Source organism: Streptomyces sp. NPDC031474 (assembly GCF_055581185.1).
The window spans coordinates 1-225007 of record NZ_JBVIJX010000017.1 but is presented as its reverse complement, the minus strand read 5'-3'; the positions used below and the strand labels follow the sequence as shown (position 1 = coordinate 225007).

Here is a 225007-nt window from a genome sequence, read left to right as displayed (position 1 = left end):
ACGAGGAACGGCCCCGCGGTCACCTTCAGCTTGCCGCGCGCCCCGTCGTTGAAGGAGTCGGGCGTGCCCATGACGTCCTTCGGGTACAGCGGCGAGAACAGCGACCGCCAGTCGGCGTAGGGCCGCTTGAAGGTGACCCGGACCTCCAGGTCGTTGGCGCCGCGCTCGATCTTCTCGATGCGGTCGTAGCCGGCGTTGCGGGCGGTCCAGTAGGCGCTGTCCTTGCCGGACAGGGCGCGCCACTGGGCGGCGAAGTCGGCGGCGCCGATCTCCCGGCCGTCGCTCCAGACGGCCTGCTGGTTCAGCCGGTACAGCACGACCTGCTTGGGCTCGGTGTCGACGACCTTCGCGGACTCCAGGTAGTCGGCGTCGCGCCGCGGCCGTCCGGTCACGTCCAGCCGGTACATCGCGGGCAGCACGGCCTGGGCGACCCGGGTGGTCGTGGCGTCGGCGTCCGACTGGAAGGCGTTGAGGGTCTCCGGCACCGTGTCCACCGCCCAGCGCAGCGTGCCGCCCTCGGCGACCCGGGCGCGGGCTGCCGGGGCGATGTCCTGGCGGGCCAGGGGCTTGCCGGCCTCGTCGGCGGAGCCGCAGCCGGCCAGCAGGGGCACCGCGAGCGCACCCGCGGTGAGGAAGACGACCGAGCGCCGAACCGCGCGCGGGCCGACGCCGTCGTGGGACATCGACATCTCTGGTACCTCCGGGGAGCCGCTGCCGGTGCGTTCTGTTCACATTTGGCGGTATTTTGGAGTTGATCAGATCTACGGCTCACTGAAGAGGAAAGGGTTCGCCTGCCGGAAGCGACACGGCGGCGGGGCGCGCCAAGGCCACTCGTGCGGAGTAACGCACCCCTTCCGCATCCGCCAATCGCTGCACACGCCTTCACATCGACCGGTGTGACGCGCGACACTCGCAGGCGCATGAACGTTGCCGTCCAGGGCTGCGGCCCACGGAAGCGAGGTACGTCATGTCCGTGCACGACGACCTGACATCGGTCCAGCGCTGTCTCGACGACCTCTCCCGGTCCGTCGGCCGCCTGGAGCAGCACCTGGGCAGCGGTGGTCTGGAGATGCGCCGCGTGCGCACCGACGCCGACCATCTGCGGGAGAGTCTCGCGCTGCTGCGCGAGGCGGCCGCCCAGCCTGCCGCGGCGCGCAGGCCCGAGCTCGTCACCATCCCCGACACCCCGTACGACGACTCCCTGTGGATCGACACCGACGACGAGGGACTCGGCGCCCGGGACCGACACGCACCCTGACCCGACCGGAGAGTCCTTAAGTTGGCCACTGGTACGGAACCTCCACCCACCGACCCCCATCCCCCGGGCGGCGTACGCGGCGCCGGCCGCGCCGCGATCGCCGCGCCCCATCTGCGGACCGACCGCTGGTGGCTGGCCCCCGCCGCCACCGCCGCCGGTCTGCTGGCGTTCATCGCCTACTCCACCTGGCGGGCCTTCGCGAACGCGGACTACTACGCGGCGCCGTACGTCTCGCCGTTCTACTCCCCGTGCCTGGCGGAGAACTGCCGGCCCATGCACGCGGGCCCCAACGCGGACGTCTTCGGCGGCTGGTGGGGTGTCTCCCCCGCGATCATCATCCTGATCTTCCCGCTCGGCTTCCGGCTGACCTGCTACTACTACCGCAAGGCCTACTACCGGGGCTTCTGGGCGTCCCCGCCGGCCTGCGCGGTGGCCGAGCCGCACAAGAAGTACACCGGCGAGACCCGCTTCCCGCTGATCCTGCAGAACATCCACCGGTACTTCTTCTACGCGGCGATCGTCGTCGCCGGGATCCTGACGTACGACACCGTGCTCTCCTTCCGCGACGAGCACTACGCGTGGGGCCACATGGGCCTCGGCGCCCTGGTCTTCCTGCTCAACATCACGCTGATCTGGGCGTACACGCTGTCCTGCCACTCCTGCCGGCACATCGTCGGCGGCAAGCTGAAGCACTTCTCCAGGCATCCCGTGCGCTACCGGGCGTGGCAGTTCGTCGGCAGGCTCAACGCCCGCCACATGCTGCTGGCCTGGGCGTCGCTGGTGAGCGTGGCGCTCGCCGACTTCTACGTGTATCTCGTCGCGTCCGGTGTCTTCGACGATCCGAGGTTTTTCTAGATGCTGCCGAACCTGATGAGTGGGGCCTGCTGATGTCCGTGGTCGACCGCCAGGAGTGGGACGTCGTCGTGGTCGGGGCGGGAGGCGCAGGACTGCGTGCCGCCATCGAGGCCCGCGAGCGCGGCGCCCGCACCGCCGTCATCTGCAAGTCGCTGTTCGGCAAGGCGCACACGGTGATGGCCGAGGGCGGCATCGCGGCGGCGATGGCCAACGCCAACGAGCACGACAACTGGCAGGTCCACTTCCGCGACACCCTGCGCGGCGGGAAGTTCCTCAACCAGTGGCGGATGGCCGAGCTGCACGCCCAGGAGGCCCCGGACCGGGTGTGGGAGCTGGAGACCTGGGGCGCCCTGTTCGACCGCACCAAGGACGGCCGGATCTCGCAGCGCAACTTCGGCGGCCACGAGTACCCGCGCCTCGCGCACGTCGGCGACCGTACCGGCCTGGAGCTGATCCGCACCCTCCAGCAGAAGATCGTCTCCCTCCAGCAGGAGGACTTCAAGGAGACCGGCGACTACGAGTCCCGGCTGAAGGTCTTCCAGGAGTGCACGGTCACCCGCGTGCTGAAGGACGGCTCGCGGGTCTCCGGCGTCTTCGCCTACGAACGCGAGAGCGGCCGTTTCTTCGTCCTGCAGGCGCCCTCCGTGGTGATCGCGACCGGCGGCATCGGCAAGTCCTTCAAGGTGACGTCGAACTCGTGGGAGTACACCGGCGACGGCCACGCGCTGGCCCTGCTCGCCGGCGCCCCGCTGCTCAACATGGAGTTCGTGCAGTTCCACCCGACGGGCATGGTCTGGCCGCCGTCGGTGAAGGGCATCCTCGTCACGGAGTCCGTCCGCGGGGACGGCGGGGTGCTGCGCAACTCCGAGGGCAAGCGGTTCATGTTCGACTACGTCCCCGACGTCTTCAAGGAGAAGTACGCGGAGTCGGAGGAGGAGGGCGACCGCTGGTACGAGGACCCGGACCACAACCGGCGACCGCCGGAGCTCCTCCCGCGTGACGAGGTGGCCCGCGCGATCAACTCGGAGGTGAAGGCGGGCCGCGGCTCCCCGCACGGCGGGGTCTTCCTCGACGTGTCCACGCGTATGCCGGCCGAGGTCATCCGCCGTCGGCTCCCGTCCATGTACCACCAGTTCAAGGAGCTGGCGGACGTCGACATCACCGCGGAGGCCATGGAGGTCGGGCCGACCTGTCACTACGTGATGGGCGGCATCGCGGTCGACTCCGAGACGGCCGCCGCGCGCGGCGTGCCGGGCCTGTTCGCGGCCGGTGAGGTGGCCGGCGGCATGCACGGCTCCAACCGGCTCGGCGGCAACTCGCTCTCCGACCTGCTGGTGTTCGGCCGCCGGGCGGGCCTGCACGCCGCGCAGTACACGGCGGCCCTCGGCGCGGGACGCCCGGCGGTGGCCGACGCGCAGGTCGACGCGGCCGCGGCGGAGGCGCTGCGGCCGTTCTCCGCGGAGGGCCCCGCCGCCCCCGACGGCGGCCCGCCGGAGAACCCGTACACCCTCCACCAGGAACTCCAGCAGACCATGAACGACCTGGTCGGCATCATCCGCCGCGAGGCCGAGATGGAGCAGGCCCTGGAAAAGCTGGCCGAGTTGCGCGTACGGGCGCGGCGGGCCGGCGTCGAGGGGCACCGGCAGTTCAACCCGGGCTGGCACCTGGCGCTGGACCTGCGCAACATGCTGCTGGTCAGCGAGTGCGTGGCCCGGGCGGCCCTGGAACGCACGGAGTCGCGCGGCGGCCACACCCGCGAGGACCACCCGACGATGGACCGCAGGTGGCGCAACGTCAACCTGCTGTGCGCACCGGCGGACCCCTTCGGCGACCCGGAGTCGACGGACCCCCTCCAGGGCCGGATCACCCTCACCCGCGAGACCACCGAGCCCATCCGCCCCGACCTGCTCGCCCTCTTCGAGAAGGAGGAGCTGGTCAAGTACCTCACCGAAGAGGAGCTGTACGAATGAGCAGCTACGACGCCCACTTCAAGGTGTGGCGGGGTGATGTGCACGGCGGTGGTCTGGACGACTTCAAGGTCGAGGTGAACGACGGGGAGGTGGTCCTGGACATCATCCACCGTCTCCAGGCCACCCAGGCGCCCGACCTCGCCGTCCGCTGGAACTGCAAGGCGGGCAAGTGCGGATCGTGCTCGGCGGAGATCAACGGGCGGCCCCGGCTGATGTGCATGACCCGTATGTCGGTCTTCGACCGCGCGGAGACCATCACCGTCACCCCGCTGCGCGCCTTCCCGGTGATCCGCGACCTCGTCACGGACGTCGGGTTCAACTACCAGAAGGCCCGGGAGGTGCCGTCGTTCGTGCCTCCCGAGGGGGTCGGGCCGGGCGAGTACCGGATGTTCCAGGAGGACGTGGACCGTCCACAGGAGTTCCGCAAGTGCATCGAGTGCTTCCTGTGCCAGGACACCTGCCATGTGGTCCGCGACCACGAGGAGAACAAGACGGCGTTCGCGGGTCCCCGCTTCCTCATGCGGGTCGCCGAGCTGGACATGCACCCGCTGGACGCGGCCGAGGAGTCCGGCGTCGACCGAAAGCGCACGGCCCAGGACGAGCACGGCCTCGGCTACTGCAACATCACCAAGTGCTGCACGGAGGTCTGCCCCGAGGGCATCAAGATCACGGACAACGCGCTGATCCCCCTGAAGGAACGCGCGGTCGACCGTAAGTACGACCCGCTGGTGTGGCTGGGGTCGAAGATCAGGAGGCGGCCCTCGTAGACGTCGAGGGCAGCCGGGGCGTGCGGCCGGGACGCCGGGCGTACGTCTGGAGGCCGAGCCCGGCGAAGTTGACGGCCATCCCGGCGAGCGGGACGGAGAAGTTCACCGCGGGGCGGTCGGCAGGGCGGTCGGTGGCCAGCGGGCCCAGGAACATGAAGAAACCCATACCCACGGCGCTCATCAGGGCGCCGGCCCCCCACAGCCTCGGCCGCAGCACCAGGCTGCGGCCGAGCGGCGGCACCCACTCGCGGGTGACGGCCGCGACGCCCATCGCCCCCATGATCGTCACGCAGACGACGCCTGTGCCCAGCATTGCCCAGTACATGCCGTCATGATCCCAGCGATGCCTCCGCCGACAAGAAGCCGGCGGGCAAAAAGCCCGTCTGCCTACCGGACCCAACCGCGGCGGTACGCACGCCAGTCGGTCTCCGACGCCGCGAAGTCCACGTACGCCGCGACGCCGAAGTTCGCGCGGTCGGCGTCCGTGCGGGACAGGCCCAGGCGGACGCCCCGGACGGCGGCGGCCACGGTCTCCGCGTGCGCCCAGTGGCCGAAACGGTTCTCCCGGTAGAAGGGCAGCCCCATCAGGAGGTCGGTGGAGTCCGGGGTGACCTCCAGGGCGAGGGAGGTCTGCTGGGCGACGTAGCCGCCGTAGGTGCTCTGAAGGGGCTGCATGGTGTCGTACGACATCACGGCGATCTGGTCGACGCGGCGGGCGACCTGGCCGAAGAACCGCTGCGACCACCACTTGGGGTGGCCGGTGGTCGCGCCCCAGAAGGAGTGGAAGCCGGGCACCGGGTCGATCTGGTGGGCGGCGACGGAGAGTTGGGCGTTCGCGGCACGGGTCACGGCGCGCAGGGAGTCGAGGAGGGTGAGGTAGTCGGCGTCGTCGGAGTGGAGGGGTTCGAGATCGAAGTGGGCGCCCTGGAAGCCGGCGGCGAGGATCTCTCGGGTCGACCGGACGACGGCGGCGCGGGTCCCGGCCCGCTCCAGCCGCATGCCGTCCGGGCTCTCACTGGCGAGCACGTCCCCGAGCCAGGCCTGGACGCGGAGCCCCGGCGCCTCCCGATGCACGGCGGCTATGAACCACCGCGCGTTGGCGTACGCGGACGCGGGGAGCGTGCCGTTGTGCTCCAGGGGGCCGGCGTGGACGTACAGGTCGCGCATCCCGGTGTCCCGCAGGCGGCCGGCGAGCGCCTTGACGTCGGCGTCGGTCTTCCGCCCGTCGACCCAGGCGTGTCCCAGCCAGATGGCGTCCTTGCCGCGGGTGCGGGCGCCGTCGGCCGGGTCGCCCATGTAGTTCACCCGGAGAGCGGCCTCGGCGACGAGAACCGGGCCGAGCAGGAGCAGTGCGACGACGAGCGCGACGCGGCGCAGCCGCCGCCCGCGCCACCCACGCCGACCTCCTGCCTCGGCTCGGCCGTCACCGGGCGGCCCCGCCGAGACGCCCGCGCCCTCGGCGGGGGCGGCCCCCTGCTGCGACTCCTGCTGCTCTTCCCGCGCCTCGCGCGTCTCCCGCTCCTCGCGCTGCTCCTGCTCCCTGCGCTGCTCCTGCTCCTCGTGCGTCTCCCGCGCCTCGCAGGTCTCCTGCTCCTCGCGCTCCTCCTGCTCCCTGCGCTGCTCCTGCTCCTCGTGCTGCTCCTGCTCCTCGCGCGTCTCCCGCGCCTCGCAGGTCTCCTGCTCCTCGCGCTGCTCCTGCTCCCTGCGCTGCTCCTGCTCCTCGTGCTGCTCCTGCTCCTCGTGCGTCTCCCGCGCCTCGCAGGTCTCCTGCTCCTCGCGCTCCTCCTGCTCCCTGCGCTGCTCCTGATCCTCGTGCGTCTCCCGCGCCTCGCGCTCCTCCTGCTCCTCGTGCTCTTCCCGCTGCTCCTCCGTCGACCCCGCCACGTCGGTCCCCGCCGGTGCCTCGGCCGCGGGTTCCTCACCTGTCTCCGCGTTCCCGTCCGACCCCGTCCGCCCCGGTGATGGTTTCATCGCCGGTCCCCCTCCCGTGTCGTTCCGTCCCACGGCCCCCGCCTCGGGTGCATCCCGGTCGCGTGGCCGTATTCGCGGCCATACGCTCCCAAATGTGACCTCTTCCTCCTCACTTCGAGGCCGAACGCGGCCCGCCGGGTCGCACATATCCGTGCGGGTGGCTCATGCCGTGCTGGGTGGTGCGCTTGGGGTCGTGTGGCTGGTGTTGCCGGGGATGACGTCCGGTGACGACGCTCCGGTTGCGATCAAGGAGCCGGCGCCCGCCGCGAGCGCCGTGACGGCCGACGAGGACGAGACGTCCACCGCCGATCTGGTGCTCCCGCTCATCGCGGTCGGCGCGGCGGGCGCGGTCGCCGGGTACGGGTACGTGCGCCGGGTCCGTCGTGCCCGGGAGCGGACCACGCCCGGCGGGGCCGGCAGCCCGCCGCCGAGGGCGTCGCCGCCGCTCACCGCCCGCGACGAGCAGTCCTGCGCGGCGCTGGTCGAGGCCGACGACCGGCTCCGCGCGGCGCGCACCGAACTCGGCTTCGCCGAGACGCTGTTCGGGGCGGAGGCCGTCGCGGGCTTCCGCCGGGCCGTCCACGAGGCGGAGTCCGAACTCGCCGCCGCGTTCCGGATGCGGCAGCGGTACGACGAGGGGGTGCCGGCGGAGGAGGCGGCCCGGGGGCACGCGCTCGCCGGGATCATCGGGCGCTGCGAGGAGGCCGGACGGCGACTGGACGCCGTGGCGGACGCGTTCAGGGAGCTGCGGGGGCTGGAACGAGGGACGGATGAGGCGCTGGGGACGCCGGGGGCATCGGAGGCGTCGGACGCGTCAGCGGTGTGGGGGGCGTCAGGGGTGTTGGGGGCGCTGGAGGTCGCCGAGAGCAGGTTCCGGGAGCTGACGGGGCGTGCGGGGGTCGCGGAAGCCGTCGTCGCCGGGCTACGGGCCCGGTACGCGCCGACCGCGACCGCCTCGGTCACCGGCAACGTCGAACAGGCCAAGGACCGGCTGGTGTTCGCCACCGTCCGGCTCAACCAGGCCCGCCAGGCCGTCGATTCGGGCCGACCGGAGCCGGCGGCGCGGCAGCTGCGTGCCGCCGAGGGCGCCGTCGAGCAGGCGGCCGTCTTCGTCGAGGGCGTCGACCGGCTGGCCACGGAACTACGGTCGGCCGAACAGATGATCCCGGCCGCCCTCACGGGCGCGGAGGCCGAACTGTCCTGGGTTCGGGCCGGGGAAACCGCCCACGGCCCCGCCGGCACACCGCCGGGCGAGCTGCACGCCCGGCTGGCGCATGCCGACGCAGTGCTGGACTCCGTACGGCAGGAGGTGACGGGAGGGCAGCCCTACGATCCGCTCGCCGTGCTGCGCCGGATCGTGCGGGCGACCTCGCCGGTCGCCTCCGGGCGGGCCGGGGTGCTGCCGGCCGCCGCCCTGATCACCGCCCGCACCGCCACCGCCGCCGCGGCCGACTTCGTGGCGACGCACCGCGGCGCGGTCGGCGCGACCGCCCGCACGCGCCTCGCGGAGGCGCAACGCCTCCTCGCGACAGGGGACCCCGCGAACCGCCCACCCGCCGACGCCCTCGCCCTGACGGCCCGCGAACTGGCCGAACTCGACGTGAGAACGCACGGCACCCCCTACCCGTCCGCAACGGCAGGCACCGGCGGCGCCGTCCTCGGCGGCATAGTCCCACCCGACAACCCCGAGACCGGCACCCCCACAGGCTTCACCACCCCGGCCGCCCCCGGGTAACCCCACATCAGCACAGCAACACACCACCCGACCACCGCCCACGCCCCCGGGCCATGCCCAGCGGCACCCCCCTACCGAAGATTCCGGCAACGGCGCCCCGCAGGCTTCGCCGAACCAGCGCAGCCCCGGCCATGCCCAGCGGCACCACCCCGGCCGAAAGGCCCCCCCAAACAGCACCCCGCAGGCTTCGCCGAACCGAACCAGACAGCCCCGCCCCCACCCCCCACCCCCCGCGTGACCCCGCGTCGGCGCGGGTGTGGGCAGGCCGCGCTGGGGGTTTGGCCGGGTTTGCCGGTCGTGGGGTGGTGGGGTTGTGGGTCAGAACAGGCTCAGTAGGGCCTCTGCCGGGTCCGTCAGGCCTGTTTCGCCGTCGGGTAGGGGGAGTTCGAACCACACCGTCTTGCCGCGTGGGGTGCGGCGCGAGCCCCAGGCCGCCGAGAGGAGGCCCACGAGCTGGAGGCCCCGGCCGCCCTCGTCGGTGTCCCGGGCGCGGCGGCGGCGCGGCTGGACGAGGCCCGAGTCCCAGACCTCGCAGACCAGGGTGCGGTCCAGCAGCAGCCGGAGCCTGATCTCGCCCTCGCCGTACCGCAGCGCGTTCGTGACCAGTTCACTGACCAGCAGTTCCGTCGTGTCGACGAGGGGTTCGAGGCCCCAGGAGAGCAGCTGGCCGCGCGCGTACTCGCGAGCCCGGCCCACGCTGCGCGGCTCGCGCGGCAGCGTCCAGTCGCCGACCGAGTCGGCGGGCAGGCCCTGGACCCGTGCCATGAGCAGCGCGATGTCGTCCTCGCCGTGGTGCGAGTCAAGGGTGTTGAGGACGTGGTCGCAGACGTCCTCCAGTGGGCTGACCGGGTCCGTCAGCGCCCCGACGAACGCGTTGAGGCCCTCGTCCAGCGGGTGGTCGCGCGATTCGACGAGTCCATCCGTGTAGAGCGCCAGCAGCGCGCCTTCGGGGAGGTCGACCTCCACCTCCTCGAAGGGCTCGCCCCCGACGCCGAGCGGCATGCCCGGCGGCACGTCCAGCATCAGCGCCGGCTCGCCGGGTTCGACCAGGACCGGGGGCAGATGGCCCGCGTTGGCGAAGGTGCAGCGGCGAGTGACGGAGTCGTAGACCGCGTACACGCACGTCGCGAGGTACACCTCGGACAGGTCGGCCTCGCGGGGGCGGCGGGCGGCCCGGGTGGCCTGCTGGACGCCGCCCGGCGTGCCGAGGCCGCGCGCGATCTCGTCGAGCGCGGAGAGGACTTCGGCCGGTTCGAGGTCGAGCAGGGCCAAGGTGCGCACGGCCGTACGGAGTTCGCCCATGGCGACCGCGGCGCGCAGCCCGCGCCCCATGACGTCGCCGACCACCAACGCGGTGCGGTGACCGGGCAGTTCGATGACGTCGAACCAGTCGCCGCCGACCTCGCTGGGCCGGCCGGTGGAGGCGTTGCCGGGAAGGTAGCGGCAGGCGATGTCGAGGCCCGAGGCCACCGGGTCGCCGGGCGGCAGCAGCGACCGTTGCAGTATCAACGCCCGCTCGTGCTCGCGCCGGTAGAGCCGCGCGTTGTCGATGCAGACCGCGGCCCGCGCCGCCAGTTCCACGGCGAGATCCCGGTCGCGGTCCCCGAACGGCTCGCTGCCCTTGGTCCGCGAGAACTGCGCCAGGCCGACGACGGTGTCGTGGGCGACCATCGGCACGGCGAGGGTGGACTGCACGAGGCCGCCCTCCTCGCCGGGGATGGCCTGCGGGCGGGCGGTGCGCAGGGCGTCCGCGCAGGGCGAGTTGAACGGGAAGTGGTGGACGGCGCCGACGGCGACAGGCGCGCCGGTGCCGGCGAAGGGGGCGTCGGAGACGGCGGAGGAGAAGGCGACCCGGCGCAGTTCGGCGCTGCCGTCGGCGAGGCCGGGCGGGGTCTCGTCGCCTGCCAGGAGACCCTGGTAGAGGTCGACGGTGGCGAGGTCGCAGAAGCCGGGCACGACGACGTCGAGGAGTTCGCGCGCGGTCGTCTCCAGGTCGAGGGAGTTCCCTATGCGGGCGCCCGCCTCGTTCAGAAGGGCGAGATTGCGCCGTGCGGCGGCGGCCTCGCGCGCGGCGGCGCGGCGGGCCGTGTTGTCGGTGCCGAGCCAGGCGATGCCGATGGGGCGGCCGGAACCGCTGTGCACGCGGTAGAGGTTGATCGACCAGTGCCGGCGCTCTTCGGAGCCCGGGACGAAGCCGGTGATGTGCATGTCCGTGATGGAGTCGCCGGTCTCCAGGACCCGGCGCAGGGTGGCGCTGACCCGGTCGGCCTCGGACCGGGGCAGATAGTCGTGCACGCCCTTGCCGCGGTGGTCGTCGGGGCTGCCGCCGAAGATGGAGGCGAACCGCTCGTTGGCGCGGCGGACCCGCAGCTCGGTGTCGATCAGCAGGAAACCGAACGGGGATTGGCCGAAAATCGACTGCGAGGCGGCGAGGTCGGTCTCGATGCTGCGGAGCGTGCGGACGTCGACGACGATGCACACGGCGGCCCTCTCGCCGTCGAGGCTGCGCGTCGGCATGACGTACACCTCGGCGAGGCCCTGCTCGCCGCGCCCGCCGCCGGGCACGGCGTCGGGCATCCGGAAGGGGACCACGCCGGTCCACTCGCGCCCGTCGAGGATCTCGGCCATCTTGCGCTGGCCTCGCTCGCGCAGGTCCGGGTCGACGAACGCCTCGATGGGGTCCATGCCGACGGCTCTGTCGGCGGCGATGCCGAAGATCTGCTCGGCGCGCAGACTCCACTGGTCGACGAGTCCGTCGGGGCCGATGGAGAACGAGGCGACCTTGATGTAGTCATAGATCGAGCCGGGCGGACTGCTCTGCCACATGGCGTCACCCGGCGTCGCCGCCTCGCCCGGCCCGTCGGCGAAGTCGCGCGCGGCGTCGGCGGCGAGCGCACTCGCGGCCCTCACCCTCGCGCCGCCCGACGGGTCCTCGGACTCCGTGGCCTTCGCTGGTATCTCGCTCACGCGAACCGTCCCCTCCAGCTCACCGTGTCCGGCACCGGTCACCGGCAGCGGCTGCCCGCAGTATCCAGCACTACGGGTCCGCACGACACGGTGTTCACGATCACAGCACGGTCCAGGCTTTTTTCGGACCGTGCCGCGTCAACACTTCCAGTCTTCTAACCAGCGGGCACGCCGTCGAACCACACCTTCCGGGACCGGTCGCGACCGGAGCCGGACGGGGGACACGGCCACCCCGGCTGTACACCGGCTCATCCCCGCGAGACGGCGCGTCAACCCGGTACCGCGAGCTCGAACCACACGGTTTTCCCGGTGTCCCCGGGGCGGGTGCCCCACCGGCGCGAGGAGGAGGCAACGAGTTGCAGTCCGCGCCCGCTCTCGTCGTCGAGCCGGGCGACGCGCTCGCGGGGCGGGTCCGGCAGCGGGTCGGAGACCTCGACCAGCAATACGCCCTCCAGGCCCGCGGGGCGCACCAGGCGGACGCCGATGGGCCCGGTGGCATGCCGCAGGGCGTTGGTGACCAGCTCGCTGACCAGCAGGGCCGCGAGGTCGCCCAGGCTGTCGAGGTCCCAGCCGTGCAACTGGCTCCGGACGGCGCCGCGGGCGGTGCGCACCGCACCGGGGTCCGCGGGGAACGTCCATTCGGCGCGGTCGCCTTCGGTGTCGATCACGCCGATCACTTCCCAGGCCAGCGAGTACACCCATGTCTGGTTTGGTGGGGTTAATGGGCACATACCCGATATCCGCGAGGCAGTACCGCACAACAGGGCGCACTGTGGCACAAACGGCGTACGAGCCACCCCGCTCCACGGTCAACGCGCCCCCGCGCCTTCCAAAGAGGCGGAGCAGCCTCGGATCAGCGGGCTCGGGTGTTGAGTCTGGCGAGGGTTTCGCGTACTGCGGGTACATCCTGGTCGAGCCAGTCGACGTGCCAGATCTCGTCCGGGGTGAGCCAGCGCAGGGCGTCGTGGTCCTGGAGGGGGCGGGGGGCGGCGGAGCCGGGGCGCAGGCAGGCGGTCCACACCTGGAGGACGTAGGGGGGTCTCAGGGGCCACTCCCCCGGGACGCGCTCGACGGTCTCGGCGTCGACGCCTAGTTCCTCGCGCAGTTCGCGGACCAGGGCCGCTTCGGGCGCCTCGCCCTTCTCGACCTTGCCGCCGGGCAGTTCCCAGCGCCCGGCGAGTTCCTCGGGCGCGCTGCGGCGCGCGGCGAGCAGGCGGCCGCCGTCGAGCAGGGCGGCTCCCACCACCACGATCCGTTCCGTCATGCGGCGGAGCCTACAAGGGCGTGGGGTACGTCAGTTCCGGGTGCCGTCTCCGTGCTGCGCCTGGGCCTGTGCCTGGGTTTCGCCCTGGCCCTGCCCTATGCGTTCGACCCAGTACAGCTGCTTGTGGCCGCGGCTGTCGAGGGTGTCCGCGATCCCCTGGGCCTCGGCCCGGGTGGCATATCTGCCCACGCTGTAGCGATTGCCGTTGTCGTCCTGCCGTATCACCAGCCAGGGCAGAGAGATGGCGCTGTCGTTCATCGCCCCCCATCCCCCCTTCTCGCCCCGACCCGCCCGGATCCCGTACGCGGCACGCCGTGCGCCCCGCCTGCCAAGGAAACCGCAATCCGCATATGCCCGAGCGTACGCCTTACCTTTACGCACCGAACACGGCTTTGCACAAAGAGGTACGCAACCAGCCAAGACGCAGGGGGCGCACGGGACCGAGCGCGCCGTGCGCGCGAGGCGATGCGTCCGGTTGGCGGGGATCCGGGCGCCTACCGGACGACCTGCGGGAACGGCGGGAAACGACCGGATTCCGACGGCCGCCGGGCAGCTCCGCGAGGCGCCGATACCGGGGGCAACTGCCGGAAGGGTGTGCGCCTCCCGGGCGAATGCACTACCGTCCCGGGCCGCGCTCCCGCCTCCACCACTTCGCTCCCGCCACCGGCAGGCGGCCCGCCACGCGCGGCGGCGGCCGGACGGGTCCTACTGGCTCCACTGGCTCCACCGGCTCCACCGGCTCCACCGGCTCTACCGGCTCTACTTCACCGGCAGGTGGTAGGCGACCTGGTAGCGGTCGGCCGGGATCACCACGTCGGCCGTCTCGACCGGGCGGCCGGAGGCGTAGTACGTGCGGTGGACGACCAGGACGACGTGTCCCGGGACGCCACCGAGGGTGAGGAGTTCCTCGGCGAGACCGGGCCGGGCGCCGACCTCCTCCGTGACGTTGTCGACGATGACGTCGATGGCGCGCATCCGCTCGACGACGCCCATGCCGCCGAGCGGGCCCTCCTCCGGCAGCATGACGGGGGTGCGGCCGGTGACGGCGAGGGGCTCCCAGGAGGTGGACAGCATCATCGCCTCGCCGGCCTCCCGGAAGACGTACTTGGTGCGCATCACGCGGTCGCCGACCTGGATGCCCAGCCGCTCCGCGACGTCGACGCACGCCTCGACCTGCTCGCTGCTGGACTCCCAGGTCCCACGGTGGTGCTCCTCGGCCTGTTCCTGACGGAACGGCGTGGCACCGCTGACGGGGCGGTAGCCGGAGCGGGCGATCCGGCGCGGCACGGGCCGCTCGCGCACGTACGTGCCCGAACCGGAGCGGCCCTCGACGAGGCCCTCGGCCATCAGCACCTTGCGCGCCTCAAGCGCGACCGTGTCGGAGACGCCGTACTCCTCGCGGATTCTCGCCTGGGACGGGAGGCGGGTGTGGGGTGGCAGCGACCCGTCGGTGATCTTCTTGCGAAGATCACCCGCGACACGCAGATACGCCGGCTGCTCACCGAATGTCACTGGCCACTCCCATCAGGTTGTACAGACAGCTACAGCCTGGCAACCGTGGGTTGTGCCATGCAAGCAAAGGCCAGAGAATCACTCGATGTGATGACATCTGCCCGGGAAACGCTTTACCCAGGCACTTTCTCCCCGCTATGGACGTAATCACACACGTGAGCACACGCATGAGCACGCGCATGAGCATGCGTGGTCATAAAGGTGATCAACGGGTGATCACACGTCCAGACCGCTGTCGCCGTCGCCCCGGCCCGCGCCGCCGCCTCCGGTCCCGCCTCCGGTCCCGCCTCCGGTCCCGCCTCCGGTCCCGCCGCGGTTCCCGCTGCCGTCCTCGTCGTACGTGGGCGGGGTCGTGGCCAGGCCCAGGGCCTTGCGGGCGGTGACCGTGGAGCCGCCGTCGACGTACTTGTAGGCGGTGTCGTAGTGCGTGTAGAAGCCGTCCACGGTCGTGGCCTTCTCCGCCGCCGCCCACTCCTTGCCCGCGGCCCGCATGTCCTTCACCAGGGCCGCTAGGGGGGCGCGGGCCTTCGCGGACCAGGTGTGCGCGCCGAGCGCGGCCGCCTGCTCGTCGGTCGCGTCGCCGATGTCCCCGGCCCAGGTCCGGTTGCTCGCCAGATCCTCCTCGGCGTATGCCTCCGGCTCCTCGAAGAGGACCTGGTCGACGGCGGTCATCGCCTTCAGGAAGGCCAGCTGGTCGGCGTCGAGGGTCGTCTCGTCGGTGCGCAGCGAGCCGGTCAGGGTGCCGTTCTCGTCCGTGTTGGCGAACACGCAGGTGATCTCGCGGTCGCCCCACTTCCAGCTCTCGGAGGTGGGCGTGAGGTAGTAGACGTCGACCTCGTCGGTCACCGCCCAGGTGTCCATCGCATAGGCGTTCTCCAGGTCGTAGCACTTGTCCTCGGCCACGTCGGTGACGCGGTCGTCGCCCGGGAAGTCGCTGCCGGACAGCGGGACCGTGGCGAACACCTCGGCGTCGTGCTCACCGGCGCAGGCCACCTCGTCGACGTCGTAGACGTCCTCGTCGAAGGTCTTGCCCGGCACGTCGAAGCAGTCACCCTTGGCCAGCGCGAAACTGGAGTTGGGGCGCGCGCCCTCCTTGAACCCGTCCCAGAACTCGGAGGCGCCGCCCGTGGCCAGCGCCAGGACCCACAACGCGAGCCCCACGGAGGACAGGATCGCGCCCGCGACCGCCATGCCCTTGCCGCGCTCCCCCCGCTTCTTGATCTGCACCAGCGCGATGATCCCGAGCACCAGACCCACGGCCGGTACGAAACAGAGGATGCCGAGGACCAGGGCGGCGATGGCCACCCCGTTGATCGGCGAAGGCCGCCCGAAGGGGGTGTACCCCTGCCCCCACACCGGGTAGGGCGCCGCCCCGTAGGGGGCCTGCGGATAGGGTCCCGGCCCGGGATACCCGGGCGGGCCCTGCTGACCCTGAGGACCGTACGGCCCCTGGGGGTGCGGGCCCTGCGGGGGCGGGGCGAAGGGGTCCTGCGGGTACGGACTCTGCGGCTGCGGAGGCTGGTACGGGTCCTGGGGCTGGTGGGGCCCGGGAGGCGGAGGTATGGACACGAGTACCGTGCTCCTGGTTTCGGACGGTCAGGCGGTTGTCGTAGCAGAACGACTGGGCGCATCGTAAGCGCGGCGCGAGCCGAGTCGAGAGTGGGGGAGGCGGTCGTGAAGACGACGATCCGGGCGGTGAACGGGCTCACCGCCCGGTGGGCGGGGGCCGTGGACGGGGGCGGGCGCGGCGCCGTCTTCTCGGCGGCGGGGGTGTGGCCGCTGCTCGCCTTCCTCGCGGACGGGGCGTCGGGCCCGGCGCGGGAGGAACTCGCCGGGGCCCTCGGTGTGCCCGCGGGCGAAGCCGCCGCCGCCGGGCGCGAGTTGCTCACCGCGATGGAGTCGACGCGCGGTCTCGACACGGCCCTGGGACTGTGGACCAAACGCACCCTGGAGCTGCGGGAGGCCTGGGAGGCAGGGTTGCCGACCGGGGCGCACGGGGTGCTCACCGGGGACCTGGCAGCCGACGCCGGCGCACTGGACGCCTGGGCGGTGAAGCGGACCGACGGGCTGGTGGAGCGGATGCCGGTCGTGCTGCGGGACGACACCGAGATGGTGCTGGCGAGCGCGCTGACGCTGCGGACCCGGTGGCTGCGGCCCTTCGGCGAGGTCCCCCTGCGCAGCGCCCACTGGAACAGCCGCACCTTCCTCGGCCTGTCGCGCGAGACCCTGCTGCTGGACCGGATCGGCGTCGCGGACACGCCCGACGGGCACGTCACCGAGCTGAAGGTGTTCGGCGCCGACGGCATCGACGTCCATCTGCTCCTCGGCGAGGAGGACATGACGCCGGGGCAGGTGCTGGGGGCGGGGGTGGGCCTCCTCGCCGGCCGGCACCCGGTCGTCCCCGGTCCCCGGCTCCCCTACGGGGAGGCCGGTCCGGGCCTGCGCGTCATGAAGGAGCGGTCCAGGACGCCCGACCCGCCGACGCTCCACGTCACGACGGCGGCGTTCGGTGTCGCCGCCGACCACGATCTGCTGGCGCGCCACGAGCTGTTCGGGCTCACGGCCGCCCGGGACGCCGACCACGGCCACTTCCCCGGCATCAGCGCGTTTCCGCTGGCCGTCGGGTCGGCTCAGCAGTCGACGACGGCGGAGTTCGGCGCGGAGGGCTTCCGGGCGGCCGCGGTGACGGCGTTCGCCATGGCGGCGGCCGGCGGGGTGCCTCAGCTCCGCTGGATCACCACGACGCTCAAGGCCCGCTTCGACCGCCCCTTCGGCTTCCTCGCCCTGCACCGCCACACCCGGCTGGTGCTGGCGGCGGGCTGGGTCACCGAGCCGAAACCGTTCCCGTAGGGCGTGTTTCGAAAGTCCCGGCTGCCCGGCACGATGGCGGCGAGATCGGCAGGCGGGAGGGCGGACGGTGGTGTCGTCGACGCGGACGGCCATCACCATGGCCGCAGGCACGGGCACGGGCACGGGCATGGGCATGGGCACGGGCACGGCCCCCGTGCATCACGGCGAGCTGTTGCAGGGCGCGTTCACCGGTCCGTCGGGCGCTCCCGTGCGCGCCCTGGTCACGCTGCCCTGCCCGCTCCATACGACGCGGGCGACCTTCACTCCGGTCCACGGCGGCGAGGTCACCGTCTCTCCGCCGCGGAAGGAGAAGGCACGCCGAGCGGCCGAACTGGCCCTGGGCGAACGGCACCTGCGGACGGGCGGTCATCTCGACCTGGTCGGGGACGCGCCGCCGGGCCGTGGTTTCGGCTCCTCCACCAGCGACGTCCTGGCGGCGGTCCGGGCCGTGCGGGACGCGCTCGGCGCTCCCCTGACGGCGCGGGAGACGGCCCGGCTCGCGGTCCGCGCGGAGACGGCCTCCGACGCGCTGATGTTCGAGGAGAGCACGGTGCTGTTCGCGCAGCGCGAGGGCACGGTCGTCGAGGACTTCGGCCACCGTCTGCCGCCGCTGCACGTCCTGGGCTTCGGCTCCCGCGCCGGCGGCCACGGCGTGGACACCCTCGCGCTTCCCGCGCCCCGCTACGACAGCGCGGAGATCGCCCGCTTCGACCAGCTGCGTGTCCTGCTCCGCCGTTCCCTGCGCACCCAGGACACGGCTCTGCTCGGCGCGGTGGCGACCCGGAGCGCGCTGCTCAACCAGCGGCACCTCCCCGTGCCGGGCCTCGACCGCCTCCTCGCCGCGGTCCGCGCCTGCGGCGCTCTCGGCCTCCAGATCGCCCACAGCGGCGACATCGCGGCCTTCCTGTTCGCCCCGGAACCCGCGGCAGTCCTGACGCCCCGCACGACTCGCGCGCGTGAGCTGTTGCGCGGGGTGGGCGTCGAGGAGTGCTGGGAGTTCGACGTCGGCGCCGGCCCGCGGTGATGCGCTACCCGCCGGACCAGGAGTGGGCCGGCGGCGCCCCGGCCGGGACGGGGCGGCGAGTACCGCGCCGGACGGCGCCGCCGGGCGGTACAGGCCGTACCCGGCGGTGGTGATCAGGAGGCGGGAGTCCGACGGGTGCAGGCGTACGGAGGTAGGTGGGCTGTGGGGCGGGCACGGTCAGGGTGTGCAGCCGACGGCCGTCGGGGTGGGTACCGACGGATCTCGTTCGTCTTCGGAGACCACGAGGAGATCGGTGCGAATTCGTCGCCCGTCGAGGAAGGCACCGGCGGCCGGCAGCTCCCTGCGAAACGCCCGGCATCCCACTGCCCCAGAGGGAAACCGATCCGTTTTGATTCTTCTGGAATCGAGTTAACCTCGCAGCATGACCACCGAGGCGAAGCCCAGCTCCCGCGAGCGGCTGCTGGAGGCAGCGGCCACGCTCACCTACCGAGACGGTGTCGGCATCGGCGTCGAGGCGCTGTGCAAGGCGGCGGGGGTGTCCAAGCGCTCCATGTACCAGCTGTTCGAGAGCAAGGACGAACTGCTCGCGGCGAGCCTGAAGCACATCACCTCCGCCTACGTGGCGACGCTCCTGCCCGCGGCGGCCGACGGCCGTTCGCACCGGGAGCGGATCATGCACGTCTTCGAGCAGGTGGAATCGCAGGCGGGCGCGCCCGAGTTCCACGGCTGCCCTTACCTGGCCGCGCAGATCGAGCTCAAGGACCAGGACCACCCCGCGAGCCGGGTCGCGCATCGGGTCAAGGCGAACCTGACCGCCTTCTTCCGCACCGAGGCCGAGCAGGGCGGGGCAAGCGATCCCGACTTGCTGGCGCGGCAGCTCAGCCTGGTCTTCGACGGCGCCAGCGCCCGCGCGGGAATCGGAGCGGACAACCTGACCGGGCTCGTCGCGCCCACGGTGACCACGCTGCTCGACGCGGCGGACATGCGCTGACAGGACATGCGCTGACAGGACATCGAGAACGGGCCGGGAGGCACGGGAATGCGCTGGTGGACCGGAGGCTGTGCGATCGCCGCGGTGGCGGTCCTCGCCGCGTGCGGCACAACGGGCGGCGGCGGGTCGGCGGCCGGCGGCTCGTCGGGAAGTGCGCCCACGGGGCCGCCGTCCGGTACACCGGCCCACCCGTCCGCGCCGCCGTCGCCCTCCGCGCCACCCGCGAGTCCGATGCCGTCCGCAAGTCCGACGCCGTCCGCGTCGGCCGTCACGCCCTCTCCCCCGGCCGCCGGCTGCGCATCGGGACGGACAGAGGTCGCCGTCGCTCCGGGTGACCCGGTCCAGCGGCCGTTGTGCGTCCGGCCCGCGACGGTGGTCTCCCTGGTCTTGCGGCCCCGGACGGACGACCGGCGGTGGACGGGCGTGCGGAGTTCCGCGCCGGTGTTCGTCCTGGTCTCCGGATGGCGGCTGGACGCGGACGGCACCGCCCACGCCACGCTGCGAGCCGCGGGCACCCGGGGCGGCAGCGCCGAGATCACCGCGCTGGCGAAGGCGCCGGACATCGCGGGTGCGGCGAAGGCCGCCTTCACCCTGAACGTGAACGTGGTCCCGTACCCGCGGGAGGGGTGACCCCGGAGAACCCGGGGCCACCCCTCACTTCACGGCACGGTGTGCGTCAGCCGCAGTCGCGCACCTGGACGGTGTAGATGCCACGGCCGTGGGTGGCCGCGTACAGGGTCTTGCCGTCGGGGCTCAGCTTGAGCTGGAGCACGGCGACGGCCGGGAGAGAGCCGACCCGCTGCCACTTGGTGTGACCCGGGGCGCGGTAGACGACGCCCAGGTCGGTGGCGACGGCGAGGCCGCCGTTCGGTGTGACGACCGCGGAGTTGGTCGGCACGTCGGGCAGGTTCGCCGAGACGTCCTTCCAGGTGGCGCCGCCGTCGGTGGACTCGAAGACGTGGCCGACGCCCGCGCCGGGGCCCTCGGTCCAGTGCCGGGAGAAGCCGTTGACGGCGAGGAAGACGTGGTCGGCGTTCCTCGGGTCGACGGCGAAGCCGCTGAGGTAGCGGTTGGGCACGGTGCCGTCCACGGGCAGGGTGATGTCGTGCCAGCCGGTGCCGTCCGCGTTGCCGACGGAGATGCCGCGGGCGAAGCCCTGGTTGTTGCAGGGCCCGCACCAGGCCGCGTACACCTTGCCGCCCGAGGCCGCGACGGCGGTCGCGGTGCGCCCGGCGCCGAGGTCGTACACGCTCTTCCACTCGTCGCCGCTGCGGATGGCGTAGCCGTGGGTCTGCACCCAGATGTGCCGGCCGCCCGCGATCCACGTCGAGCTGCTCTTCAGGTCGGCCGCGAGCGGGGCGATGAAGCGGGCCTCGCTGGTGGCGTTGTCGGCCGGGGCGACGTTGTACGACGTCGCCTTGGTGGCGTCGTCGACCCAACTGCCGTTGTTCACCGCACAGTTCTGGGTGACCTGGATCGCGAGGTAGACGTATTCCTCGGCGATGTTGCAGCCGTTCGCCGGGTCGGCGAGCGTGTCGCCGCCGTCACCGCCGAAGTTGGAGCCCATCACCTTGTCGTTGCTCCGCAGGATCGACTGGCCGTTGTCCTGGAGGCCGCCGGTGACCGCGACGCCGCCGTGGTCGAGGTCCTTGCCGATGCCCACCGAGTAGTACTGGAGGGTGTCGATGGTGCCGTCGTTCAGCGAAGTCCAGTCGGTGGCGTGACCGGAGGCGTCCTGGGAGCCGTCGACCGGACGCTTGTAGACACCGCCGTCGTTGCCGACGTACACGAAGCTCTTGCCGTGATAGCGGCCGATCGCGACCCCGTGCTGGTCGGAGTGCGTGGTCTGGTGGCAGTCACCGGTCTGCTTGGCCGGGTCGATGGACCAGCAGGGGAAGGTGAAGTTCCAGTACGGGCCCACGGTCGACCAGGTGGAGCCGCCGTCCTTGGTCTCGTAGACCTCCTCCAGACCCGCGTACACATGCTTCGGGTCGCTCGGGTCCACGGTGAGGAACTGGTTGTACCAGGCCTGCACGCCCGGCATGTAGCCGCTGGACGTCAGCGCCGAGCCGTCGGCGGCCAGGCCCTTGTAGTCGGCGATCTTCGTCCAGGGCCCGAACGGCGAGGCGGCGCTGTAGATGCCCTCCAGGCCGCTGTCCGGGTTGGTGTTCAGCTGCTCCGGCGACTGGTCGACGGCGTAGTAGCGGGAGCCGTCGGCGGAGCGGGCGAAGGTGACGTTGCCGACGTTGTCCGCGTCGGTCGGCAGATCACCGAAGCCGCTGGTGATGCGGGTCCAGACGCCGCCGACCTTCGTGTAGAAGCCGTTGTAGTCGTCGCCGCTGCGCCAGCCGACCGCGAGGATCACCCTGGAGGGGTTCTTCGGGTCGATCGCGATGTCGTTGGCGATGTTCTTGTACGCGGCGTCGGGGTCGTCGGCCTCCGAACCGCCCGGCAGATAGTCGGGGTTGGGCGCGAACTCCAGCTTCCAGGCGCCCTTCAGCGTCTTGGCGGAGTGGCTCCACACGCCCGCGCTGGTCGCCGCCCACACCTTGCCTCCGCCGAACCGCAGCTCGTGGATGGTGGTGGACTCCAGCTCGTCGCCGCCGACCCGGCTGCGGGCGGAGAAGGTGCCGTGGTGCGGGTCGGACAGGAGGTAGACCCCGCTGCCGAGGTAGGCGTCCGCGTTGGTGGTCGCCTCGCCGGTGCCCAGCCACAGCCGCCCCGACCCGTCGAGCGCGAGCGCGCCGGTGGACTGCGAGGGCAGCCCGTCGCTGATGGGCCGCCAGTTCCCGCCGCCTTTCCTGGACCGCCATACGCCGCCGCCGGCACTGCCCGCGTAGACGTATCCGTCGTCGTCGGCGGCGATGGCGGCCATCCGGCCGGTCACCTTGCCCGAGCCGCCGCTGGAGTTGGAGTCGATGTCCCGGTAGCGGGAGTCGTCGGAGTCGTAGGGCAGGTCGGTGACGTTGTGCCAACTGCCGCCGGTGCTCGGCAGCTTGGTCAGGCCGGTCCAGGCGGCGCCGTACGCGCCGGGGGCGACGACGCCGGGCGAGGTGCGGGCCTCGGAGTACTGGTCCGCGCCCTCGGCTATCTCGTCCGCCTCGTTGCCGTCGTCCCCGTCCTCCCCCTTCAGACGGGGACTCATGGCGCCCACGGACTGCTCGCGTTCGGCGGCGAGCCGGGCGAGGGCCCGGGCTCCGTAGGGGCTCTTGCTGTTGCCGGACGCGGCGCCTGCGGGGGTCGCGACGAGGGCGGCGGATGCGGTGATGGCGCAGATCGTGAGCCATCGTCTCTTACGGGATGGTGCTGACACCAGATCCTCCGGAAACGGGTGGTAGTACAGCCGTTGTGGAGAACCCGATCACCGGCGGCAGAAGGCGTCCGGCATTTGGACGAGCCTTGACCGGACTTGACCAGAACCTGTCACTGCCGTCGAGGCAGGCGCCATGCGTGAACGCACGACCAGCGGAGAGATCCCGCTTTCGGGCGCGTGTCAATGGCGACTCGGTGGATCACCGCGGGCCATGATGTTCGAACCCCCCAAAAGACAGCGGACCTTCTGCGGCCGCCCCGCTCACGCATGTCCGCGCAGAACACGATGTGTTTTCCCCGCCCAGCACACAGGGGTGTCCGCACTGCGCAGGTGAAGGGCACGACCCGAGGTCTCAGGAGGTGATCGGGTGCGGACTCCCCCCAAGCCGCAGGTCGGGTTGCGCCCGAAAGCGCGGCGGCCCTCGCTGAACACCTGGCAGTCGCGGGTGGCCCTGGTGCTGATCGAGTTGGTCCTCCTCGCGACGACGGTGCTGCTGGGCCGGTTCGGCCTCGCGGACTTCCTGCATGCCCTGAACTTCCCGGGTCGGTTGACCGGCGCGATTCTTCTCGCCGTCTCGCTCACCACGCTGGTGGGCGCCGCCGCCGTCATGGACCACTGGGTGCGGTACTGCTTCCCCTACTCCGGCTTCGTCGCGCTGGTCGGCGCGTTCACGGCCCTGGTGGCCAACGCCATGCTCCTGGTCACGATGTGGAGGGACGGCGACTCAGCCTTCTACAAGGCGGTGTTCGGCGTGCTCGCGGCCGGCTCCGCAGCGGCCGCCTACATGGTCTGGCGGACATCGGTCACCATCCCCACCCACAAGCGGGTGGCCGCCGCGGTCATCATTCCCTCGGTCATCGCAGTCGCCAATTACGGCTACCAGAATCTCTGGCAGCCGTACGAGCGCGAAACCAGCCCTGTCATCTCCCTGGCCATGGGAAAAGCGGTGCTCAGCAAAGACCGCAAAGACTTCGCCGTACCGGTCGACATCACCCTTGCGAACCGCGGGGACAGGAGTTTCTATGTGCTCGGCTCCGAATTCCATGCGATGGCGCAGAAAGTGACGCTCAGCTCCAAGGACCGGCTCCGCGAGAAGTGGCGAGACGATGCCGACCAGTGGACCAAACCCTCGGAACTGAACCCACTCTCCCGCAGGGAGATCCACCAGCCCGGCGAACTGGTGGAGGCAAAGCCTTGGCTGAACTATGGACGGTGGATCGAGTCGGGCGACACCTTCACCACGCGAGTGGTGGTCGAACTACCCCTCAACACGCCGTACGACCAGGTGACGTTCTATGCCACCGCGAGCCTGGCGCGCAAGGACCGGCTCGTGCTGCAGCCACCGCTCAACTACCTGACGAAATCCTGGGACAGGAAAAACATCCCCGGGTGGGTGAAGAAGCAACAGAAAAAGGACCCGAATACCGACTTCCTCGTCTACCGTGCCAGGGTGCGCGAGGACGACTCGATCGACGAGTACACGAGGGATCCGCGTTACGTCACTGTCTACTGGAAATTCGGCACGCACGGTGTATCAGTGCAGGTGTCCGTTGCGCGCTTGGGCGAGGAGGGCCACGTCCCCAATCAGACGGAACAACGCGAGACGTCGAGCCGGTACGGCCTCGTGGACCTGACCATGGGCCCCTACGTGCGGAACCTGTGGGACATCAAGAACCAACACTGAGCCGCTCCACCCAGGCCACCAGCGCGAGCGAACTGTTCAACCGGTCCCAGGAGTGCGCGTCTCCCATGCCGAGCTGTGCCTCCCGCACGGCCCGGCACAGCGTCTCGACGTCGAACATCTCCGTGACCAGCGGATGCCGGGCGGAGCGGCACAGGGCGATGAGTTCGTCGCCGTGTCTGCGCAGGCCGCGGGCGTAGAGGTCGTCGAAGGGGACCTTGAGGGCCCTGCCACGGATCGCGGCCGGGAGAAGGTCTGCCAGGGCCTCGCGGAGAACGGCCTTCGGGCGGCCCGGCCGCCACGTTGCCGCGGCGGGGAGGCGGCTCATCGTGGCGACGACCTCGGGGTCGAGGAACGGATGGGACAGGAAGAACCCGTCCTGTTCCGCGCGGTGCCAGGACAGCGGATCGGGAGCGGCGACGTAGTTGGCGGCGTCGTACAGCGATTGCTCCGGTCTGCGCCCGAACACGAAGCGGCTCTCCGCGATGCGGGCCTCCCTCAATCCGTAAGCCCGCGCGAAGCCGGGCCGCAGCCAGCGGGGGCGGACGAAGGTGCCGAGTCCGCCCAGCACCGTTCCGCCACGTGACAGTGCGGTGATCCGTTCGGCCGTGAGCGGGACGGTCGGCTGGACGACATAGGCCTGGACGACGCCCCGCAGGCCCCGCTCGCTCCCCTCGGCGAAGGCGCGTGCCTGCCGGGTCATCTGACGGAACCGGCCCGTGCGGGCGAGCCTGTGCAGGTGGAACGGGTTGGCGTCGGCGACCGGGTCGGCCCCGCAGCCCGTCAGGAGGGTGTCGCAGCCCAGTTGCGCAGCCTCGCCGTGCAGTCTGCTCCAGAACGGGGCGCGGAACGCATGCGCGTGAGGCTCGTCCGTGTCTCCCGCGTGGTGCAGGAAGTCGTCGAAGTCGGCCACGTCGTCGGCGTCGACGATGACGGGGCGGGCCGCGGGGGTGTGCCGGCGGATCGCCTCCAGCGCGAGGTCGAGGTACGGCCGCTCCGCGGCCAGCTCTCCGTGGGAGAAACGCCCGGCGAGCAGGACGAGCTCCCGGGGGCCGCCGGGGTCCGCGGCGAGCAGACGTGCGGCGAGCAGCGCGACACCGGTGGAGTCGGTGCCGCCCGAGACATGGCATGCCGTCGTCGTGCCCATACGGCGTTCTACGGCGTTCTCCAGCGCCAGCCGCAGCTCCCGCGCGGCCGCGTCGAGGCGGGCTTCACCGGCGGTCGACGCGGGCGCGTCGGTGGCGGGCCGGGCACGTCGCGGCGTACGACCGCGCAGCTGCCCGGTGAGGGAGAGCTCCACCACCTCGCCGCCGAGGACGCGGTGGACGCCGGTGAACGGGGTGAGGTCCGTGTGCGGCTGCGCCATGTTCCCGGTGAGGTACCGGCAGAAGTAGCGGGGTTCCAGCTCGCCGGCGCTGCCCATGCTGCGGGCCGAGGTACTCAGGGCGTTCACACGGCCCGCGGACTCCCTGAAGAACAGGGGGATGCGTGCCTGCTCGTCACGTGCCAGGAGGATGCGGTCGCGGCACACCACCACGGCCGCGTAGTCGCCGGCCGGTACAGGCGGTGCCGCTCCCTGCCGGTCGTAGAGGTCGAGGAGGCCGCGTGCGCCCGTCGCCCGGTCGCGGGCCGAGCCGGCCCAGCCGACGACGGTCGCGGTGCCGGCCGGTGAGGAGACCGTCGTCACGAGTCCCTGCCGTGCCATGGCGTCGGCGGTCCGGAGCCTTGGGACGCCGTCCACCCACTCGAGGAGGAGGGCGTCCATGTAATCGCGCCCCGCCGTCGATCGTGAGCACCGGATCGAAGGCGTGCCCTCGCGGATCGGCGTCCGGTATGCACAGACCGGCCGAGACCGTCCAGGCGTGCAGGGCGAAGGGGTGCTCGCGCACACCGACGTGGAGCACGGCATGCAGGCCTGATCGCCGCAGCAGGACGAATGCCGTCACCGCCTCGGACTTGCAGTCGCCGTCGACCAGCCAGCTGCCGCGGCTGCGTGACTGTACCGATCGTTTCAGCCGTCGGATCTCGTCCACCGGGGGGACGTCCGCTCGCGCGTATTCCGGGGCCGCCAAGAACAGCAGCCGCAGGACGCGCCCGAATCCCACGGTCCGGATCAGCAGGTGCACTCCGCGCAGCCAGGGCCCGACGCCGGCGTCTGCGTGCCGCTCCGGGCGGTCTCGGGCGCACCCGGCCCGCAGGAGAACGGTGGTGAGCTCCGCGCGTTCCTCAGGGGTTCCCTCGGCGAACTTGCGGACGTCCGCCGCCGTCATCCCGAGGAAGCGCGTCCTTTTCCAGTCCGCGATCAACGCCCCGTCGGACATCCCGGTGACACGGCAGTACGGTGACAGGATCTTTGCCATGGCAGCCAGGGCATCGATGTCCTCTGTCACCGCACTTCCTCCAGGAATCCGCTGTGACCGGCGTCAGGACATGTAACCGTGACCGTCGAACAATCCGCCGCTGTAGCCCCGGATCAGACGGCCGTCGCCGAGAAAGACCAGCCGATGCGGCTTACGACGCCGCAGCCATCGGAAAAACATCGCCCACCTCCAGATCAGGAACGGACGATTAACAATTATTTTACGCCGCCACGAATGGCCTGCAACCGGACGGCCGTCGGCGTCGGAAATGCGGTCATCAGACCCGCGAGAGACGCACCGACGACGATGGCGGCGCCCTGGCGCTCGTCCCGGTTCCCGGTACGGGGCTGAACCGTTGGGAGCTGCCGGGCGCTCAGTGTGAGAGCAGCGCGCCGAGGTCGATCTTCCCGCTCTGCACTCGCGCGTCGTGGGGCTCGTTGAGTCCGCCGTCGGTGATGTACAGCCGCTTCCCGCGCACCGCGGTGGCGGTGGGCGAGGCGAGGCCGTCCGAGGCGGTCAGCACGGTCCTGGTGGTGCCGTTCGGGTAGACGACCGCGATCTGGTTCCGTGTGTTCAGCGCGGCGAACACGACGTCGGAGCGGTCGCTGAGGAAGTTGAAGTCATCGATGCCAGTGAGGCCGCTGGTGACGGTGTGGACCCGGCCCGCAGCTCCGGTGGCGGTGACGGGGATCCGCAGCAGGGTGCCCTTGCTGAGGTTGGAGACCCATACGGCGCCGTTGTGGAAACGGAGTCCGTTCGCACCGTACGGCACGGGTGCGGACGCCTCGATCGCGAGGGCGGGGTCGACCAGCCACGCCGTCGCGGGACCGCCGGAGACCGGTACGGCCCAGACGGTGCCCATCCGGCTGTCGGCGACGTACAAGGTGCGCCCGGCCGGATCGATGGCCAGACCGTTGGGGACTCCGCCCACGGGCAATGCCGCGATGCGGTGCGGAGTACCGCCCGGCGGCAGCTTCCACACCCCGTTCCGGGAGGCGTCGGAGGACCACACGTTGTAGTAGACGATGCCGTCGTGGCCGCGCGTGTTGCCGGTGATCCCGTCGCCCTTCTGCCCGGTGACCAGCACCGTGCGGTGCCCGGACGGCACGATCCGCACCAGCGCCGGCCGTTCGCCCGCGGGCGCGCCCACCATCGAGACGGTCAGTGAATGGTCCGGGGCGACGGTGACGTTCTCGGGCACGTCGCCGGTGGCGAAGTCGAAGGCGGCCACGGTCTTCACATGCGTGACGGCGGGCCGCGCGTCCGCGTGCCCGGTCGCGGCGGACGCGTACGGTGCCGAGACGATGACGGCTGCCGTCGCGGAGATCGCCGCGAGCTTGAACGACTTCTTGATGGATATGTCTTTCGTGATCATTGCGCTCTTTCGTTCTTTGCGTCGGCGCCGGGGAGCCCCCGGTCGGGGATCGGGAAGCCGGCGTTCTCCAGGTTGAGCGAGTCCGGGTCGGGTCCGCCGCGCACGCCGGTGTCGAGGGCGTCGATCGCGGCCACCTCGTCGGGGGGCAGGGCGAAGTCGAAGACGTCGAAGTTCTCGGCGATGCGATGGGCCTTGACGGACTTGGGGATCGCGCAGAAGCCGTGGTCGAGATGCCGGCGCAGCACGACCTGCGCGGGTGTCTTCGCGTACTTGTCGGCCAGGGCGGTGATGACGGGGTCCAGGGGTGCACCTGGATCTGGTTCACCGCCGGAACGATGTCGGTGCGGGAGATGAGCTCGTCGAGCTGCTTGGGCGTCTGGTTCGATTCGCCGATCGCACGGACCCGCCCCTCGGCGAGGAGCTTCTCCGCCGCCTTGTACGCCGCGATCGTCCTCTCGAAGTCGGACGGCAGCGGCTGGTGCAGCAGCCACAGGTCGAGCTGCTCGATGCCCAGCTTGCGCAGACTCACGTCGAAGGCCCGCAGCGCGGAGTCGTAGCCGTAGTCGCCCTCGGGCGACCGCGTCGCCGGGTGCGGAGAGCGGGGCTGCTGGTGGTGGAAGTAGCGGCCGGTGGCGCCGCTCCCCGCCCGTCTTCGTGGGGACCCAGCCCGGGTCGACGGCGTTGGAGAGCACCTCGGGCCACTTCCTCGCGACGGCGAGCGTGAGAGCGGTGACGTGGAACTTCGACTCCGAGTACGCCTGGGAGCCCTGCCACGGCCGCGTCGCCCACTGCGGGAACGACGCTTCGTCAGGAACGGGCCGATGGAGGCTGGTGACCTACCGGTTGATGGTCTTCTGCTGCGCTGCGGTGTACCGCTCGCCCTTGATCTGCACCTGGGCAACGGCCTCTTCGATGCGCTTGAGGTCCTCGGCGGTCAGTTCCACGGTGTCGGCGCCGATGTTCTCTTCGAGGCGGTGCAGCTTCGTCGTGCCCGGGATCGGTGCGATCCACGGCTTCTGCGCCAGCAGCCACGCGATGGCGGTCTGAGCCCGGGTCGCCTGCTTGGCGTCCGCGATCTCACCCAGCAGCGCGATCAGTGCGAGGTTGGCCTCACGCGCCTCTTCCTCGAAGCGCGGCAGCACGTTACGGATGTCGTTGGCCTCGAACTTCGTGTCCTGACCGATCGCGCCGGTCAGGAAGCCCTTGCCGAGCGGGCTGAACGGCACGAAGCCGATGCCCAGTTCTTCCAGGGTCGGCAGGATGGTCTCCTCGGGCTCGCGCCACCACAGCGAGTACTCGCTCTGCAGGGCCGTGACCGGCTGGACCGCGTGGGCCCTGCGGATGACGTCCGGACCCGCTTCGGACAGGCCGAAGTGCTTGACCTTGCCTTCCTGGATGAGATCCCGGACCGTGCCCGCGACCTCTTCGATCGGCACGTCGGGGTCCACCCGGTGCTGGTAGAACAGATCGATGCGGTCGGTCCCCAGACGCTGCAGGGACTGCTCGGCGACCAGCCGGATCCGCTCGGGCCGACTGTCCAGCCCCGCTGCGGGGTTGCCGTCCTTGCACCCGAACTTGGTGGCGATGGAGACCTGGTCGCGCACCGGCGCCAGGGCCTCGCCCACCAGCCTTTCGTTCGCTTCCCCGTACGCCTCCGCGGTGTCGAAGAGCGTCACACCGCGCTCGGCGGCCGCACGGATCAGCTTGATGGCCTCACCCGTGTCCGCGGCCTGTCCGTAGCCGAAGGTCATTCCCATGCAGCCGAGCCCGATCGACGACACTTCGAGCCCGCTGTTTCCCAGTTCACGCTTCTTCATTTGGTTCTCCTTTCGAGTGGCCACGAGCGACGGCAACGCCCTGGCCGGTGTGGGTCCTGATGGTCGTGACCAGGCTGGTGTCGAAGGCACGCAGGGTCGCGTCGTGGCCGAAGTCGGAGAGCCGCAGCTTGGTGGTCACGAAGACCTCGCCACGGTCGACGCCGGAGGCGACGATGCCCTCGCCGTTCAGCGTGATCATCGTGCTCTTGCCGGTCATGGTGGTTCCTCGCATGAGCGGGGACGGACCGATACGAGGTTCGATACCGGTCGGCCCCAAAGCGGGGCACTGACCATGCAACCGGGAACGGACACGACGAGGGAGTCTCCGCTGTGAGGGGTAACAGCAGGGACCCCCAGCGGCATATGCGCAGGCCAAAGCCCCGCCCTTGCTGCCGGCGGCAGCCGGAGAAGGCGGGGCTGTGGAGGTCGGTTCAGTTCTCGGAGTCCGCCTCGGCGGCCCGCACATCCGCGGCCTCGGCCGTGGCGGACCAGCTCGCCAGCAGTTTCAGGGCGTCCTCGGCCGCGGAGCCGGGGGCCGCGTTGTACAGCGCCACGACCAGCCCCGAGCCGTCCGGCAGGTTCATCGATTCGAAGTCGAGCTCCAGCTCGCCGACGACCGGATGCCTGAAGCGTTTCGTCCCGTCATGGAAGACGTGTACGTCGTGGGCGCCCCACATCACACGGAAGGCGTCGCTGCGGGTCGACAGCTCACCGATCAGGTTCGACAACTCGCGGTCGTACGGGTTCTTGCCCACCTCGACCCGCAGCGCGCCCACAGCACCCCTGGCGATGCGTTCCCAGTCGACGAAGAACCGCCGGGCCGCGGGGCTGAGAAACGCGAACCGCAAGGTGTTCGCCCCGCAGACCGGATCGGCGTACATCTCCGAGAACAGTGCCCGACCGAGCGGATTGGCGACCAGCATGTCGAACCGGTGGTTCTTCACGAACGCCGGCATGCCCGGCATGCCGTCAACGATGCGCTGCACGCTGGGCCGCACAGCCGGCCGGACAGTCCGGCGCCGCACCCGGGCGGGCGTCGTGTTCGCCGCTCGGGCCAGGTCGTACAAGTGCGTGCGCTCCGTGTCGTCGAGCCGCAGAGCCTGGGCCAGCGCGTCCAGGACGCTGTCGGAGACACCGCTGAGATTGCCGCGCTCCAGACGCGTGTAGTACTCGACGCTGACGCCCGCGAGCGTCGCGACCTCGTTCCTACGGAGCCCAGCCACCCGGCGTTGGCCGTATACGGGCAGACCGGCCTGCTCGGGCGTGATCTTGTCACGGCGAGACTTCAGAAACGCACTGATTTCGGCGCGGTTGTCCATGAGGCCAGGGTAGGTTCGCCGCTCACGGGCTGAGAGACCCTGTCATTACCCCTCACAGCGGTAACCCCCACGCCAGCCCCTTCCAGTAGCGCGGAGTCGCAGATCACGAGGCGCTGTGTTGCTGTGAGGAGCTCGCCGGCGCGTCGGGGAGGAAGGAGATGGGTTCCACACGCCTTCGGTTGACCCGCAGGTCGAAGATGTCGAACCGGTTGTAGTAGCCGGCCACGTCGTGGAACTGCTTGGGTTCGATGCAGGCGTCGAGATCGATCTGCTGGACGAGCAGTCCCTCGTCGTCGCGGAGCACGTCGCTGATCACCTCGGCGAACGGGTCGATCACGAGCGAGACCCCACGGGCGGTTTCTTCGAGCACCCGCAACGCCTCCGCGCCGAGCTTTGCGAGCCCGCTACGGGTGGTGTCGTCGAGCACGGACGAGACGACGACGTTGAACGCCTTCGCCTCGAAGGAATGCGCGCCGGCGCGGACACGGATGGCGGCCTCGAGGTCGTACGGCTTCCCGCCCCCAGCGGGGTCACGGGTGGGCCACAGCGGTGGGTACGTGGAGACGTGGACCTGCTCGGCCTGCGCCATGAGCGTGTACCGGGCGAGGGGGTTGGTGTTCTCGCCGCAGATCAACATGCCGAGTCGGCCGACCTGTGTGTCGTCCACCGTGAGGCCGTGGCCGTCGCCGGGGGTCCAGACGAGCTTTTCGTAGAAGGTCGGGACGATCTTGCGGTGGTGGTTGACGATCGAGCCGTCCGGGCCGATGACGACGTTGGTGTTCCAGATGCTGCCGACGCTTGCGCGGCTGCGCTCGCTGATGCCCACCGAGACGGTGATGCCGTTCGTTCGTGCTGCCTGCCGGAGCGCCTGTATCTCGGGGCCGTCGATGTAGACCGAGGCAGTGACGTACGCCTTGAAGAGATCATGGTTGTGGATCGGGGCACGCAGAGCGGCCCAGACCGGGAATCCGGGGATGTAGGCCTCGGGGAACGCGACGAGCTCGGCGCCCGAGCGGGCGGCCTCCGCGATCGCGTCCACCGCCTTCGCCGTGGTCGCCGACGCGTCGAGGAAGACGGGCGCGAGGTGAGCCGCCGCGACTGTGCGGGGGGTTGACATGCCGTGTGTCCGTTTCTGCCGTTGATACAGGGAAGGCCGATGCGGTGCGGGTTCCGTCCGGCCTCGGCGGGCCCCGCTGAGATGTGTCGACATCCGCTCGGGGCGTGGATCGCGAACCGGGTCGCTCGGCATCGACGAGGAGTCATGAGCTGCGCTCGCCGTCGGTCGGGCCGCCTCCGCAGCTCGGGCGGCCACCGCCGACGATGCGGCGGCCTGCGAGGACGCATCGGATGCCCGGCCCGATCGAGCCGATCGGGCGGCGGAGGAGTTGATCGTCGGTGCCATTGCGACAACGGAGGCGCCCCCGACATGTCGGTGAGGAACGCGGAGATCATGTCGCGCAGGTCCGGGTGAGGGCACCCGCCCTGCACCAGACTCCCGCGAGGACGTGTCACAGACGCCGATGACGCCGATGACGCCGATGGTGTCGGAATCCATCGACATGGTGGAGCGCTCCTGGCTGAGCTGAGAAGCCGCTCTATCGACCCCTTGATGCAACAGTAGGAGGCCACATACGAGGTCGCGGCTCCGACGAGGTAACGTTCCGATAAGACCATGCTGTCGAGATTCGTCGACAGTATGGGGCAGGAGGTGTGATGCTGTGGCAACAGCTCGCCCAACTCGGGCTGGACCAGCGCGAGGCGCGGTTCTACGTCGCTGTGCTCTCCTTGGGGCGGACCACGGTCGCCAGGGCGGCTCATCATGCGCACGTGAGCCGCACGAGCGGCTATGACCTGGCGAAGCGGCTGGTGGATCGCGGATTCCTGGAGTCCGTGGAATTCGGCCAGGACGGCCGTCGTGAAGACCGCAGTCGCAGTGAACTCGTTGCGGCCGACCCGTCGAGGCTGTTCGAAGAAGTGGAGCGGCGGCGCGCCCTGCTCGACGATCTGGTGCCGCAGCTCCGGGCCATGCAGTCGACGGCTCGGACCAGGCCCAGAGTCCGTTACCTGGAGGGTGCCGGCGGGATCCGCGAGGCACTTTTCGAGACGCTCACCTGGACATCGCCGATTCGCGGCATCTTCTCGATGAAGGATCTGTTCGTTGTCCCTGGCGAAGATGCCCTCGCCGAGTACGTCGCAGCCAGGCGTGAACAGGGGCTCACCCTCCACGTCGTCCGCTCGGCGGAGCGGGATATCCCGCGACGCTGGCCGACGAGCACAACCGACCTGCGGGTCGTCCGCTACGCGCCGCAAAGCTATGTCTTCACCATGACGACGATCATCGGCGAGAACGCGGTGGCGGTGATGTCGTCCCGCCAGGAGGGCTTCGCCATGATGATCGACAGCAGGGAATACGCACACACCCAGGCGAGCCTGTTCGAAGTCCTCTGGAACGTGAGCGCCCCGTCACAGGAGGACTGAGGCGACGGCACTCATGGCCGCTTCTGCCCGACGAAGACGACGCGCTGGTGGACGCGGTTGCGACGCGAAGTGAGGGGCTGCGTCGCTCCCGAGAGCGTCGTCGCGCGGCACGCAAGGAGGTACTCGCCGACCGAGGTGGGCGTCCAACTGAGCGTGAACTTCTGCCAGGCGTGTCCAGTACGGGATGTGACATAGGCCGGTGCCCATGTCTGACCTCCGTCGATGCTCACGTCGACGGAGGCGACGGGCTCCGACGCCCAGGCCCAGCCCCAGATCTCGACGGGTGTGCCGACGTGGACCTCCCCGTCGAGAGGGGCGACGACGCACGAGTTGGGCGCCAGTTCCCATACCGGCGTGGCCTCGGACGAGCCGTCTGCGGGCGGGTCCATGTAGTACCTGGTCGTGAAGGCGCCGGTGCTGCGACGGTCCGACACCATGAGAGACGTGAGCCACTTGGTCGAGTTGGTGCCGTAGTAGCCGGGCACCACGAGGCGGACCGGCCCTCCGCGCCGCACGGGCAGCGCCACTCCGTTCACGGACAGGGCGACGAGGGTGGTTCCGTCGAGCGCCCTGGCCAGGGGGAGATCCTTTTCGTAGCGTGCGTGGTACGTGGAGTCGTACACGCCGTGGTCGAGGCCGGTGGAGATGACGTACGCCGCCCCTTCCTCCGTTCCGGCGAGGTCCAGCAGCTCGCTGAGCCGGACGCCGCCCCAGCGGACGTTCCCCATCCGGCGCTGGGGGATCGCCGGAGCAAGAGGACTGCCCGCGCACTCGTGCACCGAGGTGATCTCCGTCTGCGGCAGGGCCCTCAAATCGTCCAGGGACAGCGCTACTTGACGGGTGACGGCTCCGCCGATCGTGAGCGACCACGTGTCGTCGCCGACGTCGGGTATGCCCAGATGCCAGACGGAGAAGAGGTCGGCTTCCGGTGTGAGGAAGGACGTCATGTCCTGCGGCCGCAACCTCTGGTCGAGGCCGAAGCCCTTGTGGAGCATCGGTGCGTCGTGGGGGCGATCCGGGGCGTCGTCACGGGGGAAGGTGGGCATGGCGCGGGCGCTCGTTCCTACTTGGTTTCCCGGTCTTTCAAAGCAGCGTGTGCCGTGTGGCCAGGAGCTTGTCGGGCGGGCTCGCGTGGAGCGCGGCGGCGCGTCCCATGCGGGTGATCGCCTCGGTGAGGACGGACTGGGACGTGGCGAAGTTCAGGCGGACGTGCCCGGTCCCTCCGGTGCCGAAGATGTGGCCGGAGGACAGGGCCACCTTGGCGTGCTCGAAGAACAGCTGCGCGGGGCCGTCCTGGTCGGTGACGGCCGGGAGACCGGTGGTGTTTCCTTCCGCGTGGACACCGAGGGACCGGCAGTCGAGCCAGGCCAGGTGGGTGCCCTCCGGCCAGGCATATCCGACTCCGGGGAGGTGTTCGGCGATGAGCTCACCGAGAAAGGCCCGGTTCGTGTCGAGGCCTGCCAGCAGCGCGTCGAGCCACGCGTCGCCGTGGCGGTAGGCCGCCGTGTGGGCGATGACGCCCAGATAGCTGGCGCCGAGATGGACCTCCGTCGGCATTCGGCGCAGATCGGTGACTGCGTCTGGCCCCGCTATGGCGAGTGCTGCCTTGATGCCGGCGAGATTCCATCCTTTGGTCGCGGACATGAGTGAGAAGGCGTCCTCGGCTCCCGGCACACTCAGGTAGGGCGTGAACTGCGCGCCCGACATCACCAGCGGGGCGTGGATCTCGTCGGCGACGACACGGACTTCGTAACGGCGGGCCAACTCCGCCACGGCGGAGAGCTCCTCGAAGGTGTGAACCGTGCCGGTCGGGTTGTGAGGGTTGCTGAGGAGGTAGGCGATCCTGCCCTTGGCGTTCTGTTTCCGTGTGCTCCGGAACGTCTCCTCAAGGGTCTCCAGTCCGATCCGGAGATCCGGTCCGAGCGGAGCCTCGACGACCCGGCGGTCGTTGTGGGCGATGAAGGCGTAGAAGGGCGCGTACACGGGAGAGTTGACGACCACCGGGTCGCCGGGATGGGTGATCAACCGCAGTACCTGGACCGCCCCCATCATCACATCAGGGATCACCGCGGTGCGGTCGACGACGGCCCCGTCCCACTTCCAGCGCCGGGAGGCGAAGCCGGCCAGCGCCTCGGCGAACTCGGTCCCGAAGGGGTATCCGGTGTCACCGGAGTCGATGGCTCCTCGCAGCGCGTCGGCGATCACCGGCGCGAGCCGGACATCCATCTCCGCCACCCACAAGGGCAGAACGTCCGCCGGGAACGTACGCCACTTCATGCTCTTGCGTTGCCGGAGCTGCGTGAGCGAAAGCTCCTCAAGCGGGTTAGCGGGCGTCTCGATCGACAAGGGACCGCCCTCTCGCTCTCGACGCAGCGACGGTGCCGAGGTCGGCTGATCCATGAGAGACCTCCATGGCGTGACGAGGGGGTGTGAGCTCGGGGTTCGTGGACGCCTGTAAGCATCTCAACACACAATTGCAAGAACGTGACGATTCTGGCAAGGGGTACACGGTTTGTTGATATCGCGGGGCCTGTAGCTCGGCCTGGTTGCGGGATGTCCAGGTGCTCTTCGTCACTTCGTACACAACGGGGAGTTGACTCCAGAGGGGGACTGGCGCACTGTTTTCAACAGGGATTTGAAGTAGATGCCTGTTCCCGTCGAGGGGCAGAGGACGGTGGGACCTATGGAAGCGGCATCGCCCAGCTCGATGCTTCCGTCGGCCGCGGCCTTGGCGGGGATGGACGCGGAGTCGGTCAACCGCGTTCTCGAACTCCTCGTCGCACCACTTCAGGCGGCGGTGCTCCAGCCCACAGAAGTAGTGCTCCACGACCTGCGCCGCATTCCGCACACCGTCCGTGCGATCGCGGGCCACGTCACCGGTCGGCGCGTCGGAGACCCTCCCACGGACAAGCTGCTCGAACGCGTCGCAGCCGGCGACCTGCGTCACGAGATCGGCTACCGCTCCCAGCTTCCGGACGGACGCATCCTGCAGAGCACGACGATCGTCTACACGGATGACGAGGGCCGCCCCGCAGCGGCTCTCTGCCTGAACACCGACGTTTCCGCCTGGGTCGCACTCAGGTCCGTCATGGATCGCTTCGTGCTCGGACACGACGGAACATCCGTGCCGTCCATGCCGTCCCCGCCGTTGCCCGCCCAGGGACAGCCGGAGACAACCGCCGCCCGTCAAGGGGAGTCCTTCCCTCGCAGCGTTGAGGAACTCTGTGACCTGTTGGTCGAAGCAGCCGTGACCGAGGTGGGAATCCCGGTCGAGGAGATGCGGAAGGAGCACAAACTTCAGGTGGTCGCAGAACTGGAGCGGCGCGGATTCTTCCTGGTCAAGCAGGCTCCAGAAACTGCGGCCGCTGCACTCGGGGTCAGCCGCTTCACCATCTACAACTACCTGAACGAGTTGAGCGCACCTCCGGCCGAAGGAGATCCGGCTCCGTGACGGCCGGATGCTGCGCCGGACACCACCTGGGACCGTTAATCACTTTTGACGCACTGAAGGCGACGATGTCGAAGACCTACCGCTCTGCTTTCTCAGTGGCGGAGGGCGATGCGTCGGTGTACGGGTAGCTTCCCGCCGATACCCACTCCCTGATGATCGACCTGCTCTTGCCCGCACTACGACGCCTGAAGTGCTCTCGTAGTTTCTCTTTTGCCGCCGTAACAACCGTACTCATGGGCTCAAGGCCGGATTCGGCGAGCAGCACGTCATGCCCTCGGAATCCGTCCCACTTGAGATATGCGGTGAAGTCGAATCCCGGCGCCTGAATTCCTGACTTAATGTCGTGCAGTGCCATACCGGCCTCATCGCACAGATACAAGCCCGGTCGACCTGGCGACGCCATTCGATGACGACGAGTTGTGGCCGGTCCTTCAACGGAGACCGTGGTGCCGGTTTCTCTCTCGGCCGGAGCGGTGGTGATCTCGAAGCGGCGTAGGTTCTGACGCTCGGCGCGGATCCTCGTCTCGATCGCAGGGTCGTCCTCATACACCGTGCACCATTCGACGACATCACCGATACCGAATGCCGCGAACCGCCCCTTGCCCTGTTCTCCGTGAAGGCGCCGTCAGGCCGGCGCGCGGACTACGGACAAGGCGGGCCAGGTGATCTCCGTCCACCCGCACAGTCACGGAACGCCATCACCCCCCGCCACGTGAGCGGAGGCGAACACGGTCCACGGGGCAACTCTCGGCCGCAGACCAGGCTCTGGACAGTACACGCCCCAAAACGGGCGCTCACATCCTAAAATGAAGGGGTCTGGCCCCGGAGAGCCAGACCCCTTCTGACCTTTATGTTTGCCAGATCAGCGACGTGGTGGTTTGTCACCCGCTACACATTGAAGCGGAACTCCACCACGTCACCGTCCTGCATGACGTAATCCTTGCCCTCCATGCGGGCCTTGCCCTTCGCGCGGGCCTCGGCGACCGAGCCGGTCTCGACCAGGTCGGCAAAGGAGATGACCTCCGCCTTGATGAAGCCCTTCTGGAAGTCGGTGTGGATGACACCGGCGGCCTCGGGGGCGGTGGCGCCCTTCTTGATGGTCCAGGCGCGGGATTCCTTGGGGCCGGCCGTGAGGTACGTCTGCAGGCCGAGGGTGTTGAAGCCCACGCGCGCGAGGGTCGCGAGGCCGGGCTCCTCGGCGCCGACGGACTCCAGGAGCTCCATCGCGTCCTCCTCGTCCAGCTCGGCGAGGTCCGCCTCCAGCTTGGCGTTGAGGAAGATCGCCTCGGCGGGGGCGACCAGGGCGCTCTGCTCGGCCTTGAACGCCTCGTCGGTCAGCTCGTCCTCGTCGACGTTGAAGACGTAGAGGAAGGGCTTCGTCGTCAGCAGGTGCAGGTCGTGCAGGAGCTCCTCGTTGCCGGAGCCCTGGACGATGCCCTGCGAGAAGAGCGTGTCGCCCTTCTCCAGGATCTCCTTCGCCGCCTCGACGGCAGCGACCTTCGCCACGACGTCCTTCTTGATCCGCGACTCCTTCTGCAGGCGCGGCAGGACCTTCTCAATCGTCTGGAGGTCCGCGAGGATCAGCTCGGTGTTGATCGTCTCGATGTCGTCCTTGGGCGAGACCTTGCCGTCGACGTGGACGACGTTCTCGTCCTTGAAGGCGCGGATGACCTGGCAGATCGCGTCGGACTCACGGATGTTCGCGAGGAACTTGTTGCCCAGGCCCTCGCCCTCCGAGGCGCCCTTCACGATGCCCGCGATGTCGACGAAGTCGACGGTCGCCGGGAGGATCCGCTGCGAGGAGAAGATCTCGGCGAGCTTGGTGAGGCGCTCGTCGGGGACGCCGACGACGCCCACGTTGGGCTCGATCGTGGCGAACGGGTAGTTGGCCGCCAGCACGTCGTTCTTGGTCAGGGCGTTGAACAGGGTCGACTTGCCGACATTCGGCAGACCGACGATTCCGATCGTGAGCGACACGTTGCGACTTCCCGTAGTCAGAAGGGCCAGTGGGCCGGTTCCCGTGGTGAGAGGGCCGGGGGGCGGGCCAGGGGGCCGGCCGATGCCCCAGTTTACGGCGTGCGCGAGGCCGCCCCCGCGGGCCTGTCGAACGCGTGGCCAAGCTCCGCCCCACGGCGTGTCCGACACCTGATTCGGCACATAAACCGACCTAAGTTGGTCCAGTGGACCATCACAGGACACGCCCCCCGAACCGAGCTGTGCGACACGACCCGCCGCCGCCCCTTCCACCCCAGGCGGGCCGGGAAGGAAGCCGCAGAGCCCCACGCCCCGCGGACCCCACACGAACCGACCGGCCCGCACGAACCAACCGGCCCGACCCGGCCAACCGAGCCGCACGAACCGACCGGACCGACGTGGCCGACCGAGCCGCAGGAGCCGACCGGCCCGCACGGACCGACCGAGCCGCACGGACAGCACGGACCGATCGGACCGCAGGAACCGACCGGCCCGCACTGACCCGCCGGGCCTCGCTGGCCCGCCGGGCCTCGCTGGCCGGCCGGGCCTCGCTGACCGGCCGGACCGGCCTGGCCGGCTGCGGGGAGCGGGGGTCGGGGCGGCGGATGCGGAATCCCCGGCTCACCGGGCTGGGCGCGGGGCTGTTCGGTGGGGCGTCGATGGTCGTGGTGGGGTTGCTGGACCAGCTGCTGTTCGGGGCCTCACTGACGGTGTACGGCGTGCTGTTCCTGCCCGTGTGCCTGCTGACCGCCCTCTGGGTGCGCGCGGCCGACCTGCTGTCCGCGCCCGTGATCGCGCCCATCGCCTTCGCCCTGGGGCTCCTGCCCGTGGCCGGGGGCGGAAACGGGACCGAGGAGCGGCTGATGGGGCTGGTGACGGCCCTTGCCACCCAGGTCGGCTGGCTGTACGGCGGGACGCTCCTGACCGCCCTGACCATCCTGACCCGCGGACTGCGCCGAGCGGCGGCCCGCCGCCACCCCGCGAACCGCCGCTAGCCGACCGGCCGCAGGGCCTCCGGCCCGGTCACTTGGCCTGCGGGGCTCGGCCGCGGAGGCCCGGAGCTCCGCCGCAGAGCCCGGAGTTCGGTCACGCAGGTCCGAAGCTCGTCCGCAGAGGTCCGAGGCTCGTCCGCAGAGGTCCGGGGCTCGGCCTCAGGGCCTCCGGGGCTCGTCCGCGGAGGTCCGGAGCTCGGCCTCAGGGCCTCCGGAGCTCGTCCGCAGAGGTCCGAGGCTCGTCCGCGGAGGTCCGGAGCTCGGCCTCAGGGCCTCCGGAGCTCGTCCGCAGAGGTCCGAGGCTCGTCCGCAGAGGTCCGGGGCTCGGCCGCAGGGCCGACGGGGGCTCAGCCGCGGAGGCCCGGAGCTCGTCCGCGGAGGACCGGGACTCGTCCGCGGGGCCTCCGGAGCCCGGCCGCGGGGCCTCCGGGGCGGAGTCAGTTGCCCTTCGCCGCCCGCATCGCCGCTCCGACGATTCCCGCGTTGTTCTGCAGCTGCGCCGGGACGATCTCCGCCTTGATGCCCTCGATGAGGTGCAGGAACTTCTCCGACTTGCGGCTGACGCCGCCGCCGATGATGAACAGCTCGGGCGAGAAGAGCATTTCGACGTGGGCGAGGTACTTCGTGACGCGGCGGGCCCAGTGCTCCCAGGTCAGCTCGCCGTCCTCCTTGGCCTTGCTGGAGGCGCGCTTCTCGGCGTCGTGCCCGTGCAGCTCCAGGTGGCCGAGCTCGGTGTTGGGGACGAGCACGCCGTCGGCGAAGACGGCACTGCCGATGCCCGTGCCGAACGTCAAAAGGATCACCGTGCCGCTGCGGTCACGGCCCGCGCCGAACGCCATTTCGGCGACGCCCGCCGCGTCCGCGTCGTTGACCACCGTCACCGGCAGGCCGCCCAGCCGCCCGCTGAACAACGCGCGCGCGTCCGTGTCGATCCAGCTCTTGTCGACGTTGGCCGCCGTACGGATCGTGGAGCCGCCGGTGACCACCCCGGGGAAGGTCAGACCGACGGGGCCGGTCCAGCCGAAGTGCTCCACAACCTCCTTGACCCCGTCGGCCACGCCCTCGGGCGTCGCCGGATGCGGGGTGAGCACTTTCAGGCGCTCCTGAGCCAGGTCGCCCATGTCCAGGTCCACAGGGGCGCCCTTGATCCCGGATCCACCGATGTCCACGCCGAAGATCTGCATGGCCCTACGTTACGACGACCGACTGACAGTCACTCGGCCACGGGTCCCGAGGAGCCCTCGGCACCGCTGCCGCCGCGCTCCGCGACCAGCGCCGCCGCCTCCTCGCGCAGGTCCCTGCGGAGTTCCTTGGGCAGCGAGAACGTGATGTGCTCCTCGGCCGCCTTGACGAGTTCGACGTCCCCGTACCCGCGCTCGGCGAGCCAGCCCAGGACCTCCTCGACGAGGACCTCCGGGACGGAGGCGCCGGAGGTGACGCCCACCGTCGTCACACCCTCCAGCCAGGCCTCGTCGATCTCGCTCGCGAAGTCCACGAGGAAGGCCTCGCGGGAGCCGGCGAGCTTGGCGACCTCGACGAGCCGCTTGGAGTTGGAGGAGTTGCGCGAGCCGACCACGATGACCAGCTCGGCCTCCGCGCCCATCTGCTTCACCGCGAGCTGACGGTTCTGCGTGGCGTAGCAGATGTCGTCGCTGGGCGGCGAGACGAGCTGCGGGAACTTCTCCTTCAGGGCGTCGACGGTCTCCATGGTCTCGTCGACGGAGAGGGTGGTCTGGGAGAGCCACACGATCTTCGACGGGTCGCGGACCTCGACCTTGGCGACGTCCTCGGGGCCGTCGACGAGCTGGATGTGCTCGGGGGCCTCGCCGGAGGTGCCGATGACCTCCTCATGGCCCTCGTGCCCGATCAGGAGGATGTCGTAGTCCTCGCTGGCGAAGCGGACGGCTTCCTTGTGGACCTTGGTGACGAGCGGGCAGGTCGCGTCGATGGTGGCGAGGCGCCCGCGCGCTGCCTCTTCGTGGACGACGGGGGCGACGCCGTGCGCGGAGAACATGACGATGTTGCCCGGCGGAACCTCCTCGGTCCGCTCGACGAAGATGGCGCCCTTGTTCTCCAGGGTCTGCACGACGTACTTGTTGTGGACGATCTCGTGGCGGACGTAGACCGGGGCCCCGTACTGCTCCAGGGCCTTCTCGACGGCGATCACGGCACGGTCGACGCCCGCGCAGTAGCCCCGGGGAGCGGCGAGCAGGACACGGCGGCGGCCAGGCGAAGCAGTCATGCGTCCCATCGTAAGGCCGCCTCCCGGGGGTCGAAGATCCCCGAGGGGTGAAGGGTTGGCGTCCACTGCGTTGTCAGTCGTGGCCGTTACTCTCGGGCGCATGGCTGTGAACACGTCCGCGGACGCCCCGCTGCCCGTCGGTGAGGTGTCGCGGCTCATCGGGAGCTGGATCGAGCGGCTCGGCGCGGTGTGGGTCGAGGGGCAGATCACCCAGTTGTCGCGGCGCCCGGGTGCGGGCGTCGTGTTTTTGACGCTGCGGGATCCGTCGCACGACATCTCCGTGAGCGTGACCTGCTACCGGCAGGTCTTCGACGCGGTCGCGGACGTCGTCGGTGAGGGCGCGCGGGTCGTCGTCCACGCGAAGCCCGAGTGGTACGCGCCGCGGGGGCAGTTGTCGCTGCGGGCCGTGGAGATACGGCCGGTGGGGGTCGGGGAGCTGCTGGCGCGGCTGGAGCAGTTGAAGAAGTCGCTGGCAGCGGAGGGCCTCTTCGCCCCGGCGCGGAAGAAGCCGCTGCCCTTCCTGCCGCAGCTCGTCGGGCTGGTGTGCGGGCGGGCCTCCGCCGCCGAGCGGGACGTCCTGGAGAACGCCCGGCACCGCTGGCCCGCGGTCCGCTTCGAGGTGCGCAACGTCGCCGTCCAGGGTGTGCACGCGGTGACGCAGGTCGTCCAGGCCGTCAAGGAGCTCGACGCGCTCGACGACGTGGACGTGATCATCGTGGCGCGCGGGGGCGGCAGCGTCGAGGACCTGCTGCCCTTCTCGGACGAGCAGCTGGTGCGGACCGTCGCGGCCTGCCGCACGCCGGTCGTCTCGGCGATCGGGCACGAGCCGGACAACCCGCTCCTGGACCATGTGGCCGACCTGCGCGCCTCGACGCCGACCGACGCCGCGAAGAAGGTCGTACCGGATGTCGGCGAGGAACTGGAGCGGGTGCGGATGCTGCGCGGGCGGGCGCGGCGGTGCGCGGAGGCGTTCGTGGAGCGGGAGGAGCGCGGGCTGGCGCAGGCGCTCGCGCGGCCCGTCATACAGGATCCGCACCGGATGGTCGACGAGCGGGCCGACCAGGTCGCCTCGCTCGTGGACCGCACCCGGCGCACGCTCGGCCACCTCCTGGACCGCGCCGACTCCGAGCTGACGCACACCCACGCGCGCGTGGTGGGCCTGTCACCGGCCGCGACGCTGCGGCGGGGGTACGCGGTGCTGCAGAAGGCGGACGGGCACGTGGTCCGGGATCCGGGCGAGGTGGCGGCGGCCGAGGTGCTGCGCGCGCGGGTGGCCGAGGGCGAGTTCACCGTGAGCCGGGTCGACGGCCAGTGACCGACGGCCAGTAACCGACGGCCGGACAGCGGCAGCCGGGAAACTACGACTGGGAATGGGTGCATGACGAGCAGGACGGACGAGGCGCTCGGGTACGAGCAGGCCCGGGACGAGCTGATCGATGTCGTACGGCGTCTGGAGGCGGGGGGCACGACGCTGGAGGAGTCCCTCGCCCTCTGGGAGCGCGGCGAGGAGCTGGCCAAGGTGTGCCGGCGCTGGCTGGAGGGTGCGCGGGCGCGGCTCGACGCGGCGCTGGCCGAGGAGGAGGAGTCCCCGGACGAGAAGTGACCCGCCCGACCGGGCCGGCCGGCCTACGGGGCGGTGGATGTGAAGCGGATCACCTCACCCCGCCTTTTGTTGAACCTTGAACATCTCTGCCGTACCTTCGGAGACGTCAGCCGATCCGGACCACGGTCCGGTACTGGATCCGGACCGGATCCGGACGCCTCCCCAAGGAAGTTCACGCATGTCTCTCGTTCTTGACGCCGCCGCCCAGGACCTGCTGTTCCGCGAGGCCCGCACCGCGAACACCTTCACCGACGAGCCGGTGACCGACGAGCAGGTCCAGGCGATCTACGACCTCGTCAAGTACGGCCCGACGGCGTTCAACCAGAGCCCGCTGCGCATCACCCTGGTCCGCTCCGCCGAGGCCCGCGAGCGCCTGGTGAAGCACATGGCCGAGGGCAACCAGCCCAAGACCGCCGCCGCCCCGCTGGTCGCGATCCTCTCCGCGGACAACGAGTTCCACGAGGAGCTGCCGACCTTGCTCCCGCACTTCCCGCAGGCCAAGGACCTCTTCTTCAGCGAGCGCCCGGCCCGTGAGGGCGCCGCCTCGCTGAACGCCGCGCTGCAGGTCGCCTACTTCATCATCGGCGTCCGCGCCGCCGGTCTCGCCGCCGGCCCGATGACCGGCGTGGACTTCGCGGGCGTCCAGAAGGAGTTCCTGGACGACGACCACACCCCGCTGGTCGTCGTCAACATCGGCAAGCCGGGCGACGACGCCTGGTTCCCGCGTTCCCCGCGCCTGGCGTACGACGAGGTCGTCACCACCGTCTGAGACCGGTGACACACGGTCCAGTGACGCATGAAGAGGCCCCCGGCGCGCGCGGGGGCCTCTTCATGCGTCGGGGGCGCTCACGCCAGCTTCAGCGCCGCGGCCATCGTCGACAGCTGCTCGAAGGACCCCGTGCCGGCGACGACCGTCGTCGAGCCGCCGGCGTCCTGGAGGACTAGCGCGTCGTAGCGGCCGCCGGTGTAGCGGGTCCAGGCGCGGCCGCCGATCTGCTCGGTGACCTTGGTCGCGGTCGAGCCCTGGCTGGCCTCGTCGATGAACTGCGCGCGCTTCTGAGTGGACTGCTCGATCGTCACGTACTCCCCGTCGGGGGCGTGGAAACCGAGGTGCCAGGCGTCGAAGTCGGCGCCCTGGAAGCGCACCGAGGTCGCCTTCCAGGTGTCGGGCAGGCCCTCGGGCGCGGCCACCGGGTACGACGCCGCGCGACGCGCCGTGAGGAGTTCGACGCGGTAGTCGACCCGCTTGACGTCGGGAGCGCGGTCATCATGGGGAATGAAGAGGTATATGACCCACGCCGCGATCATGATCAGCCCCAGGGAAAGGATCATGTCCCGGGCCGTCTTCTGCTTGCCGTTCGAACCTGCCACGCCCTCTATCGTCGCAGGCGCCCGGCGCGCTCATCCGTGGGGTCCCCTGCTCATTTTGTCGGACTGACGATAGAGTCGAGGATCGAACCCTCATCCGGCCGTCGTCGTATCAGTCAGAAAGGTGCGCTCCGATGACCGAGCATCATCACTTGCCGTCCGAACTGGACGTCCCCTCCGAGGCCCCCGACCGCAACCTCGCCCTGGAACTCGTCCGGGTGACCGAAGCCGCCGCCATGGCCGCGGGTCGCTGGGTGGGGCGCGGCGACAAGAACGGCGCCGACGGCGCCGCGGTGCGCGCCATGCGGACCCTCGTCTCCACCGTGTCGATGAACGGCGTGGTCGTCATCGGCGAGGGCGAGAAGGACGAGGCCCCGATGCTCTTCAACGGCGAGCGCGTCGGTGACGGGACCGGGCCCGAGGTCGACATCGCGGTCGACCCGATCGACGGCACCACGCTGACGGCGAAGGGCATGCCGAACGCGATCGCCGTCCTCGCGGCCACCGAGCGCGGCGCGATGTTCGACCCGTCCGCCGTGTTCTACATGGACAAGCTCGTCACCGGCCCGGAGGCCGCCGAGTTCGTCGACATCAACGCGCCCGTCGAGGTCAACATCCGCCGGGTCGCCAAGGCCAAGCGGGCCACCCCGGAGGACGTCACCGTCGTCATCCTGGACCGGCCGCGGCACGAGGGCATCATCAAGGAGATCCGGGAGACCGGTGCGCGCATCAAGCTGATCTCCGACGGTGACGTCGCCGGCTCGATCCTGGCCCTGCGCGAGGGCACCGGCATCGACCTGCTGCTCGGCATCGGCGGCACCCCCGAGGGCATCATCTCGGCCTGCGCGGTCAAGTGCCTGGGCGGTGTCATCCAGGGCAAGCTGTGGCCCAAGGACGACGAGGAGCGTGCGCGGGCGATCGACGCCGGGCACGATCTCGACCGGGTGCTGACCACCGAGGATCTGGTTACGGGGGAGAACGTGTTCTTCGTCGCCACCGGGATCACCGACGGGGAGCTGCTGCGGGGGGTTCGGTACCGGTCGGAGACCGCGACCACGGACTCGATCGTGATGCGGTCGAAGTCCGGGACGGTGCGGCGGATCGACTCCGAGCACCGGCTGAGCAAGCTGCGCGCCTACAGCGCCGTGGACTTCGATCGGGCCAAGTGACCCCGCGCCACTGAAAAACCGAAAGCCGACAGCAAAGAAGCAGGGCGCCCCCGGTGCGGAGGGGGCGCCCCTCGCTTCTCCAGGGGCTCTAGCCTGCCTGCGCTATGCGGCCCGCCGCTCGGGCCGCCTTCTTCAGTTCCACGTCGCGGCGGCGGCGTCGGGCGAGGACCACGCGGCGTTCGGCGGCGGTGAGGCCGCCCCAGACGCCGTAGGGCTCGGGTTGCAGGAGGGCGTGTTCGCGACACTCCACCATGACGGGGCAGCGCGCACAGACCCGCTTCGCGGCTTCCTCGCGGGAGAGCCGGGCGGCTGTGGGCTCCTTGGAGGGGGCGAAGAACAGGCCCGCCTCGTCGCGTCGGCACACCGCCTCGGTATGCCAGGGAGCGTCTTGGTCCCTGTCGCGCGCTGGTTCCCGCTGGGCCGGGGCAGCGGCGACCTGCAGGGACGAATGCGGCGGTTGCAGCACGGGTCTACTCCTGACGACGGCTTCGCGAGCGAGAGACGATGCAGCAAGGCCTACCCGCTGTGCGCGCGCCTATGCACAGGGTTCACGACCGCCGGATCCGCCGCTGTCGGGGATGGCGCGTTCACGACCGTCAACGGTCCAGGTGTTTGCGCAAACTCTTGTCGACCTTGTGCTGAACCCGATCGAGAATGTCCGCGACGAGCTTGCCCCGCTTCGGTCGGCCTTCGATGTTGCCCAGCACCGCCCACCCGTCGACGTAGACCACGGGCGCGTCGGACTGGGGCGAATCGAGCGCGTCCACCTCGAAGTTGCCGAGCACCGCGCCGCCGGTGCCGCGCAGCGAGACGTTCTCCGGGACGCGGACCTCGATGTTGCCGAAGACCGAGATCGCCTTGATCACGACCTGCTGGTACTCGAAGAGCGCCTCGGTGAGGTCGATCTCGACGGTGCCGAAGACGGCGTACGCGTGGATACGGCGGCCCGCGCGCCAACGGCCCCTGCGGACGGCGCTGCTGAAGACCGCGACCACGTTGTCGTCGGGGTCGGCGGGTATCGCGCCGGCGGTGGGCCGGCTGGGGGCGGAGGCGGGGGCCGCGCGGCGCTCGTGCGCGGCGGGCAGGTCCCGGACGAACGCCTCCAGTTCGCCGACCGTCTTGGCGGCCAGTACGCCCTCGACGCGCTCGGCGTGCTCGTCGGCGGTCAGCCGGCCCTCCGCGAGGGCCTCGCGGAGCATGTCGGCGATACGGTCACGGTCGGCGTCGGAGGCGCGCAACTCGGCGGCCGGCGTGGGTGCGGCGGTCTGCTTCTGAAGGTCCACGACAGCAGGGTACCCACACACGATAGATCGCGATACCCCTGTCGACCCCCGAGAGGGGCATCGGACCGGCGCCGAACTGAGCCTTACCTCACAGGCTCGGCGTCAGCGGCAGGTTCTACGCTGGTGAGCGCCCGCCAACGGAGGCGGGCGCCGTCTGTCGAGTGAGGAATGGGCGAGATGCCTGAGTTCGCGTACACCGATCTGCTCCCCATGGGAGAGGACACCACCCCCTACCGGCTGGTGACCTCCGAGGGTGTCTCCACCTTCGAGGCCGACGGGCGGACGTTCCTCAAGGTGGAGCCGGAGGCGCTGCGCAAGCTCGCCGAGGAGGCCATCCACGACATCCAGCACTATCTGCGGCCCGCGCACCTGGCCCAGCTGCGGCGGATCATCGACGACCCGGAGGCCTCCGGCAACGACAAGTTCGTCGCGCTGGACCTGCTGAAGAACGCGAACATCGCGGCCGCCGGAGTGCTCCCCATGTGCCAGGACACCGGCACGGCGATCGTCATGGGCAAGCGCGGGCAGAACGTCCTCACCGAAGGTGAGGACGAGAAGGCCCTCTCCCGCGGCATCTACGACGCGTACCTGAACCTCAACCTGCGCTACTCGCAGATGGCCCCGCTGACCATGTGGGACGAGAAGAACACCGGCTCCAACCTCCCGGCGCAGATCGAGCTGTACGCCACCGACGGCGGCGCGTACAAGTTCCTGTTCATGGCCAAGGGCGGCGGCTCCGCCAACAAGTCGTTCCTCTACCAGGAGACGAAGGCCGTCCTGAACGAGGCCTCCATGATGAAGTTCCTGGAGGAGAAGATCCGTTCGCTGGGCACGGCCGCCTGCCCGCCGTACCACCTGGCGATCGTCGTCGGCGGCACGTCCGCCGAGTACGCGCTGAAGACCGCGAAGTACGCCTCCGCGCACTACCTGGACGAGATCCCGGCCGAGGGTTCGCCGCTCGGGCACGGCTTCCGCGACAAGGAGCTGGAGGAGAAGGTCTTCGAGCTGACGCAGAAGATCGGGATCGGCGCGCAGTTCGGCGGCAAGTACTTCTGCCACGACGTGCGCGTGGTGCGCCTCCCGCGGCACGGCGCGTCCTGCCCGGTCGCCATCGCCGTGTCCTGCTCCGCGGACCGGCAGGCCGTCGCGAAGATCACCGCCGAGGGCGTCTTCCTGGAGCAGTTGGAGACGGACCCGGCGCGCTTCCTGCCGGACACGACGGACGAGCACCTCGACGAGGCCGGGGACGTCGTGAAGATCGACCTGAACCAGCCGATGGACGACATCCTCGCCGAGCTGACGAAGTACCCGGTGAAGACCCGGCTCTCCCTCTCCGGTCCGCTGGTCGTGGCCCGTGACATCGCGCACGCCAAGATCAAGGAGCGGCTGGACGCGGGCGAGGAGATGCCGCAGTACCTGAAGGACCACCCGGTGTACTACGCGGGTCCGGCAAAGACCCCCGAGGGCTACGCCTCCGGTTCCTTCGGGCCGACGACGGCCGGCCGGATGGACTCCTACGTCGAGCAGTTCCAGGCGGCGGGCGGCTCCAAGGTGATGCTCGCCAAGGGCAACCGCTCCCAGCAGGTTACGGACGCCTGCGGCACGCACGGCGGCTTCTATCTCGGCTCCATCGGCGGCCCCGCCGCCCGCCTCGCCCAGGACTGCATCAAGAAGGTCGAGGTCGTCGAGTACGAGGAGCTCGGCATGGAGGCCGTCTGGAAGATCGAGGTCGAGGACTTCCCGGCGTTCGTCGTCGTGGACGACAAGGGCAACGACTTCTTCAAGGACCCGGCGCCCGCGCCGACGTTCACGACGATTCCGGTGCGGGGGCCGGGTCTGGCGTGACGCGTGCGATCCTGTGACGGACGCCCGCCCCTGATTGACGCAGGGGCGGGCGTCGTTCCAGGTCAGGACCCGATCAGCCGGCGCAGAGGGTGAAGCTGACCGTGTCGCCGTTGTGGACGATCGTCGGGGCGTGCGGGGACACCCCGATCACCGAGCCCGGCTTGCAGCCCTTGACGGCCTTCTTGGTGACGGTGCCGAGCTTCGTCTGGGTCTTCTCGAGGAGCGGCTTGGCGAGCACCAGGTCCATGCCCGCGAAGTCGATCGGGATGGTCGGGTTCTCGCCGTAGAGCATGGTCGTGGCGTCGCTCTTGGCGGCCGTGCTGGTCGCCGGGGTCGTCGAACTCCCGCCGCCCGCCGCCGAGGTGGCCAGGGCGGTGCCGCCGCCCGCCGCGATGAGGGCTGCGGCGACGGCGGCGATGCCGACGGTCCGCCTGCGGCGGGTGCGGCGCTCGATCTGCGGGGCGTCGAAGGCGGGGGTCTCGGCGGAGTCCGCGAAACGGTTCATGGCGGTCATCAGTTCCTCTTCGAAAGGCGTGCGGCCGGGAGGCCGTGCGTCGCCGTACGAGGTCATCGGACTCCTTCCGGGTGCCGCGATGGTGAAGGGGCGGAGAGTGCGGGGAACTGGCCTCTGAGCTTCTCGATGCCCCGGGCGAGCTGGGACCGGACCGTGCTCGGCGAGATGCCGAGGTCGGCCGAGATCTCGGCGTCCGAGAGATCGTGGAAGTATCGCAGCACCACCACCGTCCGCATCCGCATGGGCAGTTGCTGCAGTGCGCGCACCAACTGGTCCCTGCTGTCGACCTGCCCGTACTCGTCGCCCGGGGCGGCGAGGTCGCCGCCTTCGGGGTGGGGAGTCGTGGTCAGGCGGCGGAACCTGCGCCAGCGGTCGTTGGCGAGGTTCACCATGATCCGCCGGACGTAGGCGTCCGGAGCGTCCTTCGCTGCGATGGTGCGCCACTTGCGGCAGGCCTTCTCCAGGGTCTCCTGGGCCAGGTCCTCCGCCGCCTCACGGTTTCCCGTGAGGACGAGGGCGCCCCTGAACAACGCGGCCGAGCGGGCGGTCACGAATTCCTGGAAGTCCGTCTCCACACGCTCCTCCCTTCCTGTCACCCCTCCTCGACGTGGACACGCGGTCGTCTGCTGCACGGCCGTCCTGAGACCTGGGTCACATCCCATGACACGTACGGGTGAAGTACGGAACAACCGTGCCGTCCTGATCGCTCTACAGGCATGAGCGAATACCGGATCGAGCACGACTCCATGGGCGAGGTACGCGTCCCGGCGGAGGCCAAGTGGCGGGCCCAGACGCAGCGCGCCGTCGAGAACTTCCCCGTCTCCGGGCAGCGCATCGAGCGCGCGCACATCGAGGCGCTGGCCCGGATCAAGGGCGCCGCCGCCAAGGTGAACGCGGAACTCGGCGTGCTCGACAAGGAGATCGCCGAGGCGATCCAGGAGGCCGCCGGGGAGGTCGCCGAGGGCCGGTGGGACGAACACTTCCCGGTCGACGTGTTCCAGACCGGCTCCGGTACCTCGTCCAACATGAACACCAACGAGGTCATCGCCACGCTGGCCGGTGAGCGGCTGGGGCGGGAGGTGCACCCCAACGACCACGTCAACGCCTCGCAGTCGTCCAACGACGTGTTCCCCTCGTCGATCCACATCGCCGCCACCGCGGCCGTCACCCGCGACCTCGTGCCCGCTCTGGAGCACCTCGCCGACTCCCTCACCCGCAAGTCGCGGGAGTTCGCCGACGTGGTGAAGTCGGGGCGCACGCATCTGATGGACGCCACGCCCGTCACCCTGGGCCAGGAGTTCGGCGGGTACGCCGCGCAGGTGCGGTACGGCGTGGAGCGGCTGCACGCCTCCCTCCCGCGTCTCGCCGAGCTGCCGCTGGGCGGCACCGCCGTGGGCACCGGGATCAACACCCCGCCTGGCTTCTCCGCCGCCGTCATCGAGGAGATCGCCCGGGTCACCGGTCTGCCGCTGACCGAGGCGCGCGACCACTTCGAGGCGCAGGGCGCGCGGGACGGGATCGTCGAGACCAGCGGGCAGCTGCGCACCATCGCGGTCGGACTGACGAAGATCGCCAACGATCTGCGGTGGATGTCCTCGGGGCCGCGCACCGGACTGGCCGAGATCAGCCTGCCGGACCTCCAGCCCGGCTCGTCGATCATGCCCGGCAAGGTGAACCCGGTGATCCCGGAGGCCGTGCTGATGGTCGCCGCGCAGGTCGTGGGCAACGACGCCACGGTCGCCGCCGCCGGCGCGGCGGGCAACTTCGAGCTCAACGTCATGCTGCCGGTGATCGCCAAGAACGTCCTGGAGTCGGTCCGGCTGCTCGCCAACGTGTCGCGGCTGCTGGCGGACCGGACGGTCGACGGGATCGTCGCGCACCGCGAGCGCGCCCGTGAGTACGCCGAGTCCTCGCCGTCGGTGGTCACGCCGCTGAACAAGTACCTGGGGTACGAGGAGGCCGCGAAGGTCGCCAAGAAGGCCCTCGCGGATCAGAAGACGATCCGGGAGGCCGTCCTCGACGGAGGGTACGTGGAGCGCGGTGACCTGACGCTGCAACAGCTCGACGAGGCCCTGGATGTCCTGCGGATGACGCACCCGTAACCTTTCGCGCTCCGGCGCGCGAACCGTGACGCGCGCCGCAGCGTCGTATGTCCATGGCACCTAATATCTGTGCATGGCAGACGGTGGAGCGATGAGACGCATGGGAACGGGCGGTGCGGCGGTCTTCTGGGAGCCCGGGGACCGGATCCTGTGGCGCTACCGGGAGAACGGCGGAGCACGCTTCCACATCGCCCGCCCGGTCACCGTCGTGCGGGACGACGAGGACGTGCTCGCCGTGTGGATGGCCCCGGGCACGCAGTGCGTGCGGCCCGTTCTCGCCGACGGCACCCCGCTGCACCAGGAGCCGCTGCACACCCGGTACACCAAGCCGCGAACCGTGCAGCGCGCCCACTGGTTCGGCACCGGCGTGCTGAAGCTGGCCCGGCCCGGCGAGCCCTGGTCGGTGTGGCTGTTCTGGGAGCCGGGCTGGCGATTCAAGAACTGGTACGTCAATCTTGAGCAGCCGCTGGTCCGTTGGGCCGGCGGGGTGGACTCGGAGGACCACTTTCTGGACATCTGCGTCTACCCGGACCGCAGTTGGGGCTGGCGCGACGAGGACGAGTTCGCGCAGGCTCAGCAGGACGGTCTGATGGACGCGACGGTCGCCGAACAGGTACAAGAGGCGGGCCGCAGGGCGGTGGAGGTGATCCGCGCGTGGGGGCCGCCGTTCGACGAGGGCTGGCAGCACTGGCGCCCGGATCCGTCCTGGGCCGTACCGTTGCTGCCGGAGGACTGGGACCGTACGCCCGCGCACCTGTCCACATGAGACCCTTGATGCGCCCCCGGGCAACAAACGTAGGATCGTCCTCCGCAAGGCACGCTGGCAGTAACTCCCGGAGCAGACGCCGGGTCTGACCGAACGTCACCGAGGGGCGGCAGGACGTGATCGAGGGGTACGAGGGCAACACCGCAGGGACGTCCGTCGTCGGCCCCCAGGGTCGCGCGCGGGCCACCGGTGACACAGGAACAACCTCTGACCACGCGGGAATTCCGTTCCGGGGACACGTATTCCGGGTATCGGGTTTCCTGCGGGACCAACTGCGCGCGCGGCGTGCAGCCCCGGACGGACGGATTCGACACGCGTGACGGAGCAGCCCCTCTCCTACGAACGCCCCCAGGGCGTCGACCCCACGGACCCCCGTGGGGCACTCCTGCGTACCCCGGAGCCCGCTGCGGCCCCGTCCGCCTTACCGCCCGACGCCTCGGGTACGACGACGCCGTGCGGCAAGGGTGGAAAGGGCAACATGGGCGGCCAGAGCGGCCAGGGAGCAGCCGGCAAGGACACGGCCGGGACGGAGGCCGGCTCCTCCGCGGAGACCGAGCACTCCCAGCCTTCGGCGTCCGCCGAGCCGGACACCCACCGGCCGCGCCCCGTGCCCGAGTCCATCCCGGCCCAGCCGGGCACGGACCCGCACGCGGAACGGGGTCCCGGCGGCCAGGAGCGGCGCGGGGCGGCGGCGACGGCGCAGCCCGGCCGGCCCACGCCGATGCGGCGGGACGGGGACCGGCTGCGCTTCGTGGGCGCCGCGACCCGGCGGATCGCCCGCGGACTGGACCTCGACGAGATCGTGATGGGGCTGTGCCGGGCCACCGTGCCGACCTTCTCCGACGCGATCCTCGTCTATCTGCGCGACCCGCTGCCCGTGGGCGACGAACGGCCGGCCGCGGACCGCATCATGCTGCGGCTGCGCCGCACCGACCGCATCCCCGAGGAGCGGGACACCGAGACGGGTTTCGCGGCGCTGGCGCTGCCGCCGCCGGAGCCGGGCGAGCTGACCGCCGAGCTGTCGGCCTCGGTCGGGGACATGTGCGAGGTGCGGCCCGGCGGTGCGCTCGCGGAGGTGCTGCGCGGGGTGCGTCCGGTGTTCGCGGACAATCCGGCCGCACGCGCCGCGCTGCCCGAACTCCTGGGCGAGGACAGCACATTGGTCGTCCCGGGCGGCCAGCGGGCGATCCTGGCCCCGTTGCGGGGCCGGCGCCGGGTGATCGGCGCCGCGGTCTTCCTGCGCCGTCCGGAGCGCCTCCCGTTCGAGAACGACGATCTGCTGGTGGCCGCGCAGCTGGCCACGCACAGCGCGCTCGGCATCGACAAGGCGGTGCTGTACGACCGTGAGGCGTACATCGCCGACGAGTTGCAGCGCACGATGCTGCCGGAGACCCTGCCGCGTCCCACGGGCGTCCGGCTGGCGTCCCGCTACCTGCCCGCGGCGGAGACGGCACGGGTCGGCGGCGACTGGTACGACGCCATCCCGCTGCCCGGCAGCCGGGTGGCGCTGGTGGTGGGCGACGTGATGGGGCACTCCATGACGTCGGCGGCCATCATGGGGCAGCTGCGCACGACGGCCCAGACGCTGGCCGGTCTCGATCTGCCCCCGCAGGAGGTCCTGCACCACCTGGACGAGCAGGCCCAGCGGCTGGGCACCGACCGCATGGCGACCTGCCTGTACGCCGTCTACGACCCGGTGTCGCATCGCATCACCATCGCCAACGCGGGCCATCCGCCGCCCGTCCTGCTGCATCTGGGCGGCCGGGCCGAGGTGCTGCGGGTGCCGCCGGGCGCGCCGATCGGCGTCGGCGGGGTCGACTTCGAGGCGGTGGAGCTGGACGCGCCGGCCGGGGCGACGCTGCTGCTGTACACCGACGGGCTGGTGGAGTCCCGGCTGCGGGACGTGGCGACCGGCATAGAGCAGCTGCGCGAGAAGCTCGCCGCGACGGCCCAGCTGACCGGGCCGGACCATCCGCCGCCCCTCGAAGCCCTGTGCGACGAGGTGCTCGACATGCTCGGCCCGGGCGACCGGGACGACGACATCGCGCTGCTCGCCGCCCGTTTCGACGGGATCGCGCCGAGCGATGTGGCGTACTGGTACCTGGAACCGGAGGACGCGGCTCCCGGCCGGGCCCGCCGGCTGGCCCGTCGGGCGCTGTCCCGCTGGGGCCTGGAGGACATGACGGACTCCGTCGAGCTGCTGGTCAGCGAGGTCGTCACCAACGCGGTGCGGTATGCCACGCGGCCGGTGACGCTGCGGTTGCTGCGGACCGACGTGCTGCGCTGCGAGGTCGGGGACGACGTGCCCCAGCTGCCCCGGCTGCGGCAGGCCCGGGCGACCGACGAGGGCGGCCGCGGCCTGTATCTGGTGAACCGGCTCGCCCGGCGCTGGGGGGCCACGCGGCTGAGCACCGGCAAGGTGGTCTGGTTCGAGCTGAACCGGAGCTGACAGAGGCGAACAGCCACGAACAGCCACGAACAGCCGTCGATCAGACGCGGTCAGACGCGGTCAGACGCACAAGAGAGGGCGCCCGGAGATCTCCGGGCGCCCTCTGCGCTGTCGTGCTACTGGCCGAAGGCCGCTACTGGCCGAAGATCGGATTGTCCGGATTCGGCGATCCGGACGACGGATCGTCCGTGGTGGGTTCCGACGAGGTGTTGCCCGACGGCGAGTTCGACGGGGACGAACTCGGCTTGGGCGAGTTGGACGGGGACGAACTGGGCTTCGGCGAGTTGGACGGGGACGAACTGGGCTTCGGCGAGTTCGACGGCGAGGAACTCGGCGACGGCGAGGAGGAGGGCGACGGGGACGACGTCTGGACCGCCGCGCCCTGGTCGGTCTCCAGGTCGAACTTGCTGACCTTGGTGGAGACGCCGAAGGTGTACGCCGCCCAGATCTGCGCCGGGAAGCCACCGCCGTTGATACGGCCGTCGACCGTGGTCAGGCCCGTCGTCGCGCCGGTCAGCGTGACCTGGGGGTGCGGGGGCTTGGCCGACTCGCCGAACAGGCCGACCGAGGTGACCAGGTCGGGGGTGTAGCCGGTGAACCAGGCCGACTTGTTGTTGTCGGAGGTACCCGTCTTGCCCGCGACCTTCTGGCCCTTGCGCAGCGGGTTGTCCCGCACGGACTTCTTCGCCGTACCGTCGTCGACCACGCCGGTGAGCACCGAGGTGACCGAGTCGGCGGCCTCGCGGTCGATGACCTGCGCGCCGATGGGCGAGGCGAGCTTGAACGTGGGGTGGAGGCTGTTCTCCGCCGACTTCAGGACCGACGGGGTGACCTTCTTGCCGTGGTTGTCGAGGGTGGCGTAGACAGCGGCCATCTGCAGGGGGCTCGCGCCCATGGTGCCGAGGGTCTGGGCCGGGACCGCCTTCAGGTCCTTGGTGTCCATGCCGAGGTTGTCGGCGACCTTCAGCACCTTGTCCATGCCGACGTCCACGCCCATCTGCGCGAAGACGGAGTTGATGGACTTGTTCAGCGCCGTCTGGACGGTGACGGGGCCGTAGTCCTGGTCGTCCTCGTTCTCCGGGGCGAAGCCGATGTCGCTGCCGACGACCGGGCGTTTGCTGGTGCCGTCGTAGATCGTGTTGGCGGTGATCTTCTCGTCCTTCTGCGTCACGGCGTTCTCGTCGAAGGCCGCGGCGAGGATCACCGGCTTGAAGGTGGAGGCGGGCTGGTAGTCGGTGCGGGTGGCGTTGTTGAGGTAGTGGTCGGTGTAACTGGTACCGCCGTACATCGCCTCGACCGCGCCGGTCTTCGGGTTCACCGACACCGCGCCGGCCTGGACGTCGCCGTCGACCGGGCGTTTCTTCTTGTCCAGCTTGCTGGTCAGCTGTTCCTTGACGGCCGTCTCCAGCGCCTTCTGCTTGCTCGGGACGATGTTGAGCTCGATGTTCCAGCCGCCCTTGCTGACCAGGGCAGCGCCCGCCTCGTAGTTCTCGGCGGTGCCGTTGGCGACGAGCTGTCTGGCGAGTTCGGCGTTGGCCGCGTCGACCAGGTAGCCGACCTGGCCCTCCTTGCCGGGGGCGGCCTTGGGGTCCTTGGGGATCGGGAACTTCATGGCGTCGCGCTTGGCCTTGTCCAGCCAGTCCTGCCCGACCATGTTGTCGAGGACGTAGTTCCAGCGGGCCTGGACCAGACGCTTGCCGGTGTCGGAGGCGGAGGCCCAGTCGTACTGGCTGGGCGCCTGGAGCAGCGCGGCGAGGTAGGCGCCCTGCTCGACGGAGAGCTTGTCGGCGTCGACGCGGTAGTAGGCCTGGGCGGCGGCCTGGATGCCGTAGGCGCCGCGGCCGTAGTAGCTGGTGTTGATGTAGCCGGCCAGGATGTAGTCCTTGTCCTTCTCCCGGTCCAGCTTCAGGGAGATGACCAGTTCCTTCAGCTTGCGCGTGACGGTCTGTTCCTGGGTCAGGTAGTAGTTCTTGACGTACTGCTGGGTGATGGTCGAGCCGCCCTGCGCGCCCTTGCCCATGAGCGTGTTGAGAACACCGCGGGCGGTGCCCCTGAAGTCGACGCCGTTGTCGTTCCAGAAGGTCTTGTTCTCGGCGGCGACGAAGGTGTTCTGGACCGGCTTGGGGATCGTGGCGAGGTCGACGTTCTCCCGGTTGACCTTGCCGTCGCGGGCGAGGATCGCGCCGTTGCCGTACTTGTAGACGTTGCTCTGCAGGTTGGCGTCCGGGTTGCCCTCGGGGATCGGCGTGCTGACGTACAGCCAGACGAAGGCGCCGATGACGGCGGCGGTCATGAAGAGGAACGTGCCGAGGATCTTCTTCCAGGTGAAGAGCCGGCGTATGAAGCTCTTGTTCTTCTTGCCGGCCTTGCCCTTCGCGCCCCTGCCGCCCTTCTTCGCGCTTTTGCGGGCCGCCGCGCGCCCGCCGACCGCGGGGGCGGTCTCGGGGGCTGCCGCGGAGGCGCTCCGGGTCGCGGTCCTTTCCGCGGTCCCGGTGGCGGTCCCGGTGGTGGGGGGCGCCACGGACTCCGTCTCCGTCGAGCGGTTCCTGGGCGCGGCGCGGCGGCCACCGCGCTGTCGCGCTCGTCTCTCTTCCGCTCGTCCCATGAGTCCGCTCGCTCCGCTTCCTACTCGGCAGTCACACCAGTGCCCGTGGGCAGGGGCAGGTCAGCTCAGAAAGTTAACACCGCTGTCTATGGCGAGGGGCTGCCGATCCGGTGTTCGGGGGGCGTGAGAATCAGCACCCCGACCGGTGGAACCGGCAGACCGTCCCCACCGATTCGACGTACGAGAGGGGTACAGGGTTGCCGCGACGCGCTAAAGTGATATCACTTAGCTAGGCAGCCGTCATCAGATTCGGCTGCCTGGCCGACCGCACGACCGAAGAGAAGACGAAAGAGAACGGGGACCCGCCATGCCCACCTCCACCTCCACCTCCACCTCCGCGCCCGACGTCGACGCACCCGAGATGCCGGCCCCGCGTGTGCACGAGTTCCCCGCGCACAGCGTGGGCGGCGGGCTCGCGCTGCTGCTCGGGCTGGCCGGGCTGCTGGCCGGCGGCGGGATGATCGCCGCGGCCACCGCCGTGACCGCGACCGGCGTCAAGGCCGTGCTGATCACCGGCGGCATCCTGGTCGCCCTCGCCGCGTTCCTCGCGATGTGCGGGCTGAACACGGTGGCGCCGGGCGAGGCCCGCGTGGTGCAGCTCTTCGGCCGCTACCGGGGCACCATCCGCGAGGACGGGCTGCGCTGGGTGAACCCCTTCACCTCCCGCGAGAAGATCTCCACCCGGGTGCGCAATCACGAGACGGCCGTCCTGAAGGTCAACGACGCCTACGGCAACCCGATCGAGCTCGCCGCGGTCGTGGTGTGGAACGTGCAGGACACCGCACAGGCCAGCTTCGAGGTGGACGACTTCCTGGAGTTCGTCGCCACCCAGACCGAGGCGGCCGTCCGGCACATCGCCATCGAGTACCCCTACGACTCGCACGACGAGGACGGGCTCTCGCTGCGCGGCAACGCCGAGGAAATCACCGAGAAGCTCGCCATAGAACTGCACGCGCGCGTGGAGGCGGCCGGAGTGCGGATCATCGAGTCCCGCTTCACCCACCTCGCGTACGCTCCCGAGATCGCCTCGGCGATGCTCCAGCGGCAGCAGGCGGGCGCGGTGGTCGCGGCGCGGCGGGAGATCGTCGACGGGGCGGTGGGGATGGTCGAGGCGGCGCTCAGCCGGATCGCCGAGCAGGGCATCGTGGAACTGGACGAGGAGCGGAAGGCGGCGATGGTGTCCAACCTGATGGTGGTGCTGTGCGGGGACCGGGCGCCCCAGCCGGTCCTGAACACCGGAACCCTCTACCAGTGACGGTTCCCCCCGGGGGTTCGGCCCCTCAAGGCCGGCCGCAGCGCAAGCAGGTGCTGCTGCGGCTGGACCCGCTCGTCTACGACGCGCTGGCCCGCTGGGCCTCGGACGAGTTGCGGTCGGCGAACGCGCAGATCGAGTTCCTGCTGCGGAAGGCGTTGAAGGAGGCGGGGCGGCTGCCGGGAGAGACGGGACCGCTGCCCCGCCGCGGGCGCCCCCCGGGGGGATCGCCCCCGCGCCCCCCGTCGGCCTGAACGGCCTCGCCGTCGCCTGTTGCAGAACGGTGACAATCGGCCCCCACCTGCGCACGCGTACCCACCGCTGCGACCTGCACACCCCGCGTATACACACCGGGTATACACCGCATGTACAGTCCTCCTCATGTCCATCGGCCACACCCTCCTGGGACTCCTGGAGTCCGGGCCCCGCCACGGTTACGACCTCAAGCGGGCCTTCGACGAAAAGTTCGGTCACGACCGGCCCCTGCACTACGGCCAGGTCTACTCGACGATGTCCCGTCTGCTGAAGAACGGGCTCGTCGAGGTCGACGGCATCGAGGCCGGCGGCGGCCCCGAGCGCAAGCGGTACGCGATCACGGACGCCGGCGTCACCGACGTGGAGCGCTGGCTCGGCACGCCCGAGAAGCCCGAGCCGTATCTGCAGTCGACCCTCTACACGAAGGTCGTCCTCGCGCTGCTCACGCACCGCGACGCGGCCGAGATCCTCGACACGCAGCGGTCCGAGCATCTGCGCAGCATGCGCATCCTCACCGACCGCAAGCGGGGCGGCGACCTCGCCGACCAGCTGATCTGCGACCATGCCCTGTTCCACCTCGAGGCCGACCTGCGCTGGCTGGAGCTGGCCGCCGCGCGCCTCGACAAGCTGAAGGCGGCGGTGACTGCGTGAACGCTCCCGGGGGATCCCTGCTCATCGCCGAGAACCTGCGCAAGGCGTACGGGCCGACCATGGCGCTGGACGGCGCCGAGTTCTCCATCCATCCCGGCGAGGTCGTCGCCGTGATGGGCCCGTCCGGGTCCGGCAAGTCGACGCTGCTGCACTGCCTCGCCGGCATCGTGACGCCCGACTCCGGTTCGATCCTGTACGACGGCCGTGACCTCGCGACGATGAGCGACGCCCAGCGCAGTGAGCTGCGGCGCTCGGAGTTCGGGTTCGTCTTCCAGTTCGGACAGCTCGTGCCGGAACTGACCTGCGTGGAGAACGTGGCGCTGCCGCTGCGGCTGAACGGCACCCCGCGCAAGCAGGCCGAGCGCACCGCCCTGAGCTGGATGGAGCGCCTGGAGGTCGACGACCTCGGCAAGAAGCGGCCCGGCGAGGTGTCCGGCGGACAGGGCCAGCGGGTGGCCGTGGCGCGCTCGCTCGTCACCAGCCCGCGCGTGATCTTCGCGGACGAGCCGACCGGCGCGCTGGACTCGCTCAACGGCGAGCGCGTGATGGAGCTGCTCACCGAGGCCGCCCGGACGGCCAACGCGGCCGTCGTCCTCGTCACGCACGAGGCCCGCGTGGCCGCCTACTCCGACCGTGAGATCGTCGTACGGGACGGGAAGTCGCGGGACATGGAGCGGGTCGTATGAGCCTGCGCCAGTGGAATCGGGACCTGGGCATGGGGGTCCGGTTCGCCTTCGCCGGCGGACGGGAGGGCTGGGTCAGGGCCATTCTGACGGCGGTGGGCGTCGGCCTCGGCGTGGCGGTCCTGCTGCTGACGACGGCGGTGCCGAATGTGCTCTCGGTGCGTCACGACCGTGAACAGGCCCGGCTGGACTGGGCGTTCGGCGACTCGCAGCCCGCCAAGGCCGACGACACCCTGCTGATCAGGGGCACCGACACGGATTTCCGCGACAAGAGCGTGCGCGGCCGGTTGGTGGAACCGGAAGGGGCGCGCGCGCCGCTGCCGCCCGGCGTGAGCCGGTTCCCGGCGAAGGGCGACATGGTGGTCTCGCCCGCGTTGAAGAAGCTGCTCGCCGATGACGGTTCGGCGCTGCTGCGAGAGCGGATGCCGTACCGGATCGTCGGGACCATCGGGGAGAGCGGGCTGATCGGCTCCCAGGAACTCGCGTACTACGCCGGCGCCTCCGGGCTCGCCTCGCACATGGACAGCGCCGGTGTGACCCGGCTGAAGGAGTTCGGGAACCCGAAGCCGACGCACGAGCAGACCGACCCGGTGCTGGTCCTGCTGGTCCTCGTCGTCATCGTGGTGCTGCTGATGCCGGTGGCCGTGTTCATCGCCGCGGCCGTGCGGTTCGGCGGCGAGCGGCGCGACCGCAGGCTCGCGGCCCTCCGGCTGATCGGTTCCGACGGCCGGATGACCCGGCGTATCGCGGCGGGCGAGGCGATGGCCGGCTCACTGCTGGGCCTGGTCCTCGGCGCGGTCTTCTTCCTGATCGGCCGCCAGGCGGCGGGCACGGTCGAGGTGATGGACATCAGCGTGTGGCCCAGCTACCTCAACCCCTCCCCCGCGCTGGCCGCCCTGGTCGTGCTGGCGGTGCCGACGGCCGCCGTCCTGGTCACCCTGTTCGCGCTGCGCGGCGTGGTGATCGAGCCGCTCGGCGTGGTGCGCACGGCGAAGCCGGCCCGCCGACGGCTGTGGTGGCGGCTGCTGATGCCGGTGGCCGGCCTCGCGATGCTCTACCCGATGATCGGACAGGGCCGCGAGAACGGGGGCTTCAACCAGTATCTGGTGACCGGCGGCGTCCTGCTGCTCCTCGTCGGGATCACCGCGCTGCTGCCCTGGCTCGTGGAGACGGTCGTCGCCCGGCTCGGCTCGGGCGGTGTCGCCTGGCAACTCGCCGTACGGCGGCTGCAGTTGAGCAGCGGCACGGCGGCCCGGATGGTCAACGGCATCGCGGTCGCGGTGGCCGGGGCGATCGCCCTGCAAATGCTGTTCGCAGGCGTGGACGGCGACTACACCAAGCCCACCGGCCAGGACCTCACCCGGGCGCAGATGCAGGTCCGGGTGCCGGACGGCGCCCCGCCGGCCGCCACCGCCCAGAAGTTCGCCGACACCAAGGCCGTCCGCAAGGTCGTCGCCCTGTGGGAGGGCTACCTGGGCGACTCCTCCTGGCGGAGCGAGAACGGTCCGAACCTGTCCGCCGATCTGACCGTGGGCGACTGCCCGGCCCTGCGCGAGATGGCGAAGCTGCCCTCGTGCAAGGACGGCGACGTCTTCGCGCTCAAAACCTCCGAGAACTCCACCGACGGGCCGGAGCTGAACAAGCCCGGCAAGAAGTTGTACCTGGAGCAGTCCTCCCCCGGGGGCAGCGCGGAGGTCGTCTGGACCGTCCCCAAGGGCGTCGTCGAGGCCCAGTCGGTCAAAGGCCTGGTCGACTGGGAGCGCGGCGGCTTCCTGATGACGCCGAGCGCCCTGCCCAAGGCGGCCGACAAGACGGTCCGCGGTGAGCTGTACCTCTCGATCGACGAGTCCGTGCCCGACGCGTACGAGTACGCCCGCAACACGGCGTACCACGTGGATCCGCTGACCGACCCGATGATGTGGTCGTCCACCCGGCAGGACACGAAGTTCACCTCCATCCGCACCGGTCTGCTCGTCGGCTCCGCCTGTGTGCTGCTGCTGATCGGGGCGAGCCTGCTGGTCTCGCAGCTGGAGCAGCTGCGCGAGCGCAAGAAGCTGCTGTCGTCGCTGGTCGCCTTCGGTACCCGGCGGCGCACGCTGGGCCTGTCGGTGCTGTGGCAGACGGCGATCCCGATCGCGCTGAGCCTGCTGCTGGCCCTGACGGTGGGGCTCACACTGGGCGCCGTACTGCTGAAGATGACGTCCACCCCGGTGAGCGTGGACTGGGCGAGCGTGCTGGCGATGACCGGCTGCGGAGCGGCGGTGGTCCTGCTGGTGACGCTGCTCAGCCTGCCGCCGCTGCTGCGGCTGATGCGCCCGGACGGCCTGCGCACCGAGTAGTCACTCCCCCGTCCACACCGGCCACGGCAATCACACCGGCCACGGCAACCACGGCAAGGGCCCCTCCCCGCATCCGGGGAGGGGCCCTTCGTACTCGGACCCGGCCCCGACCGACGAGCTGTGCCCTTGCACCGGGAGCGAGGGCGAGGCCACCCTGGAACCGATCAAGCTGTCGGCCGGGAGTGAACTGCTATGACGCTGGATGCGCTGACGTCCGCGATTCCGGACTACGCCAGGGACCTGAGACTCAATCTGGGCTCGGTCATCGGCGACTCCAAGCTGTCCGCACAGCAGTTGTGGGGCACCGTGCTGGTGACCGCGATCGCCGCGCGCTCTCCCCTCGTGCTGCGCGAGCTGGCCCCGGAGGCAAAGGCGAACCTCTCCCCGGAGGCCTACACGGCGGCCAGGTCGGCGGCGGCCGTCATGGCGGTGAACAACGTCTTCTACCGCACCCGCCACCTGCTCTCCGACCACGAGTACGCCAATCTGCGCCCCGGTCTGCGGATGAACGTCATCGGCAACCCCGGTGTCGAGAAGGTCGACTTCGAGCTGTGGTCGCTCGCCGTCTCCGCCGTCAACGGCTGCGGTCTGTGCCTCGACTCGCACGAGCAGAAGCTGCGCAAGGCGGGCGTCGGGCGGGAGGTCGTCCAGGAGGCCTTCAAGATCGCTTCGGTGATCCAGGCGCTCGCGGTGACCCTGGACGCGGAAGCGGTGCTCGCCGACTGCTCGACGTGAGGTTCACTCGCGTGTCGTGACCGAGGCGTCGTCGGCCGGGAGTTGCGGCTTTTGGTCCTGCGGCGCGGCGGTCGGCGCGGCGCTCCGCGCGGCGGCGGGGGCGGGGGCGGCCACCGGTGCGACACCGGCCGCCGTGGCCCCCCGTGGCCGCGGCGACTGCCGCAGGGCCTGCTCCCGGGAGTAGGCGTGCAGATAGCCGACCACGGTGTTCGTCACGGCCACCAGGGGCACGGCCACGATCGCGCCGCCGATGCCGGCCACCATGCCGCCCGCGGCGACCGACAGGACCACCGCCAGCGGGTGGACGCGGACCGCGCGGCCGAGGATGAACGGCTGGAGGATGTGGCCCTCGATCTGCTGGACGGCCAGCACCACCGCCAGCGTCATCACCGCGGTGAACACGCCCTGCGTGACGAGTGCGACCACGACGGCCAGCGCGCCGGAGGCGACCGCGCCGACCAGCGGGATGAACGAGAACAGGAAGATGAACACGGCGAGCGGGACGGCCATCGGCACATCGAGGAAGTAGATGCCGAGGCCGATGAAGATCGCGTCGATCAGCGCGACTATCACCGTGCCGCGCACATACGCCGTGAGCGTCGCCCAGGCCCGCGGACCCGCTCCCGCCACGCCCGGCCGGGCCGCCGCCGGGACCAGCTTGAGCGTCCACTCCCAGATCCGCTTGCCGTCGTACAGCAGGAAGAGCGTCGAGAAGAACGCCAGGAGGATGCCGGTGAGCGCCTCGACCACGACGGTGACGCCTTCCAGGCCCACCGAGGTGATCGCGTCGGTGTTGTCGCCGATCGCCTCGCGCAGGTTCTTGGCGATGCCGTTGATCTGCTTGTCGGTGACGTGGAAGGGGCTGTTGAGCAGCCAGCGGCGCAGGTCGTCGATGCCGCTCTGGACCTGGTCGGAGAGGTTGTCGATGTTCGCCATGACCTGCCAGGTCACGAACCAGCCCATCAGGCCGATGACGACGAACCCGAGGATCGCCGTCAGCGCGGTGGCGGGCCCCCCGGGCACGCCGACCCGCTTCAGCCGGGCGACGGTGGGTTCCAGGAGCGCGGTGAGCAGCAGGGCCACCACGAAGGCCATGACGACGAGTTGGACCGCGCTGATCACCTTGATCAGGATCCAGACGGTCCCGGCGAGCACCAGCAGCCGCCAGCCGGCCTCGGCGGCGACCCGCACTCCCCACGGCACGGCCTGCACGGGGTCGGGACGCGCACTGCGCGGCGGAAGTTCCTCGGCCTCGGCAGGCACCGGAGCGGCCATGACGGCCGTGGTGGCTGTGGCGGTCTGGGCGGCGGGCGGCGGTTCCAGCGCGGGGCCCTCGCTCTCGCGCTCGACCTCCACGCGCCGTTCGTCGAGCCGCTCCCCCATTTCGGTCAGACCGGCGCCCAGCCGGCCGAGCCACCCTGGCACTCGCGACATGATCGGTCCTCTTCCCCCGTCTCTCCCCACCACTCCCCCTGGAGTCGTCGGTCCCGGCCGTACCGACCGTACAGGGCGAAAGCCCCTCCCCCTATGACGGGGAGGGGCTGCGCAGGGTTGAGCGAGAGTTGTGACGCCTACTCAGTAGGAGTGGTTGGCCTGCCAGTAGTCCCAGGCGCCGCAGGGGCTGTCGTAGCGCTCGTTCATGTAGTTCAGGCCCCACTTGATCTGGGTGGCCGGGTTGGTCCGCCAGTCGGCGCCGGCCGACGACATCTTCGAGCCGGGATAGGCCTGGACGAGGCCGTAGGCGCCGGAGGAGGCGTTGACGGCCTGATAGTTCCAGGTGGACTCGTGGTCCACGATGTTGCTGAAGCACTGGAACTGGTCGGCGGGCACGATCTGCCGGGCGATGGCCTGGACCTCGGCGACGGTGTACGACGACTGCTGGGTGAAGCTGCCGGGGTCCACGGTCGAACTGGAGGCGGACTTGGTCTGCGCCTCCGCGCGTTCCTTGGCCTCCTGGTCGGCCTTCGCCTTGTCCGCGGCGTCCTTGGCGGCCTTCTGCTTGGCCACCGCGTCCTTCGCCGCCTGCTTGCGGGCCGTTTCCTCCGCCGTCTTCCTGGCGGTGGTGTCGGCCGCGATGGCCTGCGCGGAGGCCTGCTGGGTCAGGGACGCGGTCTGTACCTGGGCCTGCTGGCCTACCGGTAAGTCCGCGAGGAGGGTCGAGTCGCCCGCCGTCGCCTCGGCGTCGTCGTTGGGCTGCGCGACGCTGCCCTGGGCGACGCCCATGACGGCGCCGACCGTGGTGACGGCGGTGGCAGAGGCCACGGCGAAGCCCCGGGCCGATATCCGGCTCACACGTATTCCTTCTGCTGAGTCATCAGGTGGTCAGGGTGAGGGGGGATGAACGGCCGGGGCCGCCCGGGTCGTGCTGGGTCCTGCTAGTACCAGTGGTTGGCCTGCCAGAACGACCACGCCTCACAGGGGCTGCCGTACCGGCTGTCCATGTAGTTCAGGCCCCACTTGATCTGGGTGGCCGGGTTGGTCTGCCAGTCGGAGCCGGCGGACGCGTACTTACCGGCGGGCAGCGCCTGGAAGAGACCGTAGGCGCCGGAGGAGGCGTTGACCGCGTGGTAGTTCCAGCTGGACTCGTGGTCCACGATGTTGCTGAAGCACTGGAACTGGCCGCTGGGCACCATCTGCGCCGCCATCGCCTGGATCTGGTCGATGGAGTAGGAGCTCAGGATGGGGAAGTCGCCCGCACTACGGCTGGCCTTGGTCTTGGCCTCGGCGCGCTCCTTGGCCGCCTTCTCGGCGGCCTCCTTCTTCGCGACGGCCGTCTCGGCGGCGGCCTTGCGGGCCGCTTCCTCGGCGTCCTTCTTCGCGCCCTCGTCCGCGGCGATGGCCTGGTAGCTGGCCTGCTGCGCGAGGGACGCCGTCTGTACCTGGGCCTGCTGGCCCACGGGGAGGTCGGCGAGGAGCGTCGCGTCGCTTGCCGTCGCCTCTGCGTCGTTGGGCTGCGCGACACTGCCCGACGCAACGCCGACGACGCTTCCGACAGCGGTGACCGCCGTGGCCGAGGCCACTGCGAATCCCCGGACCGAGATCCGGCTCACACGGTTTTCCTTCCAGCATCGCCCGCTTCGGTGACCCTGGCGGACGCAATCGTGCCCCTGACGCTGGTCTCCGAACTGCGGGGTCACAGGAGACACGGGCCCGGTGGGCAACTCCCGCTGGGGAAGCGCCGCGTGAAGCTCGGGCGGCATACGACGGTCGGTATGGAGTTGAGGATGAAGCTCAAGTGGTTCTGATCCGCTGGGGGTACAGGTGTGTCGTATGCGGGGCCTGACAGGACTGAGACTCTGCCGTAACCAAACGCGCAAGGCAATTCCGAGTTGCGTGTGAAAGCTCACATCTCCATTACCCCTGGGGATTTCACGAAAGGCCCACACGTGAAGGCGCCGCCCGGCTAGGCTCACTGCCTTTGCCGGACGACGCCAACTCACCTCAGCTTTTATGAAGTTGTCCGATCAGGGTCAGATCTGCCCGTCCTCCAGCATTTCGGTCACAAGTGCCGCGATCTGGGACCTCTCGGACCGGTTCAGCGTCACATGCGCGAAGAGCGGGTGTCCCTTCAGTTTCTCGACGACGGCGACCACACCGTCATATCGCCCGACCCGCAGATTGTCCCTTTGCGCCACATCGTGGGTCAGAACGACCCGGGAATTCGCGCCGATACGGGACAGAACGGTGAGAAGCACATTTCGTTCGAGCGACTGCGCCTCGTCGACGATCACGAAGGCGTCGTGGAGGGAACGGCCCCGGATGTGAGTCAGGGGCAGCACCTCCAGCATCCCGCGGGCGGTGATCTCCTCGATGACCTCGCGGCTGGTGACCGCGGACAGCGTGTCGAAGACCGCCTGCGCCCAGGGGCCCATCTTGTCGGCCTCGGAACCGGGCAGATAGCCCAGCTCCTGCCCGCCCACCGCGTACAGCGGCCGGAAGACCATCACCTTCTGGTGCTGGCGGCGCTCCAGGACCGCCTCCAGACCCGCGCAGAGCGCGAGCGCGGACTTGCCCGTGCCGGCCCGGCCGCCCATCGACAGGATCCCGACGTCCGGGTCGAGCAGCAGATCGAGCGCGATGCGCTGCTCGGCGCTGCGGCCCTTGATGCCGAACGCCTCCCGGTCGCCGCGCACGAGGCGCACGTTGCCGTCGGCGGTGACCCGGCCGAGCGCCTTGCCGCGCTCGGACTGGATGGTCAGACCGGTGTGCACGGGAAGGTCGGCGACCTCGGGCACGTAGGTGTGACCGACCTCGAAGAGGATGTCCACCTGTTCGGCGGACAGGCTCAGCTCGGACATTCCGGTCCAGCCGGAGGAGCCCGTGATGGCGAGCTCGGCGCGGTACTCCTCGGCGAGGAGACCGACCGAGGACGCCTTGATCCTGAGCGGAAGGTCCTTCGACACGACGGTGACGTCGAATCCCTCGGCCTGCAGATTGCGGGCGACCGCGAGGATGCGGGAGTCGTTGTCCCCCAGGCGGTAGCCGGTCGGCAGCACACTGGGGTCCGAGTGGTTGAGCTCGACACGGACGGTGCCGCCGAGTTCCCCGATCGGGATGGGGGCGTCGAGGCGACCGAACTTCACCCGGTAGTCGTCCAGCAGACGCAGCGCCTGCCGGGCGAAGTAGCCGAGTTCCGGATGGTGCCGCTTGGCCTCCAGTTCCGTGACCACCACGATGGGGAGCACGACTTCGTGCTCCTCGAAGCGGGTCATGGCGTTCGGGTCGGCCAGCAGGACGCTGGTGTCGAGAACATAGGTGCGCCGGTCTGGCATACGGCGCTTTGTGCTGGTCACCACGGAAGGACGTACCCCCTCGGATGAGGTCGGGGAGCGACGGAGTGGAGCTGGACCGGTTCTCGGCCGCCCTGCACGGGCCGAGAACCGGCCCCCCGCTGCTTCTTCCGTGCCGTGACCGCACGGTCGGGCTGGTGCAAAGGGCCTCCCGGGCGGACGGCCCCGTGCCGTCCGCTGAGATCCGACACCCGTGGTTCGGGCGTCGACCTGCTTGGCTTATGCCCTCGAACATGCGCCGCCATGCCACGGCATATGACGGCGCGCCGGTGAACTCCTCGTTACGTCCTTCGTTACTTCCGCCCCTGGCGACCCGCCGGTAGCCCGCAGCAGACGCCGACGGGCCGGCGGTGTCAGCCGCCGTAACGCCGGTGGCGGGCCGCGTAGTCGCGCAGGGCGCGCAGGAAGTCGACCTTGCGGAAGGCCGGCCAGAAGACCTCGCAGAAGTAGTACTCCGCATGGGCCGTCTGCCACAGCATGAATCCGGACAGCCGCTGCTCGCCGCTGGTGCGGATCACCAGATCGGGGTCGGGCTGCGCGCCGGTGTAGAGGTGGCGGCCGATCAGGTCGACGCTGACGGAGTCGGCGAGGTCCTCCATCGAGGTGCCCTTGTCGGCGGCGTCCACGATCATCGAGCGCACGGCGTCGGCGATCTCCTGGCGGCCGCCGTAGCCGATGGCGACGTTGACCAGTATTCCGTCGACGTGGGCGGTGGACTCCTCGGCCTCCTTCAGCGCGGTCTGCACATGAGAGGGGAGGATGTCGGGGGTGCCGACGTGGTGGACGCGCCAGCGGCCGTCGGCGGCGAGGGTGCGCACGACGTCCTCGATGATGCCGAGGAGCGGAACGAGTTCCTCCGCCGGGCGGTCGAGGTTGTCCGTCGACAGCAGCCACAGGGTGACGACCTCGACGTCCGTCTCGGTGCACCAGCCGAGGAACTCCTCGATCTTGTCGGCGCCGGCGCGGTGGCCGTGTTCGGTGGTGGAACCCGCGGCCTTTGCCCAGCGTCGGTTGCCGTCCATGATGACGCCGATGTGCTTGGGCACCTGAGCGTGGTCCAGGTGACCTTCGACCCGGCGTGCGTACAGCCTGACCAGAAGGCCGCGCAGCTTGTCGCGCAGGTTCACGTGAATGTCAGCCCCTCCGTACGGTGCGGTCCCCGCGGGGCGCAGCCTACCCCTGCGGGGCTTGGGTCGTTGAGCCGGGTGGGCACGGAGGGGGCGCTGGGGGAGGGCGGACGGGAGGCGCGCGGGGGCACAAAAAACGGGCCGGTCCGTGGGGGGGGGGAGACGGACCGGCCCGAGGGGGGGTTTCCACCATAACCCTTCGTAAGTGATGCTGCATGCATCAGCGCGCCACAACTACTCTCCGGAGTCGCCCGGCGACGCGCCAATGGCCGTTTAAGGCATGGTTCATGAGTGGTTCATGGCCAAAACGCAGCGGATTCCCAGGGTAATGGGGGTGTTTGCCGGAGGAAGCAGAGGTTTTGGGGCGACTTGGGCGAGGGCCGGTCAGCTGTCCGAGAGTCTCCCCGACGGGCTAACCCGACCGCGAACGCCGTCTTGACGCGGGCGTGACCGCGCAGCCCCCTCCACTGCGCGGTGACGTCCACGCAGCTTTGCTCACGCGAATTGTCTGACCTCGAACTTACGTCAGGTCCACGCCCGAATGTGAACGGTTCGCGATAACGATGCGGAAACTCCGTGGAGGCGGCGGGTCGCGCGAATGGAGAGGCGGAAGGAGGGGTGGAAGGAGGGGTGGTGCCGGCCCGGGGGCGCTCGGGGGGGGGTGCACGGCGGCGCAGAGGACAGGATCTGACCTCTTTGCCCCCTAACGTCGACGCCACGACCTTGAGGATCAGTTGGCGAGAGGCCTCCGCACGACGACTCGAACGACAGTTCCTGGCCAATTCGCCGGCAGGCGGTCCCAGGTCGCCCGCGAACGTCGTCGCGGACGTCGTCGAGGACGTCGTCGCGGCCATGCTCGGCGCCCACGCCCAGGTGCCGTCCGCGGCGGAGGTGGCGATCGGGGTGCGTGCGGCAGGAGTGACGCGGAAGGACGTGCGGGCCGCACTGTGGGAGGAGCGCTCACTGGTGCGTACGCACGGCCCGCGCGGGACCGTCCATCTCCTCCCCGCCGACGAACTCCCCCTGTGGAGCGCGGCGTTGACGGCGCTGCCGTCCGCAGCGGGCCCCTTCGCGCCCGACGTCCGGCTCACCGAGAAGCAGGCGGAGCAGGTGGTGGCGGCGATCGCCGACGCGCTCGACGGGGCGTGTCTGACGGTGGAGGAACTGGGCGAGCAGGTCGTCGCCCGCACCGGCCCCTGGGCCGGGGACCTGGTGATGCCCGCCTTCCAGGGCCTGTGGCCGCGCTGCCGTCCGGTACTTCTCCCCCATAGCCTTAAGGGCATGGGGGACCCCCACGGCGGGCCAGGCGGGCGCCCTGTGCTTCGGCCTGAACCGGGGCCGCAAGGTGACGTACACCCGCCCGCCCCGCTTCGACCCGCTCCCTGCGGACCTGGCCCTGCGCACACTCGTCCGCCGCTACCTGACGGCCTACGGCCCGGCGACGCCCGCGCACTTCGCCAAGTGGCGGGCGACGAAGGAGAGTTGGACGACCGGCCTGTTCGGGGAACTCGCGGCGGAGGGCGCGGTGGAGGAGGTGTTCTTCGAGGGCGCACGGGCCTGGGTGGCGGCCGGAGACACGGAGTTCTCCGATACGGCGGACCCGCAAGCCGCGGGCGGCGTGCGGGGTGTGCGGCTGCTGCCGTACTTCGACGCGTACGTCATCGCCGCGCAACCGCGTGAGCTGCTGTTCCCGGGGGCCGCGTACAAACGGGCGCTGGCCGGCGGCCAGGCCGGGAACCACCCCGTGCTGCTGATCGACGGCGTGGTGGCAGGCGTCTGGCACCAGGCGCGCCGCGGCCGTCGTACGACGATCACGGTCGAACCGCTGGACCGCCTGACGACCCGGCAGACGCGGGAACTCGGGGAACGGGCCGACCACGTCGGGGAGGTGCCGAGGCAACGGCCGAACTGGTCATCGGCGAGGTGACCACGGGACCGCACGCCTGAGGGGCGGTGGGGCGGGTCAGGCGGTCGGTTTGCGGGCCTCTACGAGGTGGCGGGTGCTGTGCGCGACGAACGGGCCCTCGGCCTCGATCCGCTCGTGCAGGGCGCGGAGTCGGGGCCGGTACGTCTCCACCGTGAAGCCCGGGACCATCCACACCACCTTGCGCAGGAAGTGCACGACGGCGGCGATGTCGTAGAACTCGATCCGCAGCCGTTCCGCCCGCAGGTCGACGATCTCCAGCCCCGCCGCCTCGGCGCCGGCGCGCTCCCGCTCGGGGTGCCGGGTGCTGCTGACCTCGTCGGGCTGCGGCCCCAGGAAGTACTCGACGAGCTCGAAGACGCTGCGAGGGCCGACGTGCTGGGCGAAGTAGGTCCCGCCGGGTTGCAGGACGCGGGCGATCTCACCCCAGAGGGGCCGGACCGGATGCCTGCTGCACACCAGGTCGAAGGCGGCGTCCGCGAAGGGCAGCGGGGCGTCCTCCGAACAGGCGACGACCGCGATGCCGCGCGGGCGGAGCAGCGCGGTGGCCTTGGCGACGTTCGCCGGCCAGCCCTCGGTCGCGACGGTGAGGACGGGCGCCTCGGGGCCGATGCGGGCGAGGGCGAAGTCCAGGACCTCCCCTCCCCCGGTCTGGATGTCGAGCGCGGCCGTCGCCCCGGCCAGCCGCTCGGCCAACGACACCGCGTACCCCCACGACGGCCGCTCCTCGGTGGCCCGTCCTTCGAACCACGAGAAGTCCCATCCCTCGGTGGGGACGGCGGCCCCTTCGGCCAGGAGGTCCTCGAAGCTGGGGCGCGGGTCGCGGTCGTCGGCGCTCATAGGGCGATCGTCACAGAAGAGGGACGCGGACGCCGCCGATTTTCATGCCGGTGCGGTGCAAGGGTGTCTCCCCTCACGGCACTTCGCCGTCGGCCCGGTCCGCCTCGACCGAGACCCGCGCCCCCGCTTTCACCCCCCACCCCGCCATGACACCCGCCTCCGCCTCCAGAACATGCCGTGCGCGCAGGCGCGGTCGGCCCAGCCGGTTGGGGCGCATCGTGCGGACGGCGAGGACGGTGAGGTCGCGGGTCAGGTAGGCGACATCGATGGGGATGCGCATACGGAAGGTGTGGATGCCGGAAGCGGGCGACAGCAACAACGCGCCGTCGACGGCGTCCCGGCCCAGGAGGCCCTTCGTACGGGCCCGGTAGGACGTGGCGAACTCCAACGGCACGGTCACGCTCGCGCCGCCGTCCCCCTGCACCGTCAACCGCCCCCGCCCGTCACGCCAACGCCTCATGTCCCGCCTTTCGCGTCCTGTACGGGCTATGTGATGCGCAAGATCAGCTCGCCGTGCGCGGGAACGTGACCTCCACTCGGCGGTTCTTCTTGCGGCCCTCTTCCGTGGAGTTGTCGGAGATGGGGTACTGCTCGCCGTAGCCGCGGACCTCGAAGGTGATGTTCGGGTTGTTCAGCGCACCCGCGAGTTGCGCCTGGACGGCGTCCGCCCGCTGCTTCGACAGGACGTCGCCGTGGGCGGAGGAGCCCAGGTTGTCGGTGAAGCCGAAGACGCGGACCAGGGTGGTGTTCTGCTTCCTGATCTCGGCGGCGATCGTGGCGATCCTGGCCTGCGCCTCCGGGCCGAGTTTCGAGCTGTCCTTGCCGAAGAGGACCTCGGCCTGGAGGGCGAACGTCACGTCCGCGTTGGTGTCCTCCCGCCGCTCGTCCCCCGCCTCGTCCTCGACGACCTGCTTGATGTCCAGCACCTTGGGCGCGGCGAGGGTGCCGCCCTCCGGGAGCTTGAGGTCGGGGTCGTTGGGGTCGACCTTCACGGGGGCGGAGGCTGTGGGTTCGGTGCCGGGCGGGACGCTGGGCTTGGTGTCGTCGGCGTGGGCGGCGGGGGCCATCCCGATGATCACGAGGGTGGCCGTGGCCACCGCCAGAGTGAGACGTGGGGTCATGGCCGTCCTCACCCGGAGATCTTGATGACCCCGCTGGGGAACAGCGGGAGTTGGAAGGTGACGTCGGTCGAGCTGGCGGGGGGCGCGGGGAACTGGAGGAAGACGTCGATGGATTCGCCCGCCTTGAGTGCCGAGAAGCCTGTGGTCGTCAGAGGACGGCCGTCTGTGTCGCGGAGGACGTAGTAACGCTTCTTGCTCTTGGAGTCGACGAGGGTGGCTCCGCCGAGGGACCTTCCGTTGTTAATGATCTCGGTTTCGTTGCCGCTCAGGGCGGACGGGATCGTGACCAGCGTGCCACTGTCGTTCTTCAGGGTCCCGTTCACGGTGACGAAGCCGCCGGAGTCGCGAACGGCGGAAGTGATTTGGAGCAGCAGCCCACTCGGGCCCTTCAGTTCGGCAATCGGTTCCTCGGACTGCCCTTCCTGCGTGTCCGGCTGCGATCCACCGGTCTTGGACGCGGACGACGAGCTCTGCGGCTTCTTGTCGTCGTCGCCCCCGCCGCCGCAGGCCGCCGTGCCGAGAGCCAACCCGGCCACGACGGTCAGCGCGACCATCCCCCTACGGGCTTTCGCCGTGAACCGCATGCTCATCACTCCGCTTCCTTCACCACTTGTCGTTCACGCGTCAGTCTTTGGCCAGGTGGACGTCGAAGAGGTCCTCGGGCTTGGGCAGATCGGCGGGATCGTCCGGGTCCGGCTCCCAGTTCCCACCCTTGCAGGTGAGCGTCGGCAGCACGTCGTCCCCAGGGTCCCCGCCCGGCGGTTCACCCGACGGTTGGCCAGACGGCTCGACCGGCGGCTCGGATGGCGACTCGGATGGCGACTCGAAACTGCACAGAGGCTCGATCACTGCGGTGGCATTGGCGTGTGCCTGCCTGTCCGCCGTGCCGGGCACGACAGACTCCCCGACGGTCTTGTTCGTCTGAGCCCTGACGGTGTAGCCGAGAGGGCCGTCAGGGACGCACTCGGCCGTCGCATCGTTCATCTCCGCCAGCTGCTTGGCCCGCCAACACGCGTCGTCCGCCCCGTTGCCCTCGAAGATGCTCTGCCACTTCCTCGGGTCGCTGACGTCCAGTACCCACAGGTCGGCCAGCTGGTCCCGGGTTTCCTGCGCCGCCGCCAGCGCCGCCGCGTCCGCCGCCGTCTGAGCGCCGTTGCGGTTCACCGCCGCCTGGCCGACCGCGAAGTACGCGAACGCCAGAAAGAGCAGGCCCGCCACCACCATGATGTAGATGGGGAAGACCTGCCCTGAGTCGCCGTGCACGCGAACTGGGCCTCGGGTCAGGGGGCCACCTTTTCGATCTGGGTGGTGAGCTTGTCGACGATCGTCTGTCCCAGGTTCGTGTTCGCGATCAGGACGACGATCGCCACCACCACCGCGATGATGCCGAGGTACTCGACCGCGGTCTGCCCCCTGTCGCCGTGGGCGCGGCGGCGTACGGCCTGCGCTGTCGTGTTCGTCCAGCCGCTCACCCGGACCTTTGCCGCGACGGCGGTCTTCAGCAGCAGGTCGCTCATGGCGTTCCCCTCCATCGGTGGCGTGACCGGCAACGTAAGGCCGTGTGTCCACCTTGGAGAAGGGTCCGGGGGCCCAATCCCGGGCCCAGGCGGGAGTACGGCGGATTCGGAGCCTCACGAAGTCACCGCCGTTCCCAGCCACTTGGCCGCTGCCTCGGAGCGGCTGCTGCTGTGCAGCTTGGCGAAGATGCGGTTGATGTGGTTCTTGACCGTCTTCTCGCTGATGAAGCAGGTGGCGGCGATCTGCTGGTTGTTCATGCCCGACGCGATGAGGTCCATGATCTCCGCCTCCCTCGCGCTCAGTGGGAACCTCTCCCTGCCTACCGACGCCGGCATCGACGTCGCCATCGACTGTCCCATAGTTGGTTGCAACTGCGAAAGCCGTTTCGTGAAAGACGGTGAAAGTAAGGGTGTTGAGTCCGCTTCGGCGTGTGCAGTCGCATCGTTCTGGATGTGCGCCAGCACTGCCGTCGCCGCCGTCGGGGTGAAGTGGGCGCGGCCCCGCGTGACGTCCCGTACCGCCGACACCAGCTCCTCCACGGTGAACTCACCGTGGACCAGATAGCCCCCGGCCCCCTCGCGCAGGGCCTGCTGCACGATCTCGGGCTCGTGGCTGTACGTCAGCATCACGACCCGGGCGATGCGCGCCAGGTGGGGAAGGGCCGAGAGGCCGTCGACGCCGGGCATGCGGACGTCCAGGAGGACGACGTCTGGGCGGTGCCGGAGGGCGGACTCGTAGGCCTCGCGGCCGTCCGCCGCCTCCGCGACGACCGTGAGGTCCTCGCGGCCGGAGAGGAGCGCGGTCAGCCCCGCGCGGACGACCGGGTTGTCGTCGGCCACGATGACGCGGACGGGGTCGGGCCGGTGCGGTGGGGGGAAGAGCGGCTGCACGGTGTCGGGGTGGGGCGGTCGGTCCGGCATCAGGCGGCCTCCTCTCGTGGGGCGAGCGCGGCCAGGGGGAGTTCGACGCGGACCTCGGTGCCCCGGGAGTCGGGGCCGTGGCCGATGTGGATGCGGGCGCCGACGGAGGCGGCCCGTTCCACCATGCCGACCAGGCCGAAGTGGCCGGTGCGGCGAAGCTGTTCGAGGGTGGTGTCGGGCGGGAGGCCGCGGCCGTCGTCCCGGACGGTGAGCGTCAGGAGTTCGCCGGTCACGACCGCTCGTACGTCGATGTGGGTCGGGGCCGCGTGACGGTGGGCGTTCTCCAGGGCCTCCGCGGTGATGGTGAGGAGCTGGCGGGCGACGGCGGGCGGGACGGGCAGCGTCGTGCTGTCGCCGGCGGGGCGGTGGTACGTGATCGGCAGGCCGGTCCGATCAGCGAAGTCGTCCGCGGCGGACGCCAGTTCGGGGAGGAAGTCGGCGCCTGGCAACGGGTCCGACTCGCGGCGCAGGTCGGTGAGGAGTTCACGGGACTCGGCGGCGGCGCGGCGCGCGGCCCTGGCGACGAGTTCGGCGTGTTGGCGTACCCGGGTCGGGTCCATGTCGGGTGAGCCCGCCGAATGGGCCAGGGCGTCCGCCGCGAGGGCCACGCCGTGCAGCGTCTTGGCCACCGAGTCGTGCATCTCGCGGGCCAGCCGGGCGCGTTCGGCGGCGACCGCCTCGGTGACGGCCAGCCGGGCCTTCACGGTGGTCAGGGCCTGGGTTGCCGTGCCGAAGCGGAGCATCAGCTGGCGCAGGGCGGAGCCGACCGCGCCGGTGATGACGCAGAAGCCGGGCAGCAGCAGTCTCTCCGCCAGGCCCGCCCCCGACTCCCGTACGAGGGTCGCGTGGACCAGCAGCAGGATCAGCGACTGAAGGGAGGCGAAGCAGGCGGCGCCCCGCCAGCCGTAGACGATGCCGGCGAGGAGCGGGGTGCAGACGCTGACGTAGGCGAGCGTGGTGTCCGGGCCCGCCGAGATCAGCAGCAGGGTGCCGAACAGGGTGTCCGCGACCAGCAGGGAGGGGTGGCGCAGGAGGAGGGGGCCGAAGCGCTCCCAGTCACGGAAGAGGACGTACGAGCCCATGAAGGTGACGACCACGGCCGCGCCCACCAGGCGGACGCTCATGCCGGGGGCGGCGTTGAGGAGGGCGGCGGGGGCGGCGACGGCGATCATGGCCAGGCGGAAGGCGAAGACCTGGCGGCACATCGCTTGAAGCGCGTTGACCTGGAGGGAGATGGAGGCCTCGCCCGCGGCTGTCTGGCCCGCAGCTGCCTGACCCTCGGTTGCCTGCCCCGCGGTGGCCTGGCCCTCGGCTGCCCGGCCCATGGCTCCCTGGTCCTCCGCTGCCCGGGCCGTGGCTGCCCGTCCAGCGGCTGCCCGGCGCTCGGCTGCCCGACCGCCGATTGCCCAGCCGCCGGTCTCCCTGCCGCCGGTCTCACTGCCCCCGGTCTCGCTGGCGCGACCAGCGCGGCTGCGGCGGCGCCACTGCCTCGCCCGCGTCTCCATGGTGACCGTCATGACCGTCCGCCCTAGTCGCCCGTGATCGAGCTGAAGTCCGTGCCGGAGCCGAGCAGCATGCCCGCGCCGAGGAGGAGCATCGTCGCCGGGACCATGAACGTCGTGATCATCAGCGTGGCCTTGGGGACCGCGCGGGCCGCCTTGCGGCGGGCGTTCTGCGCGTCCGTGCGGCGCATGTCCTTGGCGATCGAGACGAGTGTGTCGACGATCGGCGCGCCGAGTTCCTCGCCCTGCTGGAGCGCGGTGACGAACATGGCGACCTGCTCGGAGTCGTTGCGCCGGCGCAGTTCCTGGAAGGCCTCGCGGCGGCTCACGCCGAGGTCCATCTGCCGGAGGGTGATGCGGATCTCGTCCGCCCACGGGCCCTCGTAGCGGGACGCCACCCGGTCGAGGGCCTGGCGGAAGCCGAGGCCCGCGCTCACCACCACGGCGAGGACGTCGAGGAAGTCCGGCAGGGTCCGCTCGATGGCGTCCTTGCGGATGCGGATCGCGGACCAGATGCCGACCTCGGACCAGAACAGGCCGAAGGCGAGCATGAGGAGCGCGACGAAGAAGCTGCCCTGGAGCAGGGCGGCGAAGGCGCCGAGGGCGCCGATCGCGCCGTAGACCGCGCGCCGGGCCGCGTAGCGGTCGATGGTCAGGCCGCCCGGGTTGCCCGCGAGGTCGATCCTGCGGCGGTAGCGGGTGACCTGCTTGGGGCCCATCAGCCGCAGCACGGCGGGCGCGTACCGCATGCCGAGGCGGTCGATGAGCGAGCCCACGGCGCTGGTGCGGGTCGCGCCGACCTCCAGGGCCAGTGCGAGGTCGCTGGGCAGTTTCACCTCGGCCCGGTACATGCGGATGCCGGCGAACATGCCCCAGACGCTGAGGCCCACGGCGAGTGCGAGCAGCAGTTCCATCCCTGGTTCCCCCTGCTCAGACGTCGATGCGGGACATACGGCGGATGAGGACGAAGCCGACGGCGTAGAGGCTGAAGGCGATGATCACGCAGGCCTGGCCGACGGGCGACCCGGTCATACGGTCCAGCGTGCCGTCCTCGACGCTGTTCATGAGGAACAACGCCCCGACCCCCAGCACCGGCACGGCGTAGGAGGTCATGTTCACCTGCGACAGCTGGGTGCGCACCTCCCGCCGGGTCTCCTTGCGTTCCTCCAGCGTCTCCGTCAGGTTGCGCAGCGCGCCGACGACCTGGCCGCCGGCGCGGTTGGACAGGACCAGGGTGGTGACGAGGACGACGAGTTCTCGTGAGGGGAGACGGTCGGCGAGTTCGCCCAGGGCGTCGTCCATGGAGTGGCCGACCGTCAACTGGTTGGCCACCTTGGCCAGTTCCTCGCCCGCCGGGGCCTCCAGCTCCTCCGCCGCCATGCCGATGGCGGTGCGCAGCGCCAGGCCCGCGTGGGTGGCGTTGGCCAGGATGCGGGCCAGTTCGGGGAGTTGGTTGATGAACCTCTCGATGCGTTTCTGGCGCTGCCAGTTGAGGAACTGCCAGGCCGCCCAGACACCCAGGAGGCCGGCGATCGGGCCGAAGAAGGGGGCCAGGGTGGCCTGCCCGACCAGCCACAGGCCGGCCACCGTCGCCAGCATGTAGACGAAGAACTCGCCGGGCGTCATGTCCAGGCCGGTCGCCGTCAGTTTCAGCTCCAGCTTGCGGCCCGTGGTCGTGCGGCGCAGCCTGCGGTCCAGGCTGCGGAAGCGGCGTCGGCGGGCGGTGCCGGTGAGCTGGCCGGTGGAGGAGAGGCGTTCCACCAGTTCCGCCCGCTGGGCCCGGCCCTTGGCGTAGACGTGCACGCCGATGACGGCGAGGACGCAGGTCAGCAGGGCCACGCCGGTGGTGAGGGTGGTGAGGGTGTCGAGGTCCATCAGCGTTACCGGGCTTCCCTTGTGGTCAGTTCGAGCGCGTCCCGTGCGACCCCGAACGCCTGCGGTATCGGCTGGCTCGCCATGTAGAGCCGGTCGGCGGTGCGGCGGGGCAGCGGGAAGTACTCGAAGGCGCCGTGGATCCGGCCGTCGGCGGTCATCGGCTGGGCGTTGAAGCGGGCGATCGTCGCCAGCCGGTACGGCTCGCCGCCGTGGCTGTCGAGCAGGGCGATCTCGGTGATCCTGCGGGCGCCGTCGGCGAACCGGGTGAGCTGGACGACGACGTCCACCGCGCTGTTGATCTGGTCGTGCAGGGCGACGAAGGGGATCTCGACGTCCGACATCGAGGCGAGGGTCTGCAGACGCATCAGGGCGTCCTCGGCGCTGTTGGCGTGGACCGTGGCCAGGGAGCCGTCGTGGCCCGTCGACATCGCCTGGAGCATGTCGAGCGACTCGCCACCGCGGACCTCGCCGACCACGATCCGGTCCGGGCGCATCCGCAGGGAGTTGCGGACCAGGTCGCGGATGGTGATGCGGCCGTTGCCCTCGACGTTCGGGGGGCGGGACTCCAGACGGATCACATGCGACTGCTGGAGCTGGAGTTCCGCGGAGTCCTCGATGGTGATGATGCGTTCGCCGTCCGGGATCAGGCCGGAGAGGGCGTTGAGGAGGGTCGTCTTGCCGGTGCCCGTGGCGCCCGAGACGATCACGTTGAACTTCGCCTGCACCAGGCCCGCCAGCAGGTACAGCATCTGCTCGTCCAGTGAGCCGAAGCCCATCAGCTCGTGCAGGGTGAAGGAGCGCGGGAAGCGGCGGATGGTGAGGGTGGGGCCGGTGAGGGACAGCGGCGGGATGATCACGTTGACGCGTTCGCCGGAGGGGAGGCGGGCGTCGACCATCGGGTTCGTCTCGTCGACACGTCGGTTGACCGTCGAGACGATGCGTTCGATCGTCTGCATCAGTTGGTCGTTCGACGCGAAGCGGAGCGGGAGTTGCTCCACCCGGCCGCCCCGCTCGACGAAGATCGCGTCGGGGCCGTTCACCATGATCTCGGTGATCGACGCGTCTTCGAGCAGCGGCTCCAGGATGCCGAGGCCCAGCGCCTCGTCGACGACCCGGCGGATCAGCTGCGAGCGCTCCACCGTGGACAGCACCGGGCCCTCGCGGCTGATGATGTGCCCGAGCACGCGCTCCAGCCGGGCCCGGCGCTCGGCCGCCGCCAGCGAACTCATCTCGGCGAGGTCGATCTCCTCCAGCAGCTTGGTCCGGTAGGAGGAGACCAGATGGCCGTCCTCGCCCCGGCCGCCGTTCTCCTCGGGGGAGGTGATGCGTGCCCGCAGGCTCATGTCGGATGCCCTTCCCTCAGTGGTCGACCGGCATCGTGGCCGTCTTGTGTGCCTCGCCGAAATTCCCGATGCCGGGGATGACGGACGGGATGGTGACGGTGGAGGTGACCGTGACCTCGTCGTCGCCGAACGCGGACACGCAACTCGCGTTCAGCCGACTGCTCACCGCCTGCTGGCAGTCGGCGTTGTAGTCCCCGTCGAGGGACGCGCTGCGGGCCCCGGTCCGGGCCGCCGTGCCCGCCTGCTGGGCGGCGTAGGCGATCAGGCCGAGCTGTACGGCGCCCAGCGCGACCAGGAGGAGCAGGGGCAGGAACCCGAGGTACTCCAGGGCCACTTGACCCCGGTCGCCTGCACCCTTTCGGCGATCGCCTGCGCCCTTTCGGCGTCCGTACGCCATCTCAGTCGCCTTCCTCTTCCTCGACGGCGCCCGCGTGGCCGTGCACCGGGAACGGGAAGTCGATCAGGCCCGGGAAGAGGACGGGGACGTAGAGGGTGACGTCGGCCGTCACATAGCCGGTGCCGCCGCAGTCCACCTCGGCGTTCCCCTTCCACGCGTCCCCCAGCTTGGCCAGGCCCGCCTCCTGGCAGACCCCCGGCCGCTCCCCCCGAGGCGCCGCCGTGCCGGCCCGCACCGCCTCGTCGGCAGCATTCCCCGCGAGCGTGAAGGTGTACCCCACCAGGACGAACTGCCACACCACCACCAGGGTCACGATGATCAGCGGTGTCATGCCGAGGAACTCGATGGTGACCTGTCCCCGGTCCTTCGTGAGACGTCCCTTCGCGAGCCGCCCCTTCACGTGCCTCACGTGCTGCCTCACAAGCCACACGTGCCTCACTCCCTCCGCCGCCGGAACCCGACCGTGCCCCGGTCCCCGCCCCGGGCCCGTCCCCCGCTCCTGCGCACCAGCGCGGCCTCGGGCGCCCTGACCAGCCCCAGCTCGCCGGCGAGCGCCCACAGGGCCTGGCGGACGGCGCCCTTGGCGTCGAGGGTGTCGACGCGGCCGGCGTCCACGGCGGCCTGGAGTTCCTTGAAGTTCGCGGGGACCGTGGTCGTGGCGAGGGCCGTGCCGGTGATCTTCTGGATGAGCGGCGGCTGGATCTCCGTACCGCGGCTGTGCCGGTTGACGACGACGGTCGTCTCCTCGGCCTTGCGGATCTGGAGCCGGTCCCACATGCGGACGGTGCGTTTGGCGCCGCGCACGGCGACCACGTCGGGGGTGGTGACGAGCAGCGCGCGGTCGGCGAGTTCGACGGCCGCCGCGCCCGCGCCGCCGAGCTGGGCGCCGCAGTCGACGACGACGACCTCGTAGCGGGAGCGCAGGGCGCTGAGGATCTGGCGGGCGGCACGGTCGGTGACCTCCTCGCCGCGTTCGCCCTCGCCGGGGGCGAGCAGCAGGGCGACGCCGCTGTCGTGGCGGAAGACGGCCTCGGCGAGGATGCGGGGCGAGATGTCGGCGATGGCGGCGAGGTCGACGACCGAACGGCGGAACTGGACGTCCAGGTAGGAGGCGATGTCGCCGGCCTGGAGGTCGAGGTCGACGAGCGCGGTCGGCCGGCCGGACGCCTGGGCGGCGAGGGCGAGCTGGACGGCCGTGAGGGTCGCGCCCACGCCGCCCTTCGCGCCGCTGACGGTGACGACGGTGCCGCCGACGCCGGTGAACACGTCGCCGCCGTGCCCGAGATGGCGTCGTACGCCCACCGACCACTGGGCGACGGCCTGGACGCGGCTGGCGAGATCCTCGTAGCTCAGCGGCAGGGTGACCAGGCCGCGGGCGCCGGAGTCCATGGCGGCGGCGAAGAGGCCGGGGCCCGCGTCGGTGGTGACGAGGATGACGCCGACCGCCGGGAAGCGCAGGGCGACCTCGCGGACCAGCTCCAGCGCCGGTACGGGACCGATGCGTTCGTGGACGACGACGACCTCGGGCAGCTCGTCGACCGACTCGGCGGCCAGCCGGGCGAGGGTGTCGACGAGCTGCGTGGAGTCGCCGACCGGGGTGACCGGTTCGGCGTCCGGGAGCTGGCTGAGCAAGGTGGTGAGGGAACGGACCGCGTCCGCGTCGCCGACGGCCGGGAGGATCCTCGTGGGCATGGGCGGCGGCCTCTCACTTGTCCGTGGTGAGCTCGTACGTACGATCCCGGTCGGGGACCGTGGTGTCGCCGCCGGGTGCGACGAGGGCGAGGCGGACGCGCTTGGCGAACGACTCGGCGTAGGTGAGACGCTGGGCGTCGAGGGTGGACAGCGCGAAGGTGATCGGGACCTGGTCGGTGGCCGACCGGTTGCGGTTGCTCTCGTCCGGTTCGAGGGCCTTGATCTCGCCGACGTCGAGGACCCGGGCGTTGGTGACGATGATCTTCGACTGATCGGGGTCGGTCGCGCGGGCGCCCTCGAAGGTGGCGTACACGTTGACGGTCGACCCCGGGGTGATCTTGCCGGCGACGCCGGTGGCCGCGTCGATCATGATGGCGACCTCCTGCTGCCCCGGCTGCAGGGCGGGCTGGTCGACGATCATGTCGCTCTGCAGCAGCGAGCCCTTCTTCAGCGTCGTCACCGCGATCTTGCCGCGGATGGCGGCGAGGTCGGTCACGGCGTTCTCCGACAGCCAGCGCTCCGGCATCTCTATCTTCTTGAACTGGTCCGCGCTCAGGGCGGCGTAGGGGGCCACGTCCGAGCGCAGCTCGTAGGCGGTGACCTCGGGGCCGACCTTGGACTTCACGTCGTCGATGACGGAGAGGACGCCGGCGAAGGCCGCGAGCGCGCACAACACCGACAGAAGCAGGAGAATCACGCCGCGGCGCTGACGGGAGTTCATGGGCCGTACAACCTCGTTGGGGGTCGGGTCGAGCGGACGGAAGGAGGCCTACAGGTCAAGCTGTGTCAGCCGCCCGCGGTGAGCGCGCGGGCGGGTCGGGCGGTGAGCTCGGAGGCGGGCGGCGGGGTGGCGGAACAGAAGACGCAGCGGTCGCCGATGACGTCGATGCCGCACCAGTGGCAGACGCCCTGCTGCACCGAGGTGACCAGTTGGTAGAGGACCGAAAGGTCGGGCAGATAGCCGCAGAACTCGATCGCCTTGCCGGTGCCCCACCAGTCGGCGGACTCGGCGGGCAGGGTCGTCTCCCGCAGCCCCTGCACCTTCCAGGCCGGGGCGAGGGTGTCGGTGACCCAGTCGGACTGGAGCTGACCGCGGGCGACGAGCATCCAGGTGCCGAACTCGGGCCCGGGAAGCGTTACTTCGGGGCTCGCCTTCACCATCTCCGCCTGCGGATGCGCCAGCACACCGAACTGACTACCCGGAACCCATGACCGGGCATGCGACTTCAGGCCGACGACCGGAACCCGGTCGAGGCGGGCCACGGACCCGAGGAGCGCGCCCGCGTGGAGGTAGTGGGTGAGCAGCCGGCCCGCGGAGGCGAGGACGCCGGGGCCGAGGTCGCAGGAGGCGAGCTGACGCAGCTGGCGGGCGAGGACGGCGACGGCGAGCGGGGGCAGTTCGGGACGGAACAGCGCGATGCGGTCGCTCTCCAGGAGGGAGCGGATGGTGTGCAGCCGCTGCTCCACAGCGGGGGGCACGGCCCGCGAGTACACGACGATCACATGCCCGTACTGTTCGAGGAGGGTCTGGACGGCGGCGAGGGCCCCCTCCAGCGGCTGCCGGTCGAGGTCGGCGAGGACGGCCGCGGGCAGGGTGCGCTCGTCCTGGGGCGGCAGCGCCAGGTCCGCTCCGGTCACGGCAATGGCAGTTGGCACACGCAGCTCCCCGATTCCCGCGGTCCGGCCCACCGGCGTTACTCCGGTGCACCGGGATGACTTCATTGCGTGACTACCTCAGCACTGTATCCACGCCCCTGTGGCCGGAGAACAGCTTTCCGTGACGGCCAGCAAACTCTTCTTCACGCAAGTCACGGCAAACCGGGGCAGGTTACGCACCCGCTGTCTCCCACCGGCCTCTACGGGCCCTCCACAATCGGACTCCTTGACAACGGAATTGGTCTGGACCAACTTATTGTCATGTACCCAATCAAGAGAGCGACACGGCTCTGGGCAGGAGCGGTGACCGCCGCCCTCACCCTCTCCCTGACGGGCGCGGCTCAGGCGTCCGCCGCGGACCTGAACAACGCGAAGAACGCCGGCTTCGAGTCCGGCCTGAACGGCTGGGCCTGCTCGGCCGGCAGCGGTACGACCGTCTCCTCCCCCGTGCACGGGGGCGCGGCGGCGCTGAAGGCGACCCCGGCCGGCCAGGACAACGCCCAGTGCACCCAGAGCGTGGCGGTGAAGCCCAACTCCACGTACACGCTGAGCGCGTGGGTCCAGGGCGGCTACTCCTACCTGGGCGTCACGGGCACGGGCACGACGGACGTCTCGACCTGGACCCCGGACTCGTCGTCCTGGAAACAACTCTCGACGACCTTCACCACCGGAGCGTCCACGACCTCCGTGACGGTGTACACGCACGGCTGGTACGGCCAGCAGCCCTACTACGCGGACGACGTCTCGGTCTACGGGCCCGACGGCGGCGGTGGCGGCGACCCGGCCCCGACGATCCCGTCCGCACCGACCGGCCTGACCGTGTCCGGCACGACCTCTTCATCGGTGTCCCTGTCCTGGTCCGCGGTGTCGAACGCGACGGGCTACAACGTCTACCGGGGCGGTACGAAGGTCACGTCGGTGACCGGCGCCTCGGCGACGGTGACCGGCCTCACGGCGTCGACGTCGTACGGCTTCCAGGTGACGGCGACGAACGCGGCGGGCGAGTCCGCGAAGTCGACGACGGTGACGGGCACGACGACGTCCGGCACCGGGAGCGGGGGCGGTTCCCTGCCCAAGCACGCGGTGACCGGCTACTGGCAGAACTTCAACAACGGGGCGCGGGTGCAGCGCATTTCGGATGTGTCGTCCCAGTACGACATCATCGCGGTGGCCTTCGCGGACGCGACGACCACCCCGGGCGCGGTCACCTTCAACCTGGACTCGGCCGGCCTGGGCGGCTACACCGTGGACCAGTTCAAGGCGGACATCAAGGCGAAGCAGGCGGCCGGCAAGAAGGTCATCGTGTCGGTGGGCGGCCAGAACGGCACGGTCTCGGTGAGCGACGGGACGTCCGCGACGAACTTCGCGAACTCCGTGTACACCCTGATGCAGACGTACGGCTTCGACGGCGTGGACATCGACCTGGAGAACGGCCTCAACGCCACCTACATGAGCCAGGCGCTCCGCACGCTGTCGGGGAAGGCGGGACCGGGGCTGATCCTGACGATGGCCCCGCAGACGATCGACATGCAGTCGACGTCGAACACCTACTTCCGGACCGCACTGAACGTGAAGGACATCCTCACGGTCGTCAACATGCAGTACTACAACAGCGGTTCGATGCTGGGCTGCGACGGCAAGGTGTACAGCCAGGGCTCGGTGGACTTCCTCACCGCCCTCGCCTGCATCCAACTCGAGGGCGGCCTGTCCCCGTCCCAGGTCGGCCTGGGCCTCCCGGCCTCGACGAGCGGCGCGGGCAGCGGGTACGTAGCCCCGAGCGTGGTCAACAACGCCCTGGACTGCCTGACAAAGGGCACAGCCTGCGGCTCCTTCAAACCGTCGAAGACATACCCCGCCCTCCGCGGCGCGATGACGTGGTCGACGAACTGGGACGCGACGGCGGGCAACGCGTGGTCGTCGGCGGTAGGCCCGCACGTGCACGGGTTGCCGTAGGCAGCGGGGGCGGCGTGGACGTTGCGTCACGCAACCGCCCCATGTGATCTTTAGGACGTGAGCACGAAGGGGGCCGCGGGAGCAGGATCGCCGAGCCGTCCGAGACCTTGGTTCACAGGGCTTGGGCTCGGCGTCCTCTTCGGCGGACTGACCGCAGCGGTGTCCATCGTCACCATCGGCAGGTCATGGGCCGCGTGCGACATCGGCATCAACGCAGCGGCCAACAGCATGACTTTGCTGTTCCTCGCCCCGCTCATATGGATCGCCACCGCAGTCCCGTGGGTGGTCCTGCACCGCACCCTCGGAAAACGTCACCGAGGGGCCGCAATGACCGCAGGTCTCCTGTTCGCCCTGTGGTTCACCTGGTTCCTCGTGACAGGGCTCGGCATGCCGAACTCCTACCCAGCCCCGTCGTGCCCGAGCAGCGTCCCGCCCTGGTGGCCAAGCTTCATCCCCGCGTGACCACGCGGTTCACGCCGTTACGGCCACAGAAGCGTGCAGCTCCCCCGCGACGTACCTCGCCGCGCTCGCCCTCGGCAGCCGTGCCCACATCCGGGTCCCGCCGCCGGGTTCGTATGCCTCGCCGAAGCCCCAGCTGCCGTCGCAGGAACGGCAGACGCAGGCGAGGACGCGGAGGGCCGCGCGGCGGCGGGTGTCGCAGGCTGTGGCGAGGTGGGGCTGCGTGTGGCGGGGGTGGCTGTCGTAGGCGATCACTCTCGGGCTACTGCAGTCCACCGACCATGCCCAGGCCGTCTTCAAAGCCGCGCTCCCGCCCCTGCCCGAGCACGAGGTGGCCCTGCGACTAGCCCATCGGCTGGAGCGGCAGCGCTGGAGGGGCCCGTGGCCCGTCTGGACACCGTTCAGATCGACAGCGCCCACGGACCGGAATTCCTTTACCAGGAAGCCCAGTTGTCCAAGTGCCGAACGCAACTGGACTGGATGGAGGAACGCGCGCTCTCCGCCGAGCAGTCGTACGGGTTCATCCAGGACATCGCCAGCCACCTCTGAGGAGACGAACGATCATGGCCGACATCACGTGGGAAGACCCGTTCTGCGCCGAGGGATCGGCCTGCTTCCGCCTCGGCACCGACCCCGACGGCAATGCCTACATCGCCATAGCCGGCGCCGAGGACGCCTACCTCACCGACTCCCGTGAAGCGCTCCGGACGATGATCCTCGACATCAAGGCGGGGAAGGCCGATCACCTGCTCTAAACCGGCTCCCCCTACCCCGCCGGGCGGTAGTAGCCCAGCACCCAGGCCAACTGTGCGAACCAGGCCTGCAGTCGGTCCCTCGGCTTCGCCGTCACCATGCATTCGTAGACCCTGCCGTCCATGTGGACCACGGCGACCATGAGGGCCTTGGCGTTGGGGCTCGCCTTGTAGTGGACGCTGCGGATCTCGGGCCAGGGGAAGTCGATCGTGATGTCGTACATCTCGAAGGCGACGCCCGACGCGTCGACGACGACCGAGTTGTGCTTGTCGACCGCCAGGAACTCCGGGCCTGGCTGCGGCGGGCCCGCCTGCGGGGTGTACTGCGGCGCGTACTGCGGTGGCGGCGGGCCGAAACCCGGTGGGGTCGGAGGTGGGGGCGGAGGCGGCTGGTCTGTCACAGCGGAAACCTACCTGGCGGCCCCCGTGCGCCCACTTTCGGTCCCCGGTGAAACATTCCGCGCACCCCACCGCATTAATGAGGTGGGGACAGCACGGCAACCGACACAGGGGGAACACACATGAGGCAGGTCCGCGCGGACGAGTACGCCGAGTTCGCGGGCGCGCGTGCCCGGCATCTGTACCGGTCGGCGTGTCTGCTCACCGCGGGGGACACGCACCTCGCCGAGGATCTGGTTCAGGAGACCCTCGGCAGGCTGTACGTCCGCTGGGGACGGGTGTCCCGGGTCGACAACCCGGCCGGGTACGCGCAGACCGTCCTCACCCGCACCTTCCTCGCCCACCAGCGCAGACGCAGCAGCCGCGAACAGTCCGTGGACGTGTTCCCCGACGTCCCCGACGGCAGAGGCCCCGACACCCCGTTGCGGCTGACGCTGGTGCAGGCCCTCGCGCGGCTGCCCGCCAAGGACCGGGCGGTCGTGGTCCTGCGCTACTGGGAGGACCGCTCGATCGAGGAGACCGCCGACGCGATGAACGCGAGCTCGGCGGCCGTGCGGACCCGGTGCACGCGGGCCCTCGGACGGTTGCGGGAGCTGCTCGGCGAGGACATGAGCGAGTACGCCAGACCCTGAGCCGTCCGGCCCACCAGGTCACGTCCGCTCTCCGGCTCCCCTCGCCTCCCTCGCCTCCCTCGCCTCCCTCCGCTTCTCCCGCTCCCCTCGACTCCCTCCCCCTCTCCGGCACGCGCCTTCGATCTCATCCATCCCTCGCGGAAGACGGTGGTTCACCATGCCCGTAGACCAGCACAGCGATCCCTTCGAGGAGCGGTTCTCCGCCGCTCTGCACGAGGCCGGCGGTACCTTCGACAGCCCGGGCGGCGCGCTCGTCGCCGCCGGTCAGGCCCGGGGGCTCCGGCTGCGCCTGCGGCGCAGGGCCGCGGTCGTGGGGGGTGCGGCGAGTCTCGCCCTCGTGGGGGTGGGCGGGGCGCTTCTGCTGCCCGGCGCCACATCCGCCCCGACGCCCTCCTCCGTCGCCGCCACCGGCAGCGGCAAGCCGACCTCCTACTCCGGCGACGACGTGGTCCGCACGCTCCAGAAGCTGCTTCCCAAGGGGAAGTTCACCAAGTCGGAGGCGCGTGGCACGGGCGAGAAGCTGCCGCCGCTCGCGGTGGGCGTGTTCGACGACGGCAAGGGCGAGGGGTCCATCTCCTTGGGGCTGGATCGGGTCCGCTCGGACAAGGGGAAGATCAATCCGTCCACCGTCGTGATGCCCTGCGCGGACAGCGAGCAGTCGGGCCTCGACAGCTGCAAGACCGAGCTTCTGCCCGACGGATCGGCGATCACCGTCTACCAGGGCTACGAGTATCCCGACCGCCGCGAGGACACCAAGGCGTGGGGGGCGGACCTGGTCACCCCGGCCGGGCAGCATGTGAGCGTCATCGAGTGGAACGCCGCGGCGGAGAAGGGGAAGCCGGTCACCCGTCCGGAACCCCCGCTGACGACCGCCCAGTTGAAGACACTCGCCTCGGCCGCGCAGTGGCGCCGGATCGTCGACGCCATGCCGAAGGAGAAGAAGCAGACCGCCCCGACCGCCTCGTCGGGCACCCGGCCCGCGGAGATGGCCGGCTGGCTCATTCTGCGCAAGCTCACTCTGCTGTTGCCGTCCGACCTGAAGCGCGTCTCGTACGGCAGCGACGAGACCGGGTACGGCTACATGGTCGTGGACGACGGCAAGGGCGGGAGCCTGGTCCAGGTCAACGTGCAGCCGAACATGTCCGACGACGCCGACCAGCTGTACGGCTCCGGCTCGGAGACCCTCGCCGACGGCACGCGGGTCGCGGTCAAGCAGGGGCCGGGCGAGAAGGGCGGGGCCGGGGTCGTGATGTGGACGGTCGACACCATGCGCAAGGACGGTCTGCGCGTGGTGGTCAGCGCCTTCAACACCGCCCAGCAGAACAAGGCCGCGACCCGCGCGAAGCCCGCCCTCACGATCAAGCAGCTGCGGGCGATCGCGCTCAGCCCGCGATGGGTGAGCCAGAGCGACTGAGAGACGGACGACGACACAGAGGCGGGGGACGAAGGTGGACTGGCCCTCCGGCGCAGGCTCAGGTCGCCCGGGCTCAGGCCCGGGCGGTGGCCGGCAGGGCCAGGACCTCCTTCGTCGTGTCAGTGATCAGAAGAACTCCGACCACGGCTGGTCCCAGATCTGCTTCACGCACAGCACCAGGAACAGCAGCCCCGCCAGCACGAGCATCGCGTTGCTCAGCAGTCCGTTGCGCCACTCCCTGGGCGTGCGGGAGGTGTTGAGCAGCCACAGCAGCGTCCCCGCCAGGAACGGCAGGAAGGCCGCGCCGAGTACGCCGTACAGGATGACCAGGCGGAACGGCTGGCCCTGGAAGAGCAGCACGATCGGCGGGAAGGTCAGCCACAGCAGGTACGCCCGAAACGGCCAGGAGCGTTCCCGCTCGCCGGAGGCGACCTCGGAGCCCGTCGCCCCGCCCACCGACTCGCCCACCGACTCGCCCACCGACTCGCCCTGATGGCGGTACCGCGCCACGAAGTCGGCGAACATCAGGCTCACGCCGTGCCAGACGCCGATCAGGGAGGTGAAGGAGGTGGCGAAGAAGCCGATCAGGAAGAACTTGGCGGTCGCCGTGCCGTACTCCGCCTCCAGGATGTCGCTCAGCTGGACGAGCCCCTTGTCGCCGCTCGCGATCGCCACGTTCGCGGAATGCAGCAGCTCCGCCCCGACGAAGAGCATCGCGACGACGAACACGCCGGTGGTGATGTACGCGACCCGGTTGTCGAGCCGCATGACCTTCATCCAGCCCGTGTTCGTCCAGCCCTTGGCGTTGACCCAGTAGCCGTACGCGGCCAGCGTGATCGTGCCGCCGACGCCGCCGATCAGGCCGAGGGTGTTGAGGACGGAGTCCTTCTCGTCCGGCAGGACCGGGAGCAGGCCCGCGAAGGCGTCGCCGAGGTTAGGGGTGACCCGGATCGCCAGGTACACCGTCACCACGAACATGACGCCCACCAGGACCGTCATGACCTTCTCGAAGACGGCGTACTTGTTGAACCAGACGAACACCAGGCCGACCAGCCCGCAGGCGATGGCCCACGACTTGAGGTCCATCACGTCCGGGAACAGCGCCTGGAGCGGCAGCGCGCTCGACGACATCGCCGCCGCGCCGTAGACGAAGCCCCAGACGACGACGTAGACGACGAAGAACCATGTCGTCCAACGGCCCAGGCTCGCCCAGCCGTCGAAGAGGGTGCGGCCGGTGGAGAGGTGCCAGCGGCCGGCCGCCTCGGCGAGGGAGATCTTGACCAGGCAGCCGACGACGGCCGCCCAGAGCAGGGTGTAGCCGAAGTTGCTGCCGGCGATGAGGGTGGCGACCAGGTCGCCGGCGCCGACGCCGGTCGCCGCGACCACGATGCCGGGGCCGATGTACTTCCAACTGGATTTGCGGGGGGAGGTGTTGCTGTGGAGGTCGATGTCGGATGGAGCCTCGGTGTCCGTGGAGTTTCCTGTGGGGGGTCCCGTGGTGTCCGCCATGAAGGTCAAGAAAGCCCAAAGAAGCCGCTCCGGCAAGAGGGCGCACTCGATTACCCCCGGAGGAGCTACGCAGGGCTGGGAGGAGCTGGGCAGGGCAACGCAGGGCTACTCGCAGGCGCAGGTGCCGAGTTCGAACCACACGGTCTTGCCCGGTCCGTCCTGGCAGCAGCCCCAGCGCCGGGCGAGCGCGTTCACCAGGAACATGCCCCGGCCGCTCTCCGTGCCGCCCGCGTGCAGCACCTGCGGAGTGCGACGGCCGGTGTCGGCGACCTCGCAGCGCAGGACGCCGTGCGCGGCGCTCAGGGTGAGGCGGAAGCGGCTCGCGCTGTGCAGCAGGGCGTTGGTGGCCAGCTCGCTGACGAGCAGCTCGGCCGTGTCCACCAGCTCCTCCCGGTCCGCGAGCCCCCAGCCCTCCAACTGTCTGCGCACCTGCGCGCGGGCCTCGCGGACGGCGCTGGGCCGAGGGTCGTACTCGACGCTCCAGTGGCCTGCCCCTATCGGCGGCTGGGGATAGGCGCCGTACTGGGGGGCGGGGTCCGGGAGGGGGCCGCTTCCCCCGGAAAGTCGCAGCATGGGGTCAGGATCTCCTTCCGGGCGCCGTCCGCGTACGGGGAGGAATACCCGATTCCGTACCTGTCGAGAGGCCACGTCCGCACCGGCTACGCATACTGCAGTCGTACGGTCGTCCCGGCACCGGCACCGGGAACGGCACCGTCACCGACTCCCGCGCCCGCGCTCGGCTCGCGGACGTCCACGTACGCGCACACCTGGCGGGCGAACCACAGGCCCTGGCCGGGCGCCAACTCGGCGGTCGGCGGCGGGACGAAGCCGGCGAGGGGGTCGTCGAGGCGGCGGGCCAGCAGCAGTTCGCAGACGCAGCCGGGGGCCTCGCCCCACAGCAGCGCGCCGGTGACCGGTGCGAGCGAGGCCGCCTCGGCGACGGCCGTGGCGAACAACTCCGCGTCGACGGCGGCCAGCCCACGGCCCGCCGCCCAGGCCCGGACGACGTCCGGCGCGGGGTCGGCGAGCGGTACGGCGTCCGCGGGGGTCGGAGGCAGCGGTACGGCGTCCAGCTCGGCGGCGAGGCGCAACGGGTCCTCGTACACGCCGCTGTCCGGGTGGGCGCGGCGGGCCGCCTCGATGAGGGCGGAGCCGGCGGTGCGGGTGTCGTAGACGCACATGGCCGTGGTCGCCGTCGGCGCGAAGAGGAGGTTGGCGAGGGCCTCGTAGCGGATCCACTCGGCGCTCTCGCGCGGGGAACGGCCGGCCCGGCCGTTCCACACGGGCTCCATGAGGAGGTGGACCCGGCCGCCGGGGCCGGCGTACGCGGCGACGTGCGTGGCCGCCCGGGCGATGGCGTTGGCGGCGGAGCCGGTGTACCAGTCGGTGTGCGGGACGAGGCCGACGTCCTTCGCGTCGGCGCCGAGGGCGTCGCGCAGGAGGTCCAGCTTGTCGGGGGCGACGATGGCGACGGGCGGGGGCTCCTCGATGGCGGCCAGGCCCTCGGCGAGGAAGGGGAGGGCGGCGGCGACGAAGGCCTCGTCGGTGGCGGAGACGGACATGCGGTGGTCGAACGTGCCTGGGGCGGCGGCTGTGGCGTCGGATTGAGCGGTCATGGGTCCGGGGTCCCCCATCGGGTGGGTGAGTGGGTGGGTGGCTGGATGCGGTGCGGGGCGGTCGTCTACGGGTGCGGGCGGGTCAGCGTTGGGCAGTCACCCAGGCGGCGATCTGGCTGCGGTTGCTGAAGCCGAGCTTGCTGAGGATGCGTTCGACGTGTCCTTCGGCGGTGCGGCGGGCGATCACCAGGCGGTCGGCGATCTGCTGGTTGGCGAGCCCGTCGGCGACGAGTTCGGCCACCTGGGCCTCCCGGCGGGTGAGGCGCTCGGAGAGGAGTTCCCTGGCTTCGGCGTCGGTCTCGGCCTCGGCCTCGGTCCTGCCTCTGCCCTCGCTCCTGTCCCTGTCCCTGTCCCTGTCGCTGCTCTCCTTCAGTTCGAGGGCGACCACGTCCGCGAGGGAGAGGGCGGCTCCGCGGTCGTACGCCCGGCGGAACGCGGTGGGGCCGAGGGCCTCGCGGACGCGCTCCTCTGTGGTGCGGCGGGTGGAGGTGAGGCAGGCCGCGCCCCAGCGGTCGCGGTCGACGTCCGCCCAGGCGCGGTCGGCGCCGCCGAGGAGGACGGCCGCGCGCTCGTGGGCTTCGCGGGCCGCCGCGATCCGGGCCAGCAGGTCGAGGGTGAGACCCATGCCCAGGACGTCGTGGACGGCGTGCTTGAGACGCATCGCCTCCCTGGCGTGCCGCTGCGCCTGCGCCCAGTCGCCGCGCACGCTGTGGGCCAGCGCGAGGATCCGTTCCACGTACGACAGCACCCAGCGCTCGCCGTGCTCGGCGCAGAGGGCGCGGGTCTGCTCGCAGACCGCGATGGCCTCGTCGGCGCGGCCCAGGAAGGCGAGCGCGCAGGCCAGTTCGACACGGTCGAGGCCTACGAGGCTGAGGTGCTGGCCGGGGACGCGGCCACGGTCGGCGGCGGCGCGGAAGTGGTCGAGGGCGCCGGTGAGGTCGTCGCTGAAGAGACGGATGACGCCTACGACGTAGTCGGCGTGGGCCGCTTCGGCCGTGTCGCCGAGGGCGTGGGCCAGGGCACGGGCCTGTTCCGCCCGGTGACGGCCTCGGGTGAGGTCCTCCGGGCAGCCGGCGAGGAGACCGGCGACCCACAGGCCGCGGACCCGTTCGGGGGTGGGGTCGGGGTTGGCTTCGAGGGCGCGGTCCAGCCAGTAGCGGCCCTCTCGGGGGGCTCCGCAGGCGTGCCAGTGGAACCAGAGGGTGCCTGCGAGGCGTAGGCCCGCGAGGGATTCGCCGGGGGTGGTGAGGCTGAAGTCGAGGGCGCTGCGGAGGTTGTCCTGGTCGGTGCGGAGGCGGGCGACGATGTCCGCCTGGGCGGGGCCGAACCAGTGCTTCTCGGCGGCGTCGGCCTGCTGCTGCATCCGGTTCCGGTGCCGGACCCGGACCGCGTGCTCCTCTCCCGGGCGTTCGCGCAGGCGCTCCAGGCCGTAATGCCGGAGGGTGTCGAGCAGGCGGTAGCGGACGGTGCCCGCCGGGCCGGACTCCCTGGACAGGACGGACTTGTCGACCAGTCCGGCGACGGCTTCGAGGACGTCGCCTTCCCCCACCCCCGCCTCACCGACCGCCCCCGTCTCACCGACCGCCTCCGCCTCACAGACCGCCCCTGTCTCACAGACCGCCTCCGCCGTGTCCAGGTCGAAGGTGCCGGGGAGGATCGACAGGCGGGACCAGGTCAGTTGTTCGTGTGCGTCGCAGAGGTCGTAGCTCCAGTCGACGGCCGCGCGCAGCGTCTGGTGGCGGGGTGGGACCGTGGGGCTGCCGGTGCTGAGGAGGCGGTAGCGGTCGTCGAGGCGGGTCAGGAGCTGGGGGACGTCCAGGACGCGCATGCGGACCGCGGCCAGTTCGATGGCGAGGGGGAGGCCGTCCAGGCGCCGGCAGAGGCGGGCCACCGAGGCGCGGTTCGCGGCGGTGAGGCGGAAGCCCGGGACGACCGCGGCCGCCCGGTCGGCGAACAGGGCCAGCGCCGGGTAGCCGTCGGCCGCGGTCAGGTCGCCGTCCGGGTCGGGGACGGGCAGCGGGCGCACGTCCATCAGGTGTTCCTCGGTCAGGCCGAGGCGGTGGCGGCTGGTGGCGAGGATGCGCACCCCGGCGGTGCCCCGCAGAAGGGCGCCGGCCAGCGTCGCGCAGGAGGACAGCAGGTGCTCGCAGTTGTCGACGACCAGCAGGACGCGGCGGTCGCGCAGGCGTTCCACCAGTGCGTCCAGGGGCGGGCGTGCCGAGTGGTCGTGCAGGTCGAGCGCGTCGGCGACCGCGAGGGGGACCAGGGTCGGGTCATGCAGGCCGGAGAGGTGCACGAAGCGGACGCCGTCGGGGAAGGCCCGTGCCACGCGGGCCGCGATCCGGCCGGCCAGGCGGGTCTTGCCGACGCCGCCGGGGCCGGTCAGGGTGACCAGCCGGGCCCTGGCCAACAGTTCGCGCCCTGCCGCCAGTTCGCCGCGCCGGTCGACGAAGCTGGTCGTCTCCACCGGCAGGTGACAGTCCCGGCGCGGCGCTGATCCGCCCATGATCAGCCAGTCCTCTGGGGGTGTGATGCGGTGGGTTCCCGCGCGAGCCCTCAGCCTCCCCCGGGCCGTACATATATGCACTCCCGCCTCACACGCTTGGGCGTACTTCCGCAGGATCCGCTTCCGAAGGTGCGACCGTGGCTACACTGCGCGGCCGGTCGCTCACGGTTGCGCATGATTCAAGCCAACCGTCCCTTTGTCGTCTCTTGACCTGCTCATGCCATGCCCCGACGATGAGCGGCACCGCACCGCCGCACACAGCAAGCGCACAGCCCCCCACAACCGCTCCCCACAAGGAGAGTTCATGCGACTTCGCATTCGCGGCTCAGGATCCGGCGCCCTCGGCGCCCGCGGCGGCAGACGCACCGCCGCGCTCGCCACCCTGCTGGCCCTCGCCCTCGCCGCACCGCTCTCGGCGACGGTCACCGAGGCCGCGGCGGGCGGCGCCCCCAAGCCGACGGCCTCCGCCGACGACATCCGCCAGTACGAGATCCACATCGCCCACAGCACGCCCGGCATGCGCACCGCGATCGCCGCGTCCGGGGTCAGCGTCGACGAGGCCGACGAGGAGACGGTGGTGGTCTCCGGGCGCGCCGACCAGATCAAGAAGCTGCGCACACAGGGCTACGAGGTCTCCCTGCTCGGCTCGGCGCCCAACCGGATCGCCGAGAACGAGGTGCGGCTCTACGACTTCCCGTCCGCCGACTCGAAGTACCACAACTACGCCGAGATGACGGCGGAGATCGACCAGCGCATCGCCGCCTACCCGAGCATCATGAGCAAACGGGTCATCGGCAAGTCGTACGGCGGCCGGGACATCATCGCCGTCAAGATCAGCGACAACGTCGGCACCGACGAGGCCGAGCCGGAGGTGCTGTTCACCCACCACCAGCACGCCCGCGAGCACATGACCGTCGAGATGGCCCTGTACCTGATCCGCGAGCTGGGCGCCGGCTACGGCTCCGACTCCCGCGTCACCAACATGGTCAACGGGCGCGAGATCTGGATCGTCCCGGACCTCAACCCGGACGGCGGCGAGTACGACATCGCCACCGGCTCCTACCGCTCGTGGCGCAAGAACCGGCAGCCCAACTCCGGTTCCTCGTACGTCGGCACGGACCTCAACCGGAACTGGAACTACAAGTGGGGCTGCTGCGGCGGCTCTTCGGGGTCCACGTCCTCGGAGACCTACCGGGGCGCGTCCGCCGAGTCGGCGCCCGAGGTGAAGGTCGTCGCCGACTTCGTGCGCAGCCGGGTCGTGGGCGGGAAGCAGCAGATCACCGCCGGGATCGACTTCCACACCTACAGCGAGCTGGTGCTGTGGCCGTTCGGGTACACCGGCGCGGACACCGCGACCGGGATGACCGCGGACGACAACGCCGCGTTCAAGGCCATCGGACAGAAGATGGCCGCGAGCAACGGGTACACCCCGGAGCAGTCCAGCGACCTGTACATCACGGACGGGTCGATCGACGACTACCTCTGGGGCACGCAGAAGATCTTCGACTACACGTTCGAGATGTATCCGTCGTCCAGCTCCGGGGGCGGGTTCTACCCGCCCGACGAGGTCATCGAGCGGGAGACTTCCCGTAACCGGGACGCGGTGCTGCAACTTCTCGAGAACGCGGACTGTATGTACCGGTCGATCGGGAAGCAGAGCCAGTACTGCAGCTAGTCGGCGTCCTTGGCTTCGTCCGTGGCTTCGGCGTCCTTGGCTACGGCATCCTCGGCTTCGGCGTCCTTGGCTTCGGTGTCTTCCTCGCCGTCTTCGAAGTAGGCGTCGAGGACCGCGTCCAGCTGCTCGTCCCACTCCTTGAAGCGCGCCCTGGCCGTCGCCTCGATCTCGATCGGGTACCAGCGACGGTCAGGGGTGTGCACCGTGATGGTGAACCGCTTGCCGAAGCGCGGCGCCTCGGTCTCGATCGCGCCGATCTCGTCCCAGCGGAACTCGCACTCCTCCTCGTCGAGGCGGAGCCGGACGCCCTTGGCGTCGGCGGCGATCCGCGCACGACGGTCGGAGGCCTCGAAGACGGGACCGTCGGCGGACTCGTCCTCGGCGGACTCGTCCTCGGCGGTCTCCGCCGCCGGGGTGTGCGTCTGTGTCCCCTCGACGACCTCGTCCTCGGCCACATCCGCCTCGTCCGCCGCCTCGACCTTCTCGGCCGGCTCGGTGTCCTCCGGCTCCGCGATCGCGGGCGGCGTGAGCCCGGGGATGAAGGCCGGGTCGAATCCGGCGCCCTTCAGGGGCTCGCCCTCCAGGGGCTGGCTGCTCGAACCTATCCGCTGCTGCTCCACAGCGGGAAGTATGGTCGAAGATCCTGTGCCGGACACAGCCAGCCCCAACTTCGTTATGAGACGCCTACACGAGACACCTACACGAAGAGGCTCAATACGGCCGCCACGACGAACCCCGCCACCGACAGCACCGTCTCCAGCACGGTCCACGTCCTGAGGGTGTCGCGCTCGCTGATGCCGAAGTACTTGGCCACCATCCAGAAGCCGCCGTCGTTGACGTGCGAGGCGAAAATGGAGCCCGCCGAGATGGCCATGATGACGAGGGCCACGAAGGCCTGCGAGTGGTCGCCCTCGGCGAGCAGCGGCGCCACGATGCCCGCCGTCGTCACGATCGCCACCGTCGCCGAGCCCTGGGCGACCCGCAGCACCACCGAGATCAGGTACGACAGGACGATCACCGGCAGGCCGACGTCGTTGAAGGTGTCCGACAGGGCCTGGGCCACCCCGCTCGCCTTGAGGACCGCGCCGAAGATCCCGCCCGCGCCGACCACCAGCAGGATGTTGCCGACCGGCTTCAGCGAGGCCGTGGAGACCGTCTCCAGCGACTTGCGGGACCAGCCGCGCCGGATGCCGAGCAGGTAGTAGGCGAGGAGCAGCGCGATCGTCAGCGCCACGAACGGGCTGCCGAAGAACTCGACGACCGAGCGGCCGGTGGAGGGGTCAAGGGCGATCGAGGAGAAGGTGGCCGCCAGGATCAGCACCAGCGGGGTGCCGATGATGCCGACGACCGTGCCGAGCGGCACGGGGTCCTCGCGCGGGACCACGCCCTGCGCCCGCTGTTCCTCGACGACCGCCTGCTTCGCCTCCGCCGCCGCCTCGACCATGTCCTGCGGCACGGCGACGAAGATGCGGCGGCCGATCCACGCCGAGTACGCCCAGGCCGCCAGCACCGCGGGGATGCCGCAGACGACGCCCATGAGGATGACCCAGCCGAGGTCGACGTGGAGGAGGCCGGCGGCCGCGACCGGGCCCGGGTGCGGGGGCAGGAACGCGTGGGTCATGGACAGGCCGGCGAGCAGCGGCAGGCAGTAGAGCAGGATCGACTTGCCGCCACGCTTGGCGGCCGCGTAGACGATCGGGGCCAGCACGAAGATGCCGACGTCGAAGAAGACGGGGATGCCGAAGATCAGGCCGGTCAGGCCCATGGCGAGCGGGGCGCGCCGCTCGCCGAACAGCCCCAGCAGCCGGGACGCCAACACCTCTGCGCCGCCGCTGACTTCGAGGACCGCGCCGAGCATCGTGCCCAGGCCGATGATGATCGCGACATGGCCGAGGATGCCGCCCCTGCCGGACTCGATGGTCGAGACGGCGTCCGAGCGCTGGACGGTGCCGAAGAGTTCGGTCACGGACAGGCCGGCCAGCAGGCCGACGGTTGTGGAGACCGCCAGGAGGGCCACGAAGGGCTGGAGTCTGACCTTGATGATCAGGAAGAGGAGGAGAGCTATGCCGAGGGCAGCGACCGTGAGGAGGCCTGCGGTGCCGTCGACGAGCAGGAGCAGGCCGCCGGTGTGGGGTGGGGCCTGGGTGGGAGCGGATGCCGCGAGGAAGGGGGACATCGGGGGGTCCTCTGGGTAGGCGCATACTGCTTTCGGGCAGGGGGTACCGCGGGACGGCGCGGGGTGGTGCGCCGTCCCGGCATACGGGGCGCGGGAGTAGCCGGAGTTGCCGGAGTTTCGCGAGTTGCGGGAGCTGCGGGAGCTGCGGGAGCTGCGGGAGCGTCAGCGGATCAGCCGAGGACGGCGAGTGCGTCGATCTCGACCAGGAGTCCCGCGGGAAGGCCGACGTAGACCGTCGTGCGGGCGGCGGGCGGGGCGGTGAGGGGCTGGGCCTCGAAGTAGGCGTTGTAGAGCTCGTTGAACTCGGCGAAGTGGCCCGTGTCCGTCAGATAGACGCGGATCATCATCACGTCGTCCCAGCTCGCGCCGCCTTCCTCCAGGATCGCCTTGACGTTGGCGAGGGTCTGCAGGGTCTGCTCGCGCAGGGTGGGGCCGGCCGGCGTCGGGGGCTTGCCCTCCTCGGCGGGGAGGAAGCCGACCTGGCCCGCGACCTGGAGGATGTTGCCCTTGCGGACACCGTGCGAGAACTTCGCGGGCGGGGTGGTGTGGGTCTTCGGGGTGAGCGCGATCTTCTCGGTCACGGTCTTCTCGGTCATGAGGTGGCTTCCTTGATCGGTGTCCTGCCGGAGTACTCGCCGCTGATGGCGTCCGCAGCGCGGCGCACCAGCGGGAGCAGGGTGAGGAGTTCGTCGGCGGTGACGACGACGTTCGGCGCGGAGACCGACATCGCGGCGACCACCCGGCCGTCGGCGCCTCTGATCGGCGCGGCGACACAGTTGATGGACTCCTCGTGGCCACCGAGGTCGGTGGCCCAGCCCTGTTCGCGCACCTTCTCCAACTCCCTCAGGAAAGCAGGGGCGTTGGGGGTGGAACGGGCCGTGTAGAGGGGGTAGTCGAGCTTCTCCGCGACCGCCCGCCGCTCGGGCTCCGGCAGATCGGCGAGGAGCAGCTTGGCGACGGCGGCGACGGTGATGGCGACGGGCTTGCCGATCCGCGAGTACATGCGGACCGGGTAGCGGCTCTCCACCTTGTCGATGTAGAGGACCTCGCCCTCCTCGTGGACGGCGAGGTGCACGGTGTGCCCGCAGGACTCGTTCAGCCGGACGAGGTGGGGGTGGGCGATCTCGCGGATGTCGAGGTTCTCCATCGCCTCCTGGGCGAGGGCGAAGAGGCGGGCGCCGAGGCGGTAGCGCTGGTCGGACTGGCGGTAGACGAGGCCGTGTTCGTGGAGGGTGCGCAGCAGCCGCAGGGCCGTCGATTTGTGCACGCCGAGGCGGTCGGCGACCTGTCCGAGGTCGGCGGGTCCCTCGGCGAGCAGCGGCAGGATGCTCAGGGCGCGGTCGACGGTCTGGCTCATGGGGTGCGTACCTCCTCTTCGGCCCGGCCTTCCCGGTCTTCGGTGTGCGTCCAGCCGGGGCCGAGTCGAAGTGTCCCCCACGCGTCGGGGTCGAGGGCGGCCAGCCGGTCGGCGTGTGCGCGCGTCGGGGGGACGGCGAGGTCGCCGGGGGCGGTGAGGGCGGCTGCGGCCATCAGGTGTCCGTGCCGGAGCCGGTCGCGCACGGGCAGCCCGCGCAGGGTGGCGGAGAGGAACCCGGCGGCGAAGGCATCCCCGGCGCCGACCGCCGCACTCACCTGAACCATCGGGGCGGTTTCGAAGGTGACCGTCGGCTCTCCGGCGCCGGGGGTCGGCGCGGGCCTGAGCCGGTGCGCGCGGCCCGGCGCCGACGGGGCGCCGCCGTCGCATCCGCCCGCGAAGGCTGTCGCTCCCCGGGCTCCCTGCTTCACCACCAGCATGGTCGGCTCCGGCAACAGGGCGCTGATCGCTGTGGGGCCGCCCGTGACTCCCCACGCCTCCTGTGCCTCGTCCTCCCCCACGAACACGAGGTCCGCGGCGCGTGCCAGTTCCAGCAGCACGCGCGGACCGTCGGCGTCACGCCACAGCCCGGACCGGTGGTTGACGTCGAAGGAGATCAGCGGGCGTCCCGGCCGGCAGGCCGTCAGTTCCCGCAGCAGGCCCAGACAGTCCCCGGAGAGGGCGGCCGTGATGCCGCTGAGGTGCAGCACGCGGCCCGCCCGCACCGCCGTCAGGTCCGTGTTCGCCACGGACATCGCGGAGGCGGCGGAGCCGGCCCGGTAGTAGACGACCTCGTGCGCGTCGGTGGCGCGGTCCCCGGCGGTGCGGAAGTAGACGCCGGTCGGGCGGGCTGGGTCCCGGCGTACGGAGGTCACGTCGACGCCGTAGGAGGCGATGGTCTCGACGAGATGGTCGCCGAACCCGTCCGCGCCCACCCGGCTGACCCAGCGCACCGTGTGTCCCGCCGCCGCCAGCGCGCAGGCCACGTTGGACTCCGCGCCGCCGATGCCCCGGTCGAAGGACGGCACGTCGGCGAGGCGGCCGGGCCGGGAGGGCAGAAAGGTGACCATGGACTCGCCGAGCGCGACGACGTCCACGACGCCGGGGGCATTGCAGGGTCCAGTGGTGGTCACGATCCTCGTAGCTCCCTAGCTCCCGTGCCGGTGCGGGCGGTTCCGTTGACCCCGCGTTGGCCGAGATGTTAGACAGCAGCAAACGACATACGCAATGGACGTTGCATGACATGCAACGCTCCTGGTGAGGGAGGTTCCATGGGTACCGAGGCATTCGAGGCGCTCGCCCGACTGGCCGAGGAACGTGTCGACCACCGCTTCAAGGGCCTCCCGCCGGACGCCGACGGCCTCACCGTCGGCGAGCTGACCGCCCAGCGCCGCAACCTCTTCACCGGCGGTTTCACGACGCCCGTGCTGACGCTCTCCGCCGAGCGCCTGGAGCACAACCTGCGGCTCATGAAGACGTACACCGCCCGCCACGGGCTGGTCTTCGCCCCGCACGGCAAGACGTCCATGGCCCCCCAGCTGTTCGCCCGCCAGATCGAGCACGGCGCCGTGGGCATCACCCTCGCGGTGCCGCACCAGCTGCGGGTGGCACGGGCGTTCGGGGTGCAGCGGATCTTCCTGGCGAACGAGCTGGTCGACCCGGTGTCCCTGCGCTGGGTCGCCGCCGAGCTGGACGCCGACCCCGACTTCGAGTTCGTCTGTTACGTCGACTCCGTGCGCGGGGTCGAGCTGATGGGCGCGGCGCTGCCCGACGCGGGCCGGCCCCTGGACGTCGTCGTCGAACTGGCCGCCGGCGAGGGCGCCCGCACCGGGGTCCGTACGGAGGCGGAGGCCGCGCTGGTCGCGGACGCGGTGGCCGCCGTCCCGTCGCTGCGGCTGGCCGGCGTCGCGGGCTACGAGGGCGAGGTGCCGCAGGCGACGCCGGAGCGGGTGCGGGCGTGGCTGGACCGGCTGGTCGCGCTGGCCGCCGACTTCGACAAGGCGGGCCGGTTCGCAGGGCTGCACGAGATCGTGGTCAGCGCGGGCGGCAGCGCCTGGTTCGACACGGTGGCGGAGGTGTTCGCCGAGATCCCCGAACTGTCCGCGCCCGTATGCAAGTTGCTGCGTTCCGGCGCGTACGTGTCGCACGACGACGGCCACTACCGCAAGCTGACCCCGTTCAACCGGGTGCCGCAGGAGGGCGCGCTGGAGCCGGCGTTCCGCCTGTGGACGCAGGTCGTCTCCCGCCCCTCCCCCGACCAGGCGTTCGTCAACGCGGGCAAGCGGGACGCGGCCTACGACCTCGACCTGCCCTTCGCCCAGCTGGTCCGCCGGGACGGCACGGAACGCCCCGCCACCGGCGTCTCGGTGACCGGGCTCTCCGACCAGCACGCCTGGCTGCGCACCACGCGGGAGGCGGACCTGCGGGTCGGCGACTGGCTGGGCCTCGGCCTGTCCCATCCGTGCACGACGTTCGACAAGTGGCCGCTGATCCCCGTCGCGGAGGCGGACGGCACGGTCGTCGACTACATCCGCACGTTCTTCTAGGAGCCGCAGCGATGGAAGACCTCGTCATCCGGGACGCGGACGTCGTCGACGGCACCGGCGCGGACTCCTACCGCGCGGACGTGCTGATCGACGACGGACGGATCGTCGCCATCGTCAAGGAGGCCGCCGCCGCGGGCTGCCAACGCCCGAAGGCCGTAAGGGAGTTGGACGCGGAGGGCCTGACCCTCTCACCCGGCTTCATCGACATGCACGCCCACAGCGACCTCGCCCTGCTGCGCGACCCCGACCACAGTGCGAAGGCCGCGCAGGGCGTCACCCTGGAAGTCCTCGGCCAGGACGGGCTGTCGTACGCCCCGGTCGACGACCGCACCCTGGAGGAGGTCCGCCGGGCCATCACCGGCTGGAACGGCTACGGCGACGACCTCGACTTCGACTGGCGGTCGGTGGGCGAGTACCTGGACCGTCTGGACCACGGCTTCGACGGCGAGGGCATCGCCGTCAACGCGGCCTATCTGGTCCCGCAGGGCACGGTGCGCGCCCTCGCCGTCGGCTGGGAGGACCGCCCGGCGACGCCCCGGGAGCTGGACCGGATGCGGCGACTGGTCGCGGAGGGCCTGGAGCAGGGCGCGGTCGGCCTGTCGTCCGGCCTGACGTACACGCCCGGCATGTACGCGCCGGACTCCGAACTGACGGAACTGTGCCGGGTGGTGGCGCGCCACGGTGGCTACTACTGCCCGCACCATCGCAGTTACGGCGCCGGCGCGCTTGAGGCGTACGCGGAGATGGTGGAGCTGACCCGCGCGGCGGGCTGCCCGCTCCATCTCGCCCACGCCACCATGAACTTCGGCGTGAACGAGGGCCGTGCCCCGCAGCTCCTGAGCCTCCTGGACAAGGCCCTGGACGCCGGCGCCGACATCACCCTCGACACCTACCCCTACACCCCGGGCTGTACCACTCTCGCCGCTCTGCTGCCCAGTTGGGCGAGCGAGGGCGGCCCCCGGGAGATCCTGCGCCGCCTCGCGGACGACGACACGGCCGCCCGGATCCGCCACGACATGGAGGTGACCGGCGCGGACGGCTGCCACGGCGTGCCCGTCGACTGGGACACGGTCGAGATCTCGGGTGTGGGCGACGAACGCCTGGTGGACCACGTCGGCCGCACGGTCCAGGAGTCGGCGGCCCGGCGGGACGAGGAGCCCTGGACGACGGCCCGCCGCCTGCTCCTGGAGGACCGGCTGGCCCCGACGATCCTCCAGCACGTGGGCCACGAGGAGAACGTCCGCACGATCATGCGCCACCGCGTCCACACGGGCGGCTCGGACGGTGTCCTGGTCGGCGCCAAGCCGCATCCGCGCGCCTACGGCACGTTCCCGCACTATCTCGGCCGCTACGCACGGGAGTTGGGGATCCTGTCGCTGGAGGAGTGCGTGTCCCACCTGACCGGCCGCCCGGCAGCGCGGCTGCGCCTGCCCGACCGCGGCCTGGTCCGCGAGGGCCACCGGGCCGACCTGGTCCTGTTCGACGCGGGCACGGTGGCGGCGGGTTCGACCTACGAGGCCCCCCGCACGCTCCCGACGGGCATCCCGCACGTCCTGATCGACGGCCGCTTCGTCATCGAGGACGGCAGGCGCACGGATGTGCTGGCGGGGCGGGCGGTCCGTCGCAGTCCCGTGTGACGGAACGCCCCTCCGCTCGGCCTTACGGCCTGGGCAGGACGCACCCGCTCGCGCTCAGGTTGAGCTGGTTGCCGGTCGTGAAGCAGGCCGGGATCTGGTAGATCTCCTGGGCGTAGTTGATGCCCTCACGGACGACGACGTTGCCGCTCGCGTCGACCTCGCACGGGTTGTTCTCGGTGCAGCGCTCGCCGTCCTCGTTGCCCGTGTTGTTGACGGCGACGACCTTGCCGGTGGACTGGTCGATCACCGGCGAGCCCGAAGTGCCGCCGATGGTCTGGCAGGCGGAGGTGTAACGGACCGAGTCCTTCCAGGTCCAGTCGCCCTCCTTCAGGCGGTACACGAACCCGTCGACGTTGCAGTTGTAGAGCGTCTTCCAGTAGCCGGAGGCCACGGTGATGGCGGTGCCGGCGGTCGGGTGCGTGTCCTGCACGGTCAGCGCGGAGATCCCGTAGGAGCTCCTGATCGCCGCGTAGGTGCTGGTGAGCTGGTAGATCGACACGTCGGTGTCGGTCATCGTCCCGTAGGCGAGCTTGCTGGCGCGCAGAGTCGCGACCCGGGTGCCGGAGGAGTTGAGCAGCCCGAAGGTCCGGCTGGACGCCTGGTTGACGAGCACCTCGCCCGGCTCCGGGAAGCCGGTCGACAGGCAGTGCCCGTTGGAGAGCACCAGCGCCGGGGCGGTGTCCAGGGAGTTCGGGAAGCGGATGACCGAGCCGGAGCAGTTGCTGAGCGCGACGGTCCCGGCGAGGTTGACGGCCTTGAGCGTGGGCGTGGCCGTTTTGGTGGCCGCGGTGGTGGCCGCCTTGACCGCGATCGCGGATGCCGAGGCGGCGGGCGCCGCGCTCACCGGTGCGGCGACCGCGGGGGCCGCGCCCGCCCCGGCGATGGCCAGGGCGAAGAACGCGGCGACGAGAGGCTTTCTCATGTGGGGGTCCCCTCTTACGACAAGGCGACCGGAGATCTTCCGGCCGCCCAATGCTGTGTCACACCTGTTTTGTCATGCGCATTGTTAGTGTCATAGGAGGAGAGATCAAGGGCCTGTTTTCAGCCGCGGCGAGGGGAGCACGGCCGCCCGCCCGCCCCCTCGCCCGAGCCCTGGCATGGCGAGGCCGACCCGCGCGGGGCTGTCGCGGAAGGGACTCTCCGCGCCCGGCCGTCGTCCTCTACGCCGTGACCGCCCTGGTCCGGACCCTGCCCTGACCGTGCCCTGACCCGTGCCGGGACACGGTCTAGCGGTGCTTGACGCCTCCGCGTCCGTGACCCCGGCCGCCGTTCCCGGCCGTGGCCGTCGGGGTGGGGGTCCGGGAGGCGGCGGTGGGCGGCGGCGGCGCACTCGTGCCGGTGCCGGCGCCGGTGACCGCGCTCCGCGAGGGGCTCGCAGGGGCGGCGGAGGGCGAGGGCGACGTCTCGGCCGGGCCGGCGGCGGCCGACTCCGGCCGAGGGGTGCCGGACGCGCTCTGCGCGCTCCCCGCGGCCGTCGGCGCCGCCGACCCCTCGTCCGGCCTCCCGGTATGCGTCTCCCCGCTCTTCGCGTCGCCGGACGACCAGCCCGCGTACCCGGCGATCGCCGCGGCCAGCGAGACCGCCCCGACGGCGACGATCACCCGGCGTGAACGCCTGCCGCCCGTCCGGCGCGCGGCGCGCCGGCGGTCCGCGCGGCCGCCCGACTCCGCGCGGCCGCCCTGCTCCGCCCGGGCGGGGGCGACCCGGGGCAACTCGGTCGTCTCGTCGTAGGCGTTCTCCCAGCCGTGCGCGGCCGCCGGGTCCCGGTACTCCTCGTACGGGGTCGGGTCGGCGGCCTCGTACGGGTGGTACACGTTCGGCCGCACCGGGGGTGTGGCGTTCTCGCCTGGCGTCGACATGGGCGCGGATTGTAGGGACAGGTGTGGCCCGTGGGACAGCCACCGGCGATAAGTGTGCAAAACACCCGTCTCACGTGGCGGAAAACACCCCCCGGCACGCGTTACCGAGCCGTAAGCTCCCAGACATGCAGGTGATCCAGTCGACCAAGCTCGCCAACGTCTGTTACGAGATCCGGGGCCCGGTTCTCGAGGAGGCGATGCGCCTGGAAGCGGCTGGTCACCGCATCCTCAAGCTGAACACCGGCAACCCGGCCGCCTTCGGCTTCGAGGCCCCGCCGGAGATCCTGGAGGACATCCTCCGCAACGTCTCCTCGGCGCACGGCTACGGCGACGCGAAGGGCCTGCTGGCCGCGCGCAGGGCCGTCGTGATGCACAACCAGACACTCGGCATAGAGACGGACGTCGAGCACGTCTTCATCGGCAACGGCGTCTCCGAGCTGATCGTCATGGCGATGCAGGCACTGCTGGACGACGGGGACGAGGTCCTCGTCCCCGCACCCGACTACCCGCTGTGGACCGCCGCCGTCTCGCTCTCCGGCGGCACCGCCGTGCACTACCGGTGCGACGAACAGGCCGACTGGATGCCCGACCTCGCGGACGTCGAGCGCAAGGTCACCGACCGCACCAAGGCGATCGTCATCATCAACCCGAACAACCCGACGGGCGCCGTGTACGACGAGGCGATGGTCCGCGGGCTGACCGACATCGCGCGCCGGCACAACCTCCTGGTCTGCTCGGACGAGATCTACGACAAGATCCTCTACGACGGCGCCACCCACACCCCGACCGCCAGGGTCGCCCCGGACCTGCTCACCCTCACCTTCAACGGCATGTCGAAGGCGTACCGGGTGGCCGGCTACCGGGTCGGCTGGATGTCGATCTCCGGGCCGCGGGCACACGCCGACTCCTACATCGAGGGCCTGACGATCCTGGCGAACATGCGCCTGTGCGCGAACATGCCGGGGCAGCACGGCGTGGTCGCCGCGCTCAGCGGGCGGCAGACCATCAACGACCTGGTGCTGCCGGGCGGCCGGCTCAAGGAGCAGATGGACACGGCGTACGAGCTGCTCACGCAGATTCCGGGGGTGAGCTGCGTGCGGCCGAAGGGAGCGCTGTATCTCTTCCCGCGCCTCGACCCCACCGTCTTCAAGATCAAGGACGACCGGCGGATGGTCCTGGACCTGCTCCGCCAGGAGAAGATCATGGTCGTCCAGGGCACCGGGTTCAACTGGCCGGAGCCGGACCACTTCCGGGTCGTCACCCTGCCGACGGCGACGGACCTGCGGGACGCGGTGGGCCGGATCGGCCGCTTCCTGGACGGCTACGGCCAGCCGTAGCCGCGAGTACGGGGCACGACTCCAGGACCCCCGGAGGACCCCCGGAGGACGCCCGGACGACGCCCGGACGACCCAACCTTAGACGAGATCTAATGTAGGATGGTTTCCTGAGATCACAGGAGGCCATCCTCATGTACGAACCGATCCGCACGCCTTCTTCCCGAGGGTCTGCCCACATCGCGATGGCCGGCACATCCTCCGACTTCCCCCACCGTTCCCGCGAGGAGGAGCTGGACATCCAGCTCGCCGGTCATCTCGCGGCGCTGCTCGCCGTCACCGACGAGCTGTACGCGACGGCCCCGTCCGCCGACCTGGACACCGCGGGCACCCGGCTCGCGCAGCAGGTGGCCCGGCTGCGGGGAGGGCGGACGCCGGTCCGCTCGGCCCCTCACCCCACCGCCCCTGCGCAGCCGCACCTCACGGCCCTGCACGAGCGGGCGCACGCCCTGGCGGGCCGGGCCCTCCTCGTCGCCGCGTCCCGCGCGGACACCGCCTCGGCGATCCTCGCGGCCCGGCGCATGGACGCGCACGCCGCGGCACTGGTGGAGAACGCGGAGAACAAGGAACTGAGCACCGCCGGCTGACTCCCCTTCGGGGGACCATGAACGGCCCCGGTCCGCGTGCACCCGCAGCGACGCGCGGACCGGGCGCCATGCACTGCGTTGGCTTGAGCCACGACGCCTTTTCGCCATAGGGGTCGCGCTTACTTTGCGAGTGCGGGTGCCTTGTGGCTGATCGCGCCCACGCGGCGGAGCCGCAGATCGACACGGCCCGCGCCCCTGGGGCGTTGCAGTGCCGGGGCCGGGGCGTCACCGTCCGTTCACCCGAACCGCCCAGGAATGTGGGGTTCCGGGAGCACGCTCCACCTGTGAGACGAATCGCAGGAATCGTCCTCGCTGTGCTGCTGATGGCGGGTGTGGTGGTAGCCGTCGTCGCGGGGCGCAGTGATGAGGACAAGGGCACGGCAACGAAGACCGTGCGGATGGTGATCGGGTCGGAGAAGGCGGAGTTCTTCGCGGATCCCGACGTGGTGAAGGCCCTCGCCGCCAAGGGCTACACCGTCAAGGCCGAGACCTCCGGGTCCTGGGCCATGGAGGGCCTGGACCTCAGGGGCTTCGACCTCGCCTTCCCCAGCAGCCAGGCGCCCGCCGTCGAGCTCGCCGCGAAGTACAAGGTGACGGGGACCCTCCCCCGCCCCTTCTACTCGCCGCTCGTCGTCGTGGCGCACAAGAGCGCCGCCGCGGTGCTCGCCGGCAACGGCCTGGCCACGCTCGACGCCGCCCACCGCGGCACGCTGAAAATGGCCGCATATCTCGACGCGGCCCGCGCCGACCGGACCTGGCAGCAGCTCAAGGGCGCTGGGAAATACGGGGAGTTGACAGGCACTCTCTACCTCTCCAGCACCGACCCGGAGACCTCCAACTCCGGCGCCCTCTACCTCGCCGCCGCGTCCTACGTCGCCAACGGCGGCAAGGTGGTCGCGAGCGACGCCGAGGTCGGGCGCACGGCACCCCTGCTGAAGAAGCTGGTGAGCGTCCAGGGCGCCCAGCAGTCCAGCACGGACGCGGCGTTCCGGGACTTCGTCAGCGGCGCCGGCAACCCGCTCGTCCTGGTCTACGAGTCACAGGTCGCCTCGCTTCTGGCGGGCGGGCAGCAGCCGGACGACCTGGTGGTCCTCTACCCGGACACCACCGTCAACAGCGACCACACCGCCGTCCCGCTCACCGAGAACGGCGCGGCTCTCGCCGGACTCCTCTCCAGCGACCCGCAGTTGCGCAAGCTGGAGATCCGGCACGGGTTCCGCCCGCAGGGCGTCGCCGCCGAGTTCGCCTCGGCCACCACCTACCTCAAGCAGCAACTGACCGGCGTCCGCCAGGCGCCCGTGCCCACCTCCACGGTGCTGCACGAGCTGGCGCGACGGGCGCGCGGATAGGGGGAACAGCACATGACCGACGACACCTTCACCCTCACCCCGCCCGAGGCGGTCGCCGCCGTGCCGCGGGAGAAGGCCGGCGGGCTCGTCCCCGTCGACGACTCCGTCCGTACGGACATGGCCACCAAGGCCGCCGCCTACGTCGAGGGGCTCGCCGCGCTCGACGCCCGCTCGCCCGAGTTCGCGGGCAAGGTCGGCGAGATCACCGCGCTCGGCGCCGGGGAGATGCGCACGGCCGCCGCGCAGTCCAACCGCATGCTGGAGCGGACCATCAGGAGCCTGCCGGACAAGGGCGGGGACGCCCAGTCGCAGGTCGCCGGCTCGCTCGTCGAACTGCGGCGCGTGGTCGAGGACTTGGACCCGCGTGAGCTGCCGGCCTCCAAGGGACGGAAGTTCCTGTCCCGGCTGCCCGGCGGCAACAGGCTGCGCGACCACGTCGCCAAGTACGCCTCGGCGCAGGGCACCCTGAACAAGATCGTGGGCTCGCTGCGCGGCGGCCAGGACGAACTACGGCGCGACAACGCGGCGTTGCAGACCGAGCGCGTCCGGCTGTGGGAGACCATGGGCAAGCTCCAGGAGTACGTCGTGCTGACCGACGCCCTGGACCGGGCCGTCGAGCAGCAGATCGCCGGCGCCGAGGCCGCCGACCCGGAGCGGGCCGACAGTCTGCGCGCCGACGTCCTGTTCCCGGTCCGGCAGAAGCACCAGGACCTGCTCACCCAGCTCGCGGTGTGCGCGCAGGGCTACCTCGCCATGGACGTCGTACGCCGCAACAACGACGAGCTGATCAAGGGCGTCGACCGGGCCGCCACGACCACGGTGTCGGCGCTGCGGATCTCCGTGATGCTGGCGTCCGCGCTCGACCACCAGAAGAAGGTGATCGAGCAGGTCAACGCGCTGCGCGGGACCACCGAGGACCTCATCCGGGGCAACGCGGAGATGCTGGCGACGCAGAGCGGGGAGATCCAGCGGATCGCCGCCGACCCGGCCGTCGGCGCCGAGACCCTGCGCTCCGCCTTCCAGCAGATCTACCGCACCCTCGACGCCATCGACACCTACAAGGTGCAGGCGACCGAGGCGATGGCGGTGACGGTGGAGAACCTGACGGCCGAGCTCCAGCAGGCGAGCACCTACCTGGACCGCAGCCGCTCGCGCGGCGCGCTGGAAGGCGGGCTCGCATGAGACCTCGCACGAGACCTCGCACGAGACCTCGCACGAGAGGGCCACTCCTCGCGCTGACGGCTTTCGCCCTCCTGCTGACCGCGTGCTCCGCCGAGGACGACGCCAAGGATCCCGACGCCCCGCGGCCCGGCACCCTGCGGGTCCTCGCCTCCAGCGAGCTGAGCGACATGACCCCGGTCCTGGAGCAGGTTCGGGGGGACACCGGCGTCACCATCCGGCCCACCTACATGGGCACCCTGGACGCCGTGAACCTGCTGGCGAAGGGCGGCACGGACGGGAAGTACGACGCCGTGTGGCTGTCCTCCGACGACTATCTGCGGCTGCGGCCCGACGCGGCGAAGAAGGTCGTCTCCGAGACGCCGATCATGTCCAGCCCGGTGGCTCTCGGCGTGAAGAGCAGCACCTTCGACTCCCTTGGCTGGAAGGCCGATCACGTCACCTGGACGCAGATCGAGAGGGCAGTCCAGGACGGGAAGCTCACCTACGGCATGACCGATCCCGCCCGCTCCAACTCCGGGTTCTCCACGCTGATCTCGGTCGCCTCGGCGCTCTCGGGAGCACAGTCGGCGCTCACCGACGCGGACGTCGCCAAGGCGACCCCGCGGCTGCGGGAGTTCTTCAAGGGGCAGCAGCTGACCTCGGGTTCCTCGGGCTGGCTGGCAGCCGCCTACACCCGGCGCGGTGACGTCGACGCGCTGCTCAACTACGAGTCGGTCCTCAAGGGCATCCCGGGGCTGACGGTCGTCCGCCCCACCGACGGCGTCGTCACCGCCGACTACCCGCTCTCCTCCCTCGCCGCGACCGACGCGACGGCCCGGGGCAACGTCAAGCGGGTGACCGACGCGCTGCGCACGGAGGCCGTCCAGCGGCTGATCACCGCCAGGACCCACCGTCGCCCGGTCGTCGCCTCCGTACCGCCCGCGCCCGGTCTCGACACCGCGCGCCGGCGCGAACTGCCCTTCCCGGGCAGCCGTTCCGTCGCCGACGGGCTGCTCGACGCCTACGAGAACAAGCTGCGCCGCCCCTCACGGACCGTGTACGTCCTCGACACCTCCGGTTCGATGGAGGGCGACCGGCTGCGCCGTCTGAAGAACGCCCTCAGCGACCTCACCGGCGACTTCCGGGACCGCGAGGAGGTGACGCTGATGCCGTTCGGGTCGGACGTGAAGAGCGTCGCCACGCATGTCGTCAGCCCCTCCGACCCGGACGCCGGGCTCGCCGCGATCCGCAAGGACACCGGGCGGCTGCGGGCCGACGGCGACACCGCGATCTACACCTCGCTGGAGAAGGCCTACGACCATCTGGGCACGGGCCGGGACACCTTCACCTCCATCGTCCTGATGACGGACGGCGAGAACACCAAGGGCGACGAGGCCGGCGACTTCGACGCCTTCTACCGGGGGCTCGGCGCCGGCCGGCGGGACATCCCCGTCTTCCCCATCCTGTTCGGCGACTCCGACCGCTCGGAGCTGGAGCACATCGCCGAGCTGACCGGCGGCCGGCTCTTCGACGCCCAGAAGGGCTCGCTGGACGGCGCCTTCGAGGAGATCCGTGGCTACCAGTAGGGTCGTGGGCTTCCTGGAGTCCCGCAAGAACATCACGGGCAGCGCGTGCGGGCTGGCCGGCCTGGTGCTGACGTTCACGTCAGTCGCCGGACCGTACTGGCCGGTGGTCGTCGTCGGCCTGTACGGCGCGGGCGCGCTGATCGCCCCGCCGGAGCGGCCCCCGCTGCCCGACTTCCCCAGTCCGTCCGCCCAACTGGACGAGATCCGCGGCGACTTCGGGCGGCTGCGGGAGTACCTGGACGGCGTGGAGCTGCCCCCGGCCGCCGCCGGACGGCTCATCGAGCTGACCGAGTTGCTGACCGCGCTGCTCGACCCCGGCTGGGTCGGCGAGGTGCTCGCCCAGGACCCGGAGGGCGTGCACACCCTGTCCCGGGCGGTACGGCAGGACATCCCGGAGGCCGTCGACACCTACGTACGGACGCGGTGGTGGACCCGGCTCGCGCCGGGGCAGGAGTCGCCCGAACGGCATCTGGAGCGCCAGCTCGGTCTCCTGCACGAGGAGGCGGAGAGGCTGGCGGCGAGCCTGCGCGAGACGGAGGCCCGACGGCAGGAGTCGCACACCCGCTACCTGGAGGAACGCAACCAGTAGCAGACGCGGAACAACGGCAGACCCGGAACGGCAGCAGACGCGGCACGGCGGAGAAAGGCGAAGGCCTGTCGTCGCGCTCCTCCCGTCGGGGCGGACGGGAACGCGCGACGACAGGCCGCGGACCCCGCACGCCGTTGTGCGGGGCCTCGCCGGTCCGTGGTGCTCAGCCCAGACGCTGCACCAGTGCGTGGTACTCGTCCCACAGTTCCTTGGGCGTGTGCTCGCCGAAGGTGTTCAGGTGGTCGGGGACCAGGGCGGCCTCCTCGCGCCAGACCTCCTTGTCGACCGTGAGGAGGAACTCCAGGTCGGAGTCGGCCAGTTCGAGGCCGTTCGTGTCGAGGGCGCCCTTGGCCGGCAGCACGCCGATCGGGGTCTCGACGCCCTCGGCCTTGCCGTCGAGGCGCTCCACGATCCACTTCAGGACGCGGCTGTTCTCACCGAAGCCGGGCCAGACGAACTCGCCCGCGTCGTTCTTGCGGAACCAGTTGACGTAGTAGATCTTCGGGAGCTTCGCCTGGTCCTTGTCCTTGGCGACGTCGATCCAGTGGCCCATGTAGTCGCCCATGTTGTAGCCGCAGAACGGCAGCATGGCGAACGGGTCGCGGCGCAGCTCGCCGACCTTGCCCTCGGCGGCGGCGGTCTTCTCGCTCGCCACGTTGGCGCCGAGGAAGACGCCGTGGTTCCAGTCGAAGGACTCCGTCACCAGCGGGACGGCGGACGCGCGCCGGCCGCCGAAGAGGATCGCCGAGATCGGCACGCCCTTGGGGTTCTCCCACTCGGGCGCGATGATCGGGCACTGCGCGGCGGGGGTGGTGAAGCGGGCGTTGGGGTGCGCGGCCGGACGGTATCCATTTGCTTCGCGGGCGGACGCCGGCGTCCAGGAGTTGCCCTTCCAGTCCGTGAGGTGGGCGGGAGTCTCCTCCGTCATGCCCTCCCACCAGACGTCGTTGTCGTCGGTGAGGGCGACGTTGGTGAAGACCGAGTTGCCCCACAGCGTCTTCATCGCGTTGGCGTTGGTGTGCTCACCCGTGCCGGGCGCGACGCCGAAGAAGCCGGCCTCGGGGTTGATGGCGTACAGCCGGCCGTCCTCGCCGAAGCGCATCCAGGCGATGTCGTCGCCGATCGTCTCGACGGTCCAGCCGGAGACGGTGGGCTCCAGCATGGCGAGGTTGGTCTTGCCGCAGGCGGACGGGAAGGCGGCGGCGACGTACTTGGACTCACCGGTGGGCGGGGTGAGCTTGAGGATCAGCATGTGCTCGGCGAGCCAGCCCTCGTCGCGGGCCATCACCGACGCGATGCGCAGGGCGTAGCACTTCTTGCCGAGCAGGGCGTTGCCGCCGTAGCCGGAGCCGTAGGACCAGATCTCGCGGCTCTCGGGGAAGTGCGAGATGTACTTGGTGGAGTTGCACGGCCACGGGACGTCCGCCTCGCCCTCGGCGAGGGGGGCTCCGAGGGTGTGGACGGCCTTCACGAAGAACCCGTCGGAGCCGAGCTCGTCCAGCACCGGCTGTCCCATCCGGGTCATGGTGCGCATCGACACGGCGACGTAGGCGGAGTCGGTGATCTCGACGCCGATCGCGGAGAGGTCCGAGCCGAGCGGGCCCATGCAGAACGGGACGACGTACATCGTCCGGCCCCGCATCGAGCCGCGGAACAGGCCCTTCTCACCGGTGAAGATGTCCCGCATCTCGGCGGGGGCCTTCCAGTTGTTGGTGGGGCCGGCGTCGGCCTCCTGCTCGGAGCAGATGAAGGTGCGGTCCTCGACCCGGGCGACGTCGGTGGGGTCGGAGGCCGCGTAGTACGAGTTGGGGCGCTTGATCGGGTCGAGTTTCCGGAAGGTGCCCTTCTCGACGAGCTCCCCGCACAGGCGCTCGTACTCGGCCTCGGATCCGTCACACCAGACCACGTTGTCCGGCTGCGTGAGTTCCGCGATCTCGTTCACCCAGGAGACGAGCTCCTGGTGGTCGGTGGGGATGACGGGGGGAGCCGCGATGTCGCGCGCCACGATTGCTCCTAAATGAGGGGTTTTTGGTTGGAGGCCCCGTGGGGGCTGCGACCCGGATGCTTTCCGGTGGTGACCCTGGCGCTCATCCGGTGTCGACCGCACTCATTTGATCATCCGACTGTACCGCCCATCTGTCCAGAGCGCATCACAGGTGAGCGGAGTGAGGATGGCCACGTGTACGGACGTCTTTTTGCGTCCATGTGACGTTCAGGCGGTGGCCCCTTTACCCAACTCCCGTGAGACGATGGCCACTCTTCACTCCTCATGCCGCCGAGGTGATCCGTAACCTACGGTTCCGTAGGTACGATTCGACGTATGACTGCGCCCGTCCCCGACGCGACCACGGATACACCGGCCGCAGGCCGCGGTTCCGTCGCACACGCCCTGTCGGAAGAGATCAAGCCCAAGCTTCGCGGCTGGCTGCATCTCGGCATGTTCCCCGCCGCCCTCATCGCCGGCCTCGTGCTCACCGCCCTCGCCGACTCCACCCGCGGTCGCATCGCCTGCGGCATCTACGCACTCACCGCCTGCCTGCTGTTCGGCGTGAGCGCGCTCTACCACCGCGGCAACTGGAACGCGCGCATGGACGGCATCCTGCGCAGACTGGACCACGCGAACATCTTCCTGATCATCGCCGGCACCTACACCCCGCTGACGATGCTGCTGCTCCCCAGCGCGAAGGGGCAGTGGCTGCTGTGGGGCATCTGGGGCGCCGCGGCGGCGGGCATCCTGTTCCGGGTCTTCTGGGTCGGCGCCCCGCGCTGGCTCTACACCCCCTGCTACATCGCGATGGGCTGGGCGGCCGTCTTCTTCCTGCCGGACTTCATGCGCACGGGCGGCATCGCGGTCCTGGTCCTGGTGGTCGTCGGCGGGCTCCTCTACAGCGCGGGCGGCGTGATCTACGGCATCAAGCGACCCAACCCCTCACCGCGCTGGTTCGGCTTCCACGAGGTCTTCCACTCCCTGACCCTCGCCGCGTTCGTCGTGCACTACGTCGGCATCTCCCTGGTCGCGTACCAGCACGCGTAACGGCTCTTTTCCGCCTTCCAGTGGCCACGGCTTCCGAGCCGTGGCCATTTCCGTATGCCGGGAGCGCATATCGATTGACAGAGCATAGCTTTTGACAGCTACTCTCATTTCATGGCTACCGTCATGAACGACACGAACACGTCCGAGGCGGGGCGGGACCCCCGCCGCTGGTGGGCCCTGGGGGCCCTGGTCGCGAGCATGCTCACGCTCGGCTTCGACACGACGATCCTCAACGTGGCACTCCCCACGATGGCCCGGGACCTGGGCGCCACCACCGGCCAGCAGCAGTGGATGGCGGACGCGTACGTCGTCGTCTTCGCGGCGCTGATGCTCCCGGCCGGCCTCCTCGGCGACCGGTTCGGCCGGCGCAGGATGCTGATCAACGGACTCGGCATCTTCCTCGCCGGCTCGCTGGTCGGCACGCTCGCCGGCGACGTCGACGCGGTGATCGCCGCCCGCGCCGTCATGGGCGTCGGCGCCGCCCTGGTCACCCCGCTCGCCCTGTCGGTGCTGCCCTCGCTGTTCAGCCCCGAGGAGCGCACCAAGGCCGTCGGCATCATCTCCTCCGCCTCCGCGCTCGGCCTGCCGCTCGGCCCGATCATCGGCGGCTGGCTGCTCAACCACTTCTGGTGGGGCTCCGTCTTCCTCGTGAACGTCCCGATGGCCGCGATCGGCATCGCCGCCTGCGTCTTCCTGCTCCCCGAGACCCGCGACCCCGCCTCCCCCAAGGTCGACGCCGTCTCCACCGCGCTCACCGCGACCGGCCTCGGCGCCCTGATCTACGCGATCATCGAGGCGCCCACCCGCGGCTGGGGCGACCCCCTGGTCCTGGCGATGATCGTCGCGGCCCTGGTCCTGATCACCGCGCTGGTACTGCGCGAACGCCGCGTCGAACGCCCCATGCTCGACATGACCCTGCTCGCCCACCGCGGCTTCCTCTTCAACACCAGCGCCGCGACCCTGGTGATGTTCGTCCTGTCCGGCCTGCTGTTCGTGCTGCCGCCGTACCTCCAGGCCGTCCTCGGCCACGACTCCCTCGGCACCGGCGTACGGCTGCTGCCGATGATGGGCGGTCTGCTGGTCGCCTCACGCACCGCCGGGCCCGTCGTCGCCCGGTTCGGAGCGCGGGCCTCGGTGAGCGCCGGCCTGGTGGTGCTGGCCTTCGCCGCGCTCCTCGGCAGCCGGACGACGACCGACTCCGGCTACGGCTTCACCGCGCTGTGGCTCTCCCTCACCGGCCTCGGCTTCGGCTTCGCGCTCATCCCGGCCATGAACGGCGCCCTGGGCGCCCTGCCCCGCGACCGCGCCGGCAGCGGCTCCGGGCTGCTGATGACGCTGCGCCAGGTCGGCGGCGCGATCGGCATCGCCCTGCTCGGCAGCCTGCTCTCCGGCGCCTTCCGCGACCGGCTCGACGTCACCGGCCTGCCCGCCCAGGTCGCCGACACCGCCGGGAACTCGGTGGTCGCCGCCCATGTGATCGCCGAGAAGGCCAACCTGGCCGACCTCGCCGCCTCCGCCAACGACGCCTACGTCCACGGCATGGACCTGGTCCTGCTGGTGTGCGGGATCGCCGCCCTCGTCTCCGCCCTCCTGGCGGCCGCCTTCCTGCCGGGCGCCCGGCGCACCGAGCCCCTCGGCACCGAGCCCACCGGCACCGAGGACTCCGGCGCCGAGGACTCCGGTCCCGACGTGGTCGTGACCAAGGCCGATGCCTGACAATGACCCCCATGACGGCCGCACGCATGAGTTCTCCCGCCGATCGCCCCCACCTGGGTCTGCGTGAACGTAAGAAGATCAAGACCCGCGAGGCGATCCGCACCGCGATGTACGCGCTGGTCAAGGAGCAGGGGTACGACGCCACGACGATCGACCAGATCGCCGAACGCGCCGAGGTGTCACCGTCGACCGTCTTCCGGTACTTCCCGGCCAAGGAGGACATCGTCCTCACCGACGAGTGGGACCCGATCCTCGTGGCGGAACTGCGGGCCCGGCCGGCGGACGAACCATGGCCGGAGTCCATCCGGTACGTGATGCTGAAGGCCGCCCGCATGGGCGTCAAGGACGACCTGGAGGTGGCGCGGCTGCGCACCCACCTGATGGTCCAGGTCCCCGCGGTGCGCTCGCGCATGATGGAGAGCATGTCGATCACCGGCCGCATGTTCTCCGAGGCGATCGGCGAGCGCACCGGCCTCGACCCCGACAGCCTGGAGGTCCGTGTCTACATGATGTCCCTCATGGGCGGCCTGATGCAGACGTCCTTGTACTGGGCGGAGAACGGCCACCAGGGCGACTTCGAGGACCTGCTCGACCGCGCTCTGAACGTCCTGCAGCACGGCCTGCCCGCGCGAAACCCCTGAGACCGGCGCCCCACCCGCATGCCATCCTGACCAGGTGAACGCACCCGAGATCCGCGTCGAAGTCGCCCCCCAGCTGGCGCTGTTCGTCCCGCCCGCCCGGCGCGCCGGCGCCACCACGCTCGCCGTCGACGGCGTCTCCACCCTCGGCCACGTCGTCGAGTCGCTCGGGGTGCCCCTCACGGAGGTCGGCACCCTGCTCGTCGACGGCCGTGCGGTACCGGTCTCGCACATCCCGGCCGACGGCGAGTCGGTCACCGTCCGCCCGGTCGACCGCCCCCAGCGGGTGCCGGGCGCCCCGCTGCGCTTCCTCCTCGACGTCCACCTCGGCACCCTCGCCCGCCGGCTGCGCCTGCTCGGCGTGGACACGGCATACGAGTCCACCGACATCGGCGACCCGGCGCTCGCCGCCCGCTCCGCGGCCGAACAGCGCGTCATGCTCAGCCGCGACCGGGGCCTGCTGCGCCGCCGCGAGCTGTGGGCGGGCGGCTACGTCTACAGCACCGACCCCGAGGAGCAGCTCCGCGACATCCTCGACCGGTTCGCCCCCGAACTGCTCCCCTGGACGAGGTGCACCGCCTGCAACGGCCTGCTGCGCCAGGCCACCAAGGACGAGGTCGCCGACCAGCTGCAACACGGCACCCAGAGGTCCTACGACGTGTTCGCCCAGTGCCGCTCCTGCGGGCGCGCCTACTGGAAGGGCGCGCACCACGAGCAACTGGTCGCCATCGTGGAACGCGCCCTGGCGGAGTTCGCCGGCTAGACCGGGCTGTCAGCCGTTCAGCGCGGTGCGCAGCCGTTCGGGGTCGGTGGTCGGAGCGTCGCAGGTGAAGTTGCGGCAGACGTACGCGGTCGGTTCGCCCTTGCTCAGCGGGCGGGCGGCGAGCAGCGGGAACTCGTCGCTCCCCACGGTGCCGAACGCGACGACGGCACCCGGGGCGGTGCCCAGCAGGGCCGTACGGTGCAGGAACCTGGAGGCCGGGTCGTCCGCGCCGGTGCCGACGACGGCGACCTCGCGGGGCCCGTCGAGCAGCGCCTCGGCTGCGGCGAGCCCCCAGCCGATGAACCGGGGCACACGCGGTCCGAGCGCCTTCACCACCCCCAACGCCCGTTCCGCGGCGGTGCGGTGGGCCTCGGAGCCGGTGTGGGCCGCGTAGCTCAGCAGCGCGCCGGCCGCGGCCGTCCAGCCGGAGGGCACGGCGTTGTCGGTCGGATCCTGCGGACGCCGGATGAGCTGCTCGGCGTCGGCCGCCGTGTCGTACAGCGACCCGGACTCGGGGTCGACGAACCGGATCAGGACGTGGTCGAGCAGGAACCCGGCGAACTCCAGCCAGACGCCCTCGCCGGTGACGGAGCCGAGAGCGATGAACCCCTCCGCGACATCGGCATAGTCCTCCAGGACGCCCGCGTTGGTCCCGGCCTGCCCGTCCTTGCTGGTGCGGAAGAGCCGGGCCTGCTCGTCGAGGTGCAGCCGGACGAGGAGATCGGCGGCGCCGACCGCGGCCTCGACGAGATCCGGACGGTCGAAGTAGGCGCCGGTCTCCGCGAGCGCGGCGACGGCCAGCCCGTTCCACGCGGCGACGACCTTGTCGTCCCGGCCGGGAGCCGGCCGCTCACCGCGCCGGCCCAGCAGCCGCTCCTTGATGCCGGCGATCTTCTCGGCGTCGAAGAAGGCGTCCTGCTGCGGGAGTTGGAGGACCGAGGAGCCGTGCTCGAAGGTGCCCTCCTCGGTGACGCCGAAGTAGCGGGCGGCGAGCTCGGCGTCGTCGTCGCCCAGGACGTCCCTGAGCTGCTCGGGCGTCCACACGTAGTAGGCGCCCTCGACGTGCTTCCCGCTCCCGTCGTCGCTGTCGGCGTCCAGCGCGGAGGCGAACCCGCCCTCGGCGGTGCGCAGTTCCCGCACCATGAAGTCGGCGGTCTCCAGCGCGACCCGGCGGGCGAGTTCCGAGCCGGTGGCCCGCCAGAGATGGGCGTACACGCGGCAGAGCAGGGCATTGTCGTACAGCATCTTCTCAAAATGCGGCACGACCCAGTCACGGTCGACGGAGTACCGGGCGAACCCGCCACCGAGCTGATCGTAGATCCCGCCCCGGGCCATCCGTTCACAGGTGTCCTGGGCCATCTGCAGGGCCCCCTCGGCTCCCGTCCGCGCATGATGGCGCAGCAGGAACTCGACGACCATCGACGGCGGAAACTTCGGTGCCCCGCCGAACCCGCCGCGCTGCGCGTCGTACTCCCGGGTCAGCCCGAGCAGCGCCTGCGACAGTTCCTGCTCGCCGGGGGCCTGGCTGTCCCCGTAGGAGATCTCCCGTCCCGCCAGATCCCGGACGATCTTCCCGGCGACCTCGGCCACCTCGTCCCGCCGGTCCGTCCAGGCCTGCCGCACCCCCTCCAGCACCTGCCGGAAGGAGGGCATGCCGTGCCGGGGCGCGGGCGGGAAGTACGTACCGAAGTAGAACGGCTCGGCGTCCGGCGTGAGAAACACGGTCATGGGCCACCCGCCCTGCCCGGTGGCCGCCTGCACGGCTTCCATGTAGACGGCATCGACATCGGGACGCTCTTCGCGGTCCACCTTGATGTTGACGAAGTGCGCGTTGAGCTCGTCGGCGGTCTCCCGGTCCTCGAACGACTCGTGCGCCATGACATGGCACCAGTGGCAGCTGCTGTATCCCACGCTCAGCAGCACCGGCACGCCCCGCCTGCGCGCCTCCTCGAAGGCCTCCGCCGACCAGGGCCACCAGTCGACCGGATTGTCGGCGTGCTGGAGCAGGTACGGGGACGTCTCATGAGCCAGTCGGTTCGGCATGGGGTCCATCCTGCCGCAGTACCCCACCGGTCGGACGGCAGGCATGCCCCGAACGGCGACGTCGACGCCTGCCGTCTCCTCCCGCCCTCGCGCCCTCTCGCGCCCTCTCGCGCCACGGAGCCGCTCGCAGCACACTTGACCAAGCACAGCTGGGACCGCCGGAGGGGGACGGGACATGCGGGACGGCCATAGGGCGGATGCCGAGCGGTTGTTGGCGCGAGCCGTGGAGGAAGAGGTGCGGCGGTCCGGGGGGCGCACCGACCGGCAGGCGCTGATGACGCGGGCGCGCGGCGCGCTGGACGCCATGGCGCAGACGGCCGCGCAGGAGTACGAGGAGTATGCCCGCGCCCTGGAGGAGACGGAGGCCCGGCAGATCAGCTTCGGGCAGCGCTACGCGCGTGAGGGCGGGCGAACTCCCCTGCTGGTGGCGGGCGTTGCCGCGCTGACGACAGCGGTCGCCGACCTGGCGCTGGGCACGGGTCCCGGTACGGCGCTCGGGGCCGGGGTGACCGTCGGGGTGGTCGGGGCGGCCGCGACGGTCGTGAAGGTGGCGGGGTCGCATCTGCCGGCCGCGCACCACCGGGCCGGCGAGGCGGGGCAGCCGGGCGGCGCCGAGCAGTTGCGGTTGCAGTGGCTCACGGCGCTGGAGGTGCGGGGCATCCGGCCGTTCCTGGACCAGCAGCGGGTGCTGAGCGCGACGACCGGCCCGAAGAAGACGGCGGGACCGCAGCTCAGGGGCGCGGACAAGAGCGCGGCGGCGCGCGGGCGGACCGTACTCGGCCAGTCGTTCGCCCAACTGCCGGAAGCCGCCGGGCCGTTCGCCGGGCGGCGGGCGGAACTGGCGCGGATCCGGCAGTGGGTGCAGGCGGCGCGGGCCAGTACGGAGACCCGGCCGACGGTCGTCGTACTGCACGGCACCCCCGGCAGCGGCCGCACCACCCTCGCGGTGCGGGCCGCGCACGATCTGCGGGACCAGTTCCGCGGCGCCTGCGTGGTGGACCTGCGCGGCGACAGCGCCGGCGGGACGCCGCTGCCCACCCGGGACGCCCTGCTGCACCTGCTGAACCGGCTCGGCGCACCCCGCGAGCAGCTCCTCTTCCGGGAACGCTCATCCGCGGACCAGCAGGTCAAACGCCTCAGCGAGCTGTACCACCAGCATCTGACCGGCCTGCCGGTCACGGTGATCCTGGACGACGCCTCGGACCCCGAGCAGGTCCGCGCGCTCGTCCCGGAACGCTCCGACAGCCTCGTCCTGGTCACCGCCCGCACCCCGCTGAGCCTCCCGGCCGAGCTGTCCGCGTGGGTGCACGAGCTGGCGGTGCGGCCTCTGGAGGCGGCGGGCGCGGAGGAGCTGCTGGGCGCGACGGCGCAGGACGCCTCGGGTCCCTACGACGCCGAATCCGCCGACCGGATCACGCAGTTGTGCGGCGGGCTGCCGCTGGCGCTGCGGATCGTGGGCTCCTCACTGGGCCCGCGCTCGCCGCGTGCGCTGGCCTCGGACCTGGGGGCGTACGGCCCGGTGGAACCGGTCGAGCGGGCGCTGTGGCTGCGCTACACCGACCAGCCGGAGGTGACGCGTCGGCTGCTGCGTCGCCTCGCACTGGCCGGCCGGGCCTCCCTCGGCGCGGCCGCGGCCGCCGCGCTGCTGGCCACGGACCGGGCGGAGGCGACCCGCCATCTCACGGCCCTCGCCGACGCCGGTCTGGTCGACCACGTCCGCGGTGACCGCTACCGCCTGCACGACCTGGTCCGCGCCTTCGCGCAGGCCCGCCTCCTGGACGAGGAGGAGCAGAGCGAGCGGGCCGCGGCCCAGGAACGTCTGCTCGTCAGCTACGCCGAGCTCGCCGACTCCGTGCTGCGGCTGGTCGACGGCAACATGTCGACCCGCTCGGACCGGTTCACCCCGCACGGCTTCACCTCCCTGGACGAGGCGCTGCGCTGGCTGGACGACGAGTCGAGCTTCATCACGGCGACACTGCGACACGCGGAGGGCGTCGACCAGAACGCCGTACTGAGCCTGCTGGGCGCGCTGTGCGACTACTGCCTGCTGCGCGGCGACCTCTACCGGCTCGGCGAGATCAGCGAACTGGCGCAGTCGGTCGGCCAGGACCTGCTGGTGCGGTCCGTGCAGTGGCGCACCGGCATCGCGGCCCGTCAGCTCGGCGAGCTCGACAAGGCGCGTACGACGCTCAGTTCGGTCGTCGACCTCTACCTCCAGGCCCACCACGACGCGGGGGCGGCGCGCGCCCTGTGTTCGCTGGGCATCACCCTGCACCATCAGGGGCAGCTCACGGAGGCGGCGGAGAAACTCCGGGAGGCGATGGACCTGCAGGCCGCGCCCGAGCTGGCCACCGACCGCGCCTGGACGATGCACGCGCTCGCGGCAGTGGAACGGGACCGGGCGCACCTGGCCGAGGCCCTGGACCTGCTCACCCGCTCGCTGGTCCTGCACCGCGAGGGCGGCTCCGTGCACGGTGAGGCGTGGGCCCACTTCCAGCTGGGCCAGCTGAACCTGCGCCGCGGCGACGCCGACCAGGCCGAGGCCGACCTGCGCCGCGCCCTCGACCTGTACGGCCGCACCCGCGACGCCCGCGGCGAGGCGTGGGCGCTGACCCAGCTCGCGCGGGCCCGGCTCATCGCCGGCGACCCCGGACCGGCGGCGGAGGACCTGAGCCGGGCGGCGGCCCGGCACCGGGACAACGAGGACGCGCGCGGCGAGGCGTGGACGGTCTACTACCTGGGCCTGGCCCTGGAGGAGACGGGCGACCTCGACCACGCCGTCCGCGAGCTGGAACGCTCCCGCTCGCTCTTCTCCCGCCTGCGGGACGTCTACGGCCTGGCCTGCGCCCGCCACCACTCGGCCCGCGTGACCCGCGACCAACGTGCCGCCCAGACGGGTTCGCTGCGCAACTCCGGTTTCGCCCGCCAACTCCTGGTCGACGCCCGCGCCGACTTCCAGCGCATCGGCGTTGCCCACGGCGAGGCCTGGACCTGCCTCGAACTCGCGATCGTCGACGCGGGCAACGCCCGTACGCAAGCCGCGCTGGCCCTGTGCGAGGAGGCGACGGCCCTCTTCGCGTCATACGGCGACCGCCGCGGCGAGGACTGGGCCCGCTTCCTGCGCTGCACCCTCCTGCCGTACGCGGCCCCGGGCGGCGTCGAGGTCGGCACGGCGGTGGCCCAGGAGGAACTGTCCCAGCTCGCCCGCGCCGCCCATCCGTCCCGGGACAGCCAACTGGAGGAGTGCGCGAAAGCCTACGCACTCCTGCTGGAGAGGGGCGTGAACCTGGACGCGGGCTGGCAGGCCTGGCGCCTGGGCATGGTCCCCGGCCGCCACGCCCGAGAAGTGATGGGAGTAACGCTGACACCAGGCACTACCCCGGACGAAACCCCAGCCAAGCCACCACACGAGGACTGAGCCCGGGGGGCGAGGGCTGAACCCCGGGGGAGGCCGGGGTGCGGCCGCCCGCCTGTCTGCTGCTGTCGCCGGTCGGCGGGCCGTCGGACACGCGCAGGGCGTGGCCGACGGCGTGCGCCGGTGCCGGTGTCTGTGCCGGTGCCGGTGTCTGTGCCGGTGCCGGTGTCTGTGCCGGTGCCGGTGTCTGTGCGGTCGCCGCCTGTCCGTGGGGCGTCACGGCCGTCGGCGGTTCAGCCCTTCGCGGGGGAGGCCGTCTCCGTCGCACCCTTGCCGGAGGCTTCCTCCGGGCTCGCGGGCTCCTTGAAGTCGACCTTGCCCATGTGCTTGCTCATGGACTTCATCAGGCCCCACACCGCCACCGCCATCGCCGCGAAGACGATGAAGCCGAGGACGCCGGGAGTGACCTTGTTCTCGTCGACCTCCTTGGCGAGGGGGACGAGGTGCGTCATTGCCAGGCTCACGCTTGCGCTCATATCAGGCATTGTCGCGGATGCCCGCAAAGAGGTCGTCCTCGGGGAGGGAGATGTCGACGCGGGACTTCGCGAGCTCGTACTCCTCCGTGGGCCAGACCTCCTTCTGGATGTCCATCGGCACCCGGAACCAGCCGCCGTCGGGGTCGATCTGCGTGGCGTGGGCGATCAGTGCCTTGTCGCGGATCTCATAGAAGTCGGCGCAGGGAACGTGCGTGGTGAGCGTGCGCTCCTGGATACCGGAGTCTTCCCAGCGCTTGAGCCACTCCCCGTAGGGGGAGTCCAGACCGCGGTCGAGCATCGCCTGGTGCAGCGCCTCGGTGCGGGGACGGTTGAAGCCCTGGTTGTAGTACAGCTTCAGCGGCCGGTAGGCGGGCCCGTACTCGCTCTCGGGGTACTTCTCGGCGTCGTCCGCGCCCTCGAAGGCCACCATCGAGATCTTGTGGGTCATGATGTGGTCGGGGTGCGGGTAGCCGCCGTTCTCGTCATAGGTGGTGATCACCTGAGGGCGGAAGGAGCGGATCTGCTTCACCAGCTCGCCGGCCGCCTTGTCGACGTCCTCCAGAGCGAAGCAGCCGTCGGGCAGCGGCGGCAGCGGGTCGCCCTCGGGCAGGCCGGAGTCGACGAAGCCGAGCCACTCCTGTCCGACGCCGAGGATCTCGCGGGCCTCGTCCATCTCCTTCTTGCGTACCTCGTGGATGTGCTCCTCGATGTACTTGTCGCCCTGCAGCTTCGGATTGAGGATGGAGCCGCGCTCCCCGCCCGTGCAGGTCACGACCAGCACATCCACCCCCTCGGACACGTACTTCGCCATGGTGGCCGCGCCCTTGCTCGACTCGTCGTCGGGGTGGGCGTGCACGGCCATCAGTCGCAGCTGGTCAGTCAAGACTCAATCCTCGGTAAGTCGGCGCCCGGCGTGAACCGGCGCGATCGCAGGCTTCTATAGTGACCGAATCGGGGGGCGATTAATTCCGCGCCGGGAGGACGATCATGAGTACGGCGAGCACGCGACTGCCCGAGGGCCGCTACGGCCGTGCCTCGGACGATCGCGCCGACCACAAGCTCAAGATCGCCGGTGCCGTGCTGGGCGCGTTGCTGTTGGTGCTGGTGGGGTACTTCGCCTACCACTACGTCGGCCAGAACAAGATCAGCGCCGAAGTGATCACCTTCAAGGCCACCTCGGACGAAGCGGTCGAGCTCCATCTGGAGGTCCGCAAGGACTCGGGTACGAGCGGTTACTGCACGGTCCGCTCGCAGGCCGCCGACGGCACCGAAGTGGGCCGCGCGGACTTCCGCTTCTCGGGTGCGGACAGCCGCATCGACAAGGTGGTCACGTTGCGGACGACGGCCAAGGGCACGACGGCGGAGCTGCTCGGCTGTCACGCAGGGTGACCCCGCGCGGCCCGGCCGCAGGGCATCTGCCGCAATACGTACGCACTGACCTGCGCTGACGTAATTCTCATGGCTTATGTCCTCCCCCTTCGGCCACTGAATTGTTAGGCTCGTGGTTTCGCCCATCCCCAAAGGAACATGCTTCTGGGTAGGGCGATGCTTTGTATTCCCAGTACCGACGAGGAGCACCTGTGACCCAGACCAGCGAGTCCGTCACCTGGCTGACCCAGGAGGCGTACAACAAGCTCAAGGTCGAGCTTGAGTACCTTACTGGTCCTGCGCGCACGGAGATCGCCGCCAAGATCGCCGCCGCGCGCGAGGAGGGGGACCTGCGCGAGAACGGCGGGTACCACGCGGCCAAGGAGGAGCAGGGCAAGCAGGAGCTCCGTGTGCGCCAGCTGACCCAGCTTCTCGAGAACGCCAAGGTCGGCGAGGCGCCCGCTTCCACGGACGGCGCGGTGGCGCCCGGCATGGTCGTGACGATCGCCTTCGACGGTGACGAGGACGACACCATGACGTTCCTGCTCGCCTCGCGCGAGTACGCGAGCTCCGACATCGAGACCTACTCGCCGCAGTCCCCCCTGGGCACCGGCGTGATCGGTCACAAGGTCGGCGAGGACGCGGCCTACGAGCTGCCGAACGGCAAGAAGGCCTCCGTGCGCATCCTCAAGGCCGAGCCCTACAGCGGCTGAGCCCCCTTTCCTGAATTTCCGGACGAGCCCCCGGCGCCCCCGAGCGCCGGGGGTTTTCGTCATGCCGTCGCCGAGCGGTACTTGCGGACCGCGAGCGTCCGGAAGATCAGGACGATCAGGACCGAGTAGATCAGCGAGGCCCAGACCGGGTGCTGCATGGGCCAGGCCTCGGACTGCGACTGACCGGGATTGGCGAAGAGCACCCTGGAGGCCTGGACGGTGGCGCTGAAGGGGTTCCACTCGGCGATGTGGCGCAGCCAGGGCGTCATGTTGCCGGTGTCGACGAAGGCGTTGGATATGAACGTCACCGGGAAGAGCCAGATCAGTCCGCCGGAGGTGGCCGCCTCGGGGGTGCGGACGCTCAGGCCTATCAGGGCGCCGATCCAGGTGAAGGCGTAGCCCAGCAGGAGCAGCAGGCCGAAGGCGGCCAGCACCCTGCCGATGTTGGTGTCGCCGTCGGAGCCGACCCGCCAGCCGACCAGGAGGGCGACGACCGCGAGGACGAGCAGGGTGAGCGCCGTCTGCACGAGGTCGGCGAGGGTACGGCCGGTGAGTACCGCACCGCGCGCCATCGGCAGGGAGCGGAAGCGGTCGATGAGGCCCTTGTGCATGTCGTCGGCTATACCGGCGCCGGCGCCCGCGGTGGCGAAGGTGACGGTCTGCGCGAAGATGCCGGCCATGAGGAAGTTCTTGTAGTCGGTGGCGCTCGTGCTGCCGCCGATCTGCATGGATCCGCCGAACACATAGGTGAAGAGCACCACGAACATGATGGGCTGGATGAGCCCGAAAATAACCATTTCCGGAATCCGGCTCATGCGAATCAAGTTGCGCTTTGCAACGACCAGCGAGTCGCGGACGGACTGTCCGAGTGGATGGGCGGGGGCGGGCGCCGCGCCGCGTACGGCGTCGGTGACGGCACTCATTTGACGGTCTCCCTCTCGCTGTGTCCGTTGCGGCTGTTCTCTTCGCCCGTCTCTTCGCTCGTCTCGGTCTTCGTCTCGGCGACGTGTCCGGTCAGGGACAGGAAGACGTCGTCGAGTGTGGGGCGGCGCAGGCCTATGTCGTCTATCTCTATGCCGCGGGTGTCGAGCTCGCGGATGACCTCGGCGAGGAGCTTGGCGCCACCGGAGACGGGCACGGTGAGCTTGCGGGTGTGCTGTTCGACCGCAGTCTCACCCTTGCCGAAGCCGGCCAGGACCTCCGCAGCCGTGGTGATGTGTTCACGGTTGTGCACCACGACCTCCACGCGTTCGCCGCCGGTGCGGGCCTTGAGCTGGTCGGAGGTGCCGCGGGCGATGACACGGCCCTGGTCGACGACCGCGATGTCGTGCGCGAGATGGTCGGCCTCTTCGAGGTACTGGGTGGTCAGCAGCAGCGTCGTGCCGCCGGAGACGAGCCGTTTGATGACGTCCCACAGCAGTTGGCGGTTGCGCGGGTCGAGGCCGGTCGTCGGCTCGTCCATGAACATCACGGGCGGTGAGACCACCAGTGCCGCGGCCAGGTCGAGGCGGCGGCGCATGCCTCCGGAGTAGGTCTTGGCGGTACGGTCGCCGGCGTCCGCGAGATCGAACTGCTCTAGCAGTTCGGCGGCCCGGGCCTTCGCCGCGCGGGCCTTCATCTGGTAGAGCTGTCCGACCATCTGGAGGTTCTCGCGGCCGGTGAGGTATTCGTCGACCGCCGCGAACTGACCGGACAGGCCGATCGAGCGGCGCACCTCGTTGGGCTGCTTGAGCACGTCGAGGCCGGCGACCACGGCCCGGCCGCGGTCAGGGCGCAGGAGGGTGGTCAGGCAGCGGACCGCGGTGGTCTTGCCCGCGCCGTTCGGCCCGAGCAGGCCGAGGACGGTGCCCTCCGGGACGTCGAGGTCGACGCCGTCCAGAGCCTTTACGTCACCGAAGGTTTTCACCAGGCCTTCGGCGTAGATGGCGCCTGGCATATGAGTCTCCACGTCGTTGAGGATTCTTCGGAAAGCCTAGGTTTGTACTTTTCGCTCCGCCCGACAGGGCCGGCAGTGTACGGCTTGAGCGGCATGAGACACACCATAACGCGATGTATCGCGTCTTACAACGGACTTACTCGAATGAGTGACAAAAGGGCTCTGACCTCAGTCGATGACGGTGTAGCCGGCGTCGCGCAGGGCCCGGCCGACCTCGGCGCAGTGCGCCGGCCCCTTCGTCTCCAGGTGCAGTTCGACCTCCGCCTCGGTCAGCCCGAGCCGGGGGTCGGTCCGCACATGGCTCACGTCGAGAACGTTAGCGTCGACCACTGACAACACCCCGAGAAGCGTGGCGAGGGCGCCCGGCCGGTCCGTCAGCCGCAGCCGTACGGCCAGGTAGCGGCCCTGCGCCGCCATGCCGTGCCGCAGCACCCGCTGCATCAGCACCGGATCGACGTTGCCACCGGACAGCACCGCGACGACCGGCCCCTCGAAGGCGCCGGGGTCGCTCAACAGCGCGGCCACCGGGCTCGCCCCGGCCGGTTCGACGACCAGCTTGGCCCGCTCCAGGCACAGCAGCAGCGCCGTGGACAACTCGTCCTCCGTCACCGTGCGCACCTCGTCCACCAGCTCGCCGATGATGCCGAACGGCACGTCACCGGGCCGGCCGACCTTGATGCCGTCGGCCATCGTCGCCGGGTTCCTGATCGACACCGGCCGGCCGGCCGCCAGCGAGGGCGGGTACGCGGCGGCCCCCGCCGCCTGCACGCCGACGATCCGCACGTCCGGCCGCAGCGCCTTCACCGCGACGGCGATGCCCGCCGCAAGACCGCCGCCGCCGATCCCGACGACGATCGTGCGCACCTCCGGGCACTGCTCCAGGATCTCCAGGCCGACCGTGCCCTGCCCCGCGATGATGTCGGGGTGGTCGAAGGGGTGGATGAACACCGCGCCCGTCTCGGCCGCGTACTCCTGGGCCGCGGTCAGCGTCTCGTCGACCACGGCGCCGTGCAGGCGCACCTCGGCGCCGTACTCACGCGTGGCGCTGATCTTCGGCAGCGGCGCGCCCTTGGGCATGAACACCGTGGACCGCACGCCCAGCACCCTCGACGCCAGCGCCACGCCCTGCGCGTGGTTGCCCGCGCTCGCCGCGACGACCCCCGCGGCCCGCTCCTCCGGCAGCAGCCCGGCGATCCGGACGTACGCGCCGCGCAGCTTGAACGAACCCGTCCGCTGGAGGTTCTCGCACTTGAAGTGGACGGGCGCGCCGACCAGCTGGGTCAGATGCCTGCTGCCCTCCATCGCGGTCACCCGCGCCACGCCCGACAGCATCTTCCGGGCGCCGCGCACATCGTCGAGGGTGACGTGGCGCAAGGAGTCAGCCGTGCTGTAGCTCATGACTCCAGCATCGCAGTTCACAGGCGGGAACGACCGTTGTGACCAACCTCCGAGACCGGTTTCCGCAGCGCCGGTACGACCCGCCTTCCAGCCGCGTACTCTGTCCCCCATTCCAGCAGCCCCTTCATGAAGCGAGCCCCCGGCCATGCCCACAACACCTGAAATGTCGATGGACATGACGACCGTCGGTGACACCGGTCTCCTCGACACTCTGCAGCACGAGGTCGCGGTGTTCGCCCGCCGTGCCGAACAGACCCGGCTCGGCGGTGTCGGGCAGGTGCGCAACTCCATGGACCGCGCCGCGTACCTGCTGCTCAACCGCCTCGACAACGAAGGCCCGATGGGCGTCAAGGCGCTCGCCGCGAGCATGGGCATCGACTCGTCCACGGTCACCCGGCAGGTGGCTCCGCTCGTCGACACCGGCCTGGTCAAGCGGACCTCGCACCCCGAGGACGGGCGGGCCGTGGTGCTCCAGCTGTCCCCGCGCGGGCAGTCGCGTCTCGAGGAAGTCCGGTCCTCCCGGCGTCAGTTGATGGCCGAGCTGACGGAGGACTGGGCGCCGGAGGAGCGCGAGTCGTTCTGCGCGCTCCTCACCCGCTTCAACACCGCGCTGTCCTCCCGGATGGCGGTCCAGGGCCTACCGGGCGCGGAGCCGTCGCCGGCCGCTTCCTGAGAGCGCCGGCGGCCCCGCGCGGCGGCCCACGCGCGTCCCCTCGCTCTCCCGTGACCTTCCGACGACTTTCCGGCGGGCGTGCGCGGCTCTTGACCGAAAGCCCGCCCCTGGCCTCATATGAGACCGGGGCATATGGCCCTCCAGGGGGACGCCGTCAGGCGGGAGGCTCGGTGTGCGAGAGACGCGTGCGACCCAGGAAGCCCGCCGGGCCCGGGAGTTCGAGACGTTCGTCGCGGGTGCGGGCGGGCGGCTGCTGCAGGCCGCCACGCTGCTCACCGCGGAGGCCCCGCACGACAACCCGCGCGCGCGTCGGCTGCTGACGCTCGCCCTCGCGCGCACGTACGCGTGCTGGGACCGGCTGCACGGCGAGGACCCGTACAACCGTGCCCGCGAGTATCTGGCCACCCGCTTCGCGCACGAGGCGTGGCACCAGTACGCGTGGCAGCTGTACGACGCCCTGCCCCTGGGCCGTGCCCGCCCGCACTCCGCCTCCGGCACGCTGGCGCGGCTCACTCCGCAGGAGCGTCTGATCCTGGTCCTGAGGCTCTACGAGGGCGTCGCCGAGGAACAGGTGGCGGCCCTGCTCGGGCTGCCTACGGAACGGGTCCGCACCGCCTGCGACCGGGCGACGGCGACGCTGCTGCATCCGCCGCGAGGACCGGCGCCCGCCGTGCGCCGGGCGAAGGCGGCGGCCTCGTGAACCGGGCCGAGCGGGAGGCCGCGGTACGCCGGATCATGGAGCGGACGGCGCCGCGTGTGCCGACGGACCTCCACGCCGACGTCGTACGCCGCGGCAGCCGTATCCTGCGCCGCCACACGCTCGCCCTGCGACTGCTGTGGCTGCTTCTGTTCGCGGCGACCGTGGCGTTCGTGGTGTGGGCGGCGGTGGCCCAGCCCTGGGTGGAGCCGCCGTCACAGACGACCCCACCGCTCACCGACTGGTAGCCCCCCTGGGGCTGTAACCGGACTGGACCTGGCCGCCGACGTGGCCGCCGACCTAGCCGAGGGCCTGCTGCAGGTCCTCGAGGAGGTCGTCGACGTTCTCGATGCCCACGGAGAGCCGGACGAGGTCGCCGGGCACCTCCAGCGCCGAACCGGCCACGGACGCGTGCGTCATGCGCCCCGGGTGCTCGATCAGGGACTCGACGCCGCCCAGGGACTCGCCGAGGGTGAACACCTTGGCGCGGTTGCAGACCTCGACGGCCGCCTCCTCGCCCCCGGTGACCCGGAAGGAGACCATGCCGCCGAACGCCCGCATCTGCTTGGCGGCGACCTCGTGACCGGGGTGCTCCGGCAGGCCCGGGTAGAGCACGTGTGTCACGCGCGCGTGCCGGGTCAGCATGTCGGCGACCTTGGTGGCGTTCTCACTGTGCCGGTCCATGCGCACCGCCAGCGTCTTGGCGCCGCGCAGCACCAGCCAGGAGTCGAAGGGCCCGGCGACCGCGCCCATCGCGTTCTGGTGGTACGCCAGCTCCTCGCCGAGGGCCTCGTCCGCGGTGATCAGCGCGCCGCCGACGACGTCGGAGTGGCCGCCCATGTACTTCGTCAGGGAGTGCACGACGACGTCCGCGCCGAGCGACAGCGGCTGCTGCAGGTACGGCGTGGCGAAGGTGTTGTCGACGACGAGACGGGCGCCCGCGTCCCGGGCGATCTGGGCGACGGCGGCGATGTCGGTGATGCCGAGGAGCGGGTTGGAGGGGGTCTCCACCCACACGGCCTTGGTCTTCGGGGTGATCGCGGCCCGTACGGCGGCGGCGTCGCCGGTGTCGGCGACCGACCACTCCACGCCCCAGCGGGCGACGACCTTCGCGAAGAGACGGAACGTGCCGCCGTAGGCGTCGTTCGGGATGACCACGTGGTCGCCGGGGCTGAGCAGCGTACGCAACAGGCAGTCCTCGGCCGCCAGTCCGGAAGCGAACGCGAGGCCTCGGCGGCCGCCCTCGAGGGCCGCGAGGTTCTCCTCCAGGGCGGTCCTGGTCGGGTTGGCGCTGCGGCTGTACTCGTAGCCGCCGCGCAGGCCGCCGACGCCGTCCTGCTTGTAGGTCGAGACCTGGTAGATCGGCGGGACGACCGCGCCGGTGAGGGGATCGGCGGTGTTGCCCGCGTGGATCGCGAGGGTCTCGAAGTGCTGACTGATGTGCCTGTCGCTCATGGGCACCGAGCGTAGTCCGCTCACGCGCCCGGCGCGGGACGGCCGCCGGACCCGATCGCGGGACGACCGCTCGGCCGGTCGCGGGGGCACGGGCCGGGACGGAGGTTTTCCACAGGTGCGGGGGCGGGTTGGCCAATTGTCGGCGCGGTCTGGTTCGCTTGTGGCATGGAGATTCTCTGGGTCCTGATGGCGGTGGTCCTGATCGGCTTCGTGCTGCTGCCGTTCCTGCGGCGCAGGCGCGGCCAGCTCGAGCTGGTTCCGGCTGATCACCCGGACGCCGCGGACCCGGCGACCTACGGTTTCGTGCGCACGGAGGAGCTGGACATCCGCATGCCCGGCCCCGACCAGGACCTGCTGGACGTCCTGGACGTGGTGCAGCACACGCAGGACTACCGGGCGGCCCAGCAGTTGCTGGCCGGCACGGAGACCGAGGGTGAGCTGCGCTGGCAGCGCGTGCAGGCCTTCGCGGGGGCGGCGGCGCTGGAGCTGCAGCAGCGGCCGGGCGGGGTGGGCGAGATACCGGGCGGGCAGTGGCTGCGGGTGTGGCGGACGGAGGCGCCGAAGGACGCGGGCGGTGCGGCCGTGCACGCCGAGTTCCTGGTGCAGCAGGCGTGGCGGACCTCGACGCCGGGCACGGACGACTTCCGGATCATCATGGAGGAGGCGAAGGACGCCTGCGGCCAGGCGGCACTGCTGGCTCCGGGTGACCCGATCCCGTACATCGTCGAGCTGTCGGTGGCCCGCGGTCTGCGGTACTCACAGGCGGAGTTCGAGCAGCTGTGGCTGAAGATCCTGGACCGCTCCCCGGCGCACATGGGGGCGCATCTCGCGGCTCTGCACTACTGGTGCGAGAAGTGGCACGGCTCGCGGGAGCTGGCGTACTCGTTCGCGGAAGCAGCGGCGGCAAGAGCGCCCCGTGGCTCCCTCCTCGCGGCGATGCCCCTCTTCGCGGTCTTCGAGCACCTTCCCGAGGTGAACCTGGTCAGCAGCTTCTACCAGAGCGAGGTCGTGACGAAGGCGGTGCACGGCGCGCTGTTCGCGGTGCACGCGGCCCGGCCCGACGACCCGATGCTGGCGCACGTCCGTCACCTGCTGGTCTTCTTCCTGGTGCGCTCCGAGCGCTGGTCGGAGGCGATGAACCAGCTCATTCACGTGGACGGCCACGTGGGCGCCCTCCCCTGGACCCTCTCCCCCGACCCGGCCGCGGAGTTCGCGGTCTACCGCGCGCTGGCGGTGGCGGGCTACGAGGCCAACGGCGGCAGCCCGGCGAGCCTGCCGCACTGACACCGGGGAGCCGAGGGCCGGGGAGCCCGGAAAGCCCCGGGAGCCGGCGGCGCGGAAGGGATCCCCGGACCGGGCGACGCCGCCGGCGGTGCTGACGTTCGTCTCCGCGTTCGTGCCGATCATCGGCGCCCTCTTCACCGGTTTCGTCGCCTGGGCAGTCTGCTCGCGGTGCCGATCGCCGCGCTGATCGCGTCGTGCGGGACGGGAGTCTCCTGCCCGGTGACCGTCCGGGTCACCCGACGGTGAAGTCGGTCGCCTTCGTGTCCAGGGTCGTGGTGCCGTCCTGCGCGGTGGCCAGGACGGCGATGTGCCAGACACCCCGCGGGGACGACTCGGCATCGGAACCGGTCACCGCGGTGGTGTAGGTGCAGCGCGCGGTGTCCGCACCGGAGGGCTTGCATGCGGCCGAGTCCACCTCGGCCATGTCCTTGGCGGTCAGCCCCTTCTCGGCGAAGGGCGAGTTCTCCGGCCACGCCAGCACCTTCACGCTCTTGACGCCGGAGGACGCCGTGACGTCGGTGACGAAGGTCAGCGACCCGTCGCGGCCGCCGTCGGGAGCGGTGTAGCGGGCGGCGTTGTGCGCCAGCGCCGGAGACCGGCCCTCGGCGTGGGCGAGAGCGAAGGCACCTGCGCCACCGAGAAGAACGACACCGGCGGCGACGGACAGGGCGATACGTCGGGACATGGGATTCTCCGTGACTGTGTCAGCTGGACCGGGCCGGCGCCTGTCGACCGCGCCGTTGCGTCGATACTCGCCGCGCGAGGCCCCGGCGGGCATGAGCACGCCTACTCATCCCCTCGTGAGTAAGCCCGCCGGTCGCGCCCCTCGCCACGGCGCGCCGCGTCTCCCGGCGGCCGGCGCGCGCGGTGCGCCACCGGCCGCCGGGAGACGGCTCACCAGTCGTGCACGGTCCCGTCCAGCAGCCTGTTGACCGGCAGGTACGCCGGCTCGTAGGGGAAGCGACCGGCCGCCTCGGTGTCCAGTTCGACTCCCAGGCCCGGGGTGTCGGACGGGTGCAGGAGTCCGTCCTCGAAGCGGAACGACGTGCGGAAGACCTCCAGCGTTCGCACGGAGTGCTGCATGTACTCCTGGATGCCGAAGTTGTGGACGGCCAGGTCCAGGTGGAGCGCCGCGGCCATGCCGACCGGGGAGATGTCGGTCGGGCCGTGCATCCCGGACTTGACGCCGTAGACGTCCGCGAGATCGAGCAGCTTCTTCATGGCGGTGACGCCCCCGGTGTGGGTGACGGCGGAGCGCACGTAGTCGATCAGCCGCTCGCTGAGCAACGTGGTGTAGTCGTACACCGAGTTGAAGACCTCACCGATCGCCAACGGTGTCGTCGTGTGCTGCCGGATCAGGCGCAGGGCCGCCTGGTCCTCCGCGGGCGTGGCGTCCTCCAGCCAGAACAGGTCGTACGGCTCCAGCGCCTTGCCCAGCTGGGCGGCCTGGATCGGTGTCATCCGGTGGTGCCCGTCGTGCAGCAGGGGCAGCTCGGGACCGAACTCCGCCCGGACGGCCTCGAAGACGGACGGCATGTGCCGCAGATATGCGCGGGTGTCCCAGGTCTCCACCACCGGCAGGGGCCGCCCGCCGACGGCGGCTCGGCGCGCGGGCTCGTAGTCGTAGCGCTCGCCGCCCTGCGCGCCGGAGGCAGCCACGCCGTACACCGAGTCCAGGCCGGGTATGCCGCTCTGAATGCGGATGGCGCGGTAGCCCAGCTCCAGATGCTTACGCACGGAGTCGAGCAGTTCGGGCACATCGCGGCCCGAGGCGTGGCCGTAGGCCAGGGCTCCGCTGCGGGAGGCGCCGCCGAGGAGCTGGTAGAGGGGCATCCCGGCGCTCTTGGCCTTGATGTCCCACAGCGCGGTGTCGACCGCCGCGACGGCCGCCATGGTCACGGGGCCGCGCCGCCAGTACGCGCCGCGGTAGAGGTACTGCCAGGTGTCCTCGATGCGGGAGGCGTCCGCTCCGACGATCAGGGGGATGACATGGCTGTCCAGGTAGGCCTGAACGGCGAGTTCCCGGCCGTTCAGCGTGGCGTCGCCGAGGCCGGTGAGGCCGTCCTCGGTGGTGATGCGCAGGGTGACGAAGTTCCGTCCCGGGCTGGTGACGATCACCTCGGCGGACACGATCCGCATGACGAGGTCCCCTCTCTTCGATCGGGTCAATCGGTCGGGTGCCGCCGCGTGCGCCGGGCCAGTTCGGTCTGGACCTCGGCGACGATGCGTTCGACGGGCAGGGTCGCGTCGACGGTCATGCCGGCCTCGTCCTCCTGCAGTGGTTCGAGGTCCTCGAACTGTGAGGGCACCAGGGAGGCGGGCATGTAGTGCGACTGTCTGCCGGCCACGCGGGCGGTGGCCTCGTCCTGGTCGAGTTCCAGGTGCACGAAGAACGCGTCGGGGCGGGCCACGCGCAGCAGCTCGCGGTAGATGCGTCTGAGGGCCGAGCACGTGATCACCAGCCCTTCCTCCGAGCCCGCCGCCCGCATGCGGCCCGCGATGGCGGCCAGCCACGGACTGCGGCTGCGGTCGTCGAGACGGCCGCCGTGCTCCATCGACTCCACGTTGCGTCTGGGATGGAAGCGGTCGCCCTCTTCGAAGGGCGCCCTGAGCGACTCCGCCAGGTACCGGCCGACGGTGGTCTTGCCGCACCCGGTCACCCCCATGACGACGACGGGGGCGTGCCGCACCCGGATCAACGCGGCCATCGCGTCCTGGAAACCGTCTCGACGGGCGCTCGGCAGGCCGTTCGCGTTGAACTCGTCCAGCCCCGCCCGAAGACGGTCGAGTACGGCGGGGTCCTGCAGTCGGCCGCCTCGGATCTCGGCGAGGATGGCCTCCGCGAAGGCCTCCGAGGCCGTCGCCAGTCCCTGGTCGACGGCGTAGGCCAGCCCCATGTGCAGCCACATGGCGATCGGCTCCGGCCGCGTGGGATAGCTCTGTACGGTGTCGGCGCCGACCGGGGCGCGCGCCGACGTGACCGTCGCCTCCTGGTGGCCGGCGGCCCAGTCCCGGTCGATCCGGTGGTTCAGGGCCATGACGACCGGGTGGGACAGACGCAGGAACAGCTCGTTGCGCGAGCCGGCCAGCAGGGTGCGGTGAAAGGCTGCGTCGACGTCCCGGAAGCGCTGCCGGATCGGGGCTCCCTCCCGCTGCCGCGCGAAGTCCGGTTCCTCGCTGAGGGCGAGCAGGGTGCGGGCCCGGCTGGTCAGGTCGTGACAGACCTCCGCGGACCTGCTCAGCGCCGCCAGCCTGGCCGCCCTTGGCTCGATCACCTCCCGCAGCTCGGTGAGCGACCGCATCTGGCTGTCGGGGGCCACCTCCAGACGCCACGCGATCACGTCGGGGTCCAGCAGGTCCCAGCGTTCCAGCGCCTGAACGGTGGCTCCGATCCGCGGCTGCAGATTGATCAGGCCCTTCTGATGCAGCGTCTGCAGTGCCTCGCGCGCCATGGGCCGGGTGGTCCCGAACTCGTGCATGACGGCGTCCACGGTCAGGTGCTGGTCGCGCGGCTTGGCCCCTTCCACGATCTGACAGCCCAGTAGTTCCACCACCTTGGCGGTGGAACCCCGTGTCGCGTCCTCGGAATCCACGAGTGGGTCTAATTCAGCACCAGTCATGGCGAGAACGTTAGGTTACAGAGCCGCTCTGGTCAGCAGTCCGGACCATGCCTGAAGAAGCGCAGAGAATCATAAGGGGCGCATCGGCGCGCACGCCTCCCCCACGACCACTCCCCTAAGCCCCCTCCCAAGCGGGATGCCGCATTAGAAGGCTTCTCTGGTATCGCTTATGTGGCTACGGTGGTCAGCTATCGATCGTCACTCATTCGAGAGGTTCCGGTGGAGCCAATCCTGACGCAACTGCAGGAGTGTCGTATGTCCGAACCGAGCTCGCCCACGCCACCGCCGGAGCGGCTGTCCCTGCGCTGGGCTCTCATCTTCTTAGCCGCGGTGGTCGCGGGACTGCTGGCAGGGCTGCTGACGTACGCCCAGTCGGGCAACTGGCCCGGATCGCTCATGGCAGCGCTGGGCGCGAGCGGCGCGGCACTCGTGGGCCTGCCGCTGCTGCTCTGAGACGAGTCGCGGGGTTCCGGTTCGCGTGCGAGCCTGAATCATGATCAGGAAAGTGTCCTCGCCTGTGCATATCGAGGCGACTCTCGATCCTCGGTTGTCCAGATGGCTTTGGCTGGTGAAGTGGCTCCTCGCGATTCCGCACTACATCGTGCTGTTCTTCCTGTGGATCGCGTTCGTCCTCGTGACCGTCTTCGCGTTCTTCGCCATCCTTTTCACGGGCCGCTATCCCCGGTCCCTCTTCGAATTCAATGTCGGCGTCATGCGCTGGAACTGGCGGGTCAGTTTCTACGCGCACACCGCGCTCGGCACCGACCGGTACCCGCCGTTCACCCTCGCGAAGGCGCCCGACTACCCGGCGCAGTTCGACGTCGACTACCCCGAGCGCCTCTCCCGTGGCCTGGTCCTGGTGAAGTGGTGGCTGCTGGCGATCCCGCAGTACATCGTCGTCGGGATGTTCGTCGGCGACTGGGCGTGGGGCTGGGGAGGCGAGGACGGCTGGCACGGCGGTGGCCTGATTCCCTTCCTCTCCCTGGTCGCCGTGGTCGTCCTGGCGGTGACGGCCCGTTACCCGGTTCATCTGTTCGACCTGCTGCTCGGCCTGGCTCGCTGGGTCGCGCGGGTGGCTGCCTATGCCGCGCTGATGACCGACGAGTACCCGCCGTTCCGTCTCGACATGGGCGGACGGGCCTCCCCCCTGGCAGAGACCTCGGTGAGCGATTCCGGTCCCGGTCCTGGAGGGCCGTAGCGGCCGGGTGACTCGCGGAAGCCGGCGCGCGTGGAATTCGGTTGCCTGCGGCGGGTCCGTGGGGGCTAGATGGCGGCATGGCTGACATCCAGGGCTCGTACGACGATCTGTTCACCGCGGTGCCCACGGCGCTGGCGGCCCTGCTGGACGGCGGGGACGCGGGCGGCTCGGTGGCCGTCTTCGTGGACGGTGAGCCGGTGGTGGACGTCTGGGGCGGGTTCGCCGACGCGGAGCGCACGGCGCCGTGGCAGCGGGACACGATCGTCAACGTCTATTCCGTCACCAAGACGATGACGGCCCTGTGCGCGCTGGTGCTGGCCGACCGCGGCGAGCTCGATCTCGACGCGCCGGTCGCCCGGTACTGGCCGGAGTTCGCCGCGGCGGGCAAGGAAGGCGTGCTGGTACGGCACCTGCTCGCGCACACCGCGGGCCTGCCCGACTGGGAGGGGCCGGTGGAGGAGATCTACGACTGGCCGGCCGCCACGGCACGCCTAGCCGCCCAGGCGCCGCAGTGGGAGCCGGGCAGCGCGGCCGGGTACCACTCGCTCACCCAGGGGTTCCTGGTGGGCGAGGTCGTACGCCGGATCACGGGCCGGAGTCCGGGCGACTTCTTCGCCGCCGAGATCGCGGGACCGCTCGGCGCGGACTTCCGTATGGGACTGCCGGCCGAGCACGACCACCGGGTGGCGCTGACGATCCCGCCTCCGTCCCGGGACGAGGACTACGCCGCGAGCGCGCCCGGCGGCAGCACGGCCCCGACCGCCGCGACCGCGCTCCGCGTCCGTGACGGCAACAGCGTGGCCTGGCGCCGGGCGCAGATCCCCGCCGCGAGCGGTTTCGGCAACGCGCGCTCGGTGGCCCTCGTCCAGTCGGCGATGGCCTGCGGGGGTGCGGTGCGCGGGGTGCGGCTGTTGTCGCGGGCGGGCCGCGACCGTGCGTGGGAGGAACAGTTCAGCGGCCAGGACCGCGTCCTGGGCATGCCGGTCAGCTGGGGCCTGGGCTACGGGCGGTTCGGCAACACCTACGGGTGGGGCGGCTGGGGCGGCTCGCTCGTCATGATCGACCCCGAGGCGCGGATGACGGTGGCGTATGTGACGAACCAGATGCGCGAGCCCGCGGACGACACGCGGGGCATGGAGATCGTGATGTCCGTCTACGACGGCCTCAAGGGGCTTCGGGCGGGTGGCTGAGGAGAGGGCAGAGTCCGTGAGCGGCGGTGCTGAGAGCGCTCGGGTGTTCCTGATCGGCGGCGGGTGGGACGGGACGGTCGCCGACGTCGTGTACGGGCCGTTTCTGCGTGCTGCGGCGTCCGGCTCGGCGATGGGCTCGGGGGCCGACCCGGGGGCCGGGGGCGGCTCCGGTCCGCGCGTCCTCTGTGTGCTCGTCGACGAGGGCGACGGCGCCGAGCAGTTCGCTCGGTACGACGCCGCGTTGCGCAAGGCCGGGCCGTGCACGCCCGTGCCGTTGCTGGTGCCGGTCGGGCAGCGGTTCGACGTCGGCGCGCTCTCCGGGGACGTGGACGGGGTGCTCGTCTGCGGTGGGCCGACGCCCGCGTATCAGGAGGCGTTCGCCGGACAGCTCCGTTCTTTGCCCGCCCTGCTCGCCGAGCGCGGTGTTCCCTACGCCGGTTTCTCCGCGGGGGCCGCGGTCGCGGCGCGGGACGCGGTGGTCGGGGGGTGGCTGATGGACGGGGTCGCCCTGTGTCCGCCGGACGCCGCCGAGGATCTCGCGGAGGTCGAGGTCCGGCCCGGCCTCGGGCTCGTGCCGTTCGGGGTGGACGTGCACGCCGCGCAGTGGGGGACGGTGGGGCGGCTGGCCGCCGCGGTGGCCGCCGGGCGGCCGGCACACGGGGTGGCCATCGACGAGAACACCCTGGTGGAGGTCGGCGGCGGGGGCGCCGGCGGACACGGGCGGGCGCGGGTGGCGGGACTCGGGCGGGCCCACTCCGTGCGGCCCGCTCCCGGGGGCGGGGTCGTCGTGCGGTCCTACGGCGACGGCGAGACGTTCCCCATCGCCTGAGCCTGCCCACCAACCGGCTGCCCACCTGCCTGCCCCTCCTGTCGGCCCGCCGTGGCCCGCTGTGGCCCGCCGTGCCCGCCGCCTCACCCGAACGCCCCAACTCCCGCTGCTGAACGGCACGTTGACGGCGCCGACGGGCGGGCCGTAGGTGCTGTGGCTGCCGGGACGAGGACGGGCGGGAACCCGGAGGTGCCCGGCACCCCTCCTGAAGGGCATGAGTACCGACACGCTCACGGACCTGAAGACCGGCGCGACCGCCGACGCCAACACCGACGCCGGCAGCGCAGCCAAGGACAACCCCGAGGGCTGGGGCATCGCGTCCTGGTCCGTCGTACTGCTCGCGCTCGGGGTGGTGGCGGCGTACACGTTCAACGTGTTCGAGGACCGGCACTCCGGCGCGGAGTCGGCCGCGTGCCACGCCCTGGCGAACACCTGGCCGATGTACGCGGCGGCGTACGCCGGGCTCCTCACCACCGTCGCCGCCGTGACGCTCGCCGGCCGGCGACTGCTGCGGCCGCTGCGCCCGCGCGGCCCGGTGCAGATGGCCGGGTTCGTGCTGCCTGCCGGGCTGCTGCTGCTCGGCCTCCAGGCGCTGATCGTGTGGTCGCTGTACCAGCCGGCTTCGGGCGGGACGGCCGGCTGCGCGGGATGAGGCGGGGCCCCCGGCGAACTCAAGGTCCTGCCGGGGGCCCCGCTCACCGCAGGGTCCTCAGATCGTCGACACGTCGATCACGAAGCGGTAGCGGACGTCGCTGCTGAGCACCCGCTCGTACGCCTCGTTGATCTCCGACGCGCTGATCAGCTCGATCTCGGCGCCGAAGCCGTGCTCGGCGCAGAAGTCGAGCATCTCCTGGGTCTCCTGGATGCCGCCGATGCCGGAGCCCGCGAGGGTCTTGCGGCCGCCGATCACCGAGAACAGGTTGAGGGCGACGGGCTCCTCGGGCGCGCCGACGTTCACGAAGGCGCCGTCGGTGCGGAGCAGGCTCAGGTAGGCGTCCAGGTTCAGCGGGGCCGAGACCGTGGAGAGGATCAGGTCGAACGTGCCGGCCAGCTCCTTGAAGGTGTTCTCGTCGCTGGTGGCGTGGTAGTGGTCGGCGCCCAGCTTCAGGCCGTCCTCCTGCTTGCGCAGCGACTGGGACAGCACGGTCACCTCGGCGCCGAGCGCGTGCGCGATCTTGACGCCCATGTGGCCGAGGCCGCCCATGCCGAGGATCGCGACCTTCTTGCCGGGGCCGGCGTTCCAGTGCTTGAGCGGCGAGTACGTGGTGATGCCGGCGCAGAGCAGCGGCGCGGCGACGTCGAGGGAGAGACCGTCGGGGATGCGGACGACGAAGTTCTCGTCCACGACGATCTTCTGCGAGTAGCCGCCGTAGGTGGGCTCGCCGTCCTTGCCGACGGCGTTGTACGTGCCGACGCTGCCGCCGGTGCAGTACTGCTCCAGACCGGCCTTGCAGTTGTCGCACTCACGGCAGGAGTCGACGAGACAGCCGACGCCCACGCGGTCGCCGACGGCGTGCCTGGTGACGCCGGGGCCGACCTCGGAGACGACGCCCGCGATCTCGTGGCCCGGGACCATCGGGAAGATGGCCTCGCCCCAGCCCTCGTTGGCCTGGTGGATGTCGGAGTGGCAGATGCCCGCGAACTCGATGTCGATCAGGACGTCGAACTCGCCGACCGGACGGCGCTCGATCGTCGTGCGCTCCAGCGGAGCCTTGGCGGCGGGTGCGGCGTACGCGGCAACGGTGGTCATGCCGGGGGTCTCCTAGCGGGGGGTTGCGTAGTCCCCGGCCTGCCTTCGGGCCGGGGCTTGCCTCCAGACTGCCCGACGGCGCGGAAATCACCCAGGCCACACCTGTGTGTACGTCTGCTGTGCCTACCACTGGCGGGGTCAGGCTCCTGTGCGTACGACCGGGAATACTGGACGGCATGGACGAACACCCCGAATCCGCCGGCGCCCCCCTTGACCGGCGGGCCGAGCTCAGCGAGTTCCTGCGCACCCGGCGGGCCCGGCTGAAGCCCGACGACGTGGGGCTGCCGGACTTCGGACGGCACCGCAGGGTGCCGGGGCTGCGGCGCGAGGAGCTGGCGCAGCTGGCCGGGGTGTCCGTGGCGTACTACACGCGCCTGGAGCAGGGCAACGGGCGCAACGTGTCGGCGGAGGTGCTGGACTCGATCGCCCGGGCGCTGCGGCTGACGGACGCCGAGCACGCCCACCTCACCCACCTGGCGAAGCCGAAGCACAAGAAGAAGCAGACGGCCCGGCCGCAGCAGGCGCGGGCGGCCCTGCGGCAGCTGCTGGACACGATGGACGCGGTGCCGGCGTACGTCATCGGGCGGCGCTCGGAGATCCTGGCGTGGAACCGGATGGCGGCGGCGCTCTTCGGCGACTGGGGGAGGCTGCCGGAGGCGGAGCGCAACTGGGCGCGGCTGACGTTCCTGCGCCCCGACTACCACGAGCTCTTCGTGGACTGGGAGCAGAAGGCGATCGACATCGTCTGCGCCCTGCGGATGGACGCCGGCTGCTATCCGGACGACCCTCGGCTGTCGGCGCTGGTGGGCGAGCTGTCGGTGAAGAGCGAGGACTTCCGGCGGCTGTGGGCCACGCACGACGTCAAGGAGAAGAGCCACGGCGTGAAGCGGATGAGGCATCCGCTGGTCGGCGAACTCTCCCTGAACTTCGAGGGGTTCAGGCTTCCCGACGACGGCGACCAGACGATGGTGACGTACCACGCGGAGCCGGATTCGGCCTCGGCGGAGGGACTGCGGCTGCTGGCCAGCTGGGGCGCTGACGCTACTCGGGCGGGGTCCCAGGCGCCGTCCGCCTGACCGCACCTTCGGCTGGTGCCGGGCCTCGTGGGGGCCGCCGCCCCCAGACCCCCGCTTCGGCCCTGAAGACGCATCGTCCTCAAGCTCCCCCAGAGAGGCCCCCATCGGGCTGAAGCGCCCAGGTGACTCAGCCCCGGTAGGGCGGAGCCGCCCCCCACCCCCACTTCGGCACCGGCTGCTCCGCCGGCGGCTTGGCGTCGGGGCCGGAGAAGTACACGGCCAGCCGCGTGCCCCACTCCACGTAGGCGAGGAACGCCGAGCGGAACTCGGCGTCGGTCGGCAGCCCGGCCTCGTCGGCGGCGTCCTGGATGAGGTTGACCCAGCGGCGACGCTGGGGCTCGCTGATGTCGCGGCCGAAATGCTTGGCCACCATGTGACTGTGCCCGCCCTGGGTCGCCGAGTAGGTCTCCGGCCCGCCGAACACCTCCGCGAGCCACAGGGCGACATGCTCGGCGTGCTCGGGGGCGAGGCCCGCGAAGACCGGCGCGAGGAGGTCGTCGGCGAGCACCTTCGTGTAGAAGACCTCGGTCAGCCGGGCGAAGGCCTCCGCCCCGCCCGCCCACTCGTAGAGCGTGGGCACGGCGGAGCCGGCGCCGCGCACCGAGGTGGCCTTGTAGTGCCGCATCTCGTCGATGTCCTTGATGAACGGCCGGATCTCCGCGAGAAAGGCCGGGAACAGGTCCGAGGTGCGGAATCCCTGGAGATGGTCCTCGGTCGACGTCCAGGTGATCCGCAGGATGAAGTGCTCGAAGTCCTCCTCGCAGCGGGCGAGTTCGTAGTCGACACAGTGCGGGGACTGTGCGAGTTGCCGCGCGGCGCGGCTGTAGGCGGCGAGGAATTCCGCCGACCGGTCCTCGGGGATGCGGTACCGGATGTACTCGACCGTGGTGGGTGCGCTGGCTGTCTCGGCTGCCGTCATGGGGCCACGCAAACACGAAGGGGGCGGCGGAGGCTGCTGTTCCGGGGCGTGTTCGCTCAGCGCACAGGAGACTCCGCCGGGCGCAGGACGGGCGCTGGGGCGCGCGGGCGAGGCGCTTCCGTTTCCGCCCTCTCCAACTGGGCCCCCATGAGCCCCTGTTGAGAAGGATCCCGCGCTCGACGGCTCGGAAATTCTTCGCCGTAGCGGGGTACGCCGGGCCCTCCGCGCCCCACTCCTCGGTCGACCGGGGAACTCCCCGGCCGAACCGAGGAGGAGCGAGGGTTCATGTTGTTCCGCATCGACCAGCGTCACCGTGCCGAGGACAGGGCGCTGGTCCAGCGCTTCAAGGCACATCCAGCACCGTCACCGGAGCGCGACCGGGCGTTCGGTGAGCTTCTCACCCGCCACCGACGGCTGGTGCTCTCGTACTGCCGGCGCTGGGTCGACGATCCGGGCCTCGCCGAGGACGTCGCCCAGCAGGTGTTCCTGGCCCTGTGGAACGGGCTGGACCGCATGGAGAACCCGGACGGGCTGCACAGCTGGCTGCGAACGGTCACCCACCACCAGTGCACCGCGCAGTTCGCCGGTCCCGCGCAGGACCGCAGGCCCCACCGCAGGCTTCGTCCCCCGGAGGTCCTCGCGTCGCACGACCAGGCCCTGTTCGAGAACGCGGCGACGGTCGGCGAAGAGGAGGACAGCGTCCTGCTCGCCCTCCAGGTCGATCAGCTGGGCGCCGTCCTGGACCGGTTCGCGGGCGCCCTGCCTCCCCGGCTCCAGCCGGTCTACCGGCTGCATGTGCGCGAGGGCTGGGACGGAGAGGAGCTGAAGCGGCGGCTCGGGGTTCCGGACGCCACGATGCGCCGGTTCAAGTCCGACCTGCTGACGGAGGAGTTGGCGCGGCTCCTCGTCACCAACCTCGTCGCGGCGGAGGCTTTGGACCGCGGCAGGGAGGCATCCTGCGGCCGGCTGCTCGACCTGCTGGGCGAGCGGAGGTCCGACGAACCGCTGACGCGCTCCCTTGTCCTGAAGGTCGACAAGCACCTGCGGCAGTGCACCGCCTGCGAAGTCCGCGAGCAGCACTTCCGGCAGGAATGGCGTCGGACGCTGCCCCTGCTCGTCAGCTCCGGCCTGCACGAGCCCGAGTCCGACCACATCGAGCTCACGGCTGCCGCGCACGACCTCGGCCAGGGCGGGCACCAGCCGCCTACGGGGACGGTACGGCGTACGGGGCGCCGGCTCGCCGTCGCGCTGGTCGTCCTGCTGGGCACCCTCGCGGGCGGCATGGCCTGGCAGGCGGACGACGGGCGGTCCGCGGACACGGTCCTGGCCGGTCCCGACGCTCCCGGTTCGTCCGACGGCCGACCGCGGTCGGGAAGCGCCCCGGACACCGGCTCGTCATCGCCCCACTCACCTGACTCCGGCGACAGCGGCGGCGCCGGCGACCGGGGCGCGGGGTCCAGCGCCGGGAAGAAGACGACTCCGGACGGGAGCAACCCCAGCAACCACGGGAAGGGTGGGAAGGACGAGAAGGACGGGAAGGGCGGGGTCGACGGGAACGATCGGGACGACGGGGACGCCGGCGGCTCGGGCGACCGCATCGGCACCGGTCCCAGCGCCAATCCCGGCGCCAATCCCGGCGACGGGACCAGCCCCTCCGCCCCCGGCGAAACCGCCCCCTCCCCAGGCCCCGACCCCGCACCCGACCCGCCTCCCGCCGAGCTCCCGCCGCCTCCGCCCGCCCCAGCGCCTCCTTCGTCGGCCCCCGCACCGCCGGCGCCGCACAAGCTGGTCGTCCACCTCAACGCCCCTTCGGCCGGTGGTGTGAGCGTCGCGGTCAACGGCGCCGGGGTCGGTACGTGCTCCAAGGCCTACGAGGCGCCGGCGAAGGACTGCGCCTACACCGTCCACGTCGGTGACACCGTGCGCCTCGCGCCGCTCGACAGCCTCGTCACCTGGGGCGCTCCCTGCGCCGGCGGGGCCCCGGAGGCCCTGTGCGAGTTCCTCGTCGCAGGGGATGTCACCACGAGCCTGACCACGAGTTACAACCCGGGCTGAGAAAAATCCTCGAAGACGTAGGAAACGAGGGGACAAGTCCGCGGATGCGCCCCACCACTCCGGTGCGCGGGACTCCTCCCGCGCACCGGATCCGCATCCAGCCAAGGAGAGCAGTGATGCTGCACAGCACCTCTCGAACCCCGCGTCGCACAGCCCGTCGCACAGCCCGGCTCGCCGCCCTCTCGGCGACCGCAGCCGTCCTCGCGTCGATCGTGTCGACGGCCCCGGCCGCGACGGCCGCCCCCGTCGGGAACTGCCCGCACGGCACCGTGGTGCGCCAGGCCCAGCCGGGAGGCGATCACACCTGTGTCGCCCCGACCACACTGGGCCGCCGGATGACCGCCTTCGTGCCCGCCCGCCACGGATTCGCGTTCCGCAACAGCTTCCAGACCGCCCCGTTGTTCGACATCCGCATCCGCGGCCTGTGCGGCGGCATGTCCTACGCGGCACTCGACCACTTCTTCAGCCGCCGCCCCATCCCCGCGCAGAACACCGCGCCCGCCGCCGGAACGCCCCTGTTCCGCTACGTCAACTCCCGCCAGTGGGACTCCGTCCTGCCCAACCTCGACAAGTGGACGGAGCTCACCGTCAACCCGTTCGGCTGGCGCAACCAGGAGTTCTTCCACTGGGGCCTGCAAGGCTTCGGGGGCGGGCGGCTTCAGGAGCTGAGGGAGTCCATCGACGCCGGCCGGCCGGCCCCGCTGGGCCTGTTCAAACAGGACAGCGGGCTCTTCGGGCCGCACCACCAGGTCGTCGCGATCGGCTACCAGCTCGGCCGCTACACCGGAGACCTGGGCTCCTTCCAGTCCGACCTCAGGATCTTCGTCTACGACCCCAACCACCCCGGCAAGATCATGACCCTGGCGCCGCGCCCGAACCAGAACCTCTTCGGCTACGTCGAGTCGCCCGGCGAGACCTGGCGCACGTACTTCGTGGACCGCAAGTACTCCCGCCGCACCCCGCCCGCTTTTCCGGCCCCGCCGCCCACCCGCCCCGGCACCGTCTCCGAGCTGCTGGTCACCATCGGCACCGGCGGTGACGACCTGCGCGGCGGGAACGACAACGCCGACCTGACCGTCGCCTTCAAGCACCGGCCGGCGCTGCGGATCCCGAACATCAACCACGGCGCCCGCTGGATCGACCGTCACGCCCAGACCGTGCGCGTCCCGCTGCCCCGCCCCGTCGAGCCGGCCGAGTTGTCCTCGCTGACCCTGTCCACCGCGTTCGGCGGCGGAATCGGCGGCGACAACTGGAACGTGGACAGTCTGCGGATCACCGCCTCCGACGGCACGCCGCTCTTCCGGAACAGCGGCAACCCGCTGGTGCGCTTCACCGGACAGACCCACACCTTCACCGCACCGCTCGGCTGAACCGCCCACGCGGGCTGTGCCGTCCGGCGCCCCCGGACGGCACAGCCCGCGTCCTCACACCGTCCGGCCCCCCGGAACACCCAGAGGTATGCCGAGGGGGGATCAGACGCATCAATACGCCAGAACTACACCAAACTTGAGGGCTGCCCCGTCGGAGTCACCCCGCCGGAGGTCACCACGTCGGAGTCACCGCGTCAGGCCGACGTCGCGTTCTCCTTCACCGTGATCCTCCCCTTGCGGATCGTCGCCAGGCGCGGTGCCTTCTTCGCGATCGAGGAGTCGTGGGTGACCATGATGAAGGTCAGCCCGTGCTCCTTCCACATGGTGTGCAGCACGTCCATGATCTCGTCGCGCATGCTCTCGTCGAGGTTGCCGGTCGGCTCGTCGGCGAGCAGCACCTTCGGCTGCTTCACCAACGCGCGGGCGATGGCGACGCGCTGCTGCTGGCCGCCGGACATCTCGGACGGCAGGTGCCGGAGCCGCTCGCCGAGGCCGACCGACGTCAGCGCCTCGGCGGCCCGTTCACGGCGCTCCTTGGGCTTCACGCCGAGCGGGACGAGGGCGGTCTCGACGTTCTCCTGCGCGTTGAGCGTCGGGATGAGGTTGAAGGACTGGAAGACGAAGCCGATGTTCTCGCTGCGCACCTTCGTCAGCCTGGCCTCGGAGAGCTTGGCCAGGTCGACGCCGTCGAGGACGACCTCGCCCTCGGAGGGCCTGTCGAGCGCGCCGATCATCTGCAGCAGTGTGGACTTGCCGCCACCGGTGGGGCCCTGGATGACGAGCCGGTCGCCGTCCGGGATGGTCAGGTCGACGCCGTCCAGGGCGTGGACGGTCTCCTTGCCCCGGGTATAGCGCTTGGTGACGCCTCTGAGTTCGTACATGGGGACAACAACTCCTGGAGCTGGTAGGTGGGTTGGCTACTCGACGCGGCGCAGCGCGTCCGCCGGGCGCAGCCGCGACGCCCGCCAGCCGCCGAACGCCCCCGCGATCAGACCGCCGGCCACGGCGAGAGCCACCGCGATGGCCACCGTGGTGACGCTCACCGGCGCGGTCAGCGCGACGTCGAGGGTCTTGGCCGCCGCCCGGCGCCCGAAACCGCCGAAGCCGCTGCCACCGCCGGGACCGCCCTGGCCGCCGCCACCGCCACCGCCGCCCAACTGGGCCTGGAGCGTGGGGCTGACGGCGGTCACGGCGTAGGCGCCCGCGAGGCCGAGCGCGATGCCCAGGGCGCCGCCCAACAGGCCGTTGACCATGGCCTCGCCGACGACCTGCCGGGTGACCCGGCCTGACTTCCAGCCCAGCGCCTTCAGCGTGCCGAACTCACGGACACGGCGGGAGACCGCCGAGGAGGTGAGCAGACCGGCCACCAGGAAGGCGGCGATCAGGACCGCGATGGACAGCCACTTGCCGACGTTGGTGGCCAGGGAGGAGGCCGTGGAGAGGGAGCCGGAGACGGTGTCGGCGAGGTCGGCGGAGGTCGTCACCGTCGTACCCGAGACGTTCTTCTGGATCGTCGACTTGACGTTGCCGATCTTCTGGGAGTCGGTCGCCTTGACGTAGATCGTGGTGACCTTGTTCTTCGAGTCGCTGAGGGCCTGGGCCTGGGCCAGCGGGATGTAGACGTTGGCGGCGGCGTCGCCGCTGTCGGCCGTGGCGATGCCGATCACCGAGAACTTGACCTTGCTGATGGTGAGCGTGGAGCCGACCTTGAGCGACTTCTCCTTGGCGTACGCGGAGTCGAGGACGGCGACCTTGCCGTCGGTCTCGGTGGTCTTGAAGGTACGGCCGCCGGTGATCGTGGAGGAGGTCAGCGGGCCGAGCGCGGGCTCGGTGACGTCGGTGCCGTAGACGGAGTAGTTGTTGACGTCGAAGTCGGCGCCGCCGCCTTGCACTTCGCCCTGCGGCCGGCCGCTCTCCTGACCGCCGCCGGGACCGCCTTGACCGCCGCCGCTACCGCTGCCGCTACCGCCGCCGTTCTGCTGGAACTGGCCGCGGGTGAACTGACCGTTGATCTTGATGACCTGAAGGCTCAGCCCGCCGACCGCGTCGGAGACTCCGCTCTGCTTGCCGACCTTGGTGACGGTCGCGGTGGACAGGGTCTGGAAGCCCTGCACCAGGACGCGGTCGGTGCTCTGCTCGGCGCCGGAGTCGTTGTCCTGCGCGTCGAACTGGAAGCGGGGCCGGTCCGAGGCGGTCGCGGTGGGCGACGCGGCCTTGGTGACCGTCATGTCCGTACCCAGGCCGTACAGCGACTGCAGGACCTTGTCCTGGGCCTTCCCCATGCCGGCGGACACGGAGGTGACCACGATGACCAGCGCGATGCCCAGCGCGAGGCCGGAGGCGACGACGAGTGCCGCTTTTCTGCGGCGGCGCAGTTCGCGCCTCAGGTAGGTGAAGAACATGGCCGCAACGTAGGTACGGCGCGTGATGAAGGCATAAGGCCGACATAAGAGAACGATGAGAAGGCTGTCCGAGGGCCAGGAATCCGCTCGCACCCACCTGTCGGCGGACGGCGCCGGCGGGGCCACGGATCCGTACGGTTGCCCGACCCCCATGGCGGATCAACAATGAGTAGGGGTGTTCTGCCGGCGCCGGGAGCAATCCATGGGAGCCAGAACTCCACGTCCGGGGCTGTTGGACGGCGACGGCGACATCGCCATCCACAAGAGCTCGTCCTGGTCTCAACGAACCACCGCTCATGTCGCCGATCTGCAAGGGCAGATCAACAGGCTGAAGAGTCGGGCCGGCACCGGAGCCGGAGCCGGAGCCGGTCTCGACACGGGATGCGTCGAGAAGGCGGAGACCCATCTCAGGGCGGCCCGGGAGGCACTGGGCGGCAGGGGACTCTGGCAGGGCCTCTCCGGCAGGGCCTCGGACCGGGCGCTGGCGAACGTCCATGAGGCCGAGGTCGCGATCGTACGCCTGGTCCCGGAGAACGAGCTGCGCGGGAAACTCCTGCCCGTCCTCGTTCAGGCCCGGCTGCATCTCGATCCGGGCGATGCGCGTCTGCAGCGGCTGGAACAGGTGGCGTCGCGGTCGCGCAACGGCAAAGTCACCGAGGACGACCGGGAGTTGCTCGCACACACGCTGCACAGCGCCTACCAGGCCGAGCAGGCGGAGCGAGCCAAGGTCCGCAGCTTCATCGCCATCGTCGGGGTGGCGACCGCCGTCATGGCGCTGATAGCCGTCGGCTTCGCCCTGTGGGCCCTCACGGATGCGCATGGCGTCGGGACGAGCTTCTGCTTCCCGATGAACGCCGACAACCCGAACGCCGTGCCCACCGTCTGCCCGCTCGGGGACAAGCCGTCCTGGCAGGGGGTCTGGTTCGTCGAGTTCTGCGGAATGCTCGGCGCCGCGGTCGCCGGTGCGATCTCCCTGCGCGAGGTCCGGGGGACCGCCGGCCCCTACCGGGTGGCCTCCGGGCTGCTCCTGCTGCGACTTCCCGTCGGGGCGCTCACCGCCGTCATCGGGATCATCCTGCTCAGCGGCCGGTTCTTCCCGGGGCTCACCGCCCTCGACACGTCCACGCAGATCATCGCGTGGGCCATCGCGTTCGGCGTTCTGCAGGAGCCCGTGACCCGTGCCATCGACCGGCAGGGCCAGTTCCTGCTGGAGAACGTGAGGGCCTCCGGACGCAAGCCGGACAACGGCCCCGGAAAGCGGCCACGACCGGGCAGGAAGCCCCCCGCTTCCTCGCCACAGGCCTCGTGTCACCCGGAGCCGGAGCCCGAGCCCGAGCCCGTGCCGGAGCCCCAGGCCCAGGCCCAGGCCCAGGCCCAGGCCGAGTCCGAGCCGGAGCCGGAGCCGGCGAGCGAGCCCGGGCCGAAGACGCGAGGCGGTGCGGTGTCCCGGGTCCTCGGGCGGAGGTCCGCTTCCCGGGCCCGGCGGCGCCCCGACTGAAAGGGCGGGTCATGCGGAAGGCGGTCACCCTCTCGGGCAACCGCCTTCATCAAACGCAGAGCTGGGATCGGGACCGGCCTCAGACGGCCGAACCCGCCTTCCACTGCGCCCAGTCCATGTTCCAGCCGTTGAGGCCGTTGTCCGGCGCGACCGTCTTGTCGCCGGTGTTGGAGACGACCACGACGTCACCGACGATCGAGTTGGTGTAGAACCAGTAGCCCGACGTGCCCGTGTCGTTGGCGCCCTTGGTGTCGGACAGACCCACGCAGCCGTGGCTGGTGTTCACCGAGCCGAAGATGGACTTCGCGCCCCAGTAGTTGCCGTGCACGAAGGTGCCGGAGTTGGTGAGGCGGATGGCGTGCGGCACGTCCTTGATGTCGTACTCGCCCTTGCCGTCGTCATCGGTGAAGCCCACGGTCGCGCCGTTCATGCGCGTCTCCTTGAACTTCTCCGACATCACCATCTGGCCCTCGTACGTCTTGTTGTCGGGCGAGCCGGCGGAGATCGGGATGGTCTTGATGACCGCGCCGTTGTGCGTGACCTTCATCTGCTTGGTCTTCGCGTCGACGTAGGAGACCTGGTTGCGGCCGATCTTGAAGGTGACCGTCTTCTGCTGGACTCCGATGACACCCTTGGCGCCCTCCACACCGTCGAGCGCGAGCTTCAGCGTGACGGTGGAGTTCTCCTTCCAGTAGTCCTTGGGCCGGCAGTCCATGCGCTGGGTGGAGAACCAGTGGCAGACGACCTCCTGACCACTGGTGGAGGTGACGGTGACGCCCTTCTGGACGGCCGCCTTGTTGGTGATCTCCTTGTTGAAGTTGATCGACACCGGCATGCCCACGCCGACGGTCGAGCCGTCCTCGGGGGTGAAGTTGCCTATGAAGCTGTTGGCCGGGGAGACCGTGGTGAACGAGGCGTTCTCATGGGCCTCCAGGCCCGCGGAGTCCTTCGCGCTCGCCGCCACCTTGTAGGTGGTGGACCGCTCCAGCTGGCCGTTCGGCTTCCAGCTGGTCTTGTCGGCGGAGAGCGTGCCCTGGACGGCGGTCCCCTCGGCGGTGGTCATCGTCACCGTGGTGAGCGTGCCCTTGCTCACGGTGACGGCCGCCGAGTTGTTGATCGAGGCGTTGTTCGAGCCGTCCGCAGGTGTGATCTTGATCTGGGCCTCGGAGGACTTCTTGGCCGCCGCCTCGTCGGCCTTGGCCTGCGAGGAGCTGCCTCCGCCGTCGGAGGCGCCGCTGTCGCCGCCGGAACACGCAGAGAGCACCAGAACACCGCCGAGCAGGGCGGACGCGGCCATCAGACCTCGACGCCGCCTACTGTCCGTCATCACACGCTTCTCCATCGTTGCCGATTACAGAACCCCGAGAGTCCCCGTCAAAAAACATCAACGCTACGACCAGTTCGTCCCGTTCCACATTTCCCGAAGGTGTGGGGCACGCCACGTTCATGGCGCGGTTGGTGCGGGTGTCGGTTCGTGCGTCTGCTGAGACGAAGAAACCCCGGGCGGCGGTTGCCGTCCGGGGTCACGGTTTCCCCAAGACGCTCAGCCGATGCCGACCTCTTCGTCGTCCGACTCGCCGTCGGACTCCCCATCATGGTCGACATCATCGTCGTCGAGGTCCCACTCCGGCGAATCCGGGTCGTAGTCGATCCGCTCGCTGGACCAGGAGGCCTGCTGGAGCTCCACCCCGGGAACCTGACTGACCAGGTCGAACGGGTCGACGAGGTAGGCGAGGGCCTCCGCGGTGTCTTCCGTCACAGCGCCCTCGGTGTGCGCGCGCTCGTCGTCCGGCAGCTCCACGTCCGCCGCCACCCGCCGCAGGGCCGCCTTGCTCACGGCGTCCTCGTCGTGAATTTCGAGCACGACTTCCACCCGAAGCCGTACAAAACGTGATGTCTCTTCAGAGTTCATGGCCGGAGCGTACGGCTCACAGCTCCTGCAACTTTCCCGCGACCCGCGCCTTCATTAGCATCGGGCCACACGGCCAATTCGCCAGCGTCACAAGGGGATCGATATTCCGTGTCATCCGCTCGCCGTCCGTTGCTGACCGCCACCGCCGCGGGGACCCTGTTGGGCGCCCTGTGGTTCGTCCCGTCCGCCAACGCGTCCCAGGACGCCCCGGCCAGAACGGAAATGACGACGCAGGTCACCACGCAGGCACGGGCCGCGTCGACGACGACGTCCGAGTCGTCGTCGGAGTCGTCGTCATCGCAATCGTCGGCCTCGCAATCGTCGTCGGAGTCCTCGGAGTCGGCAGTCGGGACGGCGGCCCGGACCACGGCCGACGACGGCACCCGGCTCGCCGACACCGGAAGCTTCGACACGACCCCGTACGTCGTCGGCGGGACCGCGCTTCTCGCCCTCGGCGCCGGCTTCGTCGTCTATTCGGTTCGACGGGAACGTCTGGGTTTTTGAATTAACTTGACTGTTCTTTGACAGGTTCTTCATAGTTCGCCCATGAAGAGAACATCGGGGGCGCGGCTGTGCGCCACGGCCGCAATGGGCGCACTGTCACTCTCCCTCCTCACCGCCTGCTCGGACGACGGGTCGAAGGACACCGCGGACTCCAAGCCGTCCGCCTCCGCGTCGGCGTCCACCTCCTCGTCGGCCCCGGCGGCGAAGGCGCTCACCGCGGCCGAGCTGGAGAAGCTGCTGCTCGCCCAGGGCGACGTCAAGGGTTACAAGGTCGGCCCGCAGGACGCGTCCGCCGCCACCTCCAAGTCCGCGTTGAAGGTCGACAAAGCGGCGTGCAACCCGATCGCCTGGGCCACGAACGGGCTCGCTCCGGGCGACACGGACGCGAACGCCACCAACAGCCTCACGGAGGAGAAGCCGACGGCCGCCACCGCGCAGCCCAAGGACCTCGAGGACGCCTTCAGCATCAGGATGACGTACGTCGGCCTCTCGTCCTACGAGGCCGACGGTGCCGAAAAGACGATGAAGGCCCTGTCCGACGGGGTGACGGCGTGTGCCGGCGGGTACGGCTTCAGCGTCGACGGCTCCACCTCGAAGGTCGCCAAGGTCGCCGCGGAGAAGGACTCCGGGAAGGGCGAGGAGTCGGTGGCGTTCCTCCAGGAGATGACTGCGGACGGCCAGAAGACCACCGCCCACACCGAGGTGGTGCGCAAGGGCAGCACCCTCGTCACGTTCTTCAAGGTGGACTTCGCCAAGCTCGCGAAGGGCGGGGACATGGGCCCCGTCCCGGTCGCCGTGATCGACGCACAGCTCGCCAAGCTCAAGTAACCCGCGAGACTGCCATCGGGGCCCTGCCGTCGCGCTCTCACCACGCGCGTACGGCAGGGCCCCGACCGCCTTGCTGTCCTACTGCCTTACCGCAGCGGCCCGGTGACCGTCTCCACCGCCGCGACGAGCCGGCCGTCGCGCACGAACGCGTCCGCGGCCGCGAGGTCGGGCGCGAGGAACCTGTCCGGGCCTGGGCCCTGGACGCCCGCCTTGCGCACGGCGTCGATGACCGCCCGGGTCGCGGGCGCCGGGGTCAGACCCTGGCGCAGTTCCACGCCGCGTGTGGCGGCGTACAGCTCGACGGCGATGACGCGCGTCAGGTTGTCGATGGCGGTGCGCAGCTTGCGGGCGGCCGACCAGCCCATCGACACGTGGTCCTCCTGCATCGCGGAGGACGGGATCGAGTCGGCGGACGCCGGCACGGCCAGTCGCTTCAACTCGCTGACCAGCGCGGCCTGCGTGTACTGGGCGATCATCAGGCCGGAGTCGACGCCGGCGTCGTCCGCGAGGAACGGCGGCAGGCCGTGGCTGCGGTTCTTGTCCAGCAGCCGGTCGGTGCGCCGCTCGGCGATGGAGGCGAGGTCGGCGACGGCGATGGCGAGGAAGTCCAGGACGTAGGCGACGGGGGCGCCGTGGAAGTTGCCGTTGGACTCGACGCGACCGTCGGGGAGGACGACCGGGTTGTCGACGGCCGAGGCCAGCTCGCGTTCGGCGACGAGCCGGGCGTGCGCCATGGTGTCGCGGCCGGCGCCGGCGACCTGCGGGGCGCAGCGCACCGAGTAGGCGTCCTGGACGCGGGGCGCGTCGTCCAGGTGGTGGCCGGTGAGCTCCGAACCCGCGAGGACGGCCAGCATGTTGGCGGCGCTGGCGCCCTGACCCGGGTGCGGGCGGATGGCGTGCAGTTCGGGGGCGAGGACCTTGTCGGTACCGAGGAGGGCCTCGAGCGACAGGGCTGCCGTGACGTCGGCGGACTTGTAGAGGAGGTCCAGGTCGGCGAGGGCCATGACCAGCATGCCGAGCATGCCGTCGGTGCCGTTGAGGAGCGCCAGGCCCTCCTTCTCGCGCAGCTCCACGGGGGCGATGCCGTGCTCGGCGAGGAGTTCGGCGGCGGGGCGCACCACGCCGTCCGGCCCCTCGGCGTCGCCCTCGCCCATCAGCGTGAGGGCGCAGTGCGAGAGCGGGGCCAGGTCGCCGGAGCAGCCGAGGGAGCCGTACTCGTGGACGACGGGGGTGATGCCGGCGTTGAGGATGTCGGCCATGGTCTGCGCGACCTCGGGCCGGACGCCGGTGTGCCCGGAGCAGACGGTCTTCAGCCGCAGGAACATCAACGCCCGGACGACCTCCCGCTCGACGCGCGGGCCCATGCCGGCGGCGTGCGAGCGGACGATGTTGCGCTGTAGTTGGGTGCGGAGTTCCTGGCTGATGTGCCGGGTGGCGAGCGCGCCGAAACCGGTGGAGACGCCGTAGACGGGCTCGGGCTTGGCGGCCAGCGCGTCCACGATCTCGCGGGCCGCGGCGAGGGCCGCCACCGCCTCGGCGGAGAGCTCGATGCGTGCGCCGTCGCGCGCCACGGCGAGTACGTCGGACGCGGTCACGCCGGACGTCCCCACCACCACAGTGTGCATATCCATATTCAGGAGCGTACGCAGTGAAGACGGGGATGTCACCAGTGGGGACAGGGTTTGCCCCTTACCGAATACATCACAGTCACCGCCACAGTCACAGCCACAGCCACAGCCACCGTCACAGGGACCGCCTCAGGGCCGCCCCCTGAACCGCCGCCGCTCGACGGGCCGCTCCCGCGCCTCCGACGGCGGCTCGTCGGCGAGGCGGACGACGGGGTCGTCGGGCCCCTCCCGCCCGGCCACCACCGGACGGGCGGCCCGTACGGCCTTGGCACGGTACTGGGCGGCGTCGGCGAGCCGGAAGAGCCGGCGGGCGGAGCCCACGGGACCGATGGGGTCCCCGGTGGAGGCCACCCCGCAGGCCACGCCCTCGCCGAGCTCCAGCTCACCGGCCCGGCGGCAGAGCTCGTCGGCGACCTTGACGACGTCGTCGGCGGGCGGCCCGACGGCCAGCAGACAGAACTCGTCCCCGCCGAGCCGGGCGGCCAGCGCGCCGGGCAGCATCGCCCCGCACAGCGACAGCACCGAGCCGAACCGCTCCAGCAACCGGTCCCCGACGGCGTGCCCGAGGCTGTCGTTGACCCGCTTCAGCCCGTTGAGGTCGCACACGGCGAGGCTGACGACGACCCCCTCCGTCCGATGCCGCTCGACCGCCTCCTCGAGCCGTACGTCGACGGCGCGGCGGTTGGCCAGGCCGGTGAGGGCGTCGGTGAAGGCGAGCCGACGGGCCTCCTGCAGCCGCTCCGTCTGGGCGAGCCCCGCGGCGACGACGGCGGCGAGGACGGTCGCGAAGTCGGCGTCGGCCCGGTCGAAGACCGGGGTGCCGGCGGAGCGGGCGACATACAACTCGCCCCAGGCCCGGCCGTGCAGCACGATCGGCGCGACCACACAGGAGCCGCGGCCCCTGCGGCGCAGGGCGGCGACCCGCTGATGGCAGTAGCCGGGGCGCCCCGCGGCAGGCCCCTGGGCCGTCTCGACCCAGGCGTTGGGCTCGCCGCCGGCCACCCAGCGCTCGTGCAGGAACTCGGTGATCTCGGGGAACTGGTGCACCGGGTAGGCCTCGTCCTCCGGGAACTCGTCCTCGTCGGCGGCCCGGTCGCCCACGTTCGCCAGGACGCGCAGCCGCCCGAGGTCCCGCTCCCACACCGAGAGCGCCGCGAAGCCTCCGGCCAGCGCCCGGCAGGCCCCGAGGGCGGCCGCACGCCACGACTCGCGGGGGGTGTGCGCGGCCGCCATCCCCTGCGCGAGCGTCACCACGGCCACCAGGCGTCTGTCCTCACCCATCTCCCCAGGCTAGGGATATTTGGGTGAAAAAGAGACACGGAGGAGCACTTAGAGTGACACACGGCCCGCGATCACGGTCCCCGAAAAGCGGTCACTCACCCGGCCACTGCGGCTTCCGCTTCTCGTTGAAGGCCGCCACGCCCTCCGCCCGGTCCCCCGAGAACGCCACCGACCGCCACGCCGCGTCCTCCACCTCCAGCCCGGCCCGCAGCTCCAGCCCCTGTCCGAGCCTGAGTGCCCGCTTCGCCGCCCGCAGGCCCACCGGCGAGTTCGCGCCGATCCGCGCGGCCATCGCCAGCGCGTCCTCCCGGTCCCGCCCCTCCTCCACCAGAACGTCCACCAGGCCCAGTTCCCGCGCCTCGGCCGCCTCCACCCGACGCGCCGTGAAGATCAGCTCCGCCGCCCGGGCCGCCCCCACCCGGCGCGGCAGCAGCTGCGTCCCGCCGCCCCCGGGGATCACCCCCACCGACACCTCGGGCAGCCCCACCACGGCCGTGCGGTCGGCCACGATGACATCGCAGGCCAGAGCCAGTTCGAAACCGCCGCCCAGCGCGAAGCCGTGCACCGCGGCGACCGTGGGGACCGGCAGCTCCAGTACGCCGGTGTAGGCCCCGCGCGCGATCGGCCGCTGCCGGACCAGTTCGGCGTCGCTGAAGGAGTTCCGCTCCTTGAGGTCGGCGCCGACGCAGAACGCCCGCTCGTGCGTCGAGGTCAGCACGACCACCCGGACGTCCCGGTCCTCGCCCAGCGCCGTGCACGCCCCGGCGATCGACCGGGCCATGTCGGTGGAGACGGCGTTCATGGCCTTCGGCCGGTCGAGGGCCAGCTCCGCGACATGCCCCCCGTCCCCGTGCCGCCGCACCAGCACGAACTCCCCGAACCGCTCCTCGCCCGTGCCACCGTTCGAGACACCGCCCATGACACCGCTCACGACACCCTCCGGTTAACGCGGGTTAACTTCTTTCGTTCGCCCGATCATCGCAGCCGGGATCCCCGGGCGAAAGAGCGGCCCCGTCGCCCGATACGGCCCCGCCCACCCGTTCGAGTGACATCCCGCCCAACTCCGCCCGCACCGCTCACAGGAGCGCATACCGTGCGTCCGCCCCGGCGCATCGGGGGCGCGACCGCATCGGGAGGGAACGCGCGATGACGAGCACGGGGACCGGGCTGGACGAACCGGCACGTCAGGACGCGACGGCGGCCTGGGACGGGGCGCCGCCCGAGGAGGCCGGCCCGCTGTGGGCCCCGCGCGCCCGCGGCCGGCACCGTCGCGCCCGCCCCCGCAAGGTGCTGTTCGCCGCGGGCGGCCTCGCGCTGGCCGCCGGCATGCTGAGCCTCGTCCGGCTGACTCCTCACTCGGGCGACGTCACCGGCATCGGCGCGGCGGAAGCCGAATCCCAGCCCGACCCGGTCACGGACACAGACACGGCCACGGCCACGGCCACAGACACCTCTAGGGGTACGGGTACGGGTACCGGTACGGGTGGCGGAGGCGCCGGCACCGGCGGGGACACCGGCCGCTCGGCCGACGCGGCCGTCCCCGGCGCCGCCGCCCCGACCGCGCCCAGCGCCATGGGGGGAGCGAGCGCGAGCCCGACTCCTGAGGCCGGCCTGGTCCCCGGCACCCCGGGCTCGGCCACGTCCGTCGCCCTCACCCCGGGTGCCACCTACACTCCGGTCGCGCCCCACGCCCCGGCGCCCGCGCCCGCGAGGACGGCCGCCCCGAGGCCCACGGCGACACCGACACCGTCGGCCGCACCGACGACGGCGGCGCCCGCACCCCAGCCGCAGAAGCCGGGGCCGGGGCAGTCGGGGCAGCCGCGTCAGCCGGGCGTCTGCGTGCCGGTCGTCGGCCTCTGCGTGGACCCGCTGGGAGCTCCGGTACCGAAGCTGTAGCCGGCTGGAGCTCAAGCCGGCCACGGCTCCAGCGCGCTACCGGTTCAGGCTTCCTCGCTGTTGCGCCGGGTGAGCAGCCAGGGCTCGACCACGCCGAGACCGCGCACCGGCCGCTGCCACATGGGCTGCAGTGCGAAGCGGTACGTCGGCGGCTCCTCGCCCTCCTTCTCGGCGGCGGCGGCCTCTTCCGCCGCCTCCGCCTCCGAGGCCGGGGCGTCGCCGGTACGGATCAGCTCCTCGGCGAAGGCGCTGTCGACGAGGACGGCGTCCCGGGGCGCTATCGACGTCAGCCGGGAGGCCAGGTTGACGGTCGTGCCGAAGACATCGCCCATCCGGGTGGTGACGGTGCCGAAGGCCATGCCGACGCGCAGTTCGGGCATCGTCTCGTCGTTGCTCATCGTCTCGACCAGCAGCAGCGCGATGTCGGCGGCGGTGCCCGCGTCGTCGGCCGCGTAGAGCACCTCGTCGCCGAGGGTCTTGATCAGGCGTCCGCCGCGGGCGGCGACCAGGTCGGCGCAGGTGGTCTCGAAGGCCTCGACCAGCTCGCCGAGTTCCTCCTCCTCCATGCGGCGCGTCAGCCGGGTGAAGCCGACGAGGTCGGCGAAGCAGACGGCGAGCCGCCGGTCGACCATCTCCTCGTCGTCCGCGGCCTGTACGACCCGGCCGGCCGAGGCGGCGAGCTGGCGCCGCCAGACGTAGACGAGGAACTCCTCCAGCTCGGGCAGCAGCAGTTCGACGATGGGATACGTGACCTCGGTGCGGGTCATGCCCGGCTCGGGCGGCTCGGTCAGGCCCTCCAGGAAGGAGTCGATCTGCCATTCCGCCAGCCGGGCGGTGGTCTGCCCGGTGGACCGGGCCACCTGCACGGCCATCGCCTCGCTCAGCAGCCCCGCCTCGACGAGACCCGCAAGTCGCCGCAGGGCGAGGACGTCGGCCTCGGTGAGCGCCCTGGCCTGTCCGATGTCGGCGAAGCCCATGGCCCGCCAGAAGCGCGACGCCAGCTCCATGGAGACGCCGGCGCTGCGGGCGGCCTGAAAGGGGGTGTAGCGCCGCTCGGCGCCGAGGATGAGCTGTTCGAGGCGCAGCGCGAGAGGATGCGGGTCCTCACCGGGGTCGCCCGGCTCGCCGGGTTCGGCGGCCGGCAGGTTTACCCGGCCGTCCGCGCCCGCGCCGGAGCCCGTGTCGTCGACGGTCACGCCTGCTGCCCTTCCGATCTTCCGCGGTCAGGTATCGACCGGCCTCAACTCTACGGCAGGTGTGCCCCAGCTCACTCCGTTCCGTTCGGCAGGGAGCTGGTGCCCAGCGTTCCTGTCGACCGTTCCTGTCGACGGTTTGCGTCAACCGGGGAACGACCGCCTCACGCCGGTCGCAGGTGGACGATGTCTCCCGCGCCCACCGGCTCCTGCACGCCTTCCTTCGTGGCGATCACGAGCCGTCCGTCGCCGTCGACCGCGACCGCCTCGCCGACGATCGACCGGTCCCCCGGCAGTTCGGCCCGTACCGTTCGTCCCAGGGTCGCGCACCCTGCCGCGTACGTCTCCTGCAGGCCGCTGGCCGCGGGGTCGCCGCCGGCCTCCCGCCAGCGCCCGTACCACTGCTCCAGCGACCGCAGGACGCCCCGCAGCAGCGGGTCCCGGTCCGTGTTCCGGGCGCCCGCGAGTGCCAGCGAACCCGCCTGGGGGACGGGGAGTTCGTCCGCGCGCAGGCTGACGTTGATGCCGACGCCGACGACCACCGCGTCCTGGCCCGCCCGTTCCGCGAGGATGCCGCCGGCCTTGCGTTCCTCGCCCTCGACGGTCACCAGGAGGTCGTTGGGCCACTTGAGTGCCGTGTCGACGCCCGCGACCCGGGACAGTCCCGTCGCCACGGCGACCCCGGTGAGCAGCGGCAGCCAGCCCCAGCGGGACACCGGCACCCCGCTCGGGGCGAGCAGCACGGAGAAGAACAGGCCGGACCGCGGGGGCGCCGACCACCGGCGGTCCAGGCGGCCCCGGCCCGCCGTCTGCTCCTCGGCGACGAGGATCGCGCCCTCGCCGGCCTGGCCCGCGCTCGCCGCCGCCACCAGGTCGGAGTTGGTGGAGCCGGTGCTCTGCACCACCTCCACCCCCGTCCACAGCCCGTCCCGCCGAAGCAGCGCGCGGCGCAGGGCCAGGACGTCGAGGGGCGGACGGTCCAGATCGGACCACCGGCTGCTGCCTGCGTCTGCTGCGTCTCGCGGTGTCATGAAAGCCACCCTAGGTGTGTTGTACGCCGCACTGCCGATCGGTAAGGGCAGCACTACTCTACGGATGAGTAACCGTCCCCCCTTTTGAGCAGGCAGGGAGCCACATCCCGATGTCCGAGCCGGAAGAGCGCCCAGAGATCCAAGGGATCGACATCCACACCACCGCGGGCAAGCTCGCGGATCTCCAGCGTCGCATCCAGGAGGCGACGCACGCCGGTTCGGAACGCGCCGTCGAGAAGCAGCACGCCAAGGGCAAGCTGACGGCCCGTGAGCGGATCGAGCTGCTCCTCGACGAGGGTTCCTTCGTCGAGTTGGACGAGTTCGCCCGGCACCGCTCCACCAACTTCGGCCTGGAGAACAACCGCCCGTACGGCGACGGCGTCGTCACCGGTTACGGCACGGTCGACGGCCGTCCCGTCGCGGTCTTCTCCCAGGATTTCACCGTCTTCGGCGGCGCGCTCGGCGAGGTCTACGGCCAGAAGATCGTCAAGGTGATGGACTTCGCGCTGAAGACCGGCTGCCCGGTCATCGGCATCAACGACTCCGGCGGCGCCCGCATCCAGGAGGGCGTGGCCTCGCTGGGCGCGTACGGCGAGATCTTCCGCCGCAACACCCATGCGTCCGGCGTGATCCCGCAGATCAGCCTGGTCGTCGGCCCCTGCGCCGGCGGTGCGGTCTACTCCCCCGCGATCACCGACTTCACGGTGATGGTCGACCAGACCTCGCACATGTTCATCACCGGCCCCGACGTCATCAAGACGGTGACCGGCGAGGACGTCGGCTTCGAGGAGCTGGGCGGCGCCCGCACCCACAACTCCACCTCGGGCGTGGCGCACCACATGGCCGGCGACGAGAAGGACGCCATCGAGTACGTCAAGCAGCTGCTGTCGTACCTGCCGTCCAACAACCTCAGCGAGCCCCCGGTGTTCCCGGAGGAGGCGGACCTCGCCGTCACCGACGAGGACCTGGAGCTGGACTCCGTCGTCCCGGACAGCGCGAACCAGCCGTACGACATGCACACGGTGATCGAACACGTCCTGGACGACGCCGAGTTCTTCGAGACCCAGGCGCTGTTCGCGCCGAACATCCTCACCGGTTACGGCCGGGTCGAGGGCCACCCGGTCGGCATCGTCGCCAACCAGCCGATGCAGTTCGCCGGCTGTCTGGACATCACGGCCTCCGAGAAGGCGGCCCGGTTCGTGCGCACCTGCGACGCCTTCAACATCCCGGTCCTGACCTTCGTGGACGTGCCCGGCTTCCTGCCCGGCGTCGACCAGGAGCACGACGGCATCATCCGCCGCGGCGCCAAGCTGATCTACGCCTACGCCGAGGCCACCGTCCCGCTCATCACCGTCATCACCCGCAAGGCCTTCGGCGGCGCCTACGACGTCATGGGCTCCAAGCACCTGGGCGCCGACATCAATCTGGCCTGGCCGACCGCCCAGATCGCGGTGATGGGCGCGCAGGGCGCGGTCAACATCCTGCACCGCCGCACGATCGCGGAGGCGGAGGCGAACGGGGAGGACCTGGAGGCGGTGCGCGCCCGCCTCATCCGCGAGTACGAGGACACCCTCCTCAACCCGTACATCGCGGCCGAGCGCGGCTACGTCGACTCGGTGATCATGCCGTCCGACACCCGCCGCCACATCGTCCGCGGGCTGCGTCAGCTGCGCACCAAGCGGGAATCCCTGCCCCCGAAGAAGCACGGCAACATCCCCCTCTAGGCCTGCTGGGAGCCGTCATGAACATCAAGGTCGTACGGGGCAACCCGACCCCCGAGGAGCTCGCCGCCGCCCTGGCGGTGGTGACAGCGCGCGCCGCGGCGGGGACAGCGGCACCGCCGTCCGGCGCGCAGGGCCCCAGGGACGCGTGGTCCGACCCCTCACGGATCGCGGCCCACCGCCTGCCCCAGCCGGGCCAGGCGTCCTGGACCCGCACCTACTGGCCGAGCTGAGGGCAGCTACGAGAGAACGGACACCGGGCGCCGATTTTGAGTACCCGTACTCAGGCGCCCGGACCCGGCCAAGCCCCACGCTGGGGGCATGCTGTGGTCCGACCCCGAGAACGAGCCTCCCAAGGAACTCCGCGACATGCAGGAGACCCTGCGCAGACTCGGCCTCTTCCTCGCCCTGGCCATGGTGCTGGCGATGATCGTGCTCGGCCTCAGATGACCGGCGATACGCTGACCGCATGACAGCTCAGCCGCAGCGGCGTCTCGTCCTCGCCTCCCAGTCCCCGGCCCGACTGAACCTGCTCCGTCAGGCCGGCCTGACCCCCGAGGTCATCGTCAGCGGGGTCGACGAGGACGCCGTCACCGCCCCGACCCCTGCCGAGCTGGCCCTCGCCCTCGCCGAGGCGAAGGCGTCCGTGGTGGCCGCGAAGCCCGAGGTGAAGGGCGCCCTGGTGATCGGCTGCGACTCCGTGCTGGACCTCGACGGCCAGGCGCTGGGCAAGCCCGCGGACGCCGAGGAGGCCACCGCCCGCTGGAAGGCGATGCGCGGGCGCGCCGGCACGCTCCAGACCGGCCACTGCGTCTACGACACCCTCAGCGGCCGCTACACCTCCGCGACCGCCTCCACCGTGGTCCGCTTCGGCGAGCCGACGGACGAGGAGATCGCGGCGTACGTCGCCTCGGGCGAGCCCCTCTACGTCGCCGGGGCCTTCACCCTCGACGGCCGTTCGGCCCCGTTCATCGAGGGCATCGACGGCGACCACGGCAACGTCATCGGCATCAGCCTGCCCCTCCTGCGCCGGCTGCTGGCGCAACTAGGCGTCGGCATCACGGAGTTGTGGGCGCCGCCGGAGGCGTGAGGGGCGGGGGCGGGACCGGCGAGCCGTCGCCGTCGCCCTTGCTGCCGCCGTCCACCGGTTCCTGGGCGGCGGGCCGCTGCTGGGCGTCGTACGTCATCAGGAGCAGCACGATCAGGGCGAGCACGACCACCATGAACAGGAACTGCGGCACGCCCAGCAGGCCCCACGCGAAGGCGCCCAGCAGGCCGTGCACGACGGCGACGCTGATCAGCAGGACGCGGCCGAGACCGGCGGGCGCGCGGTCGCGCACCGCCACCAGCAGGGCGACCACGGCGCACCCGGCGAAGTAGAGACCGAAGACGATCCCGCCGACCTTCGAGGACGTCGACATCACGTGCGGGTCCAGGCCGGCCAGGGACATGTCCTGCCGGTCCACCACGACGCCCATGAACCAGTTCAGCGCGGCGATGCCGAGCGCCTCCGCGAAGAGCACGACCGCCACGATCCACGCCACCGGTCTGCGTATCACCCGGTCCCCACCCACTTTCGACCCCGACCCGAGGAAGCCCGAGCAAGGTACCCGTTACCTCAAGTAGCGTTCGAGACATCCCGAACGCTACTAACGGGTAAACCCCGGGACAAGGGTTCTGCGCGCGGCAAAGAATCGTTGGGCCATTCGTAGGGACTCCACAAAGAAACCGAGTGGGCCGCAGCACGCTCTCACAGAGACCTTGACCACATGAGAGGGCTAGGGTTTGCCGGAGGAGTGCTGCGTACGGCGGTACTACAAGGGATTTCGCGGTCGAGTGAGCCTCGTATCACGCTCCGTGTGGGCAAGCTCACCGTTGGGGACGGGTCGATGAGCCGTGTCGGCAGTCCCTAAACTCGGCTTGTTTCAAGGAGGGAGCCTCAATCGTGCGCAAGGTGCTCATCGCCAACCGTGGCGAAATCGCAGTCCGCGTGGCCCGGGCGTGCCGGGATGCCGGCATCGCGAGCGTGGCCGTGTACGCCGACCCGGACCGGGACGCTCTGCATGTCCGCGCTGCGGATGAGGCGTTCGCCCTGGGCGGTGACACTCCTGGGACCAGTTATCTCGACATCGAGAAGGTGCTGAAAGCGGCGAAGGAGTCCGGCGCCGACGCCGTCCACCCCGGCTACGGCTTCCTGTCGGAGAACGCCGACTTCGCCCAGGCCGTCCTGGACGCGGGCCTGATCTGGATCGGCCCGCCCCCGCAGGCCATCCGCGACCTCGGCGACAAGGTCGCCGCCCGGCACATCGCCCAGCGGGCCGGCGCGCCCCTGGTCGCCGGCACGCCCGACCCGGTGTCCGGGGCCGACGAGGTCGTGGCCTTCGCCGAGGAGCACGGGCTGCCGATCGCGATCAAGGCCGCCTTCGGCGGTGGCGGCCGCGGTCTGAAGGTCGCCCGCACCCTCGAAGAGGTCCCCGAGCTGTACGACTCCGCGGTCCGCGAGGCGGTCGCCGCGTTCGGCAGGGGCGAGTGCTTCGTCGAGCGCTACCTCGACAAGCCCCGCCACGTGGAGACGCAGTGCCTGGCCGACACCCACGGCAACGTGGTCGTCGTCTCCACCCGTGACTGCTCCCTCCAGCGCCGCCACCAGAAGCTGGTCGAGGAGGCCCCCGCGCCGTTCCTCTCCGAGGCGCAGACGGCCGAGCTGTACTCGTCCTCGAAGGCCATCCTGAAGGAGGCCGGCTACGTCGGCGCCGGGACCGTCGAGTTCCTGGTCGGCGTCGACGGCACGATCTCCTTCCTGGAGGTCAACACCCGCCTCCAGGTCGAGCACCCGGTCACCGAGGAGGTCGCCGGCATCGACCTCGTCCGCGAGATGTTCCGCATCGCCGACGGCGAGAAGCTCGGCTACGGCGACCCGGAGCTGCGCGGGCATTCCTTCGAGTTCCGCATCAACGGCGAGGACCCGGGGCGCGGCTTCCTGCCGGCCCCCGGCACGGTCACCACGTTCGCCCCGCCGTCCGGTCCCGGCGTGCGTCTGGACGCGGGCGTGGAGTCGGGCTCGGTCATCGGCCCGGCGTGGGACTCGCTGCTCGCCAAGCTGATCGTCTCCGGCGCGACCCGCGAGCAGGCGCTCCAGCGGGCCGCCCGCGCGCTGGCGGAGTTCCAGGTCGAGGGCATGGCCACGGCCATCCCCTTCCACCGCGCGGTGGTCACCGACCCCGCCTTCGCGCCCGAACTCACCGGCTCCGCCGAACCGTTCACGGTGCACACCCGGTGGATCGAGACCGAGTTCGTCAACGAGATCCCCGCGTTCGCGGCCCCGGCCGACACCGAGGCCGAGGACGAGACGGACCGCGAGACGATCGTCGTCGAGGTCGGCGGCAAGCGGCTGGAGGTCTCCCTCCCGTCCTCGCTGGGCATGAGCCTGGCCCGCACGGGTCTCGCGGCGGGCGCCAAGCCCAAGCGCCGTGCGGCCAAGAAGTCCGGCCCCGTCGCCTCCGGCGACACCCTCGCCTCCCCGATGCAGGGCACCATCGTGAAGGTGGCCGTCGAGGAGGGCCAGGAGGTCAAGGAGGGCGACCTGGTCGTCGTCCTCGAAGCGATGAAGATGGAGCAGCCGCTGAACGCGCACCGCTCCGGCACCATCAAGGGCCTGGCGGCAGAGGTCGGCGCGTCGGTCACGTCCGGCGCCGCGATCTGCGAGATCAAGGACTGACCCCACGTTCCAAGCGCCGGCGGGCATGACACAGCCCGTCCGGCGCTTGAGGACGAGGCCCCTTGAGGGCCGACAGCGGGGCCTGGGGGGCGGCAGCCCCCAGAGGCGGCCCCGCGGCGTCAACGGCGGCGCAGGTCCGCGACCCTGGCGCGCTCCGCGCCGGGGGTCGCATCCCCCAACGCGGGGGTCGCCCGCAGGGTGGCCGCGCCCGGGACCTGCCCCCGGCGCGGAGCCGGCAGCGGCACGTCCCGACGCTGCTGCTGGTGACGCGCCGGGACCGCATCACCCCCCTGGCTTCCCGACGCCCCGGCCACGGCGATCTGCACTCCCTGGTCCGCCAGGGCCTGCAGTTCGGTGCCGGCGCGGTCGTCGTGCGGTGGCGGCTCGTCGGTGACCAGGCGGGTGATGAGGTCCGTGGGCACGGTCTGGAACATGGTGTCGGTGCCGAGCTTGGTGTGGTCGGCGAGGACGACGACCTCGGCGGCCGCCTGCACCAGTGCCCGGTCCACGGACGCCGACAGCATGTTGGACGTGGACAGCCCGCGCTCGGCGGTGAGGCCGCTCCCGGAGAGGAAGGCCCTGGACACCCGCAGCCCCTGCAGGGACTGCTCGGCGCCCGAGCCCACCAGGGCGTAGTTGGAGCCTCGCAGGGTCCCGCCGGTCATCACGACCTCGACCCGGTTGGCATGGGCCAGCGCCTGGGCCACGAGGAGGGAGTTGGTGACGACCGTCAGGCCGGGGACGCGGGCGAGCCTGCGGGCCAGCTCCTGGGTGGTGGTACCCGCCCCGACCACGATGGCCTCGCCCTCTTCGACGAAGCCCGCGGCAAGGTCCGCGATGGCGGTCTTTTCGGCGGTCGCGAGATGGGATTTCTGCGGAAAGCCGGACTCCCGCGTGAAACCGCCCGGCAATACCGCACCGCCGTGTCGGCGGTCGAGGAGTCCTTCTGCCTCCAGCGCGCGCACGTCCCGCCGTACGGTCACTTCGGAGGTCTGGACGACGCGGGCGAGTTCACGGAGCGACACGGCCCCGTTCGCTCGCACCATTTCGAGGATCAATTGACGACGTTCTGCAGCGAACACGAAACTGACAGTAACGCGGACGACCGTCTGCTTTCAGCTCTTTGCGCCGAATAGTAGAAGTTGTTCGCACAAGGGGACGGGAGGTGGTATAGGGCCCGGTTCCGGCGCCTATACCGTCCGTATGTCCGGTATCAGGCCTCGCCTGCCGCTTTTCGCGTGTGCAGCTGTCGGGCGACCTCCGCGATCGACCCGGAAAGAGACGGGTACACGGTGAACGCGTTCGCGATCTGTTCGACCGTCAGATTGTTGTCGACGGCGATCGAGATGGGGTGGATCAGTTCCGAGGCGCGCGGCGCCACGACCACACCGCCGACGACGATGCCGGTGCCGGGCCGGCAGAAGATCTTGACGAAGCCGTCGCGGATGCCCTGCATCTTGGCGCGCGGGTTGCGCAGCAGCGGAAGCTTGACGACGCGGGCGTCGATCTTGCCGCCGTCGACGTCGGCCTGGCTGTAGCCGACGGTGGCGATCTCGGGGTCGGTGAAGACGTTGGAGGAGACCGTCTTGAGGTTGAGCGGGGCCACCGCGTCGCCGAGGAAGTGGTACATGGCGATCCGGCCCTGCATGGCGGCGACGGAGGCCAGGGCGAAGATCCCGGTCACGTCGCCGGCGGCGTAGACGCCCGGGGCGGTGGTGCGGCTGACCTTGTCGGTCCAGATGTGCCCGGACTCGCGGACCTTGACGCCCGCCTCCTCCAGCCCGAGACCCTCGCTGTTGGGGATGGCGCCCACCGCCATGAGGCAGTGCGAGCCGCTGATGACCCGGCCGTCGGAGAGGGTGACCTCGACGCGGTCGCCGACCCGCTTGGCGGACTCGGCGCGGGAGCGGGCCATCACGTTCATGCCGCGGCGGCGGAAGACGTCCTCCAGCACGGCGGCGGCGTCCGGGTCCTCACCGGGCAGCACGCGGTCGCGCGAGGACACGAGGGTGACCTTGGAGCCGAGGGCCTGGTAGGCGCCGGCGAACTCGGCGCCGGTGACACCGGAGCCGACCACGATGAGCTCCTCGGGGAGCTCGGCGAGGTCGTAGACCTGGGTCCAGTTCAGGATGCGCTCGCCGTCGGGCTGGGCGTCCGGCAGCTCGCGGGGGTGGGCGCCGGTGGCGAGCAGGACGGCGTCGGCGGTGAGGGTCTCCTCGGTGCCGTCGGCGGCGGTGACGACGACCTTGCGGGAGCCGTCCAGGGCCTGCATGCCCTCCAGGCGGCCCCGGCCGCGCAGCACCCGGGCGCCGGCGCGGGTGACGGAGGCGGTGATGTCGTGCGACTGGGCGAGCGCGAGACGCTTCACCCGTCGGTTGACCTTGTCGAGGTCCACGCCGACGACCCGGGCCGCCTGCTCCAGCGGCGGGGTGTCGTCGGCGACGATGATCCCCAGCTCCTCGTACGAAGAGTCGAAGGTGGTCATCACCTCGGCCGTGGCGATCAGGGTCTTCGACGGCACGCAGTCGGTCAGCACCGACGCTCCGCCCAGACCGTCGCAGTCGACGACGGTCACCTCCGCGCCGAGCTGCGCGGCCACCAGCGCCGCTTCATAGCCGCCGGGTCCGCCACCGATGATCACGATCCGAGTCACGTACTCCATTCTCCCGCACAGACGGCGCGGGTACTGCCCCGGGGGCCGCCAGGGTCGCCATTGTGATGAGAGTGACGCGTGCGCCCACTGCCGTACTCTCCTTGCATGTCGCTCTACGCCGCGTACGCCGGCAACCTCGACGCGCGGCTGATGACCCGCCGCGCTCCCCACTCGCCGATGCGCGCCACCGGCTGGCTGAGCGGCTGGCGGCTGACGTTCGGCGGCGAGCAGCTGGGCTGGGAGGGCGCGCTCGCGACGGTCGTCGAAGACCCCGGCGCGCAGGTCTTCGTCGCGCTGTACGACATCGCCCCCATGGACGAGGAGTCCCTGGACCGCTGGGAGGGCGTCGGCCTCGGCATCTACCGGCGCGCCCGGGTACGGGTGCACACGATGGAGGGCGAGGAGTCCGCGTGGATGTACGTCCTCGACGGCTACGAGGGCGGACTGCCGTCGGCGCGCTACCTGGGCGAGATCGCCGACGCGGCGGAGTCGGCGGGAGCGCCACACGATTACGTGATGGAACTCCGGAAGCGTCCCTGCTGAGCACCGTCGCCTTCCAGCCTCACGAGATGCCTCCCCTCACCTAAGGGGTCCGGCTGAGCGCCTCCGGCGGCCCCCTCGTTGGAAACGACAAGGCAACGATCGCCATCGCGTTCGCTCTGTCATCTACGCGCGTAGGCGGAAACCGGATACCCTCTGTCGCGTGAACGCATCTCTTCTCCCGGACGACATCCAGGGCGACCCCCACGCCGCCGCCGACGCCGCGGCCGCGCGCCTGCGCGAACTGACCGGCGCCGAGACCCACGACGTCGCCCTCGTGATGGGCTCCGGCTGGGCGCCGGCCGTGGACGCCCTCGGCGCTCCCGACGCCGAGTTCCAGGTCACCGAGCTGCCCGGATTCCCGCCGCCCGCGGTCGAGGGCCACGGCGGCAAGGTCCGCTCGTACAGCATCGGCGAGAAGCGGGCGCTGGTCTTCCTGGGCCGCACCCACTACTACGAAGGCCGCGGAGTCGCCGCCGTCGCGCACGGTGTCCGTACGGCGGTGGCGGCCGGCTGCAAGACCATCGTGCTGACCAACGGCTGCGGCGGTCTGCGCGAGGGCATGCGCCCGGGGCAGCCGGTGCTGATCAGCGACCACATCAACCTGACGGCGACGTCGCCGATCGTCGGCGCGAACTTCGTCGACCTCACCGACCTGTACTCGCCGCGGCTGCGCGCCCTGTGCAAGGAGATCGACGACACGCTGGAGGAGGGCGTCTACGCGCAGTTCCCCGGCCCGCACTACGAGACGCCGGCCGAGATCCGCATGGCCCGCGTGATCGGCGCGGACCTGGTGGGCATGTCCACGGTGCTGGAAGCCATCGCGGCGCGCGAGGCGGGCGCGGAGGTGCTCGGCATCTCCCTGGTGACCAACCTCGCCGCGGGCATGACGGGCGAGCCGCTGAACCACGAGGAGGTCCTCCAGGCCGGGCGGGACAGCGCCACGCGGATGGGCTCGCTGCTGGCCCAGGTCCTCGGCCGCCTGTAGGCCCGCCCCCACCCACCCGGTAACCCGCGCCCCACTCGGTAAGTCGAAAAGGCACACGAGAGGTTGACCCCACCGTGCACGACGTCATCGCCCGCGCCACCGCCTGGCTCGCCGAGGACCCCGACCCGCAGACCCGTGACGAGCTCGCCGGGCTCATCGAGGCCGAGGCCCTCACCGAGCTCGCCGACCGTTTCAGCGGCACCCTCCAGTTCGGCACCGCAGGCCTGCGGGGCGAACTGGGCGCCGGGCCCATGCGCATGAACCGCTCGGTCGTCATCCGCGCCGCCGCCGGTCTCGCCGCGTACCTGAAGAAGAGCGGCCGGGCCGGCGGAGTCGTCGTCATCGGCTACGACGCCCGCCACAAGTCGGAGGACTTCGCCCGGGACACGGCCGCGGTGATGACGGGCGCGGGCTTCCGGGCGGCCGTGCTGCCCCGCCCGCTGCCCACCCCCGTCCTGGCGTACGCCATCCGGCATCTCGGCGCGGTCGCCGGGGTCGAGGTCACCGCCAGCCACAACCCGCCCCGCGACAACGGCTACAAGGTGTACCTGGGCGACGGATCACAGATCGTGCCGCCCGCCGACTCCGGGATCGCGGCCGAGATCGACGCGATCGCCGCCCTGAAGGACGTTCCCCGTCCGCGGGCCGGCTGGCACGTCCTCGACGACACCGTCCTCGACGCCTATCTGGCCCGCACGGACGCCGTCCTCGCCGCGGACTCCCCCCGTACGGCCCGCACGGTCTACACGGCCATGCACGGCGTCGGCAAGGACGTCCTGCTCGCCGCGTTCGCCCGGGCGGGCTTCCCGGAGCCGGTGCTCGTCGCCGAACAGGCCGAGCCCGACCCGGACTTCCCGACCGTCGCCTTCCCCAACCCGGAAGAGCCCGGCGCGATGGACCTCGCGTTCGCGGCGGCCCGCGCGAGCGGCCCCGACCTGGTCATCGCCAACGACCCGGACGCCGACCGCTGTGCCGTGGCCGTCCCCGACGGCGGCGACTGGCGGATGCTGCGGGGCGACGAGGTCGGCTCGCTGCTCGCCGCGCACCTCGTGCGGCGCGGGGCGCGCGGCACGTTCGCCGAGTCGATCGTCTCGTCCTCCCTCCTCGGCCGGATCGCCGAGAAGGCGGGCCTGCCCTACGAGGAGACCCTCACCGGCTTCAAGTGGATCGCCCGCGTCGACGGCCTGCGCTACGGCTACGAGGAGGCCCTCGGCTACTGCGTGGACCCCGACGGCGTCCGCGACAAGGACGGCATCACCGCCGCCCTGCTCATCACCGAGCTGGCCTCGGAGCTCAAGGAGGAGGGCCGCACCCTCCTCGACCTGCTCGACGACCTCGCCGTGGAGCACGGCCTGCACGCCACCGACCAGCTGTCGGTGCGGGTGCGGGACCTGTCGGTCATCGACGACGCCATGCACCGGCTGCGGGAGCAGCCCCCGACCTCCCTCGCGGGCCTCGCCATCACCCGGGCCGAGGACCTCAGCAAGGGCACGGACAGGCTGCCGCCCACCGACGGGCTGCGCTACACGCTCGACGGCGCGCGGGTCGTCGTCCGCCCGAGCGGTACGGAGCCGAAGCTGAAGTGCTACCTGGAGGTCGTGGTCCCGGTGGCCGACCACTTTGGCCTCCCGGCCGCCCGCACCGAGGCGGACGACCTGCTCGCCACGATCAAGCGGGACCTGTCAGCGGCGGCCGGCATCTGACACCGGGCCAGACGGCGCGCGCCGGGCCGACCATCGGCCCGGCCGCGGTCTGGTCATCGGGCCGGCCCCGGCCCGGTGGCGGGCCGGTCATCGGCCCGGTGGCGGGCCAGTCGCGGCGCCGGTCGCGGGCCAATCGCCGGCCCGGTCGCTGCCCAGTCGCGGACCAATCGCCGGCCCGGTCGCGGCCCGGTCGCGGGCCAGTCGCGGGCCAGTCGCGGGCCAGTCGCGGGCCAGTCGCGGACCAGTCGCTGCCCAGTCGCGGCCCGGTCGTCGGGCCGGTCGCGGGCCGGTGACGGGCCGGTCGTCGGGCCGGTGACGGGCCGGTCGTCGGGCCGGTGACGGGCCGGTCGTCGGGCCGGTGACGGGCCGGTCGCGGGCCGGTGACGGGCCGGTCGTCGGGCCGGTGACGGGCCGGTCGTCGGGCCGGTCAGCCGAAGCGGCCGGTCACGTAGTCCGAGGTGCGCGGGTCCTGGGGGGTGTCGAACATCGAGGCCGTGGGGCCGTGTTCGACGATGCCGCCGGGGGTGCCCTGTTCGGCGAGGAAGAAGGCGCACTGGTCGGAGACGCGGGCGGCCTGCTGCATGTTGTGGGTGACGATCACGATCGTCACGTCCTCGGAGAGCTCGTGGATCGTCTCCTCGATGCGGCGGGTCGAGGTGGGGTCCAGGGCCGAGCACGGCTCGTCCATGAGCAGGACTCGGGGCCGGACCGCCAGCGAGCGCGCGATGCACAGGCGCTGTTGCTGGCCGCCGGAGAGCGCGCCGCCGGGCTGGCGCAGCCGGTCACGGACCTCCTTCCACAGGCCCGCCTTGGTGAGGCACTCCTCGACGAGACCGTCCTTGCTGTCCCGGCCGGCCTTGACGCCGCCCAGCTTCAGGCCCGCGGTGACGTTGTCGTAGATCGACATCGCCGGGAAGGGGTTCGGCTTCTGGAAGACCATGCCGATCTGGCGGCGGGCGTGGGTGATGCGGCGTCCGCGGTCGTAGATGTCGTCGCCGTCGAGCAGCACCCGGCCGGCGAGGGAGGCGGAGCCGACCAGTTCGTGCATGCGGTTGAGGATCCGCAGGAAGGTGGACTTGCCGCAGCCGGACGGGCCGATGAGCGCGGTGACCTTGCGGGCGGGCATCGTGAGCGACACCTGCTCCAGGACCTTGTGGTCGCCGAACCAGGCCGAGATGGAGTCGGCCTCCAGGGTGGCCGGGTTGTTCCCGCCGCCGGTCGTGCCCGCGGGCACCCGCGGCAGCTTCACGGTCGTGTCTGTCGCTTCGGGCATGATGGGTGAACTCCTCATCGTTCAGAGCAGGTTGGGCAGCAGACGCGTGGCGGCGCCGGAGACGGCGAGGCCGAGGGCGGCCAGCACGGGCACGCCGACGATCCAGGTCTGCCAGGGGCCCCACACGCGGCGCGCGGCCATGGTGAGCAGGGCCGCGAGCAGCAGCGCCTGCGACCAGAGGAAGACCGGGAGCCAGGCGGCGCCCTCGGTGCCCAGGGCCTGCTCGGACTCGTCGATCCAGCCGGGGGTCAGGGGCCGCGGTGGGGCGGGCTGGACGGCGCTGGTCAGGGTGGCGTCGACGCGGAGGGTGCCGGAGGGGGTGTAGGGGCCGCCGTCGGCGGTGATGAGGGTGAGCCGGCCCTGGCCCTGGCCCTGGCGCTGGGTGAGCGTGGGCGGCAGGGGGTCGCCCTCGCGGCGGATGCCCGAGACCGTGTAGGCGGCGGTGCCCTGGCCGGTCGTCACGCGGATCTCGGCGCCGACGGGGAGTTGGTGGAGGTCGTTGAACGGGCTGCCGTACCCCCACTGGCGGCCCATGATCACGCTGGTGCCGGCCTGGCCCGGCAGCGGGGTGTCGCGGCGGTGGCCTGGGCCGGACATCAGCACTCCGGAGGTGGTGCCCTCCCCGACGACCTCCTTCAGGCCGAGGGCGGGGATGCGCAGCAGCGCCACGGGCGCGCCCGGCTTCAGCATGTCTCCCTCGTACGTCCGCTGCCCCACCGGTGCGATGCCGAGGGCGAGTTGGCGTCGCAGCTCGTCGTAGGCGGTCTGCTGGTCGCGGGCGTGCTGGAGGTGCCCCACGATGGTGAGGTTGGCCGCGAAGCCGAGCAGCAGGGCGGCGAGCACGCACAGTGCGGCGCCGACGAACGCGAGGCCGGCGCGCTCGGCCCGCGTCGGCCCGGCGGCGGACGGCGGCTCGGGCGCGGGCGCCGGCGCCGGTGACGCCTCGATCGGCGGGGGCGGGGACAGCACGGTCACGGGGAGCGCTCCTGTGAGGTGGTGTGGGGTGGACAGACACAGACGCCCGACGGCAGACGGCAGACGGCAACCGACAGACGGCAGGCGCGGGCGGCGGGTGTGGCCCGCCGCCCGCGCTCCCCGTCGCCTAGGCGCGGGGCTCGCCGAAGTGCAGCAGGCCGCGTCGGCGGCCGAAGCGGACGAAGAGGATGCCGGCCGTGCACAGGACGACGGCTCCGATGCCGGAGAACAGGGCGATCTCGCTGCCGGTGGAGGCGAGGCCGCCGCCCGTCGTGGAGGTTCCGCCGGTGCCGGCGCCGCCGGTGGCGCCGGACGTCGTTCCGGACGTCGTTCCGGCGGTGTCGCCCGTGCCGTCGGTCGGCGCGTCGGTGGGCTGGTCGGTGGGCTGGTCGGTCGGGGCGTCGGTGGGGTCGTCCGTCGGGTCGGCCGAGGGGTCGGCGCTGCCGGTGGGGCTCGGGGAGCCGCTCGGCTCGGGGACGGTGAAGGACGCGGTGGTGAAGTCCACGCCCACGCCGCCGTTGGTCCGGCAGTTCTTGCCTGCCGCGGTGAACGTCCAGGACGCACGGCCCGCGACCGCGTCGTCGGGGACGGTCAGCGTCGGCCAGGTCGCCACTCCGCTCGCGTCCGCGGTGGCGGCGGCGAAGGCGGCGTCGTTGCCGCTCAGCTTCATCGCGTATGTCGTGCCGGCCGTGCAGCCGCGGACGATCAGCTTGACGGTCTGGCCGCGCTGGAGCTGCGGTTCGACGGCCAACCGCTTGTCGGCGGCGTCGTGGATCTCGTAGTCCGCGGGGTAGACGAGCACGGTGGCGGCCGCGGCCTCCGAGGCGCCCCACCTGGTCGCGTCGGCGGGGGCGAAGCGGGCGGTGAGGTCGTGCCGCCCCTGGGTCAGCGCCTTCGTCCTGAGCTCGGCCCTGCTGCCGGCGACGGTGGTCTCGCCCAGGGAGGTCGTGCCGTCCAGGAAGGTGACCTTGCCGGTCGCCTCGGCCGGCGAGACCGTCGCGGTGAGCGTGACCTCCTCGCCGGGCTCGATGTCGCCGGGCGCCGCCACGAGAGTGACGCTGGTGGCTTTCGCGCCCTCGCCGACGGCCCAGTCGTCGCCGGTCACGGTGATCTTCTGGGACCAGTACGGGTCGCCGGGGACGATCGAGTCCGGCGCCACCGCGTAGTCGAAGTTGTCCACGCAGCGCAGGCGCAGCTCGTAGGTGCCGTCGCCGGTGATGATGTCCGTCAGCGGGGCGACGAACAGGCCCGGGTTGTCGGCCGCGGCGAGCGACAGCGTCGACGTGGCCGCCGAGTAGGGGGCCTTGTCGGTGACGCCCCGCAGCGCCAGTTGCTCGGTGCCGTCGGCCTTGACGACGTACAGATTGAGGGCGCTGTTCCAGTTGACGTCCTCGAGGGTGACGTCGGGGCACTTGCCGGGAATCGTGAGGGACCCGGCGATGGGCTGGGTGGCGCTCAGTTTGCCGGTGCCGGGCGTCATGGTGAACGCGCCGACGGAGGCCGCCCGGGCGGGCTGGGACTGGGTCACGGCCAGGGTCACCAGGCCCAGCGCGAGCAGGGCGCAGGCGGCCAGGACGGCGGCCGTTCTTCTGAAGGGTTGCGGCACGGTCATTTCGTTGCCCCCCGGGGTCGGTTGACGGATGTGCACGGACAGCGCGTGGGGCCGGGCACCCGTGGGTGCCCGGCCGCTCGCGCAGGGGTCAGTCGGCGGTCACGGATCAGCGCTCGCCCGTGAGGGTCGTGGCGCCGCAGTTGTTCACGGCGCCGAAGCCGTACGTGGTGAGGGTGGCGCTGCTGGAGCAGACCTTGGAGGCGGAGCCGACGAAGGTGTCCGCGATGACCGGCTCGGCCAGCCGGGTGCTCTGCACGACGTTGTAGACGTCCCGCAGGAACTGGGAGTCGAAGCTCGTGTTGAGGGCGAGCGAGGTGCCCGAACCGGTGGTGGGGGCCAGGCTGTTGATGCTGCGCAGACGCGACTCGCCGCGGCGGTTCTCGACGTCCGCGAGGCCCTTGCCCTGGGCGATCCACTGGGCGATCGAGTACGGCATCAGCTGGTTGGCGGCGGTGATCGCGGTGCCGTCGTGCTCCTGGATGCCCTGGGTGACACAGGAGCCGACCTGCGACTCGCTGACGCCGATGGCCGACAGCCAGAACGTCCGGGTGCCCGAGCCGGTCTGCGGCAGCAGCGGCGCCACCGTGACCGTGGCGCCCGAGGCGTTGATGTAGGTGCAGTTGGTGTAGATGCTCGCCAGCTGGGCCTTCGTCAGGTTGGTCGGCACCGAGCTGCCCAGGTCGGTGGCGTAGGTGACGCCGTCCTTGGCGTAGGGGATGAAGGTCAGGTCGGAGGTGGAGGTGTCGGCGGGGCCGCGCGAGGAGCGGGCGAAGTCGAGGCAGCCGGTGCCGGCGGTGATGTCGTTGTTCAGCGCCGTGATGCCGGCCGAGGAGCCGTTCGGGCGGTTGATCGTGCAGTTCGGCTTGGTCGCCGGGTCCTTGGTGGTGACGGTGGCGGATCCGGTTGCGTTCCAGGAGGCGATGACCTTGCCGCCGGTGTTCGTGATGGCGTCGGCGAGGCCGTTCACGACGTACTGCGTGGTGTCCGAACCCACACCCGCCAGTTGACGGTACTCGGTGGTCGAGCCCGGGTCGGCCGAGGCCGGGGCGGCCAGGATGCCGAGGCCGAGAGCCGCGACACCGAAAGCGGCGCCGACCTGAGCGCGAGACTTGACGTTCATTTCTGAACCCCTTGTTCTGGATTTCGAAAGACCGGACGTTCAAGAAAAGGCTGGACTTTCAAGCACTGCGTACATTTCCAGGAGTTCCGCACGGCGGCCAACCAATTGGCCATGAGGGAAAGGTTAAGAGGAGATTGCCTGGGCGCCCCCTAGGGGGACCGCCGCTGGGCGAGGCGCAGCATTATCGGACCGGAAAGTCCGGCGGCACCGCCCAGGAACAGAACGACGAGAAGCACCCAGCGGATAATTCCCAGAATTTCTCCCGGGGTGACGCCGTTCGCGGATTTCGCGACATTTTGCTGCGGCCCCGAGGAGGGCCCTGTGCTGCCGCCCGCGGCGCCGGCCACGGGGGTGGCGGAGCCCCCGGCGCCGCCCGCCGCGCCGGCGCTCGTGCCCCCTGCGGCCGCACCGGTGGCGCTGCCTCCGGCGCCGCCCGCGGCGCCGGAACCCCCGGTGCCGTCCGGGCCCGTCCCGCCGGACGCCGGGCCGGTCGCCACGCCGCGCTCCAGGGCGTCGGCGGCGGTCTGGGCCTGCGCCCGCTGCTTCGCCGGCAACGGCGCGTACCCGGGGGGCAGTTGGCCCGCGGAGAGGCCGGGTGTCTGGCCCGCCCCGGCGACGTACCGGATGAACTTCGCGTACGCCTTGCGGGCCGCGGCGGCCTGGTCCACCGAGGCCGCCGCGTAGGCGACGGCGGTCAGCGGATACGCCTGTCCCCTGGCCCTGGCCGGGTCGGGCTTGAGGACCGTCGCGTCCACGGACGACGGCCGCATCGCGGCGACGGCGGCCGTCAGCGTGGCGGTCGAGGGCTTCACGAACGCGCCGTCCGCGTTGCGCACGGCCGCCGTCTTCAGTCCGTAGCGCTCGGCCGACGCGGTGTCGACGATCGCCAGCACGGCGTGCCGGCCCGACATGGGGACCTCGTTGCCGAGCTTGGGCGGGGCGTTGTTCCCCGCCTGCCACACGACGGTGCTGTTGTTGTTGCCGCGCAGGGTGCGCACCGCGGCCTCGTGCAGGTCGTTGGCGTAGGGGTCCAGGTCCTGCCCGGTGTAGGTGAGCGGCGGGACCCCGTTGGCGACGGCCGGGGACGTGGTCGGGTCCACCTTGGGGAAGTCGGTCAGCGAGGTGGCGTCCGCCAGCTTCAGGTCCCTGTAGTAGCGGTTGACCTTCATTCCCCAGGGGTCCTTCGCCCCGGCGAGGAAATCCCGGGCTTCTTGGTCCGACTGGAGCCAGTTCCACACGATGCGCGTGGTGTCGGACGTGAGGAGGGGAACCATGAGACTGCTCGGCTGACCGCTCAGCGCCGGGAATTCAGGATTCAGTTTCCTGAATTCAGGATCCTCGTTGAAGAACGCCGGATTTCCGGTCAGGTAATCCGGGGCGGCGCCCAGGGTCACGTCCTTCGTGTAGGAGTGCGTCAGCATCTTGGCGACGATCCGCGGCGAGAATCTCATTTCCTGCACCACGCCGGACGCCGTTTCCAGGAAGAACGCGATCGCCAGCCCGGACACCGCGACGGGCGCGTGCACGACCTTCGCCACGCCGTCCGGGACGGCCACCGGATCTACGGTGAAGCCCAGCATGGGCGCGTCGCCCGTCGCGGCCAGGACCTGGGTCCTGGCCGGCTCCTCGCCGCCCTGAGAGAAGGCGAACGTGGTTCCCGTGGACGTGCACAGCTTGGGCTGCCAGGAGGTGACGGCGTCCGTCGCCAGCTGCGAGCCGGCCGTGGGCTGCTCGGGCTGACCCTGCGGGCAGAACTCGTCGACCGGCAGGAAGTCCAGCCGGACCACCATCCGCTGCGCCCAGTTCGTCGTGGTCAGGGGCGAGCCGTCGATCTTCCCGTCCTGGCCCGGCGCCGTGACGTCCGTGCCGTCGGGGTTGTGCGTGCCGCGCGGCACGATGACAAGCCAGCACGACCGGGGTGCGGGAGCGCTGCCGGCGGCCGCCGTGTTCAGCCCGCACCCCAGGTGGGAGGCCTCGATCCCGTCGAGCACCTGGAAGGTAGCCTCGCCCGTGCCGCCCGCGAAGGTGCGGCCGGCGGGCTGCTCGTTGGTGTCCAGCGGGCCGAAGTAGGTCTTGTCCGTGGGGGACGTGGTCGCCGGGGAGCCGTTGGCGGGGCGGAACGGCACGAACGCGCCCGCGCCCGTGTACTGCGTCTCATCCGGGTCCGGCGTCGCGGACACCGACCGGCTGTCCACGCCGGTGCCCGGGAGCGGGACGCCGGAACCGCCGTATTCGCACTGCTCGCGCGTGGGCCCGGCCGGGCTGTCGCCCCAACACTGCATGATCTGCAGGAAGTTGCTGTTCACCGTGGACTCGGGCGTGGGCGCGCCGCCCTTCCAGGTGATCAGCACGCCCTGGGTGCGCAGGTTCTTCGTCTGGTGGACCGTCACCTTCAGCCCGGAGAAGTCGTCGTACTTGCCCCGGGTTCCGGTGACCGTCACCGCGGAGTCCGCCGCCGCGCCGTCCGCGGCCGCGGCGGGTGTGGCGCCGGGCGGCACCGGCAGCAGGGCCAGTACGAGGGCGGCCAGCAGGGCGCCGACGCCGGCGACGACACGCGCTCCTCGGCCGCCGCCCCTGGGCGCTCCGTCCGTACGGGTCATGGTGCTCATGCCGAACCCCCGTTCCGGCGCGACCGGTTGGTCATCAGACGTCCGATCAGCGGCGGTCCGACGACCACCCCCACCAGCAGGACGGCCGACAGCGCCATCAGCGCGGTACGCAGCCCGAGGGCGTCGCCGGAGGCGAGGGAGACCGGGGTGGCGGCGACCGAGGTGTCGCCGGTGCCGCCCACGCCGCCGAGCACCTCGCCGGTGTCGGGGTCGACGGCGCCGCCGGTCGTGCCGCTCGTGCCCGCCGTGGTGCCGCCGGTCGTGGCGGCGCCGCCGGTCGAGCCGGCCGTGCCGCCCGTGGCGCCGCCCGTCGCGCCGGCGCCGCCGGTCGAGCCGGAACCGCCGGACGCACCCGAGCCGCCCGAGCCGGCGCCGCCGCTGCCGCCGGCCGTGGTGGGCGTCTTGGCGCCGCCGGTGCCGGTGACGCACTGGTCGGCGCCCTTCTTGTCGCAGGCCTGCGGGAACGCGGCGTTCTTGGCCAGCACGTTGGTGCCGTCGCTGGAGAACGTGGGGTTGTTGCACTTGTTGATGTTGATGTTGTCCGTCTCGGCGCCGGGGATCTTGCGCACCTGCTCCATGGCCGCCCGGACCAGGTTGATCGGCAGCGGCGAGTAGCCGAGCCGGTCGGCCTGCTGCTGCCCCTCGCAGAGGAAGTAGTTGCTGAACGCGCTGAGCGTTGCCCCCTTGGCCTTGGTGAAGCCCATCTCCTCCTTGGTCGGGATGATCATGTAGCTGTAGCTGGACAGGGGGTAGGTGCGCCGGTCGCCGTACGTGTAGACCTCGTCCAGGTTCTGCGTGAGGTAGTTCGCGGAGCGCGGGTCGTTGTTGATTTTGGCCCTGGTCAGGGCGACGGCCACGCTGGAGGCGGTCGGCTCCACGTAGTAGCCGGAGTTGTTGAGGACCTTGACCACCGGGAAGCCCGCGTTCCTGGCGTACGAGTACTCGACGTAGGTGATGGCGCCCTCGGCCTGGGGCTGCTTGGTGTAGCCCGCGACGCCGAGCGAGCCGGACTGGGCGACGAAGCCGGAGCCGGGGATGTTCGGGAAGTACGAGGTCAGACCGCACGGTGTGGGCTTGCCCGCCCGCCGGCAGTAGTCGTTCCACTGGGAGCTGTGCTGCTTGGACATCCACAGCGTGAACTGCGCGGTCGTACCGGAGCCGTCGGAGCGGACGACCGGGACGATCCGGCGGGCCGGCAGGGCCAGCTTGGGGTTGTCGGCCTTGATCTCCGCCGCGTTCCACATCGTCAGCTTGCCGGTGAAGATCTTGGACAGGACGTCCCCGGACAGCCGCAGGTTGGTGACCCGTTGCCCGCCGATCTTCAGGTTGTACATGAACGACGTACCGCCCGCCACGATCGGCATATAGGCGTACTTGCGCTGCGGCGGGGTGTCCGTCGCCCCGAACTCGGTGAGCCCGTAGGGGATCTCGGAGACGCCGAAGTCGGAGGTGCCGTTCGCGAACTGGGTACGGCCGACCGTCGAGCCCACGGAGGAGTAGTTCACGGTCATGCCTTGCTGGCGGACGTTGCGGCGCCACTGCTCGATCGCGTTGGCGCTCCACGTCGAACCGGAGCCGCTGATCTTCACATAACCGGCGGCGAAGGCACCCGGCGGGTGCAGCGCGAGCAGCGCGCAGACCAGGGCGACGACCAGCGCCGACGCCTGGTACACACGCGTGGTGCGCGGACGACGGACGGGTGCGGGTATCACGTGGTGCTCCTCGTCGATACGGAACTGGCCGTGGAGTCGGTCGATACGGTGGAGGCGCCGACGCCGCCTTGGGCGGTGCCCTCGGTGGCGGTGCCTTCGGTGGCGGTGCCTTCGGTGGCGGTGCGCGCGGCGAATCGCTGCGCGTCCCGGCGGGACGCCCGGACCCGGCGGTGTTCCTGACGGCGGGTCAGCTTGCCCGGTCCGCGTCCGCCGATGACGCGGGCGATCACGAACAGGACGAGCACCAGCACCAGCAGGACCGCCGCGGTGCCGAAACCGCGGGCGATGTAGGTCGGTTCGGGGGACTTGACGAGCTCGAAGGCCGCCAGCGGCAGCGACACCATCGGGTCCTGCAGCGGATTGGTGTTGAGCTCCGCGGTGAAACCGGCGGTCAGCAGCACCGGCGAGGTCTCGCCCACCCCGCGCGCGGTGCCCAGGATGACGGCCGTGGTCAGCCCGGAGCGGGAGGTGGGCAGCACCACGTGCCAGACGGTGCGCCAGCGCGAGGTGCCGAGCGCGTAGGACGCCTCCCGCAGCGTGCCGGGGACCAGCCGGATCACCACGTCCGAGGCGCGGATGATGATCGGCAGCATCATCACGGAGATCGCCAGCGCGGCGGCGAGTCCGGACCGGTCGAAGCCGAGCCCCAGGATGATCGTCGCGTAGATGAACAGGCCGGCCACGATGGACGGCAACGCCGTCATCGCCTCGACGATGGTGCGCACGAACCGGCTGAAGACGCCCGGGACCTCGTTGAGGAAGACCGCGCACACCAGCCCGGTCGGGATGCAGATCACCAGGGCGATGGAGATCTGCCACAGCGTGCCGACGATCGCGTGCAGGATGCCGCCGACGCTGAGCGGCTCCACCGGACCGGCGTCGGCCATCGACTGCGTGTAGAAGTTCAGGTGCGGCAGCGCCTCGCGGCCCTCGTACAGGGTGAAGACGACCACGAACGCCAGCGCGGCGAGCATCACCAGGCCGAGACTCTGAACGACGACGGCGGCCACCCGGTCGCGGACGGCGGGACCGTCCTCGTCGAAAGAGACGAGCAGCGCGTAGCAACCGACGAAGAGCGCGTAGGCGATGACGAGGAAGCCCAGCGTGCCGTTGAACGGCAGCAGCCGCTCGAACATCAGCCAGGTCACGGCTAGGGCGGCGGCGCCCGCGCCCAGCAGCGCGTACACGTCGGTGGCATGCAGCGTGGACAGGTTCCGCCGCGAGTCCACACGCATCGCCGGCCCCCCACCCCGCCGCACGGCCACCACAGTGCCCGAAGCAACCGCCCCGCCCCCGAGCCCCGGGGCGGGGCCCTGTGCGGGGCCCTGTGCGGGGCCCTGTGCGGGATCGGGCGCGGGGCCCGGCGCGGAATCCAGCACGGGACCTGGCACGGAGCCCTGCGCGCGGCCCGGCACGGGACCCGGCGCAGAATCCGCTGCGCCGCCCGGTACGGAATCCAGCACGGGACCTGGCACGGAGCCCTGCGCGCGGCCCGGCACGGGACCCGGCGCGCGGCCCGGCGCGGAATCCGTCGCGGAGCCCGGCACGGAATCCGTCGCGGAGCCCGGCGCAGAATCCGCCGCGCCGCCCGGCACGGAATCCGGCACGGGACCCGGCACGGGACCCGGCACGGAACCCGGCACAGAACCCGGCACAGAACCCGGCACAGAACCCGGCACAGAACCCGGCACAGAACCCGGCACGGGACCCGGCACGGGACCCGGCACGGAATCCGCCGCGGAATCCGGCACGGAACCCGGCACGGAACCCGGCACGGAACCCGGCACGGGACCCGGCACGGAATCCGGCGCGGGACCCGGCGCGGGACCCGGCGCGGAGCCGGGGTTCTGGTCGCCGGGTGGGCTCTGTTCAGCGGTGAGGGTCATCGGGCCCGTTCTCCTCAGGAGTCGCTCGTCGCGCCGGAGCGGCTGCGGGCGACGATCGACGAAGCGGCGAAGTTGACGACGAGGGTCATCAGGAAGAGCGCGAGGCCGGCGGCCATCAGCGCCGACATGCCGAGGTCGGTGGCCTCGCCGTAGCGCAGGGCGATCAGCGAGGAGACCGAGCTGGTGCCGTTCTGCAGGATGTGCGGCTGAATGGCGAAGACCGGCGAGATGATCAGGTAGACGGCGATGGTCTCGCCGAGCGCCCGGCCCAGGCCCAGCATGGTGCCGCCGATCATGCCGCCCTTACCGAAGGGCAGGACGACGCTGCGGATCATGCCCCAGCGGTGGGCGCCGAGCGCGTACGCGCCCTCCCGCTCGCCGACCGGAGCCTGCGAGAACACCTCCCGCACCACCGAACAGATGATCGGTGCGACCATCAGGGAGACGACGATGCCGGCGATGAAGGTGGACGAGGTGAAGACCGTCGCCGTGGCGAGCGGGTCCCGCGGATCGGCGCCGTCGACCTCGAACAGCGGGATCCACCCGAAGTACGTCGAGATCCAGCGCGCCAAGGTGACCACGTGCCCCTGGAAGAAGAACAGGCCCCACAGCCCGTAGACCACGGACGGCACGGCGGCCATCAGGTCGACGACGCTGATGAGGGTCTGGCGCAGGCGCGGCGGCGCGTACTCGGAGATGTAGAGCGCGGTGCCGATGGCCAGCGGAACGGCGAACACGATGGCGACCAGCGCGATCAGGATGGTTCCGACGAGCACGGCGGCGATGCCGAAGTTCCCGCCCTCGGGCTCCCACGCCTCGGTGGTGACGAAGTCCCACTTCGCGACCGACAGCGCCTGCCAGGCCCGGTACGTCAGAAACCCGCCGACGAGCAGCATGATCGCGAGGACCAGGGCGCCACCCCCGCGCAGGATGCCCCGGAACACCCGGTCGGGCATGCCCTGGTCGGGATACAGGCGTCTGGGAGGGTCGTCCGCCGCAGCCGCGGATCGCTCGATGATTCGCGTCGTCACACGTGACGACACTTCTGAGGTGTGATGGACGCGCGCGGACCTGAATGTGAACGAGACGCCCCTGCGAGGCAACTTCCGATGTTGACGTGAACGCGGCGAGAGAAGGGCAGACGGAAGGCCCGGCGCCAGAAGGGGTGAGGGACTGGGCCCTCCTGACCCGCGCCTCCCTCACCCCCTGCTGCGAAAGCCGGACCCTCAGCCCGCCACGTCCGTCCTGCCCGCCCTGCCCGTGCGGCTCATTCGCCGTCCCCCCACGGGGTCGCCGACCCCGACCCGAGTTCGGTCAGCAGCGCCCGGAAACGCTCATAGGCGGCCTGGCAGGTCGAGTGCCGTTCATAGGCCCGCGAGGACACGGCCACGGTGCCGCCGACGGGATCACGTAACCGCCAGACCCAGCCGCTGCCCTCCGAGGTGTGGTGCACCGCGCCGGTCAGTTTCCCCACGTCCGCGCACATCCGCTCGAACCCGGCCCGGCACTCCCCGTAGTCCCGGTACGTCCTCGCGGCCACGGCGATCACCCGCCCGTTCGTGGCGGTGAGCCGCCACGAGTAAGTGCCGTCTGCACCTATGTCTATTTGGCAGCGCGTGCCGGGTACGGCCGCGCCCCCCATTCTCGCCGACATCCATCCCCACTCCTGTATCCCCATATCAGGAAGCCGCACGATTCGGCGCTGGTTCGCCGGTCGTACGGCACACGCAGGCTAGTGAGAGCGAAGAGACAGGAGATCAACAGCTTCGACACTTTTCACTCTAAAGTTGCCCCTCGTTCACACGTCGATCGACAGAAACCGACAGGAGTGGGCGGATTTCCGCGTCGGAGCCAACAGTCGGCACGCCTAGGTGGCCGCCAGGTCCGCCGATATTCGAATCGAATTTCCCCTTCGGCTTTCCAATAATTCGACCGATCTGAATTCCCGCGGCAACGAGTACGCTGCACACGCCAATTCGGTACTGCCGCAGGCAAATGGGCCGGCGCGGCATTCACACATCACGTTGGGGATTTCGCATGCGCATGTACTCCGCCGTCGCCGCCGCGTGCGGCGTCGTTGCCCTGTCCGCCCTCGCCGTTCCCGCCGCGCACGCCGACGAGAGGTTCGGCGACACCGACATCACGGGTGTGGTCGTGAACCACGGCGAACCCGTCGTCGTCGGCACGAGCGCGAGAACCGTCACCGTCGAGGTCACCGCGACCGACCCGTCCGGCCTCGACCAGATCAACGCCACCCTCTACCACGGCTCGTTCGAAGCCCCGGACGCCACCGTGGCCTCCAAGGCGGCCTGCGGCGCGACGACCGACACCACCAGCACCTGCACCCTGACCTTCACCCTCACCCCCGGCGCCGTCCCGGCCACCGACGCGCAGGCCGGCGCCTGGAACGTCAGCGCCTACGCGATCGCGCCGGACAGCGACGCCGTGTTCCTGGACACCGCGGCCACCTTCAGCGTGCGGCGCGACACCCAGCTGACCGCCGCCGCCACGCCCCAGCGCGTCAGGTGGGGGCGCACCCTCACCGTCACCGGCGACCTCCGCAACGCCGGCTGGGCGACCGGCGCCCCCGTCCCCGCCCCGGCCGGACAACCCGTGGAACTGCAGTTCCGCCCGAAGGGCAGCAGCGCCTACTGCGCCGTGAAGACCGTCCGGACGGCCTCCGACGGCACCCTGTCCACCACCCTCCGCGCGTACGCCGACGGCTCCTACCGCTGGTCCTACGCCGGCACGGCGGCCACCGCGGTTGCGGTCTCCCCCGGCGCCTTCGTGGACGTCGTCGGCTGACACCCGAAGCTCCCCGTGCGCCGGGCACCCCCAGGGCATCCCTTACGGTCCTCACGGGAGGCCCGGCGCCAAGCACGAACGGCCGACAGTCCTCACGCCAGGAGAGCCGGCCACCCTCACAGCAGCACGCCGGGAGAGCCGGCAGCCCTCACGGCAGGAGGAACACCGCCGCCACACCCAGCGCCCCGATGACGACCCCCAGCGGCCACAGCGCCCGCCCGCGCTGCCGCTCGTCGGCCTCGCCGACGGGCCGTACCGCCGGGTCCCGCCACATCGCGGTGATCTCGGCGGCCGTCCGTTCGTACGGGTGCAGCACGCCGAGCCTGCGCTCCAGCCACCGCCAGCGGGGAGAGGCCACCCGCCACTCCTCGAACGAGGCCTGCCTGCCGCGTATCCGCAGCCGGACGCCCTCGCACTCGACGGCCCTGATGTCCTCCCAGGCCAGGTGCCCGGTCCCGCGCAGCTCGTTGAACCACAGGCCCGCACGGTCGGCGGTGATCCGCCACAGGAGCCGCCGCGGCCCCATCAGGGCGGCGACCAGGGTCAGGCAGAGGCCGAAGACGTCACGCCACCACCCGGCGGCGTCCCAGTAGAACGCGAGGAACAGCACCACCAGCACCACGGCGAACCAGTCCGCCCACCCGGCCCGCCACCGCCGTACCCTCACGGCAGTCTCCAGGCCGCCCCGGTCGGCGACGACAGCGGCGGCGAAGGCGGCAGCAGCCCTGTGCCGCTCCTCCAGACGGGCCTCCCGGGCGGCCTTCGCCCGCTCGCCCCTCGCCCACCGCCGGAAGGAGGCCTCGGTCATCGGCCGCACCGGCCCCAGGGACGTCTCCACCACGGGCCGTCGCCCGGCCTTCGCCGCGGCGGCGAGGAACACGACCTCGGCGCCGTCGTAGGGCACCCCGTACAGCACGGCCTCCCGCAGCGGCCCGACGCGCTCGGCGTCGACCCGCTCGATCAGCTCCCGAAGCTCCGCGTCGTCCTCGTCACCCCCGTCAACGTCAAAGTCGACGTCAACATCACCGCCCCCGCCCCCGCCCTCGCCCTCGCCCTTACCCGCGCCCGGCGCCCTTCCGAGGGCGGCCGTCGAGACCGTGAACAGGGGCCGCCGGGCGGCGAGGTCGTCGGCGGCGAAGACCTCCGTCTCGGCGTCGGCGTTCTCGCGCACGAGCACGCGCAGCACCGGGACGGGCGCCCGGCGCAGATCGGCGGCCCGGCGGCGGCCCAGGGCCGCGGAGAGCAGCATGGTGAGGCCGACCCCGGCGAGGCACCAGCCCGCGGCCGGTACCCCCTGCCGGTCGCCGGCCCCGTCCCAGAGGCCGACGGTGGCATGGAGCACCCCACCGGCGGCGACCGTGCCGAGCCCGCTCCACATCAGGAAGGTCCCGCGCGGCGAACGCTCGCCCATGCCCTCCGGCGCCCCGGCGGTCACGCCCCCGGCGGCCGCCAGGCCCGCCGCCCGCTGCCGCCGTCGCGCCGCCAGCCGCAGGCAGACGGCCGCCCAGACGCCCGCCAGCCCGGCCACGTACCCCAGCCGCACGGCCGGCGACAACTCATCCCCCGCCACCAGCATCACGACCACGGCGACAGGCGCCAGGACCACGGCAGCCTCGGGACGCAGCACCAGCCACACGAGATGCAGGGTCACCAGGGCGGCGCCCCACCCGGGCAGCGCGCCCTGTTCGCCCAGCAGACCGGCCCCGGCCACGGCGGCGACCGGAAGCGCCACGAACACCGACGCCCGCGCCCGCACCGGAATCCAGCGCGGAGGCAGCGCCCGCGTCCAGTGCCGCGCCGCCTCACCGTCCCAGGCCACGCACCCGTCGGGCGCCGCCGACCCGGCCGGCAACCGCAGAACCCCACCGGGCAGAACCTCGCCAGAACGCGAACTCACCGTCTCCCCCACTCCCCCGTCCCCGCCTCACCCCACAGCCAGCAGAATCCCCAGCACGACGGCTCCCGCCACCACCGGGCCCAGGATCTCCCAGGCCCAGCGCACGCTCACCTCGCCCTGGGCGCTCTCCTCCTTCTCGTGCGCCTGCCACAGCTCCCGCAGCTCGTCCATGACCCGGTCGGTCTCGGCGCGCAGGGGCCCCTCGGGCACCGCACCACGGCCCCCGCGCGACAACCCGCCCCCGAGTCCCCCGAACCCCGATCCGCCGGCGCCCCGGCCGCCCTGGCCGCCCTGACCGGCACTCCCGCCGTCCCGCTGCGCCGCCGCCCGGGACTCGCGCCGGTTCGCCTTCTTCCGCGCCCGCAGCGAGACGGGGATGGACCACAGCTGGAACTTCTTCCCCGAGGCGTCGACGACCTCGTTGGAGTAGCCGGACCGCAGCGAGGCGATCTGTCCCCAGGGCAGCACGATCACCCGGAACGGATTGCGCACCCGCAGCCGGTCCTGGCCCGCGTACACGGCTGGCCGCAGCGTGAAGGCGACGGTCAGCGGCACCACCAGGATCAGCGTCGCGAGCGCCAGCCACGGCGTCCGTCCCTCGCCCGCGACGATCGCGTCGATACCGAGCCAGCCGACCAGACCCAGCAGCAGTACCCCACCGGCGATGCCCGCGGGCGACCGGTAGATGCGGTCCTTGAACTCGGGCCCCGCGGGCCCCGGCGCTGGTGACTGGTCTTCCGGGCTCGTCATGGCCCCGATTGTGCCCGACGCCCCGCCCCCGCTCATCCGCGATCCCCCCACCACCGACGAGCTGTCGACGAGCATCAGGGGATGTACATCCGCTACGCGCGTAGATATGCTCGTCTGGTGACCATGCCCACCAATGCACCTACCGCAGCCGATGCCCTCAGGGACGTGACCACGTCCGACAGCTCGCTGCGCCGCTTCCTCCACGGGCTGCCCGGCGTCGACGCGGTCGGCCTGGAGGCGCGCGCCGCGGCGCTCGGCACCCGTTCCATCAAGACGACCGCCAAGGCGTACGCCATCGACCTCGCCATCTCGATGGTCGACCTGACGACGCTGGAAGGCGCGGACACCCCGGGCAAGGTCCGGGCGCTCGGCGCGAAGGCGGTCCGCCCCGACCCGACCGACCGGACGGCCCCTGCCACGGCCGCGGTCTGCGTCTATCCCGACATGGTGGCCGTCGCCAAGGAGGCCGTCGCGGGCTCGGGCGTGAAGGTCGCCTCGGTCGCCACCGCCTTCCCGGCCGGCCGCGCCGCCCTCGACGTGAAGCTGGCGGACGTGCGTGACGCGGTCGCCGCCGGCGCCGACGAGATCGACATGGTCATCGACCGCGGGGCGTTCCTCGCGGGCAGGTACATGAAGGTGTACGACGAGATCGTCGCCGTGAAGGAGGCCTCCGGCGCGGCCCGCCTGAAGGTCATCTTCGAGACGGGCGAGCTGTCGACGTACGACAACATCCGGCGGGCGAGCTGGCTCGGCATGCTGGCCGGGGCCGACTTCATCAAGACGTCCACCGGCAAGGTCGCCGTCAACGCCACCCCCGCCAACACGCTGCTCATGCTGGAAGCCGTCCGCGACTTCCGCGCGCAGACCGGTGTCCAGGTCGGCGTGAAGCCCGCGGGCGGCATCCGCACCTCCAAGGACGCCATCAAGTTCCTCGTCCTGGTCAACGAGACCGCCGGCGAGGACTGGCTGGACAACCACTGGTTCCGCTTCGGCGCCTCCTCGCTCCTGAACGACCTGCTGATGCAGCGCCAGAAGCTGGCCACCGGCCGCTACTCCGGCCCCGACTACGTGACGGTGGACTGATCACCATGGCTTCGGTATTCGATTACGCACCGGCGCCCGAGTCCCGCTCGGTCGTCGACATCGCCCCCTCCTACGGCCTGTTCATCGACGGCGAGTTCGTGGAGGCCGCGGACGGCAAGGTCTTCAAGACCGTCTCCCCGTCGACCGAAGAGGTCCTGTCCGAGATCGCCCAGGCGGGCGAGGCGGACGTCGACCGCGCGGTGAAGGCCGCCCGCAAGGCCTTCGAGAAGTGGTCCGCGCTGCCGGGCTCCGAGCGCGCGAAGTACCTCTTCCGCATCGCCCGCATCATCCAGGAGCGCAGCCGCGAGCTGGCCGTCCTGGAGACGCTGGACAACGGCAAGCCCATCAGGGAGACGCGCGACGCCGACCTCCCCCTGGTCGCCGCGCACTTCTTCTACTACGCGGGCTGGGCCGACAAGCTCGACCACGCCGGGTTCGGCCGGAGGACGACAAACGGGCACAGCGGGGTGAACCCGCGGCCGCTCGGCGTCGCGGGCCAGGTCATCCCCTGGAACTTCCCTCTGATGATGCTGGCGTGGAAGATCGCGCCCGCACTCGCCACCGGCAACACGGTCGTCCTCAAGCCCGCCGAGACGACGCCCCTCTCGGCCCTGTTCTTCGCGGACATCTGCCGCCAGGCGGGCCTGCCCAAGGGCGTCGTCAACATCCTGCCCGGCTACGGCGACACAGGCGCCGCGCTCATCGCGCACCCGGACGTGAACAAGGTCGCCTTCACCGGCTCGACGGCCGTCGGCAAGGAGATCGCACGCACGGTCGCGGGCAGCCGCAAGAAGCTCACGCTCGAACTGGGCGGCAAGGGCGCGAACATCGTCTTCGACGACGCGCCGATCGACCAGGCCGTCGAGGGCATCATCAGCGGCATCTTCTTCAACCAGGGCCAGGTCTGCTGCGCGGGCAGCCGGCTCCTCGTCCAGGAGTCGATCCAGGACGAGCTGCTGGAGTCGCTGAAGCGCCGCCTGTCCACGCTCCGCCTCGGCGACCCGCTGGACAAGAACACCGACATCGGCGCGATCAACTCCGCGGAGCAGCTCGCCCGCATCACCTCGCTCGTCGAGCAGGGCGAGGCCGAGGGCGCCGAGCGCTGGTCCCCGGTCTGCGAACTGCCCACCTCCGGCTACTGGTTCGCCCCGACGCTCTTCACGAACGTCACCCAGGCGCACACCGTCGCCCGCGACGAGATCTTCGGCCCGGTGCTGTCGGTGCTGACCTTCCGTACGCCCGACGAGGCGGTCGCCAAGGCCAACAACACGCAGTACGGGCTGTCGGCGGGTGTCTGGTCCGAGAAGGGCTCCCGCATTCTCGCGGTCGCGAACAAGCTGCGCGCGGGCGTCGTCTGGTCCAACACGTTCAACAAGTTCGACCCGACCTCGCCCTTCGGCGGCTACAAGGAGTCGGGCTTCGGCCGCGAGGGCGGTCGCCACGGCCTGGAGGCATACCTCGATGTCTGAGAAGACCGAAAAGACCGAGCAGCGCCTGTCTGTCTTCAAGACCTACAAGCTGTACGTCGGCGGGAAGTTCCCGCGTTCCGAGAGCGGCCGGGTGTACGAGGTGACCGACGCAAAGGGCAAGTGGCTGGCGAACGCCCCGCAGTCGAGCCGCAAGGACGCGCGGGACGCCGTGGTGGCCGCCCGCAAGGCGTTCGGCGGCTGGTCGGGCGCCACGGCGTACAACCGGGGGCAGGTCCTGTACCGCGTCGCCGAGATGCTGGAGGGCCGCCGGGACCAGTTCACCCGCGAGGTCGCCGACGCCGAGGGCCTGTCCAAGTCCAAGGCCGCGGCACTCGTCGACGCCGCGATCGACCGCTGGGTCTGGTACGCGGGCTGGACCGACAAGATCGCCCAGGTGGTCGGCGGCGGAAACCCGGTCGCGGGCCCGTACTTCAACCTCTCCTCCCCCGAGCCGACGGGCGTGGTCGCGGTCCTGGCCCCCCAGGAGTCGTCGTTCCTGGGCCTGGTCTCGGTGCTGGCCCCGGTGATCGCGACGGGCAACACGGCGGTCGTGGTCGCGAGCGAGAAGTCGCCTCTCCCGGCCCTCTCCCTCGCCGAGGTCCTGGCCACCTCCGACGTCCCCGGCGGTGTCGTCAACGTTCTCTCCGGCCGTACGGCGGAGATCGCGGCGCCGCTGGCCGCGCACCAGGACGTCAACGCGATCGACCTCGCGGGCGCGGACGACGTCCTCGCGAAGGAGCTGGAGATCGCGGCGGCGGACAACCTGAAGCGGGTCCTGCGTCCACAGCCTGTGGACGACTGGTCGCAGGCTCCGGGAACGGACCGGATGACGGCCTTCCTGGAGACGAAGACGGTCTGGCACCCGACGGGCTCCCTGGGCGCGTCCGGCTCCGCCTACTGAGCCGCCGCCTCCTGAACCGCTCCACGAACGAGCCGCGCCACCCCTCCGTCCGGGGGCGGCGCGGCTCTCTGTTGCCGGGATCATCCAAGCGCTGTCCGCGTCGCACCCCCATGCCGCGTAACACGCGGCCGGCAGTCGACCTTGACCGCCCCCCTGACAAACGCCTCGTCTGTGGCTTTTCCGGCCCATACATACGCCTCTCCCGGTCTCAGCGCCGCCAACTTGTCGGGATTGAGTCCTGACAACGCCGCGTTGACCTTCTGCAGGTGCTTCAGCCAGGCAGGCGAGGCGAACCTGTGCAGCACCATGTGGGTGGACAGCTCGATGAGCTCGGACGTTGCGCAGGGCTTCACGCGCCCCCAGGTAAAGGCGGGAGAGAGCGAGGCCCAGGACCTCGGTGCGCCGGCTCTCACCGAGTGCCGCGAGCTTGAACACCAAGCTGCCGGACAGCTCGCGCAACTGGTCGAAGAAGGTCCGGACATGGCGCTCGGGGATGCCCAGGGCACGGTCGGCGAGGACAGGTCCCAGGAGGGCGCGCATCTCGTCCAGCGACCGGGAGGAGACGACGACCTGGTGGCCCAGTCCGCCGTGGGAGGTGGTGGTGTGGTCGATGACGTACTCAGACCTGCCTCGCCGCCCGTGATCGAAGTACTCGGCGCCCAGGGTACGGTCCACGGTGACGACCCAATCGCTCACCCGGTGGACGTCGTGCAGCAGGTTCCGGTCGTCCGGGGTCAGCCGGACCGTGATCTGCGGCAGCATACCCAGCCGGTGCTCGCCCGCGCTGGCCGCGACGAGGGCGGCCGACAGGGTTCGGGGCAGGGCCGCGAGCAGGTCGCCCGTCGTCTCCGCGCCGGGAACCGGATCGGCGACGCCATGGCGAGGCCGCCGGGTCCACTCGGCGTTCTCGTCGTCCTCCTGGTACTCGCCGCTCATCTCCTGGACGAGACCGTGCACGGCGACCCGCCCGAACGCGTCCCGGCCGGGCGCGATGTCGTGGCTCTCGCCGCCGAAGGGGTTGAACAGGAAGGTGAGATGGGCCGGGAAGCCGTCGGCGGTCTTGATGAGTTCGGCGGCTTCGCGGATCACCACCGACAGCGCAAGCCGTCCACGACCGCGGAGATATCGTGGTTGCGGAACCCCGCCGTCCCCCTGTCGTTCCACTTGGCCTGGACCACGAAGATCTTCCGGCCCGTGACGGCGACGGCGTCGAACCCTTCGTCCCCGCCGCCGTCGGTGATTGCGCCCGCCGCGTCCTCGGCGCTCATGCCGACCACGTACTACAGGGAGAGGGCCGCCACCGCGCGACTGAGGAACATCTGCTTCTCGGTGGGATGGCCCGCCACATCCGCCGCGATGTTCAGCGGCTGGTACCGCTCGGTCAGCTTCTTGGCCGGCCTCCGGACCGGAACCGGGTACTGCACGGATCCCCCTCTGGCGATCACCGCGGATCTCGCGGATGTCGAGCGAGGCTACCTTGCGGGCCGCTGCGTGTTCCGTCCGATTTCACGGAACGGGCTCCACAGGCAGACATCACTTATCGAATTGCTCACAAGGTGCACCATGTGCAACCATGTGAACATGGTTGAAATCGCCATCAGCGCCGCCCGCTCCCAACTCGGCGACCTGGTCCGCCGCGCCGCCCACGGCCGCGAGACCATCGCCCTCACCGACCACGGCCACGTGGCCGCTCTGCTCGTATCACCACAGGTGATAGAGGACTTCGAAGACGCCCTGGCGGTGGCGGACTACCAGCGGCGCAAGGCAGAGGGAACTCTCGGACCCAGCATTCCGATGGCCGAGGTTCGTCGACGGCTGGGGCTCGAACAGCAGTGAAGTACGAGATCGTCTTCGAGCCGCACGCCCTCGATTCGGCAGCCCGGTTCCTGAAGGAAGATCCGAGCGGCCTGGCTCTGGTCCTCGACACCATCGACAAACTGGCCGACGACCCCCGTCCAGCGGCCTCGACTCCGTACGGGTCACCTGACATCCGCCGCCTCCGCATCGGCGACTACCGGGTCCTGTACGTCATCGACAACGAGGTGATCCACATCGTGATCACCCACCTCGGCCGCACCGCCTGACCGAAAGCGAGAGCCGCGCCACCCCTCCGTCCGGCGGCGGCGCGGCTCTCCTGTACGGGCGTAGGGCCCTCAGCCGCCCAGCACCTTCGTCATGTCCCCCGCCACGGGGATGGACCCGATCGACTGCGCCTGGGCCACCGGCCGGGTCAGCATCTGCGAGGTCAGCGGCTGGAAGTCGGCGAGCTGGGTGCCGACGCCGTTGTCGAGGGGGTCGACTCCGGTGCCGGCGAGCGGGTTGGGCTTGAGACCGGAGACGGCGCCGGTGACGTACGACAGGGAGCCGAGCGCCCCCTGCAGGCCCGCCTGCGGGTCGAGCCGGCCGATCGAGGTGGGGCGTGTCCGCACCACGTCGAGGACCGGGCCGCCGGTGGCCGCGGCGGCGGTGCCGGCGCCCGCGCCCAGCGCCACTCCCGCGGTCGCGAGGGCGGCGAGGGCACGCCGGCCGGTGGGGGTCTGGGATGTGTCGTGTCGGGCCATCGCGTTGCCGCCTTCTGGTGCGCAAGGTAATCGGGTCGACACGAAGGGTAGTTGAGGTGTGACGCGCGCTTCAAAGCCGACCCGCGGGGCCGCCACCGCGCCGGGAATGCCTCACACTGGTGTCCCGTGACCTCCCCTTTGCCCATACCGACGCGAGTCGTGCTGCTCTGCGGCCCTTCCGGCTCCGGCAAGTCCCTGCTCGCCGCCCGCTCCGGCCTCCCGGTCCTGCGGCTCGACGACTTCTACAAGGAGGGCGACGACCCGACGCTGCCGCTCGTCGCCGGGAGTTCCGACATCGACTGGGACCACCCCGACTCGTGGGACGCGGACACGGCGGTCGCCTCGATCGTGGAACTGTGCGGCACGGGCCGTACGAACGTTCCCGTGTACGACATCTCGCTGAGCGCCCGCACCGGCGAGGACGCGATCGAGATCGGGCGGACCCCGCTGTTCATCGCGGAGGGCATCTTCGCCGCCGAGATCGTCAACCGCTGCCGGGAGCTGGGCGTCCTGGCCGACGCGCTGTGCCTGAGCCGCGGCCCGGCGAAGACGTTCCGCCGCCGGTTCCTGCGGGACCTGAGGGAGGGCCGCAAGTCGGTGCCGTTCCTGCTGCGCCGCGGCTGGCGTCTGATGCGCGCCGAACGTTCCATCGTGGCCCGCCAGACCGCGCTCGGCGCGTACGCCTGCGACCGCGACGAGGCGATGGGCCGCCTGGCCGCCGCGGCAGCGGGCCGCCTCGCGCCGACGGCCCGCACAGCCGCCTAGGCCGTCGGGGCCGTCGGGGCCGGGACGTCCGGGCCGCCCCGGCGCGCGAGCGCCGCTTCGACGCGCACACGCAAAAGCGGGACTGGACGGACCCCCCGGCCCTCCAGTCCCGCTCCCTTGCGCTCCCCCGTGTTTCCCCGATTCCCCCGATTCCCCCCAGGTGGTGCTTCCCCCGTGGCGGCGCGGTACCGCTCCCCCGGACGTCCCCCGTCGGTTCCCCCGGTACCGCTCCCCCGTCACCGGCTTCCCTGAGCGAAGCCGGGCCCTTCCCCCGTCACCTTCAGGCGACCAGCTCCCCGAAGGCGTCCTCCTCGTCACGGCCGAAGCTGAGGACCTCGTCCTCGCGCAGCCGGCGGAGCGACCGCCAGATGCTGGACTTCACCGTGCCGACACTGATGTCGAGGATCTCCGCGATCTCCGGGTCGGTGCGGCCCTCGTAGTAGCGCAGGACCAGCATCGTCCGCTGGAGTTCGGGCAGCCGGGCCAGCGCCTGCCACAGGACCGCGCGCAGTTCGGTGCCGCGCATCGCGTCCGTGTCGCCGGGCGTCTCCGGCAGTTCCTCGGTCGGGTACTCGTTCAGCTTGCGGCGGCGCCACGCGCTGATGTGCAGGTTCGTCATGGTGCGGCGGAGGTAGCCCCCGACCGCGGCTTTGTCGCTGATCCGGTCCCACGCCCGGTACGTCGAGAACAGCGCGCTCTGCAGCAGGTCCTCGGCCTCGAAGCGGTCGCCGGTGAGGTGGTAGGCGGTGGCGTACAGGGAGGCGCGGCGCTCCTGGACGTAGGCGGTGAACTCCGCCTCGGTCAGCGAGCGACGCTCCCCCGTGTCCTCCCTGTACGCGGCTCCCCCGTGAGCCGCCTGTTCCCCCGTGTCAACCACCGTCATGTACGCGGTGTGCTGACGCCCGGCGCCGCGAGAGCACCCCCGCCCTCCCACGGCGCCGGACTTCTCGGAACCCCGGTTCACGTCGTGCAGGCGGGTGACGACTGCGACTGCGTTGGTGCTCCTACCGTGCAGCGTGTTCATCTCGCGCCCCCCGTCGTGGACTTACCGGTGTTCGGTCTCTTGCGTCTTGCGTCTTGCGTCTTGCGTCTTGCGTCATGCCGTCTTGCGTCTTGCCGTCTTGCGTCTTCTCGGGGTCCGGCTTCGCTGGTGTTCCCTGCGCCGCCTTGCCCGTGTCGAAAAGATTGCCCGGGCCACTTCATCGCCGTGTCCGCCGACTGTCACAGACCTGTCACAGGCCCCTGCCACGGGAACACCACAGACCGTTCACAGCCGTCCGCAGTACGGCAGTTGACCTCTCCCCGACCTCGCGCGTCCCGCCCGCACCGGGCCGGGCGCAGGTCGTGCCTGCCCACTCCGGGCTTACGGCTCCCGGCTCCCGCTCCTCGTCCCGTCGAAGTGCCCTTCGTGTCCCGGCATTCACGACCACGAGGAGTACGCACGTGGAGCCCCACGACCACACCCCGGCCCGCCACCGCATCGTCGGCCCCGTCGTCATCGCCGACGACCGTATGCGCGCCGCCACCGCCCACCGTCTGGCCCGGGCGGGGACGTCCCTGCTCTGGCGGGGCGACTTCCAGGGCGCCCGCCGGCTGCTGCGGGCGATGGACCGCCGTATCGGCGCAGGACCCGCCTCCCCCGACCCCGCGGAGGCCTTCCGCCTGCACCGCCGGGCCCGCGCCCACCGCGCCCGCGTCCTGGACCGGCTGCTGGTCGAACTGGCCGACGACCACACGGTGGCCCTGCGCCGGGCCCCCGACGTCCGCGAGGCCTGCCACGCCGCCTACGGACCGCCCAACGGCCCCGCCCTGGTACCGCTGCGGGAGCTGCTCGGGGTGATCAGCGCCCACCAGTGGCGGCTGAAGGGCGTCGAGGTCCCGGCCCTGGGCGCACGCGTCCACCCCCACTACGGCGTCTTCGCGCCGACGCGGAGCGAGTACGTCGACCTGGTGGCGGACGCCCCGCTGCCGGCAACGGTCCGACGCGCCCCCCGCCGCGGCCACCGCGTTCGACCTGGGCACCGGCACCGGCGTCCTCGCGGCGGTCCTGGCCGGGCGAGGCGTCGGGAGGATCGTCGGAACGGACATCAACCCCGCGCCCTGACCTGCGCCGAGGACAACGCCCACCGGCTCGGTCTCGGCGGACGGATCACGCTGGCCCCGGGCCTGTACCCGCCCGGCCGAGCCGATCTCGTCGTCTGCAATCCGCCGTGGCTGCCCGGCCGGCCGACCGTCGCACTGGAACTGGGCGTCTATGACGAGGGCAATGGGATGCTGCGGGGATTCCTGGGAGGTCTCATGGAGCACCTACGGCCCGGCGGCGAGGGCTGGCTGATCCTCTCCGATCTGGCCGAACACCTCGGCCTGCGGACCCGGGAGGAGCTGCTCGAACTCATCGAAACCGCAGGTCTACGGGTTGTGGACCGGATCGATGTACGACCCCGGCACAGGCGTGCGAGCGACGTCTGCGACCCCCTGCACGCGGCCCGTGCCGCCGAAACCACCACCCTCTGGCGTCTCAGGCCTGCCCCATAGGTCGAACGACAGCCCCCTCATGGGCCAGAATGAGCCCGTGCCTTCCCTGTTGCTGATCGAGGACGACGACGCCATCCGTACGGCCCTGGAGCTCTCATTGACGCGCCAGGGCCACCGGGTGGCCACCGCTGCCAGCGGTGAGGACGGTCTGAAGCTGCTGCGCGAGCAGCGGCCGGATCTCATCGTGCTGGACGTCATGCTGCCCGGCATCGACGGTTTCGAGGTGTGCCGGCGCATCCGGCGCACCGACCAGCTGCCGATCATTCTGCTCACCGCGCGCAGCGACGACATCGACGTCGTGGTCGGGCTGGAGTCCGGCGCCGACGACTACGTCGTCAAGCCCGTGCAGGGGCGGGTGCTGGACGCCCGCATCCGGGCCGTGCTGCGGCGCGGCGAGCGGGAGTCGAGCGACTCGGCGACGTTCGGCAGCCTCGTCATCGACCGGGCGGCGATGACGGTGACGAAGAACGGCGAGGACCTGCAACTGACGCCGACCGAGCTGCGGCTGCTGCTCGAACTGTCCCGGCGGCCGGGGCAGGCCTTGTCGCGTCAGCAGTTGCTGCGCCTCGTCTGGGAGCACGACTACCTCGGTGACTCGCGGCTGGTGGACGCCTGCGTCCAACGGCTGCGGGCCAAGGTGGAGGACGTGCCGTCGTCCCCGGTCCTGATCCGTACCGTTCGTGGCGTCGGCTACCGCCTGGACGCCCCTCAGTGACACAGGCGCAAGGGGGGCTCCGCGGCTGGTCCGTGGCGCGCAGGGGAAGACTTTCACGGCTGCGTTTCACCAGCCTGCGGCTGCGGCTCGTCGTCGTCTTCGGGGCGGTGGCGCTGACCGCCGCCGTCTCCGCGTCCGGCATCGCCTACTGGCTCAACCGTGAGGCCGTGCTGACCCGTACCCAGGGGGCGGTGCTGCGGGACTTCGAGCAGGAGATGCAGAACCGGGCGGGTTCGCTGCCCGAGCATCCCTCGCAGGACGAGCTCCAGCACACCGCCGGGCAGATGGCCAACAGCAGCCAGCGTTTCAGCGTGCTGCTGGTGGGCGCGGACGCGAGCGGCAAGACCGTCTACGGCAACTCGGGCGGGCTGAACGGGTTCTCGCTGGACGACGTGCCCGAGTCGCTGCGCACGGCCGTGAACAAGCGGCAGGACCTCACCGGCGACAACAAGTCGCAGTACCACCTGTACTGGCAGCGGGTCGTCGACCACGGGACGCCGTATCTGGTGGCCGGGACGAGGGTCATCGGGGGCGGCCCGACCGGGTACATGCGCAAGTCGCTGGAGCCGGAGGCGAAGGACCTCAACTCGCTGGCCTGGTCGCTGGGGATCGCCACCGGCCTCGCGCTGGTCGGGGCCGCGCTGCTCGCGCAGGCCGCCGCCACGACCGTCCTGAAGCCGGTGCACCGGCTGGGCGTCGCGGCCCGGCGGCTCGGCGAGGGCCGCCTCGACACGCGGCTGCGGGTGTCGGGGACGGACGAACTCGCCGATCTGTCACGGACGTTCAACCGGACGGCCGAGGCGCTGGAGAAGCGGGTCGACGACATGGCGGCCCGGGACGAGGCCTCGCGGCGGTTCGTCGCCGACATGTCGCACGAGCTGCGGACGCCGCTGACCGCCATCACCACCGTCGCGGAGGTGCTGGAGGAGGAGCTGGACGCCGAGTCCGGCAGCATCGACCCGATGATCGAGCCCGCGGTGCGGCTGGTGGTCAGTGAGACGCGGCGGCTGAACAACCTGGTCGAGAACCTGATGGAGGTCACCCGCTTCGACGCGGGCACCGCCCGGCTGGTCCTGGACGACGTCGACGTCGCGGACCAGATCACGGCCTGCATCGACGCCCGCGCCTGGCTGGACGCCGTCGACCTGGACGCCGAGCGCGGCATCCACGCCCGGATCGACCCGCGCCGGCTGGACGTCATCCTCGCCAACCTCATCGGCAACGCGCTCAAGCACGGCGGTTCGCCGGTGCGGGTGTCGGTGTCGACGGCGGACGACGCGGTCGTCATCGCCGTGCGCGACCACGGGCCGGGCATCCCCGAGGAGGTGCTGCCGCACGTCTTCGACCGGTTCTACAAGGCGAGCGCCTCCCGGCCGCGCTCCGAGGGCAGCGGGCTCGGCCTGTCCATCGCCCTGGAGAACGCCCACATCCACGGCGGCGGGATCACCGCTGCCAACTCCCCCGAGGGCGGCGCGGTGTTCACGCTGCGGCTGCCCCGGGACGTGTCCGAGCTGACGGAACAGGGCGGCGTCGGCGGCGGGCAGGGCGAGCAACCGGCGCAGGCGAAGGGGGACGCATCGTGACCATGGGGCGCGCGACGACCGTACGACGACGGCTGCTCGCCGTCCCCGTGCTGACCGCTCTGGCCGGGCTGCTCGCCGGCTGTGGCATCCGGGCGACCGAGGTGCCGACCGACTTCGGGGCCGCGCCCTCCCGGGCGCGCTGCTCGCTCACCGAACCGGACGTGGCGGCGCAGTCCGGGCGCGCGGGCGTGCCGGTGCAGGTGTTCCTGCTGTGCGGTTCGTCGCTGGTCGCCGTGGACCGGTACGTGCGGGTGCCGGACGGCGCGGCGGACTCCGAGCGGCGCGCGCTGGTGGCGCAGGGCCTGCTCGACCAGCTCGCCGAGTCGCCGTCGGCTGCCGAGAAGGAGGCCGGGTACACGACGGACGTGCGCGGCGGCATGTCGGTCGGCGGACCGCGCGCCAAGGACCCGGACGACGCGCTGCGCCTGAGCACCTCACCCGGCAGCCTCACCTCCTACGCCCTCGCGCAGCTCGTCTGCACGTTCTCCGACTCGGCGGCGGCCGAGGGCGACGGCTCGGTGATCCTGGGCGGCCCCGGCTCCGACCCCCTGCGCCGCTACGAGTGCACCAACGAGGTCCGCTCCCGCCCCGGCAGCGCGGAACCCCCGTCCTCAGCAGTCCGGGACGGCAGCTGAACGACTTTCCCGGCCCCGGCGACGACGGAAACCACCGACATCGCGAACCGGTGTGACGGACCGGAGCCACGGGCCCGTGTGACGGACCGGAGCCGCGGGCCGGTATCGCGGGCCGGTGTCGCCAGCCGGTGTGGCGGGCCGGTGTGGCGGACGCCTCATGGGGTGGGTGGCGGGCTTTGTCGTTGCAGGTCATGTGGGGCCGGGCGGGTGCGGTGGGGAGGTGCGGCGGCGGGTTCGGGCCGGTGTCGGGGGGCGGGCCGGAACCGATCGTGCCGGGGGGCGCGTCTTGGGGGGCGTGCAGCGTCAAGGCTCCATCGGCGGCAGCGCCGCTATCCGCATCCGCGCGACCGGGATTGTTCTCCTGGCCGCCCACCTCGTGTTCGTCGCCTGGGTCACGCTGCGCCCACTGAACGTCCCCTGGGTGATGCCCGCCAATCTGCACCCGTTCGACGGGATCCGCGCCGATCTGCGGCTGGGCTGGCCCGAGGCGACCCGGCGGATCGGCGAGGGGCTGGGGCTGCTCGCCCCGCTGGGCGTCCTGCTGCCGCTGGCGCACGGCAGGCTCCGTGTCTCGCCGCTCGCCTCCCTGGTCCGTACGGTCACGGCGGGCGCCCTGCTGTCGCTGGGCATCGAGCTGTTGCAGACCGGGGTGCCGGGGCAGGTCGTGGACGTCGACTCGATGCTGCTGAACACCGTGGGCGTGGCACTCGCCCATGTCGCCGTGGTGCCGGCGGTACGTGCGCGGCTGCGCCGCAGGGTGGAGCACCGGGGGTGGGCCGCGGTCCGCCAGGAGGAGACGACTCAGGGTCGGACCCCGAGGATTCCCAGGGTCGGGATCGCACCGTAGAGCGACGCTTCGCCCCCCTTCGTCACCGTAGCGTTGTCGTCAGATGGAGCGGCCGCCAAGGGCCGCCTCCGTCCCCCACTCTCGACTTCGCTCGAGCGGGTGGGGCCCCCATCGCTCGCGAAGGAGCCGCAGATGTCCAGCCTCGCCCGCCCCACCCACGGCCGCATGATCGGCGGAGTGTGCGCCGCGCTGGCCGGCCGCTTCCGCACCTCCCCGACCACGATGCGCGTGCTCTTCGTGCTCTCCTGCCTGCTGCCCGGCCCGCAGTTCCTGCTCTACATAGCGCTGTGGATCCTGCTCCCCTCGGAAGACAAGGCCCGCACCGCCTGGTGACGGCCGTCCGGTGACGGCCCGCCCGGCGGCGGCCGTGACGCGGCAACGCCGTTGGGGCGCGCCCGGTGGTTCCGGGTGCGCCCCAACGGCGTGCTGTGTGACGGAACAGGGCAGGCGGCGCCGCTCAGCCCAGCGGGAGACCGTTCACCGGCAGGCCGTGCGTGGGCAGGCCCTGGAGCGGCAGACCGCCGAGGAGACCGGCGGCGGGCGCGGTCGGGCCCTCGGCGAGCAGCTTCTCGGCGACCGGCTGGGCGGCGGCCAGGCCCGCGCCGACCGCCGGCTGCGCCTGCGACACGGCCTCACCGGCGCCGGGCAGCTCGTGGGCCACGCTCTCCGCCGGCAGCGTCCTGGTGACGCCGTCCAGGGCCTGCGTGGCGTCCGGAAGGGCGGGGGCGGCGTTCGCGGCGCCCGCACCGACGGCGGCGAAGGCGGCACCGAGAGCGGCGACACCGAGGGTCTTGGCAACAGACTGCTTCATGATGAATGCGTCCTCGAATGGGATAACGGGGAACCGAGCGGTTCTCGACCGTAAACACGGGGAGGGGTCGGCGGCAAACATCGAAATGCGGACGGATTGTGAACACCCGCCCGCATTCCGTACTCCGAAAACCCGGCGTTCAGTCTTCCCTGACGACAGAACCGCTGGTGGAAGCGGTCTGCTGGAACAGCCATTCGGACTTCAGTTCGGCATGGCCAGGCTTGATCACGTCATTGATCATGGCGAGTCGTTCATCGAAAGGAATGAATGCTGACTTCATAGCATTGACCGAGAACCACTGCAGATCATCGAGCGTATAGCCGAACGCGTCGACAAGGTGCTCGAATTCCCGGCTCATGCTGGTGCCGGACATCAGCCGGTTGTCGGTGTTCACGGTGGCCCGGAAGTGCAGCCGGCGCAGCAGTCCGATGGGGTGCTCGGCATAGGAGGCGGCGGCGCCGGTCTGGAGGTTGGAGCTCGGGCACATCTCCAACGGGATGCGCTTGTCGCGGACGTAGGAGGCGAGCCGGCCGAGCTTGACGCTGCCGTCGGCGGCGACCTCGATGTCGTCGATGATGCGCACCCCGTGGCCGAGCCGGTCGGCGCCGCACCACTGCAGGGCCTGCCAGATGGACGGCAGCCCGAAGGCCTCACCGGCGTGAATAGTAAAATGATTGTTTTCCCGCTTCAGATACTCGAAGGCGTCGAGGTGCCGGGTGGGCGGGTAACCGGCCTCCGCCCCCGCGATGTCGAAGCCGACGACACCCAAGTCCCGGTATCGGTTGGCGAGTTCGGCGATCTCAAGGGCCCGGGCGGCGTGCCGCATGGCGGTGAGCAGGGCGCCGACGCGGATGCGGTGCCCGTTCTCACGGGCCGTCCGCTCCCCTTCCCGGAAGCCCTCGTTGACGGCCTCGACGACCTCTTCGAGGCTCAGCCCGCCGTCGAGGTGCTGCTCGGGGGCGTAGCGCACCTCGGCGTAGACGACGCCGTCCTCGGCGAGGTCCTCGGCGCACTCGCGGGCGACCCGGACGAGCGCCTCGCGGGTCTGCATCACGCCGACGGTGTGCGAGAAGGTCTCCAGATACCGTTCCAGGGAACCGGAGTCGGCGGCCTCCCGGAACCAGCTGCCGAGCTTGTCGGCGTCGGCCTCGGGAAGCCCGGCGTACCCGGTGTCCCGGGCGAGGTCGACGATCGTGCCGGGGCGCAGCCCGCCGTCGAGATGGTCGTGCAGCAGAACCTTGGGCGCCCGCCGGATCTGGTCCGAGTTCGGGGTGATGCCCGTCTGGATGCTCTGGCTCGTCATGCCCGCACTCTAAGTCCTACGCGCGTAGATCACGCCTTGTCCCACGCCGCCGATACGCAACGGTGACCGCACGGACGGGTGGAGTACACGCCTGCTTCTGACACTGTTCTGTCATGGGACAGGAAGTATGGGGCAGGAAGTGACGCCGGTTCGGACTCCCCGGCTGGGAAGGGCGCTCGGCCCGGAGCCGACGGCGGTGAGCGGGGCGGTGGTGCTGCTCCCGGGGGGCGAGGAGGTCTCCAGCCGCAGGCCGGCCCCCGTGTGGCCGGCCTCCTCCGTCCGCGGCCTCGGCCGAAGACTCGCGCGCGCCGGTCGCGCGCACGGCGGTCTGGCCATCCACGCCGTGCACTACCGCTACCGGGGCTGGAACGGCAGCGAGGCGCACCTCGCGGCCGACGCGGCCTGGGCGGCCGACGAGGTCGTACGGCGTTACGGAGACGTTCCCGTGTGTCTGGCCGGCGTCGACATGGGTGCGCGGGCCGCGCTGCGCGCCGGGGGTCACGAGGCCGTCAACTCCGTGCTGGCGGTGGCTCCCTGGCTGCCGGAGGAGGACATGGCCGCGCCACCCGAACCGGTGAAGCAGCTCGCGGGACGGCGGGTGCTGATCGTGCACGGCACGAACGACGAACGCTGCGACCCGGAGCTGTCGTTCCGGCTCGCGGCGCGGGCGAAGAAGGCGAACCGGGACGTGTGCCGGTTCGAGGTGCACTCCGACGGGCATCGGCTGCACCAGTACCGGGGTGAAGTCCTCGCGCTGGCCGAGGACTTCGTGATGGGCGCGTTGTTCGGGCGGACGCTTTCCCGGCCGGTGGAGGACGCGTTGGCGGCTCCGCCGCCGTTGGGGCTGCGGATGCCGTTGGCCGCGGGGTTCGGCAAGTCGTTACGCCGGTGAGGCGGGGGCCCGGGGGCCTGGGGCCTTTCAGTCCGGCAGCAGGTTTCCGCGTCTTGACAGCAGGAACTTCTTGAAGGCGGCCACCGGCGGGGTGTCCGGGTGGCCGTCCAGCCAGGCGACGCCGATCTCGCGGGCGGCGCGTGGGGCGGTGACGGTCAGTTCCACGACCCCCGGGCGGGCCACGGCGGGCGGTGGCAGCAGCGCCACCCCCAGGCCCGCCGCCACCAGCCCCCTCAGCGTCTCCGCCTCCTCCCCCTCAAAGGCGATCCGGGGGCGGAAACCCGCTTCCTTGCAGAGGTCGTCGGTGATGCGGCGCAGGCCGTAGCCGGGTTCCAGGGTCACGAAGGTCTCGTCGGCGGCCTCGGCGAGACGGACGCGTCTGCGGGCGGCGAGGCGGTGGTCGGCGGGGACGACCAGCCGCAGCTTCTGCTCGTCGAGGCGGCGGGCGACGAGGTCGGGGGCGTCCGGGACCGGGGAGGTCAGACAGAGGTCCAGCTCGCCCGCCCGCAGCCGCTCGATCATCGCCTCGCCGTAGTTCTGGACGAGGCTGAAGCGGACGCGCGGATGGTCGGCGCGGAACGCGTGGATCAGGCCGGGGACGGTCTCGGCGCCCATCGTGTGCAGGAAGCCGAAGGCGACCTTGCCGGTGGCGGCGTCGGCGTCCGCCCGGACCTCGTCGGCGGCCCGCTCGATCTCGGCGAGGGCGCGTTCGACCGAGGTGAGAAAGGTGCGGCCGGCCGGGGTGAGGGAGACCGTGCGCCCGCGCCGGGCGAACAGGTCGACCCCCAGGTCCTGTTCGAGGCGGACCATCGCCCGGGAGAGCGTGGACTGGGGGACGTTCATCTCCTGCGCGGCCCGCGTGACGTGCTCGGTGCGGGCGACTCCGGCGAAGTACGCGAGCCGTGGGGCCAACGACATCGCCATGTCTTCTGTGTCACTGGACGGTGACAGGTGAGCCTGTGACCTCTGCTGATGCACCATGGGAACGATTATGACGATTCCATGCATTGGACGGATGAGCGGGGCCGTACGTAGGTTCGAGGCATGTCTCCCGCCAGTACCGGGGCGTCCACGATCGTGGGCGCCGCCTCCTCCGCTCCCGCCTCTACCTCCTCCTCTTCCACCCCCTCCTCTTCAGATTCCCGTATGGCCCCCGGTGGTCCCGGTTACCGTCGGATGAGCTTCGCGCTCTTCCTCGCCGGGGTGGCGACCTTCGCCCTGCTGTACTCCACGCAGGCGCTCCTGCCGCTGATCTCCGGTGACTTCGGGGTGGCGGCGAGCCAGGCGAGCTGGACGGTGGCGGCGGCGACCGGCGGACTGGCGCTGTTCGTCCTGCCGATGAGCGCCCTCTCCGAGCGCTACGGCCGCCGTACGGTGATGACGGCCTCGCTGGCGGTCGCGGTGGGGGTGGGCCTGCTGGTCCCCTTCGCCCCCTCTCTGGGCACGCTGGTCGTGCTGCGGGCGGTGCAGGGCGCCGCGCTGGCCGGGCTCCCGGCGTCGGCGACGGCGTATCTCGCGGAGGAGGTGCGGCCGAAGGCGCTGGTCACGGCGATCGGTCTGTTCGTGGCGGGCAACAGCGTCGGCGGGATGAGCGGCCGGGTCATCACCGGCTGGGTCGCGCAGGAGTGGGGCTGGCGGGTCGCGGTCGGCGTGATCGGCGCGCTGGCGGTGGCCTGCGCGATCGCCTTCCGGCTGCTGCTCCCGGCGCCGAAGCACTTCAGGACGGGTTCGCTGGCGCCCCGCGTCCTGGTCGGCACCGTCCGCGACCACCTCGCGAACCCGCTGCTGCGCCGGCTGTACGCGATCGGCGCGCTGTTCATGACCGTCTTCGGCGGCGTGTACACGGTCATCGGCTACCGGCTGACGGAGGCGCCGTTCTCCCTCCCGCAGGGCATCGTCGGCTCGATCTTCCTGGTGTACCTGGTGGGCACGGTGTCGGCGTCGACGGCGGGCCGGCTGGTCGGCCGGCTGGGACGGCGCGGGGCGCTGTACCTGGCGGGCGGCACGACGGCCGCGGGCCTGCTGCTGTCGCTCGCGGACTCGCTGGCGCTGGTGCTCCTGGGCCTGGTCCTGATCACGGCGGGCTTCTTCGCGGGGCACGCGGTGGCGTCCTCGGCGGTCAGCAAGACGGCGACGACCGGCCGCGCCCAGGCCTCCGCCCTCTACCAGTCCGCGTACTACATCGGCTCCAGCACCGGCTCCACGGTCGGCGCGATGGCCTTCCACTCGGGCGGCTGGGCCGGCACGGTCGGCGTGGGCGTGCTCGCGGTGCTCGGCGTCGTGACGATCACGGTGCTCGGGACGCGGGCGGCCCGCCGGGAGACGCTGGTCGCCGCCTGATCCCTTCCGGTGCCTTCCCCCTGCTCAGGGCCCGTTGTCAGTGGTCGCGGATAGCTTCGCGACCACTGACCGGTGGTGACGCAGGGGGTTTTCGTACATGGAGTTCCGGATCGACCGCGGTGACCTCGTCGAGGCCGTGGGCTGGGCGGCCCGCGCACTGCCCGCCCGTACGCCGGTGCCCGTGCTGGGCGGCCTGCTGCTGGACGCGGCGGCGGGGCGGCTGAGCGTGTCGGGGTTCGACTTCGAGACGGCGGCGCGGATCGAGACGGACGCGGAGGTCGGCGTCGACGGCCAGGTCCTCGTCCTCGGGCGCAGGCTCCTCGACATCTGCAAGGTGCTGCCGGACGGGCCGGTGAGCTGTTCCCTGGAGGGGACGCGGTTCACGGTCGAGGCGGGCGGCACCAGCTTCGGCCTGTCGACCCTCCCGCGCGAGGAGTACCCCACCCCGCCCGCCCCGCCCGAGGCGTACGGCACCGTGGACGCGGCCGCGTTCGCCACCGCCGTCGCCCAGGTCGCGGTGGCGGCCGGCCGCGACGACACGCTGCCGGTGCTGACCGGCGTCCAACTGCGGCTGGACGGCGGGGAGATGACGCTGGCGGCGTCGGACCGTTACCGGTACGCGGTACGCCGGCTGGAGTGGAAACCGCAGGCGGCCGCGGGGGACGCGGCGGAGGCGCTCGTGCCGGCGCGGCGGCTGCTGGACGTGGCCCGGTCGCTGGCGCGCTGCGGGGTCGTGAGGATCGGGCTCGGCGGGGCGTCGGGGGCCTCGGGGGGCGGGCCGATCGGGTTCGAGGGCGGGCGGATGCGGTCGGTCGTACGGCCGCTGGACGGGCGGCTGCCGTCGTACGGGAAGCTGTTCGACATGGCGGGGGCCGCGGTCGCCGAGGTGGAGTGCGGGGCGCTGACGGAGGCCGTGCGCAGGGTCGCGGTGGTGGCGGAGGCGAACAGCGCGGTGCGGCTGGACTTCTCGGCCGGGTCCGTCCTGCTGCGCGCCGGGTACGGTGACGACGTGGCCACGCAGCGGCTGCCCGCCGGGCTGACCGGCGCCGAGGAGATGAGCGTGGCGTTCAACCCGGCGTACCTGCTGGACGCGGTGGCCTCCTTCGAGGCGCCGAGGCTGCGGGTGGAGCTGCTGGGGACGGGGCAGCGGGCGCTGCTGGGCGCGGCGGACGCCCCCGAGGCGCACCGGCATCTGCTGATGTCCGTGAAACAGCTGGTCTGAGAAGTGCCTGCGCAGGCGTGTGACCTGCGCGTTCACTGACTCGGCGGGCCATTGTCAGTGGGCTGCGGTAGCTTCCGAAGTGCTGGGCGCAAAGGCGCGTGGCAGGACGGCCACAGGGGTGGGTGGACGATGGGCAACAGCACGGCGACGACGACGGACCTCGACGTCGCACTGGAGAAACACCGGACAGAGCTGACCGGCTACTGCTACCGCATGCTGGGCTCCTCCTTCGAGGCGGAGGACGCGGTGCAGGACACCCTGGTGCGCGCCTGGCGGAGTTACGACAAGTTCGAGGGGCGCTCCAGCCTGCGCTCGTGGCTGTACCGGATCGCGACGAACGTGTGTCTGGACATGCTGACGGCCGGCAACAAGCGGGCCAGGCCCATGGACCTGTCCGAGTCCACCCCCCTCGCCCAGGCGGCGCTCTCCCCCCGCCCCGACCACACCTGGCTGGAGCCGATGCCGGACGCCCGTGTGCTGCCGACGGTGGAGGACCCGGCGGAGGCGGCCGTCGCGAAGGAGTCGGTGCGCCTGGCCTTCATGGCCGCGCTGCAGCAGCTCCCGCCGAAGCAGCGGGCGGTGCTGATCCTGCGGGAGGTGCTGGCGTGGAAGGCGAGCGAGGTCGCCGAGCTGCTCGGCACGACGGTCGCCTCGGTCAACAGCGCGCTGCAGCGGGCGCGGGCGACGCTCTCCGAGCGGGAGGCGTCCGGGGCGGACGCGGCGGTGTCCGACCCGCTGGACGAGGAGCAGAAGAAACTCCTCGAACGCTATGTGGCGGCCTTCGAGGGCTACGACATGACGGCGCTGACGGCCCTCCTCCACGAGGACGCCATCATGACGATGCCGCCGTTCGACCTGTGGCTGACCGGGCATGACGACATCACCGGCTTCATGACCACGCTCGGCTCCGCCTGTGAGGGCTCGCGCCTGCTGCCGGTCCAGGTCAACGGTCTGCCGGGCTTCGCCCAGTACAAGCCGGACCCGGAGAACGGCGGCTACACGCCCTGGTCGATCCAGATCCTGGAGATCTCAGACGGCCGCCTCACCGGATTCCACTTCTACCTCGACACCCAGCGCTGGTTCCCCCTCTTCGACCTCCCCCTCCACCTCGACGGGCACGCCGACAAGGTCGAGCAGGGCGCGTAGGGCGGGGTCGGGGGCGCGCAGCCGTATCCGCCCCCCGGCCCGACGGGCGGCCAGCTGGAGCCGCGCCAGCAGTTCGACGGCGGCCAGCCCCGGCGGCCCGATCCCGGCGACGTCGCAGACGACGATCCCGGCACGGCCGGCCTCCAGCAGCCCCCGCACATCGTCGGCCAGCCCTGCCACCTGCTCCCGGGTGACGGGGCCGGTCAGGGTGAGTACGGGGGGTGTCGTCGCTTCCACGATCGGTAGACCGTGCGGACGCACACAACTCATCGGGTCCCGGACGTCCTACCGGTCACTCGTCGGGGCCGGGAAGTCCGTCGTGTCCAAGGCGAGTCCGAACGGCTCGGGCAGTTGGACCGGCTCGCCGAACGCGGCGGTCGTCAGCCGGCGGTAGGCGCCGTCCTCGGGGTCTGTGTGCAGGGTGACCGCCGGGCCGTCCGGGGCGATGGCGTCGATCAGGAGGTAGAGGGGGACGCCGGCGGTCGCGTAGCCGGCGGGCTTGGTGAAGCGATCGTGATGGGCCGTGGCCTTCGAGGTGATCTCCACGACCAGGCGGGCCGCCGAGGCGGGTACGTGGTCGTCGGCGCCCGCGCCGCCCGGCTCGCGGGGCAGGACGACCAGGTCCGGCACATAGAGGCCGAGGCGGGAGGGGACGGCTGTGCCCAGCCACTGGTAGACGCCCCAGTCCGGCGGGATGACCTCGTACAGGGACCGGGTCACGCGTTCCGCGACGACGTGGCCGACGCCGGCCGACACGGGCGTCACGGAGACCAGACCGTCGATGGTCTCCGCCCGGCAGCCCTTGGGGACGACCGTGTGCCGCCAGACCCAGACCGCTTCGTCCCACTCGTCGCCGGTCAGGTCGTAGTCGCCGAAGTGCGTGTTCATGATCGCCATCCAACAAGGCCGACGGGACCGGCGGCACTCCACCGGTCCCGTTCACCCTGATGAGGGCAACCCTCTGGGCGTTCCCCAGTTTTCCCAGGTCAGGCAATACGTTCCAGCACCACCGGCGACGCCGTGAACGTCGTGCCCGGCGCGCCGATGTCGTACGAGCCCTCCACCGCCTGCAGGGCGTAGTCGAAGCGCTCCGGGGTGTCGGTGTGCAGGGTCAGCAGGGGCTGGCCCGCGGTCACCGTGTCGCCGGGCTTGGCGTGCAGTTCGACGCCCGCGCCCGCCTGCACCGGGTCCTCCTTGCGGGCGCGGCCCGCGCCCAGGCGCCATGCGGCGATGCCGATGTCGTAGGCGTCGAGGCGGGTCAGGACGCCGGCGGCGCCCGCCTTCACCACGTGCTGTTCCTTCGCCGTCGGCAGCGCCGCGTCCGGGTCGCCGCCCTGGGCCGTGATCATGCGGCGCCAGACGTCCATGGCGGAGCCGTCGGCCAGGGCCTTCGCCGGGTCGGCGTCCTTCACGCCCGCCGCGTCCAGCATCTCGCGGGCCAGGGCCAGGGTCAGTTCCACCACGTCGGAGGGGCCTCCGCCCGCCAGGACCTCCACCGACTCACGGACCTCCAGGGCGTTGCCCGCCGTCAGGCCCAGGGGGGTCGACATGTCCGTCAGCAGCGCGACGGTCTTCACGCCGTGGTCGGTGCCGAGGCCCACCATCGTGGACGCCAGCTCGCGCGCGTCCTCGATCGTCTTCATGAAGGCGCCCGTGCCCACCTTCACGTCCAGGACGAGGGAGCCGGTGCCCTCCGCGATCTTCTTCGACATGATCGAGGACGCGATCAGGGGGATCGCCTCGACCGTGCCGGTCACGTCCCGGAGCGCGTACAGCTTCTTGTCGGCGGGGGCCAGGCCGTCGCCCGCCGCGCAGATCACCGCGCCGGTGCCGTCCAGCACCGACAGCATCTCCTCGTTGGACAACAGTGCGCGCCAGCCCGGGATCGACTCCAGCTTGTCCAGGGTGCCGCCGGTGTGGCCGAGGCCGCGGCCCGACAGCTGCGGGACGGCCGCGCCGCAGGCCGCCACCAGCGGGGCCAGCGGCAGGGTGATCTTGTCGCCGACGCCGCCCGTGGAGTGCTTGTCGGCCGTGGGGCGGGACAGGGACGAGAAGTCCATGCGCTCGCCCGAGGCGATCATCGCGGCCGTCCAGCGGGCGATCTCGCGGCGGTTCATGCCGTTGAGCAGCACGGCCATGTTGAGGGCGGCCATCTGGTAGTCGGCGACCTCGCCTCGGGTGTACGCGTCGATGACCCAGTCGATCTGCTCGTCGCTGAGCTCACCGCGGTCCCGCTTGGTGCGGATGACGGAGACGGCGTCCATGGCCATGGCTTTCCTTCCGACGTTCACAAAGTGCGCGGCCCCTCTGCGCCAGTCAGAGGGGCCGCGCGGGAGTCACTTGTTCAGATGGTCCGGGCCGAAGGCCTGCGGGAGCATCTCCGACAGGGGGACGATCCCCGCCGGGGTCTCCAGCAGCAGCTCGGGGCCGCCGAACTCGTACAGCAGCTGGCGGCAGCGGCCGCACGGGACGAGGATCTCGCCCCGGCCGTCCACGCAGGTGAAGTGGGTGAGCCGGCCGCCGCCGGTCCGGTGCAGCTCCGAGACCAGCCCGCACTCGGCGCACAGGCCGAGCCCGTAGGAGGCGTTCTCGACGTTGCAGCCGGAGATCGTGCGGCCGTCGTCCACCAGGGCCGCGACGCCGACCGGGTAGCCCGAGTAGGGGGCGTACGCGTGGGACATGGCCTCGCGGGCCAGCTCGCGCAGGGCGTCCCAGTCGACCGTGGCGGCCGACTCCGCGGCCGGGGTCACTTGCCCTGTCCCTTCCGGTAGGGCATGCCGTCCGCCTTCGGCATCCGCAGGGACTGCGCGGACAGCGACAGCACCAGCAGGGTGACGACGTACGGCGCGGCCGTCACGACCTGGCGCGGGACCTCGTCCGTGCCGACGTACCAGATGAACATCAGGGCCGAGACGAGCGCGGTGACGACGGCGGGGACGTACTTCTTCCGCCACGCCAGGTAGGCCGCGCCGAACACCAGCAGGATCGCGAGCAGCAGGATCAGCGCGTGGACGTTGGTCGTGCCGCCGCGCAGGTTGAGGCTGTCGGTGTAGCCGAACAGGCCCGCGCCCAGCGCCAGTCCGCCCGGCATCCAGTTGCCGAAGATCATCGCGGCGAGGCCGATGTAGCCGCGGCCGGCGGTCTGGCCGTCCAGGTACACGTTGGACGCCACGATGGACAGGAACGCGCCGCCGAGGCCGGCGAAGCCACCACTGATGATCACGGCGATGTACTTGTACTTGTACACGTTGACGCCGAGGGACTCGGCGGCGATCGGGTTCTCGCCGCAGGAGCGCAGCCGCAGACCGAACGCGGTGCGCCACAGCACCCACCAGGTGCCCGGGACGAGGGCGACCGCGATGACGGTCAGCGGCGACAGGTCGGTGATCAGACCGCCGACCAGGCCGGCGATGTCGGAGATCAGGAACCAGTGCTTCTCGTTGAGCGTGTCCAGCCAGCCGGAGAGCCCGGGGATGTCGAAGGTGCCGAGCGAGTCGATCGGCGGGGACTGCTTGGAGGAGCCGCCCTGGACGCCCTCGAAGGTGAACTTCGACAGATAGCGGGTGGTGCCCAGGGCGAGGATGTTGATGGCCACACCGGAGACGATGTGGTTCACGTTGAAGGTGACGGTCGCGATGGCGTGCAGGACGGCGCCGAGCGCGCCGCCGATGATGCCGAAGACGACGCCCGTCCAGGGGCCCCACTGGTAGCCGGCCCAGGCGCCGAACCAGGTGCCGAGGATCATCATGCCTTCGAGGCCGATGTTGACGACGCCCGCGCGCTCGGCCCACAGACCGCCGAGGCCGGCGAGGCCGATCGGGACGGCGAGGCGCAGTGCCGTGGACATCTGGCCGGTGGAGGTGATGCCGTCCGCGCCGGTGATGAGCCGGACGGCCGAGGTCAGCACCAGGACGCCCGCGATGATCAGCAGGAGGACCGGGAGCGAGAAACGGCGGCCGCCCTTGCCGGGCTGCTTCGCCTTCGGCTTGGCGATGGTCGTGGTGCTCATCAGACCGTCACCTCCTTGTTGGTGTTCTGGGCGGCTGCGGCGAGCTCGGCGCCCACGCGCTTCTGCTGGCGGCGCAGACCCCACTGGCGTACGGCCTCGTACGAGATGACGACCGCGAAGACGATCAGGCCCTGCATGATCGTGGCGATCTCCTTCTCGTACGCCACCGGGGTCGCGTAGTCGAGGGCGGGAGAGGCCTTGTCGAGGAAGGCGATCAGGAGCGCGGCGAAGGCGATGCCGACCGGGTTGTTGCGGCCGAGCAGGGCGATGGTGATGCCGGTGAAGCCGAGACCGGTGGGGAAGCTCAGGCTGTAGGTGTGGGCGTCGCCGAGCAGCAGCGGCAGGCCGGAGAGGCCCGCGATGCCGCCGGAGATCAGCATGGCGGTGAGGACCATCTTCTTCGCGTCGACGCCGGAGGCCGCGGCGGCCGTCTCGGACTCGCCGGTGGCGCGCAGGTCGAAGCCGAAGCGGGTGCGGTTGAGGACGACCCAGTAGACGACGCCGAGGGCGACGGCGAGGAAGACCAGGCCGTAGATCTCGCCGACGTCGGTGCCCAGGTCGATGCCGGGGACCCAGCCGGAGTCCTTCATGATGCCGGTCGTGTTGTTGTTGCCGACCTGCACGCCCCAGATGTTGCCGAGGGTGAGGTAGCCGATGACGCTGGTGGCGATCGCGTTCAGCATGATCGTCGCGACGACCTCGCTGACGCCCCGGGTGACCTTCAGGACGCCCGCGATGCCGGCCCAGAAGGCGCCGGTGAGGACGCCGACCAGGAGCAGCAGCGGGATCTGCAGGGCGGACGGCAGGGCGATGTGCGCGCCGACGACGGCGGTCATCATGGCGGCGAGACGGTACTGGCCGTCGACGCCGATGTTGAACAGGTTCATGCGGAAGCCGATGGCGACCGCGAGGGCGGCGATGTAGTACATCGAGGCCTGGTTGAGGATCAGGACCTGGACGTCGGAGTAGCCGGCCTGCTCCAGCATGAGCGTGTACGGCTCGATCGGGCTCTTGCCGGAGGCGATCAGCACGACCGAGGTCAGCAGGATCGCCGCGACGAGCGCGATGACCGGGCCGGCCACCGCGAGGAGCACGCGCTCCTTGTCGAACTTCTTCATCGGGCCTCGTCCTCCGGACCGGCGGCTGCGTCGTTGTCGGCAGGCGTCTCTACGTGTTCCAGGTGACCGGTCGCGGCGCCGGTCATGGCGGAGCCCAGCTCCTCCGGGGTGACGGTGGCGGGGTCGGCGTCCGCGACCAGCCTGCCGTTGTAGATCACACGCAGGGTGTCCGACAGGCCGATGAGCTCGTCGAGGTCGGCGGAGATCAGCAGCACGGCCAGGCCCTCGCGGCGGGCCTCGCGGATGCGGTCCCAGATCTGGGCCTGCGCGCCGACGTCCACACCGCGGGTGGGGTGGGCGGCGATCAGGAACTTCGGGTTGTGGCTCATCTCGCGGCCGACGATCAGCTTCTGCTGGTTGCCGCCGGAGAGGGAGGCTGCGGTGACGTCGATGCCGGGGGTGCGGACGTCGAACTCCTCGACGATCCGGCGGGTGTCGGCCTGCGCGCCCTTGGGGTTGAGCCAGAAGCCCTTGGCGTTGGGGGCCTCGGTGACATGGCCGAGGATGCGGTTCTCCCAGAGGGGGGCCTCCAGGAGCAGTCCCTGGCGGTGCCGGTCCTCGGGGATGTAGCCGACGCCGGACTCGCGCCGCCTGCGGGTGGGCCAGGGGGTGATGTCCTCGCCGAGGAAGGCGATGGTGCCGGAGTCGGCGTGCTTGGTGCCGATCAGCGCGTCGATGAGCTCGGTCTGGCCGTTGCCCTCGACGCCGGCGATGCCCATGACCTCACCGGCGTGGATGGTGAAGCCGACGCCGTCGAGGACCTTCTTGACCTCGCCGCCCTCCGGGGCGAGCGTGATGCCGCCGGTGGGCTCGGCGTCGACGCCCAGGGAGGCGCCGCCGCTCGCGTAGACGGTGAGGTCCGCGACCTGGATGACGGGCTTGTCGGTGACCGTGGACTCGGCGGTCTCGGGGGTGGGCAGCTCGCTGCCGACCATCATCTCGGCGAGCTGACGCGGGGTCGTCTCGGAGGGCACCGCGGTGCCGACGGTCGTGCCGCGCCGGATGACGGTGATGTCGTCGGCGACGGACAGGACCTCGCCCAGCTTGTGGGAGATGAAGATGACGGACAGGCCCTCGGACTTCAGCTCGCGCAGGTTGTCGAAGAGCGCGTCGACCTCCTGCGGGACGAGGACGGCGGTCGGCTCGTCGAGGATGAGGGTGCGGGCGCCGCGGAAGAGAACCTTGAGGATCTCCACGCGCTGCCGTTCGGCGACACCGAGGTCCTCGACCAGGGCGTCCGGGCGGACGTTCAGGCCGTACCGGTCGGAGATCTCCTTGATCTTCCTACGGGCGTTGCCGCCGATGCCGTACAGCTTCTCGCTGCCCAGCACCACGTTCTCCAGGACGGTCAGGTTGTCGGCCAGCATGAAGTGCTGGTGGACCATGCCGATGCCGCGGGCGATGGCGTCGGCGGGGCTGGAGAAGCTCACCTGTTCGCCGTCGATCGCGATGGTGCCCTCGTCCGGCTTCTGCATGCCGTAGAGGATCTTCATCAGGGTCGACTTGCCGGCGCCGTTCTCGCCGACCAGGGCGTGCACGGTGCCCTTGCGGACAGCGAGGTGGATGTCGTGGTTGGCGACGACACCGGGGAAGCGCTTGGTGATCCCCGCCAGCTCTACCGCGATCGTCGACTGTGCGGTGAGCGGAGGGCTGCTGGACGCGTCGATGGCGCACTCTCCTTGGGAAAGGGGCCGCTCTACGCGCGTAGCGCCCCTGCTTTAAATAGTGCCCGGATCGAATCGACCTTGATGATCTTGATCGCTGTTCTGCGAGCGATCCCGATCAAGTCCCGATCCGTTCCGAGCATTCTGCCGCGCGAACGGGGCGCGGGGAGGACATCCTTCCCGCGCCCGGTTCCGTGGCCGTAACGCTGCCATTACAGCGCTTCCTTGGCCAAGGCTTCTGACCGGTTCGGCACCGTGGGGTCAGGAGGTCTTCACCTTGATGGTGCCGCTCTTGATGCCCTCTTCGGCCTTCTTGATCGCGGCCTGGATGTCGGCGTTGCCCGAGAAGGCCGGGTTGGAGTTCGACACGCTCACGCCGCCGTTGGCGAGGGAGCCGCGGACGACACCCGTCTCCGGCTTGCCGTCGTGGACGGACTTGGCCAGCGTGTAGACCGCGCCCTCGACGTTCTTCATGGCCGAGGTCAGGATCGACGCCTTGTACGCCTTCAGCGCGTCCTGCTTGTACTGGTCGGAGTCGACGCCGATGGCCCAGATCTTGTGGGCGTTGGCGGCCTTGATGACGCCCTGGCCGGACAGGCCGGCGGCGGCGTAGACGACGTCCGCACCGGCGTCGATCTGGCCCTCGGCGGCGCTCTCGCCCTTGTCGGGGCTGGAGAAGCCGCCCTCGGCTGCGGTCTCGGTCAGGTACTGCGACTTGACCGTGACGCCCTTCTTGGTGTCCGTGACGCCCTGCTTGAAGCCGGCCTCGAACTTGTGGATCAGCGGCACGTCCACGCCGCCGACGAAGCCGACGGTGTTGGTCTTGGTGGCCTTGGCGGCGGCGACACCGGCGAGGTAGGAGGCCTCCTCCTCGTGGAAGACGAGGTCGGCGACGTTGGCGGCCTTGATCTGCTCGTCGTCCACGATGCCGAAGGTGGTCTTCGAGTACTTGGCCGCGACCTCCTTGACGGCCGGCGCGTAGGCGAAGCCGACGCCGATCACCGGGTTGTAGCCCTGCTTCGCCAGGCTCTCCAGGCGCTGCACCTTGTCCGCGTCCGACTCGCCGTCCTGCGGCTCGACGGCGGTCGACTTGTAGCCGAACTCCTTGTCGGCCTTGGTCAGGCCGGCGGTCGCGGCGTCGTTGAAGGACTGGTCGCCCTTGCCGCCGACGTCGTAGGCGAGCGCGAGGCCCAGGTTCTTGTCGCTGCTGTTGGAGGAGGAGGACGACGTGGACGAGCTTCCACAAGCGGAAACGGTCACGGCGAGAGCTGCGGTGGCTACACCCGCAGCCGCGATTCGGGACACCCGGCGCATGGAACTTGACTCCTTTGTGCACGCGCCCAAACCAGGCGCTGGTTCCGCCGCAGCGTAACGCGCGTAGACCTGACGGAAAAACCCTTCTGTCCGGTCCGTTACCGAGCTGTGGCCACAGATGGATCCCAGGTTACGGACAGCAGAACGCCCCTTGCGGGATGCAAGGGGCGCATGGGCTGCGGGGACGCCGTTATAGGCGCAGCCGGGGGTGCCGCGGGCCCGGGAGGGGCGTTACTCGGCGGTTACTTGGTGTTGACAGTGACCGTGCCGGCGATGATGGCCTTCTTGGCCTTGTCGACGGCCGCGACGACATCGGTCATCGCCTTGTACTTCGGGTTGGTGTCGGCGAAGCCGACGCCGTCGTTGGAGAGGCTGCCGCGGACCACGCCGGACAGGGGCTTGCCCTCGTACACGGACTTCACGAGGTCGTAGACGGCGCCGCCGACGTTCTTCAGGGCCGAGCCGAGGATGTAGTCCTTGTACGCCTTCAGCGCGCTCTGGCTGTACTGGTCGGAGTCGACGCCGATGGCCCACACCTTCTTGGCGGCGGCCTCGGTGATCACGCCCTGGCCGGAGAGACCGGCCGCGTGGTAGATGACGTCGGCACCGGCCTCGATCTGACCGCTGGCCGCGTCCTTGCCCTTGTCGGGGCTGGAGAAGCCGCCCTCCTGGGGCGTCTCCGTCAGGTACTGCGACTCGATCTTGATGTTCGGGTTGATCGACTTGGCGCCCTGGACGTACCCGGCCTCGAACTTGTGGATCAGCGGGATGTCCACGCCGCCGATGAAGCCGATGTGCGCCTTCTTGGAGGTCTTGGCGGCGGCGACGCCGGCCAGGTACGAGGCCTGCTCCTCGTGGAAGACCAGGTCGGCGACGTTCTTGGCCTGGACCTGCTCGTCGTCGATGATCCCGAAGGTGATCTTCGGGAACTTGGCGGCGACCTCCTTGACGGCCGGCGCGTAGACGAAGCCGACGCCTATCACCGGGTTGTAGCCGGACTGGGCGAGCTGGGTCAGGCGCTGCACCTTGTCCGCGTCGGACTCGCCGTCCTGCGGCTCGATGTCCTGGCCGCCGAGCTTGAACTCCTTCTCGGCCTTCTGGAAACCGGCGTAGGCGGCGTCGTTGAAGGACTGGTCGCCCTTGCCGCCGATGTCGTACGCGAGGCCGATGCCCTTGCCCGAGTAGCTGCCGGACTCCGTGTCACCGGAGGACTTGGAGTCGCTGCTGGACTTGCCGCAGCCGGCGGCGGCGAGTGCGACGACCGCGACGGTCACCGCTGCCCGGGAGAATCTCGTCCTCCGAGAGATAAGACGCATTGCAAGCACCCCTTCGTCCCCACGGCGCCGTGACCGGCCCGCTTTCCCCTTGGTGGCGCCGTTCCGCAAGGGCTTTCCCGACGAGCCGTTCCGGTGGCGATTCCGGCGCACAGTAACGCGCGTAGAAGGGGAGGGGAACGGGGTTTCTCATGGCCGTTATCGATTCGTGCCGGGCTTGGGTTACAAGCGCGGCCCGGGCGTTACGTGCGGGTGACACAGGGGGACGAAGAGGCGCCTTTCGGGCACGGCACCTCTTCATCCCCTTGTGTCAGGGCTTCTCAGTTGGCGCGGGTCTCCGCGTCGAGCAGGGCGGCCGCCGTGAAGAGTTCCACGCCGACCGTGATCGCCGACTCGTCGGCGTCGAAGTCGCCCTGGTGCAGATCGCGCACGGTGCGCTCGCCGGGCGTGCGGACGCCGAGCCTGGCCATCGCGCCGGGCACCCGCTCCAGGTACCAGGAGAAGTCCTCGCCGCCGAGGCTCTGCTCGGTGCCCTCCACGGCCGCCTCGCCGCGCCGGGCGACCATGGCGTCCCGCAGCAGACCGGTGACGTCGGCGTCGTTGACGACGGGCGGGACTCCCCGCACGTAGTTGATCTCCGACTTGGCCCGGTGCAGGTTGGCGACCTCGTCGATCGCCGCGACGACGATGTCCGGGGCCTGCCGCCACGCGTCGATGTCCAGGCAGCGGACGGTGCCGGAGAGCTCGGCGTGCTGCGGGATGACGTTCGGCGCGTGACCGCTCTCGATCCGGCCCCAGGTGACGGCGAGCCCGGCGCGCGTGTCCACCCGCCGGCCGACCAGCGCGGGCACGTCGGTGACGACCCGGGCGGCGGCGGTGACGAGGTCGGTGGTCAGGTGGGGGCGGGCGGTGTGGCCGCCGGGCCCGTCCAGCGCGATCTCCAGCCGGTCGCAGGCGGAGGTGATGGCGCCTTCGCGCAGTCCGACCCGGCCCGCGTCCACGCGGGGGTCGCAGTGCACGGCGATGATCCGGCCGACGCCGTCCAGCGCGCCGCACTCGATGGCGTCGGCGGCGCCGCCGGGCAGCACCTCCTCGGCGGGCTGGAAGATCAGCCGCACGGGCCGCGGAAGGCGCCCCTGCCGGTGCAGTTCCGCGAGGACGAGACCGGCGCCGAGGACGACGGCGGTGTGCACGTCGTGACCGCAGGCGTGCGCGCGGTCGGGCACCGTCGAGCGGTAGGCGCATTCGGTCTTCATGTCCGGGATGGGCAGCGCGTCGATGTCGGCGCGCATCGCGAGGACGGGAACGCCGTCGCCCTCTCCGTCCACCGCCCCGATGTCGCAGATGAGGCCGGTCCCGATGGCGAGCACGCGGGGCCGCAGCCCCGCCTTCTCCAGGCGGGCCTTGATCGCGGCCGTCGTACGGAACTCCTGGTTGCCGAGCTCGGGGTGCATGTGCAGGTCGCGGCGGAAGGCCACGAGCTCCGCGCGCAGCGCCTCCGGCAGGGTGCCGGGAAGGACTCCCGGCTCGGCAGCGGGGAGCACGTCTTCCCCGGAAGGATCGGCCTCGGACTCTCGGGACATCAGTTGCTTCACCCTCTGAAGGGTAGGACGCCGGAGCGGTCAACCGACCTACGATCAACAAAACTTCAACCCGTCAGGCGAAGAAAAGTTGGCCGCGCGGCGCATGGCTGCTGTGGGGGGTGGGTAAACTCCGCCGATTTTGCCGTCGGCACCCACATTTCTTCCTTCCTTTCACGGATACCACGGACCACTGCTGGCACGCCGTGCCTGTCCACGGAGCGGACCGATCCCGACCGACACGGACCGATCCCGGACCGATCCCGGAATCATCACCGCCACGTGGCGATTCCGCCACGCAGCGCGACGAACGGGTGTACGGCGGGCACGGTGCCCCCATGGAGACCATGACGTGCGGCTGCGGCGAGGAACACATCCCGGGGGTTCTCGCGAGGGGCATGGCGGCACTGGTGCTGACCGGGCTCGCGGTGATGGCCGTCACGGCGTGTGTGCTCGCGGGTGTGCTCTGGGCGTTCCTCCGGTGGCGGGACCGGGGGCGCAGGGAGAGCGAGCAGAGCTTCTTCGACGGCTTCGGCCGTTGGGAGGAGGAAGAGGGCGAGTCGCCGCCGTGACGCCGGGTGGAGATTGGCGCGTTCGGGTGACAGAGCGTGGTGGGTCATCTCTACGCTGGCGTGACGACTCTGTGTAGCCGTACGGCTGCGGTGTGAAGACGGGTGGGTTTCGCATGACGACGGAGGAACGGGAGCGGAGGCCGGAGACACCGGCGGAGGCTGACGGCACGACGGGACTGTTCACCGCGCTGGGCAAGATCATGAAGTTGCTCCGGGAGCGGAAGGGGCTCACGCAGAAGGAACTCGGCCAACTGCTCGGCTACGGGCCGGACGCCGTCTCCTCGATGGAGCGTGGAGTACGGGCCATCCAGCCGGAGACGCTGCTGAAGGCCGACGGGCTACTGGACGCCGCGGGCGTGTTCGAGCAGGCGATTCCCGAGGTGGAGGAGGCGCTGAAGAGGGCACGGACGCGCCATCCGGAGTGGTACCGGGGGTACGCGGGGCTGGAGGCGCAGGCCGTCTCGCTCCACGACTACAGCACGATGGGCATCCTGGGACTGTTCCAGACCGAGGACTACGCCAGGGCCGTGTTCAACCAGCGGTACCCACCGCTGAACGAGGAGACGATCGAGAAGCGGGTCGCGGACCGCCTGTCCCGCCAGCAGATCTTCGAGCAGTGGCCCCCGCCGGACATCAGCTCGGTCATCGAGCAGGCGGTGCTGGAGCGGCCGATCGGCGGGCCGGAGGTGCACGCGGGCCAGCTCCGGCAGTTGCTGCGGATCGGGCGCATGCGGAACGTTCGCCTTCAGGTGATGCCCACTGAGCGCTATGAACACCCTTGCCTGGACAACGCGTTCACGTTGCTGACGCCGAAGGGCAAGGAGCAGGTTGGGTACATGGAGAGCCATGGGTATCCACAGCTGATTACCGACCGCGAAGAGGTCCGCGTCCTCGCCGCTCGCTATGGGATTATCCGAGCGGAAGCGCTCAACCCGCACGAGTCCCTTGACCTGATCGAGAAGATGCTGGATTCACGATGACGACAGAGCAGCTGACCTGGTTCAAGTCGACCCACAGCAGTGGCGAGGGCGGTCAGTGCCTGGAAGCCGCCTACACCTGGCGCAAGTCGACCCACAGCGACGGCGGAGGCGGCCAGTGCCTCGAAGTCGCCGCCTGTCCCGGGACTGTCCATGTCCGTGACTCGAAGAATCCCGCCGGGCCCCGGCTGGACCTCTCTCCCTCCGCCTGGGGCGACTTCCTCGCGTACGCCCGTCAGTGACCGGCTCGGTGGCCGGCGTCCTCTCAGATGGGGGTTGGGAACCGCTGTGGTTTGACTGAGTGTGTGATATCCCGTGAGTTCTTCTGAGCCGCGCTGAGTCTCTGGCCACGTGGCCAGGGGGTTCTTCCTCCCTCGGGTGCTCTGTGGCCTTGTG

General features: G+C 71.0%; 206 protein-coding genes and 5 pseudogenes (1 of these 211 cut by a window edge). 95 read left to right on the top strand and 116 right to left on the bottom strand.

Translation table 11 applies throughout. The annotated features are described in order from the left end of the window. On the bottom strand, nucleotides 1-683 hold the 5' portion of the coding sequence (locus ACZ5SK_RS33875) for an ABC transporter family substrate-binding protein (protein ID WP_468576844.1). 1606 nt of this gene lie to the left of the window's left edge; only the first 683 of its 2289 coding nucleotides appear in the window; the start codon lies at nucleotides 681-683; its stop codon lies off the left edge, out of view. A 284-nt stretch (nucleotides 684-967) separates the two neighbouring features. Between ACZ5SK_RS33875 and ACZ5SK_RS33870 the strand changes: the two genes are divergently transcribed. The 4 genes from ACZ5SK_RS33870 to ACZ5SK_RS33855 are packed head-to-tail and all read left to right on the top strand — an operon-like array spanning nucleotide 968 to nucleotide 4850. Further along, nucleotides 968-1258 carry a hypothetical protein gene (locus tag ACZ5SK_RS33870; protein WP_334577461.1) on the top strand — a complete coding sequence of 97 codons (291 nt, stop codon included), beginning with the start codon at nucleotides 968-970 and terminating at the stop codon, nucleotides 1256-1258. Between the two features lie 21 nt (nucleotides 1259-1279). Further along, nucleotides 1280-2113 carry a hypothetical protein gene (locus tag ACZ5SK_RS33865; protein WP_361701324.1) on the top strand — a complete coding sequence of 278 codons (834 nt, stop codon included), beginning with the start codon at nucleotides 1280-1282 and terminating at the stop codon, nucleotides 2111-2113. 32 nt (nucleotides 2114-2145) lie between these two features. Next, nucleotides 2146-4083 carry a fumarate reductase/succinate dehydrogenase flavoprotein subunit gene (locus tag ACZ5SK_RS33860; protein WP_334577463.1) on the top strand — a complete coding sequence of 646 codons (1938 nt, stop codon included), beginning with the start codon at nucleotides 2146-2148 and terminating at the stop codon, nucleotides 4081-4083. After that, nucleotides 4080-4850, top strand: coding sequence for a succinate dehydrogenase/fumarate reductase iron-sulfur subunit (locus ACZ5SK_RS33855; protein WP_468576823.1), 771 nt, complete (start codon nucleotides 4080-4082; stop codon nucleotides 4848-4850). Before ACZ5SK_RS33860 ends, ACZ5SK_RS33855 begins: the two co-directional genes overlap by 4 nt. Here ACZ5SK_RS33855 and ACZ5SK_RS33850 read toward each other — a convergent pair. Both ACZ5SK_RS33850 and ACZ5SK_RS33845 read right to left on the bottom strand, forming a co-directional pair. Next, nucleotides 4831-5175: a hypothetical protein gene (locus ACZ5SK_RS33850; RefSeq protein WP_361701320.1), complete on the bottom strand. Its 345-nt coding sequence runs from the start codon at nucleotides 5173-5175 to the stop codon at nucleotides 4831-4833. The genes ACZ5SK_RS33855 and ACZ5SK_RS33850 overlap by 20 nt on opposite strands. 62 nt (nucleotides 5176-5237) lie before the next feature. Continuing rightward, nucleotides 5238-6239 (bottom strand): annotated as a pseudogene (locus ACZ5SK_RS33845) (hypothetical protein); the annotation flags it as partial. Nucleotides 6240-7035: 796 nt separating this feature from the next. On the opposite strand from ACZ5SK_RS33845, the gene ACZ5SK_RS33840 reads away from it, so the two are divergent. Further along, nucleotides 7036-8556 carry a hypothetical protein gene (locus tag ACZ5SK_RS33840; RefSeq protein ID WP_457495408.1) on the top strand — a complete coding sequence of 507 codons (1521 nt, stop codon included), beginning with the start codon at nucleotides 7036-7038 and terminating at the stop codon, nucleotides 8554-8556. A gap of 318 nt (nucleotides 8557-8874) precedes the next feature. On the opposite strand, the gene ACZ5SK_RS33835 is transcribed toward ACZ5SK_RS33840, so the two are convergent. The 6 genes from ACZ5SK_RS33835 to ACZ5SK_RS33810 all read right to left on the bottom strand — a co-directional run bounded on the left by ACZ5SK_RS33835 (nucleotide 8875) and on the right by ACZ5SK_RS33810 (nucleotide 15868). Further along, nucleotides 8875-11523: a SpoIIE family protein phosphatase gene (locus tag ACZ5SK_RS33835; protein ID WP_334577467.1), complete on the bottom strand. Its 2649-nt coding sequence runs from the start codon at nucleotides 11521-11523 to the stop codon at nucleotides 8875-8877. 269 nt (nucleotides 11524-11792) lie between these two features. Beyond that, entirely contained in the window at nucleotides 11793-12221 is a 429-nt protein-coding gene (locus ACZ5SK_RS33830; protein WP_334577468.1) for an ATP-binding protein, read from the bottom strand. Between the two features lie 155 nt (nucleotides 12222-12376). Then, the gene (locus tag ACZ5SK_RS33825; RefSeq protein ID WP_334577469.1) at nucleotides 12377-12787 is read right to left on the bottom strand and encodes a (deoxy)nucleoside triphosphate pyrophosphohydrolase; all 411 of its coding nucleotides are present in this window, start codon (nucleotides 12785-12787) and stop codon (nucleotides 12377-12379) included. A 30-nt stretch (nucleotides 12788-12817) separates the two neighbouring features. Continuing rightward, complete coding sequence (locus ACZ5SK_RS33820; RefSeq protein ID WP_334577470.1) at nucleotides 12818-13045, bottom strand: hypothetical protein; 228 nt, start codon at nucleotides 13043-13045, stop codon at nucleotides 12818-12820. Nucleotides 13046-13546: 501 nt separating this feature from the next. Beyond that, on the bottom strand, nucleotides 13547-14299 hold the full coding sequence (locus ACZ5SK_RS33815; protein WP_361701313.1) for a GntR family transcriptional regulator: 753 nt from the start codon (nucleotides 14297-14299) through the stop codon (nucleotides 13547-13549). Between the two features lie 216 nt (nucleotides 14300-14515). Beyond that, nucleotides 14516-15868 (bottom strand): DUF4190 domain-containing protein, encoded by a 1353-nt coding sequence (locus ACZ5SK_RS33810; protein WP_468576820.1) that lies wholly within the window; start codon nucleotides 15866-15868, stop codon nucleotides 14516-14518. Nucleotides 15869-15973: 105 nt separating this feature from the next. Between ACZ5SK_RS33810 and ACZ5SK_RS33805 the strand changes: the two genes are divergently transcribed. From ACZ5SK_RS33805 to ACZ5SK_RS33785, 5 genes are all read left to right on the top strand, one after another. After that, the gene (locus tag ACZ5SK_RS33805; RefSeq protein WP_361701310.1) at nucleotides 15974-17149 is read left to right on the top strand and encodes a serpin family protein; all 1176 of its coding nucleotides are present in this window, start codon (nucleotides 15974-15976) and stop codon (nucleotides 17147-17149) included. A 97-nt stretch (nucleotides 17150-17246) separates the two neighbouring features. Continuing rightward, the gene (locus ACZ5SK_RS33800) at nucleotides 17247-18173 is read left to right on the top strand and encodes a GHMP family kinase ATP-binding protein (RefSeq protein ID WP_468576818.1); all 927 of its coding nucleotides are present in this window, start codon (nucleotides 17247-17249) and stop codon (nucleotides 18171-18173) included. A 382-nt stretch (nucleotides 18174-18555) separates the two neighbouring features. Continuing rightward, a complete protein-coding gene (locus ACZ5SK_RS33795; RefSeq protein ID WP_334577475.1) occupies nucleotides 18556-19125 on the top strand; it encodes a TetR/AcrR family transcriptional regulator in 570 nt (189 codons plus the stop codon). Nucleotides 19126-19226: 101 nt separating this feature from the next. Beyond that, nucleotides 19227-19460 (top strand): hypothetical protein, encoded by a 234-nt coding sequence (locus ACZ5SK_RS33790; RefSeq protein WP_334577476.1) that lies wholly within the window; start codon nucleotides 19227-19229, stop codon nucleotides 19458-19460. A gap of 88 nt (nucleotides 19461-19548) precedes the next feature. Next, nucleotides 19549-19755 (top strand): acetyl-CoA synthetase, encoded by a 207-nt coding sequence (locus ACZ5SK_RS33785; protein WP_334577477.1) that lies wholly within the window; start codon nucleotides 19549-19551, stop codon nucleotides 19753-19755. Between the two features lie 46 nt (nucleotides 19756-19801). Here the strand turns inward: ACZ5SK_RS33785 and ACZ5SK_RS33780 are convergent, their stop codons facing one another. Then, the gene (locus ACZ5SK_RS33780) at nucleotides 19802-22438 is read right to left on the bottom strand and encodes a WD40/YVTN/BNR-like repeat-containing protein (RefSeq protein WP_468156810.1); all 2637 of its coding nucleotides are present in this window, start codon (nucleotides 22436-22438) and stop codon (nucleotides 19802-19804) included. Nucleotides 22439-22805: 367 nt separating this feature from the next. Here ACZ5SK_RS33780 and ACZ5SK_RS33775 point away from each other — a divergent pair, with 367 nt between their 5' ends. Beyond that, on the top strand, nucleotides 22806-24122 hold the full coding sequence (locus tag ACZ5SK_RS33775) for a hypothetical protein (RefSeq protein ID WP_361701305.1): 1317 nt from the start codon (nucleotides 22806-22808) through the stop codon (nucleotides 24120-24122). On the opposite strand, the gene ACZ5SK_RS33770 is transcribed toward ACZ5SK_RS33775, so the two are convergent. The 9 genes and pseudogenes from ACZ5SK_RS33770 to ACZ5SK_RS33730 all read right to left on the bottom strand — a co-directional run bounded on the left by ACZ5SK_RS33770 (nucleotide 24106) and on the right by ACZ5SK_RS33730 (nucleotide 32107). Continuing rightward, entirely contained in the window at nucleotides 24106-25884 is a 1779-nt protein-coding gene (locus tag ACZ5SK_RS33770) for an asparagine synthase-related protein (RefSeq protein ID WP_468156808.1), read from the bottom strand. The genes ACZ5SK_RS33775 and ACZ5SK_RS33770 overlap by 17 nt on opposite strands. A gap of 79 nt (nucleotides 25885-25963) precedes the next feature. Further along, nucleotides 25964-26389 (bottom strand): annotated as a pseudogene (locus ACZ5SK_RS33765) (lasso peptide biosynthesis B2 protein); the annotation flags it as partial. A 463-nt stretch (nucleotides 26390-26852) separates the two neighbouring features. Then, on the bottom strand, nucleotides 26853-27854 hold the full coding sequence (locus tag ACZ5SK_RS33760) for a hypothetical protein (RefSeq protein WP_468576815.1): 1002 nt from the start codon (nucleotides 27852-27854) through the stop codon (nucleotides 26853-26855). Continuing rightward, a complete protein-coding gene (locus tag ACZ5SK_RS33755) occupies nucleotides 27851-28099 on the bottom strand; it encodes a hypothetical protein (protein ID WP_468576814.1) in 249 nt (82 codons plus the stop codon). The genes ACZ5SK_RS33760 and ACZ5SK_RS33755 overlap by 4 nt, the downstream gene beginning before the upstream one ends. Before the next feature lie 66 nt (nucleotides 28100-28165). Beyond that, nucleotides 28166-28755, bottom strand: a pseudogene (locus ACZ5SK_RS33750) (aldo/keto reductase); the annotation flags it as partial. Further along, nucleotides 28691-29671, bottom strand: a complete 981-nt coding sequence (locus tag ACZ5SK_RS33745) for an aldo/keto reductase (protein WP_468576812.1) — start codon at nucleotides 29669-29671, stop codon at nucleotides 28691-28693. The gene ACZ5SK_RS33745 and the pseudogene ACZ5SK_RS33750, both read right to left, overlap by 65 nt. Next, nucleotides 29658-29888, bottom strand: a complete 231-nt coding sequence (locus ACZ5SK_RS33740; protein ID WP_468576810.1) for a hypothetical protein — start codon at nucleotides 29886-29888, stop codon at nucleotides 29658-29660. The genes ACZ5SK_RS33745 and ACZ5SK_RS33740 overlap by 14 nt, the downstream gene beginning before the upstream one ends. Before the next feature lie 214 nt (nucleotides 29889-30102). Then, the gene (locus tag ACZ5SK_RS33735) at nucleotides 30103-30990 is read right to left on the bottom strand and encodes a helix-turn-helix transcriptional regulator (RefSeq protein ID WP_334577484.1); all 888 of its coding nucleotides are present in this window, start codon (nucleotides 30988-30990) and stop codon (nucleotides 30103-30105) included. Between the two features lie 103 nt (nucleotides 30991-31093). Beyond that, on the bottom strand, nucleotides 31094-32107 hold the full coding sequence (locus ACZ5SK_RS33730) for a carbon-nitrogen hydrolase family protein (protein WP_334577485.1): 1014 nt from the start codon (nucleotides 32105-32107) through the stop codon (nucleotides 31094-31096). Nucleotides 32108-32703: 596 nt separating this feature from the next. Between ACZ5SK_RS33730 and ACZ5SK_RS33725 the strand changes: the two genes are divergently transcribed. Further along, nucleotides 32704-33468, top strand: coding sequence for a TrmB family transcriptional regulator (locus ACZ5SK_RS33725; protein ID WP_361701299.1), 765 nt, complete (start codon nucleotides 32704-32706; stop codon nucleotides 33466-33468). Nucleotides 33469-33479: 11 nt separating this feature from the next. Here ACZ5SK_RS33725 and ACZ5SK_RS33720 read toward each other — a convergent pair whose 3' ends face one another. Continuing rightward, the gene (locus ACZ5SK_RS33720) at nucleotides 33480-34514 is read right to left on the bottom strand and encodes a molybdopterin-dependent oxidoreductase (RefSeq protein WP_361701297.1); all 1035 of its coding nucleotides are present in this window, start codon (nucleotides 34512-34514) and stop codon (nucleotides 33480-33482) included. 37 nt (nucleotides 34515-34551) lie between these two features. Further along, complete coding sequence (locus ACZ5SK_RS33715; protein ID WP_334577488.1) at nucleotides 34552-35745, bottom strand: MalY/PatB family protein; 1194 nt, start codon at nucleotides 35743-35745, stop codon at nucleotides 34552-34554. 406 nt (nucleotides 35746-36151) lie between these two features. Between ACZ5SK_RS33715 and ACZ5SK_RS33710 the strand changes: the two genes are divergently transcribed. Next, the gene (locus tag ACZ5SK_RS33710; protein ID WP_457495403.1) at nucleotides 36152-36919 is read left to right on the top strand and encodes a helix-turn-helix transcriptional regulator; all 768 of its coding nucleotides are present in this window, start codon (nucleotides 36152-36154) and stop codon (nucleotides 36917-36919) included. Nucleotides 36920-36995: 76 nt separating this feature from the next. On the opposite strand, the gene ACZ5SK_RS33705 is transcribed toward ACZ5SK_RS33710, so the two are convergent. Together ACZ5SK_RS33705 and ychF are read right to left on the bottom strand one after the other, a co-directional pair. Further along, the gene (locus ACZ5SK_RS33705) at nucleotides 36996-37469 is read right to left on the bottom strand and encodes a hypothetical protein (protein WP_468576806.1); all 474 of its coding nucleotides are present in this window, start codon (nucleotides 37467-37469) and stop codon (nucleotides 36996-36998) included. Between the two features lie 338 nt (nucleotides 37470-37807). Then, on the bottom strand, nucleotides 37808-38896 hold the full coding sequence (ychF, locus tag ACZ5SK_RS33700; protein ID WP_468576805.1) for a redox-regulated ATPase YchF: 1089 nt from the start codon (nucleotides 38894-38896) through the stop codon (nucleotides 37808-37810). A gap of 395 nt (nucleotides 38897-39291) precedes the next feature. Between ychF and ACZ5SK_RS33695 the strand changes: the two genes are divergently transcribed. Further along, the gene (locus tag ACZ5SK_RS33695; protein WP_468576803.1) at nucleotides 39292-39888 is read left to right on the top strand and encodes a DUF6542 domain-containing protein; all 597 of its coding nucleotides are present in this window, start codon (nucleotides 39292-39294) and stop codon (nucleotides 39886-39888) included. 434 nt (nucleotides 39889-40322) lie between these two features. Here the strand turns inward: ACZ5SK_RS33695 and ppgK are convergent, their stop codons facing one another. Together ppgK and ACZ5SK_RS33685 are read right to left on the bottom strand one after the other, a co-directional pair. Further along, nucleotides 40323-41069 (bottom strand): polyphosphate--glucose phosphotransferase, encoded by a 747-nt coding sequence (ppgK, locus tag ACZ5SK_RS33690; RefSeq protein WP_334577493.1) that lies wholly within the window; start codon nucleotides 41067-41069, stop codon nucleotides 40323-40325. Between the two features lie 29 nt (nucleotides 41070-41098). Beyond that, complete coding sequence (locus ACZ5SK_RS33685; RefSeq protein WP_334577494.1) at nucleotides 41099-42127, bottom strand: 4-hydroxy-3-methylbut-2-enyl diphosphate reductase; 1029 nt, start codon at nucleotides 42125-42127, stop codon at nucleotides 41099-41101. A gap of 100 nt (nucleotides 42128-42227) precedes the next feature. Here ACZ5SK_RS33685 and xseA point away from each other — a divergent pair, with 100 nt between their 5' ends. The 3 genes from xseA (at nucleotide 42228) to ACZ5SK_RS33670 (ending at nucleotide 44499) form a co-directional block, all read left to right on the top strand. Continuing rightward, entirely contained in the window at nucleotides 42228-43442 is a 1215-nt protein-coding gene (gene xseA, locus ACZ5SK_RS33680) for an exodeoxyribonuclease VII large subunit (protein ID WP_334577495.1), read from the top strand. Nucleotides 43443-43505: 63 nt separating this feature from the next. Then, nucleotides 43506-43730 (top strand): exodeoxyribonuclease VII small subunit, encoded by a 225-nt coding sequence (locus ACZ5SK_RS33675; RefSeq protein ID WP_079659988.1) that lies wholly within the window; start codon nucleotides 43506-43508, stop codon nucleotides 43728-43730. Nucleotides 43731-43908: 178 nt separating this feature from the next. After that, a complete protein-coding gene (locus tag ACZ5SK_RS33670) occupies nucleotides 43909-44499 on the top strand; it encodes a malonic semialdehyde reductase (RefSeq protein WP_334577496.1) in 591 nt (196 codons plus the stop codon). 77 nt (nucleotides 44500-44576) lie between these two features. On the opposite strand, the gene ACZ5SK_RS33665 is transcribed toward ACZ5SK_RS33670, so the two are convergent. Continuing rightward, nucleotides 44577-45101: a DUF4245 domain-containing protein gene (locus tag ACZ5SK_RS33665; protein WP_334577497.1), complete on the bottom strand. Its 525-nt coding sequence runs from the start codon at nucleotides 45099-45101 to the stop codon at nucleotides 44577-44579. Nucleotides 45102-45232: 131 nt separating this feature from the next. Here ACZ5SK_RS33665 and glpX point away from each other — a divergent pair, with 131 nt between their 5' ends. Continuing rightward, nucleotides 45233-46267, top strand: a complete 1035-nt coding sequence (gene glpX / locus ACZ5SK_RS33660; RefSeq protein WP_079659991.1) for a class II fructose-bisphosphatase — start codon at nucleotides 45233-45235, stop codon at nucleotides 46265-46267. Nucleotides 46268-46355: 88 nt separating this feature from the next. Here glpX and ACZ5SK_RS33655 read toward each other — a convergent pair whose 3' ends face one another. Next, nucleotides 46356-46733 (bottom strand): WhiB family transcriptional regulator, encoded by a 378-nt coding sequence (locus ACZ5SK_RS33655; RefSeq protein ID WP_334577498.1) that lies wholly within the window; start codon nucleotides 46731-46733, stop codon nucleotides 46356-46358. Between the two features lie 130 nt (nucleotides 46734-46863). Continuing rightward, a complete protein-coding gene (locus tag ACZ5SK_RS33650) occupies nucleotides 46864-47550 on the bottom strand; it encodes a DUF1707 SHOCT-like domain-containing protein (RefSeq protein WP_079659993.1) in 687 nt (228 codons plus the stop codon). A 177-nt stretch (nucleotides 47551-47727) separates the two neighbouring features. On the opposite strand from ACZ5SK_RS33650, the gene ACZ5SK_RS33645 reads away from it, so the two are divergent. Next, nucleotides 47728-49395: a fumarate hydratase gene (locus ACZ5SK_RS33645; RefSeq protein WP_334577499.1), complete on the top strand. Its 1668-nt coding sequence runs from the start codon at nucleotides 47728-47730 to the stop codon at nucleotides 49393-49395. 73 nt (nucleotides 49396-49468) lie between these two features. On the opposite strand, the gene ACZ5SK_RS33640 is transcribed toward ACZ5SK_RS33645, so the two are convergent. Both ACZ5SK_RS33640 and ACZ5SK_RS33635 read right to left on the bottom strand, forming a co-directional pair. Continuing rightward, nucleotides 49469-49966 carry a hypothetical protein gene (locus ACZ5SK_RS33640; protein ID WP_334577500.1) on the bottom strand — a complete coding sequence of 166 codons (498 nt, stop codon included), beginning with the start codon at nucleotides 49964-49966 and terminating at the stop codon, nucleotides 49469-49471. After that, nucleotides 49963-50484, bottom strand: coding sequence for a SigE family RNA polymerase sigma factor (locus tag ACZ5SK_RS33635; RefSeq protein WP_334577501.1), 522 nt, complete (start codon nucleotides 50482-50484; stop codon nucleotides 49963-49965). The genes ACZ5SK_RS33640 and ACZ5SK_RS33635 overlap by 4 nt, the downstream gene beginning before the upstream one ends. Before the next feature lie 141 nt (nucleotides 50485-50625). Here ACZ5SK_RS33635 and ACZ5SK_RS33630 point away from each other — a divergent pair, with 141 nt between their 5' ends. The 3 genes from ACZ5SK_RS33630 to ACZ5SK_RS33620 all read left to right on the top strand — a co-directional run bounded on the left by ACZ5SK_RS33630 (nucleotide 50626) and on the right by ACZ5SK_RS33620 (nucleotide 55226). Continuing rightward, nucleotides 50626-52011 (top strand): class II fumarate hydratase, encoded by a 1386-nt coding sequence (locus tag ACZ5SK_RS33630; RefSeq protein ID WP_334577502.1) that lies wholly within the window; start codon nucleotides 50626-50628, stop codon nucleotides 52009-52011. A gap of 73 nt (nucleotides 52012-52084) precedes the next feature. Further along, nucleotides 52085-52777: a cytidylyl-2-hydroxypropylphosphonate hydrolase gene (gene fomD / locus ACZ5SK_RS33625; RefSeq protein ID WP_334577503.1), complete on the top strand. Its 693-nt coding sequence runs from the start codon at nucleotides 52085-52087 to the stop codon at nucleotides 52775-52777. A gap of 316 nt (nucleotides 52778-53093) precedes the next feature. Then, nucleotides 53094-55226, top strand: a complete 2133-nt coding sequence (locus tag ACZ5SK_RS33620; protein ID WP_334577504.1) for a SpoIIE family protein phosphatase — start codon at nucleotides 53094-53096, stop codon at nucleotides 55224-55226. Between the two features lie 133 nt (nucleotides 55227-55359). Here ACZ5SK_RS33620 and ACZ5SK_RS33615 read toward each other — a convergent pair whose 3' ends face one another. Next, a complete protein-coding gene (locus ACZ5SK_RS33615; RefSeq protein WP_334577505.1) occupies nucleotides 55360-57831 on the bottom strand; it encodes a transglycosylase domain-containing protein in 2472 nt (823 codons plus the stop codon). 307 nt (nucleotides 57832-58138) lie between these two features. Here ACZ5SK_RS33615 and ACZ5SK_RS33610 point away from each other — a divergent pair, with 307 nt between their 5' ends. From ACZ5SK_RS33610 to ACZ5SK_RS33585, 6 genes are all read left to right on the top strand, one after another. Next, the gene (locus ACZ5SK_RS33610; RefSeq protein WP_361701286.1) at nucleotides 58139-59086 is read left to right on the top strand and encodes an SPFH domain-containing protein; all 948 of its coding nucleotides are present in this window, start codon (nucleotides 58139-58141) and stop codon (nucleotides 59084-59086) included. Continuing rightward, nucleotides 59083-59337 carry a type II toxin-antitoxin system antitoxin gene (locus ACZ5SK_RS33605; protein WP_334577507.1) on the top strand — a complete coding sequence of 85 codons (255 nt, stop codon included), beginning with the start codon at nucleotides 59083-59085 and terminating at the stop codon, nucleotides 59335-59337. The genes ACZ5SK_RS33610 and ACZ5SK_RS33605 overlap by 4 nt, the downstream gene beginning before the upstream one ends. A 127-nt stretch (nucleotides 59338-59464) precedes the next feature. Next, a complete protein-coding gene (locus ACZ5SK_RS33600) occupies nucleotides 59465-59989 on the top strand; it encodes a PadR family transcriptional regulator (protein WP_334577508.1) in 525 nt (174 codons plus the stop codon). After that, nucleotides 59986-60675: an ABC transporter ATP-binding protein gene (locus tag ACZ5SK_RS33595; protein WP_334577509.1), complete on the top strand. Its 690-nt coding sequence runs from the start codon at nucleotides 59986-59988 to the stop codon at nucleotides 60673-60675. The genes ACZ5SK_RS33600 and ACZ5SK_RS33595 overlap by 4 nt, the downstream gene beginning before the upstream one ends. After that, entirely contained in the window at nucleotides 60672-63011 is a 2340-nt protein-coding gene (locus ACZ5SK_RS33590; protein ID WP_334577510.1) for an ABC transporter permease, read from the top strand. The genes ACZ5SK_RS33595 and ACZ5SK_RS33590 overlap by 4 nt, the downstream gene beginning before the upstream one ends. A 192-nt stretch (nucleotides 63012-63203) precedes the next feature. After that, entirely contained in the window at nucleotides 63204-63746 is a 543-nt protein-coding gene (locus ACZ5SK_RS33585) for an alkyl hydroperoxide reductase (protein ID WP_334577511.1), read from the top strand. Nucleotides 63747-63749: 3 nt separating this feature from the next. Here the strand turns inward: ACZ5SK_RS33585 and ACZ5SK_RS33580 are convergent, their stop codons facing one another. From ACZ5SK_RS33580 to ACZ5SK_RS33560, 5 genes are all read right to left on the bottom strand, one after another. Then, a complete protein-coding gene (locus ACZ5SK_RS33580; protein ID WP_457495399.1) occupies nucleotides 63750-65180 on the bottom strand; it encodes an AI-2E family transporter in 1431 nt (476 codons plus the stop codon). Between the two features lie 141 nt (nucleotides 65181-65321). After that, the gene (locus tag ACZ5SK_RS33575) at nucleotides 65322-66038 is read right to left on the bottom strand and encodes an aggregation-promoting factor C-terminal-like domain-containing protein (protein ID WP_334577512.1); all 717 of its coding nucleotides are present in this window, start codon (nucleotides 66036-66038) and stop codon (nucleotides 65322-65324) included. An 83-nt stretch (nucleotides 66039-66121) separates the two neighbouring features. Next, the gene (locus ACZ5SK_RS33570; RefSeq protein WP_334577513.1) at nucleotides 66122-66796 is read right to left on the bottom strand and encodes an aggregation-promoting factor C-terminal-like domain-containing protein; all 675 of its coding nucleotides are present in this window, start codon (nucleotides 66794-66796) and stop codon (nucleotides 66122-66124) included. Between the two features lie 420 nt (nucleotides 66797-67216). Further along, a complete protein-coding gene (locus tag ACZ5SK_RS33565; protein WP_319671559.1) occupies nucleotides 67217-68542 on the bottom strand; it encodes a PhoH family protein in 1326 nt (441 codons plus the stop codon). 347 nt (nucleotides 68543-68889) lie between these two features. Beyond that, nucleotides 68890-69663, bottom strand: coding sequence for an isoprenyl transferase (locus tag ACZ5SK_RS33560; RefSeq protein WP_457495398.1), 774 nt, complete (start codon nucleotides 69661-69663; stop codon nucleotides 68890-68892). Between the two features lie 729 nt (nucleotides 69664-70392). Here ACZ5SK_RS33560 and ACZ5SK_RS33555 point away from each other — a divergent pair. Then, nucleotides 70393-71610: pseudogene (locus ACZ5SK_RS33555) on the top strand (winged helix DNA-binding domain-containing protein). Between the two features lie 16 nt (nucleotides 71611-71626). On the opposite strand, the gene ACZ5SK_RS33550 reads toward ACZ5SK_RS33555, so the two are convergent. The 16 genes from ACZ5SK_RS33550 to ACZ5SK_RS33475 all read right to left on the bottom strand — a co-directional run bounded on the left by ACZ5SK_RS33550 (nucleotide 71627) and on the right by ACZ5SK_RS33475 (nucleotide 84451). After that, nucleotides 71627-72427 (bottom strand): class I SAM-dependent methyltransferase, encoded by an 801-nt coding sequence (locus tag ACZ5SK_RS33550; RefSeq protein ID WP_334577514.1) that lies wholly within the window; start codon nucleotides 72425-72427, stop codon nucleotides 71627-71629. A gap of 73 nt (nucleotides 72428-72500) precedes the next feature. Next, nucleotides 72501-72887 carry a DUF192 domain-containing protein gene (locus ACZ5SK_RS33545; protein ID WP_457495397.1) on the bottom strand — a complete coding sequence of 129 codons (387 nt, stop codon included), beginning with the start codon at nucleotides 72885-72887 and terminating at the stop codon, nucleotides 72501-72503. A 43-nt stretch (nucleotides 72888-72930) separates the two neighbouring features. Further along, nucleotides 72931-73548, bottom strand: a complete 618-nt coding sequence (locus ACZ5SK_RS33540) for an OmpA family protein (protein ID WP_361701274.1) — start codon at nucleotides 73546-73548, stop codon at nucleotides 72931-72933. Between the two features lie 8 nt (nucleotides 73549-73556). Continuing rightward, nucleotides 73557-74138 (bottom strand): hypothetical protein, encoded by a 582-nt coding sequence (locus ACZ5SK_RS33535; RefSeq protein ID WP_334577517.1) that lies wholly within the window; start codon nucleotides 74136-74138, stop codon nucleotides 73557-73559. Between the two features lie 34 nt (nucleotides 74139-74172). Further along, the gene (locus ACZ5SK_RS33530) at nucleotides 74173-74772 is read right to left on the bottom strand and encodes a pilus assembly protein TadG-related protein (RefSeq protein ID WP_334581183.1); all 600 of its coding nucleotides are present in this window, start codon (nucleotides 74770-74772) and stop codon (nucleotides 74173-74175) included. A gap of 56 nt (nucleotides 74773-74828) precedes the next feature. Further along, nucleotides 74829-75065, bottom strand: coding sequence for a Flp family type IVb pilin (locus tag ACZ5SK_RS33525; RefSeq protein ID WP_334577518.1), 237 nt, complete (start codon nucleotides 75063-75065; stop codon nucleotides 74829-74831). A gap of 114 nt (nucleotides 75066-75179) precedes the next feature. Continuing rightward, nucleotides 75180-75986 (bottom strand): response regulator, encoded by an 807-nt coding sequence (locus ACZ5SK_RS33520; protein ID WP_457495396.1) that lies wholly within the window; start codon nucleotides 75984-75986, stop codon nucleotides 75180-75182. Next, nucleotides 75986-77311, bottom strand: coding sequence for a sensor histidine kinase (locus ACZ5SK_RS33515; RefSeq protein WP_334577520.1), 1326 nt, complete (start codon nucleotides 77309-77311; stop codon nucleotides 75986-75988). Before ACZ5SK_RS33515 ends, ACZ5SK_RS33520 begins: the two co-directional genes overlap by 1 nt. A 203-nt stretch (nucleotides 77312-77514) precedes the next feature. Next, nucleotides 77515-78402, bottom strand: a complete 888-nt coding sequence (locus tag ACZ5SK_RS33510; protein WP_079660038.1) for a DUF5936 domain-containing protein — start codon at nucleotides 78400-78402, stop codon at nucleotides 77515-77517. 16 nt (nucleotides 78403-78418) lie between these two features. Beyond that, complete coding sequence (locus ACZ5SK_RS33505) at nucleotides 78419-79363, bottom strand: type II secretion system F family protein (RefSeq protein ID WP_334577521.1); 945 nt, start codon at nucleotides 79361-79363, stop codon at nucleotides 78419-78421. A gap of 5 nt (nucleotides 79364-79368) precedes the next feature. Beyond that, nucleotides 79369-80706, bottom strand: a complete 1338-nt coding sequence (locus ACZ5SK_RS33500; protein WP_079660041.1) for a CpaF family protein — start codon at nucleotides 80704-80706, stop codon at nucleotides 79369-79371. A gap of 16 nt (nucleotides 80707-80722) precedes the next feature. After that, nucleotides 80723-81103, bottom strand: coding sequence for a TadE/TadG family type IV pilus assembly protein (locus ACZ5SK_RS33495; protein WP_468576802.1), 381 nt, complete (start codon nucleotides 81101-81103; stop codon nucleotides 80723-80725). A gap of 1 nt (nucleotide 81104) precedes the next feature. Next, nucleotides 81105-81434: a pilus assembly protein gene (locus tag ACZ5SK_RS33490; protein WP_468576842.1), complete on the bottom strand. Its 330-nt coding sequence runs from the start codon at nucleotides 81432-81434 to the stop codon at nucleotides 81105-81107. A 104-nt stretch (nucleotides 81435-81538) separates the two neighbouring features. After that, the gene (locus ACZ5SK_RS33485; RefSeq protein ID WP_334577523.1) at nucleotides 81539-82795 is read right to left on the bottom strand and encodes a CpaE/TadZ family protein; all 1257 of its coding nucleotides are present in this window, start codon (nucleotides 82793-82795) and stop codon (nucleotides 81539-81541) included. Between the two features lie 13 nt (nucleotides 82796-82808). Further along, nucleotides 82809-83516, bottom strand: a complete 708-nt coding sequence (gene cpaB / locus ACZ5SK_RS33480) for a Flp pilus assembly protein CpaB (protein WP_334577524.1) — start codon at nucleotides 83514-83516, stop codon at nucleotides 82809-82811. A gap of 65 nt (nucleotides 83517-83581) precedes the next feature. Then, nucleotides 83582-84451 carry a hypothetical protein gene (locus ACZ5SK_RS33475; protein ID WP_334577525.1) on the bottom strand — a complete coding sequence of 290 codons (870 nt, stop codon included), beginning with the start codon at nucleotides 84449-84451 and terminating at the stop codon, nucleotides 83582-83584. Between the two features lie 261 nt (nucleotides 84452-84712). Between ACZ5SK_RS33475 and ACZ5SK_RS33470 the strand changes: the two genes are divergently transcribed. Continuing rightward, complete coding sequence (locus ACZ5SK_RS33470) at nucleotides 84713-86404, top strand: chitinase (RefSeq protein ID WP_334577526.1); 1692 nt, start codon at nucleotides 84713-84715, stop codon at nucleotides 86402-86404. 57 nt (nucleotides 86405-86461) lie between these two features. Then, nucleotides 86462-86866, top strand: a complete 405-nt coding sequence (locus ACZ5SK_RS33465; protein ID WP_334577527.1) for a hypothetical protein — start codon at nucleotides 86462-86464, stop codon at nucleotides 86864-86866. Nucleotides 86867-86875: 9 nt separating this feature from the next. Here the strand turns inward: ACZ5SK_RS33465 and ACZ5SK_RS33460 are convergent. Continuing rightward, nucleotides 86876-87121: pseudogene (locus ACZ5SK_RS33460) on the bottom strand (ATP-binding protein); the annotation flags it as partial. A gap of 123 nt (nucleotides 87122-87244) precedes the next feature. On the opposite strand from ACZ5SK_RS33460, the gene ACZ5SK_RS33455 reads away from it, so the two are divergent. Together ACZ5SK_RS33455 and ACZ5SK_RS33450 are read left to right on the top strand one after the other, a co-directional pair. Then, nucleotides 87245-87412, top strand: a complete 168-nt coding sequence (locus ACZ5SK_RS33455) for a hypothetical protein (protein WP_468576801.1) — start codon at nucleotides 87245-87247, stop codon at nucleotides 87410-87412. A gap of 14 nt (nucleotides 87413-87426) precedes the next feature. Further along, nucleotides 87427-87618 (top strand): hypothetical protein, encoded by a 192-nt coding sequence (locus ACZ5SK_RS33450; protein WP_334577528.1) that lies wholly within the window; start codon nucleotides 87427-87429, stop codon nucleotides 87616-87618. Nucleotides 87619-87629: 11 nt separating this feature from the next. Here ACZ5SK_RS33450 and ACZ5SK_RS33445 read toward each other — a convergent pair whose 3' ends face one another. Further along, nucleotides 87630-88016: a hypothetical protein gene (locus tag ACZ5SK_RS33445; RefSeq protein WP_334577529.1), complete on the bottom strand. Its 387-nt coding sequence runs from the start codon at nucleotides 88014-88016 to the stop codon at nucleotides 87630-87632. A gap of 120 nt (nucleotides 88017-88136) precedes the next feature. Between ACZ5SK_RS33445 and ACZ5SK_RS33440 the strand changes: the two genes are divergently transcribed. Then, nucleotides 88137-88646, top strand: coding sequence for a SigE family RNA polymerase sigma factor (locus tag ACZ5SK_RS33440; protein ID WP_334577530.1), 510 nt, complete (start codon nucleotides 88137-88139; stop codon nucleotides 88644-88646). Nucleotides 88647-88803: 157 nt separating this feature from the next. After that, on the top strand, nucleotides 88804-90060 hold the full coding sequence (locus ACZ5SK_RS33435; protein WP_468576800.1) for a hypothetical protein: 1257 nt from the start codon (nucleotides 88804-88806) through the stop codon (nucleotides 90058-90060). A gap of 126 nt (nucleotides 90061-90186) precedes the next feature. Here ACZ5SK_RS33435 and ACZ5SK_RS33430 read toward each other — a convergent pair whose 3' ends face one another. The 4 genes from ACZ5SK_RS33430 to ACZ5SK_RS33415 form a co-directional block, all read right to left on the bottom strand. Then, a complete protein-coding gene (locus tag ACZ5SK_RS33430; RefSeq protein ID WP_468156777.1) occupies nucleotides 90187-91569 on the bottom strand; it encodes an Nramp family divalent metal transporter in 1383 nt (460 codons plus the stop codon). A gap of 105 nt (nucleotides 91570-91674) precedes the next feature. Beyond that, nucleotides 91675-92142, bottom strand: coding sequence for an ATP-binding protein (locus ACZ5SK_RS33425; protein ID WP_334577533.1), 468 nt, complete (start codon nucleotides 92140-92142; stop codon nucleotides 91675-91677). Between the two features lie 86 nt (nucleotides 92143-92228). Beyond that, the gene (locus tag ACZ5SK_RS33420) at nucleotides 92229-93185 is read right to left on the bottom strand and encodes an anti-sigma factor RsbA family regulatory protein (RefSeq protein ID WP_468156775.1); all 957 of its coding nucleotides are present in this window, start codon (nucleotides 93183-93185) and stop codon (nucleotides 92229-92231) included. A gap of 82 nt (nucleotides 93186-93267) precedes the next feature. After that, the gene (locus ACZ5SK_RS33415; RefSeq protein ID WP_468576799.1) at nucleotides 93268-95691 is read right to left on the bottom strand and encodes an ATP-binding protein; all 2424 of its coding nucleotides are present in this window, start codon (nucleotides 95689-95691) and stop codon (nucleotides 93268-93270) included. Between the two features lie 304 nt (nucleotides 95692-95995). Here ACZ5SK_RS33415 and ACZ5SK_RS33410 point away from each other — a divergent pair, with 304 nt between their 5' ends. Next, nucleotides 95996-97366 (top strand): M14 family metallopeptidase, encoded by a 1371-nt coding sequence (locus tag ACZ5SK_RS33410; RefSeq protein ID WP_468416259.1) that lies wholly within the window; start codon nucleotides 95996-95998, stop codon nucleotides 97364-97366. Here the strand turns inward: ACZ5SK_RS33410 and ACZ5SK_RS33405 are convergent. The 5 genes from ACZ5SK_RS33405 to ACZ5SK_RS33385 form a co-directional block, all read right to left on the bottom strand. Continuing rightward, a complete protein-coding gene (locus tag ACZ5SK_RS33405; protein WP_334577537.1) occupies nucleotides 97363-97986 on the bottom strand; it encodes a hypothetical protein in 624 nt (207 codons plus the stop codon). The two genes, ACZ5SK_RS33410 and ACZ5SK_RS33405, sit on opposite strands and share 4 nt — an antisense overlap. 77 nt (nucleotides 97987-98063) lie before the next feature. Further along, the gene (locus ACZ5SK_RS33400; protein ID WP_468576798.1) at nucleotides 98064-99542 is read right to left on the bottom strand and encodes a GntP family permease; all 1479 of its coding nucleotides are present in this window, start codon (nucleotides 99540-99542) and stop codon (nucleotides 98064-98066) included. Nucleotides 99543-99712: 170 nt separating this feature from the next. Next, nucleotides 99713-100123 (bottom strand): RidA family protein, encoded by a 411-nt coding sequence (locus tag ACZ5SK_RS33395; RefSeq protein WP_079664811.1) that lies wholly within the window; start codon nucleotides 100121-100123, stop codon nucleotides 99713-99715. Nucleotides 100124-100134: 11 nt separating this feature from the next. Beyond that, nucleotides 100135-100899 carry an IclR family transcriptional regulator gene (locus ACZ5SK_RS33390; RefSeq protein ID WP_079660071.1) on the bottom strand — a complete coding sequence of 255 codons (765 nt, stop codon included), beginning with the start codon at nucleotides 100897-100899 and terminating at the stop codon, nucleotides 100135-100137. Then, nucleotides 100896-102029, bottom strand: a complete 1134-nt coding sequence (locus ACZ5SK_RS33385) for a sugar kinase (protein WP_334577539.1) — start codon at nucleotides 102027-102029, stop codon at nucleotides 100896-100898. Before ACZ5SK_RS33385 ends, ACZ5SK_RS33390 begins: the two co-directional genes overlap by 4 nt. Nucleotides 102030-102167: 138 nt before the next feature. On the opposite strand from ACZ5SK_RS33385, the gene ACZ5SK_RS33380 reads away from it, so the two are divergent. Together ACZ5SK_RS33380 and ACZ5SK_RS33375 are read left to right on the top strand one after the other, a co-directional pair. Then, nucleotides 102168-103442 carry an amino acid deaminase gene (locus ACZ5SK_RS33380; protein ID WP_468576797.1) on the top strand — a complete coding sequence of 425 codons (1275 nt, stop codon included), beginning with the start codon at nucleotides 102168-102170 and terminating at the stop codon, nucleotides 103440-103442. A gap of 11 nt (nucleotides 103443-103453) precedes the next feature. Next, on the top strand, nucleotides 103454-105079 hold the full coding sequence (locus tag ACZ5SK_RS33375; protein WP_334577541.1) for an N-acyl-D-amino-acid deacylase family protein: 1626 nt from the start codon (nucleotides 103454-103456) through the stop codon (nucleotides 105077-105079). Between the two features lie 22 nt (nucleotides 105080-105101). Here ACZ5SK_RS33375 and ACZ5SK_RS33370 read toward each other — a convergent pair whose 3' ends face one another. Both ACZ5SK_RS33370 and ACZ5SK_RS33365 read right to left on the bottom strand, forming a co-directional pair. Next, on the bottom strand, nucleotides 105102-106001 hold the full coding sequence (locus tag ACZ5SK_RS33370) for a S1 family peptidase (protein ID WP_457495452.1): 900 nt from the start codon (nucleotides 105999-106001) through the stop codon (nucleotides 105102-105104). Between the two features lie 304 nt (nucleotides 106002-106305). Continuing rightward, nucleotides 106306-106938: a hypothetical protein gene (locus ACZ5SK_RS33365; RefSeq protein WP_468576796.1), complete on the bottom strand. Its 633-nt coding sequence runs from the start codon at nucleotides 106936-106938 to the stop codon at nucleotides 106306-106308. A gap of 125 nt (nucleotides 106939-107063) precedes the next feature. On the opposite strand from ACZ5SK_RS33365, the gene ACZ5SK_RS33360 reads away from it, so the two are divergent. The 6 genes from ACZ5SK_RS33360 (at nucleotide 107064) to ACZ5SK_RS33335 (ending at nucleotide 113544) form a co-directional block, all read left to right on the top strand. After that, on the top strand, nucleotides 107064-108275 hold the full coding sequence (locus ACZ5SK_RS33360) for a pyridoxal phosphate-dependent aminotransferase (protein ID WP_334577544.1): 1212 nt from the start codon (nucleotides 107064-107066) through the stop codon (nucleotides 108273-108275). 131 nt (nucleotides 108276-108406) lie between these two features. Further along, the gene (locus ACZ5SK_RS33355) at nucleotides 108407-108859 is read left to right on the top strand and encodes an SCO4983 family protein (protein ID WP_334577545.1); all 453 of its coding nucleotides are present in this window, start codon (nucleotides 108407-108409) and stop codon (nucleotides 108857-108859) included. Between the two features lie 284 nt (nucleotides 108860-109143). Beyond that, nucleotides 109144-110208 carry a hypothetical protein gene (locus tag ACZ5SK_RS33350; RefSeq protein WP_334577546.1) on the top strand — a complete coding sequence of 355 codons (1065 nt, stop codon included), beginning with the start codon at nucleotides 109144-109146 and terminating at the stop codon, nucleotides 110206-110208. Nucleotides 110209-110220: 12 nt separating this feature from the next. Continuing rightward, the gene (locus ACZ5SK_RS33345; protein WP_457495450.1) at nucleotides 110221-111390 is read left to right on the top strand and encodes a toxic anion resistance protein; all 1170 of its coding nucleotides are present in this window, start codon (nucleotides 110221-110223) and stop codon (nucleotides 111388-111390) included. Then, nucleotides 111387-112955 carry a vWA domain-containing protein gene (locus tag ACZ5SK_RS33340; protein WP_457495449.1) on the top strand — a complete coding sequence of 523 codons (1569 nt, stop codon included), beginning with the start codon at nucleotides 111387-111389 and terminating at the stop codon, nucleotides 112953-112955. Before ACZ5SK_RS33345 ends, ACZ5SK_RS33340 begins: the two co-directional genes overlap by 4 nt. Further along, nucleotides 112942-113544 (top strand): hypothetical protein, encoded by a 603-nt coding sequence (locus ACZ5SK_RS33335; protein WP_334577549.1) that lies wholly within the window; start codon nucleotides 112942-112944, stop codon nucleotides 113542-113544. The genes ACZ5SK_RS33340 and ACZ5SK_RS33335 overlap by 14 nt, the downstream gene beginning before the upstream one ends. A gap of 163 nt (nucleotides 113545-113707) precedes the next feature. Here ACZ5SK_RS33335 and ACZ5SK_RS33330 read toward each other — a convergent pair whose 3' ends face one another. Beyond that, nucleotides 113708-115549, bottom strand: a complete 1842-nt coding sequence (locus ACZ5SK_RS33330) for a phosphoenolpyruvate carboxykinase (GTP) (RefSeq protein WP_334577550.1) — start codon at nucleotides 115547-115549, stop codon at nucleotides 113708-113710. A gap of 315 nt (nucleotides 115550-115864) precedes the next feature. On the opposite strand from ACZ5SK_RS33330, the gene trhA reads away from it, so the two are divergent. From trhA to ACZ5SK_RS33310, 4 genes are all read left to right on the top strand, one after another. Then, nucleotides 115865-116578 carry a PAQR family membrane homeostasis protein TrhA gene (gene trhA, locus ACZ5SK_RS33325; protein ID WP_334577551.1) on the top strand — a complete coding sequence of 238 codons (714 nt, stop codon included), beginning with the start codon at nucleotides 115865-115867 and terminating at the stop codon, nucleotides 116576-116578. A 111-nt stretch (nucleotides 116579-116689) separates the two neighbouring features. After that, complete coding sequence (locus ACZ5SK_RS33320; protein WP_468576795.1) at nucleotides 116690-118294, top strand: MFS transporter; 1605 nt, start codon at nucleotides 116690-116692, stop codon at nucleotides 118292-118294. Between the two features lie 11 nt (nucleotides 118295-118305). Next, the gene (locus ACZ5SK_RS33315; protein WP_468156757.1) at nucleotides 118306-118935 is read left to right on the top strand and encodes a TetR/AcrR family transcriptional regulator; all 630 of its coding nucleotides are present in this window, start codon (nucleotides 118306-118308) and stop codon (nucleotides 118933-118935) included. Between the two features lie 34 nt (nucleotides 118936-118969). Next, the gene (locus tag ACZ5SK_RS33310) at nucleotides 118970-119695 is read left to right on the top strand and encodes a Mut7-C RNAse domain-containing protein (protein WP_334577554.1); all 726 of its coding nucleotides are present in this window, start codon (nucleotides 118970-118972) and stop codon (nucleotides 119693-119695) included. Nucleotides 119696-119704: 9 nt separating this feature from the next. Here the strand turns inward: ACZ5SK_RS33310 and ACZ5SK_RS33305 are convergent, their stop codons facing one another. Further along, nucleotides 119705-121738, bottom strand: a complete 2034-nt coding sequence (locus ACZ5SK_RS33305; RefSeq protein WP_361701242.1) for a thioredoxin domain-containing protein — start codon at nucleotides 121736-121738, stop codon at nucleotides 119705-119707. A gap of 175 nt (nucleotides 121739-121913) precedes the next feature. Between ACZ5SK_RS33305 and ACZ5SK_RS33300 the strand changes: the two genes are divergently transcribed. Next, nucleotides 121914-125156 carry a tetratricopeptide repeat protein gene (locus ACZ5SK_RS33300; protein WP_457495446.1) on the top strand — a complete coding sequence of 1081 codons (3243 nt, stop codon included), beginning with the start codon at nucleotides 121914-121916 and terminating at the stop codon, nucleotides 125154-125156. 230 nt (nucleotides 125157-125386) lie between these two features. Here ACZ5SK_RS33300 and ACZ5SK_RS33295 read toward each other — a convergent pair whose 3' ends face one another. Both ACZ5SK_RS33295 and mca read right to left on the bottom strand, forming a co-directional pair. After that, entirely contained in the window at nucleotides 125387-125638 is a 252-nt protein-coding gene (locus tag ACZ5SK_RS33295; RefSeq protein WP_079660099.1) for a hypothetical protein, read from the bottom strand. Beyond that, nucleotides 125631-126491: a mycothiol conjugate amidase Mca gene (gene mca, locus ACZ5SK_RS33290; RefSeq protein WP_334581185.1), complete on the bottom strand. Its 861-nt coding sequence runs from the start codon at nucleotides 126489-126491 to the stop codon at nucleotides 125631-125633. Before mca ends, ACZ5SK_RS33295 begins: the two co-directional genes overlap by 8 nt. A gap of 125 nt (nucleotides 126492-126616) precedes the next feature. On the opposite strand from mca, the gene ACZ5SK_RS33285 reads away from it, so the two are divergent. Both ACZ5SK_RS33285 and greA read left to right on the top strand, forming a co-directional pair. Next, nucleotides 126617-127018 carry a DUF4307 domain-containing protein gene (locus ACZ5SK_RS33285; RefSeq protein ID WP_334577557.1) on the top strand — a complete coding sequence of 134 codons (402 nt, stop codon included), beginning with the start codon at nucleotides 126617-126619 and terminating at the stop codon, nucleotides 127016-127018. Nucleotides 127019-127209: 191 nt separating this feature from the next. Then, nucleotides 127210-127710 carry a transcription elongation factor GreA gene (gene greA / locus ACZ5SK_RS33280; RefSeq protein ID WP_079660102.1) on the top strand — a complete coding sequence of 167 codons (501 nt, stop codon included), beginning with the start codon at nucleotides 127210-127212 and terminating at the stop codon, nucleotides 127708-127710. 59 nt (nucleotides 127711-127769) lie between these two features. Here the strand turns inward: greA and ACZ5SK_RS33275 are convergent, their stop codons facing one another. The 3 genes from ACZ5SK_RS33275 to ilvA form a co-directional block, all read right to left on the bottom strand. Next, the gene (locus tag ACZ5SK_RS33275) at nucleotides 127770-128633 is read right to left on the bottom strand and encodes an ABC transporter permease (RefSeq protein ID WP_361701238.1); all 864 of its coding nucleotides are present in this window, start codon (nucleotides 128631-128633) and stop codon (nucleotides 127770-127772) included. Beyond that, on the bottom strand, nucleotides 128630-129646 hold the full coding sequence (locus tag ACZ5SK_RS33270) for an ATP-binding cassette domain-containing protein (RefSeq protein ID WP_468156752.1): 1017 nt from the start codon (nucleotides 129644-129646) through the stop codon (nucleotides 128630-128632). Before ACZ5SK_RS33270 ends, ACZ5SK_RS33275 begins: the two co-directional genes overlap by 4 nt. Nucleotides 129647-129814: 168 nt before the next feature. Continuing rightward, nucleotides 129815-131044, bottom strand: coding sequence for a threonine ammonia-lyase (gene ilvA / locus ACZ5SK_RS33265; protein WP_334577560.1), 1230 nt, complete (start codon nucleotides 131042-131044; stop codon nucleotides 129815-129817). Nucleotides 131045-131207: 163 nt separating this feature from the next. Here ilvA and ACZ5SK_RS33260 point away from each other — a divergent pair, with 163 nt between their 5' ends. The 3 genes from ACZ5SK_RS33260 to ACZ5SK_RS33250 all read left to right on the top strand — a co-directional run bounded on the left by ACZ5SK_RS33260 (nucleotide 131208) and on the right by ACZ5SK_RS33250 (nucleotide 132662). Beyond that, on the top strand, nucleotides 131208-131717 hold the full coding sequence (locus tag ACZ5SK_RS33260) for a MarR family winged helix-turn-helix transcriptional regulator (protein ID WP_334577561.1): 510 nt from the start codon (nucleotides 131208-131210) through the stop codon (nucleotides 131715-131717). 172 nt (nucleotides 131718-131889) lie between these two features. Next, a complete protein-coding gene (locus tag ACZ5SK_RS33255; RefSeq protein ID WP_334577562.1) occupies nucleotides 131890-132417 on the top strand; it encodes a sigma factor-like helix-turn-helix DNA-binding protein in 528 nt (175 codons plus the stop codon). Next, nucleotides 132414-132662, top strand: a complete 249-nt coding sequence (locus ACZ5SK_RS33250; RefSeq protein WP_079660107.1) for a hypothetical protein — start codon at nucleotides 132414-132416, stop codon at nucleotides 132660-132662. Before ACZ5SK_RS33255 ends, ACZ5SK_RS33250 begins: the two co-directional genes overlap by 4 nt. A gap of 52 nt (nucleotides 132663-132714) precedes the next feature. Here ACZ5SK_RS33250 and ACZ5SK_RS33245 read toward each other — a convergent pair whose 3' ends face one another. Next, complete coding sequence (locus ACZ5SK_RS33245; protein ID WP_468576794.1) at nucleotides 132715-133869, bottom strand: cystathionine gamma-synthase; 1155 nt, start codon at nucleotides 133867-133869, stop codon at nucleotides 132715-132717. Nucleotides 133870-134034: 165 nt separating this feature from the next. Here ACZ5SK_RS33245 and ACZ5SK_RS33240 point away from each other — a divergent pair, with 165 nt between their 5' ends. Further along, a complete protein-coding gene (locus tag ACZ5SK_RS33240; protein ID WP_334577564.1) occupies nucleotides 134035-135153 on the top strand; it encodes a hypothetical protein in 1119 nt (372 codons plus the stop codon). A gap of 232 nt (nucleotides 135154-135385) precedes the next feature. Here the strand turns inward: ACZ5SK_RS33240 and ACZ5SK_RS33235 are convergent, their stop codons facing one another. From ACZ5SK_RS33235 to ACZ5SK_RS33225, 3 genes are all read right to left on the bottom strand, one after another. Then, nucleotides 135386-135838, bottom strand: coding sequence for a DUF5707 domain-containing protein (locus tag ACZ5SK_RS33235; protein WP_334577565.1), 453 nt, complete (start codon nucleotides 135836-135838; stop codon nucleotides 135386-135388). A 209-nt stretch (nucleotides 135839-136047) separates the two neighbouring features. Next, nucleotides 136048-137292, bottom strand: a complete 1245-nt coding sequence (gene manD / locus ACZ5SK_RS33230) for a D-mannonate dehydratase ManD (RefSeq protein WP_334577566.1) — start codon at nucleotides 137290-137292, stop codon at nucleotides 136048-136050. A gap of 26 nt (nucleotides 137293-137318) precedes the next feature. Next, entirely contained in the window at nucleotides 137319-138773 is a 1455-nt protein-coding gene (locus ACZ5SK_RS33225; protein ID WP_468416272.1) for a gluconokinase, GntK/IdnK-type, read from the bottom strand. A gap of 255 nt (nucleotides 138774-139028) precedes the next feature. Here ACZ5SK_RS33225 and ACZ5SK_RS33220 point away from each other — a divergent pair, with 255 nt between their 5' ends. The 5 genes from ACZ5SK_RS33220 (at nucleotide 139029) to ACZ5SK_RS33200 (ending at nucleotide 142642) form a co-directional block, all read left to right on the top strand. Next, a complete protein-coding gene (locus tag ACZ5SK_RS33220; RefSeq protein ID WP_334577568.1) occupies nucleotides 139029-139226 on the top strand; it encodes a hypothetical protein in 198 nt (65 codons plus the stop codon). A gap of 40 nt (nucleotides 139227-139266) precedes the next feature. Next, nucleotides 139267-139971, top strand: coding sequence for a DUF4389 domain-containing protein (locus ACZ5SK_RS33215; protein ID WP_334577569.1), 705 nt, complete (start codon nucleotides 139267-139269; stop codon nucleotides 139969-139971). A gap of 77 nt (nucleotides 139972-140048) precedes the next feature. Beyond that, the gene (locus ACZ5SK_RS33210; protein WP_334577570.1) at nucleotides 140049-141161 is read left to right on the top strand and encodes a serine hydrolase domain-containing protein; all 1113 of its coding nucleotides are present in this window, start codon (nucleotides 140049-140051) and stop codon (nucleotides 141159-141161) included. 16 nt (nucleotides 141162-141177) lie between these two features. Next, on the top strand, nucleotides 141178-141990 hold the full coding sequence (locus ACZ5SK_RS33205; RefSeq protein WP_468416275.1) for a type 1 glutamine amidotransferase family protein: 813 nt from the start codon (nucleotides 141178-141180) through the stop codon (nucleotides 141988-141990). Between the two features lie 214 nt (nucleotides 141991-142204). Continuing rightward, nucleotides 142205-142642 carry a hypothetical protein gene (locus ACZ5SK_RS33200; protein WP_457495444.1) on the top strand — a complete coding sequence of 146 codons (438 nt, stop codon included), beginning with the start codon at nucleotides 142205-142207 and terminating at the stop codon, nucleotides 142640-142642. Between the two features lie 57 nt (nucleotides 142643-142699). On the opposite strand, the gene ACZ5SK_RS33195 is transcribed toward ACZ5SK_RS33200, so the two are convergent. Continuing rightward, a complete protein-coding gene (locus ACZ5SK_RS33195; protein ID WP_334577573.1) occupies nucleotides 142700-143740 on the bottom strand; it encodes an NAD(P)-dependent alcohol dehydrogenase in 1041 nt (346 codons plus the stop codon). 176 nt (nucleotides 143741-143916) lie between these two features. Here ACZ5SK_RS33195 and ACZ5SK_RS33190 point away from each other — a divergent pair, with 176 nt between their 5' ends. Beyond that, nucleotides 143917-144816 carry a helix-turn-helix domain-containing protein gene (locus tag ACZ5SK_RS33190; RefSeq protein ID WP_334577574.1) on the top strand — a complete coding sequence of 300 codons (900 nt, stop codon included), beginning with the start codon at nucleotides 143917-143919 and terminating at the stop codon, nucleotides 144814-144816. A gap of 127 nt (nucleotides 144817-144943) precedes the next feature. Here ACZ5SK_RS33190 and ACZ5SK_RS33185 read toward each other — a convergent pair whose 3' ends face one another. Further along, complete coding sequence (locus ACZ5SK_RS33185) at nucleotides 144944-145735, bottom strand: group II truncated hemoglobin (protein WP_334577575.1); 792 nt, start codon at nucleotides 145733-145735, stop codon at nucleotides 144944-144946. Nucleotides 145736-146020: 285 nt separating this feature from the next. Between ACZ5SK_RS33185 and ACZ5SK_RS33180 the strand changes: the two genes are divergently transcribed. After that, nucleotides 146021-147790 (top strand): RNA polymerase sigma factor, encoded by a 1770-nt coding sequence (locus ACZ5SK_RS33180; RefSeq protein ID WP_457495443.1) that lies wholly within the window; start codon nucleotides 146021-146023, stop codon nucleotides 147788-147790. A 116-nt stretch (nucleotides 147791-147906) separates the two neighbouring features. After that, complete coding sequence (locus ACZ5SK_RS33175) at nucleotides 147907-149160, top strand: hypothetical protein (protein ID WP_457495442.1); 1254 nt, start codon at nucleotides 147907-147909, stop codon at nucleotides 149158-149160. Nucleotides 149161-149354: 194 nt separating this feature from the next. On the opposite strand, the gene ACZ5SK_RS33170 is transcribed toward ACZ5SK_RS33175, so the two are convergent. Continuing rightward, entirely contained in the window at nucleotides 149355-150041 is a 687-nt protein-coding gene (locus tag ACZ5SK_RS33170; RefSeq protein ID WP_334577578.1) for an ABC transporter ATP-binding protein, read from the bottom strand. Between the two features lie 36 nt (nucleotides 150042-150077). Continuing rightward, nucleotides 150078-151562, bottom strand: coding sequence for an ABC transporter permease (locus tag ACZ5SK_RS33165; RefSeq protein WP_457495441.1), 1485 nt, complete (start codon nucleotides 151560-151562; stop codon nucleotides 150078-150080). A 202-nt stretch (nucleotides 151563-151764) separates the two neighbouring features. On the opposite strand from ACZ5SK_RS33165, the gene ACZ5SK_RS33160 reads away from it, so the two are divergent. Next, nucleotides 151765-153060, top strand: coding sequence for a hypothetical protein (locus ACZ5SK_RS33160; RefSeq protein WP_468576793.1), 1296 nt, complete (start codon nucleotides 151765-151767; stop codon nucleotides 153058-153060). Between the two features lie 79 nt (nucleotides 153061-153139). Here the strand turns inward: ACZ5SK_RS33160 and ACZ5SK_RS33155 are convergent, their stop codons facing one another. Continuing rightward, nucleotides 153140-154402 carry a L,D-transpeptidase gene (locus ACZ5SK_RS33155; protein WP_334577581.1) on the bottom strand — a complete coding sequence of 421 codons (1263 nt, stop codon included), beginning with the start codon at nucleotides 154400-154402 and terminating at the stop codon, nucleotides 153140-153142. Nucleotides 154403-154603: 201 nt separating this feature from the next. Then, nucleotides 154604-154924: a hypothetical protein gene (locus ACZ5SK_RS33150; RefSeq protein ID WP_334577582.1), complete on the bottom strand. Its 321-nt coding sequence runs from the start codon at nucleotides 154922-154924 to the stop codon at nucleotides 154604-154606. 156 nt (nucleotides 154925-155080) lie between these two features. Between ACZ5SK_RS33150 and ACZ5SK_RS33145 the strand changes: the two genes are divergently transcribed. Together ACZ5SK_RS33145 and ACZ5SK_RS33140 are read left to right on the top strand one after the other, a co-directional pair. Continuing rightward, a complete protein-coding gene (locus ACZ5SK_RS33145) occupies nucleotides 155081-155476 on the top strand; it encodes an LAETG motif-containing sortase-dependent surface protein (protein WP_468156730.1) in 396 nt (131 codons plus the stop codon). A 42-nt stretch (nucleotides 155477-155518) separates the two neighbouring features. After that, entirely contained in the window at nucleotides 155519-156304 is a 786-nt protein-coding gene (locus ACZ5SK_RS33140) for a hypothetical protein (protein WP_457495438.1), read from the top strand. Nucleotides 156305-156390: 86 nt separating this feature from the next. Here ACZ5SK_RS33140 and hutH read toward each other — a convergent pair whose 3' ends face one another. From hutH to ACZ5SK_RS33125, 3 genes are all read right to left on the bottom strand, one after another. Then, nucleotides 156391-157929, bottom strand: a complete 1539-nt coding sequence (gene hutH / locus ACZ5SK_RS33135) for a histidine ammonia-lyase (RefSeq protein WP_334581187.1) — start codon at nucleotides 157927-157929, stop codon at nucleotides 156391-156393. 132 nt (nucleotides 157930-158061) lie between these two features. After that, nucleotides 158062-159213: a GGDEF domain-containing protein gene (locus ACZ5SK_RS33130; RefSeq protein ID WP_334577585.1), complete on the bottom strand. Its 1152-nt coding sequence runs from the start codon at nucleotides 159211-159213 to the stop codon at nucleotides 158062-158064. Nucleotides 159214-159304: 91 nt separating this feature from the next. Further along, a complete protein-coding gene (locus ACZ5SK_RS33125; RefSeq protein WP_468156846.1) occupies nucleotides 159305-160132 on the bottom strand; it encodes an enoyl-CoA hydratase/isomerase family protein in 828 nt (275 codons plus the stop codon). A 227-nt stretch (nucleotides 160133-160359) separates the two neighbouring features. Here ACZ5SK_RS33125 and ACZ5SK_RS33120 point away from each other — a divergent pair, with 227 nt between their 5' ends. Further along, a complete protein-coding gene (locus ACZ5SK_RS33120) occupies nucleotides 160360-161109 on the top strand; it encodes a hypothetical protein (RefSeq protein ID WP_468576792.1) in 750 nt (249 codons plus the stop codon). A 44-nt stretch (nucleotides 161110-161153) separates the two neighbouring features. Here ACZ5SK_RS33120 and ACZ5SK_RS33115 read toward each other — a convergent pair whose 3' ends face one another. Together ACZ5SK_RS33115 and ACZ5SK_RS33110 are read right to left on the bottom strand one after the other, a co-directional pair. Further along, the gene (locus tag ACZ5SK_RS33115; RefSeq protein WP_334577587.1) at nucleotides 161154-162305 is read right to left on the bottom strand and encodes an adenylate/guanylate cyclase domain-containing protein; all 1152 of its coding nucleotides are present in this window, start codon (nucleotides 162303-162305) and stop codon (nucleotides 161154-161156) included. A gap of 161 nt (nucleotides 162306-162466) precedes the next feature. Beyond that, complete coding sequence (locus ACZ5SK_RS33110; RefSeq protein ID WP_334577588.1) at nucleotides 162467-163333, bottom strand: biotin--[acetyl-CoA-carboxylase] ligase; 867 nt, start codon at nucleotides 163331-163333, stop codon at nucleotides 162467-162469. Nucleotides 163334-163443: 110 nt separating this feature from the next. Between ACZ5SK_RS33110 and ACZ5SK_RS33105 the strand changes: the two genes are divergently transcribed. The 4 genes from ACZ5SK_RS33105 to ACZ5SK_RS33090 all read left to right on the top strand — a co-directional run bounded on the left by ACZ5SK_RS33105 (nucleotide 163444) and on the right by ACZ5SK_RS33090 (nucleotide 166144). Continuing rightward, nucleotides 163444-165057 (top strand): acyl-CoA carboxylase subunit beta, encoded by a 1614-nt coding sequence (locus ACZ5SK_RS33105; protein ID WP_319333609.1) that lies wholly within the window; start codon nucleotides 163444-163446, stop codon nucleotides 165055-165057. 17 nt (nucleotides 165058-165074) lie between these two features. Further along, nucleotides 165075-165287 carry an acyl-CoA carboxylase epsilon subunit gene (locus ACZ5SK_RS33100; protein ID WP_334577589.1) on the top strand — a complete coding sequence of 71 codons (213 nt, stop codon included), beginning with the start codon at nucleotides 165075-165077 and terminating at the stop codon, nucleotides 165285-165287. An 88-nt stretch (nucleotides 165288-165375) separates the two neighbouring features. Further along, a complete protein-coding gene (mmpB, locus tag ACZ5SK_RS33095) occupies nucleotides 165376-165504 on the top strand; it encodes a morphogenic membrane protein MmpB (RefSeq protein ID WP_099936065.1) in 129 nt (42 codons plus the stop codon). A gap of 19 nt (nucleotides 165505-165523) precedes the next feature. Continuing rightward, nucleotides 165524-166144 carry a Maf family protein gene (locus ACZ5SK_RS33090; RefSeq protein WP_334577590.1) on the top strand — a complete coding sequence of 207 codons (621 nt, stop codon included), beginning with the start codon at nucleotides 165524-165526 and terminating at the stop codon, nucleotides 166142-166144. Here ACZ5SK_RS33090 and ACZ5SK_RS33085 read toward each other — a convergent pair. Beyond that, nucleotides 166113-166613 (bottom strand): hypothetical protein, encoded by a 501-nt coding sequence (locus ACZ5SK_RS33085; protein ID WP_361701214.1) that lies wholly within the window; start codon nucleotides 166611-166613, stop codon nucleotides 166113-166115. The two genes, ACZ5SK_RS33090 and ACZ5SK_RS33085, sit on opposite strands and share 32 nt — an antisense overlap. A 386-nt stretch (nucleotides 166614-166999) precedes the next feature. Between ACZ5SK_RS33085 and ACZ5SK_RS33080 the strand changes: the two genes are divergently transcribed. Next, nucleotides 167000-168772, top strand: coding sequence for an acetyl/propionyl/methylcrotonyl-CoA carboxylase subunit alpha (locus ACZ5SK_RS33080; RefSeq protein ID WP_468576791.1), 1773 nt, complete (start codon nucleotides 167000-167002; stop codon nucleotides 168770-168772). A gap of 119 nt (nucleotides 168773-168891) precedes the next feature. Here the strand turns inward: ACZ5SK_RS33080 and ACZ5SK_RS33075 are convergent, their stop codons facing one another. Next, complete coding sequence (locus ACZ5SK_RS33075; protein ID WP_334577593.1) at nucleotides 168892-169854, bottom strand: DeoR/GlpR family DNA-binding transcription regulator; 963 nt, start codon at nucleotides 169852-169854, stop codon at nucleotides 168892-168894. A 131-nt stretch (nucleotides 169855-169985) separates the two neighbouring features. After that, nucleotides 169986-171434 carry an NAD(P)H-quinone dehydrogenase gene (locus ACZ5SK_RS33070; protein WP_334577594.1) on the bottom strand — a complete coding sequence of 483 codons (1449 nt, stop codon included), beginning with the start codon at nucleotides 171432-171434 and terminating at the stop codon, nucleotides 169986-169988. 96 nt (nucleotides 171435-171530) lie between these two features. Here ACZ5SK_RS33070 and ACZ5SK_RS33065 point away from each other — a divergent pair, with 96 nt between their 5' ends. The 3 genes from ACZ5SK_RS33065 (at nucleotide 171531) to ACZ5SK_RS33055 (ending at nucleotide 174656) form a co-directional block, all read left to right on the top strand. Next, the gene (locus tag ACZ5SK_RS33065) at nucleotides 171531-171968 is read left to right on the top strand and encodes a gamma-glutamylcyclotransferase family protein (protein ID WP_334577595.1); all 438 of its coding nucleotides are present in this window, start codon (nucleotides 171531-171533) and stop codon (nucleotides 171966-171968) included. A gap of 160 nt (nucleotides 171969-172128) precedes the next feature. Then, entirely contained in the window at nucleotides 172129-172953 is an 825-nt protein-coding gene (locus ACZ5SK_RS33060) for a purine-nucleoside phosphorylase (protein WP_079660156.1), read from the top strand. Nucleotides 172954-173027: 74 nt separating this feature from the next. Further along, complete coding sequence (locus tag ACZ5SK_RS33055; RefSeq protein ID WP_361701210.1) at nucleotides 173028-174656, top strand: phospho-sugar mutase; 1629 nt, start codon at nucleotides 173028-173030, stop codon at nucleotides 174654-174656. 427 nt (nucleotides 174657-175083) lie between these two features. Here ACZ5SK_RS33055 and pstB read toward each other — a convergent pair whose 3' ends face one another. From pstB to ACZ5SK_RS33010, 9 genes are all read right to left on the bottom strand, one after another. Next, nucleotides 175084-175929, bottom strand: coding sequence for a phosphate ABC transporter ATP-binding protein PstB (gene pstB / locus ACZ5SK_RS33050; RefSeq protein WP_334577597.1), 846 nt, complete (start codon nucleotides 175927-175929; stop codon nucleotides 175084-175086). 21 nt (nucleotides 175930-175950) lie between these two features. Beyond that, nucleotides 175951-176904 (bottom strand): sortase, encoded by a 954-nt coding sequence (locus tag ACZ5SK_RS33045; protein WP_334577598.1) that lies wholly within the window; start codon nucleotides 176902-176904, stop codon nucleotides 175951-175953. 127 nt (nucleotides 176905-177031) lie between these two features. Beyond that, a complete protein-coding gene (locus ACZ5SK_RS33040; RefSeq protein WP_468576790.1) occupies nucleotides 177032-178516 on the bottom strand; it encodes an Ig-like domain repeat protein in 1485 nt (494 codons plus the stop codon). A 106-nt stretch (nucleotides 178517-178622) separates the two neighbouring features. Then, nucleotides 178623-179636 (bottom strand): hypothetical protein, encoded by a 1014-nt coding sequence (locus ACZ5SK_RS33035; RefSeq protein ID WP_468156717.1) that lies wholly within the window; start codon nucleotides 179634-179636, stop codon nucleotides 178623-178625. 149 nt (nucleotides 179637-179785) lie between these two features. Continuing rightward, a complete protein-coding gene (locus tag ACZ5SK_RS33030) occupies nucleotides 179786-182245 on the bottom strand; it encodes a hypothetical protein (RefSeq protein WP_468576789.1) in 2460 nt (819 codons plus the stop codon). After that, nucleotides 182242-183957: a phosphate ABC transporter substrate-binding protein PstS gene (pstS, locus tag ACZ5SK_RS33025; protein WP_468576788.1), complete on the bottom strand. Its 1716-nt coding sequence runs from the start codon at nucleotides 183955-183957 to the stop codon at nucleotides 182242-182244. Before pstS ends, ACZ5SK_RS33030 begins: the two co-directional genes overlap by 4 nt. Then, nucleotides 183954-185192, bottom strand: coding sequence for a phosphate ABC transporter permease PstA (pstA, locus tag ACZ5SK_RS33020; RefSeq protein ID WP_468576787.1), 1239 nt, complete (start codon nucleotides 185190-185192; stop codon nucleotides 183954-183956). The genes pstS and pstA overlap by 4 nt, the downstream gene beginning before the upstream one ends. A 665-nt stretch (nucleotides 185193-185857) precedes the next feature. Continuing rightward, entirely contained in the window at nucleotides 185858-186874 is a 1017-nt protein-coding gene (gene pstC / locus ACZ5SK_RS33015; protein WP_334577604.1) for a phosphate ABC transporter permease subunit PstC, read from the bottom strand. Between the two features lie 236 nt (nucleotides 186875-187110). Further along, on the bottom strand, nucleotides 187111-187497 hold the full coding sequence (locus ACZ5SK_RS33010; RefSeq protein WP_334577605.1) for a hypothetical protein: 387 nt from the start codon (nucleotides 187495-187497) through the stop codon (nucleotides 187111-187113). A gap of 383 nt (nucleotides 187498-187880) precedes the next feature. Here ACZ5SK_RS33010 and ACZ5SK_RS33005 point away from each other — a divergent pair, with 383 nt between their 5' ends. Continuing rightward, nucleotides 187881-188648, top strand: a complete 768-nt coding sequence (locus ACZ5SK_RS33005) for a DUF5707 domain-containing protein (protein WP_468576786.1) — start codon at nucleotides 187881-187883, stop codon at nucleotides 188646-188648. Between the two features lie 148 nt (nucleotides 188649-188796). On the opposite strand, the gene ACZ5SK_RS33000 is transcribed toward ACZ5SK_RS33005, so the two are convergent. After that, complete coding sequence (locus ACZ5SK_RS33000; protein WP_334577607.1) at nucleotides 188797-190545, bottom strand: hypothetical protein; 1749 nt, start codon at nucleotides 190543-190545, stop codon at nucleotides 188797-188799. A 27-nt stretch (nucleotides 190546-190572) separates the two neighbouring features. After that, nucleotides 190573-191295, bottom strand: coding sequence for a PH domain-containing protein (locus ACZ5SK_RS32995; RefSeq protein WP_334577608.1), 723 nt, complete (start codon nucleotides 191293-191295; stop codon nucleotides 190573-190575). Between the two features lie 123 nt (nucleotides 191296-191418). On the opposite strand from ACZ5SK_RS32995, the gene deoC reads away from it, so the two are divergent. From deoC to ACZ5SK_RS32970, 5 genes are all read left to right on the top strand, one after another. Beyond that, a complete protein-coding gene (deoC, locus tag ACZ5SK_RS32990) occupies nucleotides 191419-192378 on the top strand; it encodes a deoxyribose-phosphate aldolase (protein WP_319677204.1) in 960 nt (319 codons plus the stop codon). Nucleotides 192379-192383: 5 nt separating this feature from the next. Further along, nucleotides 192384-193847, top strand: coding sequence for an aldehyde dehydrogenase family protein (locus ACZ5SK_RS32985; protein WP_361701196.1), 1464 nt, complete (start codon nucleotides 192384-192386; stop codon nucleotides 193845-193847). Continuing rightward, complete coding sequence (locus ACZ5SK_RS32980; RefSeq protein ID WP_468416291.1) at nucleotides 193840-194748, top strand: aldehyde dehydrogenase family protein; 909 nt, start codon at nucleotides 193840-193842, stop codon at nucleotides 194746-194748. Before ACZ5SK_RS32985 ends, ACZ5SK_RS32980 begins: the two co-directional genes overlap by 8 nt. A 1581-nt stretch (nucleotides 194749-196329) precedes the next feature. Then, complete coding sequence (locus ACZ5SK_RS32975; protein WP_334581189.1) at nucleotides 196330-196584, top strand: type II toxin-antitoxin system Phd/YefM family antitoxin; 255 nt, start codon at nucleotides 196330-196332, stop codon at nucleotides 196582-196584. Continuing rightward, the gene (locus ACZ5SK_RS32970) at nucleotides 196581-196832 is read left to right on the top strand and encodes a type II toxin-antitoxin system RelE family toxin (protein ID WP_334577611.1); all 252 of its coding nucleotides are present in this window, start codon (nucleotides 196581-196583) and stop codon (nucleotides 196830-196832) included. The genes ACZ5SK_RS32975 and ACZ5SK_RS32970 overlap by 4 nt, the downstream gene beginning before the upstream one ends. A 69-nt stretch (nucleotides 196833-196901) precedes the next feature. On the opposite strand, the gene ACZ5SK_RS32965 is transcribed toward ACZ5SK_RS32970, so the two are convergent. Beyond that, a complete protein-coding gene (locus ACZ5SK_RS32965) occupies nucleotides 196902-197309 on the bottom strand; it encodes a hypothetical protein (protein ID WP_468576785.1) in 408 nt (135 codons plus the stop codon). 126 nt (nucleotides 197310-197435) lie between these two features. Between ACZ5SK_RS32965 and ACZ5SK_RS32960 the strand changes: the two genes are divergently transcribed. Further along, the gene (locus tag ACZ5SK_RS32960) at nucleotides 197436-198074 is read left to right on the top strand and encodes a uridine kinase (RefSeq protein WP_468576784.1); all 639 of its coding nucleotides are present in this window, start codon (nucleotides 197436-197438) and stop codon (nucleotides 198072-198074) included. 280 nt (nucleotides 198075-198354) lie between these two features. Here ACZ5SK_RS32960 and ACZ5SK_RS32955 read toward each other — a convergent pair whose 3' ends face one another. Next, nucleotides 198355-199098, bottom strand: a complete 744-nt coding sequence (locus tag ACZ5SK_RS32955) for a SigE family RNA polymerase sigma factor (RefSeq protein WP_319677186.1) — start codon at nucleotides 199096-199098, stop codon at nucleotides 198355-198357. A 419-nt stretch (nucleotides 199099-199517) separates the two neighbouring features. Here ACZ5SK_RS32955 and ACZ5SK_RS32950 point away from each other — a divergent pair, with 419 nt between their 5' ends. The 6 genes from ACZ5SK_RS32950 (at nucleotide 199518) to ACZ5SK_RS32925 (ending at nucleotide 204722) form a co-directional block, all read left to right on the top strand. Continuing rightward, nucleotides 199518-200609, top strand: coding sequence for a class I SAM-dependent methyltransferase (locus ACZ5SK_RS32950; RefSeq protein ID WP_468156705.1), 1092 nt, complete (start codon nucleotides 199518-199520; stop codon nucleotides 200607-200609). A gap of 37 nt (nucleotides 200610-200646) precedes the next feature. After that, nucleotides 200647-201324: a two-component system response regulator AfsQ1 gene (gene afsQ1 / locus ACZ5SK_RS32945; RefSeq protein WP_028807033.1), complete on the top strand. Its 678-nt coding sequence runs from the start codon at nucleotides 200647-200649 to the stop codon at nucleotides 201322-201324. Further along, nucleotides 201321-202907, top strand: a complete 1587-nt coding sequence (locus ACZ5SK_RS32940) for a HAMP domain-containing sensor histidine kinase (protein ID WP_334577614.1) — start codon at nucleotides 201321-201323, stop codon at nucleotides 202905-202907. The genes afsQ1 and ACZ5SK_RS32940 overlap by 4 nt, the downstream gene beginning before the upstream one ends. A gap of 2 nt (nucleotides 202908-202909) precedes the next feature. Further along, on the top strand, nucleotides 202910-203542 hold the full coding sequence (locus ACZ5SK_RS32935) for a hypothetical protein (protein WP_468576840.1): 633 nt from the start codon (nucleotides 202910-202912) through the stop codon (nucleotides 203540-203542). Between the two features lie 295 nt (nucleotides 203543-203837). After that, entirely contained in the window at nucleotides 203838-204389 is a 552-nt protein-coding gene (locus ACZ5SK_RS32930) for a VanZ family protein (protein ID WP_334577615.1), read from the top strand. 132 nt (nucleotides 204390-204521) lie between these two features. Further along, on the top strand, nucleotides 204522-204722 hold the full coding sequence (locus ACZ5SK_RS32925; protein ID WP_079660186.1) for a PspC domain-containing protein: 201 nt from the start codon (nucleotides 204522-204524) through the stop codon (nucleotides 204720-204722). A 124-nt stretch (nucleotides 204723-204846) separates the two neighbouring features. Here ACZ5SK_RS32925 and ACZ5SK_RS32920 read toward each other — a convergent pair whose 3' ends face one another. Both ACZ5SK_RS32920 and ACZ5SK_RS32915 read right to left on the bottom strand, forming a co-directional pair. Next, nucleotides 204847-205200: an ATP-binding protein gene (locus ACZ5SK_RS32920; protein WP_334577616.1), complete on the bottom strand. Its 354-nt coding sequence runs from the start codon at nucleotides 205198-205200 to the stop codon at nucleotides 204847-204849. Between the two features lie 139 nt (nucleotides 205201-205339). Next, entirely contained in the window at nucleotides 205340-206503 is a 1164-nt protein-coding gene (locus tag ACZ5SK_RS32915; RefSeq protein WP_334577617.1) for an adenosine deaminase, read from the bottom strand. 127 nt (nucleotides 206504-206630) lie between these two features. Between ACZ5SK_RS32915 and ACZ5SK_RS32910 the strand changes: the two genes are divergently transcribed. Next, on the top strand, nucleotides 206631-207395 hold the full coding sequence (locus ACZ5SK_RS32910; RefSeq protein ID WP_457495885.1) for an alpha/beta hydrolase: 765 nt from the start codon (nucleotides 206631-206633) through the stop codon (nucleotides 207393-207395). Between the two features lie 27 nt (nucleotides 207396-207422). Here the strand turns inward: ACZ5SK_RS32910 and ACZ5SK_RS32905 are convergent, their stop codons facing one another. Continuing rightward, on the bottom strand, nucleotides 207423-208376 hold the full coding sequence (locus ACZ5SK_RS32905; protein WP_079660192.1) for a LysR family transcriptional regulator: 954 nt from the start codon (nucleotides 208374-208376) through the stop codon (nucleotides 207423-207425). A gap of 63 nt (nucleotides 208377-208439) precedes the next feature. On the opposite strand from ACZ5SK_RS32905, the gene ACZ5SK_RS32900 reads away from it, so the two are divergent. The 3 genes from ACZ5SK_RS32900 to ACZ5SK_RS32890 all read left to right on the top strand — a co-directional run bounded on the left by ACZ5SK_RS32900 (nucleotide 208440) and on the right by ACZ5SK_RS32890 (nucleotide 212103). Then, the gene (locus ACZ5SK_RS32900; protein ID WP_361701184.1) at nucleotides 208440-209735 is read left to right on the top strand and encodes an MFS transporter; all 1296 of its coding nucleotides are present in this window, start codon (nucleotides 208440-208442) and stop codon (nucleotides 209733-209735) included. A 97-nt stretch (nucleotides 209736-209832) separates the two neighbouring features. Beyond that, entirely contained in the window at nucleotides 209833-210957 is a 1125-nt protein-coding gene (gene dnaN, locus ACZ5SK_RS32895; RefSeq protein WP_468576783.1) for a DNA polymerase III subunit beta, read from the top strand. A 129-nt stretch (nucleotides 210958-211086) separates the two neighbouring features. Beyond that, a complete protein-coding gene (locus ACZ5SK_RS32890) occupies nucleotides 211087-212103 on the top strand; it encodes a sigma-70 family RNA polymerase sigma factor (protein ID WP_334577620.1) in 1017 nt (338 codons plus the stop codon). On the opposite strand, the gene ACZ5SK_RS32885 is transcribed toward ACZ5SK_RS32890, so the two are convergent. The 10 genes from ACZ5SK_RS32885 to ACZ5SK_RS32840 all read right to left on the bottom strand — a co-directional run bounded on the left by ACZ5SK_RS32885 (nucleotide 211987) and on the right by ACZ5SK_RS32840 (nucleotide 223065). Continuing rightward, a complete protein-coding gene (locus ACZ5SK_RS32885) occupies nucleotides 211987-212373 on the bottom strand; it encodes an STAS domain-containing protein (RefSeq protein ID WP_334577621.1) in 387 nt (128 codons plus the stop codon). The genes ACZ5SK_RS32890 and ACZ5SK_RS32885 overlap by 117 nt on opposite strands. Nucleotides 212374-212388: 15 nt before the next feature. Continuing rightward, nucleotides 212389-212991 carry a Uma2 family endonuclease gene (locus tag ACZ5SK_RS32880; protein ID WP_334577622.1) on the bottom strand — a complete coding sequence of 201 codons (603 nt, stop codon included), beginning with the start codon at nucleotides 212989-212991 and terminating at the stop codon, nucleotides 212389-212391. A 98-nt stretch (nucleotides 212992-213089) separates the two neighbouring features. Continuing rightward, nucleotides 213090-214373: a thymidine phosphorylase gene (locus ACZ5SK_RS32875; RefSeq protein WP_361701179.1), complete on the bottom strand. Its 1284-nt coding sequence runs from the start codon at nucleotides 214371-214373 to the stop codon at nucleotides 213090-213092. Nucleotides 214374-214439: 66 nt separating this feature from the next. Further along, nucleotides 214440-214853: a cytidine deaminase gene (locus ACZ5SK_RS32870; RefSeq protein ID WP_334577624.1), complete on the bottom strand. Its 414-nt coding sequence runs from the start codon at nucleotides 214851-214853 to the stop codon at nucleotides 214440-214442. Beyond that, nucleotides 214850-216112 carry an ABC transporter permease gene (locus tag ACZ5SK_RS32865; RefSeq protein WP_334577625.1) on the bottom strand — a complete coding sequence of 421 codons (1263 nt, stop codon included), beginning with the start codon at nucleotides 216110-216112 and terminating at the stop codon, nucleotides 214850-214852. The genes ACZ5SK_RS32870 and ACZ5SK_RS32865 overlap by 4 nt, the downstream gene beginning before the upstream one ends. Continuing rightward, complete coding sequence (locus tag ACZ5SK_RS32860; RefSeq protein ID WP_334577626.1) at nucleotides 216112-217230, bottom strand: ABC transporter permease; 1119 nt, start codon at nucleotides 217228-217230, stop codon at nucleotides 216112-216114. The genes ACZ5SK_RS32865 and ACZ5SK_RS32860 overlap by 1 nt, the downstream gene beginning before the upstream one ends. Further along, nucleotides 217227-218855 (bottom strand): ABC transporter ATP-binding protein, encoded by a 1629-nt coding sequence (locus tag ACZ5SK_RS32855; RefSeq protein ID WP_334581191.1) that lies wholly within the window; start codon nucleotides 218853-218855, stop codon nucleotides 217227-217229. The genes ACZ5SK_RS32860 and ACZ5SK_RS32855 overlap by 4 nt, the downstream gene beginning before the upstream one ends. Nucleotides 218856-219155: 300 nt before the next feature. After that, nucleotides 219156-220208, bottom strand: a complete 1053-nt coding sequence (locus ACZ5SK_RS32850) for a BMP family lipoprotein (protein WP_334577627.1) — start codon at nucleotides 220206-220208, stop codon at nucleotides 219156-219158. Between the two features lie 242 nt (nucleotides 220209-220450). Then, nucleotides 220451-221482 (bottom strand): BMP family lipoprotein, encoded by a 1032-nt coding sequence (locus ACZ5SK_RS32845; RefSeq protein ID WP_443041232.1) that lies wholly within the window; start codon nucleotides 221480-221482, stop codon nucleotides 220451-220453. Nucleotides 221483-221802: 320 nt separating this feature from the next. Continuing rightward, nucleotides 221803-223065: an amidohydrolase gene (locus ACZ5SK_RS32840; protein ID WP_334577629.1), complete on the bottom strand. Its 1263-nt coding sequence runs from the start codon at nucleotides 223063-223065 to the stop codon at nucleotides 221803-221805. A 335-nt stretch (nucleotides 223066-223400) separates the two neighbouring features. Here ACZ5SK_RS32840 and ACZ5SK_RS32835 point away from each other — a divergent pair, with 335 nt between their 5' ends. From ACZ5SK_RS32835 to ACZ5SK_RS32825, 3 genes are all read left to right on the top strand, one after another. Beyond that, nucleotides 223401-223634, top strand: coding sequence for a hypothetical protein (locus ACZ5SK_RS32835; protein WP_334577630.1), 234 nt, complete (start codon nucleotides 223401-223403; stop codon nucleotides 223632-223634). 113 nt (nucleotides 223635-223747) lie between these two features. Next, nucleotides 223748-224614, top strand: coding sequence for a helix-turn-helix domain-containing protein (locus ACZ5SK_RS32830; protein ID WP_334577631.1), 867 nt, complete (start codon nucleotides 223748-223750; stop codon nucleotides 224612-224614). Next, nucleotides 224611-224853, top strand: coding sequence for a DUF397 domain-containing protein (locus tag ACZ5SK_RS32825; protein ID WP_334577632.1), 243 nt, complete (start codon nucleotides 224611-224613; stop codon nucleotides 224851-224853). The genes ACZ5SK_RS32830 and ACZ5SK_RS32825 overlap by 4 nt, the downstream gene beginning before the upstream one ends. The last annotated feature ends 154 nt before the right edge of the window (nucleotides 224854-225007 follow it).

Coding starts and splice junctions, on each gene's coding strand:
- ACZ5SK_RS33100 (WP_334577589.1), top strand. CDS start 165,075: ATGAACATCAAGGTCGTACGGGGCAACCCGACCCCCGAGGAGCTCGCC.
- ACZ5SK_RS33490 (WP_468576842.1), bottom strand. CDS start 81,434: ATGACACCGCTGATCATCGTGACCCTGGTGGTGGTGTGGCAGTTCGTC.
- ACZ5SK_RS33430 (WP_468156777.1), bottom strand. CDS start 91,569: ATGGCGGACACCACGGGACCCCCCACAGGAAACTCCACGGACACCGAG.
- ACZ5SK_RS33090 (WP_334577590.1), top strand. CDS start 165,524: ATGACAGCTCAGCCGCAGCGGCGTCTCGTCCTCGCCTCCCAGTCCCCG.
- ACZ5SK_RS33820 (WP_334577470.1), bottom strand. CDS start 13,045: ATGAACGACAGCGCCATCTCTCTGCCCTGGCTGGTGATACGGCAGGAC.
- ACZ5SK_RS33165 (WP_457495441.1), bottom strand. CDS start 151,562: ATGTTCTTCACCTACCTGAGGCGCGAACTGCGCCGCCGCAGAAAAGCG.
- ACZ5SK_RS33105 (WP_319333609.1), top strand. CDS start 163,444: ATGTCCGAGCCGGAAGAGCGCCCAGAGATCCAAGGGATCGACATCCAC.
- ACZ5SK_RS33710 (WP_457495403.1), top strand. CDS start 36,152: ATGGAAGCGGCATCGCCCAGCTCGATGCTTCCGTCGGCCGCGGCCTTG.
- ACZ5SK_RS33215 (WP_334577569.1), top strand. CDS start 139,267: ATGATCAGGAAAGTGTCCTCGCCTGTGCATATCGAGGCGACTCTCGAT.
- ACZ5SK_RS33260 (WP_334577561.1), top strand. CDS start 131,208: ATGTCGATGGACATGACGACCGTCGGTGACACCGGTCTCCTCGACACT.
- ACZ5SK_RS32935 (WP_468576840.1), top strand. CDS start 202,910: ATGGGGCGCGCGACGACCGTACGACGACGGCTGCTCGCCGTCCCCGTG.
- ACZ5SK_RS33360 (WP_334577544.1), top strand. CDS start 107,064: ATGCAGGTGATCCAGTCGACCAAGCTCGCCAACGTCTGTTACGAGATC.
- ACZ5SK_RS33510 (WP_079660038.1), bottom strand. CDS start 78,402: ATGGAACTGCTGCTCGCACTCGCCGTGGGCCTCAGCGTCTGGGGCATG.
- ACZ5SK_RS33800 (WP_468576818.1), top strand. CDS start 17,247: ATGGCCGCAGGCACGGGCACGGGCACGGGCATGGGCATGGGCACGGGC.
- ACZ5SK_RS33200 (WP_457495444.1), top strand. CDS start 142,205: ATGAGTACCGACACGCTCACGGACCTGAAGACCGGCGCGACCGCCGAC.
- ACZ5SK_RS32995 (WP_334577608.1), bottom strand. CDS start 191,295: ATGACGAGCCCGGAAGACCAGTCACCAGCGCCGGGGCCCGCGGGGCCC.
- mmpB (WP_099936065.1), top strand. CDS start 165,376: ATGCTGTGGTCCGACCCCGAGAACGAGCCTCCCAAGGAACTCCGCGAC.
- ACZ5SK_RS33745 (WP_468576812.1), bottom strand. CDS start 29,671: ATGAAGAAGCGTGAACTGGGAAACAGCGGGCTCGAAGTGTCGTCGATC.
- ACZ5SK_RS32830 (WP_334577631.1), top strand. CDS start 223,748: ATGACGACGGAGGAACGGGAGCGGAGGCCGGAGACACCGGCGGAGGCT.
- ACZ5SK_RS33840 (WP_457495408.1), top strand. CDS start 7,036: ATGACGTCCGGTGACGACGCTCCGGTTGCGATCAAGGAGCCGGCGCCC.
- ACZ5SK_RS32825 (WP_334577632.1), top strand. CDS start 224,611: ATGACGACAGAGCAGCTGACCTGGTTCAAGTCGACCCACAGCAGTGGC.
- ACZ5SK_RS33065 (WP_334577595.1), top strand. CDS start 171,531: ATGTCGCTCTACGCCGCGTACGCCGGCAACCTCGACGCGCGGCTGATG.
- ACZ5SK_RS32925 (WP_079660186.1), top strand. CDS start 204,522: ATGTCCAGCCTCGCCCGCCCCACCCACGGCCGCATGATCGGCGGAGTG.
- ACZ5SK_RS33155 (WP_334577581.1), bottom strand. CDS start 154,402: ATGGAGAAGCGTGTGATGACGGACAGTAGGCGGCGTCGAGGTCTGATG.
- ACZ5SK_RS33770 (WP_468156808.1), bottom strand. CDS start 25,884: ATGGACGCCCTCCTCCTCGAGTGGGTGGACGGCGTCCCAAGGCTCCGG.
- ACZ5SK_RS32915 (WP_334577617.1), bottom strand. CDS start 206,503: ATGACGAGCCAGAGCATCCAGACGGGCATCACCCCGAACTCGGACCAG.
- ACZ5SK_RS33630 (WP_334577502.1), top strand. CDS start 50,626: ATGAGCGAATACCGGATCGAGCACGACTCCATGGGCGAGGTACGCGTC.
- ACZ5SK_RS33725 (WP_361701299.1), top strand. CDS start 32,704: ATGCTGTGGCAACAGCTCGCCCAACTCGGGCTGGACCAGCGCGAGGCG.
- ACZ5SK_RS32865 (WP_334577625.1), bottom strand. CDS start 216,112: ATGAGCACCACGACCATCGCCAAGCCGAAGGCGAAGCAGCCCGGCAAG.
- ACZ5SK_RS32985 (WP_361701196.1), top strand. CDS start 192,384: ATGGCTTCGGTATTCGATTACGCACCGGCGCCCGAGTCCCGCTCGGTC.
- ACZ5SK_RS33855 (WP_468576823.1), top strand. CDS start 4,080: ATGAGCAGCTACGACGCCCACTTCAAGGTGTGGCGGGGTGATGTGCAC.
- ACZ5SK_RS32875 (WP_361701179.1), bottom strand. CDS start 214,373: ATGGCCATGGACGCCGTCTCCGTCATCCGCACCAAGCGGGACCGCGGT.
- ACZ5SK_RS33285 (WP_334577557.1), top strand. CDS start 126,617: ATGAGTACGGCGAGCACGCGACTGCCCGAGGGCCGCTACGGCCGTGCC.
- ACZ5SK_RS33870 (WP_334577461.1), top strand. CDS start 968: ATGTCCGTGCACGACGACCTGACATCGGTCCAGCGCTGTCTCGACGAC.
- ACZ5SK_RS32885 (WP_334577621.1), bottom strand. CDS start 212,373: ATGAGTTGTGTGCGTCCGCACGGTCTACCGATCGTGGAAGCGACGACA.
- ACZ5SK_RS32840 (WP_334577629.1), bottom strand. CDS start 223,065: ATGTCCCGAGAGTCCGAGGCCGATCCTTCCGGGGAAGACGTGCTCCCC.
- ACZ5SK_RS33685 (WP_334577494.1), bottom strand. CDS start 42,127: ATGACTGCTTCGCCTGGCCGCCGCCGTGTCCTGCTCGCCGCTCCCCGG.
- ACZ5SK_RS32910 (WP_457495885.1), top strand. CDS start 206,631: ATGGGGCAGGAAGTGACGCCGGTTCGGACTCCCCGGCTGGGAAGGGCG.
- glpX (WP_079659991.1), top strand. CDS start 45,233: ATGACCGAGCATCATCACTTGCCGTCCGAACTGGACGTCCCCTCCGAG.
- ACZ5SK_RS33760 (WP_468576815.1), bottom strand. CDS start 27,854: ATGATCACGAAAGACATATCCATCAAGAAGTCGTTCAAGCTCGCGGCG.
- cpaB (WP_334577524.1), bottom strand. CDS start 83,516: ATGAACTCCCGTCAGCGCCGCGGCGTGATTCTCCTGCTTCTGTCGGTG.
- ACZ5SK_RS33715 (WP_334577488.1), bottom strand. CDS start 35,745: ATGAAGTGGCGTACGTTCCCGGCGGACGTTCTGCCCTTGTGGGTGGCG.
- ACZ5SK_RS33420 (WP_468156775.1), bottom strand. CDS start 93,185: ATGACCGCTCAATCCGACGCCACAGCCGCCGCCCCAGGCACGTTCGAC.
- ACZ5SK_RS33550 (WP_334577514.1), bottom strand. CDS start 72,427: ATGAGCGCCGACGACCGCGACCCGCGCCCCAGCTTCGAGGACCTCCTG.
- ACZ5SK_RS33110 (WP_334577588.1), bottom strand. CDS start 163,333: ATGACACCGCGAGACGCAGCAGACGCAGGCAGCAGCCGGTGGTCCGAT.
- ACZ5SK_RS32900 (WP_361701184.1), top strand. CDS start 208,440: ATGTCTCCCGCCAGTACCGGGGCGTCCACGATCGTGGGCGCCGCCTCC.
- ACZ5SK_RS33425 (WP_334577533.1), bottom strand. CDS start 92,142: ATGCTGCGACTTTCCGGGGGAAGCGGCCCCCTCCCGGACCCCGCCCCC.
- ACZ5SK_RS33610 (WP_361701286.1), top strand. CDS start 58,139: ATGCCCACCTCCACCTCCACCTCCACCTCCGCGCCCGACGTCGACGCA.
- ACZ5SK_RS33300 (WP_457495446.1), top strand. CDS start 121,914: ATGCGGGACGGCCATAGGGCGGATGCCGAGCGGTTGTTGGCGCGAGCC.
- ACZ5SK_RS33675 (WP_079659988.1), top strand. CDS start 43,506: ATGACGAGCAGGACGGACGAGGCGCTCGGGTACGAGCAGGCCCGGGAC.
- ACZ5SK_RS33340 (WP_457495449.1), top strand. CDS start 111,387: ATGAGACCTCGCACGAGACCTCGCACGAGACCTCGCACGAGAGGGCCA.
- dnaN (WP_468576783.1), top strand. CDS start 209,833: ATGGAGTTCCGGATCGACCGCGGTGACCTCGTCGAGGCCGTGGGCTGG.
- ACZ5SK_RS33735 (WP_334577484.1), bottom strand. CDS start 30,990: ATGGACAACCGCGCCGAAATCAGTGCGTTTCTGAAGTCTCGCCGTGAC.
- ACZ5SK_RS33040 (WP_468576790.1), bottom strand. CDS start 178,516: ATGACCGTGCCGCAACCCTTCAGAAGAACGGCCGCCGTCCTGGCCGCC.
- ACZ5SK_RS33530 (WP_334581183.1), bottom strand. CDS start 74,772: ATGGTGGTGGCGGGCCTGCTCTTTCTGGCGTTCGCGTACTTCGCGGTC.
- ACZ5SK_RS33275 (WP_361701238.1), bottom strand. CDS start 128,633: ATGAGTGCCGTCACCGACGCCGTACGCGGCGCGGCGCCCGCCCCCGCC.
- ACZ5SK_RS33410 (WP_468416259.1), top strand. CDS start 95,996: ATGCGACTTCGCATTCGCGGCTCAGGATCCGGCGCCCTCGGCGCCCGC.
- ACZ5SK_RS32980 (WP_468416291.1), top strand. CDS start 193,840: ATGTCTGAGAAGACCGAAAAGACCGAGCAGCGCCTGTCTGTCTTCAAG.
- ACZ5SK_RS33600 (WP_334577508.1), top strand. CDS start 59,465: ATGTCCATCGGCCACACCCTCCTGGGACTCCTGGAGTCCGGGCCCCGC.
- ACZ5SK_RS33195 (WP_334577573.1), bottom strand. CDS start 143,740: ATGACCACCGTTGCCGCGTACGCCGCACCCGCCGCCAAGGCTCCGCTG.
- ACZ5SK_RS33825 (WP_334577469.1), bottom strand. CDS start 12,787: ATGACGGAACGGATCGTGGTGGTGGGAGCCGCCCTGCTCGACGGCGGC.
- pstA (WP_468576787.1), bottom strand. CDS start 185,192: ATGCGTGTGGACTCGCGGCGGAACCTGTCCACGCTGCATGCCACCGAC.
- ACZ5SK_RS33365 (WP_468576796.1), bottom strand. CDS start 106,938: ATGTCGACGCCAGGCGAGAACGCCACACCCCCGGTGCGGCCGAACGTG.
- ACZ5SK_RS33500 (WP_079660041.1), bottom strand. CDS start 80,706: ATGAGCCTGCGGGCACGCATCACCTCCCCCGAGGAGAACGGCGGCCGG.
- ACZ5SK_RS33005 (WP_468576786.1), top strand. CDS start 187,881: ATGCGCATGTACTCCGCCGTCGCCGCCGCGTGCGGCGTCGTTGCCCTG.
- ACZ5SK_RS33125 (WP_468156846.1), bottom strand. CDS start 160,132: ATGGGCGGTGTCTCGAACGGTGGCACGGGCGAGGAGCGGTTCGGGGAG.
- mca (WP_334581185.1), bottom strand. CDS start 126,491: ATGGCCGTGCACGCCCACCCCGACGACGAGTCGAGCAAGGGCGCGGCC.
- ACZ5SK_RS33515 (WP_334577520.1), bottom strand. CDS start 77,311: ATGGGCCGGGCAGCCGAGGGCCAGGCCACCGCGGGGCAGGCAACCGAG.
- ACZ5SK_RS32880 (WP_334577622.1), bottom strand. CDS start 212,991: ATGAACACGCACTTCGGCGACTACGACCTGACCGGCGACGAGTGGGAC.
- ACZ5SK_RS33440 (WP_334577530.1), top strand. CDS start 88,137: ATGAGGCAGGTCCGCGCGGACGAGTACGCCGAGTTCGCGGGCGCGCGT.
- ACZ5SK_RS33220 (WP_334577568.1), top strand. CDS start 139,029: ATGTCCGAACCGAGCTCGCCCACGCCACCGCCGGAGCGGCTGTCCCTG.
- ACZ5SK_RS33320 (WP_468576795.1), top strand. CDS start 116,690: ATGGCTACCGTCATGAACGACACGAACACGTCCGAGGCGGGGCGGGAC.
- ACZ5SK_RS33720 (WP_361701297.1), bottom strand. CDS start 34,514: ATGCCCACCTTCCCCCGTGACGACGCCCCGGATCGCCCCCACGACGCA.
- hutH (WP_334581187.1), bottom strand. CDS start 157,929: ATGCACACTGTGGTGGTGGGGACGTCCGGCGTGACCGCGTCCGACGTA.
- ACZ5SK_RS33400 (WP_468576798.1), bottom strand. CDS start 99,542: ATGTCCCCCTTCCTCGCGGCATCCGCTCCCACCCAGGCCCCACCCCAC.
- ACZ5SK_RS33190 (WP_334577574.1), top strand. CDS start 143,917: ATGGACGAACACCCCGAATCCGCCGGCGCCCCCCTTGACCGGCGGGCC.
- ACZ5SK_RS33860 (WP_334577463.1), top strand. CDS start 2,146: ATGTCCGTGGTCGACCGCCAGGAGTGGGACGTCGTCGTGGTCGGGGCG.
- ACZ5SK_RS32860 (WP_334577626.1), bottom strand. CDS start 217,230: ATGAAGAAGTTCGACAAGGAGCGCGTGCTCCTCGCGGTGGCCGGCCCG.
- ACZ5SK_RS32955 (WP_319677186.1), bottom strand. CDS start 199,098: ATGAACACGCTGCACGGTAGGAGCACCAACGCAGTCGCAGTCGTCACC.
- ACZ5SK_RS32920 (WP_334577616.1), bottom strand. CDS start 205,200: ATGAAGCAGTCTGTTGCCAAGACCCTCGGTGTCGCCGCTCTCGGTGCC.
- ACZ5SK_RS33545 (WP_457495397.1), bottom strand. CDS start 72,887: ATGAGGCGTTGGCGTGACGGGCGGGGGCGGTTGACGGTGCAGGGGGAC.
- ACZ5SK_RS33170 (WP_334577578.1), bottom strand. CDS start 150,041: ATGTACGAACTCAGAGGCGTCACCAAGCGCTATACCCGGGGCAAGGAG.
- ACZ5SK_RS33235 (WP_334577565.1), bottom strand. CDS start 135,838: ATGTCCCGACGTATCGCCCTGTCCGTCGCCGCCGGTGTCGTTCTTCTC.
- ACZ5SK_RS33640 (WP_334577500.1), bottom strand. CDS start 49,966: ATGACCTCGTACGGCGACGCACGGCCTCCCGGCCGCACGCCTTTCGAA.
- fomD (WP_334577503.1), top strand. CDS start 52,085: ATGGCAGACGGTGGAGCGATGAGACGCATGGGAACGGGCGGTGCGGCG.
- ACZ5SK_RS33130 (WP_334577585.1), bottom strand. CDS start 159,213: ATGGGTGAGGACAGACGCCTGGTGGCCGTGGTGACGCTCGCGCAGGGG.
- ACZ5SK_RS33380 (WP_468576797.1), top strand. CDS start 102,168: ATGGGTACCGAGGCATTCGAGGCGCTCGCCCGACTGGCCGAGGAACGT.
- ACZ5SK_RS33670 (WP_334577496.1), top strand. CDS start 43,909: ATGTCTCTCGTTCTTGACGCCGCCGCCCAGGACCTGCTGTTCCGCGAG.
- ACZ5SK_RS33615 (WP_334577505.1), bottom strand. CDS start 57,831: ATGGGACGAGCGGAAGAGAGACGAGCGCGACAGCGCGGTGGCCGCCGC.
- ACZ5SK_RS33535 (WP_334577517.1), bottom strand. CDS start 74,138: ATGAGCATGCGGTTCACGGCGAAAGCCCGTAGGGGGATGGTCGCGCTG.
- ACZ5SK_RS33160 (WP_468576793.1), top strand. CDS start 151,765: ATGGGAGCCAGAACTCCACGTCCGGGGCTGTTGGACGGCGACGGCGAC.
- ACZ5SK_RS33010 (WP_334577605.1), bottom strand. CDS start 187,497: ATGTCGGCGAGAATGGGGGGCGCGGCCGTACCCGGCACGCGCTGCCAA.
- ACZ5SK_RS33645 (WP_334577499.1), top strand. CDS start 47,728: ATGCCTGAGTTCGCGTACACCGATCTGCTCCCCATGGGAGAGGACACC.
- ACZ5SK_RS33270 (WP_468156752.1), bottom strand. CDS start 129,646: ATGCCAGGCGCCATCTACGCCGAAGGCCTGGTGAAAACCTTCGGTGAC.
- ACZ5SK_RS33580 (WP_457495399.1), bottom strand. CDS start 65,180: ATGTCGCGAGTGCCAGGGTGGCTCGGCCGGCTGGGCGCCGGTCTGACC.
- ACZ5SK_RS33180 (WP_457495443.1), top strand. CDS start 146,021: ATGTTGTTCCGCATCGACCAGCGTCACCGTGCCGAGGACAGGGCGCTG.
- ACZ5SK_RS33730 (WP_334577485.1), bottom strand. CDS start 32,107: ATGTCAACCCCCCGCACAGTCGCGGCGGCTCACCTCGCGCCCGTCTTC.
- trhA (WP_334577551.1), top strand. CDS start 115,865: ATGACTGCGCCCGTCCCCGACGCGACCACGGATACACCGGCCGCAGGC.
- ACZ5SK_RS33795 (WP_334577475.1), top strand. CDS start 18,556: ATGACCACCGAGGCGAAGCCCAGCTCCCGCGAGCGGCTGCTGGAGGCA.
- ACZ5SK_RS33210 (WP_334577570.1), top strand. CDS start 140,049: ATGGCTGACATCCAGGGCTCGTACGACGATCTGTTCACCGCGGTGCCC.
- ACZ5SK_RS33120 (WP_468576792.1), top strand. CDS start 160,360: ATGACGAGCACGGGGACCGGGCTGGACGAACCGGCACGTCAGGACGCG.
- ppgK (WP_334577493.1), bottom strand. CDS start 41,069: ATGCAGATCTTCGGCGTGGACATCGGTGGATCCGGGATCAAGGGCGCC.
- ACZ5SK_RS33070 (WP_334577594.1), bottom strand. CDS start 171,434: ATGGAGTACGTGACTCGGATCGTGATCATCGGTGGCGGACCCGGCGGC.
- ACZ5SK_RS33240 (WP_334577564.1), top strand. CDS start 134,035: ATGGAGATTCTCTGGGTCCTGATGGCGGTGGTCCTGATCGGCTTCGTG.
- ACZ5SK_RS33140 (WP_457495438.1), top strand. CDS start 155,519: ATGAAGAGAACATCGGGGGCGCGGCTGTGCGCCACGGCCGCAATGGGC.
- deoC (WP_319677204.1), top strand. CDS start 191,419: ATGCCCACCAATGCACCTACCGCAGCCGATGCCCTCAGGGACGTGACC.
- ACZ5SK_RS32890 (WP_334577620.1), top strand. CDS start 211,087: ATGGGCAACAGCACGGCGACGACGACGGACCTCGACGTCGCACTGGAG.
- ACZ5SK_RS33540 (WP_361701274.1), bottom strand. CDS start 73,548: ATGACCCCACGTCTCACTCTGGCGGTGGCCACGGCCACCCTCGTGATC.
- ACZ5SK_RS32975 (WP_334581189.1), top strand. CDS start 196,330: ATGGTTGAAATCGCCATCAGCGCCGCCCGCTCCCAACTCGGCGACCTG.
- ACZ5SK_RS33345 (WP_457495450.1), top strand. CDS start 110,221: ATGACCGACGACACCTTCACCCTCACCCCGCCCGAGGCGGTCGCCGCC.
- ACZ5SK_RS32850 (WP_334577627.1), bottom strand. CDS start 220,208: ATGCGCCGGGTGTCCCGAATCGCGGCTGCGGGTGTAGCCACCGCAGCT.
- ACZ5SK_RS33315 (WP_468156757.1), top strand. CDS start 118,306: ATGACGGCCGCACGCATGAGTTCTCCCGCCGATCGCCCCCACCTGGGT.
- ACZ5SK_RS33585 (WP_334577511.1), top strand. CDS start 63,204: ATGACGCTGGATGCGCTGACGTCCGCGATTCCGGACTACGCCAGGGAC.
- pstB (WP_334577597.1), bottom strand. CDS start 175,929: ATGCCCGAAGCGACAGACACGACCGTGAAGCTGCCGCGGGTGCCCGCG.
- ACZ5SK_RS33175 (WP_457495442.1), top strand. CDS start 147,907: ATGCTGCACAGCACCTCTCGAACCCCGCGTCGCACAGCCCGTCGCACA.
- ACZ5SK_RS33590 (WP_334577510.1), top strand. CDS start 60,672: ATGAGCCTGCGCCAGTGGAATCGGGACCTGGGCATGGGGGTCCGGTTC.
- ACZ5SK_RS32965 (WP_468576785.1), bottom strand. CDS start 197,309: ATGGCCCGACACGACACATCCCAGACCCCCACCGGCCGGCGTGCCCTC.
- ACZ5SK_RS33390 (WP_079660071.1), bottom strand. CDS start 100,899: ATGAGCCAGACCGTCGACCGCGCCCTGAGCATCCTGCCGCTGCTCGCC.
- ACZ5SK_RS33225 (WP_468416272.1), bottom strand. CDS start 138,773: ATGACTGGTGCTGAATTAGACCCACTCGTGGATTCCGAGGACGCGACA.
- ACZ5SK_RS33485 (WP_334577523.1), bottom strand. CDS start 82,795: ATGCCCACGAGGATCCTCCCGGCCGTCGGCGACGCGGACGCGGTCCGT.
- ACZ5SK_RS33245 (WP_468576794.1), bottom strand. CDS start 133,869: ATGAGCGACAGGCACATCAGTCAGCACTTCGAGACCCTCGCGATCCAC.
- ACZ5SK_RS33375 (WP_334577541.1), top strand. CDS start 103,454: ATGGAAGACCTCGTCATCCGGGACGCGGACGTCGTCGACGGCACCGGC.
- ACZ5SK_RS33035 (WP_468156717.1), bottom strand. CDS start 179,636: ATGAACGTCAAGTCTCGCGCTCAGGTCGGCGCCGCTTTCGGTGTCGCG.
- ilvA (WP_334577560.1), bottom strand. CDS start 131,044: ATGAGCTACAGCACGGCTGACTCCTTGCGCCACGTCACCCTCGACGAT.
- ACZ5SK_RS33470 (WP_334577526.1), top strand. CDS start 84,713: ATGTACCCAATCAAGAGAGCGACACGGCTCTGGGCAGGAGCGGTGACC.
- ACZ5SK_RS33525 (WP_334577518.1), bottom strand. CDS start 75,065: ATGAGCGACCTGCTGCTGAAGACCGCCGTCGCGGCAAAGGTCCGGGTG.
- ACZ5SK_RS33415 (WP_468576799.1), bottom strand. CDS start 95,691: ATGGGCGGATCAGCGCCGCGCCGGGACTGTCACCTGCCGGTGGAGACG.
- ACZ5SK_RS33030 (WP_468576789.1), bottom strand. CDS start 182,245: ATGAGCACCATGACCCGTACGGACGGAGCGCCCAGGGGCGGCGGCCGA.
- ACZ5SK_RS33355 (WP_334577545.1), top strand. CDS start 108,407: ATGTACGAACCGATCCGCACGCCTTCTTCCCGAGGGTCTGCCCACATC.
- manD (WP_334577566.1), bottom strand. CDS start 137,292: ATGCGGATCGTGTCCGCCGAGGTGATCGTCACCAGCCCGGGACGGAAC.
- ACZ5SK_RS33850 (WP_361701320.1), bottom strand. CDS start 5,175: ATGTACTGGGCAATGCTGGGCACAGGCGTCGTCTGCGTGACGATCATG.
- ACZ5SK_RS33305 (WP_361701242.1), bottom strand. CDS start 121,738: ATGCCGAACCGACTGGCTCATGAGACGTCCCCGTACCTGCTCCAGCAC.
- ACZ5SK_RS33370 (WP_457495452.1), bottom strand. CDS start 106,001: ATGAGAAAGCCTCTCGTCGCCGCGTTCTTCGCCCTGGCCATCGCCGGG.
- ACZ5SK_RS32905 (WP_079660192.1), bottom strand. CDS start 208,376: ATGGTGCATCAGCAGAGGTCACAGGCTCACCTGTCACCGTCCAGTGAC.
- ACZ5SK_RS33495 (WP_468576802.1), bottom strand. CDS start 81,103: ATGGCGTACGGACGCCGAAAGGGCGCAGGCGATCGCCGAAAGGGTGCA.
- ACZ5SK_RS33295 (WP_079660099.1), bottom strand. CDS start 125,638: ATGCCTGATATGAGCGCAAGCGTGAGCCTGGCAATGACGCACCTCGTC.
- ACZ5SK_RS33450 (WP_334577528.1), top strand. CDS start 87,427: ATGGCCGACATCACGTGGGAAGACCCGTTCTGCGCCGAGGGATCGGCC.
- ACZ5SK_RS33740 (WP_468576810.1), bottom strand. CDS start 29,888: ATGACCGGCAAGAGCACGATGATCACGCTGAACGGCGAGGGCATCGTC.
- ACZ5SK_RS33505 (WP_334577521.1), bottom strand. CDS start 79,363: ATGGACCTCGACACCCTCACCACCCTCACCACCGGCGTGGCCCTGCTG.
- xseA (WP_334577495.1), top strand. CDS start 42,228: ATGGCTGTGAACACGTCCGCGGACGCCCCGCTGCCCGTCGGTGAGGTG.
- ACZ5SK_RS33185 (WP_334577575.1), bottom strand. CDS start 145,735: ATGACGGCAGCCGAGACAGCCAGCGCACCCACCACGGTCGAGTACATC.
- ACZ5SK_RS33435 (WP_468576800.1), top strand. CDS start 88,804: ATGCCCGTAGACCAGCACAGCGATCCCTTCGAGGAGCGGTTCTCCGCC.
- ACZ5SK_RS33520 (WP_457495396.1), bottom strand. CDS start 75,986: ATGCCGGACCGACCGCCCCACCCCGACACCGTGCAGCCGCTCTTCCCC.
- ACZ5SK_RS32835 (WP_334577630.1), top strand. CDS start 223,401: ATGGAGACCATGACGTGCGGCTGCGGCGAGGAACACATCCCGGGGGTT.